This window comes from Pseudomonas sp. (genome assembly GCF_033723075.1).
In the GTDB taxonomy this organism is placed as follows: Bacteria; Pseudomonadota; Gammaproteobacteria; order Pseudomonadales; family Pseudomonadaceae; genus Aquipseudomonas.
This window is the reverse complement of the sequence record NZ_JAWVXU010000011.1, coordinates 1-213,062: the sequence shown is the minus strand read 5'-3', so window position 1 is coordinate 213,062 and position 213,062 is coordinate 1. Positions and strand designations below refer to the sequence as shown.

Annotated in this window: 172 protein-coding genes and 7 pseudogenes; 77 read left to right on the top strand and 102 right to left on the bottom strand. The window is 63.7% G+C overall.

The annotated features are described in order from the left end of the window. Positions 1 to 199: 199 nt before the first annotated feature. The 3 genes and pseudogenes from R3355_RS24405 to R3355_RS15000 all read right to left on the bottom strand — a co-directional run bounded on the left by R3355_RS24405 (position 200) and on the right by R3355_RS15000 (position 3,958). The gene (locus tag R3355_RS24405) at positions 200 to 925 is read right to left on the bottom strand and encodes a methyl-accepting chemotaxis protein (protein ID WP_413243523.1); all 726 of its coding nucleotides are present in this window, start codon (positions 923 to 925) and stop codon (positions 200 to 202) included. Positions 926 to 1,054: 129 nt separating this feature from the next. Further along, positions 1,055 to 1,210 (bottom strand): annotated as a pseudogene (locus R3355_RS24400) (HAMP domain-containing protein); the annotation flags it as partial. A 1,086-nt stretch (positions 1,211 to 2,296) separates the two neighbouring features. Beyond that, positions 2,297 to 3,958, bottom strand: a complete 1,662-nt coding sequence (locus R3355_RS15000; RefSeq protein WP_318961898.1) for a glucan 1,4-alpha-maltotetraohydrolase domain-containing protein — start codon at positions 3,956 to 3,958, stop codon at positions 2,297 to 2,299. 516 nt (positions 3,959 to 4,474) lie between these two features. Between R3355_RS15000 and R3355_RS14995 the strand changes: the two genes are divergently transcribed. The 3 genes from R3355_RS14995 (at position 4,475) to malE (ending at position 8,314) form a co-directional block, all read left to right on the top strand. Further along, positions 4,475 to 5,746, top strand: a complete 1,272-nt coding sequence (locus tag R3355_RS14995) for a maltoporin (protein WP_318961897.1) — start codon at positions 4,475 to 4,477, stop codon at positions 5,744 to 5,746. Between the two features lie 263 nt (positions 5,747 to 6,009). Beyond that, positions 6,010 to 6,933, top strand: a complete 924-nt coding sequence (locus tag R3355_RS14990) for a MalM family protein (protein WP_318961896.1) — start codon at positions 6,010 to 6,012, stop codon at positions 6,931 to 6,933. Positions 6,934 to 7,036: 103 nt separating this feature from the next. After that, positions 7,037 to 8,314, top strand: coding sequence for a maltose/maltodextrin ABC transporter substrate-binding protein MalE (gene malE, locus R3355_RS14985; RefSeq protein WP_318961895.1), 1,278 nt, complete (start codon positions 7,037 to 7,039; stop codon positions 8,312 to 8,314). A 132-nt stretch (positions 8,315 to 8,446) separates the two neighbouring features. Here the strand turns inward: malE and R3355_RS14980 are convergent, their stop codons facing one another. Then, positions 8,447 to 8,812: a winged helix-turn-helix domain-containing protein gene (locus tag R3355_RS14980; RefSeq protein ID WP_318961894.1), complete on the bottom strand. Its 366-nt coding sequence runs from the start codon at positions 8,810 to 8,812 to the stop codon at positions 8,447 to 8,449. Between the two features lie 176 nt (positions 8,813 to 8,988). On the opposite strand from R3355_RS14980, the gene R3355_RS14975 reads away from it, so the two are divergent. From R3355_RS14975 to arsJ, 7 genes are all read left to right on the top strand, one after another. Continuing rightward, entirely contained in the window at positions 8,989 to 9,402 is a 414-nt protein-coding gene (locus tag R3355_RS14975) for an arsenate reductase ArsC (RefSeq protein ID WP_318961893.1), read from the top strand. Between the two features lie 23 nt (positions 9,403 to 9,425). After that, positions 9,426 to 9,782: a metalloregulator ArsR/SmtB family transcription factor gene (locus tag R3355_RS14970; RefSeq protein WP_318961892.1), complete on the top strand. Its 357-nt coding sequence runs from the start codon at positions 9,426 to 9,428 to the stop codon at positions 9,780 to 9,782. Between the two features lie 26 nt (positions 9,783 to 9,808). Beyond that, positions 9,809 to 10,525, top strand: a complete 717-nt coding sequence (arsH, locus tag R3355_RS14965) for an arsenical resistance protein ArsH (protein WP_318948605.1) — start codon at positions 9,809 to 9,811, stop codon at positions 10,523 to 10,525. 35 nt (positions 10,526 to 10,560) lie between these two features. Further along, positions 10,561 to 11,055 (top strand): tyrosine-protein phosphatase, encoded by a 495-nt coding sequence (locus R3355_RS14960; protein WP_318961891.1) that lies wholly within the window; start codon positions 10,561 to 10,563, stop codon positions 11,053 to 11,055. 1 nt (position 11,056) lies between these two features. Then, positions 11,057 to 11,389, top strand: a complete 333-nt coding sequence (locus tag R3355_RS14955) for a YnfA family protein (protein ID WP_318961890.1) — start codon at positions 11,057 to 11,059, stop codon at positions 11,387 to 11,389. A 24-nt stretch (positions 11,390 to 11,413) separates the two neighbouring features. Beyond that, a complete protein-coding gene (locus R3355_RS14950; protein ID WP_318961889.1) occupies positions 11,414 to 12,418 on the top strand; it encodes an ArsJ-associated glyceraldehyde-3-phosphate dehydrogenase in 1,005 nt (334 codons plus the stop codon). Positions 12,419 to 12,562: 144 nt separating this feature from the next. After that, positions 12,563 to 13,792, top strand: a complete 1,230-nt coding sequence (arsJ, locus tag R3355_RS14945) for an organoarsenical effux MFS transporter ArsJ (RefSeq protein ID WP_318961888.1) — start codon at positions 12,563 to 12,565, stop codon at positions 13,790 to 13,792. A gap of 143 nt (positions 13,793 to 13,935) precedes the next feature. Here the strand turns inward: arsJ and R3355_RS14940 are convergent, their stop codons facing one another. The 7 genes from R3355_RS14940 to R3355_RS14910 form a co-directional block, all read right to left on the bottom strand. Further along, entirely contained in the window at positions 13,936 to 15,312 is a 1,377-nt protein-coding gene (locus R3355_RS14940; protein ID WP_318961887.1) for a hypothetical protein, read from the bottom strand. A 1-nt stretch (position 15,313) separates the two neighbouring features. Next, complete coding sequence (arsB, locus tag R3355_RS14935; protein ID WP_318961886.1) at positions 15,314 to 16,474, bottom strand: ACR3 family arsenite efflux transporter; 1,161 nt, start codon at positions 16,472 to 16,474, stop codon at positions 15,314 to 15,316. A 285-nt stretch (positions 16,475 to 16,759) separates the two neighbouring features. Next, complete coding sequence (locus R3355_RS14930; protein WP_318948598.1) at positions 16,760 to 17,059, bottom strand: chaperone modulator CbpM; 300 nt, start codon at positions 17,057 to 17,059, stop codon at positions 16,760 to 16,762. 3 nt (positions 17,060 to 17,062) lie between these two features. Further along, positions 17,063 to 18,016 (bottom strand): DnaJ C-terminal domain-containing protein, encoded by a 954-nt coding sequence (locus tag R3355_RS14925; protein ID WP_318948597.1) that lies wholly within the window; start codon positions 18,014 to 18,016, stop codon positions 17,063 to 17,065. Positions 18,017 to 18,081: 65 nt separating this feature from the next. Beyond that, a complete protein-coding gene (locus R3355_RS14920; protein WP_318961885.1) occupies positions 18,082 to 18,318 on the bottom strand; it encodes a thioredoxin family protein in 237 nt (78 codons plus the stop codon). Positions 18,319 to 18,336: 18 nt separating this feature from the next. Beyond that, entirely contained in the window at positions 18,337 to 19,341 is a 1,005-nt protein-coding gene (locus R3355_RS14915) for a permease (protein ID WP_318961884.1), read from the bottom strand. A 186-nt stretch (positions 19,342 to 19,527) separates the two neighbouring features. Beyond that, positions 19,528 to 20,595 (bottom strand): ArsO family NAD(P)H-dependent flavin-containing monooxygenase, encoded by a 1,068-nt coding sequence (locus R3355_RS14910; protein ID WP_318961883.1) that lies wholly within the window; start codon positions 20,593 to 20,595, stop codon positions 19,528 to 19,530. Positions 20,596 to 21,337: 742 nt separating this feature from the next. Between R3355_RS14910 and R3355_RS14905 the strand changes: the two genes are divergently transcribed. Together R3355_RS14905 and R3355_RS14900 are read left to right on the top strand one after the other, a co-directional pair. After that, positions 21,338 to 29,968 (top strand): GH36-type glycosyl hydrolase domain-containing protein, encoded by an 8,631-nt coding sequence (locus R3355_RS14905; RefSeq protein WP_318961882.1) that lies wholly within the window; start codon positions 21,338 to 21,340, stop codon positions 29,966 to 29,968. Continuing rightward, a complete protein-coding gene (locus tag R3355_RS14900; RefSeq protein WP_318961881.1) occupies positions 29,965 to 30,702 on the top strand; it encodes a serine protease in 738 nt (245 codons plus the stop codon). The genes R3355_RS14905 and R3355_RS14900 overlap by 4 nt, the downstream gene beginning before the upstream one ends. A 26-nt stretch (positions 30,703 to 30,728) precedes the next feature. On the opposite strand, the gene R3355_RS14895 is transcribed toward R3355_RS14900, so the two are convergent. The 4 genes from R3355_RS14895 to R3355_RS14880 all read right to left on the bottom strand — a co-directional run bounded on the left by R3355_RS14895 (position 30,729) and on the right by R3355_RS14880 (position 34,829). Beyond that, on the bottom strand, positions 30,729 to 31,691 hold the full coding sequence (locus R3355_RS14895; RefSeq protein WP_318961903.1) for an FAD:protein FMN transferase: 963 nt from the start codon (positions 31,689 to 31,691) through the stop codon (positions 30,729 to 30,731). Continuing rightward, a complete protein-coding gene (locus R3355_RS14890; RefSeq protein ID WP_318961880.1) occupies positions 31,681 to 33,906 on the bottom strand; it encodes a PepSY domain-containing protein in 2,226 nt (741 codons plus the stop codon). Before R3355_RS14890 ends, R3355_RS14895 begins: the two co-directional genes overlap by 11 nt. 22 nt (positions 33,907 to 33,928) lie before the next feature. Beyond that, a complete protein-coding gene (locus tag R3355_RS14885) occupies positions 33,929 to 34,399 on the bottom strand; it encodes a DUF2271 domain-containing protein (protein ID WP_318961902.1) in 471 nt (156 codons plus the stop codon). A gap of 115 nt (positions 34,400 to 34,514) precedes the next feature. Then, positions 34,515 to 34,829: a PepSY domain-containing protein gene (locus R3355_RS14880; RefSeq protein ID WP_318961879.1), complete on the bottom strand. Its 315-nt coding sequence runs from the start codon at positions 34,827 to 34,829 to the stop codon at positions 34,515 to 34,517. Between the two features lie 138 nt (positions 34,830 to 34,967). Here R3355_RS14880 and R3355_RS14875 point away from each other — a divergent pair, with 138 nt between their 5' ends. After that, positions 34,968 to 35,627 (top strand): response regulator transcription factor, encoded by a 660-nt coding sequence (locus R3355_RS14875; RefSeq protein ID WP_318961878.1) that lies wholly within the window; start codon positions 34,968 to 34,970, stop codon positions 35,625 to 35,627. Then, positions 35,624 to 36,952 carry an ATP-binding protein gene (locus tag R3355_RS14870; protein ID WP_318961877.1) on the top strand — a complete coding sequence of 443 codons (1,329 nt, stop codon included), beginning with the start codon at positions 35,624 to 35,626 and terminating at the stop codon, positions 36,950 to 36,952. Before R3355_RS14875 ends, R3355_RS14870 begins: the two co-directional genes overlap by 4 nt. A gap of 42 nt (positions 36,953 to 36,994) precedes the next feature. Here R3355_RS14870 and pgm read toward each other — a convergent pair whose 3' ends face one another. Further along, a complete protein-coding gene (pgm, locus tag R3355_RS14865; RefSeq protein WP_318961876.1) occupies positions 36,995 to 38,647 on the bottom strand; it encodes a phosphoglucomutase (alpha-D-glucose-1,6-bisphosphate-dependent) in 1,653 nt (550 codons plus the stop codon). A 337-nt stretch (positions 38,648 to 38,984) separates the two neighbouring features. Further along, positions 38,985 to 41,375 (bottom strand): phosphoketolase family protein, encoded by a 2,391-nt coding sequence (locus R3355_RS14860; protein WP_318961875.1) that lies wholly within the window; start codon positions 41,373 to 41,375, stop codon positions 38,985 to 38,987. A 465-nt stretch (positions 41,376 to 41,840) separates the two neighbouring features. Here R3355_RS14860 and R3355_RS14855 point away from each other — a divergent pair, with 465 nt between their 5' ends. Further along, positions 41,841 to 42,410, top strand: a complete 570-nt coding sequence (locus R3355_RS14855; protein WP_318961874.1) for a BON domain-containing protein — start codon at positions 41,841 to 41,843, stop codon at positions 42,408 to 42,410. A gap of 92 nt (positions 42,411 to 42,502) precedes the next feature. After that, on the top strand, positions 42,503 to 44,599 hold the full coding sequence (locus R3355_RS14850; RefSeq protein WP_318946465.1) for a putative bifunctional diguanylate cyclase/phosphodiesterase: 2,097 nt from the start codon (positions 42,503 to 42,505) through the stop codon (positions 44,597 to 44,599). Positions 44,600 to 44,694: 95 nt separating this feature from the next. Here the strand turns inward: R3355_RS14850 and R3355_RS14845 are convergent, their stop codons facing one another. The 3 genes from R3355_RS14845 to R3355_RS14835 form a co-directional block, all read right to left on the bottom strand. Then, complete coding sequence (locus tag R3355_RS14845) at positions 44,695 to 45,327, bottom strand: Crp/Fnr family transcriptional regulator (RefSeq protein ID WP_318961873.1); 633 nt, start codon at positions 45,325 to 45,327, stop codon at positions 44,695 to 44,697. Positions 45,328 to 45,565: 238 nt separating this feature from the next. Continuing rightward, positions 45,566 to 46,300 (bottom strand): Crp/Fnr family transcriptional regulator, encoded by a 735-nt coding sequence (locus tag R3355_RS14840; protein ID WP_318961872.1) that lies wholly within the window; start codon positions 46,298 to 46,300, stop codon positions 45,566 to 45,568. A 166-nt stretch (positions 46,301 to 46,466) separates the two neighbouring features. Continuing rightward, positions 46,467 to 46,625, bottom strand: coding sequence for a DUF3309 family protein (locus tag R3355_RS14835; protein ID WP_318946462.1), 159 nt, complete (start codon positions 46,623 to 46,625; stop codon positions 46,467 to 46,469). Positions 46,626 to 46,910: 285 nt separating this feature from the next. On the opposite strand from R3355_RS14835, the gene cls reads away from it, so the two are divergent. The 4 genes from cls to R3355_RS14815 all read left to right on the top strand — a co-directional run bounded on the left by cls (position 46,911) and on the right by R3355_RS14815 (position 50,927). Next, complete coding sequence (gene cls / locus R3355_RS14830) at positions 46,911 to 48,299, top strand: cardiolipin synthase (RefSeq protein WP_318961871.1); 1,389 nt, start codon at positions 46,911 to 46,913, stop codon at positions 48,297 to 48,299. Next, positions 48,296 to 49,213 (top strand): hypothetical protein, encoded by a 918-nt coding sequence (locus R3355_RS14825; protein ID WP_318961870.1) that lies wholly within the window; start codon positions 48,296 to 48,298, stop codon positions 49,211 to 49,213. The genes cls and R3355_RS14825 overlap by 4 nt, the downstream gene beginning before the upstream one ends. A 209-nt stretch (positions 49,214 to 49,422) precedes the next feature. Further along, on the top strand, positions 49,423 to 49,581 hold the full coding sequence (locus tag R3355_RS14820; RefSeq protein WP_318961869.1) for a DUF3309 family protein: 159 nt from the start codon (positions 49,423 to 49,425) through the stop codon (positions 49,579 to 49,581). Then, a complete protein-coding gene (locus R3355_RS14815; RefSeq protein ID WP_318961868.1) occupies positions 49,581 to 50,927 on the top strand; it encodes a sorbosone dehydrogenase family protein in 1,347 nt (448 codons plus the stop codon). The genes R3355_RS14820 and R3355_RS14815 overlap by 1 nt, the downstream gene beginning before the upstream one ends. Before the next feature lie 158 nt (positions 50,928 to 51,085). Here R3355_RS14815 and R3355_RS14810 read toward each other — a convergent pair whose 3' ends face one another. From R3355_RS14810 to zwf, 4 genes are all read right to left on the bottom strand, one after another. Next, the gene (locus R3355_RS14810; protein WP_318961867.1) at positions 51,086 to 51,949 is read right to left on the bottom strand and encodes an aldo/keto reductase; all 864 of its coding nucleotides are present in this window, start codon (positions 51,947 to 51,949) and stop codon (positions 51,086 to 51,088) included. Between the two features lie 130 nt (positions 51,950 to 52,079). Next, positions 52,080 to 52,751, bottom strand: a complete 672-nt coding sequence (locus R3355_RS14805; protein WP_413243519.1) for a bifunctional 4-hydroxy-2-oxoglutarate aldolase/2-dehydro-3-deoxy-phosphogluconate aldolase — start codon at positions 52,749 to 52,751, stop codon at positions 52,080 to 52,082. Between the two features lie 19 nt (positions 52,752 to 52,770). Further along, positions 52,771 to 53,484 carry a 6-phosphogluconolactonase gene (pgl, locus tag R3355_RS14800; RefSeq protein WP_318961866.1) on the bottom strand — a complete coding sequence of 238 codons (714 nt, stop codon included), beginning with the start codon at positions 53,482 to 53,484 and terminating at the stop codon, positions 52,771 to 52,773. Then, complete coding sequence (gene zwf / locus R3355_RS14795; protein WP_318961865.1) at positions 53,471 to 54,940, bottom strand: glucose-6-phosphate dehydrogenase; 1,470 nt, start codon at positions 54,938 to 54,940, stop codon at positions 53,471 to 53,473. Before zwf ends, pgl begins: the two co-directional genes overlap by 14 nt. A gap of 180 nt (positions 54,941 to 55,120) precedes the next feature. On the opposite strand from zwf, the gene R3355_RS14790 reads away from it, so the two are divergent. Continuing rightward, entirely contained in the window at positions 55,121 to 55,981 is an 861-nt protein-coding gene (locus R3355_RS14790) for a MurR/RpiR family transcriptional regulator (protein ID WP_318946474.1), read from the top strand. A gap of 97 nt (positions 55,982 to 56,078) precedes the next feature. Here R3355_RS14790 and gpmI read toward each other — a convergent pair whose 3' ends face one another. The 17 genes and pseudogenes from gpmI to edd form a co-directional block, all read right to left on the bottom strand. Beyond that, positions 56,079 to 57,605 carry a 2,3-bisphosphoglycerate-independent phosphoglycerate mutase gene (gene gpmI / locus R3355_RS14785; protein ID WP_318961864.1) on the bottom strand — a complete coding sequence of 509 codons (1,527 nt, stop codon included), beginning with the start codon at positions 57,603 to 57,605 and terminating at the stop codon, positions 56,079 to 56,081. A gap of 11 nt (positions 57,606 to 57,616) precedes the next feature. Further along, the gene (locus tag R3355_RS14780; protein ID WP_318961863.1) at positions 57,617 to 59,242 is read right to left on the bottom strand and encodes an NADP-dependent glyceraldehyde-3-phosphate dehydrogenase; all 1,626 of its coding nucleotides are present in this window, start codon (positions 59,240 to 59,242) and stop codon (positions 57,617 to 57,619) included. A gap of 4 nt (positions 59,243 to 59,246) precedes the next feature. Continuing rightward, positions 59,247 to 60,539 carry a phosphopyruvate hydratase gene (gene eno / locus R3355_RS14775; RefSeq protein WP_318961901.1) on the bottom strand — a complete coding sequence of 431 codons (1,293 nt, stop codon included), beginning with the start codon at positions 60,537 to 60,539 and terminating at the stop codon, positions 59,247 to 59,249. Between the two features lies 1 nt (position 60,540). Beyond that, positions 60,541 to 60,717, bottom strand: a complete 177-nt coding sequence (locus tag R3355_RS14770; RefSeq protein WP_318961862.1) for a hypothetical protein — start codon at positions 60,715 to 60,717, stop codon at positions 60,541 to 60,543. A gap of 14 nt (positions 60,718 to 60,731) precedes the next feature. Further along, positions 60,732 to 62,180 (bottom strand): pyruvate kinase, encoded by a 1,449-nt coding sequence (pyk, locus tag R3355_RS14765; RefSeq protein ID WP_318961861.1) that lies wholly within the window; start codon positions 62,178 to 62,180, stop codon positions 60,732 to 60,734. Positions 62,181 to 62,670: 490 nt separating this feature from the next. Beyond that, a complete protein-coding gene (locus tag R3355_RS14760; RefSeq protein WP_413243518.1) occupies positions 62,671 to 63,576 on the bottom strand; it encodes a D-hexose-6-phosphate mutarotase in 906 nt (301 codons plus the stop codon). Between the two features lie 21 nt (positions 63,577 to 63,597). Further along, positions 63,598 to 64,845: a carbohydrate porin gene (locus R3355_RS14755; protein WP_318961859.1), complete on the bottom strand. Its 1,248-nt coding sequence runs from the start codon at positions 64,843 to 64,845 to the stop codon at positions 63,598 to 63,600. A gap of 153 nt (positions 64,846 to 64,998) precedes the next feature. Further along, positions 64,999 to 66,150: an ABC transporter ATP-binding protein gene (locus R3355_RS14750; RefSeq protein WP_318946442.1), complete on the bottom strand. Its 1,152-nt coding sequence runs from the start codon at positions 66,148 to 66,150 to the stop codon at positions 64,999 to 65,001. Between the two features lie 9 nt (positions 66,151 to 66,159). After that, a complete protein-coding gene (locus R3355_RS14745; protein ID WP_318961858.1) occupies positions 66,160 to 66,990 on the bottom strand; it encodes a carbohydrate ABC transporter permease in 831 nt (276 codons plus the stop codon). Then, positions 66,983 to 67,891 (bottom strand): sugar ABC transporter permease, encoded by a 909-nt coding sequence (locus R3355_RS14740; RefSeq protein WP_318946440.1) that lies wholly within the window; start codon positions 67,889 to 67,891, stop codon positions 66,983 to 66,985. Before R3355_RS14740 ends, R3355_RS14745 begins: the two co-directional genes overlap by 8 nt. A 218-nt stretch (positions 67,892 to 68,109) precedes the next feature. Next, the gene (locus R3355_RS14735) at positions 68,110 to 69,363 is read right to left on the bottom strand and encodes an ABC transporter substrate-binding protein (protein ID WP_318961857.1); all 1,254 of its coding nucleotides are present in this window, start codon (positions 69,361 to 69,363) and stop codon (positions 68,110 to 68,112) included. 265 nt (positions 69,364 to 69,628) lie between these two features. Next, on the bottom strand, positions 69,629 to 70,750 hold the full coding sequence (locus R3355_RS14730; RefSeq protein ID WP_413243522.1) for a methyl-accepting chemotaxis protein: 1,122 nt from the start codon (positions 70,748 to 70,750) through the stop codon (positions 69,629 to 69,631). After that, a pseudogene (locus tag R3355_RS24395) lies at positions 70,736 to 71,284 on the bottom strand (Tar ligand binding domain-containing protein); the annotation flags it as partial. The gene R3355_RS14730 and the pseudogene R3355_RS24395, both read right to left, overlap by 15 nt. Before the next feature lie 456 nt (positions 71,285 to 71,740). Next, positions 71,741 to 73,192, bottom strand: coding sequence for an ATP-binding protein (locus R3355_RS14725; RefSeq protein ID WP_318946437.1), 1,452 nt, complete (start codon positions 73,190 to 73,192; stop codon positions 71,741 to 71,743). Next, positions 73,185 to 73,913: a response regulator transcription factor gene (locus tag R3355_RS14720; protein ID WP_318961855.1), complete on the bottom strand. Its 729-nt coding sequence runs from the start codon at positions 73,911 to 73,913 to the stop codon at positions 73,185 to 73,187. The genes R3355_RS14725 and R3355_RS14720 overlap by 8 nt, the downstream gene beginning before the upstream one ends. 154 nt (positions 73,914 to 74,067) lie before the next feature. Beyond that, a complete protein-coding gene (locus R3355_RS14715) occupies positions 74,068 to 75,030 on the bottom strand; it encodes a glucokinase (RefSeq protein WP_318961854.1) in 963 nt (320 codons plus the stop codon). Beyond that, the gene (edd, locus tag R3355_RS14710) at positions 75,027 to 76,853 is read right to left on the bottom strand and encodes a phosphogluconate dehydratase (RefSeq protein WP_318961853.1); all 1,827 of its coding nucleotides are present in this window, start codon (positions 76,851 to 76,853) and stop codon (positions 75,027 to 75,029) included. Before edd ends, R3355_RS14715 begins: the two co-directional genes overlap by 4 nt. 135 nt (positions 76,854 to 76,988) lie before the next feature. Between edd and gap the strand changes: the two genes are divergently transcribed. The 6 genes from gap (at position 76,989) to R3355_RS14680 (ending at position 81,483) form a co-directional block, all read left to right on the top strand. After that, positions 76,989 to 77,990, top strand: coding sequence for a type I glyceraldehyde-3-phosphate dehydrogenase (gene gap, locus R3355_RS14705; protein WP_318961852.1), 1,002 nt, complete (start codon positions 76,989 to 76,991; stop codon positions 77,988 to 77,990). A 140-nt stretch (positions 77,991 to 78,130) separates the two neighbouring features. Next, the gene (locus R3355_RS14700; RefSeq protein ID WP_318961851.1) at positions 78,131 to 78,595 is read left to right on the top strand and encodes a methylglyoxal synthase; all 465 of its coding nucleotides are present in this window, start codon (positions 78,131 to 78,133) and stop codon (positions 78,593 to 78,595) included. 276 nt (positions 78,596 to 78,871) lie between these two features. After that, on the top strand, positions 78,872 to 79,186 hold the full coding sequence (locus R3355_RS14695; protein WP_318961850.1) for a DUF2282 domain-containing protein: 315 nt from the start codon (positions 78,872 to 78,874) through the stop codon (positions 79,184 to 79,186). Between the two features lie 106 nt (positions 79,187 to 79,292). After that, positions 79,293 to 80,195, top strand: a complete 903-nt coding sequence (locus R3355_RS14690; RefSeq protein WP_318961849.1) for a DUF692 domain-containing protein — start codon at positions 79,293 to 79,295, stop codon at positions 80,193 to 80,195. Beyond that, a complete protein-coding gene (locus tag R3355_RS14685; RefSeq protein WP_318961848.1) occupies positions 80,192 to 80,971 on the top strand; it encodes a DNA-binding domain-containing protein in 780 nt (259 codons plus the stop codon). The genes R3355_RS14690 and R3355_RS14685 overlap by 4 nt, the downstream gene beginning before the upstream one ends. Then, entirely contained in the window at positions 80,968 to 81,483 is a 516-nt protein-coding gene (locus tag R3355_RS14680; RefSeq protein WP_318961847.1) for a DoxX family protein, read from the top strand. The genes R3355_RS14685 and R3355_RS14680 overlap by 4 nt, the downstream gene beginning before the upstream one ends. On the opposite strand, the gene R3355_RS14675 is transcribed toward R3355_RS14680, so the two are convergent. Further along, positions 81,480 to 82,376: a LysR substrate-binding domain-containing protein gene (locus tag R3355_RS14675; RefSeq protein ID WP_318961846.1), complete on the bottom strand. Its 897-nt coding sequence runs from the start codon at positions 82,374 to 82,376 to the stop codon at positions 81,480 to 81,482. The genes R3355_RS14680 and R3355_RS14675 overlap by 4 nt on opposite strands. A 101-nt stretch (positions 82,377 to 82,477) precedes the next feature. Here R3355_RS14675 and R3355_RS14670 point away from each other — a divergent pair, with 101 nt between their 5' ends. Beyond that, the gene (locus R3355_RS14670; protein ID WP_318961845.1) at positions 82,478 to 83,671 is read left to right on the top strand and encodes an MFS transporter; all 1,194 of its coding nucleotides are present in this window, start codon (positions 82,478 to 82,480) and stop codon (positions 83,669 to 83,671) included. A gap of 119 nt (positions 83,672 to 83,790) precedes the next feature. Here R3355_RS14670 and R3355_RS14665 read toward each other — a convergent pair whose 3' ends face one another. Next, positions 83,791 to 84,222 (bottom strand): MerR family DNA-binding protein, encoded by a 432-nt coding sequence (locus tag R3355_RS14665; protein ID WP_318961844.1) that lies wholly within the window; start codon positions 84,220 to 84,222, stop codon positions 83,791 to 83,793. A gap of 63 nt (positions 84,223 to 84,285) precedes the next feature. Here R3355_RS14665 and R3355_RS14660 point away from each other — a divergent pair, with 63 nt between their 5' ends. Then, the gene (locus R3355_RS14660; RefSeq protein ID WP_318961843.1) at positions 84,286 to 84,927 is read left to right on the top strand and encodes a cation transporter; all 642 of its coding nucleotides are present in this window, start codon (positions 84,286 to 84,288) and stop codon (positions 84,925 to 84,927) included. Between the two features lie 80 nt (positions 84,928 to 85,007). Here the strand turns inward: R3355_RS14660 and arfB (R3355_RS14655) are convergent. Further along, positions 85,008 to 85,415 (bottom strand): annotated as a pseudogene (arfB, locus tag R3355_RS14655) (alternative ribosome rescue aminoacyl-tRNA hydrolase ArfB); the annotation flags it as partial. A gap of 354 nt (positions 85,416 to 85,769) precedes the next feature. On the opposite strand from arfB (R3355_RS14655), the pseudogene R3355_RS24390 reads away from it, so the two are divergent. Both R3355_RS24390 and R3355_RS24385 read left to right on the top strand, forming a co-directional pair. Continuing rightward, positions 85,770 to 86,282 (top strand): annotated as a pseudogene (locus tag R3355_RS24390) (MCP four helix bundle domain-containing protein); the annotation flags it as partial. A gap of 609 nt (positions 86,283 to 86,891) precedes the next feature. Continuing rightward, a pseudogene (locus tag R3355_RS24385) lies at positions 86,892 to 87,407 on the top strand (methyl-accepting chemotaxis protein); the annotation flags it as partial. Positions 87,408 to 87,415: 8 nt separating this feature from the next. Here R3355_RS24385 and arfB (R3355_RS14645) read toward each other — a convergent pair. Continuing rightward, a complete protein-coding gene (gene arfB, locus R3355_RS14645; RefSeq protein WP_318961841.1) occupies positions 87,416 to 87,829 on the bottom strand; it encodes an alternative ribosome rescue aminoacyl-tRNA hydrolase ArfB in 414 nt (137 codons plus the stop codon). A 330-nt stretch (positions 87,830 to 88,159) separates the two neighbouring features. On the opposite strand from arfB (R3355_RS14645), the gene R3355_RS14640 reads away from it, so the two are divergent. From R3355_RS14640 to R3355_RS14630, 3 genes are all read left to right on the top strand, one after another. Continuing rightward, entirely contained in the window at positions 88,160 to 88,678 is a 519-nt protein-coding gene (locus R3355_RS14640; RefSeq protein ID WP_318961840.1) for a hypothetical protein, read from the top strand. Between the two features lie 6 nt (positions 88,679 to 88,684). After that, positions 88,685 to 90,589, top strand: a complete 1,905-nt coding sequence (locus tag R3355_RS14635; RefSeq protein WP_318961839.1) for a bifunctional diguanylate cyclase/phosphodiesterase — start codon at positions 88,685 to 88,687, stop codon at positions 90,587 to 90,589. 130 nt (positions 90,590 to 90,719) lie between these two features. Then, positions 90,720 to 91,808 (top strand): metal-dependent hydrolase, encoded by a 1,089-nt coding sequence (locus R3355_RS14630; protein WP_318961838.1) that lies wholly within the window; start codon positions 90,720 to 90,722, stop codon positions 91,806 to 91,808. A 223-nt stretch (positions 91,809 to 92,031) separates the two neighbouring features. On the opposite strand, the gene R3355_RS24380 is transcribed toward R3355_RS14630, so the two are convergent. The 6 genes and pseudogenes from R3355_RS24380 to hppD all read right to left on the bottom strand — a co-directional run bounded on the left by R3355_RS24380 (position 92,032) and on the right by hppD (position 98,531). Further along, a complete protein-coding gene (locus R3355_RS24380) occupies positions 92,032 to 92,895 on the bottom strand; it encodes a methyl-accepting chemotaxis protein (protein WP_413243521.1) in 864 nt (287 codons plus the stop codon). Then, positions 92,890 to 93,075, bottom strand: a pseudogene (locus R3355_RS24375) (HAMP domain-containing protein); the annotation flags it as partial. The pseudogene R3355_RS24375 and the gene R3355_RS24380, both read right to left, overlap by 6 nt. A 1,370-nt stretch (positions 93,076 to 94,445) precedes the next feature. After that, on the bottom strand, positions 94,446 to 95,087 hold the full coding sequence (gene maiA / locus R3355_RS14620) for a maleylacetoacetate isomerase (protein ID WP_318961836.1): 642 nt from the start codon (positions 95,085 to 95,087) through the stop codon (positions 94,446 to 94,448). A gap of 109 nt (positions 95,088 to 95,196) precedes the next feature. Further along, positions 95,197 to 96,180 carry a fumarylacetoacetate hydrolase family protein gene (locus tag R3355_RS14615; RefSeq protein ID WP_318961835.1) on the bottom strand — a complete coding sequence of 328 codons (984 nt, stop codon included), beginning with the start codon at positions 96,178 to 96,180 and terminating at the stop codon, positions 95,197 to 95,199. 64 nt (positions 96,181 to 96,244) lie between these two features. Next, a complete protein-coding gene (locus R3355_RS14610; protein WP_318961834.1) occupies positions 96,245 to 97,381 on the bottom strand; it encodes a homogentisate 1,2-dioxygenase in 1,137 nt (378 codons plus the stop codon). A gap of 67 nt (positions 97,382 to 97,448) precedes the next feature. Continuing rightward, positions 97,449 to 98,531 (bottom strand): 4-hydroxyphenylpyruvate dioxygenase, encoded by a 1,083-nt coding sequence (gene hppD, locus R3355_RS14605; RefSeq protein WP_318961833.1) that lies wholly within the window; start codon positions 98,529 to 98,531, stop codon positions 97,449 to 97,451. A 493-nt stretch (positions 98,532 to 99,024) separates the two neighbouring features. Here hppD and R3355_RS14600 point away from each other — a divergent pair, with 493 nt between their 5' ends. After that, the gene (locus R3355_RS14600; RefSeq protein ID WP_318961832.1) at positions 99,025 to 99,600 is read left to right on the top strand and encodes a hypothetical protein; all 576 of its coding nucleotides are present in this window, start codon (positions 99,025 to 99,027) and stop codon (positions 99,598 to 99,600) included. Positions 99,601 to 99,605: 5 nt separating this feature from the next. Here R3355_RS14600 and R3355_RS14595 read toward each other — a convergent pair whose 3' ends face one another. The 5 genes from R3355_RS14595 to R3355_RS14575 form a co-directional block, all read right to left on the bottom strand. Beyond that, a complete protein-coding gene (locus R3355_RS14595; RefSeq protein ID WP_318961831.1) occupies positions 99,606 to 101,384 on the bottom strand; it encodes an ABC transporter ATP-binding protein in 1,779 nt (592 codons plus the stop codon). Then, positions 101,377 to 102,009, bottom strand: coding sequence for a DsbA family protein (locus R3355_RS14590; RefSeq protein ID WP_318961830.1), 633 nt, complete (start codon positions 102,007 to 102,009; stop codon positions 101,377 to 101,379). Before R3355_RS14590 ends, R3355_RS14595 begins: the two co-directional genes overlap by 8 nt. A 3-nt stretch (positions 102,010 to 102,012) precedes the next feature. Beyond that, a complete protein-coding gene (locus R3355_RS14585; protein ID WP_318961829.1) occupies positions 102,013 to 102,951 on the bottom strand; it encodes a rhodanese-related sulfurtransferase in 939 nt (312 codons plus the stop codon). A 323-nt stretch (positions 102,952 to 103,274) separates the two neighbouring features. Further along, complete coding sequence (locus R3355_RS14580) at positions 103,275 to 103,568, bottom strand: BolA family protein (protein ID WP_318961828.1); 294 nt, start codon at positions 103,566 to 103,568, stop codon at positions 103,275 to 103,277. 13 nt (positions 103,569 to 103,581) lie between these two features. Then, positions 103,582 to 104,082: a DUF2059 domain-containing protein gene (locus R3355_RS14575; protein ID WP_318948938.1), complete on the bottom strand. Its 501-nt coding sequence runs from the start codon at positions 104,080 to 104,082 to the stop codon at positions 103,582 to 103,584. 272 nt (positions 104,083 to 104,354) lie between these two features. On the opposite strand from R3355_RS14575, the gene R3355_RS14570 reads away from it, so the two are divergent. The 3 genes from R3355_RS14570 (at position 104,355) to R3355_RS14560 (ending at position 107,449) form a co-directional block, all read left to right on the top strand. Continuing rightward, positions 104,355 to 105,365, top strand: coding sequence for a DUF2804 domain-containing protein (locus R3355_RS14570; protein ID WP_318961827.1), 1,011 nt, complete (start codon positions 104,355 to 104,357; stop codon positions 105,363 to 105,365). 76 nt (positions 105,366 to 105,441) lie between these two features. After that, on the top strand, positions 105,442 to 106,836 hold the full coding sequence (locus R3355_RS14565; RefSeq protein ID WP_318948936.1) for a class II fumarate hydratase: 1,395 nt from the start codon (positions 105,442 to 105,444) through the stop codon (positions 106,834 to 106,836). Continuing rightward, positions 106,829 to 107,449, top strand: a complete 621-nt coding sequence (locus R3355_RS14560) for an NAD(P)H-dependent oxidoreductase (RefSeq protein ID WP_318948935.1) — start codon at positions 106,829 to 106,831, stop codon at positions 107,447 to 107,449. The genes R3355_RS14565 and R3355_RS14560 overlap by 8 nt, the downstream gene beginning before the upstream one ends. 148 nt (positions 107,450 to 107,597) lie before the next feature. Here R3355_RS14560 and R3355_RS14555 read toward each other — a convergent pair whose 3' ends face one another. After that, the gene (locus tag R3355_RS14555; RefSeq protein WP_318948934.1) at positions 107,598 to 108,554 is read right to left on the bottom strand and encodes a DMT family transporter; all 957 of its coding nucleotides are present in this window, start codon (positions 108,552 to 108,554) and stop codon (positions 107,598 to 107,600) included. A 265-nt stretch (positions 108,555 to 108,819) separates the two neighbouring features. On the opposite strand from R3355_RS14555, the gene R3355_RS14550 reads away from it, so the two are divergent. Then, positions 108,820 to 109,029, top strand: a complete 210-nt coding sequence (locus R3355_RS14550; RefSeq protein WP_318948933.1) for a DUF6316 family protein — start codon at positions 108,820 to 108,822, stop codon at positions 109,027 to 109,029. A 90-nt stretch (positions 109,030 to 109,119) separates the two neighbouring features. On the opposite strand, the gene R3355_RS14545 is transcribed toward R3355_RS14550, so the two are convergent. Beyond that, on the bottom strand, positions 109,120 to 110,304 hold the full coding sequence (locus R3355_RS14545; RefSeq protein ID WP_318961826.1) for a thiolase family protein: 1,185 nt from the start codon (positions 110,302 to 110,304) through the stop codon (positions 109,120 to 109,122). 148 nt (positions 110,305 to 110,452) lie between these two features. Next, positions 110,453 to 111,940 carry a polyphosphate:AMP phosphotransferase gene (gene pap / locus R3355_RS14540; protein ID WP_318948931.1) on the bottom strand — a complete coding sequence of 496 codons (1,488 nt, stop codon included), beginning with the start codon at positions 111,938 to 111,940 and terminating at the stop codon, positions 110,453 to 110,455. A gap of 185 nt (positions 111,941 to 112,125) precedes the next feature. Here pap and mnmC point away from each other — a divergent pair, with 185 nt between their 5' ends. From mnmC to R3355_RS14525, 3 genes are all read left to right on the top strand, one after another. After that, complete coding sequence (mnmC, locus tag R3355_RS14535; protein WP_318961825.1) at positions 112,126 to 114,108, top strand: bifunctional tRNA (5-methylaminomethyl-2-thiouridine)(34)-methyltransferase MnmD/FAD-dependent 5-carboxymethylaminomethyl-2-thiouridine(34) oxidoreductase MnmC; 1,983 nt, start codon at positions 112,126 to 112,128, stop codon at positions 114,106 to 114,108. 80 nt (positions 114,109 to 114,188) lie between these two features. After that, positions 114,189 to 114,749 carry a DUF3365 domain-containing protein gene (locus R3355_RS14530; protein ID WP_318961824.1) on the top strand — a complete coding sequence of 187 codons (561 nt, stop codon included), beginning with the start codon at positions 114,189 to 114,191 and terminating at the stop codon, positions 114,747 to 114,749. Then, positions 114,746 to 115,015, top strand: a complete 270-nt coding sequence (locus tag R3355_RS14525) for a metal-sensing transcriptional repressor (protein WP_289637954.1) — start codon at positions 114,746 to 114,748, stop codon at positions 115,013 to 115,015. The genes R3355_RS14530 and R3355_RS14525 overlap by 4 nt, the downstream gene beginning before the upstream one ends. Positions 115,016 to 115,273: 258 nt before the next feature. Here R3355_RS14525 and R3355_RS14520 read toward each other — a convergent pair whose 3' ends face one another. Then, entirely contained in the window at positions 115,274 to 115,747 is a 474-nt protein-coding gene (locus R3355_RS14520) for a MarR family winged helix-turn-helix transcriptional regulator (protein WP_318961823.1), read from the bottom strand. A 112-nt stretch (positions 115,748 to 115,859) separates the two neighbouring features. Here R3355_RS14520 and R3355_RS14515 point away from each other — a divergent pair, with 112 nt between their 5' ends. The 5 genes from R3355_RS14515 (at position 115,860) to R3355_RS14495 (ending at position 124,238) form a co-directional block, all read left to right on the top strand. Next, positions 115,860 to 117,629 carry an N-acetylglutaminylglutamine amidotransferase gene (locus R3355_RS14515; RefSeq protein WP_318961822.1) on the top strand — a complete coding sequence of 590 codons (1,770 nt, stop codon included), beginning with the start codon at positions 115,860 to 115,862 and terminating at the stop codon, positions 117,627 to 117,629. Between the two features lie 163 nt (positions 117,630 to 117,792). Continuing rightward, a complete protein-coding gene (gene ngg / locus R3355_RS14510; protein WP_318961821.1) occupies positions 117,793 to 119,529 on the top strand; it encodes an N-acetylglutaminylglutamine synthetase in 1,737 nt (578 codons plus the stop codon). A gap of 108 nt (positions 119,530 to 119,637) precedes the next feature. Beyond that, complete coding sequence (locus tag R3355_RS14505; protein WP_318961820.1) at positions 119,638 to 120,828, top strand: osmoprotectant NAGGN system M42 family peptidase; 1,191 nt, start codon at positions 119,638 to 119,640, stop codon at positions 120,826 to 120,828. Positions 120,829 to 120,918: 90 nt separating this feature from the next. Continuing rightward, positions 120,919 to 123,669, top strand: a complete 2,751-nt coding sequence (locus R3355_RS14500; RefSeq protein WP_318961819.1) for a hybrid sensor histidine kinase/response regulator — start codon at positions 120,919 to 120,921, stop codon at positions 123,667 to 123,669. 329 nt (positions 123,670 to 123,998) lie between these two features. Further along, the gene (locus tag R3355_RS14495; protein WP_318948467.1) at positions 123,999 to 124,238 is read left to right on the top strand and encodes a YheU family protein; all 240 of its coding nucleotides are present in this window, start codon (positions 123,999 to 124,001) and stop codon (positions 124,236 to 124,238) included. A gap of 221 nt (positions 124,239 to 124,459) precedes the next feature. Here R3355_RS14495 and rlmKL read toward each other — a convergent pair whose 3' ends face one another. Beyond that, entirely contained in the window at positions 124,460 to 126,733 is a 2,274-nt protein-coding gene (gene rlmKL / locus R3355_RS14490; protein ID WP_318961818.1) for a bifunctional 23S rRNA (guanine(2069)-N(7))-methyltransferase RlmK/23S rRNA (guanine(2445)-N(2))-methyltransferase RlmL, read from the bottom strand. Between the two features lie 439 nt (positions 126,734 to 127,172). Here rlmKL and rmf point away from each other — a divergent pair, with 439 nt between their 5' ends. Continuing rightward, positions 127,173 to 127,388: a ribosome modulation factor gene (gene rmf, locus R3355_RS14485; protein ID WP_318948465.1), complete on the top strand. Its 216-nt coding sequence runs from the start codon at positions 127,173 to 127,175 to the stop codon at positions 127,386 to 127,388. A gap of 129 nt (positions 127,389 to 127,517) precedes the next feature. Here the strand turns inward: rmf and R3355_RS14480 are convergent, their stop codons facing one another. Beyond that, positions 127,518 to 128,546, bottom strand: a complete 1,029-nt coding sequence (locus R3355_RS14480) for a quinone-dependent dihydroorotate dehydrogenase (protein ID WP_318961817.1) — start codon at positions 128,544 to 128,546, stop codon at positions 127,518 to 127,520. Positions 128,547 to 128,674: 128 nt separating this feature from the next. Beyond that, complete coding sequence (locus tag R3355_RS14475; RefSeq protein WP_318948463.1) at positions 128,675 to 128,896, bottom strand: DUF2835 domain-containing protein; 222 nt, start codon at positions 128,894 to 128,896, stop codon at positions 128,675 to 128,677. A gap of 150 nt (positions 128,897 to 129,046) precedes the next feature. On the opposite strand from R3355_RS14475, the gene R3355_RS14470 reads away from it, so the two are divergent. Continuing rightward, positions 129,047 to 129,952, top strand: coding sequence for a DUF6685 family protein (locus R3355_RS14470; RefSeq protein WP_318961816.1), 906 nt, complete (start codon positions 129,047 to 129,049; stop codon positions 129,950 to 129,952). Positions 129,953 to 130,171: 219 nt separating this feature from the next. Here R3355_RS14470 and R3355_RS14465 read toward each other — a convergent pair whose 3' ends face one another. From R3355_RS14465 to R3355_RS14445, 5 genes are all read right to left on the bottom strand, one after another. After that, positions 130,172 to 135,049: an NAD-glutamate dehydrogenase gene (locus tag R3355_RS14465; protein WP_318961815.1), complete on the bottom strand. Its 4,878-nt coding sequence runs from the start codon at positions 135,047 to 135,049 to the stop codon at positions 130,172 to 130,174. A 337-nt stretch (positions 135,050 to 135,386) separates the two neighbouring features. Beyond that, complete coding sequence (locus tag R3355_RS14460; RefSeq protein WP_318948460.1) at positions 135,387 to 136,691, bottom strand: TRAP transporter large permease subunit; 1,305 nt, start codon at positions 136,689 to 136,691, stop codon at positions 135,387 to 135,389. A gap of 203 nt (positions 136,692 to 136,894) precedes the next feature. Further along, positions 136,895 to 137,401 carry a TRAP transporter small permease gene (locus R3355_RS14455; protein WP_318961814.1) on the bottom strand — a complete coding sequence of 169 codons (507 nt, stop codon included), beginning with the start codon at positions 137,399 to 137,401 and terminating at the stop codon, positions 136,895 to 136,897. Positions 137,402 to 137,475: 74 nt separating this feature from the next. Continuing rightward, complete coding sequence (locus R3355_RS14450) at positions 137,476 to 138,459, bottom strand: TRAP transporter substrate-binding protein (RefSeq protein WP_318961813.1); 984 nt, start codon at positions 138,457 to 138,459, stop codon at positions 137,476 to 137,478. Positions 138,460 to 138,800: 341 nt separating this feature from the next. Then, positions 138,801 to 139,745, bottom strand: a complete 945-nt coding sequence (locus tag R3355_RS14445; RefSeq protein ID WP_318948457.1) for a LysR family transcriptional regulator — start codon at positions 139,743 to 139,745, stop codon at positions 138,801 to 138,803. A 270-nt stretch (positions 139,746 to 140,015) separates the two neighbouring features. Here R3355_RS14445 and R3355_RS14440 point away from each other — a divergent pair, with 270 nt between their 5' ends. Further along, positions 140,016 to 141,233 carry an OprD family porin gene (locus R3355_RS14440; protein ID WP_318961812.1) on the top strand — a complete coding sequence of 406 codons (1,218 nt, stop codon included), beginning with the start codon at positions 140,016 to 140,018 and terminating at the stop codon, positions 141,231 to 141,233. A gap of 314 nt (positions 141,234 to 141,547) precedes the next feature. After that, positions 141,548 to 143,431 (top strand): methyl-accepting chemotaxis protein, encoded by a 1,884-nt coding sequence (locus R3355_RS14435; protein ID WP_318961811.1) that lies wholly within the window; start codon positions 141,548 to 141,550, stop codon positions 143,429 to 143,431. A gap of 627 nt (positions 143,432 to 144,058) precedes the next feature. On the opposite strand, the gene R3355_RS14430 is transcribed toward R3355_RS14435, so the two are convergent. Then, complete coding sequence (locus R3355_RS14430; protein ID WP_318961810.1) at positions 144,059 to 145,066, bottom strand: TRAP transporter substrate-binding protein; 1,008 nt, start codon at positions 145,064 to 145,066, stop codon at positions 144,059 to 144,061. Positions 145,067 to 145,508: 442 nt separating this feature from the next. Between R3355_RS14430 and R3355_RS14425 the strand changes: the two genes are divergently transcribed. The 9 genes from R3355_RS14425 to R3355_RS14385 all read left to right on the top strand — a co-directional run bounded on the left by R3355_RS14425 (position 145,509) and on the right by R3355_RS14385 (position 154,947). Then, a complete protein-coding gene (locus R3355_RS14425) occupies positions 145,509 to 146,261 on the top strand; it encodes a 5-oxoprolinase subunit PxpA (protein ID WP_318961809.1) in 753 nt (250 codons plus the stop codon). Next, entirely contained in the window at positions 146,258 to 146,971 is a 714-nt protein-coding gene (gene pxpB, locus R3355_RS14420; protein WP_318961808.1) for a 5-oxoprolinase subunit PxpB, read from the top strand. Before R3355_RS14425 ends, pxpB begins: the two co-directional genes overlap by 4 nt. Continuing rightward, positions 146,968 to 147,909 (top strand): biotin-dependent carboxyltransferase family protein, encoded by a 942-nt coding sequence (locus R3355_RS14415; protein ID WP_318961807.1) that lies wholly within the window; start codon positions 146,968 to 146,970, stop codon positions 147,907 to 147,909. Before pxpB ends, R3355_RS14415 begins: the two co-directional genes overlap by 4 nt. Before the next feature lie 138 nt (positions 147,910 to 148,047). After that, entirely contained in the window at positions 148,048 to 149,007 is a 960-nt protein-coding gene (locus R3355_RS14410; protein ID WP_318949246.1) for a MoxR family ATPase, read from the top strand. Positions 149,008 to 149,093: 86 nt separating this feature from the next. Beyond that, positions 149,094 to 150,035 carry a DUF58 domain-containing protein gene (locus R3355_RS14405; protein WP_318961806.1) on the top strand — a complete coding sequence of 314 codons (942 nt, stop codon included), beginning with the start codon at positions 149,094 to 149,096 and terminating at the stop codon, positions 150,033 to 150,035. Then, entirely contained in the window at positions 150,032 to 150,526 is a 495-nt protein-coding gene (locus R3355_RS14400; RefSeq protein ID WP_318961805.1) for a DUF4381 domain-containing protein, read from the top strand. Before R3355_RS14405 ends, R3355_RS14400 begins: the two co-directional genes overlap by 4 nt. After that, positions 150,519 to 151,550: a VWA domain-containing protein gene (locus R3355_RS14395; RefSeq protein WP_318961804.1), complete on the top strand. Its 1,032-nt coding sequence runs from the start codon at positions 150,519 to 150,521 to the stop codon at positions 151,548 to 151,550. Before R3355_RS14400 ends, R3355_RS14395 begins: the two co-directional genes overlap by 8 nt. After that, positions 151,547 to 153,304 carry a vWA domain-containing protein gene (locus tag R3355_RS14390; RefSeq protein ID WP_318961803.1) on the top strand — a complete coding sequence of 586 codons (1,758 nt, stop codon included), beginning with the start codon at positions 151,547 to 151,549 and terminating at the stop codon, positions 153,302 to 153,304. The genes R3355_RS14395 and R3355_RS14390 overlap by 4 nt, the downstream gene beginning before the upstream one ends. Then, positions 153,301 to 154,947: a BatD family protein gene (locus R3355_RS14385; RefSeq protein ID WP_318961802.1), complete on the top strand. Its 1,647-nt coding sequence runs from the start codon at positions 153,301 to 153,303 to the stop codon at positions 154,945 to 154,947. The genes R3355_RS14390 and R3355_RS14385 overlap by 4 nt, the downstream gene beginning before the upstream one ends. 131 nt (positions 154,948 to 155,078) lie before the next feature. Here the strand turns inward: R3355_RS14385 and R3355_RS14380 are convergent, their stop codons facing one another. The 14 genes from R3355_RS14380 to R3355_RS14315 form a co-directional block, all read right to left on the bottom strand. Further along, entirely contained in the window at positions 155,079 to 156,107 is a 1,029-nt protein-coding gene (locus R3355_RS14380) for a tetratricopeptide repeat protein (protein ID WP_318961801.1), read from the bottom strand. A gap of 1 nt (position 156,108) precedes the next feature. Beyond that, positions 156,109 to 157,077, bottom strand: coding sequence for a type II secretion system F family protein (locus R3355_RS14375; protein ID WP_318961800.1), 969 nt, complete (start codon positions 157,075 to 157,077; stop codon positions 156,109 to 156,111). Positions 157,078 to 157,345: 268 nt separating this feature from the next. Further along, positions 157,346 to 158,332, bottom strand: coding sequence for a type II secretion system F family protein (locus R3355_RS14370; RefSeq protein WP_318961799.1), 987 nt, complete (start codon positions 158,330 to 158,332; stop codon positions 157,346 to 157,348). Continuing rightward, complete coding sequence (locus R3355_RS14365) at positions 158,329 to 159,768, bottom strand: CpaF family protein (protein WP_318961798.1); 1,440 nt, start codon at positions 159,766 to 159,768, stop codon at positions 158,329 to 158,331. The genes R3355_RS14370 and R3355_RS14365 overlap by 4 nt, the downstream gene beginning before the upstream one ends. Positions 159,769 to 159,771: 3 nt before the next feature. After that, on the bottom strand, positions 159,772 to 160,992 hold the full coding sequence (locus R3355_RS14360; protein ID WP_318961797.1) for an AAA family ATPase: 1,221 nt from the start codon (positions 160,990 to 160,992) through the stop codon (positions 159,772 to 159,774). Continuing rightward, entirely contained in the window at positions 160,986 to 161,471 is a 486-nt protein-coding gene (locus R3355_RS14355) for a TadE/TadG family type IV pilus assembly protein (protein WP_318961796.1), read from the bottom strand. The genes R3355_RS14360 and R3355_RS14355 overlap by 7 nt, the downstream gene beginning before the upstream one ends. Next, positions 161,471 to 161,941, bottom strand: a complete 471-nt coding sequence (locus tag R3355_RS14350; RefSeq protein WP_318961795.1) for a TadE family protein — start codon at positions 161,939 to 161,941, stop codon at positions 161,471 to 161,473. The genes R3355_RS14355 and R3355_RS14350 overlap by 1 nt, the downstream gene beginning before the upstream one ends. Positions 161,942 to 162,012: 71 nt before the next feature. After that, entirely contained in the window at positions 162,013 to 163,341 is a 1,329-nt protein-coding gene (locus R3355_RS14345; RefSeq protein ID WP_318961794.1) for a TadE/TadG family type IV pilus assembly protein, read from the bottom strand. 7 nt (positions 163,342 to 163,348) lie between these two features. Then, entirely contained in the window at positions 163,349 to 163,570 is a 222-nt protein-coding gene (locus R3355_RS14340; protein WP_318961793.1) for a hypothetical protein, read from the bottom strand. Positions 163,571 to 163,814: 244 nt separating this feature from the next. Continuing rightward, positions 163,815 to 165,305: a type II and III secretion system protein family protein gene (locus tag R3355_RS14335; RefSeq protein WP_318961792.1), complete on the bottom strand. Its 1,491-nt coding sequence runs from the start codon at positions 165,303 to 165,305 to the stop codon at positions 163,815 to 163,817. Positions 165,306 to 165,448: 143 nt separating this feature from the next. Further along, positions 165,449 to 166,270 carry a Flp pilus assembly protein CpaB gene (cpaB, locus tag R3355_RS14330; protein ID WP_318961791.1) on the bottom strand — a complete coding sequence of 274 codons (822 nt, stop codon included), beginning with the start codon at positions 166,268 to 166,270 and terminating at the stop codon, positions 165,449 to 165,451. A 53-nt stretch (positions 166,271 to 166,323) separates the two neighbouring features. Beyond that, positions 166,324 to 167,661 carry an AAA family ATPase gene (locus R3355_RS14325; RefSeq protein ID WP_318961790.1) on the bottom strand — a complete coding sequence of 446 codons (1,338 nt, stop codon included), beginning with the start codon at positions 167,659 to 167,661 and terminating at the stop codon, positions 166,324 to 166,326. Between the two features lie 15 nt (positions 167,662 to 167,676). Continuing rightward, complete coding sequence (locus R3355_RS14320) at positions 167,677 to 168,195, bottom strand: prepilin peptidase (protein WP_318961789.1); 519 nt, start codon at positions 168,193 to 168,195, stop codon at positions 167,677 to 167,679. An 18-nt stretch (positions 168,196 to 168,213) separates the two neighbouring features. Continuing rightward, complete coding sequence (locus R3355_RS14315) at positions 168,214 to 168,426, bottom strand: Flp family type IVb pilin (RefSeq protein ID WP_318961788.1); 213 nt, start codon at positions 168,424 to 168,426, stop codon at positions 168,214 to 168,216. Between the two features lie 429 nt (positions 168,427 to 168,855). Between R3355_RS14315 and R3355_RS14310 the strand changes: the two genes are divergently transcribed. After that, the gene (locus R3355_RS14310) at positions 168,856 to 169,731 is read left to right on the top strand and encodes a response regulator transcription factor (RefSeq protein WP_318961787.1); all 876 of its coding nucleotides are present in this window, start codon (positions 168,856 to 168,858) and stop codon (positions 169,729 to 169,731) included. A 241-nt stretch (positions 169,732 to 169,972) separates the two neighbouring features. Here R3355_RS14310 and ligA read toward each other — a convergent pair whose 3' ends face one another. The 5 genes from ligA to R3355_RS14285 all read right to left on the bottom strand — a co-directional run bounded on the left by ligA (position 169,973) and on the right by R3355_RS14285 (position 179,077). Next, a complete protein-coding gene (ligA, locus tag R3355_RS14305) occupies positions 169,973 to 172,339 on the bottom strand; it encodes an NAD-dependent DNA ligase LigA (RefSeq protein ID WP_318961786.1) in 2,367 nt (788 codons plus the stop codon). Between the two features lie 319 nt (positions 172,340 to 172,658). Further along, the gene (zipA, locus tag R3355_RS14300) at positions 172,659 to 173,486 is read right to left on the bottom strand and encodes a cell division protein ZipA (RefSeq protein ID WP_318951314.1); all 828 of its coding nucleotides are present in this window, start codon (positions 173,484 to 173,486) and stop codon (positions 172,659 to 172,661) included. Positions 173,487 to 173,769: 283 nt separating this feature from the next. Beyond that, positions 173,770 to 177,258 (bottom strand): chromosome segregation protein SMC, encoded by a 3,489-nt coding sequence (smc, locus tag R3355_RS14295; protein WP_318961785.1) that lies wholly within the window; start codon positions 177,256 to 177,258, stop codon positions 173,770 to 173,772. Positions 177,259 to 177,264: 6 nt separating this feature from the next. Next, a complete protein-coding gene (locus tag R3355_RS14290; protein WP_318961784.1) occupies positions 177,265 to 177,930 on the bottom strand; it encodes a GntR family transcriptional regulator in 666 nt (221 codons plus the stop codon). Positions 177,931 to 178,063: 133 nt separating this feature from the next. After that, positions 178,064 to 179,077, bottom strand: a complete 1,014-nt coding sequence (locus R3355_RS14285) for an AraC family transcriptional regulator (RefSeq protein WP_318961782.1) — start codon at positions 179,075 to 179,077, stop codon at positions 178,064 to 178,066. 23 nt (positions 179,078 to 179,100) lie between these two features. Here R3355_RS14285 and R3355_RS14280 point away from each other — a divergent pair. From R3355_RS14280 to guaD, 6 genes and pseudogenes are all read left to right on the top strand, one after another. After that, positions 179,101 to 180,195 (top strand): annotated as a pseudogene (locus R3355_RS14280) (FAD-dependent oxidoreductase); the annotation flags it as partial. Positions 180,196 to 181,011: 816 nt separating this feature from the next. Further along, complete coding sequence (locus R3355_RS14275) at positions 181,012 to 183,192, top strand: molybdopterin oxidoreductase family protein (RefSeq protein WP_318961900.1); 2,181 nt, start codon at positions 181,012 to 181,014, stop codon at positions 183,190 to 183,192. Positions 183,193 to 183,700: 508 nt separating this feature from the next. Further along, positions 183,701 to 185,140, top strand: coding sequence for a xanthine dehydrogenase small subunit (gene xdhA, locus R3355_RS14270; RefSeq protein WP_318961780.1), 1,440 nt, complete (start codon positions 183,701 to 183,703; stop codon positions 185,138 to 185,140). Further along, positions 185,133 to 187,529, top strand: coding sequence for a xanthine dehydrogenase molybdopterin binding subunit (gene xdhB, locus R3355_RS14265; protein ID WP_318961779.1), 2,397 nt, complete (start codon positions 185,133 to 185,135; stop codon positions 187,527 to 187,529). Before xdhA ends, xdhB begins: the two co-directional genes overlap by 8 nt. A 261-nt stretch (positions 187,530 to 187,790) precedes the next feature. Beyond that, entirely contained in the window at positions 187,791 to 188,627 is an 837-nt protein-coding gene (gene xdhC / locus R3355_RS14260) for a xanthine dehydrogenase accessory protein XdhC (RefSeq protein WP_318961777.1), read from the top strand. A gap of 89 nt (positions 188,628 to 188,716) precedes the next feature. Next, the gene (guaD, locus tag R3355_RS14255; RefSeq protein WP_318961776.1) at positions 188,717 to 190,018 is read left to right on the top strand and encodes a guanine deaminase; all 1,302 of its coding nucleotides are present in this window, start codon (positions 188,717 to 188,719) and stop codon (positions 190,016 to 190,018) included. A gap of 120 nt (positions 190,019 to 190,138) precedes the next feature. On the opposite strand, the gene R3355_RS14250 is transcribed toward guaD, so the two are convergent. Continuing rightward, positions 190,139 to 190,909: a GntR family transcriptional regulator gene (locus tag R3355_RS14250; RefSeq protein ID WP_318961774.1), complete on the bottom strand. Its 771-nt coding sequence runs from the start codon at positions 190,907 to 190,909 to the stop codon at positions 190,139 to 190,141. A gap of 633 nt (positions 190,910 to 191,542) precedes the next feature. Here R3355_RS14250 and R3355_RS14245 point away from each other — a divergent pair. After that, positions 191,543 to 192,892: an NCS2 family permease gene (locus R3355_RS14245; protein WP_318946484.1), complete on the top strand. Its 1,350-nt coding sequence runs from the start codon at positions 191,543 to 191,545 to the stop codon at positions 192,890 to 192,892. 69 nt (positions 192,893 to 192,961) lie between these two features. Then, positions 192,962 to 193,588 (top strand): LysE family translocator, encoded by a 627-nt coding sequence (locus tag R3355_RS14240; protein WP_318961773.1) that lies wholly within the window; start codon positions 192,962 to 192,964, stop codon positions 193,586 to 193,588. A gap of 130 nt (positions 193,589 to 193,718) precedes the next feature. Here R3355_RS14240 and prmB read toward each other — a convergent pair whose 3' ends face one another. Next, positions 193,719 to 194,639 carry a 50S ribosomal protein L3 N(5)-glutamine methyltransferase gene (gene prmB / locus R3355_RS14235; RefSeq protein ID WP_318961771.1) on the bottom strand — a complete coding sequence of 307 codons (921 nt, stop codon included), beginning with the start codon at positions 194,637 to 194,639 and terminating at the stop codon, positions 193,719 to 193,721. Positions 194,640 to 194,817: 178 nt separating this feature from the next. Between prmB and nhaD the strand changes: the two genes are divergently transcribed. Next, the gene (nhaD, locus tag R3355_RS14230; RefSeq protein ID WP_318946487.1) at positions 194,818 to 196,107 is read left to right on the top strand and encodes a sodium:proton antiporter NhaD; all 1,290 of its coding nucleotides are present in this window, start codon (positions 194,818 to 194,820) and stop codon (positions 196,105 to 196,107) included. Positions 196,108 to 196,137: 30 nt separating this feature from the next. Here nhaD and R3355_RS14225 read toward each other — a convergent pair whose 3' ends face one another. After that, positions 196,138 to 196,275: a hypothetical protein gene (locus tag R3355_RS14225; protein WP_318946488.1), complete on the bottom strand. Its 138-nt coding sequence runs from the start codon at positions 196,273 to 196,275 to the stop codon at positions 196,138 to 196,140. 158 nt (positions 196,276 to 196,433) lie between these two features. On the opposite strand from R3355_RS14225, the gene R3355_RS14220 reads away from it, so the two are divergent. From R3355_RS14220 to R3355_RS14210, 3 genes are all read left to right on the top strand, one after another. Next, positions 196,434 to 197,030: a cysteine hydrolase family protein gene (locus R3355_RS14220; protein WP_318961770.1), complete on the top strand. Its 597-nt coding sequence runs from the start codon at positions 196,434 to 196,436 to the stop codon at positions 197,028 to 197,030. Positions 197,031 to 197,264: 234 nt separating this feature from the next. Further along, the gene (locus R3355_RS14215; protein WP_318946490.1) at positions 197,265 to 197,585 is read left to right on the top strand and encodes a hypothetical protein; all 321 of its coding nucleotides are present in this window, start codon (positions 197,265 to 197,267) and stop codon (positions 197,583 to 197,585) included. A gap of 251 nt (positions 197,586 to 197,836) precedes the next feature. Next, complete coding sequence (locus R3355_RS14210) at positions 197,837 to 198,409, top strand: Smr/MutS family protein (protein ID WP_318946491.1); 573 nt, start codon at positions 197,837 to 197,839, stop codon at positions 198,407 to 198,409. On the opposite strand, the gene R3355_RS14205 is transcribed toward R3355_RS14210, so the two are convergent. Beyond that, complete coding sequence (locus R3355_RS14205; RefSeq protein ID WP_318961768.1) at positions 198,410 to 198,961, bottom strand: carboxymuconolactone decarboxylase family protein; 552 nt, start codon at positions 198,959 to 198,961, stop codon at positions 198,410 to 198,412. Positions 198,962 to 199,015: 54 nt separating this feature from the next. On the opposite strand from R3355_RS14205, the gene R3355_RS14200 reads away from it, so the two are divergent. Together R3355_RS14200 and folE are read left to right on the top strand one after the other, a co-directional pair. Next, positions 199,016 to 199,357 carry a helix-turn-helix domain-containing protein gene (locus R3355_RS14200; protein WP_318961767.1) on the top strand — a complete coding sequence of 114 codons (342 nt, stop codon included), beginning with the start codon at positions 199,016 to 199,018 and terminating at the stop codon, positions 199,355 to 199,357. 92 nt (positions 199,358 to 199,449) lie between these two features. Next, on the top strand, positions 199,450 to 199,998 hold the full coding sequence (gene folE, locus R3355_RS14195) for a GTP cyclohydrolase I FolE (RefSeq protein ID WP_318946494.1): 549 nt from the start codon (positions 199,450 to 199,452) through the stop codon (positions 199,996 to 199,998). 91 nt (positions 199,999 to 200,089) lie between these two features. Here folE and R3355_RS14190 read toward each other — a convergent pair whose 3' ends face one another. Continuing rightward, positions 200,090 to 200,746 (bottom strand): transglutaminase family protein, encoded by a 657-nt coding sequence (locus tag R3355_RS14190; RefSeq protein WP_318946495.1) that lies wholly within the window; start codon positions 200,744 to 200,746, stop codon positions 200,090 to 200,092. A gap of 340 nt (positions 200,747 to 201,086) precedes the next feature. Here R3355_RS14190 and R3355_RS14185 point away from each other — a divergent pair, with 340 nt between their 5' ends. Beyond that, on the top strand, positions 201,087 to 203,534 hold the full coding sequence (locus R3355_RS14185; RefSeq protein ID WP_318961765.1) for an acyl-CoA dehydrogenase: 2,448 nt from the start codon (positions 201,087 to 201,089) through the stop codon (positions 203,532 to 203,534). Here R3355_RS14185 and R3355_RS14180 read toward each other — a convergent pair. The 7 genes from R3355_RS14180 to R3355_RS14150 all read right to left on the bottom strand — a co-directional run bounded on the left by R3355_RS14180 (position 203,531) and on the right by R3355_RS14150 (position 210,431). Continuing rightward, a complete protein-coding gene (locus R3355_RS14180; RefSeq protein ID WP_318961763.1) occupies positions 203,531 to 204,238 on the bottom strand; it encodes a hypothetical protein in 708 nt (235 codons plus the stop codon). The genes R3355_RS14185 and R3355_RS14180 overlap by 4 nt on opposite strands. Continuing rightward, positions 204,235 to 204,831, bottom strand: coding sequence for an RNA polymerase sigma factor (locus R3355_RS14175; RefSeq protein ID WP_318961761.1), 597 nt, complete (start codon positions 204,829 to 204,831; stop codon positions 204,235 to 204,237). Before R3355_RS14175 ends, R3355_RS14180 begins: the two co-directional genes overlap by 4 nt. 2 nt (positions 204,832 to 204,833) lie before the next feature. After that, positions 204,834 to 206,558 carry a VWA domain-containing protein gene (locus R3355_RS14170; protein WP_318961760.1) on the bottom strand — a complete coding sequence of 575 codons (1,725 nt, stop codon included), beginning with the start codon at positions 206,556 to 206,558 and terminating at the stop codon, positions 204,834 to 204,836. An 80-nt stretch (positions 206,559 to 206,638) separates the two neighbouring features. Beyond that, a complete protein-coding gene (locus tag R3355_RS14165) occupies positions 206,639 to 208,078 on the bottom strand; it encodes a PLP-dependent aminotransferase family protein (protein WP_318961758.1) in 1,440 nt (479 codons plus the stop codon). A gap of 347 nt (positions 208,079 to 208,425) precedes the next feature. Continuing rightward, on the bottom strand, positions 208,426 to 209,241 hold the full coding sequence (locus tag R3355_RS14160; RefSeq protein WP_318961757.1) for an OmpA family protein: 816 nt from the start codon (positions 209,239 to 209,241) through the stop codon (positions 208,426 to 208,428). After that, entirely contained in the window at positions 209,241 to 209,564 is a 324-nt protein-coding gene (locus tag R3355_RS14155; RefSeq protein ID WP_413243520.1) for a DUF4398 domain-containing protein, read from the bottom strand. Before R3355_RS14155 ends, R3355_RS14160 begins: the two co-directional genes overlap by 1 nt. Before the next feature lie 39 nt (positions 209,565 to 209,603). Then, a complete protein-coding gene (locus R3355_RS14150; protein WP_318946503.1) occupies positions 209,604 to 210,431 on the bottom strand; it encodes a substrate-binding periplasmic protein in 828 nt (275 codons plus the stop codon). Positions 210,432 to 210,545: 114 nt separating this feature from the next. Here R3355_RS14150 and R3355_RS14145 point away from each other — a divergent pair, with 114 nt between their 5' ends. Next, on the top strand, positions 210,546 to 211,484 hold the full coding sequence (locus R3355_RS14145) for an alpha/beta hydrolase (protein ID WP_318961754.1): 939 nt from the start codon (positions 210,546 to 210,548) through the stop codon (positions 211,482 to 211,484). Between the two features lie 66 nt (positions 211,485 to 211,550). Here R3355_RS14145 and R3355_RS14140 read toward each other — a convergent pair whose 3' ends face one another. Both R3355_RS14140 and R3355_RS14135 read right to left on the bottom strand, forming a co-directional pair. Further along, positions 211,551 to 212,480 (bottom strand): electron transfer flavoprotein subunit alpha/FixB family protein, encoded by a 930-nt coding sequence (locus tag R3355_RS14140; RefSeq protein ID WP_318961752.1) that lies wholly within the window; start codon positions 212,478 to 212,480, stop codon positions 211,551 to 211,553. After that, positions 212,480 to 213,062, bottom strand: a 583-nt coding sequence (locus R3355_RS14135; RefSeq protein ID WP_318961750.1) for an electron transfer flavoprotein subunit beta/FixA family protein, incomplete at its 5' end; no start/stop codon positions are given. The genes R3355_RS14140 and R3355_RS14135, both read right to left, overlap by 1 nt.

Here is a 213,062-nt window from a genome sequence, read left to right as displayed (position 1 = left end):
CTCTCGAATATTGCTCTGGGGCTGCTCGGCTAACAACACGAATTCGCGTCGTATCGACATGGTGGTGCACTCCTGCCACGGCATCGCTCGAACTCCCTTCATTCGAAAGATTCCGTAAGCCTAAATGCGTTACCTATGTCTTCCGACACCTGTTACCTATGTCTCCCGGCTGAACACCGTGCGCACCGAGCGTTGCACCTCAGGTCAGGTAGCGGCCGCACAACTCCTGCTGTTCGGCGACCATCGCCGCCTGGCGCACGCTGGTTTCGCTGATGCCGACGAGACGCTGCATATTGCACTCCGCCACCGCGTGAATGGCATGCATGCTGCGCGTCACCTCCTCGGCCGCCTGTTGCTGCTGGGCGGTGGCCTGGCTGATCTGCCGCGACATCCCGGCGATATGGCCGACCTGCTCGCGGATCTGCTGCATCACGCCATCGGCCTGACTGACCTGGGCGAGGTTGGCCTGCATGCGCTGGCGGCTCAGCTCCACCGACTGCACCGCCAGCTGGATACCCTGAACCAGACGCTCGATACGCGACTGGATCTCCCCGGTCGAGCTGGCCGTGCGCAGGGCCAGGTTGCGCACCTCATCGGCGACCACGGCGAAGCCACGGCCTTGTTCGCCTGCGCGGGCGGCCTCGATCGCGGCATTCAGGGCGAGCAGGTTGGTCTGCTCGGCGATACCGCGAATCACCTCGAGAATCTGCCCGATCTGGGCACTGAAGGCTTCGACGTTGGCGATTTCGTCCACGCTGCCCTGCAGCTGCTCGGCCAGTTCGCGGGTGCTGCCAATGGTGCCGGTCATGATGCGGCTGCCGTCGCTCACCCGATCCTCGACGCTGCCGACCCGCTCGGCCGTGTCTTCGGCATGCCGGGCGACCTCGGCGAAGCTCGACTCCAGCTGGGTCAGGCTGGTCGCCAGCGCACCGATGCTCGAACGCTGCTGTTCCAGGCCCTGACGTGCCTCGGCGCAGGAACCGGTATTGCTGCGGGCGATGGCGTCCTGTTCGTTGGCGGCGTGACCCAGCCGGGCCAGGGCATCGCGCAGGTTGCCGGCGACCCGGTTGACGTCCGCCGCGACCCGGCCGAACTCATCCGCGCGGCGGTAATCGCACTGGCCGCGCAGGTCGCCCTCGGCCAGCCGGTTCAACGCGCCGGAGACCACGCCCAGGGCCCGGCGCATGGTGCGACTGAGCCACACACCCATGCCCAGGGCGATGACGAGCGACAGCGCAGCCAGCCACAGCAGGCGGTCGAAACCGCTGCGGTAGGTCGCCCGCGCCTGCTCGAGTTGGACCTGGGCGTCCCGCTCGCCCGCCTCGATCAGCCGCTCGACCTGCTCGCCCATCTGCCCCTGCAAACCCTGCAGCAAGCCCTTGCGCTCGCGGTTGCGCTGCTTGTCGGCGAGCCAGCCGGCGTACTGGGCCAGGGTGCCCTGGCCATCGAGCAGTATGTTGCGCTCGATCTCGGCAAATTCGCCCAGGTAGGTGTGGGCGTAGTCGGTGCGGCTGTCCTGATGCGGTTTGAGGTCGTCGAGTACCCGACCCAGCTTGTCACGCAGGTTCGGCAGGCGCTCCCGGACCTTGACCTCGGCCTGCTCCAGGCGCTGCGACGATGCGCTGCCAACGGCATCGAAGACCAACGCCTCGACCTGTTCCAGGGGAATGATGAACTGCTTGAGCGAGTAGGCCACATAGTCGTCCTTGGTGGTGGACTGGACCCTGAGCAAGTCCTGCTTGAAGCGCGACAGCTGCAACTGCAGGTCGCGCAGTGCCACCGCAGTCTTGTCGACCCGCTCCAGTAACTGGCGCTGCGCCTGCAGCAGCGCCTGGCTCTGCGCATCCAGCTGCGGCAGCAACTGCACCAGCAGCGCCAGGGCCGGCTGGTCCGGGCTGCTGCCGCTGCCACGCATGCGCTCGAGGCGCGCAGCGACCTGCTCGGCACGCCGCCGGTGCTCGGCGGCGAACGCCTCGAGATCCTCGGCACGCTCCGCGCCCAGGGCATCGGAAATATTCTGGGTCAGGCCTTGCAGGGCGCTGAAAAAACTCTGGCTGGCCTGCAGCCGCGCGGCGGTGTGCGCGAGGCGCTCACTGTTACCCTGCAGGTCGGCGATGGCAGCCAGGCTGCTGCCGCCCAACAACACGAGCAACAGCGCCAGTGCCGCGATAAGCAGGTAGAGCCGGGACAGGAAGCCGAACTCGAGCGCGGCGAACCTGTTGGCAAGGGAGGACAACATCCTTCTCTCCAATCGATAAGGGCCGGGCCGGCGGGTTGCCCCGGCGGCCCGGCGGGCTCAGAAGCTACCGCTGGTGGAGGCACCGGCGGCGCTGGTCAGGCTGTTGTTGGCACCCGACTGCCAGCTCTTGACCAGGGTCGGGTCGCTTTCATTGCGAATGATGCATTTCCATTCGAAGGTCTGCTGCGCGGGCAGGCTGATCGCGCCGCGCCAGGTCGGATAGCCACTGGTGTCGCTCAGCAGCACGGCGGCGGCCGGGCTCCAGTTGCCCAGTTCGCTGCTGTTACCCACCGCATAGACGCTGTCGCCTGGCTGGGTCAGGCCGTTGTCGCAGCGAAAGCTCACGCTGACCAGATCGCCGTCGCCAGCGCTGTCCGTGCGCCAGATGCGCACCTGACCGTTGTCGCTGGTCAACGCCTGGGTGAAGTTGCCACTGGCCACCTGACCGGGGCCTTCGAGGTTGGAGTCGAGGGCGATCAGCAGTTGCTGCTGCGCACCGCTGACGGTCGCCACCAGGCCGCTGAAACCCGTGTGGAACTCGATCGCCGAGTCGGCCTTGATCCCCGCCGCACGACGGATCTGGATCAGCTGGCGGATAAAGTCGCCGTAGCCCCAGTCATACATGTGCGACCAGTAGACCACCGGCGTGCCGGGGCTGGCGAGGATATAGGCATAGGCCCGCTTGAGCAGGTGATCGGGCAACGGCCAGTGGTGCTGGCCGCCGTTCTGGCCCGGCGAATAACCGGTGTCATGGTTGTCGACGAAGGTCACCGCCACCTCGCGCCAGCGCGGGTCGGGGTTGCCATTCAGGCCATGCCGCCAGTCGCTGACGCTGCCGTTCTGCATGCGTTCCTTGAGGGCGAAGTCGAAGATGGTGCACTGGGCCCGGTCCGACCAGTCCTTGAGGATCTGCTGCCAGCTCGCGCCGTTGCGCCAGTCCCAGCTCGGGTACTCGCCCGGAGCCTTCCACAGCTCGCCGACGCAGAAGCCGTCGTCGTGGGTCTGGTCCATCCAGCTGTCGACCCGCTCGCCGGCGTAGCCACGGACGAAATCGAAGCGCAGCCCCGCACCGCCGTAGTTGTTGCGCAGGTTGGCGAACTCCTGCTGGAACATCGCCTGGTTCTGCGGGTGTCCGGTGTTGAGGTCGGCATCGCCGCCGACAAAGCGGTCGCCGTCGTCGCAGTCGTTGGGGTAGTTGCCAGGATCAGCGCAATCGTTGCGCCACAGGCCCTGGCCCGCCGGCAGGTTGATTTCCTTGTCCGGATAGCCGCGGTTCATGTGGTTGGGCACCACGTCGTAGATCGGTTTGACCCCGGCACCGTTCAGCGCGCTGGCGGCCTGCTTGAGCAGGCTGTCGCTGCCGTAGCGGCCGTTCTTGTTGAAGTCGTGCCAGAAGTAGCCCTCGCCGCCGCCCGAGGTGCCGTTGCTGGAGTCGCTCCAGCTGGAGAAGTCGCGCCACGGCACCGGCATCCAGATGGCGCTGAAGCCGTCCGCGGCGATGCTTGGAGCCATGCCCGCGAGGGTGCTGTACCAGTTGTTGGGGGCGGAGCGCACGACGTTCCAGTGAAAGCCTTGCAGGATGATTTCGTCGCCGCCGTGGTAGCGCACGCCATTCGGCGATTTGCCCGCGGCTTCGGCCGCCTCGAGCAGGCTGCCGTAGGGGTACGCCAGGGGCGTCAATGCCAGGACCAGCCCGGCAAGTCGCAGGTATCGTTTCATCGTAGAGCTCCATTTTTTTAGTTGTTGAGAGCATCCGACTACAGGGGATGTGGTGCGCGGGCGGACGCCTGGGTCCACTCGGAGGTTGTAAAAAGTTCGAGCGCCGCAACGTCAGCCGCTGGTGCCTGGGAACGTTCGCAGTAGGCGGGAGCTTTTTCACAACCTCTCAGCCGCACCAGCTTGGCGCTGCGCTCACCAGCGCCATACCTCCCCCGGGCATTTTCTTGCGGCGTAGCTGGCAGGCGTAGCCGCCGTCTCACCCCACCCCCTACCCGCCTGCGCGGCGCTACGCCCCGGGCACTCAGCCTTGAAAAAAATTGCCGGGGAGGATGTGGCTCAGGGGGCGATCCATGACGCTTAGCCCAGCCGCCGCCCTCGGTACTCCCTGGTGCGGTCGAGCCTGCGGGGCGAGCGTCGGCACGCCAACGAGGACGCCCACCCCGCCGGCAAATGCCCTAACGGGCAGTGCGCAAGGCTCCGGCAGCCCTGAATCCAAAAACAAAAAAAGGTCCCACGATGAACAAGATCCAACCTGCACAGCTGTTTCGTCCCAGCGCCCTGCTTGCCGCCATGCTGCTGGCCAGCCCGGTCCTGGCCGTGGACTTTCATGGCTACCTGCGCTCCGGTATCGGCGCGACCGGTGGCGGCGGCGATCAGGCCTGTTTCCAGGCTGCTGGCGCCCCGGCCAAATACCGCCTGGGCAACGAGTGCGAGACCTACGCGGAGATCGGCCTGGGCCAGGAAGTCTGGAAGGAAGGTGAACAGAGCTTCTACGTCGACAGCATGATCGCCTACGTCTCCGGGCAGGAGAACGACTGGGAGGCCACCGACAGCGAAGACAACCCGTTCGGCGACGGCACCAGCTCGATCCGCCAGTTCAACGTGCAGGGCAAGAACATCCTGAGCATGCTGCCCGGCTCGACTCTGTGGGCCGGCAAGCGCTACTACCAGCGCCATGACGTACACATCAACGACTACTACTACTGGGATGTCTCCGGTCCCGGCGCCGGCATCGAGAACATCGACCTGGGCTTTGCCAAGGCGCACATCGCCTGGGTACGCAACACCGATGGCGACTGGGTCTACCAGGGATCAGGCACCGGCACCAACGTGGCCAACGACACCTTCGACTTCCGCCTCAACGACATCGCCTTCAATACCGACGGCAAGCTGGAATTCGGCTACGACTTCGGCAAGGCCAACCTGACCGACCTGCAGGAAAAGGATCCGGGCTACCAGGACCAGAAAGGCCACATGCTCACCGTGGAGCACGTCCAGGGCAACTGGTTCGGCGGCTTCAACAAACTGGCCCTGCAGTACGGCACCGACGGCATCATCGGCTCCAGCGGGCGCAACACCACCGGCAACAGCGACGGCGACATGCAGCGCCTGGTCAACCAGGGCGTGGTGGCACTCAGCGACAACATCGAAATGATGTATGTGCAGATTTACGAGAACAAGGATTTCGACAACGACTCCGGCCAGGAATGGTTGTCCTTGGGCGTGCGCCCCGTCTACAAGTGGGACAACGTGATGAGCACCGCCCTGGAATTCGGTTACGACCGCATCGATCCGCAAGCCGATGGTGCCGACACCGTCGACCTGAAGAAGATCACCCTGGCCCAGCAGTGGTCGGCCGGCAGCAGCTTCTGGGCCCGTCCGCAGATCCGCGTGTTCGCCACCTACGCCATGTGGGACGGCGACAAGTACAACGCCGCCAGCGAATCGGTCGAGGTCGGCGACGACAACGGCCTGACCTTCGGCGTGCAGGCCGAGGCCTGGTGGTAACAGCAACCCCGTAGGGTGCGCCATGCGCACCATTGGCTGCAGGCACTTGGGCTTGCGGACATCTGCTGCGCACAGCGCACCCTACCCCGCTGGCTGGTCCCCGTTGCATCCGGGGGCATTAGCCGGTCGATGCTGCAAACGCTGCTCCAGTAGTTTTTGCCCCGGACCTGCAACAGGCCGGGGCTCTTTTTCAAGAGGCCGCTCACCCACACCCAGGCGCGTGAACCGGACTCGCAGGCGTGAACAGAATAAGAGGAACAACCATGCCGCATTTCAAAACAACCAGCATTGCACTGCTCGGACTGCTGCTGACAGGCTGCGCCGGCGACTCCCTGCGCCGTGTCGATGCCCTGAGCCAGGCACCCGAGCCCCTCAATATTTCCCAGGATTCGGCCGTGCAAGCCCTCAAGGCGGCGCCGAACTGCTGCAGTGATCTCGGCACCCTGCCCTACACCCCGCTCGAACCCGGTTTCAGCGGCAACGTGGTGATCGATCGAAACGCCCCGGCCTTCGAGTTCAAGAGCGGCAAGAGCTTCTTTCGCGCGTTCAAACTGCCGCAAAACAGCCGCTCCTTCGAGATCCGCCTGTACAGCCAGGCCGGCGATACCGTGCTGGCACCCAACGCCATGCTGCTCGACAGCCGGTTCCAAACCACCCGCCTGCTCGGCGTGGAAGACTTCAGCTATGCCCCGGCTCAGGGCCTCAAGGGCGACAGCCTGGATGCCCGCGTGCGAGTGGATCGCCTGTACCTGGACAACCCCGGCAACGAAAGCTATCTGGTGCTCTATACCAGCGACGCGCAGATGGCCGGCAAAACCATCATCGAGCATCCGGCCAAGGCCTATGCCAAGGCCCGCGGCAACCAGCCGCCGAATATTCCCGACCTGATGGCCAAGCACGCGCCGGAAGGCATCATCAAGCTGGTGCTGCTCGAGGATCAGAGTGGTGGCCAGCAGGCCAACAGCTACGTGCCGCCGCGTAGCATCGGCATGGAAATGGGCAATCAGGTCCCCAGCGTGCCTGCGCCGGCCGTGCTGCCGGAAACCCAGGCCTACTACCGCCAGGGCATCGACGCCGCATTGGCCAGCCAGGACTTGGAACGCGCCCTGCGCCTGGCTGACGAAGCCGCACGGGTCGGTGACGACAGTGCCAAGGCTTACCTGCTCGAGCGTATCCAGATCAAGTAAGCAACCCTCTCCAGGGATGCATGTCGGGCGGCCGCTGGCCGCCTTTTTTTTTGACCTGCAAACGAGGCTAGCCACTTCCCTTCCCCAACCAAGAGACTTCAGGATGAAAACAACAATAATCCTCCTACTCCTGCTGCTGCCGTCACTGCCCCTGCTCGCGCAGGCATTCGAGCAACACGCGCTGACCCTGTGGATCAACCCGGACAAGGGCCATGACGGCCTGCGCCAGGTTGCCGAACGCTTCACCCGCGACACTGGCATGCCGGTCAAGGTCATCGCCCCCGACGACCTCGCCAGCCGCTTCGAACGCCTCGGCGCCACCGCCCAGGGCCCGGATATCGTGATCTTCGCCCATGACCGCTTCGGTTCCTGGATCAACGCCGACCTGCTGGCGCCCCTCACCCCCAGCACCGAGGCGCGCGAACGCGCGCCGGACTTCGCCTGGCAGGCGCTGCGCACGGGACGCGATTTCTACGGCTACCCGCTGGCCATCGAGGCGGTCAGCCTGATCTACAACACCGAGCTGGTCGCCCAGCCGCCACGCGACCTGGAACAGCTGGTCGCGCTGGATCGCCAGCTGCGCGCCCAGGGCAAGCGCGCCATCGCCTGGGATTACCGCAACCTGTACTTTTCCTGGCCGTTCATCAACGCCGGCGGCGCCTACAGCATCGGCAAGCACCAGGGCCTCTACGACCTGAGCGACCTGGGTATCGCCGGCCCGGCGGCGGTCGCCGGCGTCCAGCGCCTCAAGGCCCTGCTCGACAGCGGCGTGCTCGACAGCGCCAGCGACTACAGCACGATGATGGAGGGCTTCAAGCGCGGCGAGGTGGCCATGATCGTCAACGGTCCCTGGGCCTGGAACGAGCTGCGCGCCGCCGGAATCCCCTTCGCCCTGGCCGCGGTGCCAGGCCCCAGTGCCGAGCAGCCGGGACGGCCCTTCGTCGGCATCCAGGCCGCCGCCCTGAATCGCCATAGCCCGCACCGCGACCAGGCGCTCAACTTCCTTGAGCACTACCTCAGCACTGCCGCGGGCCTGCGCCTGATCGACGCCGACAAGCCGCTGGGTGCGCCGGCCAACCTGGAGATGATGGCCGAGCGGCAGGACGCCCCGCTGATCGCCGCCACTTACGCGGCGGCCATGAGCGGCGAGATCATGCCGGACATTCCCGAGATGAAGCGCTTCTGGAGCCTGTTCGATTCGCGCCTGAATGCCATGCTGCAAGGCCAGCGGCCGATCCCCACAACCCTCGAAGAGATCGCCCAGCGCCTGCACGCCGCCGGGCGCATGCAGGGCCAGCGGCGCCTGCACTACCCGCTGCGCCAGCAGGCCGGCGACGACAGCGCCAAGGCCTATCTGCTCGAACGTATCCAGATCAAGTAAGCAATCCTCTCCAGGGATGTATTTTGGGCGGCCACTGGCCGCCCATTTTTTTGTTCCCAGCGAACCCTCCAACGCAACCTCTGCGTCGACATTGCCCACGATTACCGACCCAGGCCATTGCCAGTCGGCGGCTTAGCGGGTCATCACTGGCGTGGGATCCACCAACAAGGCGCCAAGATCATCCAGGCCATCCTGCACGGCGGCCAACGCCTGGTCGCAGAGTTCACGGTAGCGCTGCAGCACTTGCACACCCAGCTCGGTCAGCTGGGTGCCTCCACCATGGCGCCCGCCCGCCAGGGTGGTCACCAAGGGGGCAGTGAAGCAGCGGTTCATGGTTTCGACCAGCAGCCAGGCACGCCGGTAGGACATGCCCAGGCTGCGCGCGGCTGCGCTGATCGAACCGGTCTGGCGGATGGCTTCGAGCAAGTCGGCCTTACCGGGACCGATGGCGATATCGGTGCCACAGTGCAGGCGAATTTTCAGGTCGAGTCGGTGCATGGGGCGCTTGTGTTTAATGGTGGGAAGAAACCGCTCACAGCAAGCACTATACCTGCCACTTGCACCTGTCAGGCGATTGGCAACGGGGCGAACGCCAGGTTGATTGCTCGCTCGGCTTTACGACATATACGATAAAACGTATATTCAGACAGCCATATATAAATCGAGACCCTGCAATGGCCTACCAAACCCGCGTGCTGTTCGTCTGCGTCGCCAATGCTGCCCGCTCGCAACTGGCCGAGGCACTGCTCAGGCACACCGATCCGGAAAACTTCGCCGCCTTCAGTGCCGGTAGCGCACCCACTGCAGTCGACCCGCGCACCCTCGCTGCCTTGCAGCACCTGGGCGTCGACACCCAGGGTTTGCGCAGCAAGTCGCTCGACGAATTCCGCGCCGATGAATTCGAATACATCATCAGCTTGTGCGATAAATCGGCCCAGGAATGCGAACACCTCGAGTTCAGCGGCGAGAAGCTCGCCTGGAACTTCGAAGATCCGGTAACCAGCGACAAACCGGACGCCTTCCGCCACTGCCTGCATGAGATCCATGAACGGATCAAGATGTTCGTGTTGGTAAAAACCAAACGATGAGGGCCGCAACAATGAGGGCCGCAATGGCAGAACAGCTGACCCCGACCAGCGTCTTCAAATGCCTGGCCGATGAAACCCGCGTACGCCTGATGCTGCTGATCACCCGGGAACAAGAGCTGTGCGTCTGCGAGCTGACCTGCGCGCTGGACGAAAGCCAGCCCAAGGTTTCCCGTCACCTGGCGCAATTGCGCACCTGCGGCCTGCTGGCGGATCGGCGCCAGGGCCAGTGGGTGTATTACCGCCTGCACCCCAACCTGCCGGACTGGGTGAGCGCCGTGCTGGACACCACCCTGGGCGCCAACCGGCATTGGCTCAGCCCCGACGCCAAACGCCTCGACGGCATGGGTGAGCGGCCCGCGCGCCTCGCCGCCTGCTGCTGAAACCGCCACGCCACTGGAGTGAATTGATGGACGACAATCACCTGCCCAATCTGGATACAGAGTTGGTCGAACTGCCAACCCTGGAAAAATTCGGCAGCGAGCGGACGCTCAACCACCCGCCACGCATCCTGCTGCTCTACGGCTCGAACCGTGAGCGCTCGTTCAGCCGCCTGCTGGTTGAAGAAGCCGCGCGCCTGCTGCAACGCTTCGGCGCCGAGACGCGGGTATTCGACCCCGCCGGCTTGCCCCTGCCGGATGACGCGCCGGACAGCCATCCCAAGGTGCAGGAACTGCGTGAACTGATGCAGTGGTCGGAAGGCCAGGTGTGGTGTTCGCCGGAGCGCCACGGCTCGATGAGCGCGGTATTCAAGGCGCAGATCGACTGGGTGCCGCTGGCCATCGGCGCGCTACGCCCGACCCAGGGCAAGACCCTGGCGGTGCTGCAGGTGTGCGGCGGCTCGCAGTCGTTCAACGTGGTCAACCAGCTGCGTGTGTTGGGCCGCTGGATGCGCATGTTCACCATCCCCAACCAGTCCTCGGTGCCCAAGGCCTTTCTCGAGTTCGACGCCGATGGGCGGATGAAACCGTCATCTTTCTATGATCGGCTGGTGGACGTGATGGAAGAGCTGGTCAAGTTCACCCTGCTGCTGCGTGAGCGCCAGGATTATCTGGTGGATCGCTACTCCGAGCGCAAGGAGTCGGCCGAGCAACTGTCGAAACGCGTCAATCAAGTGTCCATCTGATCAAACGTCCATCTGACATCCCAGGATTATTCAGCATGCCCCATCCGTTTGACGCACTCAGCATTCCCGGCAGCTCAGACCGGCTGATCTTCACCCCCTGCCCAGGCCTCAAGGACAGCAGCATTGCCAGCGCCCTGAGCACGCTCAAGCAGGCCGGTGCCGAGGCTGTGATCACCCTAATGCCGAGCGCAGAACTTGAACTCAATGGCGCCGCCGAGCTGCCCGCCCAGTGCTCCGAGGCGGGGCTGACCTGGCTGCATCTGCCGGTGGCCGATGAACAGGTGCCATTGGCCGATTTCGACGCTGCCTGGGAAGCGTCCATCGGGCAGATTCGCCAACTGTTGGCCGCCGACCGCGCTATCGCCATTCACTGCAAGGGCGGCTCCGGGCGTACCGGGCTGATTGCCGCGCGCATCCTGATCGATCAGGGCATTGCCCGTAGCGAGGCCATCAGCCTGGTGCAGGCGCTACGCCCGAAAGCCATCCAGCATCCGGCCCATGCGGGCTGGATCGCCCAGTTCGGCAATTGAGATGGGCATGCTCAATACCCTGGGCCTGTTTGCGCTGACGGCATTGGCCGAGATCATCGGCTGCTATCTTCCCTACCTGTGGCTCAAGCAGGGCAAGAGCATCTGGTTGCTGCTGCCGGCTGCAGCCGCGCTGGCGCTGTTCGCCTGGCTGTTGACCTTACACCCGGTCGCCGCCGGGCGGGTATATGCCGCCTACGGTGGGGTTTATGTGGCGATGGCAATCATCTGGTTGTGGCTGGTGGATGGCATCCGCCCGACCCATTGGGACCTGCTGGGGGCCGGGGTGGCCATCCTGGGTATGACAATCATTATGTTTGCGCCGCGCAATATTTAATCACTTTCTGGAGGGAGTTCGTCTATGGCTATCAAAGTAGGCATCAACGGTTTCGGTCGCATCGGCCGCCTGGCCTTGCGCGCCGCCTGGGACTGGCCGCAGCTGGAATTCGTACAGATCAACGACCCGGCCGGCGACGCGGCCACCCACGCGCACCTGCTGAATTTCGATTCTGTGCACGGCCGCTGGCAGCATGAAGCCGGCAGCGACGGCGACGCCATCCTGGTCGACGGCAAGCGCATCCAGGTCACGGCCAACAAAGCCATCGCCGACACCGACTGGAGCGGCTGCGACCTGGTGATCGAAGCCAGCGGCAAGATGAAGACCGTCGCGGTGCTGCAGGGTTACCTTGAGCAAGGGGTCAAGCGCGTGGTGGTCAGCGCCCCGGTGAAGGAAGCCGGCGCGCTGAATATCGTCATGGGCGTCAATCAGGACCTGTTCGACCCGGCCCTGCACCGCATCGTCACCGCCGCGTCCTGCACCACCAACTGCCTGGCGCCGGTGGTCAAGGTGATCCACGAGAACCTCGGCATCCGCCACGGTTCGATCACCACCATTCACGACCTGACCAACACCCAGAGCATCCTCGATCAGCCGCACAAGGATCTGCGCCGCGCTCGCGCCTGCAGCATGAGTCTGATCCCCACCAGCACCGGTTCGGCTACCGCGATTGCCGAGATCTTCCCCGAGCTGCGCGGCAAGCTGAACGGCCATGCCGTACGCGTGCCGCTGGCCAACGCCTCGCTGACCGACTGCGTGTTCGAAGTCGAGCGCGCCACCACGGTGGATGAGGTCAATGCCCTGTTCAAGGCGGCCGCGGCCGGCTCCTTGAAGGACATCCTCGGTTACGAGGAGCGTCCGCTGGTATCGATCGACTACCGCACCGACCCGCGCTCCTCGATCATCGATGCGCTCTCGACCATGGTGGTCAACGGCACCCAGGTCAAGCTGTACGCCTGGTACGACAACGAATGGGCCTACGCCAACCGCACCGTGGAGCTGGCTCGACTGGTCGGTTTGGCTCACTGATACCTGGGCTGGGCCTGACCATAGCCATCCACCACAACAAAACCTGATCCAGGTCTACCTAGGGTGCGCCGCGCGCACCAACCACCGCGCCATGGTGCGCATGGCGCACCCTACGATCCGAAGCCGCGCTCACTGGATAACACCATGCCTGCCCTCTCCACGCTCTCGCCCGGCGTCCGTCAATACCTGTTGGTGACCGGCAACTACTGGGCCTTCACCCTCACCGACGGCGCCTTGCGCATGCTGGTGGTGCTGCATTTCCATAGCCTCGGCTATACGCCGCTGCAGATCGCCGCACTGTTTCTGTTCTACGAAATCTTCGGCGTGATCACCAACCTGGTCGGCGGTTATCTGGGCGCACGCCTGGGCCTCAATCGCACCATGAATATCGGCCTGGGCCTGCAGGTGGCCGCCTTGCTGATGCTCACGGTACCGGCCCCCTGGCTGAGCATCCCCTGGGTAATGGGCGCCCAGGCCATGTCGGGCATCGCCAAAGACCTGAACAAGATGAGCGCCAAGAGCTCGATCAAGTTGCTGGTGCCGGACAACCAGCAGGGCACCCTGTACAAGTGGGTGGCGATCCTCACCGGCTCGAAGAATGCGCTCAAGGGCGTGGGGTTCTTCCTCGGCGGCGCCCTGCTCGCCCTGCTCGGTTTTCGCGGCGCGCTACTAGTGATGGCGGCGCTGCTGGCGCTGATCTGGCTGGCCAGCCTGTTGCTGCTGAAAAAGGATCTGGGCAAGGCCAAGGCCAAACCCAGGTTCCGCGACATCCTGTCGAAAAGCCGGGCGATCAATATCCTCTCGGCCGCGCGCTTGTTCCTGTTCGGCGCGCGAGACGTCTGGTTCGTGGTGGCGTTGCCGGTGTACCTGTCCAGTGTGTTTGGCTGGGACTTCTGGATGGTCGGCGGTTTTCTCGCCGCCTGGGTGATCGGCTACGGCCTGGTCCAGTCCTTCGCCCCAGCGATCACCGGCAAGGCCCGCGGCCAGGTGCCGGATGGCCGCGCCGCCTTCGTCTGGGCCGCCTTGCTGGCGGGGCTGCCGGCGGCGATCGCCCTCGGCTTGTACAGCGAGCTATCGGCGCACTGGGTATTGCTCGGCGGTCTGCTGGTCTTCGGCGCGCTGTTCGCGGTGAACTCCTCGCTGCACAGCTACCTGATCGTCAGCTACGCCAAGGAAGACGGCGTATCGCTGGACGTAGGTTTCTACTACATGTCCAACGCCATGGGCCGCTTGCTCGGCACCCTGCTCTCGGGCTGGGTCTATCAGGCTTACGGGCTGGAGGCGTGCCTGTGGATTTCCTCGGCCTTCGTCCTGCTCGCCGCGCTGATTTCCCTGGGGCTGCCCAGGCATGCTGAGCAGACGCCAGCGCGCTGATCAGTCACAGCCCGCCCCACAACCACCCTCAGAATCTGTTTACGACCTCGCGAGCTAGAGCCAGACAAGGCAAAAACAGCCGAGGAAGCCACTGGGGTCGCATTCGACTTTACGAGCTGTAAATGAGCATTCCGAGGCTGTTTTTAACGCGGTATGGCCGGCGCACAGCAGGTCGTAGACAGGTTCTCAGGTCCCGGATAGACCGGGGCAAAACCTCCGCCCGGGGTGCGGAAGTTCGTGGTCTGGCCCTGGTACAGGCGCGCCGCCACCCACTGCACCGCGCCGTCGTAGGCATAGTCGCGCACATCGAATTTCAGCGCCGGGGTATCGCTGGCCATCACCCGTTGCCCCGGCAGCACCAGGGCCTGGGCCACGTAGTCGCCGGCAAGAATCTCCTGCCACACGCGTTGGGTCAGCTTGTCGCCACGGTAGGCGGCGCGGCTGCCATAACCGGCGCAGGGCTTGAAGAACAGCCGCTTGCGCTCGCGCCACAGGCGCTCGGCATTGGCCGGCTCGACCACCTCGGTATGCGGAATGGCCGCCAAGAACAATTGCTGAGTTTCCGCGCAAACGCCGAGCGCCTGAAGCTGACTGGCGTCGCAGAGCAGCGCCAGGTTGCGCTTGTCGGCATACAGGGCATGGGCTTGCGGGTGCGGCGTGAGCAGGCTGGCGTGCTCGAGATAGGCCTGATGCAGCACGGCATTGGCCGGGGCTTCCAGCGCGAAATCGGTCAGGCGGTTGTAGACCAGATCGATGGCCAGTTCGCCATGCCAGAGCACGCCATTTTTCAAGCTCAACTCGGAAGGGTCGGCGATCACCGCCTGCAATCCATGGCGCTGGAACAGCTGCTGAAACAGCAGAAACTCCGGGTACAGGTACTGCTGCTGCGGCGCCTCGTCGACGATGGCGATACTGCGTAGCGGCCGTTGATTGCCAGCCAAGGCCCATTCCTGCCGGAACATGGCGACGATTCCGGCCTCCAGGGTCTCGGCCCGTAGCGCCGGCGGCAGCAGCTGTTCGATGGCCGGGCAGCAGGCCCGTTGCGCCCGCGCCAGCACCGCATTGAGCATCGCCCCGCCGGCATTGCTGTTGATCTCGATCAGGCCGAAACCGCCTTCGGTGACATGGAAGTCGTAACCGAAGAACACCCCCTTGGCGTCGCCCGGAGCATGCCGGGCAATGGCCGGCGAACGCGCCAACACCAGTTCGCGATAGGCCGGCAGGGCCACCACCGACTCGACGGCACGCACCACCTCGGCCATGCGCTGCAAGTGCGCCGGGGCGATAAACACCGGATGGGCGGCGAACAGATAGGGGCAACGCTGCTGCACCAGTTCGAACAGGCCCGGCTGGCCCAGGGTCGACTCCAGGGCGCCGCGCAACGCCTCGCGGTCCAGGCTGATGCAGAAGCAGCGGCTGTTCAGCGTCTCGATCGAAACCCCGGCCAGGGCTGCCGCAGCGCTAGCCGCCCCGAGATAGGTCGCGTCGTTATCACACAGGGGTAGCAGCGACTTGGGCATATCAGTTTCCGCGGGGCTGGGATTGGTTGACAGGTGTTCCGGCGTGCAACTGCTCTGCTGCTTGGGGTGCTGCAGATTGAGAGGCAGCTGCCGCCGCGCAGATCGGCGCCGCCTCCGGGAACCAACCCCGGGTGCGGTTGGCGAAGGCCACCAGCGACAGCATCACCGGCACTTCCACCAGCACGCCGACCACTGTGACCAGGGCGGCGCCGGAATTGAGGCCGAACAGACCAATCGCCACCGCGACCGCCAGCTCGAAGAAATTCGAGGTACCGATCAGGGCGCAGGGCGCCGCCACATTGAAAGGCACTTTCCAGGCGCGTGCCGCCACGTAGGCGATGGCGAAAATGCCATAGGACTGAATCAGCAGCGGCACGGCAATCAGGGCAATCAGCAGCGGCTGATCGAGAATGATCTGTCCCTGAAAACCGAACAGCAGCACCACGGTGCCGAGCAGGCCGAGCACCGACAGGGGCTTTACCCGAGCGGTGAAGCGAGTGACCGCCTGCTCTGCCTCAACGGCTGTACCGGCGTCGGCACTGAGTTTCAGCCGGGTGAGCACCCCGGCGATCAGCGGAATCAACACATAGAGCCCGACGGACAGCAGCAGTGTCGCCCAGGGCACCTCGATATCGGTGACCCCGAGCAGCAGGGCGACCAGGGGCGCGAAGGCGAAGATCATGATCACGTCGTTCAACGCCACCTGGACCAGGGTGTAGGTGGCATCGCCACGGGTCAGTTGCGACCAGACGAACACCATGGCGGTACAGGGCGCAGCGCCGAGCAGGATCAGGCCGGCGATGTACTGGCTGGCATCGGCAGGGTCGATCAGGTCGATAAACAAGTAGTGAAAGAACAACACCCCCAGGCCGGCCATGGTGAAGGGCTTGATCAGCCAATTGACCGTGAGGGTGATGATCAGCCCCTTCGGCCGTTCATGAATGCGTTTGAGGCTGGAGAAGTCCACCGACACCATCATCGGGTAGACCATCAGCCAGATCAGCACCGCGACGATGAAATTGACCGAACCGTACTCATAACCGGCCATGGTCTGGAACAGCCGCGGCAACAAGCTGCCCAGGCCAATGCCAGCGACAATACAGAGCGCCACCCAGATGGACAGGTAACGCTCGAAAAAGCCGATTGGCTGGGTGGTACTCATCCCAGGACCTCCTCCACGCGCGCCTGCGCACGCCGATGTTGGCTGCCCTCCGACTCGAGCTTGAACCGCTGGATCACTGCGTGGCGCGCAGAATCGAATACGTGGACAGACTTCACTTTGACTCCCCAATAACTATTGAATGGCTGAATTCAGTACAGGTTTGAATACTTTCGGCCGGCGACATAACAGGGCACAGGTTCGATCAACTTGATGAGCGGCGTTGCGCACGCGAGTACAGGCCTACGCTCGAGCACGCCGGCCGCTACTACTTGTCGTCGATGCCCGCTACTTGTCGTCGATGCCCGCCGCCCTGAGTCGGCCCTTGAGCCGCCCGACTTCCTCGATCAAATCCACCACCAGGGCGGCCAGTTCGGGGTTTGCGTCGAAATCGCGCTCGATTGCCAGCAGGCGCCGGGCGCGGAGCAATTCGGCACTGCTGAAGCGCTGCGGCTGGGCTGTTTCGCAGAGCAACCCGGCCTCTACCCGCTCGACGATCCACAATGCATCGACCGAGCAGGCCCGGGCCAACTCATCGAGGTCAACTTCATCCAGCACAACGCCGGTGACAATTTCAATCTGTGGCATGGCTCAGACTCCCATGGCCAGACGCGGGTTGAAGGCCATCTCCCGCGCCATCATTTCATACAGCTGCCGCGCCTTGTCGGTGTCGGCAGGCGGCAGCGCGATCTCCAGCAGCAGATACAGATCGCCCGCCGGCTCACCGGGAATGCCGCGGCCCTTGAGGCGCAATTTGCGGCCACTTTGCGAGTTGGCGGGTATTTTCACCTGCACCTTGCCGGAGGGTGTGGGCGCCTCGATGCTGGCGCCCAGGGCGGCTTCCCAGGGTGTTACCGGCAGGCTCAGATAAACATCACGGCCGTCCACCCGGTAGTGCGGATCCGGCTTGAAATGCACCTCAAGAAACAGATCCCCCGCCGCGCTGCCGCCGCTACCCGGACTGCCCTGGCCAGCCAGGCGGATGTGCTGGCCCTCCTTGACGCCCTTGGGGATCTGCACGCTGAGGCTGTGCTCCTGCATGCTCACGCGGCCCTGGGCATCGGCCCGCGCACCACGCAGGGTGATGGTGCGCGGCGCGCCCTGATAGGCATCGCGCAGGTCGATGACGATCTTGGCGTGGTGATCCTCACCGCGCCTTGGCCGCGGCCCGGCACGCCCGCCGCGACCTGCCTGACCGGCAGCAGCCTGACCAAACAGATTGGCAAAAAAGTCGCTATAGTCGCCCATGTCGGCGCCGGAGAAATCGGCACCGGAAAACTCGAAGCCGGCGTCCCAATTCGGTGGCGGCTGGAACTCCTGGCCATCGCGGTAGCGGCTGCCGAGCTGATCGTAGGCCGCGCGCTTTTCCAGGTCGCCCAGTACCGCGTAGGCCTCGTTGACATCCTTCATGCGCAGCTCGGCATCCGCCTCCTTGCTCACATCCGGATGATATTTGCGCGCCAGCTTGCGGTAGGTCTTCTTGATCTCATCCGCGCTGGCACTCTTGTCCAGGCCGAGCACCTGGTAGTAATCCTTGAATTCCAATGGATCGCGCTCCCCTGCTGGTTGATGACTTGAGCGTACTCGATTGCGCTAGCTGACGACCGGCATCAGCGGGCTTGCAGGAAGGCCGCTATCTCGCCGGCCGTCAGCACCTTGCCAACCGACACCACCTGGTCGTCGATCGCCAGAGCGGGCGTCGACATGACCCCATAGGCGGCGATTTCGGCGAAGTCGGTGACCTTGAGCACCTCTGCCTGCAGGCCAAGATTGCTCAATGCCTGATGAGTGTTCTCATTCAGGGTGACGCACTTCTTACAGCCACTACCGAGAATCTTGATAATCATCGCGGTGCACCTTGCAGATTAGATGAACAAATAGGCAAAGCTGTTGAACAGATAGCCGATCAACACGATGCCCACCAGCACGATGCTGAAAAACAGCGCCAGCAGCGGCCCTTTGACTACTTTCTTGAGCATGATCAGCGACGGTAGCGACAGCGCCGTCACCGCCATCATGAAGGCCAGCGCCGTGCCGAGGCCAACGCCCTTGGCCACCAGCGCCTCGGCAATCGGCAGTGTGCCGAAGATATCGGCATACATGGGCACACCGACCAGCGTGGCCAGCGGCACCGACCACCAGTTGTCCTCGCCGATCAAGGTGCTGATCAGCTCTTGCGGAATCCAGTTGTGGATAGCGGCGCCTATGCCCACGCCAATCAGCACGTACAGCCAGACCCGGCTGAACACATCGGCCACCTGTTCCCAGGCGAACTGCAGGCGGTCACGCCGCGTCAGTTGCGTCGGCGGCAGGTCGAGTACTTTGCTGTGCAACACGAAGCCTTCGACATAACGCTCCATTCTGGCCTGACTGATCAGGCTGCCACCGAGCACCGCCAGGACGATGCCGACCAGCACATAGGCGAGGGCAATCGACCAGTTGAAGATGCTGGCCAGCAGGATTACCGAAGCCAGATCGACCAGGGGCGAAGATATCAGGAAGGAAAAGGTCACCCCCAACGGCAATCCCGAGCCGGTAAAGCCGATAAACAAGGGAATCGACGAGCACGAACAGAACGGCGTGATGGTGCCAAGCAGCGCGCCCATCAAATTGGCACGCACACCCCGCATGCGCCCGAGAATCAGCCGCGTACGTTCCGGCGGAAAATAGCTCTGCACCCAGGAGATGCTGAAGATCAGCACCGCGAGCAGGATGAAGATCTTGATCACGTCGTAGATGAAGAAATGCAGGCTGGCGCCAACCCGGCTCAGCGTATCCAGGCCAAAACCATCCTCCAGCAGCAGGCGTACCAGATAGGACAGCCAGTCCATGCGCAGCAATTGATCATTCAACCAGGCAAAAAACGCCATCAGCAATCCTCTACTGCATTGGCTGACCCGCGCTTGTAACCCTCACGGGGTTGAGCATGGGCAGCGCCACTGAAGCCACTCGCGACAGCAGACAGCATCAGGCAGGCGCTCGGTTCTTCCCGGGATAGCTTCGTTCGATTCACGTCCATGGGTTTGCCGTAGCTACAGGATCAACAGCACGCATGCTCATGGCTGCAAGGCCTCGACAATTTCTGCGGCGGTAGAGCGCGCGGTACGCGTGACGCCGATCAAGGTGGCCGAGGCCGCACCGGTCCATTCGCCATAACCGACCAGCCAGAGCCGAGGTTCCTCGAGTGAACGGGTGCCCTCGACATCCACCGTACCTTGCTCATTCAGCACCTGCAGCGTGGCCAGATGAGCCAGCGCCGGACGAAAACCGGTGCACCAGATCACCACATCCACCTGCGCCTGCGTGCCATCGGCCCATACCACGCCGGCAGACGTGAAACGGGTAAATGGCCGCACCGCCTTGAGCACACCGCGCTCGCGTGCTTCGACCACCGGCGGCACCATCACCACATCACCCAGGCCACCGACCGGCTGCTCGATAGTCCGCCCTTCCTGCAGGGCTTTCCAGCGCTCGGTGGCGCGTTCGAACAGCACCCGGCCATCGACTTCATCGGGCAGAAACAGCGGCTCGCTCGGCGTCACCCAGGTGGCGTCGGCGACCGTGGACACTTCCGCGAGAATCTGTGCCCCGGAATTACCGCCGCCGACCACCAGCACCTTCTTGCCGGCAAAAGCCTGCGGCTCGACATAGTCGGCGGAGTGCAGTTGCTCGCCGGTAAACAACTCGGCCCCCGGATACACCGGGATGAACGGGTTACGCCAGGTGCCCGTGGCACTGACCACCGCCCTGGCATCCCAGTGGCGCTCGCCGGCCTGCACACGCAGCCCGGCGTCCGTGCGCTGCACGGCATCGACCCAGACCGGGCGCTGCAGCGGAAACTGATAGCGCTGTTCGTACTGGCTGAGGTAATCGATCACATGCTCGCGGGTCGGATAGCCCTGTGCCATCGCCGGCATCATCCAGCCGGGGATCGAGCTCCAGGTCGCCGGCGAAAACAGCCGCAGCGAATTCCAGGCATGGCGCCAGGCACCACCGGGGGCTGGTTCGCCATCGAGGATGACAAAGGACAGCTCGCTGCGCCGCAGGAAATAGGCAACGGCCAATGCCGCCTGACCACCGCCGATGATGACGACATCGACTGCCTGAGTCTGCCGATCGAGCATGGTGATAGAACCTTGTTGTATTCAGTGCCGCAGAATATACCCAACCGCCGCCAGCGATGATGATCCAGGGCAGTCCCGGCTGGGTTAGCCGCCGGTGAAACATTCTGCTGAATGCTGCAGCTTTGCGGCGGCGTAACCCGGCAATCACAATTCGTGCGCGGACGCTGGGTTACGCGCCGGTTCCGCAAGCGTGCCGTTGCCAGCGCGCAGTCTGCGCCGCGAACCTGCGCGACCCGACCCGACTGTCTGTAGCCGATACTTGAACGCTGGCGCCCCACCCGAGGGGAGCTGACGGGCCTGCTGCCTCCCCCACAGCCATGCGGGCCAAACGCCCCGTAGCCATAGGCGGCAAAGTGCAGAACACCCTATCGGAGCCGACATGCCTGCAAAAGATGCTCGTAGCGGGTATGCAATTATCCTTGCAACCGCTGAACAGACCGAGCCGATTCGCGGTCAGACAACAGTCATGCCTTTGCTGTATCTTCGAGTCCATGCTGCGACAGCAGCCTTCCTGATGAGAGGCCCACACTAGACGGGCCCCGCACCTCATCGACGCAACTGACTGGGCAACGGCTTACAGACCCGCGTGGCGGGTTCTGCAGGAGCACAAGGCCAGTACGGTGAAGTGGCAGAAGCCGCAAGCGGCCTCTGAAGTTCCTCCGAAAGCATGCCGCAGCGCCCTTTGATAGGCTCAGCCGGATCGAGTCCTATTGCATTTTCAATGCTGGCCAGGAAGGCATTCATGAACTCGTTTTTTCGCTCCATGCTCGGCCGCCGTCCCCTCTCGCCCCCCTGGACTGACTCCGCGCCGGTACGCCGGGAGCTATTCGGCGTCGAGCGCCTGGAGCAACACGCTCACAGCCTTGCGGCGGTTCAGTCGGTAACCGAGCAACCGCCGGCAGTGCTGTCGCTGCATGCCCGGCTCGATGACAATGCCAAGGTATTGCTCGCCGCCTACAGGGCCAGCGCCGCGGAGCTGGAGCAAAATCGCAGCGTAGTGCCAGCCGCAGAATGGCTGCTGGACAATTACCACCTGGTCGAAGCACAGATCCGCGAGATTCGCGATGATTTGCCGCCGGGCTTCTATCGCCAGCTACCGAAGCTGGGCCACGGCCCCCTCGCCGGCTACCCACGAGTGTTCGGCCTGGCCTGGGCCTTCGTCGCCCATACCGACAGCCACTTCGACCCCGACACGCTGCGCCGCTTCATCAGCGCCTATCAGCGGGTTCAGCCACTGAGCATTGGCGAACTATGGGCAGTGGCCATCACCTTGCGCATCGTGCTGATCGAAAACCTGCGCCGCCTGGCCGACCAGATCAGCGCCGGCCGTGCCGCGCGCGCCGAGGCCGATGCCTTGGCCAACCGCCTGCTGGCAGCAGGTTCCGCACGTAGCGCCCTGGATGCGGAGGTCGCCACGCGCAATGCCGGGCCGATGTCCGAGCCCTTCGCCGCAGAACTGGCCAAATGCCTGCGGGACCAGGACCCCAGGACCACCCCGGCGCTGGACTGGCTGGAAGAACAGCTCAGCCTGCAAGGTGCCTCGATCGATGACGTGGTACAGCGCTCGCAACAGCGCCAGGGCGCGTCCAACCTCAGCGTGCGTAACGTCATCACCAGCATGCGACTGATTTCCGATATCGACTGGGCCGAGCTGTTCGAGAGCGTCAGCCTGGTCGATAAGCGTCTGTGCGCAGGCAGCACCTTTGCCAGCATGGATTTCCCGACCCGCAACCTGTACCGCAGCGCGATCGAACAGCTGGCACGCGGCTCCTCGGCCACGGAACTAGAAGTGGCCGGTCTGGCCCTGGAGGCGGCTCAGCATGCCGAGCAAAGCAGGCAAGGGGAACAGGCCGAGCGAGTCGGCGACCCGGGCTACCACCTGATCGCCGAAGGGCGTCAGGCGCTGGAACAGGCCATCGGCTTCAAGCCGCCGGTACGCCTGCGCTTCAGCCGTTTCAAGATCCGCATGGGTATGGGCGGCTATGTCGGCAGCATTCTGCTGCTGGCCACGGCCTTGCTCGCGCTGGCCTTGTGGACGCTGTCGGTGCCCGGCGTGACCAGCGGCTGGCTGCTGCTGTTGGCCGTGCTCGGGTTTCTCCCTGCCACCGAAGTGGCGACGGCGCTGGTCAACCGCACGGTCACCTGGAGCTTCGGCGCCATGACCCTGCCCGGCCTGGAACTCACCAACGGGGTGCCGCAAGCGCTGCGCACCCTGGTTGCGGTGCCGACCCTGCTGACCAGCGAGGCCGATCTGCTGGAGCAAATCGAGCGCCTGGAAGTCCATCACCTTGCCGGTGCCGGCGGCGATCTGACCTTCGCCCTGCTCACCGACGGGCTGGATGCCGATCAGCAAGTGGTCGAGGCCGATGCCCCGCTGCTGGCCGTGGCGGTCGCGGCCATTGCCCTGCTCAATCAACGTTATGGGCCGGCCCCGGGTGGCAGCCGCTTCCTGCTGCTGCACCGCCGCCGGCTGTTCAATGCCAGCGAAAACAAATGGATGGGCTGGGAACGCAAGCGCGGCAAGCTGCATGAGCTTAATCGGCTGCTGCGCGGTGCCAGCGACACCAACTACATGCCCCTGCCTGGCTGCACCCAGCAGGTGCCTGAGGACGTGCGTTACGTCATTACCCTGGATGCCGATACGCGGCTGCCACGCGATGCGGCAATGCGCTTGATCGGCAAGATGGGTCACCCGCTGAATCGGCCACGCTTCAGCGACAGCTTGCAACGCGTCACCAGCGGCTATGCAATTCTGCAACCACGGGTCACGCCCTCCTTGCCGGTCGGTCGTGAAGGCTCGTTCTATCAACGGGTGTTCTCCAGCCCTGGCGGCATGGATCCTTACGCGGCGGCGGTTTCCGACGTCTACCAGGACCTGTTCGGCGAAGGCTCCTACACCGGCAAGGGCATCTATGACATCGATGCCTTCGAGGCCGCCCTGGCCAGCCGGGTGCCGGAAAACTCGATGCTCAGCCATGACTTGTTCGAGGGCATTTTCGCCCGGGCCGGCCTCGCCTCGGATGTCGAAGTCGTCGAAGAATTTCCCTCGCGCTACGATGTGGCCAGCAAACGCCAGCACCGCTGGACCCGTGGCGACTGGCAACTGCTGCCCTGGATCTTCGGGCCGCGCAGCGGACAGGTGGCGGTTCCCTCGGTCGGCCGCTTCAAGATGCTCGACAACCTGCGCCGCTCGCTGCTGGCCCCGCTGACCTTGCTCGCCTTGGCGGCCTGCTGGCTGCTGCCAATGCCGGCGGCCTTGAGCGCGACCCTGCTGATTGTCGCGGGCATGGCAATCCCGGCCTTCCTGCCCATCTTCTTCGCCTTGCTGCCACAACACAGCGGCGTGCGCCTGCCCAACCATCTGCGCCGGCTGCTCGCCGACCTGAAACTTGCCACGGCGCAGACCCTGCTGTCGCTGGCCTTCCTGCCCGATAACGCCTGGCGCATGCTCGATGCCATCGGCAGAACCCTGGCGCGGCTGGCAATCACCCGCAGCAACCTGCTGCAATGGACCACCGCGGCACAATCGGCCATCAGCCCGCGCCTGAATCTGCAGGGTTTCTATCGCGGCATGGCCGGCTCGACCCTCCTTGGCCTGCTGGTCACGGCCGGCGCGGTGGCCTTCGCTCCCGCCTCCTGGCCCGTGGTGCTGCCTTTCGCCCTGCTCTGGCTGGGCGCACCGGCCCTTGCCCTGCGCGCCAGCCGCTCGCCACGGGTCGCCCGCAGTCTCGCCCTGAGCGAGTCGGACGCGCGCGACTTGCGCCTCACCGCACGGCGTACCTGGCGCTTTTTCGAGACCTTCGTGACCCCTGCGGACAACATGTTGCCACCGGACAATTTCCAGGAAGACCCGCAGCCGGTGGTGGCTCACCGCACCTCCCCGACCAACATGGGCCTCTACCTGCTCTCGACCATTGCCGCCCGCGACTTTGGCTGGGCCGGCACCCTGCAAACCGTCGAACGCCTGGAAACCACCCTCGCCTGCATGCTCAGCCTGCAGCGCCACAAGGGCCACTTCTTCAACTGGTACGACACCCAGGACCTGCGCGCACTCGAACCGGCCTATGTGTCATCGGTCGACAGCGGCAATCTCGCCGGTCACCTGATCGTGCTCGCCAATGCCTGCGAAGAGTGGTTCGCCATGCCGCTCGCCCCACAGGCCCGCCAAGGCATGCAGGACAACCTGCACTTGGCCCACAGCGCCATCGACGCTCTGCCCTCCACCAGCGAGCGCGGCCAGCAACTCGCCGCCCTGCTCGACGATATCGCCGCCCAGTTGCAGGGCGCGCAAGCGCTCGAGACAGTCTCCGCCCCGCTTAAACGCCTGACGGAAAAGGCCGTCAAACTGGCTCAGGAGATCGCTCCCAGCATCGGCGAAGACGGCTTGACCGATCTGCTGTTCTGGCTCGAGGCGCTGGGCCTGAGCCTGGCCGAACATGCGCGTGACCGGCAGCAGGCCGACGCCGCAGTCGCCAGTCTCAGGTTGCGCCTGCAGGCGCTGGCCGGCACCGCGCGGGAGATGGCGCTGGCGATGGACTTCGCCTTCCTGCTCGACCCCGAGCGCAAACTGCTGTCGATCGGCTACGGCCTGGTCGACAACCGCCTCGACCCGAGCTGCTATGACCTGCTGGCCTCGGAAGCCCGTCTCGCCAGCCTGTTCGCCATCGCCAAGGGCGATGTGAGCACCCGCCACTGGTTCCGCCTCGGCCGCACTTCGACCCCGCTGGGCAACGGTTCGGCACTGATTTCCTGGTCCGGTTCGATGTTCGAATACCTGATGCCGTCGCTGATCATGCGCGCGCCGACCGGCAGCCTGCTCGAGCAGACCAACCGCCTGGTGGTGCAGCGCCAACAGGACTATGGGCAGGCACAGAACATCCCCTGGGGGATTTCCGAATCCGCCTATAACGCCCGCGACATGGAGTTCACCTACCAGTATTCGAACTTCGGCGTGCCCGGCCTCGGGCTCAAGCGCGGCCTCGCCGAAAACGTGGTGATTGCGCCCTATGCCACGGGATTGGCGACCATGATCGACCCGCAAGGCGCGCAACAGAACTACCAGCGCCTGAGCGACATGGGCGCGCTTGGCCGTTACGGCTTCTATGAGGCCCTCGACTTCACGCCCACTCGCCTGCCCAATGGCCAGCGCGTGGCCATCGTGCGCAACTTCATGGCCCACCATCAGGGCATGACCATAGTAGCCATCGCCAACACCTTGCAGGATGGGCAGATGCGCGAACGCTTCCATCGCGAGCCAATGATCCAGGCCTGTGAACTGCTACTGCAGGAGCGCATACCGCGCGACGTGGCGATTGCCCACCCACGCGCCGAGGAAGTGAAGATTCGCGCGCCGGAGGTCGGCAGCGACGCGCAGACCATGCGCCGCCTGACCGGCTCGGCCGCCGCTGCACCGCCGATCACTCACCTGCTGACCAATGGCCGCTATGCCGTGATGTTGACCGCCGCGGGCACCGGTTACAGCCGGTGGCGCGACATCGCCATCACCCGTTGGCGCGAAGACGCGACCCGTGACGACTGCGGCTCGTTGATCTTCCTGCGCGACACCCAGGACGGTAGGGTCTGGTCCGCCGGCGGTCAGCCGATCGGCAGCACGGCGGACTCCCACGAAGTGTTGTTCGCCGAGGATCACGCCGAATTCATCCGCCACGATGGCCGCTTGACCACCTCCATGGAGGTGCTGGTGTCCGGCGAGGATGACGGCGAAGTACGCCGCGTCTCCCTGACCAACAGCGGCCGCCTGGCGCGTGAGATCGAGCTGACCTCCTATGCCGAAGTGGTATTGACCTCGCCCGCCAGCGACAACGCGCACCCGGCGTTCGCCAAGCTGTTCGTGGTCACCGAATATCTCGCCGAGTTCGGCGCCCTGCTCGCCACCCGCCGCCCACGCGCTGAGGCTGAGGCACAGGTATGGGCCGCCCACTTTGCCGTGGTCGAAGGCGAGATAGTCGCCGATCCACAGCACGAGTCCGACCGCGCACGCTTTATCGGTCAGCGCCCGAGCATCGCCGCAGCCGCAGTGATCGTCGATGGCCAGGCACTTTCGAACACGGTTGGCACCGTGCTCGACCCGATCTTTGCGCTCAAGTACCGGGTCAGTATTGCCCCGGGCAAGGCCGCACGGGTCGCCTTCTGGACCCTGGTCGCCGCCTCGCGGGCCGAGCTGCTCGACCTGATCGACAAACACCATGACCGCAGTGCGTTCGAGCGCGCCAAGACCCTGGCCTGGACCCAGGCCCAGGTGCAACTGCGCCACCTCGATATCCAGGCGGAGGAAGCGGCCGACTTCCAGCGGCTGGCCGCGCCCATTCTGTACGCCGATCCACGCTTCCGCGCGCCGTCGAAGGCGATCCTGCGTGGCGCCGGGGCGCAGGCCGGGCTCTGGCCCCACGGGATCTCCGGCGACCTGCCGATCGTTCTGCTGCGCATCGACGACGTCCAGGAGATCGCCCAGGTGCGCCAATTGCTGCGCGCCCACGAATACTGGCGAATGAAGCGTCTCGGCGTCGATCTGGTGATCCTCAACGAGCACGCCTCCTCGTACCTGCAAGACCTGCAAATTGCCATCGAGACCGCGGTGCGCCGCAGCCAGTCGCGTCAGCGTTTCGGCGCCGAACTGGCACAGGGGTCGGTCTATGTGCTGCGCGCCGACCTGATGAGTGTCGAAGCTCGCGCCTTGTTGCGTTCGGTTGCACGGGTCGCGCTGATCGCCCGCCGCGGCCCGATTGCCAATCAACTGGTCAACCACCTCAGCGCCGCCCCTGCCCTGCCACTATCGGTGCCCGGCCAGCTGCCGGCGGCGCCTGCGCCAGTGCAGGTGCTCAGCGGCCAGGCCGCCAGCGTCGAACTGTCTGCGGGTCTGGAGTTTTTCAACGGCCTGGGCGGATTCGCCGACAACGGCCGCGAATATGTGACCCTGCTGCAGGCCGGCCGCAACACGCCGGCGCCCTGGATCAACGTGATCGCCAACCCGGGCTTCGGCTTCCAGGCCTCGGCGCAAGGCAGCGGCTACACCTGGGCCGAAAACAGCCGGGAGAACCAGCTCACGCCCTGGTCCAACGACCCGGTCACCGATCCCTGCGGCGAAGCCTTCTATGTGCGTGACGAAGACAGCCTGGCCCTGTACAGCGCCACGGCACAGCCGATCCGCGATGACGGCCTGTACATCGCCCGCCACGGCCATGGCTACAGTCGCTTCGAGCATCAGGTGGACGGCATCGCCCTGGAATTGCTGCAGTACGTGGCGCTGGCCGACCCGATCAAAATTTCCCGACTGACCCTGCGCAACCTCTCAGGCCAAGCGCGCCGGCTTTCGGTTACCGCCTACAGCGAATGGGTACTGGGCACCGCCCGGGGTGCCTCGGCGCCGTTTATCACCACCCAGGTCGATGCCGGCAGCCGTGTGCTGCTGGCGCGCAATCCCTGGAGCAACGCCTTTGCCGGACGCGTCGCCTTTGCCGACCTCGGCGGGCGGCAATCCTCATGGACGGGCGATCGCTGCGAGTTTCTCGGGCGCAATGGCAGCGCTGCGGCACCCGCCGCGCTACGCAGCGCTAGCCCCCTGTCCGGCACCACTGGCGCCGGCTTCGATCCCTGCGCCGCGCTGCAGTGCAGCATCGAACTGGCGCCGGGCGAGAGTGTGGAAGTGGTCGCATTCATCGGCCAGTGCGCCTCCAGCGAAGCCGCCACAGCCCTGGCCGAACGTTACCGGGCAGCCGATCTCGACGCAGTACTCAAGGAAGTTACCGACCACTGGCAGAACACACTCGGCGCGGTACAGGTGCAGACCCCCGACCGCGCCATGGACATCATGCTCAACGGCTGGCTGCTCTATCAGACCCTCGCCTGCCGCATCTGGGCGCGCTCGGCGTTCTATCAGGCCAGCGGTGCCTACGGCTTCCGCGATCAGCTGCAGGACGGCATGGCCCTGACCTTTTCCCAGCCCGAGGCCACCCGCAGCCATATCCTGCGCGCCGCCAGCCGGCAATTCGTCGAGGGCGACGTGCAGCATTGGTGGCTGCCGCATTCCGGCCAGGGGGTGCGCACGCGCATCTCGGATGACCGCGTCTGGCTGGCCTTCGCCACCGCAAGCTATATCGCGGTGGCCGACGACCCGGCGATTCTCGACGAGCAGGTGACGTTCCTCGACGGGCCGCTGTTGAAACCCGACGAGCACGATGCCTTCTTCCAGCCGATGGTCGCGGCTGAAGAGGCTTCGCTGTTCGAACACTGCGCCCGTGGCCTCGAGCAGTGCCTGCAACTGACCGGCAAGCTCGGCCTGCCACTGATCGGCGGCGGCGACTGGAACGACGGCATGAACCGCGTCGGCGAGGGCGGCCAGGGCGAAAGCGTGTGGCTCGGCTGGTTGCTGCTGCGCACCCTCGAGCTGTTCGTCCCCTTGGCCCTGGCGCGGCCAACCATCGGCGACGCCGAGCGTGCAGAACACTGGCGCGAGCATGCCCTGGCGCTGCGCGCGGCACTGGAGCGCGAGGCCTGGGATGGCCAGTGGTATCGCCGGGCAACCTTCGACGACGGCACCTGGCTCGGCTCGAAAACCAGCGCCGAATGCCGCATCGACTCGATTGCCCAATCCTGGGCGGTGTTGTCCGGCGCTGCCGACCCCGTGCGCGCCGCCATGGCCATGCAATCACTGCAACAGCAACTGATCCGCCAGGATGAGGGGATCGCCCTGCTGTTCACCCCGCCCTTCGACAAGACGCCGCTCGAGCCCGGCTATATCAAGGGCTATCCACCCGGTCTGCGGGAGAATGGCGGGCAGTACAGCCATGCCGCGATGTGGGTCATCCTCGCCCACGCCAAGCTGGGCGCCGGTGACCAGGCCTGCGAGCTGTTCGCCCTGCTCAACCCGATCAACCATGCGCGCACCGCCGAAGAGAGCCAACGCTACAAGGTCGAGCCCTATGTGGTGGCGGCCGATGTCTATGGGGTCGCCCCGCATACTGGCCGGGGCGGCTGGACCTGGTACACCGGCGCTGCCGGCTGGATGTACCGCGCCGGGATCGAGGGTATTCTCGGCATTCGCCGCGAAGGCGCCTGGTTGATCGTCGCCCCCTGCATCAGTGCGGCCTGGCCGGCATTTTCAGCCACCGTCACCCTGGGCTCCAGCCAGTACCGGATCGAGGTGGACAACCCCGCGCGCCGTTGTCGCGGCATCGCCCAGGCACAGCTCGACGGTGTGCCCGTCAGCCATGCCGAGGGTGGCGTACGCGTGCCCCTGGACGGGCAGAGCCACAGTTTGCTGATCACCCTGGGCAGTATTACCCGCAGCAGCCAGAGCCCTCCGGACACGGCGCTGCGGCCCCGGGCCAGCCTGGATAATCCGAGGACAACATGATGATCGAACCTTTGCTACTCACCGCAGCCCGCCTCTGTACCTTCAACGAGCAGCAGCAGCTGACCAATGCCAGCAGCTTCTTCTTCGCCCGTGACGAGCGCCTGTTCCTGGTCACCAGCCGGCACGTGATGATCGATGCGCAGAATCAGCACTTCCCGGATCGCATCGAGATCGAACTGCATACCGACCCGGACAATCTCGCCCAGTCCATCGGCATTTCGATCCCGCTCTACCGCGACGGCGAAAGCCTGTGGCGCCAGGGCCTCGACACCACCGGCGAAATCGATGTAGCGGTGATCGAACTCGACCGCGCCGCCTTGCCCCCGAACGCGCTCTATCGCGCCTTCACCCCCGAGCACCTGTATGGCCCGACCGCCGAGGTCGAGGTCGGCACCTCCCTGCTGGTGGTCGGTTTCCCCCTCGGGTTCCACGACACCCTGCACCACATGCCGGTGGTGCGCCAGGCGGTGATCGCCTCGTCCTTCGGCTTGCGCTTTCAGAGCAAAGGCTACTTCCTCAGCGATGCGCGGACTCACCGCGGCATCAGCGGCGCGCCCGTGGTGACGCGCGTCGCCGACACCCCGGAGAATGGCCTCGGCGACCTGCCATGGATGCTCCTGGGCGTGCACTCGGCACGTCTCGATGTGGGCACCCGCGACCTGCAACTGGACGAAGCACTCGGGCTCAACTGCACCTGGTACGCCGACATCCTGCTGACCCTGACCGAGAACTGAGGGCCGACCGGCTATCGCCGCCGGGGTTACGCCTGCAGCTGTCCGTCGACAATGGATAGCTGGCGAAAGCCCTGGCCATCGCGGACGACGAACAGCGCATCCATGCCGCGCGCCTGAGCCAGTTCCGGCCCGGCCACTTCACCCAGCACCAGCAATGCCGTCGCCCAGGCATCGGCGAGCATGCAGCTGGATGCCAGCACCGTTACCGCCGCGAGTTTGTTGCAGGCAGGCGCGCCCAACGCGGGATGCATGCTGTGGGCATAGTGCTGATCGGCAATCTCGACCCAGTGACGATAATCACCCGAGGTGGCGATGGCGACATCGCTGAGTTCCATCACGCCCATGACCTCGCGCACACCTCGTACCGGCCTCTCGACCGCAATCGCCCAGGGTTGCCCATCGGCTTTCAGGCCGCAGGCGCGCATTTCGCCATCGATCCCGACCAGATAACGGCTGATTCCCCAGCCCTCGAGACAGCGGGCCAGTTGGTCGACGCCAAAGCCTTTGGCGATGCCTGACAGGTCCAGCGTGACGGTGGCGCGCTTACGCACCCGGTTGTGTACTTGATCGATATCCAGCAGCTCTGTCACCGGCCGCCGGCGCCGCTGTGCCGGTAAATCGGTCGGCACTTGCCTGCCGGGGCCAAAGCCCCAGCTATTGACCAGGTCGCCTACGCCGATATCGAACGCACCATTGGACTGACGGCCGATGCGCAACGCCGTCGCCAGCACGCCGAGCAGTTCTTTCGGGATGTCCAGCCATTGCTGCTCGGGCGTGGCGTTAAGCCGGCTCAGATCCGAATCGGCTTTCCAGGTCGACATCTGCCGATCCACCCGATCCACGGCGGCGAACAGGCTGGCAGCGATGGCGGGCTCGTCCAGCCCCGGCGCGGCGAAGAATACGGCGCTGTAACGCGTGCCCATGGTCGCGCCGTTGAGGCTGTAACGCTGCAACGCGGCAGCCGTGCTGTGCGGGGTTTCAGTAGACATCTTCACGGTAACGTCCCTGCGCTTTGAGCGTCAGCACATTGAGGTTGAGCGGTAGCAACACCTGATCCAGTGCCTGCATCACGCTCTTCGCCATCTCGCGGCTGCCACAGACCAGGATCTGGGCGCCTTTTTCAATCAGCCGGCGCAGCTGCAAGGCATCGCCAAGGATCCGGTCCTGCACATAACTGCAGTCATCGACCCGCGAAAATGCCGCATTCAACCGGGTCAGCCGACGATCCGCCAGGTAGTCGTTGAGTTCTGGCTCATAGAGAAAATCGGAAGCCGGATTGCGCCCGCCCCAGTACAGGTGCATCGGATGCCTGGCGCGGTTGTTGCGGATAAAGCCGGCCAGGGGCCCGATCCCCGTGCCGGCGCCAATCAGGATCACCGGGGCTTTACCCGACGCCGGACGGAAATCCGGGTTGGGCTGGATAAAGGCGTCCATCCTGGCGCCGAGCGGCATGTCATGCAGAAACCCGGAACACAGGCCATTGGGGTGCTTGCGCACACAGATTTCCAGCACCCCGTCACGCGAACCACTGGCCAGCGAATAGAAACGCGGTACCGGACTGCCCGGCGGCACTATGCCAAGCAGATCGCCGGCCTCGAAATGGCTCAGGCGATTAGCCCCGAGCATGCGCTTCAGCCAGCCGACATCACCCGCCGGCGCAGCCGCCTTGAAGCGCAACACACTGGTAGGCGCTTGCACCTGCTCGCCATACTCGACCCGTTCCACCAGTTGCCAGGACTGGCAACGCGGACGTGTGGCCGTGTGTACCAGAGCCAGCTCCTGGCCGAGCAACTGGCCGACGGCATGGCCCCAGCGGGCAAACTCCTGAGTGGATTGGCGATCGATGGTCTCGAGCGCCAGCAAGCGCGACCAGCCCCGCTCAAGCAGAGCCGTTTCAGTCACCTTGGCGAACTGACAGAACTGCGGGAACTGCCGATCGCCAAAGCCCAGCACGGCGAAACCTGCCCCAGGCCGAACCCTGGTCTTGGCCAGCCGCGCCAGAAATTGCCGGGCCGAAGCCGGCGCATCGCCATCGCCATAGGTGGCCGTGAGGATGAACAGGCGTTGTGCATGGCGGTATTCACTCGCCAACTGGTTCATTGCCGCCGTGTGCACGCGCAAGCCAGCCTGGTGCAGGGCGTCATGCAGGGTTTTCGCAAAGCCCCAGGTGCTGTTGCTTTCACTGCCAACCAGAATCACCGTGTCGGCCAATTGCGCGGCGCAGTTATTGGCCAGCCGCGGCATGGCCTGGCGGCGTAGCCACCAGAGCCGCGCGCCGGTGACGCTCATCAGGGGCACGCCCAGCGCGCATACACCCAGCAGCAGACCGAGCCACCAGAGCCCTTCCCCGGTGTGCAACTGGTAGATCAACTCATAGGTGCGACGCGCGGCATCATGCGCCTGGTAGGACAGCAGCGCACCAGTGGCCTGATCGACATAGCCATCGCCCTGGGCGGTACGCAGCGAATAGACATCGCTGGAATCGTTTGGATTGGGGTACACCAGCTCGCGCAGGTCATTCAAATCGGTAGCCCGCAGCGCCGCCAGGCTTGCCACCGAAGCAGCCGGACCAGCGTCCACTGCTTGCGGAAACTCGGGTTCACGCTGCATGCCATCGGCAATCAGGCCGAAGGTCGCCGCCGACATATAGATCCCGCTCAGTGCGGACAGCAGCAGGCCCAACACCACCAGACGGCCAACTTCGGCATGCCAGCGCTGGCTGAAACCGCCACGCAATGGACGCAGCAGCTGGCGCCAGCCGCCCAGACGCTTGGCCAGCAAGGCGGCCCCGGTGACCGACAACAGCAGCATGAGCAAAGCGGCAACGCCCGAGATCGCACGCCCCGGGGTATCGAGCAACAACGAGCGATGCAACTCTTTCACCCAGGGCAAGAAATCCGCCGGGGCATAGGCGCCGATACCTTGCCCTGTGCGCGGGTCAATGCGTGCGGCACCGGCTTGGCCGTTCTCGCTGTAATAAACGGTGAGCGTGCCGGAGGGGCTACGCTGCAGTTGCTCGGCTCCCGGATAGTGCTGCGCCACCCGCCCCGCCAACTCGGCGACGCTGATCTGACCGGCGGCAGGCACGCTGGCGTCTAGTCGTTCCAGCGCCGGATTGACCGACAGCACTGCACCACTGAGCGCCAGTACCATGACCAGCAGAGCGGCAAGCAGACCGGGCAGTGAATGAAGCTGGCGTAGCATGGCGTACCTCCTCTGGTTGGCCTTACAGGTCGTAGCTGAAGGAGTCGATATAGCCGCTGCCGCTGGCTGGCTTGCCGGCGCCCTGAGTGGTAAGCGGCACTTTTACCTCGGCGCGGTTATCGCGTTTGTCCTCGACCGCACTGTCCACGCGTATTTCATAACCGGCATCGATCAGCGCATCGGCCAGCTCAACCGTCACTGTCAGGGTCTGCCCACTGCCAACGCTGGCACCGGTGACACCATCGAATTCGCTGGCGTTCAAGCCGCTGCCACGCGCCCAATCGCGCAGATGCTTGTAATACTTGGCCTTCTTGCCGGCGACCCAGAGCGTGCTCTGGTACTGGCCATTGCCATCGGTGAGGTAAAACGCCAGGTAGGCGTCGTCACCTCGATAGCTCTTCAGCTCGGTGGTCAAGGTCACTTCACGTGCCTGGGCAAAGCCTGGCAGCGCAATGGCGCCAGCCAGACAAACGGCGGCCGCAATCTTTTTCATGGCATAGGGTTTCATCGTGGATCTCCGGCTCAATGGTTATGGCCCGTACCCTAGCGCCGAGAGCTGACAGCAAGCTGAACGCGCTGACGCAAGTTTCGTAGGCGGGTCACTGGGTCTACTGACTGCTCTGCAGGTATTCGGAGGCATCGCCGTCGGGCCTGAAGTCAATTTCCAGGGTGCGAATCGACAACGAGGCGGGGGCGAATTTGGCCTCGAACCTGTTACCCCAACGATCGACCCCACGGACCTCGTAACAGCCGTCGTCGACCTTGATCCGTTGCACGGTCCAGCCGTACTGCGCGACCTGTTGGCGCAGTACTTCGCGCGGTTGCCAGTCGGCTACCGGATCCACACAATCGTCGCTGGCCAACACGTTGCCGCTCACCAGCGTACCGAGTAGCGCGGCACTGACATAAAACGCAGCGTTCATGATGTTTCCTCCTGCCTGGGCATGTGTGGCATACCCTAGCGTGACTTCCTGACGGCAACCTGAAGGGCCACCCTTCAGGTTGCCGTCAGGTACAACCGTTAATCTGCAGGCCAGCAACTGAGCACAAGAGGTGTGGACATGCGGGTATTGCTGATCGAGGACTCGGTGGGTCTGGGCGAAGCTGTGCGCGAACAGATTGCCGATGACGGTCATGCGGTGGATTGGGTGCAACGCCTCGCGCATGCCGAAGCGAGCGTACGCACGACCGCCTATGACCTGATCTTGCTCGATCTGATGCTGCCGGACGGGCGTGGCCTGGACTTTCTGCACCAACGCCGCAGCGCTGGCGATGCCACCCCGGTGATCATCCTCACGGCCCGGGATCAGATCTCCGACCGGATTGCCGGCTTGAATGCCGGGGCCGACGATTACCTGGTCAAACCCTTCGACCTGTTCGAACTGTCCGCACGGGTTGCCGCAGTGGCACGCCGCTACAGTGGCAACCCCAACCCGCAGATGCAGCTGGGTGAACTGCGCATCGACCTGTCTGCCCGCAGCATTGTGCGCGCCGGCACTGGCGTGGATCTGACCGCGCGCGAGTGGGCATTGCTCGAAGCCTTTATCCAGCGTCCCGGCGCCCTGCTGTCGAGATCGCAGCTTGAAGAACGCCTGTATGCGTTCGGCGCCGAGATCGAGAGCAATACCATCGAGGTGTACATCAGCCGCCTGCGCAAGAAACTGGGCCGCGAGCTGATCGAAACCGTGCGTGGCATGGGCTATCGGCTGGGGTCGAAATGAAACCTGCCGCCAGTCTGCAAAAACGTCTGGGCCTGGGCCTGACCCTGGGCATTAGCGTGCTCTGGCTGATCGCCACGGCAATCGCCGGAGTGGTTGTGCAACATGAGTTGAATGAGGCCTTCGACAGTGCCCTGGAGGAAACCGCGCAGCGGATTCTGCCCCTGGCCGTACTCGAGATTGTCAACCGTGAGGAACCCCGCGCGCTGCAGCATATTGCCTCACTGCAAGCGCACAACGAGTACCTGACTTATCTGGTGCGCGATAACCACGGCAATACCCTGCTGCAGTCCCATGATGCCGATCCGGCAATATTCAATGCGCAGCCGCTCGAAGGCTTTACCACTAGCGCCACGCATCGCCTGTATGCCGCCAGCGCGCTGCGCGAAACCGTATTCATCGAGGTCGCCGAGCCGCTGGCGCATCGCCGCGAAGCGGCCTGGGAAACATCCCTGGCACTGCTGCTGCCACTGCTGCTGTTGATTCCGCTCAGCCTGCTCGGCACCTGGCTATGGGTGCGCCTGAGCCTGCGCACCGTGCTGGCCTATCGGCGCGCCATCGAGACCCGCGGGGCCGGCGATCTATCCCCGATCAAAGCGGCGCAATTACCCGCCGAGATCAATCCGCTGGCGGATGCCGTCAATCACCTGATGGAGCGACTGCGCCGGGCACTGGATGCCGAGCGCAGCTTTACCGCCAACAGTGCCCATGAATTGCGCACTCCGCTGGCGTCGACCCTGGCTCAAGTCCAGCGCCTGCGCCGCGAAGCCCCCGACGGCCCGCTGCAAGAGCGAGCGGCGCAGATCGAGACGTCACTGCGCGAACTGGCACGGCTTTCGGAAAAGCTCATGCAACTGGCCAAAGCCGAAGGCGGCGGCCTGCTGTCCGAGACGCCGCAAGATCTGCTGCCGCTGCTCGTGCATGTTGTCGATGACCTGCGCCGCACGGCAGACGTGCCTCTGCACCTGCAGTTGCCGCGCATGGAGGCGGTGCTCGTGACAATCGATCCGGATGCCTTCGCCATTCTGCTGCGCAACCTGATCGAGAACGCCATGAAACATGGCGCAAGCAGTCAGGCTATCGAGGTGAGTCTGTCCAGCACCGCCCTGCTACGGGTGGTGAATGCAGGCCCGGTGGTTCCCCCGGCACTGCTGGCGCAACTGAGTGGCCGTTTCGTGCGCGGCAACAGCCAGGCCGAAGGATCGGGACTTGGTCTGGCGATTGCCAAGACTATCGCCCAGGGGGTGGGCGCCAGCCTGCTGTTTGCTTCGCCGGCACCCGGTAAACCCGACGGCTTTGCCGTCAGCGTGCAGTTTTTACCTGCTTGAATGCTGGCGCGCCCCACTATCTGCGGGCGCGCCAGCAAGCTCTCAGTCCTTGCTCAGCGCCACATCGACGATCTGCTGCGCCTCGCCAAGAATCCGCTGCAGGTGCGCCTGGTCGCGGTAGCTCTCGGCGTAGATCTTGTAGATGTCCTCGGTACCCGAGGGTCGCGCGGCGAACCAGCCGCCGTCGCTGATCACCTTGATCCCGCCAATCGGCGCGCCGTTGCCCGGGGCCTTGTCGAGCACCTGAGTGATGGTATCGCCGGCCAGCTGGGTGCTGCGCACCTGCTCCGGCGCGAGTTGGCTGAGGGCTTTTTTCTGCACGGGGGTGGCCGGCGCATCGACGCGGTCGGCCACTATCGCGCCGAACTCCTCGGTCAGGCCGCGATACAGTTCACCGGGATCGCGACCGCGACTGGCAGTCATTTCCGCCGCCAGCAGGGCCAGCGCCATACCGTCCTTGTCGGTGGTCCAGACGCTACCGTCGCGGCGCAAGAACGTGGCGCCGGCGCTTTCCTCACCGGCGAAGCCCAGGGAACCGTCGAACAGGCCGCCGGCAAACCACTTGAAGCCGACCGGCACCTCCAGCATGGGCCGGCCCAGACGGGCACTGACCCGATCGATCATGGCGCTGCTGACCAGGGTCTTGCCCACCGCCGCCGTGGCGCTCCACTGCGGGCGATGCTGGAACAGGTAATCGATGGCCACGCTGAGAAAGTGGTTGGCCGGCAGCAAGCCGACACTGGGCGCGACTATGCCGTGGCGGTCGTAATCGGTGTCGCAGGCAAAGGCGATGTCATAGCCATCCTTGAGGCCGATCAGCCGTTGCATGGCATGGCTCGACGAGGGGTCCATGCGGATCTGGCCGTCCCAGTCCAGGCTCATGAAGGCGAACTGCGGGTCAATGACCTGGCTGACCACCTGCAGATCGAGCCGGTACCGCTCGGCGATGCGCGACCAGTAATGCACGCCCGCGCCGCCCAGCGGATCGACACCCATACGCAGGCCGGCGGCGCGGATAACCTCGAAATCGATCACGCTGCCCAGGTCACCGACATAGGCCGCCAGGTAATCGTGCTCATGGGTAGTCGCCGCCTGGCGCGCCTGGGCCAGCGGCATGCGCTTGACCGCCTTGAGGCCGCCTTCGAGCAAGGCATTGGCGCGGTTCTGCACCCAGTTGGTGATGTCGCTGTCGGCCGGGCCACCATTGCACGGGTTGTATTTGAAGCCGCCGCTGTCCGGCGGGTTGTGCGACGGGGTGATCACGATGCCGTCGGCCAGGCCCGTGCTGCGGCCCCGGTTGTGCACCAGGATGGCGTGGGAGATCGCCGGGGTCGGGGTGAACTCGCCGCCGGCGGAAATCATGGTCTGCACGCCATTGGCGGCCAGCACTTCCAGCGCCGTGTCCAGCGCCGGTTGCGACAAGGCATGGCTGTCCGCGCCGATATACAGCGGACCATCGATGCCCTGCGCTTCACGGTAATCGCAGATCGCCTGGCTGATGGCGAGCACGTGCCACTGGTTGAAACTGGATGCCAACGAACTGCCGCGATGCCCCGAGGTGCCGAAGGCCACGCGCTGGGCGGCCACGCCGGGATCGGGCTGCAGGTCGAAGTAGGCAGCCAGCAGTTGTTCGATATCGACCAGCATCTTTGCAGGCGCCGGCTTGCCGGCCAATGGATGGATGCGTGAACTCAAAATTGTCTCCCTGAATAATCTGTACAGGCTGCTAGTGTCACGGCAACGTTGAAATGTCGGTTAATCGTGGTCTTACCCATGTACCGCGATCCCCTGTAGGGTGGGTTAGGCGCATGCTACCGATAGCGATGAACCAGCAAGATCCGTTGCGCCGTAACCCACCATTGGCGCAACGCAGGCATATCGCCTGGTGGGTTACGCGGCGCGCCACGATAGCGGTGTCTGATCATTCGGAGGTTGGCGCCGCTAACCCACCCTACAGTGACCCGACATTTTAGGATTGACACGATCCTAGCCTAACAGGCGCCGGCACAATCGCCGATCGCCCCGCCGCAGCTCACTCCGTCTTGCCCAGCCAGCGCCACTGGCGAATCTCCGGCAGATCTTCGCCGTGTTCCTCGATATAGCGGCGATGCTCCAGCAGCTTGGCGTCGACCAACTGCCGGGCTGCGGCGGCCTGCCCAGCCAGTTGCGGCAGGCGCGCGACCACCTCGGCAAACAGGTGGAAACGGTCCAGCTGATTGAGCACCACCATGTCGAACGGCGTGGTGGTGGTGCCCTCCTCATTGAAGCCGCGCACATGCAGGTTGGCGTGATTGCGTCGGCGGTAGGTCAGCCGGTGGATCAGTGCCGGGTAGCCATGATAGGCGAAGATGATCGGTTTATCCGTGGTGAACAGCCCATCGAAGTCGGCGTCGGCCAAGCCATGCGGATGTTCGCTGGCCGGCTGCAGACGCATCAGGTCGACCACATTGATCAGCCGCACCTTGAGCGCGGGGAAATGTTCCCAGAGCAACTGCACCGCCGCCAGGGCTTCCAGAGTCGGCACATCGCCGGCGCAGGCCAACACCACATCGGGCTCGCCGCCCTGCTCATTGCTGGCCCACGACCACACGCCGATGCCGGCGCGGCAATGGGCGATGGCGGCGTCCATGTCCAGCCACTGCGCCTCGGGCTGCTTGCCGGCGACCACCACGTTGATGTAGTTGCGGCTGCGCAGGCAGTGGTCGGTGACCGACAGCAGGCAATTGGCATCGGCCGGCAGGTAGACCCGCACGATCTCGGCCTTCTTGTTCAGCACATGGTCGATAAAGCCCGGATCCTGATGGCTGGAGCCGTTGTGATCCTGGCGCCAGACGTGCGACGACAGCAGGTAGTTGAGCGAGGCTATCGGCTGCCGCCAGGCAATCTGGTTGGCATTTTTCAGCCATTTGGCGTGCTGGTTGAACATCGAGTCGATGATATGGATAAAGGCTTCGTAGCAGGAGAAGAAACCGTGGCGCCCGCTCAGCAGATAGCCTTCCAGCCAGCCCTGGCACTGGTGCTCGCTGAGCATCTCCATCACCCGCCCGGTAGGCGCAAGCTTGTCGTCGTAGTCGAACTGCTCGGCCATCCAGCTGCGCGGGGTGACATCGAGCACGTCCTGCCAGCGGTTGGAGTTGTTCTCGTCGGGGCTGAACAGGCGGAAGTTGTTACTCGCCAGATTGAGCCGCATCACATCGCGCAAGAACCGCCCCATCACCCGCGTGGCCTCGGCCTTGACCGCGCCGGGGCGCTCCAGCGCCACGCCATAGTCGCGTATGTCCGGCAGCTGCAACTCACGCAATAACACACCGCCATTGGCGTGCGGGTTGGCGCCCATGCGCAGCTTGCCCTGGGGCGCCAGCTCGGCCAGTTCGGCCAGCAGCTTGCCGCTTGCATCGAACAGCTCCTCGGGGCGATAGCTGCGCATCCAGGTATCGAGAATCTGCACATGCCCCGGCTTGCTCATCTCGCCCATCGGCACCTGGTGCGCGCGAAAGGTGCCCTCGACCGCCTGCCCATCGACCTCCGCCGGGCCGGTCCAGCCTTTCGGCGAACGCAGGATTATCATCGGCCAGCGTGGCCGCGTAGTAACGCCGTTGACCCGCGCCTCATGCTGGATGCGCTGGATGTCGGCCACTGCAGCGTCCAGGGTGGCCGCCATCAACTGGTGCATGCTCGCGGGATCGTCGCCCTCGACGAAATACGGCGCATAACCGTAGCCGTAGAACAGCGCATACAGCTCGTCATGCGGAATCCGCGCGAGGATGGCCGGGCTGGCGATCTTGTAGCCGTTCAGATGCAGAATCGGCAGCACCGCACCGTCCTGCGCCGGGTTGAGAAACTTGTTGGAATGCCAGCTGGTGGCCAGCGCGCCGGTTTCCGCCTCGCCATCGCCAACCACGCAGGCCACCAGCAAATCCGGGTTATCGAAGGCCGCACCGAAGGCATGGGACAACGAATAGCCCAGCTCCCCGCCTTCGTGGAGCGACCCAGGGGTTTCTGCGGCCACGTGGCTGGGAATCCCGCCCGGAAAGGAAAACTGCTTGAACAACCGCTGCATGCCCTGCTCGTCCTGGGAGATGTGCGGATACACCTCGCTGTAGCTGCCTTCCAGATAGGTATTGGCCACCAGCGCCGGGCCACCGTGTCCAGGCCCGGCGACATACAGCACGTTCAACTCGTGCTGTTTGATCAGCCGATTGAGGTGCACATAGATGAAGTTCAAGCCCGGCGTGGTACCCCAATGACCGAGCAAGCGTGGCTTGACGTGGGCGAGGGTCAGCGGCTGCTTGAGCAGTGGATTGGCATACAGGTAGATCTGCCCGACCGCCAGGTAATTGCTGGCGGCCCAGTAGGCGTTGAGCTTGCGCAGCTGCTCGGGCGAAAGTGGCGCGGGGTTGAGCGGGGTCTGTTGGCTGAGCATGGCGGCTGATCCTTGGCGAGTAGCGGAGCGCACACAAGACCCAGGTTCGGCCTCCGGCGGAAGAGTTGGCGGTTGGCGACGTTTGCTCGACAGACCGCAACAGGCGCAGCGCTCGCCGGCTAATGACGGCAAGCCCTGCCGGGCGACTGCAGCTCGATGGTAACCCAGTCTGCCGCTACGCCCGGGACTTGTCTGTCCGCTGCCCCGCTTAACCCCATTCCGCCAGCACTATCACCTGCCTGACGACGAGCGCAGCGCGCACTGGCGCATTTTCTCGTTTATTGCCCACATGGGTGCGCTAGCGAACGGACGCCACTCTCGTTATTTCTCATTCTTTCCACGTCGCATCAGTCAATGCGTTTCCCTAACAGCAGAACGCCTGGGGAAGTGAACGGGTTCCGGGAACAACGACTCTGCACCCCGCGGCATCGAGCTTCGATGCCGCTTAAAACTGTGGAGAACAGCATGCTCCCCTATCCGCGTACGTTGGCATTCACATCGGCTATCGCCATTGCCGTAGTCGCCATGAGCGGCGCAGACAGGTCGTCCCAGCAGACCACCGACGCCCGGCAGGAAACCCAAATCTGGCGGGCCTATGCGCAAAGCCAATACCTGCGTGCCAACACCCTCGAAGTGGCCGTAGTCAACGGCAAAGCCACGCTCACCGGCAAGGTCGAAGGACAGCTCAGCAAAAATCTGGCCAAGCTCATAGCACTAGGCGTCGAGGGTGTGGTCGAAGTGGATAACCAGATCGTTGCGCACACCGAAGCCCCATTGCCGAAACCAGCTGACCGCTCCGACAAACCGGCGTATTTCGCCGAACATGCGTGGCGCGGCAGCTGGAACGGTAATCTCGACGAATCGGCTATTTCCCCCGCCCATAAAGCTGTCGATCCCGGGCCGCCGGGCAACCGCACTAACAGCGGCTGGCTGAGCGGCGGCGCAGATAACCCCGAGCAGCGGACTCCAGCCTTTGGCCGTGCGCAAAGTAGAGATGAAGCCAACAGCGTCAATCGGGAGGGATTCAAGTTTTAACTCGGTGACAGCCCGCAAGCTCTGGTTCTAAAGGATGCAGGCAGCCATTTGGTCTGGCCTTATGCGTTATTCAAAAGGAGTGAATGTGCGACATGGCCAATCGAATACTGATCATCACCGCTGATGCCGAAGATGCCGCGATTCTGCAGAACGTTCTGAACAAGGCCAAAGACGGCCCATTCATCCTCGAATGGCAGCAAAACCTGGCCGATGCCCTGGCGAGCCTGAAGACCGGCTGCATCGATGCGATCCTGAGCGACTTGTCACTACCCGACAGTCAAGGCATCGAGACCTTCGACCAGCTGTTCGCCTGCGCCCCACAGACGCCGATCATGACGCTGAGTGAAGCCGATGACGAGGAACTGGCCATCGAAGCCGTAGAGCGTGGCGCGCAGGGCTATCTGTCGAAAGGCCACTTTGGCAGTTATCTGGTGCCCCAATCACTGCGCAACATCATTCAGCGCAAAGCGGTTGAGGAAAGCGTTTTCCTGGAAAAGGCCCGGGCCGAAATCACCCTCAACTCGATCAGCGACGCGGTGATCGGCACCGATATGGCGGGCAATGTCGACTACCTGAATGTGGCGGCAGAGGCAATCACCGGATGGTCGCGCGAAGACGCCCGCGGTCGCCCCATCGCCGAGGTGATGCAGATCATCAGCGGCACCACACGCGAGCCGCTGGCCAACCCGATCGAGTCGGTGCTGTTGCACAACCAAGCGAAGTTCTTGGCGGCGGGCGCGATACTGGTCAAACGCAGCGGCAGCGAGGCGGCGATCGAAGACTCCGCCGCGCCGATTCACGACTCCAGCGGCCAGATCAGGGGCGCTGTGATCGTGTTTCATGACACCACTGCCGCCCAGGCGATGACCATGAAGATGGCCCACCTGGCGCAACACGACTTCTTGACCAACCTGCCCAACCGCGTCCTGCTCAACGACCGTATCGCTCAAGCGATCAGCCTGGCCGAGCGCCAGGGCACGTCGCTGGCCGTACTGTTCCTCGATCTGGACAATTTCAAGCACATCAATGATTCGCTCGGCCATGCCGTTGGCGACCAATTGCTGCAATCGGTCACGCGCTGTCTGTCTACGTGCGTGCGCAATTCCGACACGGTGAGCCGCCAGGGTGGCGATGAGTTCGTGGTGCTGCTTTCCGAAGCGCATGACGCACAGGACTCGGCCTTGACCGCGGAAAAAATCCTCGCCGCGCTGACCAGCCCCCATGCCATTGGTCAGCATGAGCTGCATATCACCACCAGCATCGGCATCAGCATCTACCCGGCCGATGGTCGGGACGCGGAAACCCTGATCAAGAATGCCGACACTGCGATGTACCAGGCCAAGGACAGGGGGCGCAACAACTACCAGTTCTTCACCCAGGACATGAATGTGCGGGCGGTCGAGCGGCAACTCATCGAAAGCCATTTGCACCATGCGCTGGAGCGGCAGCAATTCGTCCTGCATTTCCAGCCAAAAATCAATCTGAGCAGCGGCGCCATTACCGGTGCCGAGGCACTGTTGCGCTGGCGGCATCCGCGATGGGGCCTGGTACCGCCCGCCCGCTTTATCTCGATTGCAGAGGATTGCGGGCTGATCGTGCCGATTGGTCGCTGGGTGTTGCGCGAAGCATGTGCCCAAGCAAAGCTCTGGCAAAACGCCAGCGCAGAACCGACCACGGTTGCAGTCAACATCTCTGCCCAGGAGTTTCGTCACCGGGACTTCATCGCGGGGGTTCGCGCCATCTTGAGCGAAAGCGGATTGGCGCCCGGCATCCTGCAACTGGAAGTGGCCGAGCGGGTGTTGATGCGCGACGCCAAGGCCAGTATCGAGATCCTTCACCAGCTCAAGGACATGGGCATACAGCTGGCGGTGGACGGCTTTGGCACCGGCTTTTCCAGCCTGAGTTACCTGAATCGGTTTCCCCTTGACACACTCAAGATCGACCGGTCGTTTGTCCAGGAAATCGGCAGCACCGATGGCACCGGCATCATTGTCCGCGCGGTGATCGCCATGGGTTCCAGTCTCAATCACCGGGTGATCGCTGAAGGTGTGGAGCAACAGTCGCAACTGGCATTTCTGCAAGAACAGTTATGCGAGGAAGGCCAAGGCTACTTTTTCAGCCGGCCGCTGGAGGTGGCACAATTCGCTGCCCTGCTGCAAACGGGTATCAGCCCTACGAGCTATAAATGATGGCCTTGAGCTCACCACGGCAGAGCTCTTCAATCTGCATGACCGTGACATTGCTACAGCCTGACCCCATGCAATCTACAGACAACCGCGCGGCCCTAACTCAACAACTGTGCGTAGTCATCGATGGCGGCGTCATAACACTCGCAGGAGGCGGCCTCCAGCCCTTTACGGTCGAGGATGCTGATCTCGCCACGGGTGTAGTGAATCAGGCCGCGCAGCTGCAAGGCACCTGCGGCGACGGTGACGCCACTTCTGCGCACCCCGAGCATGTCGGCCAGGTATTCGTGGGTAAGGTAGAAGTGATCGGCATGGGCGCGATCATGGGTCATCAGCAACCAGCGTGCCAGACGCGGTTCGATTTCATGGAAGTGGGTGCAGGCGGCGGTTTGCGACAGCTGCGCCATCAGGACATACAGATAGCGATTGAGTAGGCGTAGCAGCTCCGGGCACTCCTGCAGCTCGCGGCGAAAATCAGCCGCGCTGATCCGCAATGCCGTGCCAGTGCCCTGCACCACTGCCCGCATCGGCACGCTGTTCACGCCCAGAACCAGGGTCGCACCGAGCATGCCTTCATTGCCGATCAGGCCCATTTCCAGCGGCTGATGGTCACGCAGCGTGGTGACCAGCGAGATAAACCCGGTCAGCGGAAAGTACAGGTGGCGTAAGGTTTGCTCCGACTCACAGAGGATGCTGCCGAACACTAGATCGACCGGTTCGCAGCACGCCAAGATTCGTGTCGACTCCTGGTGCGGCAAGCTTGCAAGCAGCTGGTTAACCACGGGAACCCGTATTGCTGCTGACATTCAACCGTCCTGCAGCACGAGAAAGTCGGGAAGCGACACAGGAAAGGTGCCGAACAGTCCCGATTCGGCAGTCTGATTGAGCGGCGCTGGCTTGTCTGTTCGCTATGGTACGGATGGCGCTAATACCTTGATTGACATCGAATATGCTGTGTCGCTCGGCGCTTTAATCCAGCGCAGCCGCTGGCACAGCAAAGGGCAGCAAGCGATCCGTTTCCTTCTTGACCACCGCATAGCACTCGCAACTCATCTGTTCGAGCCTAGGCCGGTCGATCACCCTGATACGCCCGCGGCTGTATTCGATCACCCCGGCTTTATGCAGCTTGCCAGCCGCCTCGGTGACGCCCTCGCGGCGCACTCCCAGCATGTTGGCGATCAGTTCCTGGGTCATGACCAGATCATTGCTTGGCAAGCGATCGAGCGACAGTAGCAACCAGCGGCACAGTTGCTGGTCAATCGAATGGTGGCGGTTACACACCGCCGTCTGCGCCATTTGCGTGATCAGCGCCTGGGTATAACGCAGCATCAGGTGCAACATCTCGCCGTAGCGGTTGACCTCTTCCATGAACTGCCGCGATGGCAGTCGATAAGCGTAGCCGGCGCTTTGCACGATGGCGCGACTGGTGGTGCTCTCGCCGCCCATGAGCACGGCGACGCCAATCAACCCTTCATTACCGACCACGGAAATTTCCGCCGACGCGCCGTTCTCCATCACGTAGAGCAGCGAGACGATGGCATCGATCGGGAAATATACGTGGCGCAAGGCGTCGCCAGACTCATACAAAACCTTGCCCAGAGGCAGTTGCACCAGTTCCAGCTTGGGCAGCAAACGGTTTTGAATGTCAGCAGGCAGGGCAGCCAAAAGATGATTCTGTTGTGGTGTAGCGTGCATCTCAGGCATATCGCGCTCTATAAATGGGGGCATAACCGCCCCTCGGTGACAGCATATCCATATTTACCATGCCATCTGTACGCTATCGAACATAAAAACCGATGCCGCTGACCCTACCTGGCAGCCGCCAGCGGCGGATGCATCGATCAATGCATTGACGAGAAGGCGGCATTTTTCACAACCGGCCCATCAGCAGCAGGACCAGTACGATGATCAACACCAGGCCCAATCCGCCAGTGGGACCATAGCCCCAGCCCCGGCTATGCGGCCACGCGGGTAAAGCCCCCACCAGCATCAATATCAGCACGATCAACAGAATCGTTCCCAAGCTCATGGCGTTCTCCTTGAATGGTTCAAGCTCACTATGGCGAACCAAGCCGATCCGCGTTGAGCGACTTCGATCAACCCTTCTCGACTCGGCACCCGGACAGCTTGAACGGATAGCGCGCTCAGTTCGGTGCGTTATCGAACATAGCGCTCACCCAACCAAGAGCACCGAGCGCTGGCCAGTTCGCTGTATATGGCATCGTGACTATTCTTTTGTATGTACATTCAGGCGAATGTATCGCTTCGACAGTCCGTCGGCTGCCGCGCGATAGACCTCCCCGGAGGATGGCCAATGCGAGCAGCCTATTGCTCGAAACTGAGTACCATGGCAATCCTCAGCCTGGCGCTGAGCGCCTGTAGCTCATTGCCCACCCTCACGCCCGATATGGCGCGCCGCGATGCGCCGCCGGTGCAGCTCGACGGCCCCCATGGGCCTCTCTCGGCCACACGCAGCAAGGCTATTCTCGATCGGCTGCAGGCGCCTGGTGCCGAGACCAATATCTTCGAGCTGCACCTGGCAGTCGAAGAAGCCATCGTCGGCAGCCCTCTGACCACCGGCAACAAGGTCGAACTGCTGCAGGACGGCCCCGACACCTATCAGGCGATGATCGATGCGATCGACGCCGCTCAAGACCACATCAACCTGGAAACCTACATTCTCGAAGACGACGAAGTCGGCCAGCGTTTCGCCGATGCGTTGATCGCCAAGCAGCTGGCCGGTGTGCAGGTCAACCTGATCCGCGACAGCGTCGGCACCCTCCGCACCCCGAGCAAGTTCTTCACCCGCCTCAGCGCGGTCGGTGTCCAGGTGCTGGAGTTCAACCCGGTCAACCCGCTGACCGCCAAGACCGGCTGGACGGTGAACCAGCGCGACCACCGCAAGCTGCTGATCATCGACGGGCGCATCGCCTTCCTCGGCGGTGTCAACATCAGCAGCGTGTATTCCGGCGGCTCCTTCAGCCAGCCGTCGTACCAACGCCCCGGCGCGGCGCTACCCTGGCGCGACACCCACCTGCGGCTCGAGGGTCCGGTGGTCGGCGAGCTGCAAAAGCTGTTCATCCAGACCTGGGAAAAGCAGCAAGGCAACGCCCTCATACAGCGCGATTACTTCCCGGTCAGCCAACACCAGGGTAACGATGTGGTACGCGCAGTCGGCAGCTCGCCGGACGATCCCTACAGCCTGATCTACGTCACCCTGATCTCGGCACTGCGTAGCGCACAAAGCGAGATCTGGCTGACCAATGCCTACTTCGTGCCCGACCCGCAGCTGCTCGCAGCGCTCAAGCAGGCAGCGGCGCGCGGCGTCGACGTGCAGCTGATCCTGCCCAGCAGCAGTGATTCCTGGCTGGTCTTGCATGCCGGCCGCGCCTACTACAGCGAGTTGCTGCAGGCCGGGGTCAAGCTGCACCAGCGCCGCGATGCCTTGCTGCATGTGAAGACCGCAGTGATCGACGGAGTCTGGTCGACCGTCGGCTCGACCAACCTCGACTGGCGCAGTTTTCTGCACAACCAGGAGGTCAATGCGGTGGTGCTCGGCACGGATTTCGGCGGCAAGATGCGCGCGGCCTTTCTCGATGACCTGGATAAATCGGAGCAGATCACCCTGGAACAATGGCGCCGTCGCCCCCTCGACGCCAGAGTCAAGGAACTGCTCGGGCGCCTGTGGGAGTATTGGCTGTGAGGCGTTTGCTGCCAGCCGGCGCAGACTATTTGCAGTGGCTAGGCGCGGCCGTGCTGTTGGCTCTGCTGACTGCAGCGCCGGCCTACGCGCAGGATGCAGAGGCGCTCAAGACCCGACATGCCGCCCTGACTGAACAGCTCGACGACAACCCGTTCCAACGCCCGCTGCATCTCGAATCCCGGCAAACGGAAGACACGTTGCAAGGCGATATCTACGCCGTGATCGAGCAGCCCTATGCCGTGGTCGGCACGGCGTTGCAAGGCGGCGAGCCCTGGTGCGATATCCTCATCCTGCACCTGAATGTGAAAAGCTGTCGCGCCTCATCGGATCCGACCGGAGAAGTCCTGCGTCTGCATATCGGCCGCAAGTTCGAGCAGGCGCTGGCCGATGCCTACCTGTTCGAGTTTGCCTACCGGGTCGCCACGGCTACGCCCGAGTTCCTCCAGGTGCTGCTGGAGGCCAAGGACGGACCGCTGGGCACCAGCCGCTACCGCATCAAACTCGAAGCAGTGGCACTCGATGACCGACGCAGCTTCCTGCACCTGTCCTACTCCTATGCGTACGGCATGGCGGCCCGCCTGGCCACCCAGGGCTACCTGGCAACCCTGGGACGGGACAAGGTGGGTTTCAGCATCGTGGAACGCAGCGCCGAGGGTCAGCCCGTTTACATCGATGGCATGCGCGGCGTGATCGAGCGCAACACCATGCGTTACTACCTGGCAATCGAGGCCTACCTGAGTGCATTGTCGGAGCCGCCAGCGGAGCAGTTCGAGAAGCGTCTGGATCATTGGCAAACCGCTGTCGAGCAATACCCGGCGCAACTGCACGAACTCGAGCGCGACCAGTACCTCAGCATGAAGCGCAAGGAAATCCAGCGCCAGCAGAGGAGCGCCTCGGACGCAGCTAACAAATGAGCGTCAGCGCCCGAACCAGGCGTTGGCCGAAGGCACAACCCACCGACGAAACGACCCAGTTGCAGCGGCGGCGAAACCAAGCCCCCTGTGTGTGCTGACGCACAGATCAGCCCGACAGTTGCGCTCAGGCTGATGGCATACAAACAGCAGGTTACGGCGTCAGCGCCAGCGAATCGGGTCTGCTTACTCACGCTTTCGAGGAAATAGCCATGAGCCTGGGAACCATACTGTTGATCGTTCTGGTCCTGTTACTGCTGGGCGCCATACCGGCATGGCCGCACAGCAGAAGCTGGGGCTACGGGCCCACCGGCGGATTAGGCGTGTTGGTGATCATTCTGATCGCTCTGCTGCTGATGGGCAGGCTGTGATGAGCAGTTGCTGCCGCGCAATCAGCCCGCTGCGACAGCGTGCCAGTGGCCTGCTGATTGCGAGCGCAGTATTGGCACTCAGCGCCTGCAGCGAAGTGGCCCAGCTACCTGTCTCGGCCGGTACCGGGCCACAGCCTGCGCTGCCAGCCCCCCGGCAGACGCTGATCCCAACGATCAACATCGCACCGGCCAGGGGTTGGCCATCCGGGGTAGTACCGCAAGCCGCCTCCGGCACCCGGGTGGTCGCATTCGCCAGCGGCCTGGATCACCCGCGCTGGCTGTATGTGCTACCCAACGGAGACGTGCTGGTGGCGGAGACCAATGCACCACCCAAACCTGACGATGCCAAGGGCATCAAGGGTTGGCTGAAGGGGCTGGCAATGAAGAGTGCCGGCGCAGCAGTGCCCAGCGCCAACCGCATCACCCTGCTGCGCGACACCGACAGCGATGGCGTAGCGGATTTCAGCGCGGTGCTGCTGCAAGGGCTGCACTCCCCCTTCGGTATGGCCCTGGTGGGTAACGATCTGTATGTGACCAATTCCAATGCGCTACTGCGCTTCCCTTACGTGACAGGCAGCACGCGCATCACCACGCCGGGCATCCTGGTGGTGGAACTGCCGGCCGGTGACATCAACCATCACTGGACCAAGAACCTCATCGCCAGCCCGGACGGAAGCAAACTCTATGTGACCGTAGGCTCGAACAGCAATGTGGGCGAACGGGGTATGCCAGCCGAGGACGGACGAGCCGCTATCTGGGAAGTGGACGTCAAGAGCGGCACATCGCGTATTTTCGCCTCCGGCCTGCGCAATCCCAACGGGTTGGCGTGGGAGCCTGCCAGCCGTGCGTTGTGGACGGTGGTCAACGAGCGCGACGAGATTGGCAGCGATCTGGTTCCCGACTACATGACCTCGGTACGCGACGGCGGCTTCTACGGCTGGCCCTATAGCTATTTCGGCCAGCATGTCGACGAGCGGGTACAACCGCAACGGCCAGAACTGGTGGCCAAGGCGATCAAACCGGACTACGCCCTGGGGCCGCACACCGCCTCGCTGGGTCTGGCCTGGTCGGCCGGCAACAAGCTACCGGCAAGCCTCAGCAACGGCATGTTTATCGGCCAGCATGGCTCATGGAACCGGCGGCCACGCAGTGGCTACAAAGTGATCTTCGTGCCATTTGCAAGCGGCCAACCTGCCGGCGCTCCGGTTGACGTGCTTACAGGCTTCCTCAGCGAGGAAGGCACCGCCTACGGCCGGCCAGTCGGCGTAGCACTGGACAGGCAAGGCGCATTACTGGTGGCCGATGACGTGGGCAACCTGATCTGGCGCGTGAGTGCTCTGCACTAGCTGCAAACTCAGCGATTGTGAACGCGGCAGCGGGCGTCTGCAGGCGACCGTTGCTACTGCAGAATATCCAACTCTGGTGCTCTGCGGCCGTGTAACGCACGCAGAATCTGCCCTGCAACAGCCGTGCTGTCACTGATCAGGGCAACTGCGAAGGACCGTCAGGGCACCTTGTGACCGCGCGCCGCTTCGGCCAGGTAGAACCAGGTCGGGGCGTCCAGTTGCAGCGCCGCGCCCTTCAATGCCTCTTCGATCCGCGACCAGCGCAGGCTACCGAGAATCGGCCGCGGGCTGCCCGGCAAACGGCGCAACCAGGCCAGGGCGACCTGATTGGGGGTTGCCTGCAAGACGCCAGCCACCTCGGCCAGGGCCTGCTGCAAGGCCGGGGGAAAAGCCCCACCGGCCAACGGCGACCAGGCCAGGACCTGCAAACCGTCGGCCTGCATGGTCTGCAGCTGGCCATCCCAGGCGCTTTGTTGAGCCAGCAACGACAGTTCGATCTGGTTGCAGCGCAGCGGCAGCTCGCGGCCCAGGCTTTGCCAGTGCAACGGCGCGGCATTGGACAGTCCGAGCCAGCCGACCTTGCCGCTCTCGACCAGGGCCTGCAGGGCACGCACCACTTCGTCGGCGCACAGCAGCGGGTCGGGACGGTGCAGAAGAAAGCCATCCAGCCGCTCGACGCCCAGACGCGCCAGCGAAGCCTCGACCGCGGCGGTCAGGTAGGCCCCTCCGGTGTTGTAGTGCTTGACCTGCCAGCGCGAGCCGTCCAGCGCCGCCGGCACAATATCGGCCTTGCTGATCAGTTGCAGCTGGCTGCGCAATTGCGGGCGCAATCGCAAGGCCGCGCCGAAGTGCGCCTCGCACTGGCCCAGGCCATAGATATTGGCGTGATCGAAGGCATTCAAGCCCTGCTCGATGCAGCGCTCGACAAAGCCCAGCAGGGCCTGCGCAGTCGCCAACTCGGGATAATCGAGCAGGCGCATCATGCCGAGCAGCAGGGGCTGCTCAATCGGTGGCGGATTCATGCTAGCGGATTCCAATAAGGAGTCGGACGAACGCCCGTAGGATGTGCGGGGCCGCCTAGGCCGTGCGCACCATGTGGCCGAGAGGAAAACCGGTGCGCAGGACCTGGGCGATCCTGCGCGTCCTGCGCTCTCAGCCCAGCAGCTGCAGGGCTTCGGCACTGCACTGTTGAATGCGCGCCCAATCGCCGTTCTTGACCCACTGGCTGTCGAACATCCAGGTGCCGCCGACGCACATCACGTTGGCCAGCGCCATGTAGCGCTGCAGGTTGTCGGGGTTGATGCCGCCGGTGGGGCAGAACCGCACATCGGCAAAGGGACCGCCAAGGGCCTTGAGCGCCGCCGTGCCGCCGCAGACTTCCGCGGGGAACAGCTTGAAGCGGCGATAGCCCAGGGCATAGCCAAGCATGATGTCCGAAGCGCTGCTGGTGCCGGGCAACATTGGCACCGTACTGTCCAGACTGGCCTTGAGCAGTTCGGCGGTAGAGCCGGGGGTGACGATGAACTGCGCACCGGCCTCCTCGGCGGCGGCGAGCATCTGCAGGTCGAGCACGGTACCGGCGCCGACACAGAGTTCGGGCCGTTGCTCGCGCAGCAGGCGAATGGCGGTCAGGCCATGGGCCGAGCGCAGGGTGATTTCCAGCACGCTCAGGCCGCCAGCGGCCAGGGCATCGGCCAACGGCAGGATGTCCGCCTCGCGGGCGATGGTGATCACCGGCATGATCCGCGCACGGGCGCAGAGGCTGTCGATCTGGGCGATTTTTGCAGCCATGCGGGCATGCGGGCTTTGGTCGTTGGTCATCATATTGGCTGGTCCTTCGGCCCTAGGGGCACCAGTAAATCTCGAGGGGGGAATGTAATAGCGCGCGCACCGGCATGCTCGCCACCTCGCCGGCAGCCAAGGCGGCGGCCAAAGTCGCGAGCTTGCCCTGACCCTGCAGGGCCAGCAGCGGCAAACGTGCGGAGGCCAGCAATGGCAAGGTCAGGCTCAGGCGCTGATGCGGCACGCTGGGCGCCAGCATCGGCAGGCAGCGGCGCGGGCAGCCGACCTGCAAGGCATCGTGCAGATTCGGGCTGTTGGGGAACAGCGAGGCGGTATGGCCATCGTCGCCCATGCCCAGCACCAGCACGTCGATCGGCGGCAACTCGGCCAGGGCCTGGTCGGCCTTCAGCGCCGCCTGCTCCAGGTTGGCAGCCGGCTGATACAAGCCGAAGAACCGTGCGGCGGCGGCCGGGCCACGGAGCAAATGACGGCGCACCAGGCCTTCGTTGCTGTCGGGGTGGGCGACCGGCACCCAGCGCTCGTCAGCCAGGCTGATCACCACCTGCGCCCAGTCCAGTGGCTGCTGAGCCAAGGCCTCGAAAAACGCTATCGGGCTGCGTCCACCGGACACCACCAGGGTCGCGTGGCCCTGGGTTTCGATCGCCACGCGCAACGCCTCGGCGACCGCCTGGGCCAGGGCCTTGGCCAGCTGCGCCGGATTGCTCAGGCTGCGCGCCACCACGCCCAGCGGTAAGTCGAGATCAGAGATCGCCATACCAGGACCTCCCGTCGCGGGTGATCAAAGCAATTGACCCCATCGGCCCCCAAGTGCCGGCGGCATAGGGTTTCGGTGCATCGCCCAGTTGCTTCCAGCCGGCGATCAGTTGATCGCACCACAGCCAGGCACATTCGATCTCGTCCTTGCGCACGAACAGGTTCTGGTTGCCACGCATCACTTCCAGCAGCAACCGCTCATAGGCGTCGGGGATACGTGCGCTGCGGTAGGTGTCGGAGAAATTCAACTGCAGGGCGTGGCTGCGCAACTGCATGCCCTTGTCCAGGCCCTGATCCTTGGTCATCACCTGCAGGGCAATACCCTCGTCCGGTTGCAGGCGGATGATCAGCTTGTTGCCGATCAACTGGCGCTGCTCCGGGGCGAAGATGTAGTGCGGGGTTTCCTTGAAGTGGATGACGATCTGCGACATTTTTTCCGCCATGCGCTTACCGGTGCGCAGGTAGAACGGCACGCCGGCCCAGCGCCAGTTGCGAATGTCCGCACGGATGGCGACGAAGGTTTCGGTATCGCTCTGGGTGTTGGAGTTTTCCTCCTCCAGATAACCCGGCACTGCCTTGCCATCGCTGCTGCCGGCCACGTACTGACCACGCACCACCTGGCGGCTGAGTTGCGCAGAAGTGATCGGCTCCAGGGCCTTGAGCACCTTGACCTTCTCGTCGCGAATGCTGTCGGCGGACAACTCGCTGGGCGGGTCCATGGCGATCAGGCAGAGCAGTTGCAGCAGGTGATTCTGAATCATGTCGCGCAGTTGACCGGCCTGATCGAAGTAACCCCAGCGGCCCTCGATGCCGACCTTCTCGGCCACGGTGATTTCCACGTGGGAGATGTGATTCTGGTTCCACTGGGTTTCGAACAGGCTGTTGGCGAACCGCAGGGCAATCAGGTTCTGCACCGTCTCCTTGCCCAGGTAGTGATCGATGCGATAGATGCGGGTTTCCGGGAAATACTGCGCAACAGCATCGTTGACCGCCCGCGATGACTCCAGATCGTGACCGATGGGCTTTTCCAGCACCACCCGCGCCCGCTCGCTGAGACCGACCCGCGCCAGGTTGGCGCAAATTCCGCCATAGACCGAGGCCGGCGTGGCGAAATAGGCGATCACCCGTTCGCCGCTGCCAACCTGCTCGGCCAGCGCGTCGTAGTCATCGGCCTGCAAGAAGTCCATGGTCAGGTAACTGAGGCGCGCCTGGAAGCGCTGCAGCACTGCCTTGTCGACCTCGTTGGCCGGCACATGACGGAGCAGGTGCTCACTGATACAAGCCAGATGCTGTTGCGCCTCGCCATTCTCGCGCGCCAGGGCAAAAATCCGCGTATCGGCATGCAGCAGGCCTGCACGGTCGAGCTGGTAGAGTGCCGGAAACAGTTTGCGCAGGGCCAGATCGCCCAGCGCGCCGAACAAGGCAAAATTACAGGATTCAACGGTTATCAAAGGCATGATGTTTGTTCTTTTATCAAGTTAAGCTAGAAATACCCTGTCACCGGGATTTTATCAAGGCCATATGTAGTAATAAAAACAACATTTTGCTAAAAAATACTTTCCAGTGGTAGCCCCTCGGCCCCATCAGTACGATAGGCCAGCAATTTCAGCCCTGGCTAAGGAATGACAATGGACCGCGTGCGCAATCTTCTGGAGCAGATCCAGAGCCGACTCGACAGCCTGAACAAGGCCGAGCGCAAAGTCGCCGAGGTGATTCTGCGCAACCCGCAGCAAGCCACCCGCCTGAGTATCGCCGCCCTGGCCCAAGCCGCGCTGGTCAGCGAACCGACGGTCAACCGCTTCTGCCGCTCGTTCGGCGTCAGCGGCTACCCCGAACTGAAGATGCAGTTGGCGCAAAGCCTGGCCAGCGGTGCCGCCTATGTCAGCCGCGCGGTGGAAGCCGACGACGCCCCCGAAGCCTATACCCGCAAGATCTTCGGCAGTGCCATTGCCTCGTTGGACAGCGCCTGCCAGGCCATAGATCCGCAGCTGATCAGCCGCGCGGTCGACCTGCTGATCCAGGCCCGACAGATTCATTTCTTCGGCCTCGGCGCCTCGGCCCCAGTGGCACTGGATGCCCAGCACAAGTTCTTCCGCTTCAACCTGGCGGTATCGGCCCATGCCGACGTGCTGATGCAGCGCATGCTGGCCTCGGTGGCGCACACCGGCGATCTGTTCGTGATCATCTCCTACACCGGACGGACCCGCGAGCTGGTGGAAGTCGCACGTCTGGCCCGGGAAAACGGCGCCTCGGTGCTCGGTCTGACCGCCGCCGACTCGCCGCTGGCCAAGGCCAGCACCCTGAGCCTGAACATCCCGCTGCCGGAAGACACCGACATCTACATGCCGATGACCTCGCGAATCATCCAGCTCACCGTGCTCGACGTGCTCGCCACCGGCATGACCCTGCGCCGCGGCGTGGACTTCCAGCCGCACCTGCGCAAGATCAAGGAAAGCCTCAACGCCAGCCGCTATCCGCTGGACGAGGAACCGAGCTAACCCGCCTCCCGGAATCATCGACCCAGCCCGTAGGGTGCACCCGGCCCCAGCGGTGCGCACAGCGCACCCTACGGCGACAGTGTTGGCTGGCAGGTAACTAACCGCCCACCAGCAGCGACCGTCCATCCATCTCCGCCGGCACCGCCAGCCCCATCAACTCCAGCAGCGTCGGGGCGATGTCGCACAACCGGCCGTCCCTCAGGGCGAAATTCTCGGCGCGGCCGCTGACCAGGATCAGCGGCACCGGGTTGAGAGTGTGTGCGGTGTGCACCTGACCCGACACGGCATCGAGCATCTGCTCGACATTGCCGTGATCGGCGCTGATCAGGCACTCGCCGCCCGCCGCCAGGGTCGCCTCGACCACCTCGGCCAGGCAGGCATCCAGCGCCTCGACCGCCTGCACCGCCGCATCGAACGAGCCGGTGTGACCGACCATGTCGCCATTGGCGTAGTTGCACACGATCAGGTCGAAGGCCTGGCTGTGGATCGCCTGCACCAGCTGCTCGGTCAGCTCAGGAGCGCTCATCTGCGGCTGCAGATCGTAGGACGCGATATTCGGCGAGGGGATCATAATCCGCTGCTCACCGGCAAACGGCTGCTCGCGACCGCCATTGAAGAAGAAGGTGACGTGGGCATATTTTTCCGTCTCGGCGATGCGCAGCTGGGTCTTGCCCAGCGCCGCCAGGTACTCGCCCAGGCTGTTGGCGATAGCCTGCGGCGCATAGGCGCAAGGCCCATCGAGTCGATCCGAATAGCGGGTCAGGGTCAGCAGCCGCTGCATGTCGAGCGGCTTCGCCCGGGCGAAGCCGTCGAACCCGGGATCGACCAAGGCCTGGCAGAGCTGGCGCGCCCGGTCGGGGCGGAAATTCATGAAGATCAGCGCGTCCTCCTCTGCCACCTGCACCGCCTGGCCAATCGCGGTGGCGCGGACGAATTCGTCCGACTCGCCGCGTGCGTAGGCCGCACTCAGCGCCTCGTCGGGACTGGTCGCATGAAACTCGGCGCGGCCCTCGACGATCAGCCGATAGGCCGCCTCGATCCGCTCCCAGCGGTTGTCGCGATCCATCGCGTAGTAGCGGCCGATCAGCGAGGCGACACGCCCGCGCCCCAGCCCCGCGAGCTCCGCTTGCAACGCGTCGAGCGAAGCCTGCGCGCTCTTTGGCGGGGTGTCGCGACCATCGAGAAACGCGTGCACGTAGAACCGCTCGATACCGCGCGCTGCCAGCACCCGGCAGGCGGCGAGTATCTGCTCGCTGTGACTGTGCACGCCGCCCGGCGACAGCAGGCCAAGCAGGTGCACCGCACCACCGCGGCGCCGGGCACCATCGACCAGGTCGAGCAACGGCGGATTGGCCGCGAACTCGCCGGTGGCGATTGCCCGGTCGATGCGCGTGAGGTTCTGGTACACCACGCGGCCGGCGCCGAGGTTCATGTGGCCCACTTCGGAGTTGCCCATCTGCCCCTCGGGCAGGCCAACTGCCAACCCGGAAGTGGCGACCCGGCTATGCGGAAAGCACTGCAGCAGGCCGTCCAGGGTCGGCGTGCGCGCCGCAGCGAAGGCGTTGGCCTCGCTCTCCTGACGCAAGCCGACGCCATCCAGAATAATCAGAGTACGTGTGCTCATCGCGGCTGCCTTCAGAAGATGTAGTCGGTGGTCAGGAAGCTCGAGTCGCGGTTGCGAATGATCTCGCTGACCAGCGCCTTGTTGCTCTCCTGAAATTTGGTCGCCACCAGGGTGCGGATGGAAAACACCCGCAGCGCGTCATGCACCGACAGGGTGCCCTCGGCCGAGTTCTTGCGCCCATTGAACGGGAAGCTGTCCGGGCCGCGCTGGCACTGGGCGTTGATGTTGATCCGCCCCACCTGGTTGGCGAAGGCGTCGACCAGCCGGCCGACCTGGGCGGAGTCGCTGCCGAAGATGCTCAGCTGCTGGCCGAAGTCGGAATCGAGCACGTAGTCGATCACCGTCTGCAGGTCGCGATAGGGCACCACCGGCACCAGCGGGCCGAACTGCTCCTCCTGGTAGAGGCGCATGTCGGCGCTCACCGGGTAGAGCACGGCAGGATAGAAGAACGAACCGCGGCTTTCGCCGCCGCCGGCATTCACCACCCGCGCGCCCTTGGCCACGGCATCGGCCAGCAGGCCGCTGAGGAACTCGGCCTTGCCCGGCTCGGGCAGCGGCGTCAGGCTCACGCCCTCCTCCCAGGGCATGCCCGGCTTGAGCGCGGCGACCTTGGCGGCGAACTGCTCGAGGAAGCGTTCGACCACATCCTCATGCACGAACAGGATCTTCAGCGCCGTGCAGCGCTGGCCATTGAACGACAGCGCGCCGGTGACCGCCTCGCTGACCGCGTTATCCAGGTCGACTTCGGGCAGGACGATCCCCGGGTTCTTCGCATCCAGGCCCAGGGCCGCGCGCAGCCGGTGCGGGCGCGGGTGCAGCTTCTTCAGATCGCTGGCACCCTTGTGGGTGCCGATAAAGGCAAACACATCGACCTTGCCACTGGCCATCAGCGCGCTGACGGTCTCCCGACCGCTGCCGTAGATCACGTTGATCACCCCGGCCGGGAAGCTGTCGCGGAACGCCTCGAGCAGCGGACGGATCAGCAGCACGCCGAACTTGGCCGGTTTGAACACCACGGTATTGCCCATGATCAGCGCCGGGATCAGGGTGGTGAAGGTCTCGTTCAGCGGGTAGTTGTAGGGCCCCATGCACAGGGTCACGCCCAGCGGCACGCGGCGGATCTGGCCGAGCGTGTCCTGCTCCAGCTCGAAGCGGCTGGAACGGCGATCCAGCTCCTTGAGCGCCTCGATGGTGTCGACGATGTAGTCGCAGGTGCGGTCGAACTCCTTCTGCGAGTCCTTGAGGTTCTTGCCGATCTCCCACATCAGCAGCTTGACCACTCGCTCGCGCTGCTCGCGCATGCGTGCCAGGAAGGTCTCGACGTGCTGGATGCGCTCGACCACGCGCAGGCTCGGCCAGGCGCCCTGGCCATTGGCATAGGCACGCACCGCCGCGTCCAGAGCGACCAGCGCGGTCTTGGCGTCGAGCAGCGGCGTACTGCCGAGGATCACCTGCTGCTCGCCCTGCTCGGACTTGAGCAACACCGGGCTGCGCACGCTGGCCAGCGGCCCGTTCCAGGTGCGCAGCTGGCCATCGACCAGGTAGTCGCGCTGCTCGATGGGTGCGCCGAAACGGTACTGCTCGGGAATCTCGGCCAGGCTCGGAAACAGGTTGTCGAGACGATTGGCGGTGGTCATGGCATTAACTCCTCTGCGGGAAGATCGAAGCGCTGCTGTAGGCCGCGCGACCCTGCAGTGCCTGCTCGATGCGCAGCAGCTGGTTGTACTTGCCGACCCGGTCGGAACGGCACAGCGAGCCGGTCTTGATCTGCCCGGCGCAGGTCGCCACTGCCAGGTCGGCGATGCTGGTGTCCTCGGTTTCCCCGGAACGGTGCGAGATCACCGCCGTATAGCCGGCATCCTGGGCCATGCGAATGGCGTCGAAGGTTTCGCTGAGGCTGCCTATCTGGTTGAACTTGATCAGGATCGAGTTGCCGATGCCGCGCTCGATGCCTTCGCGCAGGATCTTGCTGTTGGTGACGAACAGGTCGTCGCCGACCAGTTGCACCGTCTTGCCCAGCCGCTCGGTCAGGTAGGCCCAGCCATCCCAGTCGCTTTCGTCCATGCCGTCCTCGATCGAGGCGATCGGGTAGCGCTGGCACAACCCGGCCAGGTAGTCGGCGAAACCGGCGGAGTCGAAGCTCTTGCCCTCGCCAGCCAGCACATAGCGGCCGTCGCGATAGAATTCCGAGGCGGCGCAATCCAGGGCCAGGCTGATGTCCTTGCCCAGCTCATAGCCGGAGCGGCGCACCGCTTCCTGGATCACCACCAGCGCCTCCTCGTTGGACGCCAGCGATGGCGCGAAGCCGCCCTCGTCGCCCACCGAGGTGCTCAGGCCGCGCTCGCCGAGCACCTGCTTGAGCGTATGGAAGATCTCCGCGCCCATGCGCAAGGCCTCGCTGAAGGAGCTGGCGCCGATCGGCTGGATCATGAACTCCTGGATGTCGACGTTGTTGTCGGCGTGCTCGCCGCCGTTGATGATGTTCATCATCGGCACCGGCAGGCTGAAGCGGCCCGGCTGACCATAGAGCGTCGCCAGGTGCTCGTACAACGGCAGCTGCTGCGCCGCCGCGGCGGCCTTGGCGGTGGCCAGCGAAACCGCGAGGATCGCGTTGGCGCCCAGCACGCTTTTGTCCTCGCTGCCGTCCAGCGCGATCATCGCCGCATCGACCGCACGCTGATCCAGCGCATCCAGCCCGCGCACCCGATCGCCAAGCGGCCCGTTGACATTGGCCACGGCGCGCAGCACGCCCTTGCCCTTGTAGCGCTCGCCGCCGTCACGCAACTCCAGCGCCTCGCGGCTGCCGGTAGAGGCGCCGGACGGCACGCTGGCGACGCCCACGGCGCCACCGGCCAGGGTCACCACAGCCTCCACGGTCGGATTGCCGCGCGAATCGAGGATTTCACGGGCGGCCACTTGCTGGATCAGGGTCATGTCAGTCATTGCGCTCGGCACCTTGGATAGGAGTTGGGGTTTCGCGACACAGGGGCGCCTGCTCGAGCAACTCCTGCTGCTCGGCGTAGGCTTCGCGAAAATCGAAGTCGCGCGGCCACTCAGCGTCGGCCGTCGCGATGACCGTCGTGCGGTCGTTGTGGATACTGGATCGGTTCACAGGCAGTTCCTCGATTAACAAATGCGATCGCCCACGCGGATCACCCGCAGGCAGTTGGTGCCACCCTGGGCATTGGCGTGATCGCCACGCGAAATCAATACATGATCGCCCTCGACGACCACCCCGCAACGCAGCAGCTCGTCGACCGCGCGGCCGTTGACCTCGGCGATCGGGTAGCTGTCGCTGTCGAATGGAATGGTCTGCACCCCGCGGAACAGCGCGACCCGGTTCTGCGTGCGCGGGTTGCGGGAAAAGGCATAGATCGGCAGGTGCGAGCGGATCCGCGACATCAGCCGCGGCGTGTCGCCACTCTCGGTCATGCAGATGATCGCCTTGACCCCGTGCAGGTGGTTGGCCGCGTACATCGCCGACATGGCGATCGACTCGTCGATCTTGTGGAACACTTCGTCCATGCGGTGCTTGGAGCGATGCGCCAGCGGGTGCTTCTCGGCACCGACGATCACCCGGCACATGGCCTCGACGGTCTCCACCGGATAGGCCCCGGCAGCGGTCTCGGCCGACAGCATCACCGCATCGGTGCCGTCGAGCACGGCGTTGGCCACATCGAACACCTCGGCGCGGGTCGGCATCGACTGGGTGATCATCGACTCCATCATCTGGGTCGCGGTGATCACCAGCCGATTGAAGGTGCGCGCACGCTCGATAATCATCTTCTGCACCGCGACCAGCTCGGCATCGCCGATCTCCACGCCGAGGTCGCCACGCGCCACCATGACCCCGTCGGAAGCCTCGATGATCGCGTCCAGCACCGCGAGATCGTTGACCGTCTCGGCCCGCTCGATCTTGGCGATCAGCCCGGCCTCGCCACCGGCCTCATGCAGCAGGCGGCGCGCCAGCTGGATATCGGCGGCATCACGGGGGAAGGACACCGCCAGGTAGTCGACCTGCATCTCGGCCGCAGTGCGGATATCGATGCAGTCCTTGTCGGTCAGGGCCGTCGCCGACAGGCCGCCACCCTTGCGGTTGATGCCCTTGTTGTTGGACAGGGGACCACCGACCAGCACCTCGCACAGCAACCGACTGGCCTCGACCTGGCGCACCACCAGTTCGATGCGGCCGTCGTCCAGCAGCAGGATGTCGTCGGGGCGGCTATCGCTGATCAGGGCCTCATAGTCGATGCCGACCGCCTGCGCATCGCCGGCGTTCTTGTCCAGCCCGGCGTCGAGGACAAAGGCCTGGCCCTTGCACAGCTGCACCTTGCCCTCGGCGAAGCGGGCAATGCGGATCTTCGGCCCCTGCAGGTCGGCCAGCACGGCGACGAAGCGCCCGTGCTTGCGCGCCATCTCGCGCACCAGCGCGGCGCGGGCAATGTGCTCCTGGGCGGCGCCGTGGGAGAAGTTCAGGCGCACCACGTCCACCCCCGCCTTGACCAGCGCCTCGATCGCCTCGGGACTCTCGGTAGCCGGCCCCAGGGTGGCCACGATCTTGGTTCTTCGGCGCATAGCTCAGATTCCTCAACGACGGTTTGGACAGGGATAAGCAAAGGCACTGGCGACGCCGCTTTTTTGGAGAGGGCGCAACAGACAATCCACTCACTGCGCCATCGACCCGGGCAGTCGCCACATACGTGGTTGCTTTACTAAACAAAGCTATTGTTATCCGACACAAACCCAATCATCAAGCGTAAATGTTGTTTTATTACAACATTTACGCTTGATAGCTCCGAACTCCTGGCACCGACTGAAATCCACCCGCACCAGGGCGCCCGAACAGCCGCCAGCCTCGCGAACAAAGCCGGTGAGAAGGAGTAATCGTCGATGCGTCATGCGCGGAAATGGCCACGCACCGGACAGCCCCGGGCTCAGAGGTTTGAAAGTATCGAGCGCCGTTGCGAGGCCGTCTCCAGGCCTTTGCGGCAAGGCGCGTTAACGCAACGCCAGCAGCGAGATCCAGAGGGCAGTCGCAGCAGGCGGGAGTTTTTTTCACAAGCTCTCAGCCCAGGCCGGCCTGCAAGCACAGCAGTGCCTCGTCCCCCGGCGCCAGGCACAGGCTGTCGGGCCCGCAACTGGCGGCCTCGACGCAGACAAAACCCAGCGCCTCGCGCCAGCTCACATCGGTCAGCGGCCGGCTGCCCGGATGCCAGATCACACTGTTGGCACCGCCACGGGTGTCGACCAGCAGGCGCCGCTGCCAGGTCAGGTCCTGCACCTGCACGAGCGCGCCGGGACGGAAGATCCGGTGGCAGCCCTCCTCGACGCGCAGTTCGCCCTGCTGCCGACAGTCGCCGCGCGTCAGCAGGTCGTAGCCCTGGGCGCCATCCAGGCCGAGCAACGCCACCCGCGCGACATCGCTGACCTGCCAATAGGCGTGCAGGGCCAGGCTGAGCCGACAGGGTTCGCTGTCCTGGTGCGAGGTGCGCAGGCGCAACCTCATCCGCTCGCCCAGTTCGGCCTCGAGGGTCACCTGCCAGTCGCACAGCTGCAGCTGCCAGGTCAGGCGCACGCCCTGCTCGTCCACCTCGCTGCCGAGCAACTGCCAGTCGCTCAGCCGCGCCCAGCCATGGGACGGCCAACCGCTCTCGCTGGGGTGACGGCCGAACCAGGGCCAGCACACCGGCACGCCACCACGAATCGCCCCGCCGCGCGGCCAATGACTGGCGCACCACAGCCAGGGCCGCTGGCCGCGGGGCTGGAAGTGCAGCAGCTGGCCGCCCTGGCGACTGAATATGGCCTGGAAACGCGCATGCTCGACCAGCAGCAATTCACGCTCCTGGTGAGTCACCCAGCGCAAGGCTGGCCCGGTGGACGGCACAAACAACCCGGCCAGGGGATGCTCTGCAGCAGCCCCTGGCCGGGTTGTCGACGCGCCGGGCGAACGCCACGGCTTAGCCGGCAGCATCGCCCCGCCCGTACCTGGCGATCACCACCAGTATTCGACCTGCACGCCGAAGTTGGAGCCATGCCGCGCGTTATCGAAGGCACCGCTATCGGACAAGGCCGAGCCCGCCGCCAATGCGCTGGCCGCGCGCTGCGCCGCTGCGTTCCAGCTGGCATAGGTGTAGTACAGACGCACTTCCGGACGCGCCCAGAAACCAGGACCGGCCGGCGACCAGGTCGGCGCTACGGTGAACTTGCTCAGCTTGCGTGTGCCATCGACCGCATCGACCTGATCGTGACCGACCTCGCCGACCAGCTTGAACTGTTCGGTGAAGGCATAGCTGGTACGCCCACCGACCGACAGCCAGTCCTGGTCGCTGCCATCCGGGCGCACGTCTTTCTGATAGACGAACTGCACCTGGCCGCCCAGGCGCGGGGTGATCTGCCAGTCGAAGAACTCCACCAGGCGATAGCTCTTGTTGTCACGATCCAGGCTCACGTCGCCGGTGTAACCCAGGCCGGTACCCGGACCGCGACCATACTGCAAGGCGAATTTGTTCTTGCCGCCAAGGAAGTCGCTCTGTACATGCTGTGCGGTAAGCGCCCAGCCACTGTTGGCATCGGTGCTGTCAGGCTTGTCGATATAGCTCAGGCCGAACTCCAGCTCGCCGCCCGGATTGGTCTTGAAGCCGGCGACGTTGAAGTCGTGACGGTTGATATAGGGTTCCTGGAAGTAGCTGTCCTTGCGCGAGAAGGCGTAGCTGTATTTCAGCCCGCCCAGCTCGAAGTCCTCGATACCGGCGCCGGTGGCGCTCTGGTTCCAGTAGTAGAAGTCGGAGATGTGGATATCGTTGCGCTTGTAGAAGCGCCGCCCGGCCCAGAACGAACCGCCATTGAGCGCCGGCATGTTGCTCAATTCGGCGTACATCTGGTTCATCCGTGCGAAGCCGTAGTCACCGCTGAACTCCGGGGTGTGGCCGTACTGGTTGTACAGCTGGGCCATGCCCTCGACGCTGAGTACCGAGCCGTCGTCCAGGGTTAGCAGGTCCTGGCGCAGATCCAGCTCCATATAGTGTTCGCACTCGTTGCCCAGGCGGTATTTCGACTGCGCGCCGGGCAACTGGAAGCACGACTGGCTGCCATTGCCGTCCGCGCTGCCGGCGCCGCTGCGTACGTAGCCGCTGAACTCCAGCGCCTGGGCCTGGGGCAAGGCCAGGCCGAGGGCCAAGGCCAGCAGGCAGGGCGCACCGAGGGGGCTGCGGGATAGCACTGGGTTGAGACTGATCTTCATGGCTGCTCCTGATTGTTTTTATTGTGTGAAGTGCTGCGATTAACCGCCCAAGGGCGGATTCTGTGAAATTCATTGGCGCGCACAGCGCACTCTACGTACTCAGCGGCCCTGTAGGGTGCGCGCGGCCTAGGCGGCCCCGCGCACCCTACCGAGCTAGCCGGCCTTGAACTGGGCCACTTTGCCTCCGCTGGCCAGGGGCTTGCCCGGCAGCAGGCGCTCGCCGCTTTTGGCGTCGAACAGCAGCACCTTGCTCGGATCGAACTGCAGTTCCAGGGTCTGCCCCACCTGCGGCGCATCGTCCGGGGCCATGCGGCAGCACACCTTGGTCTGATTGAGTTCGACGAACACCAGGGTGTCCGGCCCGGTGGGCTCGATGACCTCGACCTCGGCGCGAATCGAGGATTGATTGCGACTCTCGTCCGTGGCCAGGAGGATCTGCTCGGGACGAATACCGAGGATCACTTCGCGATCCTCGAAGCCCGCCTCCATCGCCCCCAGCGGCAGTTCGCAACGCGCCTGACCGGAGTCGAGCAGCGCCAGCAACTGACCGTCACGGCGCTGCAGACGCAGGGGAATGAAGTTCATCGGCGGCGAGCCGATAAAACTCGCCACGAACAGATTGGCCGGATCGTTGTAGATCTGCTTGGGGGTGCCGAACTGCTGGATGATGCCGTCCTTCATCACCGCCACCTTGTCGCCCAGGGTCATGGCCTCGATCTGGTCGTGGGTGACGTAGACCGTGGTGGTCTTCAGGCGCTGGTGCATCAGCTTGATCTCGGTGCGCATCTCGACGCGCAGCTTGGCGTCGAGGTTCGACAGCGGCTCGTCGAACAGGTAGATCTTCGGCCGCCGCGCCAGCGCCCGGCCCATGGCCACGCGCTGCTGCTGGCCGCCGGACAGCTGGCCGGGCTTGCGTCCGAGCAGATGCTCGATCTGCAGCAGCTTGGCGACCCGCGCCACTTCCACCTCGATGTCGGCCGGGGCCATCTTGCGCATCTTCAGGCCGAAGGCGATGTTGCCGTGCACGGTCATGGTCGGGTACAGCGCATAGGACTGGAAGACCATGGCGATGTCGCGGTCCTTGGGGCTCATGCCGCTGATGTCCTGGTCGTCGACCAGGATCGCTCCGCCGCTGATGTCTTCCAGGCCGGCGATGCAGTTCATCAGGGTCGACTTTCCGCAACCGGAGGGCCCGACCAGGATCAGGAACTCGCCGGAGTCGATCGAGATCTCGATGTTCTTCAGGGTGTCCACCAGGCCGCTGCCGTAGGACTTGTTGACGTTACGCAGTTCGAGGGTTGCCATATCGTTCTCCTAACCTTTGACCGCGCCGGCTGTGAGGCCGCGCAGAAAATACTTACCGGCCAGCACATAGACCACCAGAGTCGGCAGGCCGGCGATCATCGCCGCGGCCATGTCGACGTTGTATTCCTTGGCCCCGGTGCTGGTGTTGACCAGGTTGTTCAGGGCCACGGTGATCGGCTGGGTATCGCCGCTGGCGAACACCACGCCGAACAGGAAATCGTTCCAGATCTGGGTGAATTGCCAGATCAGGCAGACCATGATGATCGGGGTCGACATGGGCAGCAGGATGCGTCCGAAGATGGTGAAGAAGCCCGCGCCATCCAGCCGCGCCGCCCGTACCAGGGCATCAGGAATGCTCACGTAGTAGTTGCGGAAGAACAGCGTGGTGAAGGCCATGCCGTAGACCACATGGATCAGCACCAGGCCGCTGGTGGTGTTGGCCAGGCCGAGCTGGCCGATGGTGAACGACGCCGGCAGCAGCACCACCTGGAACGGCAGGAAGCAGCCGAACAGCAGCAGGCCGAAGAACAGCTGCGAACCGCGGAAACGCCACATGGCCAGCACATAACCGTTCAACGCGCCGACCACGGTGGAGATCAGCACCGCCGGAATGGTGATCTTCACCGAGTTCCAGAAGTAGCCGCCGACGCCGTCCCAGGCCTTCAGCCAGCCGATCGCGGTGAACACCTCGGGCCAGGACAGCAGGTTGCCGGTGCGGATGTCTTCCGGGCTCTTGAAGCTGGTCAACAGCATGATCACCAGCGGGATCAGGTAGACCGCGCAGGCGGCCAACAGGGTGGCGTAGATCGCCATGCGGCTCAGGCTGACGGGCTTAGTCATGGCGTTTGCCTCGCAGTTCGGAGTACAGGTACGGCACCAGGATCGCCAGCACCGCGCCGAGCATGAGGATCGCACTGGCGGCGCCGAGGCCCATCTGGCCACGGGTGAAGGTGTGGGCATACATGAACATCGCCGGCAGATCGGAGGCGTAGCCGGGGCCGCCGGCGGTCATCGAGGCGACCAGGTCGAAGCTCTTGATGGCAATGTGCGAGAGGATCATCAGGGCGCTGAAGAACACCGGGCCCAGGCTCGGCAGGACGATGCGCAGGTAGATGTTCGGCAGGCTGGCGCCATCGACCTGGGCGGCGCGGATGATCGACTGATCGACCCCGCGCAGGCCGGCGAGGAACAGCGCCATGACGAAGCCCGAGGACTGCCAGACCGCGGCGATCACCAGGCAGTAGACCACCCGATCCGGGTCCACCAGCCAGTCGAAACGAAAGCCTTCCCAGCCCCAGTCGCGGAGCATCTTGTCGATGCCCAGGCCGGGATTGAGCAGCCATTTCCAGGCGGTGCCGGTGACGATCATCGACAGTGCCATGGGGTAGAGAAAAATGGTGCGAATAAAACCTTCGCGGCGAATGCGCTGATCCAGCAGCACCGCCAGCAGCACGCCGATCACCAGGCTGATGCCGATGAACAGGCCGCCGAACAGCAGCAGGTTCTGGCTCGCCACCCACCAGCGGTCGTTGTCCCACAAGCGGGCATACTGCTGCAGGCCAACCCAGGAATAGCTGGGCATGAAGCGCGAGCTGGTGAACGACAACACAAAAGTCCAGAGGATGTAGCCGTAGAAACCGACCAGCACGATCAGCATCGTCGGCGCCAACACCAGCTTGGGCAGCCAGCGTTGCAGCGCATCCAGCGGTGAGGCCTTGGTGAAAACTGCGATTGAACTCATGGGTGACTCCGTTGCGTATTGCGCCACTTGTAGGAGCCAGCTTGCTGGCGATCAGCGCGACTGCGGTTGATGGATCACCAGCAAGAACTCGGCGTCCCCCTGGCTCCTACAGAAATCCGGCACGGCCGATCCCGTGGCGCGCGCCGGAGGGCATGCGCCAGGGACAAGCAGGTCAAACGTAGTGGGTTATCGCCGGCGCACCGGCGGCCGGGCCGACTCTACTGCACGGCCTGGATAGCCGCGGCCAACTGCTGGGCAGCCTTCTGCGGATCGGCCTTGGTGTCGTTGAAGAAGTTGGTCACCACATCGAACACCGCGCCCTGCACATAGCTGGAGGCGGCCATGCCGTGGGCCAGGCTCGGCTGCAGACCACCGCTGGCGGCGGCTTCCTTGAAGTCGACCATGGACTTCTGCGCGCAGGCATCGAAGCTGCTCATGTCCATATCCGTACGCACCGGGATCGAACCCTTGCTCTTGTTGAAGAATTCCTGGAACTCCGGCTCCATCACGGTGCGCGCCAGGTCTTCCTGGGCCTTGCGGTTGTCCGCATTGCTCAGCTTGAACATGGCCAGCGAATCGATGTTGTAGGCGAAGCTGCCCTGGGTGCCGGGGAATGGCAGGCACTGGTAGTCCTTGCCGGCGACCTTGCCGGCGGCGGTCCACTCGCTCTTGGCCCAGTCGCCCATGATCTGCATGCCGGCCTTGCCGTTGATGACCATGGCGGTGGCGCTGTTCCAGTCACGCCCGGCGGCATTGGCGTCGACGTAACCATGCAGTTTCTGCAGGGCGGCGAATACCTCGACCATCTTGGCACTGGTCAGCACGGACTCGTCCAGCTCGACGAAGGCCTTGTAGAAGTCATCGGGCCCCAGCACGGCCAGGGCCAGGTCTTCGAATACGGTGCTGTCCTGCCAGGGCTGACCACCGTGGGCCAGGGGCATGAAGCCGGCGGCCTTGAGTTTTTCCGCGGCGGCGAAGAATTCATCGAGGGTGGTTGGCGGCTTGGCACCTGCCTTGGCGAACACCTCGGGGTTGATCCACAGCCAGTTGACCCGGTGCACGTTGACCGGCACCGCCACGTAGTCGCCGCCGAACTGCATCGCCTCGATCACCTGGGGCGGCAGCAGCTCATTCCAGCCGTTCTCTTCGGCCACCTGATTGAGGTCGGCGAGCAGGCCCAGTTCGCCCCACTCCTGGATGTCGGGGCCCTTGATCTGCGCGGCGGCCGGCGGATTGCCGGAGACGGCGCGGGTTTTCAGCACGGTCATGGCCGCTTCGCCACCGCCACCGGCGACGGCGAAATCTTTCCAGGTGTGGCCCTGGTCTTCGACCAGCTTCTGCAGAGTATCGGCAGCGCGCTTTTCGCCACCGGAGGTCCACCAGTGCAGCACTTCGACTTCGCCGGCGAGGGCGGTCAGCGGCATCAGGGCAGCGAGGGAAATAGCGGTGGACAGGCGAGAAATCGCATTCATTTGAGCAGGTTCCTTTCTTGTTGTTATTCACAGGCAAGTCTGGTGCTTGCGCTGGAATCGAGTCTAACCAGGGTCGGCGCCGCCGCGGGTAACGAAGGGATGCGCAAAGGTCACAGGATGGTGACATAGACTTGCTCGGCACAGGGCCGGCCCCTGCTCGACTCGCCACCGGCGCAGCCCGTGGCAAGTCACTGTGCGCAGGCAAAACCAGGGGCGAGCCCCGCGGGCAGCCGTTGCGGCCACCCGGGAAACAACCCGTCCGGGTTCAGGTGCGAAATTGCCCGACCATGCCCTGCAGCTGCTCGGCCAGGCGGGCCAGCTCTTCGCTGGTAGTCGCCGTTTGCTGCGCACCGACGCTGACCTGCTCGGCCACCTCGCTGACGGTGACAATGTTGCGGTTGATCTCCTCGGCCACCGAGCTCTGTTCCTCGGCGGCCGAGGCAATCTGCGCGTTCATATCGTTGATGGTCGCGACGGATCGGGTGATGCAATCCAGGGTAGCGCCCGCCTGAGCGACCTGCTCCACCCCCTTGCGCGCCTGACTGCAGCTGGCTTCCATGACTTTCATGGCGCTGGAGGAGCCACTCTGCAGCTTTTCGATCATGCCCTGGATCTCGGTGGTTGACTGCTGGGTACGCGATGCCAGGGTGCGTACCTCATCGGCGACCACGGCGAAGCCGCGGCCCTGTTCACCGGCCCGCGCCGCTTCGATAGCGGCATTCAGGGCCAGCAGGTTGGTCTGCTCGGCAATGCTGCGGATCACTTCCAGCACGCCGCCGATCTTGTCGCTGTCCTGCTCCAGCTGACGAATGACCGCTGCCGCCTTCTCCACCTCGTGGGCCAGAGCATCGATGACCTCGACGGTCTGACCGACCACGCGCTTGCCGACTACAGCTTCCTGGTCCGCCTGCTGGGCGGCCTGGGCCGCGCCCGAGGCGCTGTGTGCCACCTCCTGAACGGTAGCGGTCATTTCGTGCATAGCCGTTGCGACCTGCCCGATTTCCGATTGCTGCCGACGCACCCCGGCACCGGTCTGCATGTTTACCGCAGAGGTCTGTTGCGCGGCAGCCGCAAGCTGAGCCGTGGCGCTGGCCACCTGCTGCACCATGGAGTGAAAGCGTTCGCGCATCTGATTGAAGGCCTTGGCCACCCGGCCCAGCTCGTCCTCGCCCTGATAATCGGCGGTTATGGTCAGATCCCCCTGGGCCATTTGTCCGCTGGCGCGTTCGAGCGCGGCAACAGCCTTGCCGATGGCGCTGATGATGCCCCAGGCCAGCCATATGCACAGGGCGAGCGCGACGGCCAGCAGCCCGACAGCGGCATTGCGAATCCACCGGTACTGACTTTGCGCCGCGACAAATTGCGCCTCGGCCAGATCCAGTTGCACCTGCAGGAGTTTTTCCGAGGCGGCATTGGCAGCGGCGAAGGACTCATCGAGACGGGTCAGCGTCAGGCTGCCGGCCTGCTCGAATTGCTCGGCCTCGAGCGCCGCCATCACGGCCTTCAGCCCCTCGTTGACGAAGATCGCCCGGGTGGCGCTGAAATCATCTGCCAGCCGCTGCTCCTCGGCCCCCCGTGGGTGAGTCATATAGTCCTGCCAGATGGCGCTGATCTTCGCAATATTGCCCTGGACAATATCGCTGTGCAGGGTTATCGGGTGCGCGTGCAGGTCTTTGAAGCTGTTTTGCGGATCGTGCTGCAGGGCCAGGAGCAGCTCGACCCGATTATCCCGCATCAGCGCCATGATCTGCCCCACCTGCCCCGTGCCGACCAAGCGATCGTGGTACAGACTGTCGAGCGAGGCGTTGGAGTCGAGCATGCCTTTGAGCCCCATGCTACCAATCCCGACCATCAGTACCGTGGTCAGGCTGACCAGCATCACCAACCGTGACTTGAAGCTGTAACCCTGTAATACGTTCATAAGTCACCCTGTTTTTATAGTTATGCGCAGGAATTGAACTGGGGCAGACAGCGGCCACTCGGGGGGTCAGACGACCCGGGGACGGACGCTGTGTCGTAAAAAATAGGCCATATCCCGATAACCTGCAGCAAGTTTTCGATGCCCGTCGTAAACCTGCGCCGTTACTGGATCCACAGCAAATTCAGGAATACATGAAATCAAAGCCTGGCGATGCTTCAACAGCTAACCAGCGACTTGGCTAAAAGATAGGATTCGGCGACGCAGCACGCGCGCTGCGCCGGCGAACCTGCCGGGGCATCAACTGGGTTATCGGCCTCGCCGAGCGTTTGTGAAGGGCCCCACCCACAAAATTCCTGCCTCTCGCGAAGGAAGCAGGTTTCGGCCGAAACCGCTGCCATAAAGCTAGCTGGCCGTTTTCAATGCCGTTTGCAACGTCGCTGGTTTTTCAACGACCGCCTAGGTGAAGCGCGGCAGACTCAGGGTCACCCGCAAGCCGCCCTCGCGCAGATTGCGCAGACTCACCTCACCGCCGTGGCTGTGGGCGATGTTGCGCGCGATACCCAGGCCCAGGCCATAGCCCTGCTGCTGTCCGGCCAGGCGGAAATGCGGCTCGAACACCTGTTCCAGGCGCTGCTCGGGCACGCCCGGGCCCTCGTCGTCGACATGCAGAACGAAGGCGGCGGCATCGTCCTCGATGTGCAGGTGGGCGTTCTGCCCGTACTTCAGCGCGTTGTCCACCAGGTTGCCGATGCAGCGCTTGAGCGCCAGGGGTTTGCCGGGATAGGCCGCACGCGCCTGACCATCGAGGGTCACCCGACCATTGCCGGCCGGCGCCAGATAGGGTTCGACCACGTAATTGAGCAACTTATTGAGGTCGACCGGCTCGATATTTTCGTGAATGTCGGTGTCCTTGACGCATTGCAGGGCGCCCTTGACCAGCATCTCCAGCTCGTCGAGATCGCGACTGAACTTGGCCTGCACGACTTCGTCGTCGAGCAACTCGACGCGCAGGCGCAGACGGGTAATGGGCGTGCGCAGGTCATGGGAGATGGCGCTGAACAGCTGACTGCGTTCGCGCAGGTAACGACCGATGCGTTCGCGCATGGCGTTGAACGCGCGACTGACCTCGACCACCTCACTGCCACCCGCCTCGGGCAGCGGCTCGACCTCGCTGCCCAGCGACATTTCCCGCGCCGCCAGCGCCAGGCGCTTGAGCGGCCGGCTCTGCCAGTGCACCAGAATACCGATGAACAGCAACAGGAAGCTGCTGGTAAGAATGATGAACCACAGCTGCTGGGCCGGCAGCCCCTGCTGCTCCAGGCTGACATAGGGTTCGGGCATCAAGGATGCGAGGTACAGCCACTCGTTCGGCGCGATCTGGATCTGCGTCACCAGTACCGGCGGATTGAGCGGCTCCAGACTCAGGGCATAATGCGCCCAAGAGCGCGGCAGCTCGTCCAGCTTCAGCGCGTTGTTGAAGATACGCAGGTCATCCGGGCTGACGAACTGCGCCGACACATCCAGGTCCTTGCCCAGACGCTCGCGCAGGGTGGCGTCGACCGCATCGAGCACCGCACGCTTGCGCGGCGTTTCCGGCAATACCTGCATATCCAGCGGCTTGTCATTGAGCGAGACGAAGAAGCGCGTGCCGCCCATATTGCGCAGTTGATCGAGCACCATGGGCCGATAGCCCAGCGGCAGCGAGCGGAAGTAGCCGACACTGGCGGCCATCGACTGCGCCAGGCTGCGCGCACTGGTGAGCAGGCCCTCCATCTGACTGGCACGCAACTGCGACACCCAGATCACACTGGACAGCGCCTGGGCCAGCAACACCACCAACAAGGTCAACAGCAGCATGCGCCCGAGCAACGAGCGCGGCAGCGACAACCACTTGCGCAGGCTAAGCATGGCTGTGCGGCGTGACCGTCGCCGCCAACTGGTAACCGCTGCCGCGCACGGTGCGGATCAGCCGCGCCGGTTTGCCGGTATCGCGCAGGCGCTGACGCAGGCGGCTGACCGCCATGTCGACGATGCGCTCCAGCGGCATCACCTCGCGGCCGCGAGTGGCGTTGCCGATGGTATCGCGGTCGAGGATCTGCTGCGGGTGATCGAGAAACAGTTTGAGCAGGGCGAAGTCGGCGCCGGAGAGGATCACCTCCTCACCATCGGCATGGAACAGGCGGTGGCTGACCATGTCCAGGCGCCACTCATCGAAAGCCAGCATATCGCTGCCGCGCTCCTGGGTGAAGTGCACGCGGCGCAACAGGGCCTTGATCCGCGCCAGCAGCTCGCGCGGGCTGAACGGCTTGCCCAGGTAATCGTCGGCGCCCAGTTCCAGGCCGATGACCCGGTCGGTCTCATCCGAGCTGGCGGTGAGCATGATGATCGGCACCTGGGCAAAACGCTGATGCTCGCGCACCCAGCGACACAGGCTGAAACCATCCTCGTCGGGCAGCATCACATCGAGAATCACCAGATCGGCCGACTCGGCGCACAGGGCCTGACGAAAGCCGGCACCGTCGCCGACGGTACGCACCTGAAAGCCGGCACGGCTCAGGTAGGTGTGCAGCAGTTCGCGAATCTCTTGGTCGTCATCGACCAGCAGAATCGATTTTCCGGGCTGGCTCACAGCGGGCCTTCCTCATTCTTGTAGGGTGCGCCGTGCGCACCAGATCGTAGGGCGAACATGCCGCAGGCTTGTCCGCCATTCCGGCGGGCAACTGGCAGACCGCAGATCGCGGGCATGGCAACTAGGCGTCCCCCCGCTCCTGCAGGGGCAGCGCCTAAGGCCGTCCAATCGCCTGCTGCAAGGCCACGCCCGCGCCCATCAAACCCGGGTACTCGGCCGTCACCAACCATACCGGGATACCCTCGAAGTAGTCGCTCATGCGGCCCTTGTCGCGCAGGCAGCGGGCAAAGCCGCTGGCCAGGAAAAACTCGGCGAAGCGCGGCACCACGCCGCCGACAATATACACGCCGCCGCGCGCGCCCAGGCTCAACACGTTGTTGCCGGCGGCGCGCCCCAGCCAGCAGCAGAACTGTTCCAGCACCGCCACCGCCGCTGCATCGCCAGCCAGCGCCGCGGCTGTGACCTCGGCCGGCGAACTCAAGCGTGGCTCATGTCCATCCAGCGCGCAAACGGTGCGATAGAGCAGCAGCAGGCCACTGCCGCTGAGCACATCCTCGGCGCGCACATGGCCGAGCTGGCGATACAGCTGCTGCCACAACTCGGCCTCGCGCGGGCTGCCGATCGGCAGATCGACATGGCCGCCCTCGCCGGGCAAGGCCAGCCAGCTGCCATCGGCCAGGGCCAGCAGCGTGCCGACCCCCAGGCCGGTGCCCGGGCCGATCACCACGCAGGGCCGCTCGAGCTCGGGCGTGCCGGGACAGACCGGCAACCGCTCGTCATCGCGCAAGCGGGTCATGCCCAGGGCCATGGCGGAAAAATCGTTGATCAACAGCAACTCGCGCACCTGCAGCTCACGGCAGAAGACCGAGCGGCTGAGGCGCCAGTGGTTGTTGGTGAAGCGGAACAGGTCGCCGTCGACCGGCCCGGCGCAGGCCAGGCACACCGAATCCACCGAGCCGGGCGGCAGGCCCAGTTCACTCAGGTAGGCACGGATCGCCTGTTCCGGCCCCGGATAGTCGGCGGTGGCCAGCACCCGCACCGACTCCAGCTGTTCGTCGCGCCACAGGGCGAAGCGCGCGTTGGTGCCACCAATGTCACCGACCAGGGCCAGTTTCACTTCAGCGACTCCAGGCTGGTGGTGAAGGCGCAGGCACCCTGCTCTGCCGAGCTGAAGGACTGACGCATGAAGGCGAACAGCTCGCGGCCGCAGCCCACGGCATTGTCCAGGGTGCCGACCGCCGGCTCGCGCGCCGCCAGATCGGCGACATCGACCAGCAGCTGCAATTCGCCGGTGTGACCGTCGAGGCGGATCATGTCGCCGTCGCGCACCAGCGCCAACGGCCCGCCACCGTAGGCCTCGGGGCAGACGTGAATGGCCGCCGGGATCTTGCCCGAGGCGCCGGACATGCGCCCGTCGGTAACCAGCGCCACCTTGAAGCCGCGATCCTGCAGCACGCCAAGGAATGGGGTCATCTTGTGCAGCTCCGGCATGCCGTTGCTGCGCGGTCCCTGGAAGCGCATCACCGCGACGAAATCACGCTCCAGCTCGCCGGCCTTGAAGGCATCGGCCAGCTGCTGCTGATCCTCGAACACCAACGCAGGCGCCTCGACCAACTGGTGTTCCAGGGCCACGGCGGAGACCTTCATCACCCCGCGACCGAGGTTGCCCTGCATCAGACGCAGACCGCCCTCGGCGGAGAAGGGATTGGCCACCGGGCGCAGCACGCTTTCGTCATGACTCTTGCTCGGGCCGTCGCGCCAGACCAGCTGGCCGTCCTCCAGGAAGGGTTCGCGGGTGTAGCGACTCAGGCCATGACCGGCCACGGTGTTGACGTTCTCGTGCAGCAGCCCGGCATCGAGCAGCTCGCGAATCAGGAAGGCCATGCCGCCGGCCGCCTGGAAATGGTTGATGTCGTCCTTGCCGTTGGGATAGACGTGGGCCAGGGTCGGCGTCACGGCCGACAGATCGGCCATGTCCTGCCAGGTCAGCTGGATCCCCGCCGCCCGAGCGATGGCTGGCATATGCAGGGTGTGGTTGGTCGAGCCGCCAGTGGCGCTCAGGGCGACGATGGAATTGACCAGACAACGCTCGTCGACGATCTCGCCGAGCGGCATGAATTGCCCGCTCTGCGTGGTCAGGCGGGTGACCTGCTGCGCCGCCTCGCGGGTCAGGGCATCGCGCAGCGGGGTGTTGGGGTTGATGAAGGAGGCGCCCGGCAGATGCAGGCCCATCACTTCCATGAGCAATTGATTGGTGTTGGCAGTGCCATAGAAGGTGCAGGTGCCGGGGCTGTGGTAGGCGGCCATCTCGGCGGCCAGCAGTTCGTCGCGCGTCGCCTTGCCCTCGGCATAGCGCTGGCGCACGTCGGCCTTGTCCTTGTTCGACAGTCCGGACGGCATGGGGCCGGCCGGCACAAACAGGCTCGGCAGATGGCCGAAACGCAGGGCACCCATCATCAGGCCGGGGACGATCTTGTCGCAGATCCCCAGGTACAACGCGGCGTCGAACATGTTGTGCGACAGCGCCACCGCGGTGGCCATGGCGATCACCTCGCGGCTGGCGATGCCCAGCTCCATGCCCGGCTCGCCCTGGGTCACGCCGTCGCACATGGCCGGCACGCCGCCGGCGAACTGGCCGACCGAACCGATTTCGCGCAGGGCCTGCTTGATTCGCTCGGGATAGTTTTCATAGGGCTGGTGGGCCGAGAGCATGTCGTTATAGGCAGAAATAATCGCCACGTTGGCCGCGTTCATCAGCCGCAGGGTCTGCTTGTCTTCGCTGCCGCAGCCGGCCACGCCGTGGGCGAAATTGGCGCATTGCAGCTTGCCGCGCTGTGGGCCTTCGCTGGCCGCCGCGCGAATCATCGCCAAATAGGGCTCGCGCGTGGCGCGGCTGCGGGCGATCAGGCGGTCGGTTACCTCAAGTACGCGGGGATGCATGTGGTTGACTCCAGGCTGATGGATAGCGGTATTTTGTACTTACTACAAAAATACTGCCACTTAAAACACTTGATTTCTATAATTAGCGGCATAATCTTGTAATTCCAACAACAAAACCAGGTCGAGACCTCTCCTATGACTATCCGCATCGCAATCAACGGTTTTGGCCGCATCGGCCGCAACGTGCTCCGCGCCCTCTACAGTCAAGATTACCGTCAACAGTTGCAGGTGGTCGCCATCAACGACCTCGGCGACAGCGCGATGAATGCCCACCTGCTCAAGTACGACAGCGTGCACGGGATCTTCGCCGGCAGCGTCGACTGCGATGGCGAAAGCCTCACCGTCAATGATGATCGTATCGCTGTCAGCGCCATTCGCAACCCGGCCGACCTGCCGTGGCAGGCGCTCAAGGTCGACGTGGTATTCGAGTGCACTGGGCTGTTCACCGAGCGCGACAAGGCCGCCGCCCACCTCGCCGCCGGCGCACGCAAGGTGATCATCTCGGCACCGGCCAAGGGCGCCGACGCCACCATCGTCTACGGCGTCAATCACGACATTCTGCGCCAGTCCATGCAGATAATCTCCAACGCCTCCTGCACCACCAACTGCCTGGCCCCGGTGGCCCAGGTGCTGCAGCGCGAGCTGGGCATCGAACACGGCCTGATGACCACCATCCACGCCTACACCAACGACCAGAACCTCTCCGACGTCTACCACAGCGATCCCTACCGCGCCCGTTCGGCCACCCAGTCGATGATCCCGACCAAGACCGGCGCCGCCGAAGCGGTCGGCCTGGTGTTGCCGGAACTGGCCGGCAAACTGACCGGCATGGCCGTGCGCGTGCCGGTGATCAACGTCTCGCTGGTCGACCTGACCCTGCAGGTCAAGCGCGAAACCACCGCCGAAGAAATCAACCAGTTGCTGCTGAGCGCCAGCCGCACTTCGCCGGTGCTGGGCTACAACAGCCTGCCGCTGGTCTCCTGCGACTTCAACCACAACCCGCTGTCGTCGATCTTCGACGCCAACCACACCAAGGTCAGCGGCAAGCTGGTGAAAGTCATGGCCTGGTACGACAACGAATGGGGCTTCTCCAACCGCATGCTGGATACCTGCCTGGCCCTGCATAACGCGGCTTGAAGGCGATTGCGGGCGGCACCTCGGTCTGTGCAGGAGCCCGGACGCAATCCGCGACAGCGTTTCCCCGGATTGCATCCGGGCTACCAGGCGTACCGAGCCTGATCGATTACCCGCACAGCTAGCGAGACCAGGAACCCAGCATGAGCCGTATCAGCTTTACCACCGCCAGCCTGCCCGAGCGCAAGCGCATCGCCCTGGTCGCCCACGACCATTGCAAGGAATTTCTCCTCGACTGGAGCGAACGCCAACGTGACAAGCTGGCCAGGCACCACCTGCTGGCCACCGGCACCACCGGCCTGCTGCTCGGCCGACGCCTTCACCTGCCGATCGAAAGTATGATCAGCGGCCCGCTCGGCGGCGACCAGCAACTGGGTGCGCGCATCGCCGAGCGGCGGGTGGACATGCTGGTGTTCTTCTGGGATCCCTTCGAACAGCAGCCCCATGACCCGGACATCAAGGCCCTGCTGCGCGTGGCTGCGGTGTGGAACATCCCGGTGGCGTGCAACGAAAGCAGCGCCGACTACATGCTCAGCAGCGCGCTACTGGATCAGGCCCACGACTACCGCATCCCCGACTACAGCGCCTACCTCGCCGCCCGCAGCTGACTGCCGCGTCACCCGAGCGATAATCCCCTGACGCCGCGCGCACCACGCGGCGCCTGCAGGCAGCGGCGCCCTGTCCGCCGCCCCAGCCACTCCCGCATTCCGCAATGTCGCGCTCTGGCATGCCTGCGTTTTTTGTTCGAGCGTGCCTGTAACAAAACCAAATCCGCTCCGTCTCTAGATGCAGGAACCGCAAACGCAGCCGAGGCGAAACGCCCGATGCGACATGCCGCTCCATGCTGACCCGCACCAATCAATCGCTAAGACGGAGCAACCCAGATGAACACCACCGCTTCCCATACCGCTGTTTCGGCCGCTGCGCTCGCTCTCGCCCTGGGCGCAGCCCTGGCGATTTCCAGCGCGCCGCTCACCGCCCAGGCGGCGGACAGCGAGAAATGTTTTGGCGTCGCCATGCAGGGTAAGAACGATTGCGCCGCTGGCCCCGGCACCACCTGTGCCGGCACTTCCAAGGTCGACTACCAGGGCAACGCCTGGAAGCTTGTACCCCAGGGCACCTGCGAACAGACCGCCTCGCCAACCTCGCCGACCGGCTTCGGCCAGCTCGAGGCCTTCGAGGAAGTGAAGCAATCCTAGGACTCTCGCCTGCTGCGACCGCTCCAGGCACCCGCTGCTGACGCTGCGAATGCCGGGGCGGCCGCGCTTGCCACCCCACCTGAGCCACTCCGCAGGAGCGCCGAAGATGATCGTCTCGTCAACCCAGGCTACCCACGGCGCTCCCGCACTGCGGCCCCAGCTGCCATCTCGGGCCGGCATCGGCCTGAAATCGCAGCATTACCAACAGATCCTCGAGGCCAACCCTGCAGTCGGCTTCTTCGAGGTGCATGCCGAGAACTACCTGGTGGCGGGCGGGCCCTTCCACCACTACCTGGGCCTGATCCGCGAACGCTACCCGCTGTCGATCCATGGCGTCGGCCTGTCGATCGGCGCGCAGCAGCCGCTCGACCGGGAACATCTCGAGCGCCTGGCCAGCCTACTCGAGCGCTATCAGCCGCAGGCTTTTTCCGAACACCTGGCCTGGTCGAGCCATGGCGATGTGTTTCTCAATGACCTGCTGCCGCTGGCCTACGACACCGCGACCCTGGACCGGGTCTGCGCGCATATCGATCAGGTGCAAAGCCGCTTGCAGCGCCAGCTGCTGCTGGAGAATCCGGCGACCTATGTCGAATTCGCCAACTCGAGCATGGACGAAGCCGCCTTCATCGGCGAAGTGGTCCGCCGCACCGGCTGCGGCCTGCTGCTGGACGTCAACAACGCCTATGTTTCCAGCATCAATCATCACTGGGACGTGCAGGCCTACCTGCGTGCCCTGCCGCTGCACGCAGTCGGTGAAATCCACCTCGCCGGCTTCGCCGAAGACCGCGACGCGGCGGGCGATCGCCTGCTGATCGACAACCACGGCGCGCCCGTCGACGACGCCGTATGGCGGCTCTACAGCGAGGTGCTGCAACTGATCGGCGCGACCCCGACCCTGCTCGAACGGGACAACGCCATTCCGCCCCTGGATCTATTGCTGGAGGAGGCGCAGCGCGCACAGACGCTGCTCGACGCCACTCAGCCGACTCGACGGCAGGCCTCTGCATGAACAGCCAACAGGCGTTTGTCGCCGCCCTGCTCGATCCCGAGCACGATTGCCCGGCGGACTTGAAAGCCTGGAACGGCTCGGATCCGGCAGCGCGCTTCGCCGTCTACCGCAACAACGTCCTCAGTTCGCTGATCGACGCCCTGGCCGCCAGCTTCCCGGTGGTGCAGCAACTGGTGGGCGAGGCGTTCTTCCGCGCCATGGCGGCCGTCTTCGTGCGCCACTCGCCGCCGCGCACGCGCATCCTGGCCGACTACGGCGCCGACTTCCCGGCATTCATCGAGGACTTCGCCCCGGCCGGCAGCCTGGCGTACCTGGCGGACGTGGCGCGCCTCGAACGGCTGCGCATCCGCGCCTACCACGCGGCCGACGCCGCGCCCATGAACGCGGAGGTGCTGGCCACGGCTCTGGCGGCACCCGAGCGCCTCGGCGGCCTGCTGTTGCACCTGCAGCCCGCGCTCGGCCTGCTCGACTCGGCCTTCGCGGTGGTCTCGCTGTGGGCCGCCCATCAGGGCGCGCTGGCGCTGGCCGAGGTCGACCCCGACCAGGCGCAATGCGCCCTGGTGCTGCGCAACGGCCTGGCAGTCGAGGTGCTCGGCATCCGCTCAGGCGACGCTGTGTTTATCCAGGCCCTGCTCCGGGACCAACCGCTGGGCGCCGCCGCGCAGCTAGCGCTGGCGTCCGACCCGGCCTTCGACCTCGGCACCAGCCTGACCTACCTGCTACGCGCAGGTGCAATCACCCACTGTGCATACGACAAGCAAAGGCCACTGCCATGACCGCTCATGCCCTGACCCACCCCACTACCCCAGCTCGCCTGATCGCCCGCGCGATCGAGCTGTGCACGCGGATCCCCTACAGCCTGATCGCCTTGCTCGCGCGCTTCTCGATTGCCGCGACCTTCTGGAAGTCCGGGCAGACCAAGATCGAAGGCCTGGCCATCGACATCATCTCCGGGACCTTCGAGCTCGGCCTGCCCAGGCTCTCCGCCTCGGCCATCCCGCTGTTTGAACATGAGTACCAGCTGCCACTGCTGGCGCCTGCACTGGCCGCGCAGCTGGCCGCCTTCAGCGAGCACCTGTTTCCACTGCTGATCCTGCTCGGCCTGGCCACGCGCTTCTCCGCCCTGGCCCTGTTCGGCATGACCCTGGTCATTCAGCTGTTCGTCTACCCGGATGCCTACCCGACCCACGGGGTCTGGGCGGCGGTGTTGCTGCTGCTCGTGGCCAAGGGGCCGGGGCTGCTGGCCATCGACCATCTGATTGCCCGGCGTTATGGCTACCCCGACTAATCCGTCTGGTCGCCCAGCCGCTCGCCCAGATAATCGAGAAAGCAGGTGATGCGTGAAGTCAGCGCGGTGTTGCGGTAGTAGACCGCATGGATCGGCTGGCACACCTCGACCGTGTGCTGCGCCAGGATCTGCACCAGCTCGCCGCGGGCGCGGTCGGCGTGAGTCATGAAGTCGGCCAGACAGACGATGCCGGCATCGGCCAGGGCCAGCTGGCGCAGGGTTTCACCGCTGGAAGCCTGCAGGCTCGGGCTGATCGCCAGGGCATCGCCCAGCGGATGGCGCAGCGGCCACTGGTTGAGGCTGTCCGGCTGGGTGAAGCCAAGCAGACTATGGTCGCGTAACGATTCGACGCTTTGCGGCATGCCCCGAGCCTCGAGGTAGGCCGGGCTGGCGAGGATGCGCAGGCGATTGCTGCCCAGCGCGCGCGCATGCAGGGTCGAATCGCGCAGCGGACCGATGCGGATGGCGACATCGGTGCGCTGCTCGAGCAGATCGATGATCTGGTCGCTGCTGTGCAGTTCCAGCTGGATTTCCGGGTACTGCGCGCGAAAGCCTGCAATCAGCGGCACCACGGCATGCAGCATGAACGGCGCGGCGGCATTCACCCGCAGACGCCCGGCAGGCTTCTGCCGACGCACCTTCATCTGCTCTTCGGCGTCCTCGACCGCGTCGAGGATCTTGCGCGCCTGGGCGAGAAAGGCCTGGCCCTCCTCGGTCAGCTCCAGGCGCCGGGTGGTACGGCGCAACAGGGTGACATCCAGCTTGTCTTCCAGCCGGCTCAAGGCACGACTGACGCCGGAAGCGGTCTGCGCCAGGTGTTCGGCCGCAGCGGTAATAGAGCCGCTGTCCACCACGCTGACAAAGGCCAGCAATTCATCGAGGGTCGTTTTCATTCGTGCATATTAGTCAACTATCTTGTGCTCGAAACCCTATTTTTACGCATGAGTAGCCGGGCGACACTGCGCACCTCACAGTTTCCCCTGGAGTCCCTGCCATGCCCATCGCCTTGCTGGCGCTTACCCTCAGCGCCTTCGCCATCGGCACCACCGAGTTCGTTATCGTTGGCCTGCTGCCCACCATCGCCGCCGACCTCGGCGTCAGCCTGCCGTCCGCCGGTTTGCTGGTCAGCCTCTACGCCCTCGGCGTGGCCATTGGCGCGCCCGTGCTCACCGCACTGACCGGCAAAGTGCCGCGCAAGCTGCTGCTTCTGTCATTGATGGTGCTGTTTACCCTCGGCAACCTGCTGGCCTGGCAGGCACCCGGCTACGAGTCGCTGGTCATTGCGCGGATCGTCACCGGCCTGGCTCACGGCGTGTTCTTCTCCATCGGCGCAACCATCGCCACCAGCCTGGTACCCAAGGAAAAAGCCGCCAGCGCTATCGCCATCATGTTCACCGGCCTGACCGTGGCGCTGGTCACCGGCGTACCGCTGGGCACCTTCATCGGCCAGCATTTCGGCTGGCGCGAAACCTTCCTCGCCGTCTCCGCCTTGGGGGTGATCGCCTTTATCGGCAGCCTGCTGTTCGTGCCGCAGAACATCCAGCACAGCAAGCCGGCCTCGTTGTTGCAGCAACTGCGGGTGCTCAAGCAACCGCGCCTGCTGCTGGTCTATGCGATGACCGCAATCGGCTACGGTGGCACCTTCACCGCCTTCACCTTTCTCGCACCGATCCTGCAGGACATCGCCGGTTTCAGCGCCGGCAGCGTCAGCCTGGTACTGCTGGTGTATGGCGTGTCCGTTGCCGTAGGCAATATCTGGGGCGGCAAGCTGGCGGATAAACACGGGCCGATCAGCGCCCTGAAGATCATCTTCCTGCTGCTCGCCGCGGTGCTATTTATGCTCACGTTTACCGCACACAACCAGTGGCTGGCGCTGGGTACGGTGCTGCTCTGGGGTGCGGTGGCCTTCGGCAACGTGCCGGGTCTGCAACTGTATGTGGTACGCCAGGCCGAGCATTTCAGCCCACAGGCAGTGGATGTGGCGTCGGGCCTGAACATCGCCGCCTTCAATCTCGGCATCGCCGGCGGCGCCTGGGGGGGCGGCCTGATAGTCATGCATCTGGGGCTGATCCACACCGCCTGGATCGGCGCGCTGGTGGTGCTGCTGGCGCTGGCCCTGACGGCCTGGAGCGGTCGCCTGGACCGGGATGATCCGACGCTGGCCAGCCCCGCTTGCGCTGCAGTCTAGGACGCGGCGGGTATTCGCAACACCTCGTACCGTTGAGCCCGCCCGGGGTAAGCGTCCTGGAGACCCCAGGCGAAGCGGATGCGCGCTGCTGGCAAGAAGCGGGCGAGCCGGGCCAGCGTTCACCCCGCCTGACCGCCCTCACCGGCACAGCAATCGCGGCTGTCCAGGGCCTCCAGCAAGCGGCAGTGCTCGGCCTCGGCGCTGGTACAGCCGGCCAGCTTGCTCAGCTCCGCTTTCATCTTCTGCAAGTCGCGAATCCGCGCCTCGATAGTCAGCAAATGCGCTTGCACCAACTGGTCGGCTTCCGCGCAGGGGCTGTGGGGCTGGGCGGCCAAGCCGAGCAAGGTGCGAATCTCCTCCAGGCTGAAACCCAGTTCGCGGCCGCGGCGGATAAAGCGCAGCCGGCGGATATCGGCCTCTTCGTAATGGCGATAGCCCGAGGCGCTGCGTCTGGGTGGCGGCAGCAGTTCACTGCGCTCGTAGAAACGAATGGTCTCCAGATTGACCCCGCTCTCGCGGCTCAACCCACTGATGGTCAGCGGTTTGCCCATGGCTTGACTCCGTAGTGACTACAGGGTTTAGCGTAGCGCCCATACCCTTCCAGGAGAAGCCAAATGGGCGCCAATTGCTGCAACACAGTATCGAGCTGCGAAACCACCCGCCTCAGCAAACGCTACCGCAAGATTCTCTGGATCGCCCTGGTAGTCAACCTGGGCATGTTCGGCGTGGAAATCATCGCCGGCCTGCGTGCCGACTCGGTATCGCTGCTGGCGGACTCGCTGGACTTTCTCGGCGATGCCGCCAACTACGGCATCAGCCTGGCGGTGCTGGGCATGAGCCTGACCCTGCGCGCCAGAGCCTCGCTGTTCAAAGCCCTGTCCATGCTGGTATTCGGCGTCGGCGTGCTGATCGCGGCGATCTGGCACCTGCTCAGCGGCCAGGTGCCCGACGCCCCCATCATGGGCGTGGTCGGCACCCTGGCACTGCTGGCCAACGTTGGCGTGGCAGGCCTGCTCTACGCCTACCGCGAGGGTGACAGCAATATGCGCAGCGTCTGGCTGTGCTCGCGCAACGACGCCCTCGGCAATATCGCCGTGCTGTTCGCCGCCCTCGGCGTATTCGGTACCGGCAGCGCCTGGCCGGACCTGCTGGTGGCCAGCCTCATGGCCGGCCTGGCGGTCACTGCCTCCTATCAGGTGATGCGCCATGCGCGCCAGGAGCTGGCCGAAGAGGCCGAGGTCAAAGCCGTGGTCTAAGCGGTGCACCATGCTCCGAGCATCGAGAGTCGCTCGGCGAAAGCCAGGTGCCGGGCTGCCGGGCCGCCGGACCGCCACAAATCCACCTTGCCCCTGCCCGCCTTTATCACCCCGCGCTTGTCCTTGCCTCCCAATCGGCGCTTCTTCGAGCCCAGGGTCGGCTTGGTCGAGCGTCGGGATTCTTCGGTTTTGCCGGCGTTGCGGATCAACTCGGCCAGGCGCTCGAGGGCGTCGCGCGGTTCTGCTCCTGGGTGCGGTATTGCTGGCCTTGATGATCACCACGCCCCCCCGGCAGCGATGCGGCTGTCGCGCAGCGCCAGCAAACGCTCCTTGTGGAACGGCGACAAGGAAAAGACCTGGCTGTCGAAGCGCAGGAGCACGGAGCAGGAGACCTCGTTGACGTTATGCCCGCCCGCGCCTTGCGCACGGATGGCGGCCAACTCGATTCCGTCGCTGGGCAGATGGACGCCATCGGAAATAACCCGCATGCAGCATGTCTCGGCCAGATTGAATCGCAAAGATAACCGCAACCGCCACTTCTGTACGTGATTGCGCAACCCTGTACAGCCCAAGCTCCGAGCCAGAACCTGACTAACAATTGCCTGATGGCTAATTGAAATCACAAATAGCTATACAGATAATTATTACTGTATAAGTATTGTCAAACATCAGCGCACTGCGATAAGCCATAGCCCACTATGGCAAACAGCAATAACGCAATATCAGGGTTTTAGGCGCGGCGAAATCGACCAATCGAACTGCCAGAAAAAAGTCACCCGCGCCCTGCACCCTCCAACTACACCCACCTGCCACCGCCCGCCGGGGTAAGAAGGAGCGTTTCAATGCAAGCACAACTGAGCATCGCCCAGCGTCTGGGCCTGGGGTTCGGCCTGATTCTGTCGCTGATGGTCCTGATCACCCTGATCGGCATGCAGCGAGTCGGCTTTATCGACAGCACGCTGACCTCCATTAGCGAAGGGGCCACGGTGCGGCAGCGCCACGCCATCAACTTTCGCGGCAGCGTGCATGACCGCGCCATTTCCATTCGCGACGCGGTTCTGGTGAACAATGACCAGGAACTGAACCGCCATTTGGACGAGATCGCTCGCCTGGATGCCTACTACCAACAATCCGCCCAACCGATGGACCGCCTGTTCGCCGAGGGCGCTCCGACACCGACCGAAGAGAAACTGTTGAACGATGTCAAGGATATCGAGCGCAGCACCCTGGCCCTGACCGACAGGCTGATTGGTCAGCGTCAGGCTGGGGATATCCCAGGCGCTCAAGCCTTGTTGCTAAGTGACGTGTCACCGGCTTACAGCGAATGGCTCAAGCGCATCAACGCCCTTATCGACCATGAGGAACACGTCATCAGCCAGGATATCAGCGCGGTGCGCGAAGCAGCCGGCGGCTTCCGCCTGCTGATCCTGCTGGTTACCGCGGTGGCTATCGCCCTCAGCATCGGCGTGTCGCTAGTGATAATCCGCAAGCTGAAATCGACCTTGGGCGCCGAACCCTACGAGGTGGCCCAAGCCATCCAGCGCCTTGCCGACGGCGAGTTGAATCAGCGCATCGATACCCGCTACCCGCACAGCGTCATGGGCGCTTTGCACAACATGCTCGGACGCCTTACCGACACCATCGCCCAGGTACGCAGCGCGGCTGGCGAGCTGAGCCTATCGTCCGAGCAATTGCTAATCACCTCGGACCGCAACAACCAGCAAATTCGCCTGCAATCGAGCGAAGCCGAGCAGATGGCCACCGCGGTCAATGAGATGGCCGCCACCGTCAATGAAGTGGCCGGCTACGCCGCAAGCGCCGCCTCCGCCACCCGCACCGCCGACAGCGAAGTGGCGACCGGCAACCGCATGGTCAGCGAAACCGCCGAGGCCATCCAGAACCTGGCGAAGATTCTGGAAAGCGCCGCCGAAAGCGTGCAACAGGTTTCCAGCGACAGCGAAAACATCGAGAAAATCATAGAGGTAATAACCGCCATCGCCGAGCAGACCAACCTGCTGGCGCTCAATGCAGCCATCGAAGCGGCAAGGGCCGGCGAGCATGGTCGCGGATTCGCTGTGGTGGCCGACGAAGTGCGCTCCCTGGCCACCCGCACCCAGGACTCCACCCGGGAAATCCGCGGCATGATCGGCAAGCTCCAGGAAGGCGCCGGCAAAGCCGCCGAAGTGATGCACAGCAGCCGCCAGCTGGCCAAGCAGACAGTGGAGCAAACCGGCCTGGCGGAAAGTGCGCTGAACAAGATCCGCACTGAGGTGACCGCGATCAACGATATGAATGCGCAGATCGCCAGTGCCTCGGAAGAACAAAGCGCGGTGGCCGAAGAGGTCAACCAGAACATCAACCGCATTCACAATGCCACCCTGGAAACCTCGGCCGGCTCCACCCAGGTGGCTTCTTCAAGCCGCGAACTGGCGACCCTGGCCAATCGCTTGAGCGACAAGGTCAGTTTCTTCAAGCTTTAAGCGGACCGTCAAAAATCCACTTTACCCCTGCCCGCCTTGATCGCCCCGCGCTTGTTCTTGCCTTCCAACCGGCGCTTCTTCGAGCCCAGGGTCGGCTTGGTCGGGCGCCGGGCCTTTTCGGTTTTACCGGCATTGCGGATCAACTCGGCCAGCCGCTCGAGGGCATCGGCGCGGTTCTGCTCCTGGGTGCGGTATTGCTGGGCCTTGATGATCACCACGCCCTCGGCGGTGATGCGGCTGTCACGCAGCGCCAGCAGGCGCTCCTTGTAGAACGCCGGCAAGGACGAGGCCTGGCTGTCGAAACGCAGGTGCATGGCGCTGGAGACCTTGTTGACGTTCTGCCCTCCGGCGCCTTGCGCACGGATGGCGGTCAACTCGATTTCAGCGTCGGGCAGGTGAACGCTGTTGGAAATAACCAGCATGGCAAAGGGCTTCGGCAGAAAGGGCCGTCAGGATATACCCAAGTGCGCCTGGAAAAGGTCGCAGCAAGCGCGATTGTTCAGTTCCACCGCCGGCGAGTAGTCGCCCCGACGGCAACCTGGACAATAGCTGTCATTCCCCTGTAACCGGGCAAAACAAAGCACCCGAAACCGCAGGCACTCTGTGCAAGCCATGGCATACTGCCATCTGTCTGATAGCGTACAGATGCGAGCACAGCAGCTTGCGTAAATGGCCAATCAGCAGAACCTCGACAACTCCGGGCATGCTGGCATCCACCGGCCTCATGCACCACCAGATAGCGGGTTATCAGCATGCCATCACTGTTCAAGCGCCTCATCCCGTTGCTATTGCCCATCTGCCTGGCAAGCCCTGCCGTGAATGCCGCAGATGACTGGCAGGCGCTTCCGGCAAACCCGCTGATCCTGACGGTCACCGGCGAGCTGGGCTGCTGCCCGCAGAGCCAGGCGTTGTTCGACTTGCAGCGCCTCGATGCCCTGCCCCAGGTGGAGGTGAAAACCCTGACGCCCTGGACCGATCAGGAGGACAGCTATCAGGGCGTCAGACTCAGCGTTCTGCTCGACGAGCTCAAGGCCCGGGGCCAGCGCATCGACGCCACCGCCCTCAACGACTACAGCATGCTGTTGAACCTGCCGGCCGCGCGCAAGTACCCGGTGATCCTGGCAACCCGCAAGAACGGCGAGGTCATGAGGGTGCGCGACAAGGGTCCCATCTGGGTCATCTACCCGCTGAGCGACTTCCCCGAGCTGCGCAAGGAAGAGCATCACCAGGCGATGGTCTGGCAACTCAAATCGCTGAACATTGGCCGATAAACGCCAATGCGTCGCTTGCGCTACCTGTTCCTGCTGCTGATCACCCTGGGCTTTGCCGTTGGCATTGCGACTTCGCTGGTCTACAACCAGCGCAATTCGCAAATCACCTCGGCGCGCATCCAGCTTTCCGCCTGGTCGCTTGCCCAGCTGGAATCCGACTACCTGCGCTTCGTCAACACGTTGCAACTGTTCCAGGCCGGAGGCGTCTCCCAGGAAAAGCTGCAGTTCGATTACGAGCTGTTCTGGAGCCGCCTCGACGCCTTTCTCTCCGGTCAGGAAAACAACGCGATACGCCAACGCTTCAATGCCGGCGAGATGGTTGCAAAGTTGTTCAGCCAACTGCGCAACGATGAAGCACTGCTCTTCAGCCCCGACCTGCAACCAGGCGCGCCGATCGAGCAGGCCATCGAACGTTACAACCAGTACCTGATGCCCATTCGGCAGGTGATCATCAACAATTTCACCGGTCCGGAAGCGGCGCGGATCATCGACGAAATCCACCATAACCAGCGCCTTAGCCACCTGCTCTTGCTCGGCCTGCTGTTCTGTGGCGGCGGACTGATTCTGATGTTCTATCTGGAGGCGCGGCAGAATCGTCTGATGGGCCGCAATGACGCCTTGACCAACCTGCCCAATCGCAACAGCTTTCAAGCCCTGCAGAACGACTCCCGGGCTACCAACTGCTGCGCCCTGGCGGTAATCGAGATGAGCAATTTTCGCGCGGTCAATGAATGCATCAGCCACGAGGCCGGCGATCGCCTGCTACAGCGCATCGGTGAAACCCTCAACCAGCTGAGACCGCAAGGTAGCTTCATTGCCCGGATGGCCGGTGACGAGTTCGTCATGACCTTTCCTCAGGGGTTTCCCGAAGAGCTGGTTATCAGCGTCCTGAACAGTCTTGCCTACGCCTTGAGCTTCGATTTCCAGAGCGACAAACACCTGTTTCAGGTGGGTACGCGCATCGGCCTGAGCTTCAATCCCGACAACAGTTTCAGCCTGCAGAAGTTGTACTACTTCGCCACCCTGGCCGCGCGCGAACTGCGCGCGGGCAAGCACAAAGGCCTGGAGGTATTCGATGAAGAGATCAGCAACCGTTATCTGCGCAGTCAGAACCTGCTCGACGACCTCAAGCAGGCCATGGCACAAACCGAGTCTTCGGGCCTGAGCCTCCACTACCAGCCGATTGTCGGCCTGGTCGACACCAGCACCGGGGTTGAAGCCCTGCTGCGCTGGCGCCACCCGACACTGGGCTATATCTCGCCGCTGGAAGTGGTGGAATTGGCGGAGAACAATCAGCTGGGGCAAAAGCTCGGCGAGTGGATTCTGCAGCGACTCAAGCAGGACCTGCTCCGCCTGCCCCAGGGCCTGCGCGAGGCCCTATACTTTTCGGTAAATCTCTCCCCGGCGCAATTTACCGCCAGCCTGCCCGAGCAAATCGAGCAATGGCTTGGCGAGGCGCCGATCCGCGCCAACCAACTGGTTCTGGAGATGACCGAGTCGATTGCCGTGGCCAACTTCAGTGACGGTCGCACCATCCTGCGCAAGCTCAATGAGCAAGGTATCGCGGTGGCACTGGATGACTTCGGCACCGGCTACTCGTCGCTGTCCTACCTGCGCGAACTGCGGGTACAACGGATAAAAATCGACAAGTCGTTCATTCAGGGCATAAGTCACGACCAACAACTGCAGCGCGTGGTGCGCAGTATCGTCGAGCTTTGCCACACCTTCAGGTTCACGGTGACCTGCGAAGGCATCGAGGATGAAAACGATGCCCAGCAAGTCGTCGACCTCGGCTGCGATCATGCTCAAGGCTATTGGTACGGCAAACCCATGCCCGTGCCGGCCTTGATCACCTGGCATGGCGACTTTCTCGCCCGGCCCATGCTGAAAAAACGCCTGCAGGTGCAGTAAGCAGCGGATCGATGCGCGCGGCATAACTCCAGGCGCACGCCAGGCAAAATCGTTGCCTGGGATTTCCGAGCAACAGCAGCAACTATTGTGGAGGTAATCTAAGCGTCCCGACAAAACGGACGACCAACCGATGGACTCCATCACCCAGGCAGTGCTCGGCGCCAGCATCCAGGGCGCATTGCTCGGCCGCTGGCAGGGCCGCAAGGCGCTGCTGTATGGCGCCATGCTCGGCACCCTGCCCGATCTCGACGTGATCATCGATTACGGCGATGCGGTGGCAGAGATGACCTACCACCGCGGCTTCAGTCATTCGTTGTTCGTCCTCTTCGGCGTGGCGCTGCTGCTGACCTGGCTGCTGCGACGCTTTCGACCGCATCCGGGCTATTCGACGCAACGCCTGTTCGCCACCCTGGCCCTGGTACTGCTCACCCACCCGTTGCTGGACAGCTTCACCAGCTACGGCACCCAGCTGTTCTGGCCGCTGATGCCGACGCCCACGGCTTGGTCGAGCATCTTCATCATCGACCCGCTCTACACGGTGCCGCTGATCATCGCCGTGCTACTGGGGCTGGCCTTCGGCCTGCGCGACAAACTGGCCAAGGCGCCGCTGGTCGCCCTGGCCCTGTCGACCCTTTATCTGGGTTCGACCCTGGCCGGTAAATCCATGGCCGAGCAACGTGTCGAGGCGCAACTGGCTCGCCAGGGCATCCAGGCCGAAGCGCTGTTCAGCACCCCGACCCCGCTCAACAGCCTGCTCTGGCGCGTGATAGTGCTGGATGGCGCGCATTACCACGAAGCCCTGGTCGGCTGGTTCGACCCGCAGCCGCCGCAACTCAGCCGCCTGCCGCGCGGCACTGCACTGGCCGAGGTACTCGCGGACTCGGCCGCGCATCAACGCCTGGCCTGGTTCACCGATGGCGTGCTGCGCTACGACCAGATCGGCGAGCACCTGGTGGTCACCGACATACGCCTGGGCATGACCGGCGTGCATCCGTTCCGCTTCGACTTCGCCCACAAGCACAACGGTGAATGGCTGATTCATCAGCAGATCGATCGCTGGCCGTCAGGGCTGACCGACCTGGGGCGCTTGCAGGTGCTGTGGCGACGCATCTGGCAGCCGGATCTGCAGGTGCCCCTGGCGGCCTGGGCCAGCGAACTGGGCAAGCCCCTGCTCAGCGCCGCCCGGCAGGTATGCGCTGCCGAGCGCGATGACTGCTGACTGCGTGTGGGCGCTGGACTGCAGCGGAGCGTAGCCAAACGCGGAGGAGGTGAAACTATCCAGCGTCGGCGTCCATTCGGCGCGACGCGGCGGCCTGCCGGATGTGTATCGTGCCGCTGATCTGCGACATCCACCCAGTTACAGCTCTCGTAGCCCGGATGCAATCAGGGAAGTTCATCGCCTGCCATGCCGCTGCCGGATCGCGCCAAACCCTTGGTGTGCCTCAGGTACGGAACTGCGCGACCAGGCCCTGTAACTCGACCCCCAGGCGCGCCAGTTCGGCGCTGGAGGCGGCGGTTTGCTCGCTGGCACTGGCGCTCTGCTCGCCGATATCGCGCACCCGGGTAATGCTTTCGCTGATGGCATCCGCCACGGCGCTCTGCTCTTCGGCGGCGGCGGCGATCTGCTGGTTCATCTGTTCGATGGTGCTCACCGCCTGGGTGATACGACCCAGGGCAGCGCCCGCCTCGCCGGCCAGGGTGACGGTGCCCTGGGTCAGGGTACGGCTGCTTTCCATCTGTTCCACCGCCCCAGCCGCCATACGCTGCAGGCTGCTGATCAGGCCTTCGATCTCCTCCGTCGAATCGTGAGTACGCCGCGCCAGCGCCCGCACTTCGTCGGCGACCACGGCAAAGCCGCGACCCTGGTCACCGGCACGGGCGGCCTCGATGGCCGCATTGAGCGCCAGCAGGTTGGTCTGCTCGGCGACCGCACGGATCACCTCCAGCACACCGCCGATGCGCACGCTCTCCTGATTCAGCGCCTGGATCGTGGCGGCCGACTGCTCGACCTCCAGCGCCAGGCTGCCGATCTGGCTCACCGCCTGTTGCACCACCTGATTGCCCTGCTGCGCCTCGCGGTCGGCCTCGCGGGCGGCCATGGACGCCTGCTCGGCGTTCTGTGCCACTTCCTGCACGGTGGCGGCCATCTGGTGCATGGCGGTGGCCGTCTGTTCGGTTTCCTGACGCTGGTTGTGCACCCCGGCGCTGGTTTGCGCAGTGATCGTCGAGAGTTGCTCGGCCGCGGCGGCGATCTGGCTGACGCCGGTGCCAATCCGCCCGACCAGAGTGCGCAGGCTGCTGGTCATGCCCTGCATGGCCGCCTGCAACTGGCCGAGTTCGTCGCGGCGATCGAGCGGCAAGTCCTGGCTGAGGTCGCCCTGGGCAATGCGCTGGGCAATGACCACACTCTGGCGCAGGGGGATGACGATCGAACGGGTGATCAACCAGGCGGCCAGCAAGCCGAGGATCACCGCCGCCACGCCCATGGCCGCGAGCAGCAGCACGGCTTGGCGACTGGCGGCAGCCATGCGCTGTTCTTCCCCGGTTTGAGCCGCCTCGGCCAGACTGAGTACTGCCCGCGCCCGTTCGATCATCGCCTTCTCGGTGCTACGGCTCTGTTCGCGAACCTGCTGGTAATAGCCGAAGGAGCGCTGGTAGGTGGTCAACGATTGCAAGGCCGTTTCGATCGCAGCTTTCTGCTCATCGCTCAGCCACACCATCAGGCTGCGGGCGACGCTCTGCAGATCCTCGCTGACGTAGGCCCACTCTTCCAACGCCTCGGCCGAACTGTCGATGATGTACAAACTCTCCTGCCCGCGTAGATCGAGCATGCGCTTGCTCATGCCGGACGCCGTTTCAGCCAGCGTCAGTGGATCGCTGCCGCGCAGCCGGTCACCCTGCAGGCGCAATTCACGCACGGCGTCGTACATCTCCAGTTCGAGCGTCTCGAACTGACCGCGCGTCTCGACTGCGGCATTGCCCATGTCCTGACGCGCCTCGCCCGCCCGGATCTGCAAGTCGACATAGGTGTCGAACTGGCTCAGATAGTCGGCAACTGCCTGACGCATGGTCTGATAGTGCTTGGCTTGCGCCGTCGGGACTCCCTGTTCCAACTGAACCAGCAACTCTGTAACTGCCGCCAGGCTCTTGCGCACTCGCTCGGCGCTCTCGCTGCTGTGCTCGATGGCGAAATTACGCTCCAGTCGGCGCGCCTGGAGAATCTCCATATTCACGGCCGCCAATTGCCCGGTCAGGTTGTGCCCTTGCAGGATGGTCTGCACTGCGATGAAGCCGCTGGCAGCCACAGCAATGGTCAGCAATAACACCAGGGCAAAACCGCAAAGCAGCTTCTTGCTCACGGCAAGGTTGGTAAACAGGCGGGAGGCAGACAGCAACATAAGCACAACTCCATTATTGTTATTCGACACGCCGACCCGCCTTCCGGGGAGCGGTTTGGCTGGCATGCAGGTGCACGGCATCGACTTTTCAAGCCTGGAGCACCGCAACCCTTGTGCCAGCTTTAACCTTTACCTCCTTTATATAGTCGACCGCTTGCCGCGAACCATTAGGGCAGAGGCGATCAAGGATGCACGGCCACTCGGGTCATGGCTGCGCCCCGCCTCTTGCCCGTACCTGTGTCGGCGACTTTCCGCCGATCAAACCCTGCAAGTGGCGGCTATTCGCCGATCTGCCGATCGCCGGATACTCGTCTGCGTCGATCACGCGCGCATAAAAAAGAGGCGCGCGACTCGATGTCGGGCGCCTCTTTTTGTATGTCTGATGACGAACAGCAGGCTCATCCTCCGGCGCGCCGCAGCATCCAATCCGCAGCCGAACCGGGCAACCGCGACCACAATCACTGGGCGTCTGGCTGCACCTCTGGAGCGGCCTGCTGGAAGGCCTCTAGGGATTCACAGCGCGCCGCCATGGCGAGGATGCGCGGGTAGGCATCGAGCGCGCAGTTGAAACGGCGGGCGTTGTACAGCTGCGGAATCAGACAGGCTTCCAGATAGCCAGGGTGCTGACCCAGGGACAGGCGTCCCTCGAACGCCGCCAGTCCCTGCTCCACTGCCGTCAGCCCGGTATCGACCCAGTGCCGATACCAGGTGTTTTTCGCCTCCTCGTCCACGCCAAGTTCATTGGCCAGGTACTGCAGCACGCGCAGGTTATTCAGCGGATGGACATCGCAGGCAATGTGCAACGCCAGTGCCCGCACCTCGGCCCGTTGCGCCGGATCGGCCGGCAACAACGCCGGTAGCGGGTAAACCTCGTCCAGGTATTCGAGGATCGCCACGGACTGGGCGACCCTGACCTCGCCGTCGACCAGCAGCGGCACCAGCTCCTGCGGGTTGAGCGCCCGGTACTCGGCCGAGTGCTGCTGGCCGCCGTCCTTGAGCAGATGCACCGGCACCTGCCGACAGGTCAGGCCCTTGAGATTCAAGGCAATACGCACCCGGTAGGCGGCGGTGGAGCGCCAGTAGCTATAAAGCGTCAACATGTAAATTCTCTCTGCAGGAGCCAACTTGCTGCGGTCCGGCATCACGGCGATGCGCTTGCAGACCGCAGCTGTACTCGATGGGTATCGTCGCTACGCTCCTCAACCCATCCTACGGTTCATACTTTTCCACCACCTGGTCGATGGCGCCGAAAATGCTGTGGCCGGCCGCATCGAACATCTCGATGCGCACCCGGTCGCCGAATTTGAGAAACGGCGTCTTGGCCTCGCCCTGTTCGATGATCTCCAGCATGCGTTTCTCCGCCAGACAGGAGGAGCCGGCGCTGCGGTCGTAGTTGGAGACGGTGCCCGAGCCGATGATGGTGCCCGTGCCCAGCGGTCGGGTCTTGGCGGCATGGGCCAGCAGGGTCGGGAAGTTGAAGGTCATGTCGGTACCGGCATCCGGCTGGCCGAACAATGCGCCGTTGATCTGCGAGACCAGCGGCCGGTGTACCTTGCCGTCTTTCCAGCAGTCGCCCAGTTCATCCGGGGTGATCGCCACCGGCGAGAAGCTCGACGACGGTTTGCTCTGGTAGAAGCCGAAGCCCTTGGCCAACTCGCCGGGGATCAGGTTGCGCAGCGACACGTCATTGACCAGCATCAGCAACTGGATGTGCTGCGCGGCCTCGGCCGCGGTAACCCCCATCGGCACGTCGTCGGTGATCGCCGCGATCTCGGCTTCCAGGTCGATGCCCCAGGCCTCGTCGGCCATCTGGATCGGCGCCTGCGGCGCGATAAAGCAGTCGGCGCCGCCCTGGTACATCAGCGGGTCATGCCAGAAGCTTTCCGGAATTTCGGCGCCGCGAGCCTTGCGCACCAGTTCGACGTGGTTGACGTAGGCGCTGCCGTCCGCCCAGTGGTAGGCGCGCGGCAACGGGCTATGACAGGCCGCCTGTTCGAAGGCGAAAGTGTCCTGTTCCAGGCCATCGTTGAGGCGCTGGTACACCGCTTCCAGCTTGGGTTTGGCCGCTGCCCAGTTATCCAGCGCGGCCTGCAGGGTGGCGGCAATGGCCGGGACTTTTACCGCGCGGGTCAGGTCGCGGGAGACCACGACCAGCAGACCGTCACGGCCTTGCTTCAGTGATGCGAGTTTCATGCTCAAACCTCGTAGGGTGCGCCGTACGCACCACAGATATCCGTCGGGTTGCGGTGCGCGCGGCCTACTTCAAGCCAGGCGCACGCCAGGAGTTGACGTATTCGGGCACATCGACCTGCGCGGCCGCCGGGTCTATCTCCAGGGCGCGACGGGCGTCGATCATCACCGCCACCTCATCGACGAAGGTCGCCGGACTCTCCAGGCTCTTCTGCAGTGCCTTGGGGTGTGGGCCATGGGGGAAGCCGCAGGGATGCAACGTGACCATGCCCTGCTCGATATTGTCGCGGCTGAAGAAGTTGCCGCGGTGGTAGAACAGCACTTCGTCGTAGTCGTCGTTGTTGTGATAGAAGGGCACTTTCAATGCCCCCGGATCGCTCTCCACCGGCCGCGGGGTGAAGGTGCAGACCACGAAACCATTGGCGACGAAGGTGGTGTGCGCCGACGGCGGCAGGTGATAGCGATGGCTCATCAGCGGACGGATATCGCGCCAGTTGAGCCGCACCACGGTGTTGTCGCCATGCCAGCCGACCACATCCAGCGGATTATAGGGGTAGGTCACGGTGCTGACCTGGTTGCGTCGTTTGATCCGCAGCTGCCAGGTGTTCTCGTCCTGCTGGGCCTTAAAGGCTTCATCCAGCTTCGGGTAATCGAGCACCGCCGGATCGAAGATCGCCTGCGGACCAAGCAGACCCTTGTCCGGCAACTGATAGGCGCCATCCGTGCTTTCGATCAGCAGCATAAAGGTCGGTTCACTGGTCTCGATGCGCCAGGCGGTGCCACGCGGAATCACCAGATAGTCGCCATCGCGGTAGCTCAGGTGACCAAAATCGCAGTAGAACTCCCCTGCCCCTTCATGGATGAACAGCAGGTCATCGCCATCGGCATTACGCACCAGGTGACGCATGGCGCCGTGGGTCTTCCACAGGCGCAACTTCATATCGGCGTTGTGCAGGGTCAGCGGCGCCTCCAGCGGACAATCGCGCTCGCTGGCGATGTCGTTGAAGTTGAAGGCGTGCGGACGCAACGGGCCCTGCCAATCGATCCAGGCGGTCGGCGGATGCTTGTGGTGCAGGTGCGCGGTGGGGCCGAAGAAGCCCTCGCGCCCCATCTCGCGCTCGTAGGTGCCTTCGGGAAAGTCGCAGTGCGCCTGGCGCGAACAGTCGCCTTCGCGCAAGGGGAAGCTGATCCATTTGCGGCTCATGACAGAACTCCATCGTAGGGTGCGCCCTGCGCACCATTAACCTCGTCAACATGTGCGCGGCACAAGGTCAATCAGCCTTGATCACGCCACGCTTGATCTGGTCTTCCTCGATCGACTCGAACAGCGCCTTGAAGTTGCCCTCGCCGAAGCCCTGGTTGCCCTTGCGCTGGATGATCTCGAAGAAGATCGGGCCGATCACCGTATTGGTGAAGATCTGCAGCAAAATGCCGTCATCCCCCGGCGCCCCATCGATCAGGATATTCAGTTCGCGCAGCAACTCGGTCGGCTCGCCATGGCCGGCAACGCGGGTGTCCACCTTGTCATAATAGGTGCCCGGGGTTTTCATGAAATCCACGCCGCTGGCGCGCAACTGGCGCACGGTGGCGTAGATGTCGTCGGTGCTCAGGGCGATGTGCTGAATGCCTTCACCGTGGTATTCGCGGATAAATTCCTCGATCTGCGACCTGTCATCGGCCGACTCGTTGATCGGGATGCGGATCTTGCCGCACGGCGAAGTCATGGCCCGCGAAACCAGACCGGTGAGCTTGCCTTCGATATCGAAGTAGCGGATCTCGCGGAAATTGGCAATCCGCTCGTAGAAGCCCGACCAGACATCCATCTGTCCACGCTTGACGTTGTGGGTCAGGTGATCCAACTCCTTCAAACCGACCGCGTTGTCCTGCGGCGTACGGCCTTCGATGTACTCGAAGTCGACGTCGTAGATGCTCTTGTCGCCATAGCGGTCAACCAGATACAGCAAGGAGCCGCCGATGCCTTCGACGCAGGGGATATTCAACTCGCCGAAGTTGGCGTGACTGCCGACCAGCGTGGCCCCTTGCGACTCGACATAGGCTGCCGCCTGGGCAGCGTTCTGCACCCGGAAAGCCATGGCGCAGGCGCTGGGCCCGTGTTTCAGGCCGAATTCGCGGACATGCCCGGTAGGGCTGCCGTTGAGCACGAAGTTGATGTCGTTCTGCTGGAACAACCAGACTTCCTTGGAACGGTGCTTGGCGGTTTCGGTAAAGCCCATGGCGGTGAACAGTTCACGCAACTGCTGGATGCCTTCGGACGTCGGCGCGGTGTACTCGACAAATTCGAAGCCGTCGGTACCGATGGGATTGTGCTGTTCGATCTTGTTCACGGCGGTCATTACGCCTCCTCGTTATTGTTGTGGATTCAGCGCCATCACAAACAGACAGGACGACGTCGATAGCTCCATGACAACCGAGGCAAGCGCGCCCCACAAGACGGTCCAGGCGCCGTGCAACGACACCCTGCCCGCCCCATTGGCAATAAAACCTTACAACCTGACAAACACCAGCCAAAGCCTCCAGGCCACGCTAAAAAGCCGGACAAGGCGTAACGGTTTATTTACAAAGCGGCGCATTTAACTGCCAAACATGCACGGACTCTGCCGACGGCTACGGCATAAACTCCTGACCAGCACTGTCAGTTACGACTGAACAGGCCCGGTGAGGGAGTGATTGAACGCTGGCACTGAACAGTGGCCCAACCCTCAAGGCGCTGAATATTTAACGCCTGGAGCAGGCGATGACACAAAGCGTCAGCCACACTAGAATAGTGGCATACTGCCACCAACGGATCTGCCACTTCGACCAGTGCAACCACGCGACGGAAAAGCCATGAGCAATGACCCACAAGAAGATACCGGCGAACCCATCAGCGCAGAGCAACGCCTGGAACTGCTGGAGAAAGGCCACCGACTCGACCGCATCCTGCTGTTCATCCTTGCCGCAGTGCTGGCGATGACGCTCGCCAGCTGGCTGACCATCGGCTTGCTTGGCCAGCCCGGTGAGCCGGAAGAAAACAGCGACGCCAACCAGATCCAAAGCTTGCAAGAACAGGCCGCGATCCTGCAAAAACAGGTCGCCGAGCTCGAACAGCAAGTGGGCCAGCACGGCCATCAGCTGAGCGCCCTGCAAAGCAGCAAGTCGGCAGTACCGCTGAGCAGCGGCGACAACCGGGCCGTGCAGCAACAAGTCGCACAAACCCTGATCGGCCAGGAGCAGAGCTTCCAGCACAGCCTCGGGGCCCTGAAAAACGGCATGCGCGACCTCGCCGGCATGATCGCGGGCTCACGCAGCTGGCTGAGCGACTACCAGGAGGCGCTGGACAAGCAAGTGGGCGCAAGCCAGGCGCGCGCGCAACAGCTGCAGCAGTGGGCCAGCGACCCGAGTGACTCGCCAGCGGCGCCTTAACAATCTCAATGCTGCAAATGCCCATACAACTTGGCGTACAACCCGCCATCGGCGATCAGTTGCTGGTGATCGCCGTCCTCGGCGACGCTGCCGCCATCGAATACCAGCACCCGATCCGCCTGCTTCACCGCCGACAGGCGGTGGGCGATGATCAGGGTGGTGCGGCCGTTGAGAAATTGGCCCAGGGCCTGATGCAAGGCGTACTCGGTGGCGGCATCGAGGGCCGAGGTGGCCTCGTCGAGAATCACCACCTTGGGCTCGGCCAGCACCATGCGGGCGATGGCCAGGCGCTGGCGCTGGCCGCCGGACAGACGCACGCCGGAACGGCCGACGATGCTGTCCAGACCTTTTGCCAACGCGCCTATGGTGCCGGCCAACTGGGCGATTTCCAGGGCGCGCCAGCAGGCTTCGTCGCTGCGCTCGCGGCCCATGCACAAGTTGGCACGCACCGTGTCGTTGAACAGCGCCGGGTGCTGCAACACCACCGCGACCTGATCGCGCACGGTTTCCAGGCCGATCTCCTGCTGGCTGCAGCCACCGAAGCGAATAGTCCCCGCCTGCGGCGTATAGAGACCAAGCAACAGCTGCACCAGGGTGCTCTTGCCGCCGCCACTGGCACCGACGATGGCCACCTTTTCACCCGGCGCAATGCTCAGGTTGAGGTTTTCCAGCACCGGCTCGTCATCGTAGGAGAACGTCAGCCCACACACCTCGATACCGACGGTGTCGCGCCCCTTGAACGGATCGACCCCGCCCGGGTATTGCGGCTCGTCGCGACGCGCGAGCAACTCGTTGATCCGCGCCAGCGCACCACCGGCGGCATAGAAGGCGTATTGCAGGTTGAGCAACTGTTCGACCGGGCCGATCATGAACCACAGGTAGCTGAACACCGCGAGCATCTGGCCGATCGACAGATCGGAGAACAACACGGTGAGCATCGCGGCTGCGCGAAACACATCGATACCGAACTGGAACAACAAGCCGCTGGCGCGGTTCGAGGCGTCGGTCCGCCACTGCGAAGCCACCGCGTAGTCGCGCACCTCACGGGCCCGCCCACCGAGACGGCCAAGGAAGTAACCCTGGCGATTGCCGGCACGGATCTCCTGGATCGCCTCGAGGGTTTCGGTGAGCGCCTGGGTGAAACGCGAGGTGCTGTCGTTTTCCAACCTTTTCAGGTGCTTGACCTTCTTGCCCAGCAGCACCGTGGCGTAGATCACCAGTGGGTTGAACAACAGGATCAACAGCGCCAGTTGCCAGTGCATCCACAGCAAAATGGCCGAGGTGCCGACCAGGGTCAGCACGGCCACCAGAAAGCGACTGAGGGTTTCACCGACGAACTTGTCCAGGGTCTCCAGATCGGTGACCAGGTGCGTGGTCACGGTGCCGCCGCCGAGGCTCTCGTATTCACTGAGAGAAATGCGCTTGAGTCGCTCGATCAGGCGGATGCGAATGCGGTAGACGATGTCTTTCGACAGGCGGGCGAACAGGCGCGCCTGCAACACGTTGAAGATCAGCGCCGAGCCGCGCAGCAGCAGGGTCAGCACCAGCATCAGGCCGATATAGCCGGCCGCGGTTTCCCAGCCGGCCGGGAGAAAGCGATCCATCACCTTGAGCGCGGCATCGCCATCGTGGAGCAATACTTCATCGACCAGCAGCGGCAGGAGCAGCGGGATGGGCACGCTGCAGAGGGTGGCGAACAAAGCCACCAGATTGGCCAGGACCAGGGCTTTCTTGTGGTGCAGGGCCAGGCGGCGAATTTCTGCCCAGCTCAACCGATCAGGCATGAGCCGCACGCTCCAGCCAGCGACCGAGCAAAGGCGCCAGAACCTCGAGCGGCTGATAACCATTGGTCAGCAGAGCCAATTGGCCGTTGCGTTCGGCCAGCAAGGTGGGAAAGCCGGAAATGCCCAGATCCTGCACCCAGCTGAAATCGGCCAGGGTGGCTTCACGCTGCTCGGCGCTGTCGAACGCGGCGGCGAATTCGATCCGCGGAATCCCGGCACGCTCGGCCAGCCCGACCAATACGCTGGCCCGGGTGACATCCTCGCCCTTGGTATAGAAAGCGCGCTGGATCAACTGGGTCAGCGGCCAGACGCTTTGCACATCGAGACTACGTGCGGTAACCAGCGCCCGGCAGGCCGGCTCCGTGTCGTAGACCAGGCCCCCGGGCAGGCCGTCGACGAAATTGAACAGCTGGCCGGTACTGGCATTGACCGCCTGCCAGTAGCCCAGGTACCGCACCCGCGCCGCCGCGTCGATGGCCACGCCATCACGCCGCAGGCCGCCGAGCACCAGTTGCAGGGGCACGCCGGCCGCAGCCGCCTGCTCGGCGAGGGACTCGAGCACCGGGGCAAACCCCCAGCACCAGGAACACATCGGGTCCATCACGTAGAGCAGGCGCGCTTGCATGGTTTAGCCCTCGTTGGCTTGGCGTGGGTTGTAACCCAAGGGATGCGGCTGGTTGCGGGCCTTGGCCAGTTCGATCTGTTTTTGCCGTTCGCGAGCGCCGGCGCGGGTTTTCTCGGGCAGCGAATCCCAGCAATGCGGACAGCTTACGCCTGCGGTGTAGTACTCGGACTGGCGATCTTCCACAGAAATCGGCGTGCGGCAGGCGTGGCACTGGTCATAATCGCCCGCAGTCAGGTCATGCCGCACGGTGACCCTATTGTCGAAGACGAAGCAGTCACCCTGCCACTTGGTCTGTTCTTGGGGCACTTGCTCCAGGTACTTGAGGATCCCGCCCTTGAGATGGAACACCTGTTCGAAGCCGGCACCGAGCATGTAACTGGACGCCTTCTCGCAGCGAATGCCGCCGGTGCAGAACATCGCCACCTTCTTGTGCCTGGTCGGGTCGAAGTGCGCCTTGATGTACTCGGGAAACTCACGAAAGGATTTGGTCTTGGGGTCGACCGCGCCCTCGAAAGTGCCGATCGCCACCTCATAGTCGTTGCGCGTGTCGATCAGCAGCACTTCCGGATCGCTGATCAACGCATTCCAATCGTGAGCCTCGACGTAGGTGCCGACCTGCTGGTTGGGGTCGACACCCGGCACGCCCAGGGTGACGATTTCCTTCTTCAGCTTGACCTTGGTGCGGTAGAACGGCTGTTCGTCGCAGTACGACTCTTTATGGTCGACATCCGCCAGGCGCGGATCCAGGGCAAACCAGGCGAGCAAGCCGTCGATGCCGGCGCGCGAAGCGGAAACGGTGCCATTGATACCTTCTTCGGCGAGCAGCAAGGTGCCCTTGACACCATTGGCCAGCATGCTTTGCAGCAGGGGCTCGCGCAATGCCTGGTAATCCGGCAGGGAGACGAACTTGTACAGCGCGGCCACAACGATCTTGTCACTCATCGAACATTTTCCTTCAGTAGTCGCCCACGTAAAGGGCGGACTGGGTCTGCAAACGAGCGCGCCGGCGTGAGCCGGCGCGCTGCGTAGTTTACTTTTCCTGGGGCTTGCCGTGTAGGGGCGGATTGACTCACCACTGACTCAACAGCTCGGTAGCTCGATAGCCTGGATAAGCCGGTGGCCTAATCCGGGAACGATTACCCCGGATTGCGCTGGACCTCATCCGGGCGACGAAACTGGTGCGCCGAGGCCACGACACAAAAACATTGCCATAGCCCGGATTTCATTGGGCTACCGGGACAATGCCTGCTTCACTCCGTCGGCCCTCAATGCCCGCCCTTGCAGGTCGGCGAAGCCGGCGCTGTTCCCTGTTGCGCCCACTCCTCGGGGGTATAGGTGTGCAACGCCAGGGCATGCACTTCGCTCATCAGTTCGCCCAGGCTGGCGTAAACCTTCTGGTGCCGCTTTACCGCACTCAAACCCGCAAATTTAGGGCTGACGATCACGGCCTTGTAATGGCTTTCCAGCCCCCTGCTGTGCATGTGACTTTCGTCCAGCACCTCGAGATGCAGGGGGTCAAGTGCAGCCAAGGCAGTCTGCAGTTGAGCTAGTTTCGACATATTCAAACTCCGGTCACGGTTTTTTCGGCCCCAGCTCGGCGGTCATGTCCGCCAGCAGTTTATTCACTTTCGGTACCGCCGACTCCAGTTTACCCTGGGTCAGTTGTGCCGATTGCTCGGTCAGCATTGGCATCTTCTGCAAGACTTTCTGCCCCAACGGCGACTGGTAGAAGCTAACCAATTCCTGCAGTTCCTGCTCGTTGAAATTGCTGGTGTAGAGTTTAACCATGTCCGGCTTGAGCTTGTCCCAGGCAACCGCCCGATCCAGCTCCGCATTGGCCTTGGCCTGGTAGGTTTCCAACAACGCCTGCTTGCTCTCGGGCGTGCCGCTCTCGGCAAAACGCTGGGCGAACATCTGTTGCACCTGGGCATAGACCGGCACGGCCAACTTGTCAGCCCGTGCCAGCTGTAGAAAGCGCTCCGCGTCGGCGGCATGGCTGCTGGCATCGGCAAACGCCTGAGCGCTGCCGCAGGTCAACAGAACGACAGCACAAAGGGCAGATAAACGAGACATCGGATGCTCCTGATTAATGGGACGAATCACATCTGACCCAGAACCTGTCATTTTGTGCCCCAACCCGCCCGCCACTCAAGTACGCCAGGTCATATCAGTCTTCGCTAGTCATGCTGTGTACTGGCGCACGGCTTGTTCATGGATCAAAATGCCAGCACTTGCCCAACCCAGAAGGTGTGGGCAAGCTCAACTTATTCCAGTAACCCCCAATGCTCTTCAATGACGGCAATCTCACAGCGTCATCTGCAGCAGCACACACATGGACGTGCCCAATGAACAGCTTCACCCGCCCGCACGCCTCCTGCGCGATAGCGCTGTGCGATTCCCGAGGCCAACTCAACCCGCAGGCCATCGGCTGGTCGCCCCGCCCCCGGGTAGATTGCGCACTCCCCGGACGCTTCGGCCGACGCAAACGTTGGAACCACTGGTGCATCACCACCCCGCACTGGATGCTGGTGCTGACCCAGGCCGACCTCGACTATATAGGCTACGGCGCCGCCTATTTTCTCGACCTGAGCAGCGGCCAGGCGGCCGCGCATAGCCAGTTGCGCCTGCTTGCGCGCGATTGCGGGCTACCGGATCAGCCCGAGCAAAGCCATGAATTCTGTCACCCGCGCCTGCAGCTGCGCGTCATTGAACAGCCTGGACGCCTGCGCCTGACGGTCGCCGCACCCGACATTGGCGGACAACCACTGCAGGTTGACCTGGATATCCAGCGTCCCGCCCACCTCGACTCGGTCAATCTGGTCGCCCCGCTCGGCCCACGGCATTTTCACGCCACCTGTCGGCAAATGGGCCTGCCCACCAGCGGCAGCGTACAACTCGGCAACCGCAGCTACAGCTGCGTAGCCGGACAAAGCTTTGCCGCCATGGACTTTGGCCGCGGCGTCTGGCCACTGCACAGCCATTGGACCCGCGCCGCCTTTGCCGCGCCGGGCGGCATTGCCGGCAACTTCGGCGCCGGCTGGACCGATCACAGCGGGCTATCGGAAAACGCCCTGTGGTTTGGCGGCGAGCTGCTGCACCTGGACGGACCGGTGCATATCGAACAAAGCCTGCACGACCCGCTGGCGCCGTGGCGCCTGCGCAGCGCCGACGAGCGCGTCGATCTGACCTTCAGCCCGCAGCAGCGGCATCAAGTCTGTCCGCGCTTCGGCCCCTTCTACGCCGATACCCAACAGTGGTTTGGTCATTTTGACGGCATACTGCGTGGCCCCAGCGGCGAATGCGTTCCGGTCGACGGTGCGCTCGGCTGGCTCGGTGCGACCCGCGCCCGCTGGTAAGTATCCCTCCCGACCAAGGGAACCCGCAGCCGGTTACAGCGGCCTAAACTTGCTGACTCGCCCCCGGAGAGCTTTCATGAACCGCACCGAAACCGACAGCCTGGGCCCCATCGAAGTGCCTGAAACGGCCTACTGGGGCGCACAAACCCAGCGTTCGCTGATCAATTTCGCCATCGGCGAAGAGCGCATGCCGGTGGCCGTGCTGCATGCACTGGCATTGATCAAGAAAGCCGCCGCGCGGATCAATAACCGCATCGGCGACCTGCCGCCGGACATCGCCCGGCTGATCGAGCAAGCCGCCGACGAAGTGCTGGCCGGCAAGCACGACGCGCAATTCCCATTGGCGGTCTGGCAAACCGGCAGCGGCACCCAGAGCAACATGAACGTCAACGAAGTGATCGCCGGCCGTGCCAACGAACTGGCAGGCGGCCCACGCGGCGGCAAGAGCCCTGTGCACCCCAACGACCACGTCAACCGTGCGCAAAGCTCCAATGATTGCTTCCCCACGGCCATGCACATCGCTGCTGTCGGCGCCGTGCAGCATGACTTGCTGCCGGCCCTGGCCGAACTGTCCGGCGGGCTCGCCGAACAATCCGCCCGCCACAGCAAACTGGTCAAGACCGGGCGCACCCACATGATGGATGCCACGCCGATCACCTTCGGCCAGGAACTGTCGGCCTTCGTCGCCCAGCTCGACTATGCCGAACGGGCAATCCGTGCCACCCTGCCGGCTGTTTGCGAACTGGCCCAGGGCGGTACCGCCGTCGGCACCGGGCTCAACTCGCCCCAGGGCTTTGCCGAAGCCATCGCTGCCGAACTGGCGGCCTTGAGTGGCCTGCCGCTGGTCAGCGCGCCCAACAAGTTCGCCGCCCTGGCCGGCCACGAAGCCCTGACCAGCCTGTCCGGCGCGCTGAAAACCCTCGCAGTGGCCCTGATGAAAATCGCCAACGATTTGCGCCTACTCGGCTCCGGCCCGCGCGCAGGGTTTGCCGAGGTCAGGCTACCGGCCAACGAGCCCGGCAGTTCGATCATGCCGGGCAAGGTCAACCCGACCCAGTGCGAAGCGCTGTCGATGCTGGCATGCCAGGTTCTGGGCAACGATGTCACCATCGGTTTTGCCGCGAGCCAAGGACACCTGCAGCTGAACGTGTTCAAACCGGTGATCATCCACAACCTGCTGCAATCGATTCGCTTGCTCGCCGATGGCTGCCGCAATTTCCAGCAGCACTGCATCGCCGGCTTGCAACCGGATGCAGCGCAGATGGCAGCGCACCTCGAGCGCGGCCTGATGCTGGTGACCGCATTGAACCCGCATATCGGCTACGACAAGGCCGCGGACATCGCCAAGAAAGCCTATCAGGACGGCAGCACCCTGCGCGAAGCCGCGCTGCAACTGGGTTATCTGACAGAAGAACAATTTGACGCCTGGGTCCGTCCGGAAACCATGCTGGAGGCTGGCGACCATGACTGAAGCGGGCAAAAGCGGTGCTACCCCGATCGAAGGCGACGGTAAACGCATCCTCATGATCCTCGGCACGCCGAAAAGCAACAGCCTCTGCCACGCCCTCGGCGAAGCCTATGCCCAGGGCGCGCGCAACGAAGGGCATGTGGTGCGGCAACTGAAACTTGGCGAACTGAGTTTCGACCCGGTGTTGCACGACGGTTATGACCAAAGCCAGACGCTGGAGCCGGACCTGCTCGAAGCCCAGCGGCAGATCCACTGGGCCGAGCACCTGGTATTCGTCTACCCGGTCTGGTGGGGCGGCTTGCCGGCACTGCTCAAGGGCTTCTTCGACCGGGTGTTCCTGCCCGGCTTCGCCTTCAAGTACCGCGGGCGCTCGCAGCTGTGGGACAAACTGCTGAGTGGCCGTACCGCCGACTTGCTGGTGACCCTGGACACCCCGCCCTGGTACTTCCGCTGGATCTATGGCGCACCGGCACATCGGCAGATGACCCGCACCATCCTCGGCTTCAGCGGCATCAAAACCCGCCGCCTGAGCGAGTTCGCCCCGGTGCGGCCCTCCTCCGAGGAACAGCGACAGAGCTGGCTACGCCGCGCCGAAACACTCGGCAGCCGCGCCTGAGGGGGCAGCCAGGCAAATCGTAGGGCGGGTTAGGCGCATGCGGATATCTGCCTCCTGGCCCAGGAGCCGCCGCGTCTTAACCCAACACCGCTGCGCCGGGTTATACGACGCTCGATGAGCCTGTCATTTTCCATGTTGCCCGCCCGGCCTACGCCGCCAGGCGTACCCGGCGGGCACGCAAGCTGGCCATCAGCGATGGACCGAGGGCCGTCAGTGCCGAACCCAGCACCACCAGTGCTGCACCACCATAGGCGATCCAATTGATCTGCTCGGGCAGCACATGGTCCGGCCACCAGGTCGCCGCCAACGCCACCGAACCCATGGTCACCAGCGGCGTGATCGCCAGCGTCGCACTGACCCGCGAGGCTTCCCAGTGCGCCAGCGCCTCGGCGAACGCGCCATAGGCCACCAGGGTGTTAAGGCAGCAGGCGAACAGCAGCCAAGCCTGCAACGCACTCAGCTCGAAGACCTGCTGCGGCTGTGCCCAGGGCGTCAGCAGCAGCGCACAGGCCAGGTAGATCACCATCATCACCTGCAACGAATTCCACACCGTCAGCAACTGCTTTTGCGCCAGGCCATAAAACGCCCAGACAAACGCCGCCAGCAGCACGGTCAGGACCCCGGCGGTGTAATCGGTCAGCGAAGTCAGCAACTCGCCCAGGCGCTGATTGAAAAACAACACAAAGCCGAGCAGCAACACGGCCAGGCCAATACCCTGGCCGAGACTGAAGCGTTCGCGGAAGACGAACAGGCTGCTGATCAGCAGCAAGATGGGCGCGACCTGGATCACCAGTTGCGTGGTGCCGGGACTGAGCAGGCTCAGGCCCATCAGGTAGAGCACATAGTTGGCACTCAACGCCGCAATCGCCAGGGCCAATAGCCAGGCCCCCTTCCTGCCCAAGGGGCGAAAGCGCGGCAAGCGCCGGGCCGCCGTCAGGTAGGCCAGCAGAATCGAGCCGGCAACCAGCAGGCGATACCAGGTGACCGTGACTGGGTCCATTACCTGCAACACTTCTTTGAGCTTGATCGGCAGCACGCCCCAGAGCAGAGCGGTGAGCAGCGCCAGGAGCATGCCGTAGAGCCAACGACCGGAAGAGATATGCATGACTGCCTCGAACGCAAGCTGATGCCGCAATCGGCTATTTTATGCCGCCTCGGCCTACCGACACAGTCACAGTTAAGCCGGGTCGCGTACCGCAACTGTACTGCTTACGGACAATGCACAGTCACACATTTGGCGTCAAAAGCGCATAAATCAGCGTAAAACATGCAGTTAAAGTCAAAAAACCAACCATTGGTCGTCAACTCAAACAACTTGACCCACGGGGATTAGACTCAAACTGTTCGGCTTATTGCATGAGGTTCTCGCCATGTTCGGTCAACGCACCATCGACCCCAGCCCCGGCACGCACTACCGCAGTGAGCGGGTCACCGCGGTCAACGGCCAGTATTTCTTCGCCACCCGCGAAGGCACTCTCGAAGGCCCCTACTTCACTCGCATCGACGCAGAACGGGAGATCGCCTTCTATATCCGCCGCATGATTCAAGCCAGCGACATCATCGAGAGTCGAGCATTCTGAACAAGGTTGTGCTGCCCACCACCCATAAAAAAACCGCGCCTGGATCGACGCGGTTTTTTTGTGGTTAACCCACACTTACATGACTGCGCTTCAGCGATAAGCCTCGAACAGGCCAGTAGCCCCCATGCCGCCCCCCACACACATGGTAACGATGCCGTAACGCAGGTTGCGCCGCTGCAGCTCGCGCACCAGATGACCGACCTGACGCGAGCCGGTCATGCCGAACGGGTGGCCAATCGAGATCGAGCCGCCATTGACGTTGTACTTGTCATTGTCGATACCCAGGCAATCACGGGCATACAGGCACTGCGAGGCGAAGGCCTCATTAAGCTCCCACAGGTCGATATCGGCAACGCTCAAGCCCTTGGTCTTGAGCAGCTTCGGCACCGAGTACACCGGGCCGATGCCCATTTCGTCAGGCTCGCAACCGGCGACGACAAAGCCGCGGAAATAGGCTTTCGGTTCGAGGCCCAGCTCCAGGGCTTTTTCCAGGCTCATCACCAGGGTCATGGAGGCGCCATCGGACAACTGCGAGGCGTTGCCGGCCGTTACCGAGCCGTCATCGGCAAACACCGGCTTGAGTCCGGCCAGGCTTTCCAGGGTGGTGTCGGCACGGTTGCAGTCGTCGCGCTCGACCACGCCTTCGACGATGTTCTTCTCGCCAGTGGCCTTGTCTTCGACCAGGTACTTGACGCTCATCGGCACGATTTCGTCGTCGAACAGGCCTTCGGCCTGGGCCCGCGCGGTGCGCTGCTGGCTCTGCAGGGCATAGGCGTCCTGGGCTTCGCGGCTGACGTTGTAGCGCCGTGCGACGATCTCGGCAGTCTGGCCCATGGGGTAATAGATACCCGGTACATCCTTTTGCAGAATGGGGTTGAACAGATTGTCGGTGTTCATGCTTTTCATGGTCATGGTGATCGACTCGACACCACCGGCGACGATGATCTCGCTGCAACCCGAGGCAATCTGGTTGGCGGCGATGGCGATGGCCTGCAGACCCGAAGAACAGAAGCGGTTGAGGGTCATGCCAGCAACCTGGGTGCCCAGGCCGGAAAGCACTGCCACGTTGCGACCGATGTTCATGCCTTGGGCGCCTTCGTTGGAACCGGCACCGACAATGCAATCTTCGACCAGCGCCGGGTCCAGGCCACTGCGCTGCAGCAGCGCATTCACGCAATGAGCCGCCATATCGTCCGGACGGGTCTGGTTGAACTTGCCACGGAAGGATTTGGCCAGGCCAGTCCGCACGCTATCGACAATCACCACTTCACGCATGACGCACCTCAATTGTTGTTGACGTTGGATATGCCACGAGAATAAGGCTGAACAATCTCAGCCCGCGACGATCATTCACCAGCCATATGCGCGACCATCTTCCGCCAGGTCCTGGGGGTCCGCTGCAAGGCTGGGCTACAACAGGCCTTCAGTCCTTGGCGAACGCCGCTTCCAGGGCCTCGTTGATGGTGCGCAACACCTTGACCCGGGCGAAGCGCTTGTCATTGGCCTCGACCAGGGTCCAGGGCGCGATCTCGGTACTGGTACGGTCGACCATATCGCCCACGGCATCGCGGTACAGCGGCCACTTGTCGCGATTGCGCCAGTCGTCCTCGGTGATCTTGAAGCGCTTGAAGGGGGTCTGTTCACGTTCCTTGAAACGCTGCAACTGGGTTTCCTGGTCGATTGCCAGCCAGAACTTGACCAGCACCACGCCAGCGCCGGTCAGTTGCTCCTCGAAGTCATTGATCTCGCCATAGGCACGCAGCCAATCGGCGGGCGTGCAATAACCCTCGACCCGCTCCACCAGCACCCGGCCGTACCAGGAACGATCGAACATGGTAAACCTGCCGCGCGCCGGAATATGCCGCCAGAAACGCCACAGGTACGGCTGCGCGCTTTCCTCGTCGGTCGGCGCCGCCACCTGCACGATGCGATACAGGCGCGGATCGAGCGCCGCCGTCACCCGGCGAATCGCGCCGCCCTTGCCCGCCGCGTCGTTACCCTCGAACACCGCCACCAGGGCATGCTTGCGCATGCGCTTGTCGCGCAGCAAACCCGACAGCCGCGCCTGCTCGCCGACCAGTTGCTCGTTGTAGTCGGCCTTGTCCAGCTCCTGGGTCATATCCAGGCTGTCGAGCAAGCCCAGGTTATCCAGGCTGGAGATCAGTGGCGCCGCATGGGGCTGAGGCAGCGGCCGGCTGTTGACCTTGAGCGCCGCTTGCAAGCCATCGAGGAGAATCCGCCCGACCGTCAGGCTGCGGTAATACTCGTCCACGCCCTCGACCACATACCAGGGCGCATAGTCGCGACTGGTGCGGCGCAGTACCCGCTCGCCGACCCGCACATACTTGTCGTAGGTCTTTGATTGCTGCCAGTCCAGTGGACTGATACGCCAGCTGTGCAAGGGGTCGTCCTGCAGCGACTTGAGCCGTGCCTTCATCTGCTTCTTGGACAGGTGAAACCAGAACTTGAAAATCAGCGCACCCTCGTCGCAGAGCATGCGTTCCAGCGCCGAGGCCGCATCGGTTGCCTGATCGAGCACGGCGTTCTTGAAATTCCCATGCACCCGTCCCTGCAGCATCTGGCTGTACCAGTTGCCAAAGAAAACCCCCATGCGCCCCTTGGGCGGTAACTGCCGCCAATAGCGCCAGGCCGGTGGCCGCGCCAGCTCTTCATCGGTCTGCTGGTCGAAGGTACTGACCTGGATGAGGCGCGGATCCATCCACTCGTTAAGCAGCTTGACCGTCTCGCCCTTGCCGGCGCCCTCGATCCCGCAGAGCAGGATGATCACCGGAAAACGCGCCTGCTGCCTCAATTCGTACTGCGCCTCCAGCAATGCCTCGCGCAACGCGGGTACGGCGGCGTCGAACGTGGCTTTGTCGATGGAATGACCAATCTCGGCGGACTCGAACATGGATAGCTCCCTGATGTGATCAGCAGAGCCTAGCGGATCGCGCGAGCGGTGGGGTGAACCATCTACGCTTGCCTGGCAGATCGAGCCGCGCGCTGGGTCGGCCCGGCGACAAAAGCCACGGCGCCCCCTGAAGTGCTCGGGCAACCGAGTTAGAATGCCCGCCTGCTCAATCTGGTGCTCTCGCCATGCCCGACTCCCCGCTCGACCTACCCGCCACCCAAAACGCGCAGCTCGACTGGGATGCCGAGGGGCAGCCGTTATCGCGGCTATTCGGCGATGTCTATTTCTCCAACCAGAATGGCCTGGCCGAAACCCGCCATGTATTTCTCGCCAATAATGATCTGTCGGCGCGTTTCAGTGCCCTGGGCGACGGCGAGCAACTGGCGATAGGCGAAACCGGCTTCGGCAGCGGGTTGAACTTTCTCTGCGCCTGGCAGTTGTTCGAGCAGCAGGCACCCACTGGCGCGCGGCTGCACTTCGTCAGTGTCGAAAAATACCCGCTCGACTACGCCGACCTGCAGCGCGCCCTGGCCTTGTGGCCAGAGCTGGCGCCATTCGCGCACGAGCTGCTGCGCCAGTACGTCGCCCTCCATCCGGGGTTTCAGCGCCTGCTGTTCGCCGGCGGACGGGTCATCCTGACCCTGCTGATTGGCGATGCCCTGGAGCTGCTGACGCAACTCGACGCGCGCATTGATGCCTGGTTTCTCGACGGTTTCGCCCCGGCGAAGAATCCGCAGATGTGGACCGCGGAACTGTTTGTCGAGCTGGCCCGGCTAAGCGCCCCCGGTACCAGCATCTGCACCTTCACCAGCACAGGCTACGTGCGTCGGCGCCTGAACGATGCCGGTTTCAAGATGAAGCGTGTGCCGGGCCTGGGCAAGAAATGGGAAGTGCTCAAGGGCCAGTTTCTCGGCAGCGCTACGGGCGCCAACAAACCCTGGTTCGCCCGCCCGCCGCAGCGCCCGCGCGAACGCCGGGCCCTGGTCATAGGTGCGGGAATGGCCGGTTGCGCCACCGCGGCCAGCCTGGCGGCACGCGGCTGGCAGGTGACCCTGTTGGAGCGCCACACGGCTATCGCCGAGGAAGCCTCGGGCAACCCGCAAGGCGTGCTCTACCTCAAACTGTCGGCCCACGGCACGGCGCTCTCTAGATTGATCGTCAGCGGCTTCGGCCACACCCGCCGCCTGCTCGAACGCCTGCAAAAAGGCCGGGACTGGGACAATTGCGGGGTACTGCAACTGGCCCTCGACGCCAAGGAAGTGCAACGCCAGGCGCAACTGGCGACCGCCTTCCCCAGTGATTTGCTGGTTAACCTCGACCAGGCCAGCGCCGAAGCCAAAGCCGGCATCCAGCTGCCGGCCGGCGGGCTGTTCTACCCGCAGGCCGGCTGGGTCCACCCGCCGGCGCTGTGCCGATTGCTGGCCGAGCAGCCGAATATAAGCCTGCAACTGCACCAGGAAGCGCTGCAATTGCGCCGCGATGGGCAAACCTGGCAGGCCTGGAACGGCACACAGCTACTCGCCAGTGCCGCCGTGGTGGTGCTGGCCGGCGCCGCCGAGATCAAGCGCTTCCCCTATAGCGCCGAGCTGCCGCTCAAGCGCATTCGCGGACAGATCAGCCGGGTACCGGCCACCGCGCAGAGCACGGCCCTGCGCAGCGTGGTGTGCGCCTCGGGTTATATCGCCCCGGCGCGCCTGGGTGAGCACACCCTGGGCGCCAGTTTCGACTTCAAAAGCGACGACCTGACACTCAACAGCGCCGACCATGCGGACAACCTCGCCCTGCTCGAAGAAATCTCCAGCGACCTGGCCGAACGCCTGCACAGCGCCCGACTCGACCCGGCGCAGCTCGAGGGCCGCGCCGCCTTTCGCTGCACCAGCCCGGACTACCTGCCGATCGTCGGCCCTCTGGCCGACCGCCCGGCCTTTCTCGAGGCCTACGCAGTGCTGGCCAAGGATGCCCGCCAGGTGCCGGATACCCCCTGCCCCTGGCTCGACGGCCTGTATATCAACAGCGGCCACGGTTCACGCGGGCTGATCACCGCGCCCTTGTCCGGCGAACTGATTGCCGCCTGGCTCGATGCCGAACCGCTGCCTGTGCCCCGCGATGTCGCCGAGGCCTGCCACCCCAACCGTTTCGCCCTGCGCCTGCTGATACGCGGCCAATAGTCGCAACCCCGGACGCGGCGCTTGCTTGCAAACGTGACCCGCCATACCCTGCGGGGTATACAGACACGGAGTGATATCGCATGCGCCTGATCCTCGTACTCGCTGTCCTGCCGACGCTGGCCTGGGCCGCTCCTGCTGCAGACCTGACCAGCCTAGAACGCGAAGCCGCCGGCCTTATCCCCCCCTTCCAGCAACAGCTGATGCAGACGGTAAAACAGGCAGTCGCCGAGGGCGGCCCGGTGCAGGCCGTGCAAGCCTGCCAATTGCTCGCGCCAACGATCGCCGCGGAGCACAGCCAGCAGCCCTGGAAAGTCGGGCGCACCGCTCTGCGCCTGCGCAACCCGGATAATCGACCGGATGCCTGGGAACGTCAGGTGCTGGAAGACTTTTTACAGCGACAAAGCGCCGGCGAAGAGCTGACGCAGATGAGCGCATCGGCAGTAGTCGACGGCGAGTTCCGCTACATGCAAGCCATCGCCACCGGCGAGCCGTGCCTGGCTTGCCACGGCCAGTCGATCAAGCCCGAGGTGGCGGCGCAGATCGAACAGGACTACCCCGAGGATCAGGCCACTGGCTTTGGTCTGGGCGAACTGCGCGGCGCCTTCACCCTGCGCCGCACGCTGGCGGAGGCGACACCATGAGCGAACAAACCCGCGCCGCCCATGAAGATGCCATGCTCAAACGCCTGGCCCGGGTCGAAGGACAGATCCGCGGCATCCAGGCCATGATCCGCCGCAGCGAGGACTGCGAAGCCATCGCCCAGCAGTTCGCCGCCGCCCGCAAGGCCCTGGACAAGGCCTATCAGGAGATGCTCGCCTGCCTGTTGGAAGAAGCCGTGCTCGACCCCGAGCATGACCCTGGTGAAACCCTGGCCCGGGTTCGCGCCATTTTCACCAAGTACACCTGAGAGCCAGAGGGGACGCCAAGTCCTTGCTGGCTCCTGCAGAGTACCGTTTGAGTGCTTTGGTTCAGATCTGGCGAATTGTCGAGATCGTAGGGCTGCTCTGGCGGCGCTCCGTTCGGAGCGCAACGACAGCCCGCCAGCTTGTGGCCACGCCGATAAACCAATGGTGCTCTGCCTGCGGCGAGATACACCCTACGGATCGCGGGCTGCTCAAGATCTGACGGGGCCAACTGTCATTCGGTGACACCTCCCGCGGTTCGCTCACTCCATCTCGCCGCACAATTCCGCCGCACGCAGCAGCGCAGCGGTCAGGTTGTGCCGCTCCCAATCCTTGAGCGCGGCGAAGCGCTGGCGAAACTCCGGCGGCAGCAGCGTCGGCGCCTGCTGAACCAGTTCGCGGCCGGCCTCGCTGAGCAGCAGCCACTGGCGGCGGCGATCCTGGTCGTCGCGCTGGCGCTGTAGCAGGCCGCGCTCCTCCAGGCGATCGAGCATGCCCGACAGCGTCGCCGCCGTCAGGCTGACCCGTCCGCTCAGGTCGCTGGCGGTCAAGCGTGCCTCGCCGGCCAGCACCTGGAGGATCATCAGTTGCATGGGCGTCAGCCCGCCGAAACGGGCCAGGCGCTTGGCGTGCACCTCGCCGGCCTGCTGCAGGCGCCTGAGCGACTGGAAAATCGGCAGATCGAGCGCCATCACAGATGACAAATCTATTTCAGCAGAAACTATTTTATCGGCCATAGATGCCTTCCAAACCCAGATCAACGCTTTGACATGAAATCATTCTTTTGTTTACCTGTAAAAGGCTCGACAAGCCCCGAGCACTCCCCAACGGCCACACCGGTAAGGAATTATGTGCGGAATTGCTGGAGAACTGCGTTTTGATCAACGGCCGGCCGATCTGGCTGCGGTCGAGCGAATCACCCATCACCTGGCCCCGCGCGGCCCCGATGCCCACGGTTTTCACAGCCAGGGCCCGATCGCCCTCGGTCACCGTCGGCTGAAGATCATGGACCTGGCCGAAGCCTCCGGCCAGCCGATGATCGACAGCGAACTTGGCCTGTCGCTGGTATTCAACGGCGCCATTTATAACTACCCGGAATTGCGCAGCGAGCTGCAAGCCCTCGGCTATCGCTTCTTTTCGGGTGGCGACACCGAGGTGCTGCTCAAGGGCTACCACGCCTGGGGCAAGGATCTGCTGCCCAAACTCAATGGCATGTTCGTCTTCGCCGTGTGGGAGCGCGATAGCCAGCAACTGTTTATCGCTCGCGATCGCCTGGGGGTCAAGCCGCTGTACCTGTCGCGTACCGGCCAGCGCCTGCGCTTCGCCTCCAGCCTGCCGGCGCTGCTGCAGGGCGGCGACATCGGCAAGACGCTCGACCCGATCGCACTCAACCATTATCTGAATTTCCATGCCGTAGTCCCGGCGCCGCGCACCATTCTCGCCGGCGTCGAGAAGCTGCCCGCGGCCAGCTGGATGCGCTTCGACGTCCAGGGCAATTGCGAACAGCAGAGCTGGTGGCGTCTGGACTATGGCCCGCGTCGCGATGAAATCGCCTTCGGCCTGGACAACTGGTGCGAACGCGTACTCGACGGCATGCGCGAGGCGGTGTCGATCCGCCAGCGTGCGGCGGTGGAGGTCGGCGTCCTGCTGTCCGGCGGGGTCGATTCGAGCCTGCTGGTCGGCCTGTTGCGCGAGGCCGGGGTGGAGCAGCTGTTGACCTTCTCCATCGGCTTCCAGGATGGCGGTGGCGAGCGCGGCGACGAGTTCCAGTATTCCGACCTGATCGCCGAGCGCTTCGCCACCCGCCACCATCAGTTACGCATCGACGAAGACCAGATCCTCGAACAATTGCCCGCCGCCTTCCGCGCCATGAGCGAGCCGATGGTCAGCCATGACTGCATCGCCTTCTACCTGCTGTCGCGCGAGGTGGCCAAACACTGCAAGGTGGTGCAGAGCGGCCAGGGCGCCGACGAACTGTTCGCCGGCTACCACTGGTACCCGCTGGTGGACGGTGCCGAGGATGCCTTCGCTGCCTACCGCCAGGCCTTCTTCGACCGCGACCACGACGAATACGCCGAATGCGTGCAGCCCGCGTGGCTGACCAACGATGCGGCTGGCGACTTCGTCCGTCAGCACTTCGCCCAGCCTGGCGCCATCGCCGCGGTGGACAAAGCGCTACGCCTGGACAGCACGGTGATGCTGGTCGACGACCCGGTCAAACGAGTCGACAATATGACCATGGCCTGGGGCCTGGAGGCGCGCACCCCGTTCCTCGACTACCGCTTGGCGGAACTATCGGCGCGCATTCCGGGTCGTTTCAAGTTACCGAACGGTGGCAAGCACGTGCTCAAGGAAGCGGCGCGCCAGGTGATCCCGGCGGCAGTGATCGACCGACCCAAGGGTTACTTCCCGGTGCCCGGCCTCAAGCACCTGGAGGGGGCTACACTGGGTTGGGTGCGCGACCTGCTGATCGACCCGAGCCAGGATCGCGGGCTGTTCAACCCGGCCATGCTCGACCGCCTGCTGAGCGACCCCTATGGCCAGCTCACGCCGTTGCGCGGCTCCAAGCTGTGGCAAATGGCCGCGCTCAATCTATGGCTGAGCGAGCAAGGCCTGTAACACCGGACGCAGGAGCGGAGTGCCGCCTGGCCGCGCCTACGGGCTCCGCCCTATCCGAGAGCCAGCAAGAACGGCCGTCCCCGGATGCAATCGGGGATGTCACGATCCCATTCACGCCCCGGAACCCATCCGGGCGCTGCAGACAGCAAAGGACACTTCTCCAATGCGAGCCACTGCCTTCAACCAACGTCTTCTGCGCGGCCAGGCGCCCTCTTACGAGCGCCTGCAAGCCCGCTTCGCCGAGGATCACGGTGCCGAACCCTGCAACCCCCTTGCCGTGCACTGCGGCTGGGGCCGCCTGCTGATCGGCCATACCTACCCCGATGCCGCCGAGCTGGCGCACGACCTGCTGGCTGAGCGATCGGGCGAACGCGATATCGCCCTGTACGTTGCAGCCCCGCAGCAGGTGCTGGCACAGGCGCCGCAACAGCTGTTTCTCGATCCCTCGGACACCCTGCGCCTGTGGTTCAGCGACTACCGCCCGGCGCATAGCGGTTTTCGCGGCTACCGCATCCGCCGCGCACAGCACGCCGAGGACTGGCAGGCGATCAACTGCCTGTACCAGATGCGCGGCATGCTGCCGATCGACCCGGGCAAACTCACCCCGCGGCATCAGGGCGGACCGGTGTACTGGCTGGCCGAGGACGAGGACAGTGGCGCGGTGATCGGCAGCGTCATGGGCCTCAACCACCACAAGGCCTACCGCGACCCGGAGCACGGCTGCAGCCTCTGGTGCCTGGCGGTCGACCCGCGCAGCATCCGGCCCGGGGTCGGCGAGGTGCTGGTGCGCCACCTGATCGAGCACTTCATGAGCCGTGGCCTGAGCTACCTCGACCTCTCGGTGCTGCACGACAACCGTCAGGCCAAGGGGCTCTATGCCAAGCTCGGATTTCGCGAGCTGCAGACCTTCAGCATCAAGCGCAAGAACAGCATCAACCAGCCGCTGTTCCTCGGCCCCGGCCCCCAAGCCGAGCTCAACCCCTACGCCAGAATCATTGTCGACGAGGCCCTGCACCGCGGTATCGAAGTGCATGTGGACGACGCCGAGGCCGGGCTGTTCACCCTCAGCCACGGCGGTCGGCGCATCCGCTGCCGCGAATCGCTGAGCGACCTGACCAGTGCGGTGAGCATGACCCTGTGCCAGGACAAGCGCCTGACCCACCGCACCCTCAGCCGTGCCGGCCTCAGCCTGCCGGCCCAGCGCCTGGCGGGCAGCGCCGAAGAGAACGCCGCCTTCCTCGCCGAACATGCCAGCCTGGTGGTCAAGCCGGTCGACGGCGAACAGGGCCAGGGCGTCGCGGTCGACCTGCGCAGCTCGGCCGAGGTGCAGGACGCCATCGAACGTGCCCGCACCTTCGACAGCCGGGTGCTGCTGGAAAGCTTCCACCAGGGCCTCGACCTGCGCATCCTGGTGATCGGCTTCGAGGTGGTCGCCGCGGCCATCCGCCGCCCGGCCGAAGTGATCGGCGACGGCCGCCACTGCATCGGCGACCTGATCGACGCCCAGAGCCGCCGCCGCCAGGCCGCCACCGGCGGCGAGAGCCGCATTCCCAAGGACGCGGAAACCCTGCGCACCCTGCATGCCGCCGGGGTCGACTACGCCAGCATCCTGCCCCAGGGCCAGCGCCTGGCCGTGCGCAAGACCGCCAACCTGCACACCGGCGGCTGCCTCGAGGACGTCACCGCGATCCTCCACCCGGCGCTGGCCGAAGCGGCGACTAAAGCCGCGCGCGCACTGGATATCCCGGTGGTCGGCCTCGACCTGCTGGTGCCGGCGGCCGACCAGCCCGACTATGTGTTCATCGAAGCCAACGAACGCGCCGGCCTGGCCAACCACCAACCGCAACCGACCGCCGAGCGCTTCATCGACCTGCTTTTCCCGCTCAGCCAGGTGGGCTGAAGCAACACACCTGTAGGAGCCAGGGGAACGCCTAGTCCTTGCTGGCGATCTTCGCTGCCCCCGATCGCCAGCAAGCTGGCTCCTACTCGGCCCGACCAGGAGACTGCCATGCAGCCACTACCCGAACCGGATCTCGACTACCTGCAAAAAGTCCTGCTGGAGATGCTCGCCATCCCCAGCCCGACCGGCTTTACCGACACCATCGTGCGTTATGTCGCCGAGCGCCTGGAGGAGATCGGCATCCCCTTCGAGCTGACCCGCCGCGGCACCATTCGCGGCACCTTGAAAGGCAAGCAAAGCAGCCCGGACCGCGCGGTGTCGGCCCACCTCGACACCATCGGCGCCATCGTCCGTGAGGTGCAGAACAACGGCCGCCTGGGCCTGGCCCCGGTCGGCACCTGGTCCAGCCGCTTCGCCGAGGGCAGCCGCGTCAGCGTCTTCACCGAATCCAGCGTGATACGCGGCAGCGTGTTGCCGCTGCTGGCCTCCGGACATGCCTTCAACACCGAGGTGGATCAGCTGCCGATCAGCTGGGACCACGTCGAACTGCGCCTGGACGCTTACTGCGCGACCCGCGCCGATTGCGAATCCCTGGGGATTTCGATAGGCGATTTCGTCGCCTTCGATCCGCTGCCAGAGTTCACCGAGAGCGGCCATATCAGCGCCCGACACCTGGACGACAAGGCCGGCGTCGCCGCCCTGCTCACCTCACTCAAGGGCATCGTCGAGAGCGGCGCCGAGCTGGAGATCGACTGCCACCCGCTGTTCACCGTGACCGAGGAAGTCGGCTCAGGTGCAGCGGCGGCGCTGCACTGGGACGTCAGCGAGTTCGTCGGCGTGGATATTGCACCGGTCGCCGAGGGGCAGGCCTCCAGCGAGCACACGGTCAGCGTGGCCATGCAGGACTCCGGCGGGCCCCACGACTACCACCTGTCGCGCCAGCTTCTGCGCCTGGCCCGCGAGCATGACATCCCGGTGCGTCGCGACCTGTTCCGGTTCTACCACAGCGACGCGCAGTCGGCGGTCGGCGCCGGCCACGATGTGCGCACCGCCCTGATGGCCTTCGGTTGCGACGCCACCCATGGCTACGAGCGCACCCACATCGACAGCCTGGTGGCCCTGACCCGTATGCTCAGCGCCTACATGCTCAGCCCGCCGGTATTCACCAGCGACGCGCAACCGGCCAAGGGTTCGCTGGAGCGTTTCAGCCATCAACTGGAACACGATGCGCAGATGGAAAGCGAAACCCGCGTTCCGACCGTCGACAGCCTGCTCGGCCAGCGCGACAAGGACGCTTGAAGGCCAACGCACATCCGGGCAAAGTGGCGGGCATGGGATGACGGCGTGGCGTGCTTCACGCGCCCCAATAACGAAAATGGGGGGCGCGGGATGCCGCGGATGTGCCTGGCTGTGCTGTTGCTCTGGCTTTGTGGCCCGGCGTGGGCGTTATTACCCGTAGAACTGGATAAACCGGAGCTGCGCCTGTCCCTCGGCGCCGCCATGGGCTACCTGCAAGACCCGGAGGGCAACCTGACCCTCGAACAGGTCAGCGGCCTGAGCGACGAGCGCTTCGAGGTGGTCCGGAGCGAGCACGCCAACCTCGGCAAGAACGATTCGGTCTGGTGGTTCAAGGTACGCCTGCACAACAGCCTGGCGCAGGATCTGCCTGGCTATCTGGAAGTCAATTACCCGTTGCTCGATCATATCCAGATCTACCTGAGCGGCAGCGACGGTAACTGGCTCACGCAGGAGAGTGGCGACCGCTACGCATTCACCCAGCGCCCGGTGCAGGTGCGCAATTTCTGGTTTCCCGTAACCCTGCCCCCGGGCGACAACACCCTGCTGGTGCGCGTGGACACCAGCAGCACGGTATTCATACCGCTGTTCTTCAGCACCTACAACGCCAGCGCGGCCGCCCAGGAAAACCTCATGGGCCTCAATGGCGCCTTCTACGGTGTGCTGTTCGCGATGTTCTGCTACAACCTGTTCCTGTTTATCTCACTACGCGAATCAGCCTATTTCTGGTACCTGGTCTACAGCCTGAATATCGCTCTGTTCAGCGCCAGCTTCGACGGCATGCTGTTCAAATTGCTGCCGCACTACATCGGCCTGCAGTCGATCAGCATCTACATCCTGATGTTCCTCCACTGCCTGAGCGCCAGCCAGTTCAGCCGTCACTTCCTGCACACCCAACAATACTTCCCGCGCCTCGACCTGGGCCTGCGCCTGTTCATGCTGGCCACGCTCGGCTGCCTGCTGTCGCTGCCGCTGATCGGCCTGCAGGCCTGGAACATCCTGGCCAGTCTGACCGTCCTGGCGGTCTCCCTGGCACTGCTGCTCAGCGGCGCCTATGTCTGGCGCCGGGGCTTGCGTTACGGCTCCTACTACATCCTCGCCTGGGGCATTCTGCTGGTCTCGTTCATCATTGCCACCACGGGTTCGCTGGGCGTCGAACTGTTCGGCCTGTACGGCGCAGCGGTGGTCAAAGTCGGCGTGACCATCGAACTGATCGCCCTGTCCATCGGCCTGGCCGATCGCATCAACACCCTCAAGGAAGAAGGCTTCCGTTCGCGTCGTGCTGCCGAACAGGCGGAAATCGAAAACCAGGCCAAGAGCCGCTTCCTGGCCATGATGAGCCACGAGATCCGCACCCCGCTCAACGGTGTGCTGGGCATGCTGCAACTGCTGCGGGAAACCCCACTGGATCGCAGCCAACGCTTCTATGTCGACACCATCTCCAGCTCCGGCAGTTCCTTGATGGCGGTGATCAACGACATCCTCGACTATGCGCGGATCGAGTCCGGCAAGCTCAGCCTGGAGCATATCGATTTCAACCTCGAAGAACTGACCTCCAACACCCTCAGCCTGTTCACCGGGCAAGCGCTGGACAAACAGCTGCGCCTCTACATCAGCCTGGATGCGGGCGTGCCGCGATACATACGCGGCGACCCGACCCGACTCAAGCAGGTGTTGATGAACCTGCTGAGCAACGCCCTGAAGTTCACCGACGAAGGTTATGTCGGCGTGAATGTCTGCCGCCGTAGCGACTCACTCGGCCAGGCCCATCTGGTGTTCTCGGTAAGCGACAGCGGCATCGGTATCAACCCGCAGAATCAGGCCCGGCTCTTCGAATCCTTCTCCCAGGGTGATTCCAGCACCACCCGACGCTATGGCGGCAGCGGCCTGGGTCTGGCCATCAGCAAGGAACTGGTGGAAATGATGCACGGACGCATCGAAGTACAGAGCACGCCAGGCCAAGGCACACGCTTCGCCTTCGACATCCCCCTCGACGACGAAGTACGCGAAGTCGATTCCCTGAGCCTGCTGCTCAAAGGGCGCACCGCCCTGCTCTGCTCGCTCGACAGCCTCGGCCTGGACGCCCTGAGCCGCCTGCTCGGACGCTGGGGCATGCGCACCGAACACTGCCTGAACCCGGACAAATTGCACAATTATCTGGAAGACTTCGCCGTTGCGCCGCTGCTGGTACTGATGTCGCCCTGGCCCGGCAGCGCCGACCACTGGCTGGACTCGCTGCACCCGTACCTGCAACCCGGCCAGCGCATATTGCTGCTCTGCCCACCGCAGCAGTGCCAGCAACTGCCATCCAGCACCAGCCTGCGTCTGCTCAGCCTGGCGCAACCGCTAACGGTCAGCGCCCTGCGTGACACCCTGGTCGAACTCTATGCAGAACCCCGCGCCGCAGTGCGCAGCCTGCAGCGGGAAGCCCCCCCTGCCCCGGATGCAGGCCCGTGCATCCTGGTCGCCGAAGACAACCCGGTTAACCAGTTGGTGGTGCAAGGCTTCCTGAAGAAACGCGGCTACAGCGTGCGCCTGGTCACCAATGGCCTGGCCGCATTCAACGAATACCAGCGCGACCCGGCGGCGATACAACTGATCCTGATGGACTGCGAAATGCCGGTAATGGACGGTTTCGCCGCGACCGAAAAAATTCGCCAGCTGGAGCGGCAGCAAAAGCTCGGCGCGGTGCCCATCATCGCCCTGACCGCGCACACCCTCGACGAACACCGCCAGCATGGCAGCGAGGTCGGCATGGACGACTTTCTCGGCAAGCCACTGGACAGCGCCCAGCTCTACAGCACCCTGGAACGCTACCTGCTTGGGCAGGCGCTAGACAGCTAAGGAACACGCCTCCCTCCGAGCGAGGCAAGCTGCCAATCACAAACTCCCCCGCAAGCCTCTGCGGGAGGGGCTTTCGCGGCTGAAGCTGCTCTCACATGTATCGAGACAAGCCCTCCAAATTGCGCGGATAAATCCGCACCTACAACAGTCGGTGCACACAACTGCAAATCGCGAAGGCGGCCGATGCCCCGCTACTCAGGTTCTATTGTCCTTCTGAACGGTTTTCTGCCACTGCCAACTGAGGTCTGGCCGGTCTCAACAGACCAGCAGGCATGGCCAGCACGCCCAAGGCGCGTTAGCATCGCCGCTGCGTTCTGGAGAAACAAACCGTGCTGATCCCCGCGTCCCTGCTCGAAGCCGATACCCTCACCCGCCTGATCGAGGACTTCGTCACCCGCGAGGGCACCGACAATGGCGACGAAACCCCACTGCAAACCCGCGTAAACCGTGTACGCCACGCCCTCGACAAAGGCGAGGCGGTCATCGTCTTCGACCCGGAAAGCCAGCAATGCCAGCTGGCGCTGAAACGCGATGTTCCCAAGGAGTGGCTGCAAACGCTCAGCGAGTGACAGGCCGTATAGGCCAGTTCAGACGTGATGCCTTTCTGGTTTTGAACCTTTAGGCGGTGTGGGCGGCGCCAGCCCACCAGAATCGGTGCCGCGCCGATAAACCAATGGTGCACTGCCTGCGGCGAATGCCCCGACGAATCGCTGACTGCCCGAGATAATGGGCAGGCGCCTACTGCGGCCGTCATGACGGCCGCAGTAGGCGACAGCTTTTGCAGCAGTGCTCAGCCTTGCGCAGTCAAACGCCAGGCGCGGTGGATTTTCGGGTTGCGGGCAAAATCCGGATCCAGGGTCGCGGCGCTGATATCCTCCACTCCATAACGCGCCGCCAGCCCCTCGTCGAGCTGGAACTTGCGGAAATTGTTGGAGAAATACAGCACGCCGCCCGGCGCCAGCCGTGCCATGGCCAGGTCGAGCAACTGCACATGGTCGCGCTGGATGTCGAATACGCCCTCCATGCGCTTGGAGTTGGAGAAGGTCGGCGGATCGATGAAGATCAGCTCGTATTCGCCGCGGTCCTCCTCCAGCCAGCTCATCACATCGGCCTGCTCCAGCTTGTTCTTGTCCGAAAAACCATTGAGCGACAGGTTGCGCCGCGCCCAGTCCAGGTAGGTCTTCGACAAATCGACGCTGGTGGTGCTGCGCGCGCCGCCCTTGGCCGCATGCACGCTCGCCGTGGCGGTGTAGCAATACAGGTTGAGGAAGCGCTTGCCGGCGGCCTCACGCTGGATGCGCAGGCGCAACGGCCGATGATCGAGGAACAACCCGGTGTCGAGGTAGTCGGTGAGGTTGACCAGCAGCTTTACCCCGCCTTCGCTGACCTCCATGAACTGTCCCTGCGCGCTCTGACGCTGGTATTGCTTGGTGCCGCTCTGCCGTTCGCGGCGCTTGATGATCACCTTGTTCTTGTCGACGTTCAGCGCCTGGGGAATTGCAGCCAGGGCATCGAACAGCCGCGCCTGGGCCTTTTCCGGATCGATGGATTTCGGCGCGGCGTATTCCTGTACGTGCACCCAGTCTTCATACAGGTCGATGGCCAACGCGTATTCCGGCATGTCGGCGTCGTACAGGCGGTAGCAGTCGATGCCCGCCTTGCGCGCCCATTTACCCAGCTGTTTCAGGTTTTTTTGCAGACGATTGGCGAACATCTGCCCGCCTTCGCTCAAGCGCGCCTGCTCGACTACAGGCGCCGGTGCCGGCGCAGGCTTGAGCGGATTGCCGTTCTTGTTGTACTGACGCTCCTGCGGCTCAAGCGGTGCCTTGTCGGCTTCAGCCTGTTCGCGCTCACGCTCGCGCTGCTCCGGGGTACGTCGTTCGCCGGTGACGAACTGCTCGGGCTGCACCTTGATCAGCAGCAACTTGCACGGCAGGGCACCGTTCCAGAAAGCGTACTGCTTGTGGCTGCGAATGCCCATGCGCTTGCCCAAGTCCGGTGCGCCAGTGAACACCGCCGCCTCCCAGCCCATACAGGCCTGGCGCAGGCGTTCGCCGAGGTTCTGGTAGAGGTACAGCAGGCTGGCCTCATCACCCAGGCGCTCGCCATAGGGCGGGTTGCAGATCACCAGACCTTTCTGGTTCTGGTCCGGGCGCGGCTCGAAGGTCGCCAACTCGCCCTGATAGACCTTGATCCAGTGGCTCAGCCCAGCCCGCTCGATATTGTTGCGCGCCGGCTGAATCAGGCGCGGGTCGGCCTCGTAACCACGAATCCACAACGGCGGCTTGGCCAGCCCGTCTGTCGCACGCTGCTCGGCTTCGGCGTGCAGCTTCTTCCACAAGGCCGGCACATGGCCCAGCCAATTGCTGAAGCCCCACTGCTCGCGATTGAGGTTCGGCGCAATATCGGCGGCGATCATCGCCGCTTCCACCAGGAAGGTGCCGACCCCGCACATGGGGTCGGCCAGGGCACCGCCCTCGGCGGCGATACGCGGCCAGCCGGCACGCAGCAGCACGGCAGCGGCGAGGTTTTCCTTGAGCGGCGCGGCACCCTGCTGCAGGCGGTAACCGCGCTGATGCAGGCTGTGACCGGACAGATCGAGGGAAAGAATCGCCTCGCCGCGATCCAGGCGCAGGTGCACGCGCATGTCGGGATTGAGCTTGTCGATCGACGGTCGTGTGCCGTCCTTCTGCCGCAACTTGTCGACGATGGCGTCCTTGACCTTCAACGCCCCGAAGTGGGTGTTGTCGATGCCCGAACCATTACCGCTGAACTCCACGGCCAGGCTGCCGTTGGGTTCCAGGTGCTCGAACCAGTCGACCTCCAGCACGCCTTCGTAGAGGCTTTCGGCGTCCTGGATCGGGAAGCGCTTGAGCACCAGCAGTACCCGGTTGGCCAGGCGCGACCACAGACACAGGCGATAAGCCGTCTCCATCTCGGCGACGCCCCGAATGGCGGATGTATGCTCGCGAGCCTCCTCGAGCCCCAGGTTGCCTGCTTCTTCAAGCAGCAAGCCTTCCAGGCCCTTGGGGCAAGTGAGAAAGAGTTCGTAACGATCCGACATGGGAATATCCAGTGCCTAAGGCAGTAAACGGCAGGTGAACGAGTCAACACGGCCAAAATAAGTGACAAAACGTCGCAAGGCGACCCTTCATCGGAATAAACAGAACGTGCAACCGCGATTATTTCGCAGTGGCAAAACACCAGTACGCACGCGGCAAACGCCCGCGCCATCGGTGGTGGCCCCAAGAAACAGGATCTTTTCCGCATCGCCTTATGGCTTGAGCGGCAAAAGTGTTACTCCCTTATGACAAAACGATCATTCCCAGGCACCCAAGCATTCGATAGAAATCTACCCAGGCCTTCGTCGCAACGACGAGGGCACGGGGCAGAACCGCCACGCCGGCAGCGGCTTTCTCCCCTGGCAGATCTTTCTGCCTGACCTCGCGACGAGGTCGCCGAGGTCTAAGGGACATAACAGTCAACATTGAGGGCAATACCCTATGAGAAGACTTAAGCGTGATCCGTTAGAAAGAGCTTTTTTGCGCGGCTACCAATACGGCATCCATGGCAAATCCCGCGAAATGTGTCCTTTTACTCTTCCGTCCGTTCGTCAAGCCTGGTTAAACGGCTGGCGCGAAGGTCGCGGTGACAACTGGGACGGACTGACCGGCACCGCCGGTATCCATCGACTCAACGAACTCCACGCTGTCGGCTAACTAACTCAAGGAATCTACCGACTTCATCAAGCACGCCCCATCCGGGCGGCGGGCGAGAGCCCAGGGGCTCCTTCAGGGAGCCCTTTTTTATTGCCTGCCGTATACCCTCCCTACAAAAACCGGCGTCGCTCAGCCCTTGCGCGGCAATCCGGCAATCGCATCCACCGCTTCGCGGATCAACGCCGGCCCCTTGTAAATGAACCCGGAATAAATCTGCACCAGACTCGCCCCGGCAGCGATTTTCTCGCCTGCGTGCTTGCCTTCGGTGATGCCGCCTACGGCAATGATCGGCAAACGCCCGGCCAGCTCCGCAGCCAGAACCTTGACGATATGGGTGCTCTTGTCGCGCACCGGTGCGCCGGACAAACCGCCGGCCTCATCGCCGAACTCCAGGCCCTGGACGCCTTCACGGCCCAGAGTGGTGTTGGTGGCAATCACCGCATCCATGCCGGCCTCGACCAGAGCCTTGGCCACTTCGACGGTTTCTTCGTCACTCATGTCCGGGGCGATCTTGATTGCCAGCGGCACGCGCTTGCCATGCTGCCGGGTCAGGTCATCCTGACGCAGGCGCAAAGCCTCGAGCAGCTGCTTGAGCGAGTCGCCGAACTGCAGGCTGCGCAGGCCCGGGGTATTCGGCGAGCTGACATTGACCGTCACGTAACTGGCATGGGCGTAAACCTTGTCCAGACACAGTAGGTAATCGTCTACCGCGCGCTCGACCGGGGTGTCGAAGTTCTTGCCGATATTGATGCCCAGCACGCCTTTGTACTTGGCCGCCTGCACCCTGGCCAGCAGATGGTCGACGCCCAGGTTGTTGAAGCCCATGCGATTGATGATGGCCTCGGCCTCCGGCAAGCGGAACAGCCGCGGCTTGGGATTGCCCGGCTGCGGACGCGGTGTCACGGTGCCAATCTCGACGAAACCGAAACCAAGCTGGGCAAACCCGTCGATGGCATCGCCGTTCTTGTCCAGACCGGCCGCCAGACCGACCGGATTGGCAAACTCCAGACCCATCACCTTGACGGGCAAACTCGCCGGCGCCTTGCACAGCAGGCCATTGAGCCCCAGACGTCCGCCAGCCCCGACCAGGTCGATGGTCAGCTCGTGGGAGGTTTCCGGGGAGAGTTTGAACAGTAGCTGGCGGGCCAGGGTATACATGGGCAGGCTTAGCTCGATAATGGCGGAGTCGGAAAGGCAGCGATTATACAGGCCGGGGGAACAGCTAGCGAGCGAAGGTGGACTAGGGTCTGTGCTGGCTGTAACCCCAGCAGAAACTGCAAGCGGCATCAGTCCAGGCGGCGCAGGCTGAGTAATTGGCCAGCCGGGTTGAACTCCAGTTCGAAGCAGCCGTAGACGCCTTCATGAGTCAGAAACGGCCGGAAATGATGGGCCGGCACACTGACCCGCCTACCGTCACGACTCTGCACCAGGATACGGTTGGCCCGCCCCTGATAGACCGCACGCATGCGCTCGGCCGATAACGCGAGATCCAGCAGCAGACTGGCCATGCAGGCACCTTGGCAAACGAATGCAGCAATTTTGCCACAAGCAGCCGCCAAGCTCCGCGCAGAACCTGCGTTTTTGACCAGCAAAGCCTGTGCAACCGCCTTGCGGCTCTGCCACACTTGCCCCGGTGTCCATGGAGTTCGCACCCGCTCATGAGCCTGTTCGATCCACCCTCCTCCCTCAGCTCGCGTTTTGCCGCCCTGATCCAGCGTCTGGGCCGCAGTGGCCGCGCGCCGCGATTGATACTTGAGCGTGCCAGCCGACTGCAGCTGCCGTTCAACGCCATGCCCGTGACCCGAGACAGCATCTGCTGGCTCGAAGGCCCGCCACTGCAGCGCCTGGTCGAACTGCCACGCGGCGCCCTGTCCGGCCCGGTACAGGAAGACAAAGCCCAGGCCCATGCCGTACTGATTAAAATCGTCGAGGTGCAACAGCAACAACTGGCGTCGTTCGACCTGCGCCTGGTCGACGGACTGAGCAGCTGCGCCCCCGGGCAGACCCACTGCACCAGCTTCGAGGATTACGCCGCCAGCGAAGCCTGCCGCCAGGTGCGCATCATCAGCTACAAAGACTTCGTCAAAACCATCAGCCAGGCCTTGCCGCGCTTTCTCGCCGACGAGCCCATCAGCCTGCGCCAGGCCAGCTGGCATGGCGATCGGGTGTTCTGGGCAGGCGAGCAGCATGGCGAAGCCTTCGCCTGCGCCGTAGCCTACGCACGCCGCCGTGAACTGGAGATTGCCCTGCCCGCCGAACTGTCCCGCTACCGCCTGAACAGCAGCGGCCTGACGGAGCTGCAACAGCGCTATCACGTCCTGGCCATGCCTGGCGCGGCCTGGAGCGCCCCGGCGTTCATGAGCCTGCTGCTGGATACCGGCCTGCCGTATGCCCGCCTGTCACTGCTGCGCACCCCTGACGCGCCGGAGTTTCTCCTGCTGCCCAAGCACTCCGCCGAAGCCACAGCCCTGGGCGAAGGCCTGCGCCTGGCCGGTGCGCCGGATGTGGTGCTCTATCTGCAAGAGCTGGCAGCACACGGATCCAAAGCAAGCCCTACGCGCTAAACGCAACGCCGGCCACAGGCTGTTCGCCATACATCATCGCTGCGCCACAACAGTGGCGGGTTGCCGTTGCGAGTCGAACAACAGCCAATCGCAAACGCCCCCGCAACCCTCTGTGGGAGGGGCTTTAGCCGCGATAACAGCGATCAGGCCAACCGAACTGGCGCACACATAGCAAAGAGCCCCGCACTAGGCGGGGCTCGGGTTCAGCTCAGGCGCGACTCAGAGCACGCAGACGCCAGGCTGGGCGCTTTGTGCCAGATCCATCAGTTCGCGGTTGGCGACCGCGTACATGGCGTAATCGGTACCTGTCGCCGCACGCAACTCGGCGAGCATGGATTTCCAGCGATCGACCAGCCGACGATGCTGCTCCAGCCAGACCACCACCCGCGCCTCGATCTGCGCCGGCCCGTCGATCATCTGCAACACCGAAACGGTGATCGCCCGCTGCTGCCAGTCCAGGTCGTCGCGGAAGGCTTCCCGGGCCAGGGCCTGCCAGTTGTTTTCCACCGCCAGATTGGTGATCTGCTGCAGGTACCAGGAAAGCTCCAGCGAGCCACCAACCGCGAAGTAGGACTCGGCCACCTTGGCCGGCTCCTGGGCGGTGACATCCGAGGCCTCAATGATCGGCAACAGGGTGTACAGATGGCTGGTGCCAGCCACCATGCGCGCCAGCACCTCAGGCACACCGGCCTCCGTATAGGTCTGGAAACGCGCCAGCCACTGCTCGCGGGCCGGGCCTTCGAGCAGTTCGTCGAGCTTCATGGCCAGCGCTTCGATACGTGGAGCGAAATGCGCCACGTCGTGCGCCGCATCCAGCTCATTGCGCCGATTACGCAGGAACCAACGGGTAGCCCGACGCCCCAGGCGCATCAGTTCGTCCATCATCTGCAGTTGCAGCTCGGCCGGCACCTGGTAGTCCAGCGCCTCGATCTGCTGCCACCAATGCGGCAGACGGAACACATCGCGCACGACCACATAGGCCCTGGCGACGTTGGCCGAGCTCATACCGGTGGATTCCTTCAGGCGCTGCACGAAGGTAATGCCCATATGGTTGATCAGGTCGTTGGCGATCTGCGTGCTGACGATCTCGCGCTTGAGGCGATGGCGACGCATCGGCTCGCCGAACTTCTTCGCCAGCAACGGCGGGAAGGCGGTCTCCATCTCGCGGGCCAGGTACTCGTCATCCGGCACCAGGGATTTGAGCAGCGACTCTTTCAGGTCAATCTTGCTGTAGGAGATCAGTACCGACAGCTCCGGACGGGTCAGGCCCTGGCCTTTGATGGCGCGCTCGTTGAGTTCGTCGTCCGAAGGCAGGAACTCCAGGGCGCGATCCAGCTTGCCCGCCGCCTCCAGTCCGGCCATCACCCGCTTGTACTCGCCCTGGCGCTCGCGAGCGCGGCGTTCGGCCAGCGACAGGGCCTGGGTCTGCTTGTAGTTGTTGCCCAGCACCAAGCCACCCACCGCATCGGTCATCTCGACCAGCAGCTTGTTGCGCTGCTTGCCGGTCATGTCGCCGGCCGTGACGATCTCGTTGAGCAGGATCTTGATGTTCACTTCATGGTCGGAGCAGTCCACCCCGGCGGCGTTATCGATGAAGTCGGTATAGCTCGCCCCGCCGTTGAGGCCGTACTCGACGCGACCCAACTGGGTCATGCCGAGATTGCCGCCCTCGCCAACGACTTTCGCCCGCAGCTCGCGGCCGTCGACGCGCAACGAATCGTTGGCCTTGTCGCCAACATCGGCGTGACTTTCCTTGCTCGACTTGACGTAAGTGCCGATGCCACCGTTCCAGATCAGATCGACTGGGGCCTTGAGCAGCGCATTGAGCAACTCGTTAGGCGCCAGCTTGTCGGCGCTGATATCGAAACGCTCTTTCATTTCCGCGCTGATGGCGATGCTCTTGGCGCTGCGCAGGAACAGCCCGCCACCGGCGGAAATCAGCGAAGCGTCATAATCGGCCCAGCTCGAGCGCGGCAGGTCGAACAGGCGCTGGCGCTCGACGAAGCTCCTGGCCGCATCCGGGTTGGGGTCGATAAAAATGTGCAGATGGTTGAAGGCGGCGACCAGTTGCAGCTTGTCCGACAGCAGCAGGCCGTTGCCGAATACGTCACCGGCCATGTCGCCGATGCCGATCACCGTGACGGAATCCTTCTGCACGTCGATGCCACGCTCGCGGAAGTGGCGCTGCACCGAGACCCAGGCGCCCTTGGCGGTAATGCCCATACCCTTGTGGTCGTAACCGGCCGAACCGCCGGAAGCGAAGGCATCACCCAACCAGAAATCGTATTCGGCGGCGATGCCGTTGGCGATATCGGAGAAGGTCGCGGTGCCCTTGTCGGCGGCGACCACCAGGTAGGGATCATCGGCATCGTGGCGCACCACGTTGGCCGGCGGCACCACCACGCCTTCCTTGAGGTTGTCGGTGATGTCGAGCAGGCCGCTGATAAAGATCCGGTAGCAGGCGATGCCCTCGGCCATGATCTCGTCACGCGAGCCGCCTATCGGCATGCGCCGCGGCAGGAAACCGCCCTTGGCGCCCATTGGCACGATGACGGCGTTCTTCACCTGCTGAGCCTTGACCAGGCCGAGCACCTCGGTGCGGAAGTCTTCTTCACGGTCCGACCAGCGCAAACCGCCGCGGGCGACGTCGCCGAAACGCAGGTGCACGCCTTCCACGCGTGGTGAATAGACGAATACCTCGAACTTGGGCGTCGGCTTGGGAATATTCGGAATCGCCCGCGGGTTGAGTTTGAAACTGAAGTAGGACTTCGCCGCGCCACTGGCATCGCTCTGATAGAAGTTGGTGCGCAGGGTGGCCTTGATCAGGTCCAGGTAGCGCCGCAGGATGCGGTCCTCGTTGAGCACTGCAACGTTGTCCAGCGCAGTCAGGATCGCCTGTTCCAGCTTTTGCTGCTTGCTCTCCAGGTCTTCGGCGCCGAGTTTGCGCGCCAGATAGAAGCGGGTCTTGAACAGCCGCACCAATTCCTTGGCGATGTTGGTGTGGTTGACCAGGGTACTGGCGATATAGCCGAGACCGAAGCCCAGGCGGATCTGCTTCAAATAACGTGCATAGGCGCGCAGCAGCGCCACCTCACGCCAGGGCATGGCCGCGGTCAGCACCAGGCGGTTGAAGGCATCGTTCTCGGCATTGCCGCCGACGATATTGATAAAGGCATCCTGCAGGGTGTCGTTGAGCTGCTGGATATCCACATCCAGGCCTTCGGCGTAGGTGAAGGCGAAATCGTGGATCCAGAACTCGCGGCCGTTCTGTTGGTGCAGGCGATAAGGGAACTCACCAAGTACTCGCAGGCCGAGGTTTTCCAGGATCGGCAGGACGTCCGACAGCGGCAGCGGCGTATCGGCGTGGTACAGCTTGCAGTGCAGTTGCTGGCCGACCTGGGTCAGCGGCTGGTAGAAGCTCATCACCAGCGGGCGCTCGCTGCTCAGGCTGAGCAGGTGTTGCATGTCGACCACCGCCGAATGCGGGGCGAAGCGCTCGCGGTAACCGGCCGGGAAACCACTGGGGAAATCCGCCAGCACATTGGTGCCCTGGGCCTCGCCGAAGCTTTCCACCATCAGGCTGGCGTAATCGTCCTTCCATGAGCGGCACGCCTGGATCACTTCCTTTTCCAGGCGAACCGGGTCGATCTGCACCTTGTTCTTCGGGTCGACGCGCAGGATGAACTGCACCCGCGCCAGTACCGATTCGGAGAAGAAGGTCCAGAACTCGCAATCGGCTGCCTGCAGGCGCTCCATCAGCAGTTGCTGGATCTTCTGCCGGGTTTCGGTGGAATAGACGTCGCGCGGCACATAGGCCAGGCAGTAGCAGAAGCGGCCATACGGATCGCGGCGCAGGAACACCCGAATCTTGTTGCGCTCCTGGATCTGCACGATGGCCATGGCGGTGTTGAACAGGTCTTCCACCGGGGTCTGGAACAGGTCGTCGCGCGGCAGCACTTCCAGCACCTGGGCCAGTTCCTTGCCCAGGTGCGCCTTGCTGTCGAAGCCGGCACGCCGCTCGATCTCCGCCACCTTGCGGCGGATATAGGGGATGTTCCACACGCTCACGGCATACACCGCCGAGGTGTACAAGCCCATGAAGCGGCACTCCTTGACCACCCGGCCCTTACTGTCCAGTTCACGTACCGAGACGAAGTCCGGGTAGGCCGGACGGTGCACGCGGCTCGGTACCGCGGCCTTGGCGAAGGACAGCAGCAGCGGCTCGCGCAGATAGCTGAGCGCCTCCGGGTCGATATGCAGGTCATCGCTCTTCAGCCCGCTACGCAGGCGCTTGGACAGGCCGAGCAGGGACTGCTCGTCGTAGACAATGGTGCCGCCGTCCGGCGCATCGACCACGCTGAACTCTTCATAGCCGAGGAAGGTGAAATGGTCATCCAGCATCCAGCGCATGAACACCTTGATTTCTTCCAGCTCGGCGGCCTCGACCCCGAGTCCGGCCTGGCCTGACTTGGTCTTGTCCAGCCAGGCCAGCAGCTCCTGGGCCTTGGCCTTCATCGGCTGAAAATCGGCGACGCTCAGACGCACTTCGGAGAAGACATCGTGCAGGGCTTTTTCCAGGATGCGCAACTCGCCGGCACTGGCGCAGCGATCGATCTCGAGGAACATCAGCGCTTCCTGCAGCACGTCCTTGCCCTGAGAGCCCTTGGGCAGGATCTCCAGCAGCTCGCCCTGCTTGTTGCGGCGCACACTGAACACGGTGTTCTGCAGGGTATGGATGCTGTAACCGCGGCGATTCAGCTCTATGCGCGCCGAATCGACCAGAAACGGAATGTCGCTGCGCAGGATTTCTATTGCGCTATGGGTAGACTGCCAGCCGTGCTTTTCGTAATCGGGGTTGAAGGCGCGAATTTCAGTCTTGGCATGATCGAAGCGCTGCAACAGGCGCCAGGATGACAGGGTGCAACCGACCAGGTCGGAGAGCCGCCGCTCGGTGAGTTCGTCAAGCGCGATGATGCCGAAGAATTGCTCGGCGAACAGCGCGACTTGTGGCAATGCTTGTTCACTGACGTGCTGCGCCAGGGCCGCTTGCAGTTGATGCTGGAAGTCGGCTTTGCTGGCCGCCGTAAAGAACGCCATGTTTATTATGCTCCGTTGGCTTGAGATTCGATTAGCAGGCTTGGATAGTCGCGAGTCTTGCGCTTACGCCACAACGTTAGTCCACATGGCAATTGCTGCATTGAAAATGCTTGCCCCATGGGTATGGCGCCATCGGCGACTCGCTGGTCACATTTATCGACCGAGCTTAACGACGGAACAGCTTGCAGCGCTTACCACGCTGCGACATTTTCTTTCACCGCAGATACTTCGCCGGAAAAAACTCGCCGATTACCCGTCTGGCGGTAGCCTTGGTTCAGCGCTAATCGACATATTCGCCCTGCCCCGCCGATTAAGGGCGGGACTAGACGCTGTGGATTCAAGCCCCGCGCATCGCCTGCGGCAGCCCCAGCACGATCTGCGGGAAAACCGTGATCAGGATCGCCGCCAGCACCAGCAACAGGAAGAACGGAAAGCTGGCCCTGGCCACCTTCCACATGTCGTAGCCCGTCAGGTTCTGTACTACAAACAGGTTGAAACCCACCGGTGGGGTGATCTGCGCCATCTCCACCACCAGGATGACGAAGATGCCGAACCACAACAGGTCGATGCCCGCCGCCTGCACCGCCGGCAGCACCACCGCGGTGGTCAGCAGGATGATCGAAATGCCGTCGAGAAAGCAGCCCAGAATGATGAACAGCAGGGTCAGCGCCAACAGCAGCACGTAAGGCGAAAGCTGCTTGGCGATGATCCAGTCGGCCAGGGCCGATGGCAGACCGGTGAAACTCATGGCCGAGGTTAGGTAGTGCGCGCCGAGCAGGATGAAGAAGATCATGCACGAGGTGCAGACCGCTCCCATCAGGCTGCCCATAAAGGTTTCTCGGTTCAGCGAGCCGGAGTACCAGGCGATCAGCAATGCGCCGACCACCCCGACTGCGGCGGCCTCGGTCGCCGTTGCAATGCCCGCATAGATCGAGCCGATCACCGCAACGATCAGCGTGACCACCGGGATCAACAGCTTGCCGCGGCGCAATTTTTCCATAAACGGCAGGGTTTCGTGGTCATCGGGCATCTGCTCGCGGTTGATCCGCGACCAGATCATCAGAAAACCGCTGAAAATCAGCAGCAGCATCAAGCCCGGCAGAATCCCGGCGATGAACAACCGCGAGATCGACACCTGTGCCGCCACGCCATAGACGATCATCATGATCGACGGAGGGATCAACAGACCCAGGGTGCCGGCGCCGGCCAGTGAGCCGATGGCGATGCTTTCCGGATAGCCGCGCGCCTTCAACTCGGGCAGGGAAATACGGCCGATAGTCGCCGCCGTCGCCGCGGACGAACCGCTGACTGCGGCGAAGATGCCACAGCCCACCACGTTGACGTGCAGCAGGCGCCCCGGCAGGCCACGCAGCCAGGGCGACAGGCCGTTGAACATGTCCTCGGACAGGCGTGTGCGGTAGAGAATCTCGCCCATCCAGATAAACAGCGGCAATGCGGTCAGCGTCCAACTGGCGCTCGACGCCCAACTGATGGTGGCGAGGATCGAGCCGGCAGGCGCACCGCCAAACAGCTCCATCGCGATGATGCCGACACCCAGTAACGACAGGGCGACCCAGACGCCGCCACCGAGCAAGGCAAACAAGGCCACCAGCAGCGTGATAGTAATTATTGTGTAGTCCACGGTTAACTCACTGATCCGGTGCGGCCGAGGCCGCAAAAATGGATAACAGGCCCGTTGAAAAACGTAGGCGAGGCAGCCGAGGCTAGGCAAAAATAGGCGAAAAAGCGCAGTTTACATGGCTGTAAATGAGCATTTTGAGCCTGTTCTTAACGACGCATCGGCAACGCAGGTAGTTTTTCAACGGTCTGATAAAGCTCGCGAGCTCATTCGCTCAGCGCTGTGCCAGCGTCGGGGCTCTCGAAGCGCTGTCCCCGGCACACCACGAACAGCCGCTCGGCCATCGCCACCGCCAGCACCGAGGTGCCCAGCAGCATCGGCAACTGCGGAATCCACATCGGAATGGGCAACAACCCAGTCGACACTTCCTTGAATTCATAGGATTCGATGACGAACAATGCGCAATACCAGGCCAGGTAAACGCTGATGCCCAGACCCACCAGATTGCTCAGCACCTCGGCGACGAAGCGCCCGCGGGTCGAGAGCAGGCGGTACATCAGCTCGACGCGGATATGCGCGCCGCGCTGCAGGGCGTATGGCAAGGCGAGAAAACCCGACGCGGCCATGGCATAGGCGGCGAATTCGTCGGCCGACGGCACCATGCCGCCAAGCTGACGCGCCACGACCTGGGAGATCACCAGCAGGCAAATAAGCATGAGGAACAGGCCCGAGAGCAGCCCGCAGAGGGTGTAGAGCTTGTGCAAGAGTTTCATTGTCTGAGGCTCCGATACTAGAGATGCCGAGGCCGATCGTCCCAAGGACGCCTGGCCTCGGCTCATTCAGCCAATCACTTCTGGTATGCGTCGATGATCGCCTGGCCATCCGCGCCGGCCTTGCTCAGCCACTCCGCGGCCATGGTCTGGCCGATGGCCTGGAAGCCTGCCTCGACCGGGGCCGGCGCTGCCGGATCGACCTGCATGCCGTTCTCGACGAGGGTGGCGACCAGCTTGCTGGTTTGCGCCTCGGCAATTTCCCAACCGCGCTGCTCGGCACGTTCGGCCGCTTCCAGCAGCGCCTTCTGCGAGGCTTCTGGCAAGCGCTTGAAGGTGCGCTCGTTGACGATGACGAAGTTCTTCGGAATGAACGCCTTGACGTCATAGTAGTACTTGGCGAAATCCCAGGCCTGGGTGTCCACGCCGGTCATCGGCGAGGTGATCATGCCGGTGATGATCCCGGTGCTGAACGCCTGCGGTACTTCGCCGGCGTTGATCACGGTGGGCACCGCACCCATCAGCTCGGCCATGCGCGAGGTGGCCGGGTTGTAGGCGCGAAATTTCATGCCCTTGAAATCATCCATGACGCTGATCGGGGTCTTGCTGTAAATGCTTTGCGGCGGCCATGGGGTGGCGTACAGCAGCTTGATGCCCTGCTTGGCCAGGCGTGCTTCCACCGCCGGGCGGCTGGCCTTCCAGAGTTTCTGCGCATCGCTGTAGTTGCGCGCCAGGAAGGGCACGCTGTCGATTTCATAGATCGGGTCTTCGTTGCCCAGTACCGACATCAGCACGTCGCCAAGCTGAACCTGGCCGGTCTGCACCGCACGCTTGACCTCGGGCCGCTTGAACAACACCGAGTTGGCGTGCACGCGGATGCTCAGTTCGCCTGCGGTGGCTTTCTCGACATCCGCCGAGAACTCTTTGGCCACTGCGGTGATGTAGTTGCCCTCGGGGTTCTCCGCGGTCATGTTCCAGCGTTCAGCGGCCTGCGCGCTGACCACTTGCAGACCCAGGGTGCAGGCCATGGCGGCCATGGCGAGGCGAGAGAGGTTATTCATTATTATTTTCTCCAGATTAAAGGAAGGCGAATGGCCTGGTTCGACAATTGCCGGAAGGCCTGGTTTCGAGTCTCTGTCTAGGCGGCAAGGCTGTCCAACTAGAAAAACCAAGAACGCATGATCGGAAATCGTTATGAGCAATAACGGGGCACGCTGGCGATAAACAGTGCGCTAAAGATAGCCAAGTTGACGTGAGGCGTCGTACTGCCGGGTGGCGCCCGGACCTTCAAAGGTGGATAGAGGCATCAATCGCTCCCTCACCCTAGCCGGGCGCCCCCAGCCCTCTCCCCGAAGGAGCGAGGAGACTAATCGCACGCATCCCATATCCGGCACGTACGCAATCAGGGCATTCCCTGATCGCTGGCGAATGGCAGCAGGGTAATCATGCTGTCGCCCAACTGCTTGGCGTACTCCTGCAACACCTCGCCGGCCAGCGCGACAATGTCCTCGCTCAGTTCGAGACCGACGCCGGTGCGCCAGGTCAGCACCATATCCAGTGCCGGCGGTTGTGGCACGTCGCCGAGGACGGTGACCAGACCCTGCTTGAGTTCCTCGCAGACCAAGGCCGCGGGCAACGCGCCTATGCCGAAGCCATCGCGAATCAGGCGCGTCATCGCCGCCACCGAATTCACGCAGCTGATCCGCGGCGCGGCGACGTTGCCGGCGTGCAGCAGGTTGAGAATGTCCTGGTGCGGACGGGAGTTCTTGGAAAAGGTGATGATGCGTTCCTTGGCCAACTCATCCATCGAGGCGTAGTCGCGGTCGTAGATCGAGCCGGTCAGGACGATCCACTGCACCGGGTAACGTGCCATTACCAGGTTGCGCACACCATCGCCGCGCAGCACATCGGTCTGGAAAATGATGTCCAGATAGCCCTTCTGCAATTGCTCGCAGAGGTTGCGCGCGGTATCGGCGGTGAGCTCGATCTCCACCGCCGGATAGACCTCCATGATCTTTGTTACGAATGGACTCAGCAGCGTGTGAATCACTGTGTCCATCACGCCTAAACGGATGCGTCCCTGGATGTTGCCGGTCTCGCTGATCGACTGTTTCAACGCCTGCATGGTGTCGAGCATGCGCTCGGCGTATTCGAGCACCTTGCGCCCCTCCGGGGTCAGCGAAACCCCCTTCGAATCGCGCAGAAAGAGACGAACCCCCAACTCGTCCTCCAGCGCGGCGATGCGGCTGGAAATCGAGGCCTGGGTGCTGAACAGCTTTTCCGCCGTGAGGCGAAAACTCTTCAGCCGTGCGACCCAGACGAAGGTCTCGAGAAATCTCAGATTCATGGCTGTTCGGCCCTCGTGTGATACGGATAACGGCGTTTTGCCAGCGGCATACGAAGCAGGTTACATGCCAGCGCTTGGTAAAACGCCCCAGCGGGCGCATCAGATTTTCTGATCGACGGCCCCTGCTTTTTCTCGTTGGACGCTGCCTCACGCTGCTACCAAGAATACCCCCGCGGCAACTCAAGCCCGATAACAACAGACCGCAAATAGCGCCCTGCCAAGCAGACGGTATGCACCGCTGTGCGCTTTACCTCACAGGAGAGATTTCTCATGAACCAGATCCACCGCATGGCAGCCTTGCTCGCCATCAGCAGTGTGCCCGGCGTGGCCAGTGCCGACTTCATCAGCGACAGTAAAGGCAGCCTCGAGCTGCGCAACTTCTACTTCAATCGCGATTTCCGCCATGACAATGCGCGCGACAAGGCTGAAGAATGGGCGCAGGGATTTTTGCTGCGCATGGAGTCCGGCTACACCGAAGGCACGGTCGGTGTCGGCATCGATGCGCTGGGCATGGTCGGTTTCCAACTCGACTCCGGCGAGGGCACCGCGGGCAGCGGCTTGCTGCCGGCAGACCGCTCCGGCGGCTCGCAGAGCGAGTACGCCAAACTCGATGTCACCGCCAAGTTCAAGGCCTCCAACAGCACCTTGCGCATCGGCTCACTGGCGTTTCGCAGCCCCATCGTCTCGTCCAACGACTCGCGCCTGCTGCCGGGCTCGTTTCGCGGCGCCCTGCTCAATGTGCAGGAGGTCGACAAGCTGACCCTGCAAGGCGGCAAGATCGACCGGGTCAGGGCCAACGCCTCCACCGACTACACCGAGATGAGCGCCAACCGCATCGGCGGCAACAGCGATTCCTTCGTATTCGCCGGCGGCGATTACAAGCTGACCCCCGAGCTGAGCCTGGGCCTGCACTACGGTGAGCTGGAAGGCATCTACCAGCAGCACTACGGCACCCTGGTCTACCTCAAGCCGCTGGGCGAAGGTCAGTCGTTCAAGACCGACCTGCGCATGGCCAAAAGCCGCGAAGACGGCAACTTCCGCGACATCGACAACACCGCCTTCGGCGCCATGTTCACCTACACCCTGGGTGGTCATGCGTTCGGTGCCGGCTACCAGCGCATGAGCGGCGATGACCCCTTCCCCTATATCGCCAACAGCGATCCGTACCTGGTCAACTTCGTCCAGATCAACGATTTCGCCAACACCGAGGAACGCTCCTGGCAGGCCCGCTACGACTACAACTTCGCCGCCATGGGAATTCCCGGCCTGACCTTCATGACCCGCTATATCTCCGGCGATAACGTCGAAGTCGGCGCCGGCAACGGCGGCAAGGAGTGGGAACGCGACATGGATCTGGGCTACGTGGTGCAAAGCGGCCCGCTGAAGAACCTCGGCCTGAAATGGCGTAACGCGACCGTGCGTTCGAACTTCGGCAACGACCTCGACGAGAACCGCCTGATCCTCAGCTATAGCCTGTCGCTCTGGTAACAGACGGGCCTGCAGGCTGCGTGAGAACGCAGCGAGCGAAGGTTAGGCAAGGCAACAACAGGCGAGGAAGCGGACTGGGCTCGCACGCGAGTTTACTGGCTGTAAATGAGCATTCCGACTGAGCTCGCACCCGAGCCTGTTTTTAACGCCGCATAACCGAGCGCAGTAGTTTTCACGCAGCCTGCCGGCGGCTGCGATCGCCGGCCACTCTCTAACCGCCTGGCGAGAACGGACTTCATCCTGGCGACACCTATGCCGTCCTATGACTGACCCACCTTCGTGGCTGCTACCGGGAAGGGGGCGAGGAGCCTCCCATGCAGATATTCCTGTCCTGGCAACAAAAATTCCGCCTGCTGATCGTCATCACCCTGCTCGGCCTGGGACTGATCACCGCGACCTCGTTCTGGGCCAGCCGCCAAGTCAATGCGGCGCTGCAAGCCCGGGAAAACGCCACGGCATTCGCCGGCGCCTCCTCCGCTCTGGTTAACGACTGGCTCAAAGTCGGCATCCTGCGCAGGGAGCTCACGCCCGCCGGCGGCGAAGAATTTCTCGCGCGCATCGACGCCCTGGAACAGCTCGCTGGGCAATTCGTCAGGCAGGCACACGGCCTGGGCGATAGCGCCATCGGCCAGAGCGCGAAGCAGATCGAAGCCCTGGTCCTGGCCGAAACCGGCCAACAAAGAAGCTGGCTGGCGCTGTCCCGGCAACTGGGCCTGACGCCATTCCACGGTCAACGCCAGGCACTTGCCGTCAGCGCCAAGCAGTTGGAAGCCATCACCATCGGCCTGATCCAGCCGCTGATCGGCGCAGCCCTGAGCAACCAGCGCAACTACCTGTCGACCTTCGACAGCGATTACGCCGCGCAGGCCCATAGCGCCATCGGCGAATTGCAGACCAAGCTGCAGGAATTGGATTGGGGCGATAACCAGATCGGCCAGACGGTCACGGCCTTCAGTGCGGCCTTCGCCCAAGCGGATGCATCGATCCAGCAACTGCGCGCCCTCGAAGCACAGCTCGCCGAACAACGCCGGCAAACCGAGCAGCGCATCCTTGAGCAGAACCGCATGCTGCAGGACGGCATCCTCGCCAGCACCGCAGAGCAGGCACGACAGGCCAGGCACTCGGCGAACTGGCTGATGGGCCTGACCTCGCTGTGCGTCGCGCTGTTTCTGTTGCTCACCCTGAGCCAGGCATCGCGCACATTGATGGCCCAGCTGCACAAGGTCACCCGCCTACTCACCCAGGTCGCGTCCGGCGACCTCACCGGCAGCCTGGCCATCGGCAACAACCCCAAGGATGAATTCAATCAGTTGGGCGAAGCCTGCAACCGCATGATTCAAGGCATCAGCCGGATTCTCTGCCAGGTGGTCGAGGCTAATCGCGCCCTGACCGAGTTGCACGCCTATCTCGGCGTCTCGATGCGCGACCTCGGCGATAACAGCAGCCAGGTGGAAATCCAGACGGAGCAGGCCGCTTCGGCCTCGCAGCAGATCTGCGCGACCATCAACGAAATGGCCCAGCGCACCTCGGACGTCGGCAACTCGACCCACAGCGCCTACGAGTCGGCGCGCCTGGGCAGCACGGTGATCGACGCCAGCGTCGACAACATGCGCCGGCTGTCGCAACTGATCCAGCAGACCCACGCCCAGGTCGCCCTGCTCAGCCAATCCAGCGGCAAGGTGCGCGGCATCATCGATGTGATCAACAGCCTGGCCGACCAGACCAACCTGCTGGCCTTGAATGCCGCCATCGAAGCGGCGCGTGCCGGCGATGCCGGGCGTGGCTTCTCGGTGGTGGCCGATGAGGTGCGTTCGCTGGCGCAGAAAACCGTATCCGCCACCACCGACATCGCGCGCATCATCGGCGACTTCAACCAGCAGACCCAGAGTATCGATGGCCTGATGAGTAACGGCCTGGCGCTGGCGGCGCAGAGCGAGGAACACGCCGGGCAGGTGGCCACGGCCATCGAGGCGATCACCCAATCGATGGAACAGCTCACAGGGGAAATGAATCAGGTGGTGGTGGCCATCGAAGAGATCTCCAGCACCACCGGCGATATCGCCGAGAAGATGGAGGAGATCAACCTGCACACCGGCCAGACCAAGGGCCTGCGTTTGACCCTGGAACAGCAGACCCACAGCCTGTCCGAACAGATCCAGGCATTGAGCCAGAGTGCGCAGCAGTTTCAGATCGGTTAGCGTGGTCTGGTAGCCCGCCTAAATTTATAGAGCAGGCCTTGGCGCAATCCGGGATGGGGGGCTGCCGATCCCGGAGTGCGCTGCGCTTATCCAGGCTACAAAAAATGGTTCTTCGCGGAATGTCGGGGGCTGACTTCGTAGGGTGCGCCGTGCGCCCCAGCCTCGGCGCAGTTTTTTGGCGCGCACGGCCTAGGCGCCCCCCCCTACCTTTGCGGCCGCTGCAAGCAAACGTCACGCTTACCCAGGTGCTCCATGCAACAGGCAACGGGTACATAGACAAAACAATGCCGCCCATCCTGCTTGGGTGAGCGGCATTGCGACTGCGATCATGACTGAGCAGCACGTAGCCTGGGTTGAGCGCAGCGATACCCAGGGCGCCGATACCCGGGTATCGCTTCGCTCAACCCGGGCTACCATTGGGTGACTTTGATCGTTCCCACATCGAGGCGTCGAACCGTCCACGTGGGAACGATCAGCTGCTCCCGTAGCCCGGATGCAATCCGGAAGCGATTTGTCGGTGCGGAATTTTTCCCGGATTTCATCCGGCTACAAAAATGCCGTTCACCTGCGTAAGTGAACGGCATTGCGACTTCGCAGCGGGCCTTGACTGTCAGGCTTCTAGCCGACTTACTCCGCCTGGTTCCTGGCAGAACCTTCGCGGTATTCATCGATAATTTCCCGGCCTTGCTCGCCCGCCTGGCCCAACCACTCCCAGGCCAGCGTCCGGCCGATGGCATCCAGGCCGGCACGCACTTCCGGCGGGGCTTGCTCCACCACTGTCAGGCCGCGACGCTCAAGGGTTCTGATCTGATAGGCGTTCAGCGCCCAGGACAACTCCCAGCCTTGCATCTCGGCGCGCTTCGCCGCCGTCAGCAGCGCCTGCTGCGCAGTGACCGACAAACGCTGGAATGCCGCTTCGTTGACCACGGTGATGTTCTTCGGGATGAACGCCTTGATGTCGTAGAAATGACTGGCGAATTTCCACGCCTGCAGGTCGACCCCGGTGGCCGAGGAGGTCAGCATCGCCTGCACCTCGCCGCTGCCGAACGCCTGGGGCACGTCCTCGGTGGCGATGGTGGTCGGCACGGCGCCAACCAGCTCGGCCATGCGCGCGATGGTCGGGTTGTAGGAGCGGAATTTCAGGCCCTGAAAATCCGCCATACGGGTCACCGGCTTGTTGCTGTACAAACTCTGCGGCGGCCATGGCACGGCATACAGCAGACGCACGCCGTCTTTCAGCAGGCGCTGTTCGATGGCCGGCCGGCTGGCCTGCCAGAGTCGTTTCGCCTGGTCGTAGTCGGTGACCAGAAACGGCAGGCTATCGAGCGCATACAGCGGGTCTTCCTCGCTCAGTACGGACATGAACAGATCGCCGAGTTGGATGTCCTCGCGCGCCACCGCGGCTTTCACCTGAGCGCGCTTGAATAGCGTCGAGTTGGGCGAGACGCGGATGTCCAGCTCGCCCTTGCTCTCGCGCGTGACCTGACGGGCGAAGTCGCGGGCGATGCGGGTAATGAAGTTGCTGGTCGGTTGCTCGGCCGACATGTTCCAGAGCTCGGCCGCCTGAGCGGTCGTCACGGCGCTGACCAGGGCGGCGAGTACCGCGGGGAACTGCAAATAAAGAGAGGGTCTCATTGGCGTGTCCATGAGTCGTGGAATCAGGGAGCCAGGCCAACGATCTATCCGGAACAACCACGGCGCCCGGCCGATGGAAAGGACACCCCTGGCCGAGATGGTGGACCGGCCAGGGGTGCGCGCGAGGTGTTTGCTGCGCGAATAGTGGAGCAAACCACAGCACGACTGTCGGAGTTGCCGGGGCCAGTGTCCAACGAGAAAAAACACAGGCTTATGATCGAAAAAGCTTATGCCCCGCACCTCTGCCGCAGCGAGCGCTCAAGGCTGTGCTGGAATCAGCGCCATCGACTTTTCCTATCCCCACCGCTCATTTTTATTAGTTGGACGCCCGCCCCGCGCCCCTCAAGAATGCCGCACAGGTCATTCCATAACAGGCGGCCGCCCGTTCGCCAGCGCTCTGCCTGCGCCTACCGACGAGGCACCCCGCACAGAGGAACATCCCTTGAACAGCCTGCTTCTGAACTGTGATATCGGCGAGAGCTTCGGCGCCTGGAAAATGGGTCTGGATGCCGAGGTCATGCCCTATATCGACTGCGCCAATATCGCCTGCGGCTTCCACGCCTCCGATCCCGGCACCATGCGCAAGACCGTGGCCCTGGCGGTCGAACATGGCGTGCGTATCGGCGCCCATCCGGGCTACCCGGACCTGGTCGGCTTCGGCCGCCGTTCGATGGACTGCTCGCCCCAGGAAGTCGAGGATCTGCTGCTCTACCAGATCGGCGCTCTGGAGGCCATCTGCCGCAGCCAGGGCAGCCGCGTCAGCTACGTCAAACCCCACGGCGCGCTGTACCAGGACATGATGCGCAAACCGCCGATCCTGAGTGCGGTGATGCGTGCCCTGGCCAGCTATGACCGCAGCCTGCCGCTGATGCTGATGACCACCCGCGACAATCGCCAGGCCCAGGCCATGGCCGCCGAGTTCGGCCTGACCCTGTGGTTCGAGGCCTTCGCCGACCGCGCCTACGACCCGGCGGGCTTTCTGGTCGCGCGCAGCCAACCCGGCGCGGTGCACCACGACAGCGAGCTGATCGTCGATCAAGCGGTCAGCCTGGCCAAGGGCCATGCGCTGTTGGCCAGCGATGGCAGTTCCTTATCCTTGCAGGCCCACACGCTCTGCGTGCACGGCGATAACGCCAGCTCCGTGGCAGCGGTGCGGCGCATCCGCGAAGCCTTCGACGCCCTGAGGCCCGCATGAGCGCACCAATCCCGAAACTCGAAGTCGCCGGCATCGACAGCCTGATCCTGCGCCTGTTCGACCACATCGACGAAAGCAACATGCCCTGGATGCTGGCCGCCAGCCAACGCCTGCGCGCCAGCTTCGGCGACGCGCTGATCGATCTGGTGCCGTCCTACACCACCCTGTTGCTGCACTACGATCTTGAACGCATGGCCGGGATGCGCGTGCGCGAGCTGATTGCCGAAGCCTTCACCGACCTGCAACCGGCCAGTGCCGAGGGCGGCCGCTGCCATGAGCTGCCGACCTGGTACGACCGCAGCGTCGGCCCCGAGCTGCCGCTGCTGGCGCAACGCACTGGGCTCAGCGAAACCCAGGTGATCGAACGCCACAGCCGTCATGAATACCAGGTGTTCGCCATCGGCTTCGCCCCCGGCTTCGCCTTTATGGGCCTGGTCGAGGAAGCCCTGGCGGCGCCGCGCCTGAGCACCCCACGCAAACGCGTCGCGGCCGGTAGCGTGGGCATCGCCGAGCGCCAGACCGCGATCTACCCGGTGGTTTCGCCGGGCGGTTGGAACCTGCTCGGGCGCAGCCCGGTGAAACTTTTCGACCGTTCGATCGACGGCTACAGCCTGATGCAACCGGGCGATCGGGTGCGCTTCGTGCCCATCGATCATGCCGAATTCATCCGCCTCGGCGGCGACGACAGCCCCCTGGAGACGTCCCTATGAATCGCGACGCAGGCGGGCTGCGCATCGAGCGCAGCAGCCCCTTTATCCAACTGCAGGACGCCGGGCGTTTCGGCGTGCGCCACCTCGGCGTCAGCCAAAGCGGCGCCCTGGATTGGATTTCCATGTACTGGGCCAACTGGCTGCTGGGCAATGCCCTGGACGCCGTGGTGGTGGAAATCACCCTGGGCAATTTCGACCTGTGCTGCGAGCAGGACGGCTGCCTGGCCCTGGCCGGCGCCGATCTCGGCGCCACCCTGGACGGCGAACCCCTGCGCCCCTGGCGCACCTTCGGCGTGCGCCGCGGTCAGCAGTTGCGTTTCGCCCAGCCACGCCTGGGCGCCCGCGCCTATCTGGCCGCGCCAGGTGGCTTCAGCGCGACGGCGGTGCTCGGCAGTCGTTCGAGCATGACCCGCGAACAGTTGGGCGGCCTGCACGGCGACGGCAAACCGCTGGCGGTCGGCGACCGCTTGCAGTGGCTGCAATCGGTAGCGGCACCACGGCCCATGGACACACGCCTGATTCCGCAGTTCACACCCTCGCCGCGCCTGGAACTGGTGTTGGGCGCGCAGATCGGCGATTTCAGCGGCCAGAGCCTGTTCGATGTGTTCAACAGTTCCTGGAAGATCGATACACGCGCCGACCGCATGGGCATGCGCATACTCGGCCCGCGCTTGCAGACGCGGCGCTCGACGACCATTTCTGAGGGCATTCCCCTGGGCGCCGTGCAGGTACCCCCCGATGGCCAGCCGATCATCCTGCTCAACGACCGGCAAACCATCGGCGGCTACCCGCGCCTCGGCGCCCTCACCCCACAGGCAGTGGCCCGCCTGGCGCAATGCCTGCCCGGCGAGCAACTGCTACTGGTGCCGATGCTGCAGGAGACCGCGCAGGACAGCCATCTGCGCTTGCTCGGACAGTGGCGGCATAGCAGCGACTAGCTGCCCGCTCTTTCTGGAACAATGGCTTGTTGCATCGCAGGATGCAGAGCCGCGCATAGCCTGCGCCTCGGCAAATGCTTTAAAGTCTAGGCCGTCGTGCGTCCGGTACGGCTTGACCCTTTTGCATAGAGCTCAACGATGGAACACCGTGAAGCGCTGCTCGCCCTGCGAACCTTTCTTTCCACCCAGATCCTCGGCCAGGAAAAACTCATCGATCGGCTGCTGATCGCCCTGCTCGCCGACGGTCACATGCTGGTCGAAGGCGCGCCCGGGCTGGCCAAGACCAAGGCGATCAAGGAACTGGCCGAAGGCATCGAGGCCGAGTTCCACCGCATTCAGTTCACCCCGGATCTGTTGCCCGCCGACATCACCGGCACCGAGATCTACCGGCCGGAAACCGGCAGCTTCGTGTTCCAGCAGGGACCGATCTTTCACAACCTGGTGCTGGCCGACGAGATCAACCGCGCACCAGCCAAGGTGCAATCGGCGCTGCTCGAAGCCATGGCCGAGCGCCAGGTCAGCGTGGGCCGCAGCACCTACGAGCTGTCGCCGCTGTTCCTGGTGATGGCCACGCAGAACCCGATCGAGCAGGAAGGCACCTACCCGCTGCCCGAAGCCCAGCTCGACCGCTTCCTGATGCACGTGAAGATCGGCTTCCCGGATGCCAACGTCGAGCGCAAGATCCTCGCCCAGGCCCGCGGCGAGGCGCTGCATGGCGAAACCAAACCCGAGCACCGGGTTAGCCAGCAGGCGATCTTCGCCGCGCGCAAGGAAATCCTCGGCCTGTACATGGCCGATGCCGTGGAGGAATACCTGGTGCAACTGGTGATGGCCTCCCGCACGCCGGCCAAGTTCGACCCGGAGCTGGCCGAGTGGATCGCCTACGGCGCCAGCCCGCGCGGCTCGATTGCCCTGGATCGCTGCGCCCGCGCGCACGCCTGGCTGGCCGGGCGCGAATTCGTCAGCCCGGAAGATATCCAGGCGGTGCTGTTCGATGTGCTGCGTCACCGCATCATCCTGTCGTTCGAGGCCGAAGCGGCCGGCATCGACCAGGATCGCGTGGTGCAACGCATCCTCGATGCGGTGGCGGTAGCCTGATGCCCAATGCCCACGTAGCCCGGATGCAGTCCGGGAATCAGCGAACAACGCGCCCGGATTGCATCCGGGCTAGCTGCTGAACCGCCATGCACAGCCAGCCCAGCCAACCCGGCGTCCGGGTCAATCTCGCCGAGCTGATCGAGATGCGTCACCGCGTGCGCGAGGTGCAGCTGTTTTCCACGCCGGCGCAGCGCAGCCCGCTGATCGGCTTGCACCATTCCAAGCTGCGCGGGCGCGGCGTGGATTTCGACCAGGTGCGGGTGTACCAGGCGGGCGACGACGTGCGCACCATCGATTGGCGGGTCACCGCGCGCACCCAGGAGCCGCACACCAAACTGTTCCATGAAGAGCGCGAGCGGCCGATCTACCTCCTGGTGGAGCAGAGCCAGCGGCTGTTTTTCGGCTCCGGGCTGATGTTCAAATCGGTGCTCGCCGCCCAAGCCGCCAGCCTGATCGGTTGGGCCGCCCTGGGTCATAACGACCGCATCGGCGGCCTGGTATTCGGCGGCGAGGAGCAACACGAGATCAAACCGCGGCGCAGCAAGCAGAGCCTGCTGCAGCTGCTCAATCGCCTGGCCCGCGCCAACCAGGCGCTGTCCAGCGACGGCCAAGCCAGCCGTGACGGTTTCGGCCTGGCCCTGCGCCGCGCCCGCGAAGTGCTGCGCCCCGGCAGTCTGGCGGTGGTCATCTGCGACGAACGTACCCTCGGCGACAGCAGCGAGCAACAATTGAACCTGCTGGCCCGGCACACCGACCTGCTGTTGCTGCCGATCTCCGACCCGCTCGACCATGCCCTGCCGGCCGCCGGTTTGCTGCGCTTCGCCGAGCGCGGTGCGCAACTGGAACTCGACACCCATGACGCCGGCCTGCGTCAGGCCTACCGCGCCCAGGGCGAGGCGCGCCAGGCGCGCTGGCAACGCCTGGCGCAGAAGCTTGGCGTGCCCTTGCTGGCGCTGAGCACCCAGCGTGAGATGATCGAGCAACTGCGCGACCACCTCAACGCGCAACGCCCCGGTAAACGGCTATGAACCCGCTGGACCAACTCGAGCCCCTGATCGCTCCGGCTCCGATCGACTGGTGGCCGCCTGCGCCCGGCTGGTGGCTGCTGGCCGTGCTCGTGCCACTGCTGCTCTGGGGCCTGATGCGCCTGCTGCAACGGCTAAAGCACAGGCTCAAGGCAGACGTCAGCGACAACGCCCTCGATCCGCTGCGGGTCGCCGCCCTGGCGGAACTCGAGCAACTGGCCAAACCCTACGACGGCGCGCCAGCCGGTCTCTGGTTGCAACAGCTCAATGGCTTGCTCAAGCGTCTGTGCCGCCAGCACTACCCGCAAAGCCACAGCCACACCCTGAGCAGTCGTGGCTGGCTGGCATTTCTCGACAGCCGCTGCCCGGCGGCCGGCCTGACCCGCTGGATGATTCTGGTCGAAGGCGCCTATCGACCGCACTGCACGCTCGACGACAAGGCCATCGACGGGCTCAACCAGGCGGTCGCCATCTGGATTCGCAAGCATGTTTGAATTCGCCTGGCCCTGGATCATCCTGCTCGCACCGCTGCCCTGGTTGCTGCGCCTGCTGCTGCCAGCGGCGGACAGCGGCGAGGCGGCCCTGAAAGTCAGCTTCCTCGGCGAGCTCGAGGGTTTGGCTGGGCGCCGCGCACGGGCCAATCTGCCAGCCTGGCGCCAGCAGGCACCTTTCGCCCTGCTCTGGTTGCTGCTGCTTAGCGCCGCCGCCCGCCCGGAATGGGTCGGCGAGCCGCTGCCAATGCCCGCCAGCGGCCGCGACCTGCTGCTCGCGGTGGATGTATCCGGCTCCATGGCCTACGCCGACATGCGCTGGGAAGACGAGGAGGTCGACCGTCTGACCCTGGTCAAACACCTGCTGGGTGACTTCATCGAAGGCCGTCAGAGCGACCGTGTCGGCCTGATCCTGTTCGGCAGCCAGGCCTATCTGCAGGCACCCCTGACCTTCGACCGGCGCACCGTGCGCACCTGGCTCGACGAAGCGGTGATCGGCATCGCCGGCAAGAACACCGCCATCGGCGATGCCATCGGCCTGTCGGTCAAGCGCCTGCGTCAACGTCCGGCGGATAGCCGCGTGCTGGTGCTGGTGACCGATGGCGCCAATACTGGTGGTGAGATCGAGCCGATGATCGCAGCACGTCTGGCCGCCGAGGAAGGGATCAAGATCTACCCCATCGGCATTGGCGCGGATCCGCAACAAGGTGGGATCGCCGGTCTGTTCGGCCTCAATCCGGGGCTGGACCTGGACGAACCGAGCCTGCGCGCGATAGCCGACATGACCGGCGGTGAATACTTCCGCGCCCGCGACAGCCAGGAACTGCGCGCCATCGAACAGCAGCTCGACCGCCTCGAACCGGTGGCGCAGCAGCCGACCCTGGCCCGCCCGGCCCAGGCGCTGTATACCTGGCCACTGAGCGCCGCGCTGCTGCTCAGCGTGCTGCTGGTAGGCCGCGAACACTGGCCGCAATTGCGCCAACGGCTGCGTCTATTGGCACAACGTCCCTGGCGGAGACAGCCATGATCGAAGACTGGCTATTGGGTTTATGGCCCCACTGGCTGCGCCTGTACTGGCTGCTGGTGGTGCCGCTGCTGGCTGGGTTGCTCTGGCAACTCTGGCACCGGGAGAAACGCGCCGGTCGCTGGCAGCTGCTGCTGCCGCCGGCGTTTCATGCGGCGCTGCTCAGCGGCGGCCGGGGTCGTACCAGCCGCCTGCCCTGGATCGCCCTCGGGCTGGCCTGGCTGCTGGCCCTGCTGGCGCTGCTCGGACCCAGCTGGCAACGCCTGGAGCAGAGCAACCTGAAACCCGCCGACCCGCTGGTGATCATGCTCGAACTGACCCCGCAGATGCTCGCCAGCGACAGCTCGCCCAACCGCCTGGAGCAGGCCAAGCGCAAGCTGCTCGACCTGCTCCAGGCGCGCCGCGACGCGCAGACCGCGATCGTCGTGTTCGCCGGCAGCGCCCACACCCTGGTGCCGCTGTCCGACGACCTGGCCACCAGCCGCAACCTGCTCGAAGCGCTCAAACCCTCGATCATGCCCGAGCCCGGCCGGCGTGCCGACCTGGCCCTGCACAAGGCGCTGCAACTGCTGGAACAGGGCGGCCAGGGCCCGGGCCGCATCCTCCTGATCGGCAGCGGCCTGGATCAGCAGGAGCGCCTCGGCATCCGCCAGGCACTCGGCAACAACGGCAAGCGCCTGCATATGCTCGGCATCGGCAGCGCCGAGGGTGCACCTATCGTTCAGGAAAACGGCGCGTTTCTCAAAGACGCCCAGGGCGCGATCCTCATCCCGCGCCTCGACAGCGCCGACCTTGCCCGCTTCGCCCGGCAGATCGGCGGGCGTTATCGCCAGGCCAGCCTGGATGACCGCGACCTGCACGACCTCGGCCTGCTCCCCGCGCCCCAGCAGTTGCGCAGCGGCAGCGAACAGACGCTTCTGCAAGCCTGGGCCGATCAAGGCCACTGGCTGCTCCTGCCGCTGTTGCTGCTGGCCGCCTGTGCCGGCCGCCGTGGCTGGTTGTTCTGCCTGCCACTGCTGATGCTCGGCGTGCCGCAGAACAGCTATGCCTTCAGTTTTGACGACCTCTGGTGGCGCGCCGATCAACAAGGCCAGCGTCTGCTCGAGGCGCAACGCCCCGGCGAAGCCGCCGAACGCTTCGCCGATCCGCAGTGGCAAGGCCTGGCGCTCTACCAGGCAGGCGATTACCCGGCCGCGGCCGAGCGCTTCGCCCGCGGCGATAACGCCATCGCCCACTACAACCGCGGCAATGCCCTGGCCCGCAGCAATGAACTGGAAGCCGCCCTGGATGCCTACAGCCAAGCCCTGGAATTGCAGCCCGACCTGCTCCCGGCGCAGACCAACAAGGCCCTGATCGAACAATTGCTGGAGCAACGCCAGCAACAACAGAGCCAGGAGCAAAACCAGGAGCCACAAGCGGACAGCACGCCCACCCCGCCGCCGCAACCGCAGGCAGGGTCAGCCGAGCCCGAGCCCGATGCCGACAAGTCGCCGCCCGCCGCCGGCCAATCCGGCCCGGATGACCAGGAACAAGCGCCCAGCCAACCCACGCCCGGTGACAGCGACACGCCGACACCCAGCGAACCGGACGATGACCTGCAGGGCGAAGAGCAGATCGCCAGTGCCGCGCAACCTCTCGATGGCGAACGGCGCCAGGCCCTGGAGCAATGGCTACGGCAGATCCCCGATGAACCGGGTGAGTTGCTGCGGCGTAAATTCTGGTACGAACAGCAACAGCGTCAGGAACAGACTCGATGACCCGCCTGCTCTGCACCCTTCTCCTCAGCCTGCTGGCATTCCAGGCCAGCGCGCAAAGCTTCACCGCGAGCATCGATCGCGCCCGCCTGAGTGCCAGCGAAACCTTCGAGCTGACCCTCGAGTCCGACGACGCCACCCAATTCGGCAAACCCGACCTCAGCCCGCTCGACACCCTGTTCGAGGTGCTCGGCAGCCGCCAGGTCAATCGCCTGACCACGGTCGACGGCGAGTCCCGCGCCATCACCCGCTGGATTCTCACCCTGCAGCCCAAGCAGAGCGGCTACGTGGTGGTACCGCCGCTGAGCCTGGGCGACCTGCAGACCCTGCCGATCACCCTGCACGTGCAGGAAGCCAACGGCGACAGCGCGGCCAGCAAACTGGCACCGGTATTCATCGACGCCAGCCTCGATCAACCCAGCGTCTACGTGCAGGCACAAAGCGTGCTGACCCTGCGCATCTACCACTCCGTCTCGCTGTATGACGACAGCAGCCTGAGCCCGCTGGAAATGCCTGACGCACGCATCGAGCAACTCGGCAAGCCACGCACCTACGAAAAAGACATCAACGGCATCCGCCATGGCGTGATCGAACTGCGCTACGCGATCTTCCCCCAGCGCAGCGGCGAACTGACCATTCCCGCCCAGGCGTTCAGCGCCACCCTGGTCGACCGCGCCGGCCGCAACGACTTCCAGCCATTCGGCCCGCGCCCCGGCAAGGTCGCACGGGTCAAGTCACCGGAAATCCCCCTGACGGTCAAAGCCAAGCCCGCCGACTACCCCAGCGATGCGCCCTGGCTACCGGCCCGCGCGTTGAGCCTGGCGGAAACCTGGAGCCCGCAACCGGACAACGCCAACGTCGGCGACTCGCTGACGCGCAACCTGATGCTCAAGGTCGATGGACTCTCCAGTGCGCAACTCAATCCCTTGCCCGCCACCGAGGTCAAAGGCCTGCGGCGCTACCCGGACCAAGCGCAACTGGCCAACCAGATCAGCGACAGCGGCGTGATCGGCAGCCGTGAGGAACGCGAAGCCCTGGTGCCCAATCGCAGCGGCCAATTCGAACTGCCGGCGGTAGAAATCGTCTGGTGGAATACCCACGAAGATCGTCTGGAGCGCACCAGCCTGCCGGCACGCAGCCTCGAGGTGGCACCCGCCCCAGACCTGGAAACAGAACCACTGCCCAGCGATACGCCGACCCAAGCCTGGGTCCAGGGCCCGCCGTTGTGGCCCTGGCAACTGAGCAGCGCCCTCCTCAGCCTCAGCACCCTGCTCGGCTTCGGCCTCTGGTGGCATGCCCGCCGCCAGCCGGCTATCGCCCGCGCCAACCAGACCGGCCCCAGCCCACGCAGCCTGCTCGACGACCTCAAACGCGCCTGCCTGGCCAACGACTCGCTAGCCACCCGCCACGCCCTCGACGCCTGGGCCCGCCAACAGCCGGAAACCCTTGCCGAAATGGCAGCCCGCTTCGTGCCCCTGTCCGACGCCCTGGACGGCCTGAATGGTGCGCTCTACAGCGAAACCGGCCAGCACTGGCAAGGCGAAGACCTCTGGCTAGCCATTCGCACCCTGCCCAGCAACCAAGCCGGCACCACGACTGCCACCACCCAGGAAACCAGCCCACTGCCACCGCTCTACCCGCGCTGAACAGCAGGGTCTCAACCTCACGCAACCCGCTCAAAAAACCAACAGCATCGCGCCGAGGTCACGGAACGCCGCCCGGCCCCTCCCACAAGAGCAGCAGACACCACCAATCGCCTGCAGGAGGCATGTCCCGCTTACTGCACCACTGGCTCTTCCAGCGGGACGGCGGCTACCGAGCCGGGATTGCCACCCATCTGACGAACCCGCCGGATCTGCTGAACCCGGTTGAGGTTGTCCCAGGCCATGTCGTAATGCGCGGGGGATTGTTCGATCGCGCTGCGGAAGAACTGCTCGGCGGCATCCAGCTTGCCTTCCACCAGACAGACGTAACCGACATCGTTACTGGCCTGGGCACGATCGCCGATCTGCTCGAAGGCGGAAAGTGCCTCCTCGTAACGCTCCATGCGTGCCAGCAGCAGCCCGTAATTGCGCCATAGCGGCTTGTAGCCGGCGTCGTAGCCGATGCCGCGCTGGTAGGTGCGTTCGGCCTCAGGCCATTTCCCGGCCAGGTAGTAGGAATAGCCCAGGCTGTTCTGCACCAGCACCGAGCGCGGTTCGATCAGCATGGCCAAACGGTAATAGGCCTCGGACAGTGGGAAATCGTTGTTCAAGTCGGCGAGCACGCCGAGGGCGTTGTAGACCTTCAACGGCGACTTGCTGTCCACCTTGAGTGCGCCCACGTCGTGCAGGCCGTCGCCCTTGTCGCTGCCCAGGCGCCGCTGATCCAGTGCCACCGCCTTGAACAGCAGTCCTTGCGCAGCCTCATGGTTGCGCCTGGCCAGCTGCAGCATGCCCATCTCCGCCAGGGCGTCGGGGTTCTCCGGTTGGTTCGTCAGCACATCGCCGAAGGCCATTTCGGCGAGCTGAGTATTCCCGCGCTCGCGGTGGATGCGCCCGATCCAGACCATCGCCTCGTAGCCTTCCGGCTCCAGCTCGATGGCGCGCAGATACTGATACAGCGACTGATCCAGGTCGCCGGCCTGGTAGGCCATCGCGGCCATCTGCATGGCCTGGTCGGCCGAAGTGGCCTGCTTACGCACCTTGTGCAACAGCGAATTGTCACCGCGATAAACCGAGCGGGTATCGAGTTCCGGCTCCAGCCCCATGGTCTGACATCCTGACAACACGGCCGTCATGGCCAACAGCAGACTGATCCTTTTCATCTCATAACTTCCCGAAGACTTTAAGCACCCCGATGATGGCGGGACCGATGGCCACCAGGAAAAAGCTCGGCCACAGGCACAAGATTAGTGGGAATATCAGCTTGGTGCCGATTTTCGCCGCCGTCTCCTCGGCCTTCTGCGTGCGCCGGTCGCGAAACTCCTCGGCGTAGATACGCAGGGTATCGGCGACGCTGGTGCCGAAGCGGATGCTCTGCGCCAGCAGGCTGACCAACCCACGGATGTCCTCCAGGCCGGTGCGTTCGGCCAGATGTTTGAGCGCTTCGGTACTGGCAATGCCGGCGCGAATCTCCGCGTTGACCAGGGCCAGCTCCACCGCCAGCTCCGGCTGGCTGACCGCCATCTCGTCGGCCACCCGCTCGATCGCCTGGGGCAAGGACAACCCCGACTCGACGCAGACCACCATCAGGTCCAGGGCATCGGGAAAGGCCACCAGCAGTCGAGTCATGCGTGCCTGCTTGCGCTTGTCGACATAGATGGCCGGCGCCAGCCAGCCCACGGCGGCAGCGCCGGCCACCAGGGCAATGCCCATGGGCAGAGACAGCTTGGGGATCAGCGGCATTGCCAGCAGGCTAAGCCCCACCAGCACCAGCGGCGCCAGCAGGCGTACCGCCCAGTAGGACTGCACCGCCGCGGGCGAGCGATAACCGGCATGCGTCAGCAGGGTGCGGGTGGCCGAGTCCTGGCCCTGTTCGGAGGAGTTGAAGCGCTGACCCACCTGTTCCAGCATCAGTTGCAGGTTGCTCGGCGCCTCCTGGCCAGCGACAAAGCCGCCCTGCCCGCGCTTGATCAGGCTCAGGCGGCGCTGCACCGGGTCGCGCAGCCCCAGCACCAGCATGGCCAGGGTGACCATCGCCAGCACCGCACTCAGACCGATGGCGCCGACGAACAACAGGCGCGCCAACTCCTCGTTGCCCACCACCCGGTTGAGCAGACTCAGCAGATAATCCATGACAAATACCTCCTCTACGAACGCCAGTGCCTAGTGTCGCGTCAACCCTGAAATGTCAGAACACCGTAGGGTGGGTTAGCGGCGCCAAGCGCAGAGTGATCAGGCACCGCCATCGTGGCGCGCCGCGTAACCCACCAAGCGATCTCCTGCGTTGCTCCGATGGTGGATTACGGCGCAACGGATCTTGCTGGATCATCGCTATCGGCTACATGCGCCTAACCCACCCTACGAGAAGCCGTTTAACCGCAGGTTGATCTGTGACGCGACTCTAAACCTGAATCCTGATGATTCTGCGGATCCAGAAAATCCCGATCAGCATGGCGACAAACGCCCAGGTAACCAGCTTCTGACCCAAGGGCTCCTTGAGCAGCAAAGGCAGATAGGTCGGGCTCGACAGCACAATCGCCGCCGCCAGCACGAAGGGCACGGACACCAGCACCCAGGCCGACATGCGCCCCTCCGCCGACAGCGTCTTGACCTTGCGCTGGAAGCGAAAGCGCCCGCGGATCAGGCTGCTCAGCCGCTCCAGCACCTCGGTCAGGTTGCCGCCGGTGTCGCGGTGGATCAGCACCGAGGTCACCAGCATCATCACCGTCATGCTCGGCATGCGCTCGAGCAGGCCGAGCATCGCCCGGCGCACGTCGTTGCCGTAGTTGATATCGGCGAAGGTCAGGCCGAACTCGTGGGCCACCGGGCCCTGGTGTTCCTCGGCCACCAGTTGCAGGGTCTCGTTGAACGGATGGCCGGCGCGCAGGGCGCGGCACATGGCGTCCAGGGCATCTGGCAGCCCCTCCTCGAACTGGGCGAAGCGTTTGCCGCGGTCGCTGGCGATCTTCAGCACCGGCAGCCAGCAGGCCAACACGGCCACCGGCAGCGCCAGCCACCACTGCCGGGTGAACAGCCACAGCACGATGCCCGCCACCACGCCAAGGAGCAACCCGAGCAACAGCACCCGATACGCCCGGTAACTATGCCCGGCCTGCTCGATCATCTGCGCCAGGGCCTCCATCGCCGGCAACTGCTCCAGCCGAGCCTCCAGCGGTGACAGGCGGCGCAGGTACTTCTGGCGCAGCACCGTCTGCATGTTCGGCAGGTTGCTGGCATGTTCCAGCACATGCAGGCGCCCGCGGATACGTTTGCGTACCCGCCCCGCCTCGCCGAATACCGGCACCACCAGGCCCTGACTGAGGAGGAACACCGCAGCGAACACCATGCCGAGGAACGCCAGGATAAATTCACCGGGAATCTGATTCATGACTGCCCCTCCATCCATTCCGGGCGGAACAGATTAAGCGGCAACTCGATGCCGCGTTTAGCCAACACATCGCGGAAGGCCGGCACCATGCCGGTCGGTCGGTAATCGCCGAGTACCTCGCCGTGCTCGCCCATGCCGCGGCGGACGAAAGCGAAGATCTCGGTCATGGTGATGATCTCGCCCTCCATGCCATTGATCTCCTGCACGCTGATCAGGCGCCGCTTGCCATCCTCCTGGCGTTCCAGCTGGATCACCACGTCGATGGCCGAGGCGATCTGCTGACGCATGGCCTTGATCGGGAAGGTCGCACCGGTCATCGACACCATGTTCTCGATCCGGCCCAGGGCATCGCGCGCGGTATTGGCGTGGATGGTGGTCAGCGAGCCGTCGTGGCCGGTGTTCATCGCCGTCAGCATGTCCAACGCCTCGGCGCCACGCACCTCGCCGATGACGATGCGGTCCGGGCGCATGCGCAGGCTGTTGCGTACCAGCTCGCGCTGATTGACCTCGCCACGGCCTTCGATGTTCGGCGGCCGGGTTTCCAGGCGCACCACATGTGGCTGCTGCAGTTGCAGTTCGGCCGAGTCTTCGATGGTGACGATCCGCTCGTTGTGCGGGATGAAGCCGGACAGCACGTTGAGCATGGTGGTCTTGCCGCTGCCGGTGCCACCGGACACCAGCACATTCAGGCGCCCGCGGACGATGGCCTTGAGCACCAGGGCGATGGCCGGGGTCAGGGTGCCCATCTGCACCAGGCTCTCGGTATTCAGCAGATCCACGGCGAAACGGCGGATCGACATGCTCGGCCCGTCGATGGCCAGCGGCGGGATGATCGCGTTGACCCGCGAGCCGTCCTTCAGGCGCGCATCGACCAGCGGCGAGGACTCGTCGATGCGCCGGCCCAGGTTGGAAACGATGCGATCGATGATATTCAGCAGGTGCTGATCGTCGCGAAAGCGCACGTCGGTGCGCTGCAGCTTGCCGAAGCGCTCGACGTACACCGAGGCATGGCCGTTGACCAGGATGTCCGACACGCTGCGGTCGGCCAGCAGCGGTTCCAGCGGGCCGAGGCCGAGCACTTCGTCGGTGATCTGCTTGATGATCAACTGGCGGCTGCTGGCGCTCACCGGCGCCGAGTGCTCGTCCAGCAGGCGTTGGCTGAGTTCGCGGATCTGCCGCCCGGCCTCGGCCGGCTCCAGCGAATCGAGCAGCGACAGGTCCATGACCTTGAGCAACTGCTGATAGATCCTCTCCCGCCACTCGGTCTCCATCGGATTGAGCCGCGAGCGGGTCTCATACAGGGTATCCGGTGCACTGCTTTCCCAGTCCATCGGCGTGCTGGCGCCCTCTGCGTCCTTGGCCTGCGCGTCCTGCGCCGCTGCCGGCGCGCTCTTGGCGGACTGCTGACGCAGGCGGTTGCGAAATTCACTGAGCATGGTCTATCCCCCGAACAGTCGGCCAAAGGTACGTTTCAGCAGACCCTGCTCGACCGTCTTGCTGCCGTGCAACGCCTGACTCAACTCGCGCATGCCCAGGGTCACCGGCGCCCGTGGCGCATGCAGTTGCAACGGCACCCCGGTGTTCTGGCTGGCGCTGACCACCGCATAGTCGTTGGGCAGTTTCTGCAAATCGCCGCAGCGCAGCGCCTCGGCAATATCCTTCAGGCTGACCGGCGAGGCCTTGTCGTAACGGTTGACCACCACCTGCAGGCGGTCACCCTGCACCCCCAGCTCCTCGCGCATGATGCGCACCAGGCGAGTGGCGTCCTTCAGATGACTGAGGCTCTGCTGCACCAGGACATAGACCCGGTCGGCCTGCTCCAGGGTGGTGCCGGTGAGGTGGTCGATCTGCCGCGGCAGATCCACCACCACCCAGTCGTAGCTGCTGCGCGCCAGGCGCAACAGCGCCTCCAGCTGTTCCAGACGCACATCCTGCGGCAGGCACAGCTCACCGCTACGCCCGCCCAGCACATGCAGGGTCGGGCTGAAATGGCTGCAGAAACCGCGCAAGGCGACGCTGTCCATTTCCTCGATCTGCTGCAGCACGTCGACATGGCTGTGCGCCGGCACCACGTCCAGGTAATGGGCGACGCTGCCGAACTGCAGATCGAGATCGAGCAACAGGGTGCTGCCGCCCTGTACGCTCAACTGATGGGCCAGGTTGCAGGCCAGCAGGGTGGCGCCCGAGCCGCCCTTGGCATTCATCACCGCGATCAACTGACCGCCCGTTGCATGCCCCGCATGGGTCTCATGGATCATCCGGCCCAGGGCGGCCAACAGCTCATCCGCGGCCACCGGTTCAGGCAGAAAATCCCGGGCGCCGGCCTGCATCGCCAGGCGAATGCCCTCGCGTTCCTCCAGCGGCCCGCAGACCAGCAACGGCGGGCGCTCATGGGCCGGCCGCAGCAGCAGGGACGCCAGCTCCTCGCGCCATAAATGGCTGACCCGCAGCAACAGCAGGTCGGGCATCCGTTCCAATCCATACAGCGGGTCGGTATGGCCATTGCTCACCAGGCGTGTGTTCACCTGCAGGCCTGGCAGACGCTGGCTGACTGTCTTCAGGTGATTCAGCGCCGAGGCATCGCGGCTGCTGATCAACAGGTGCAGGCCCTGCTTACCGGTCGCCCGGGATAGCGCTGGGGTTTCTCTGGACTTCAACATGATGTGTCTCCACCAACGCCATCGGAGCCGAGACTTTCGCGAGGCAGAATCGCCCTGAACACCGGCAGGGTAATGTCCCCACCCAGTGGAGCCGGGATCAACAACGTGAAGGGAAAATTTTCGATACTGAGTTGCACGAAACGGATGGAGCTCAAGTTCGCGGGGTCATTGGGGCTGCTCACCACGCTACCGTCCTCGCCCAGATAGGTCAGGGTCAGATTGGCTGTCGTCAGGTTGCCGATCAAACCGCTGGCGCCGCTATTATTCGCCGCATTGAAAATGGCCCGCCGCAATACCACCGGATCGCTGATCGTGCACACCACCGCCAGCCGCGCCCCCCGCCGTACCACCTCGTTCAAGGCGCCCACGGTAAAAGACAGCCGGCCGATTTCCAGCACGCCGAACAGCAGGGTAAACAGCAGCAGGCCGATGATGGCGAACTCCACCACGTATACGCCTCCCATGCGTTTCCTGTTCATCACAGCACCCTCATGACCACGGTGGATCTCAGCGAGATGCCGAGCGGGATGGAGCTGCCGAAAAAGCTCGGCAGCGAATTGCCGATTACCGGGCGGAACACATAGCTGATGCTGACCTGTACATGCTCGCTATCCGGCGTAGTGACCGTCACGTCATCTGTGCTCAGCGCCGGCACCACCGGGGGATAACCGCCCGGGTTGGCCGGCACGCCAAAGACGGCGACGCTCTTGGTCCTGTTCTGCAGATCGCTGTTCAACTCGACCTGCCCAAGGGTGGCGTTCCAGGCCTGCCCGGCGACGAAACGTCCGGCGTCGCGACTGGCCTGCTGCAGGCTGTTGAAGTGATAGAGCATGCGGCCGAACTCGCCGATGGCCAGCAACAGCAACAGCAATAGCGGCAAGGCGATGGCGAACTCGACCATGGCCACTCCACGCTGGGCCTGAAGCTGTTTGCAGGTCGGACGTCTCATCGCACACCTCTTCTCAAAAAAACTGCCCCATTGCCTTATGCCTACAAAAACACTGTCTCGCCTTGGGCCGCCTAGGAATCGGGGCTCGGCGTCGTCGGAGTGATATAGGTCTTGTACAGCTGGATGATCTTCGGCCCCACGTCATCCACCACCGGCCCGGGTACGCTGTCTCCCGCACAGTCGGTGACGAACTGGCCGAAGATCTGCGCCTGGTTGCCCTGCTGGCTGACCGTCTGTACCAGGAAGAAACAGCCATAGCCCAGCACCGGCACCGACGTCTGCCCGCCCGAAGCACCATCACAGTTGCCCACTACGATCTTCAACAGGCGCCGTTCGAACACCCCGTTGGCTTCGCAGCCGCCAGGACAACTGGCGACGCTCTCGACCCAGTCGTTGTAGTCGAGCAGCGCAGTGCTGGTGGTATACAGATCGCCATCGCTGAACTGGACCAGCTGGCTCTGGTGCACCACATTGGGCTCGTTATAGGTCATCCGCGGCGTGCTGAAGCTGGTCACCAGGTCCGGCGGACAGGCCGCGGCGCTGACCGGCCCGTTGTACTCGCCGAAGCGGGTATTGAGGCCCTGGGCCACCGGGCCCACGCTGTTGCCCGGTTCGGTCTCGATCGCCTCGCCCGAGGTCAAACACTGGTCGACCCCCTGACACAGGGCGTCGCGGATATCGTCAGCGCCGGTGTTGTTACCCAGGCGGATCAACTGGAAATTGCCGGGCCCGATAGCCGGCGCGTTACCGGCCGCACTCTTCAGCACCTCCAGGTCGCCGAACCGGTAGCCCCAGAACATGCCGTTGTCCGGGTCGTACTGGTCGGGGTCGCCACAGACCATCAAGGGCGCGAGATTGCACGGCGCGGTCGGGCTCGGTCCGGCGGTGGCGATGGCCGCCACCGCCTTGTTGCCGAGGTTGCCGGCACCGAAGGCCTGGGCGAAGCCCCAGAAAAAGCGGCTCAAGGGGTAACTCACCACCCTGACCCGCACGAAGCGGGCATCCACCGGCCCCGGATATGCGAAAGGCCCTTCGACGGTGGTGGCCAACTCCACTACCGCGAAGGCGCCGACCCCACCAGCAGTGCCGATGGCGCTGGCCAGTTCGCCATTGCCGTCGGCGTTGGCATTGCGCGCCAGCGTATCCAGCGCGGCATCGCGCGTCTGGCTGGAGGCATTGCCCGAGCCCATGACCTGACTCAAAGTCTTGGCCCCGCTCAACGCTGCCGCATCCACCGCATTCTGCAGGCGGCTCTTGTTCACCAGCATATGGCCGCCATCCAGCACCAGGGCGGCCATCAGCAGCATGGCCGCCAGGGCAATCACCACCAGCACGATCACCGCACCCCGCTGACGGTGCGGTAGCGCGGTGAACGGCCGATGCATAAGGGGTTTCATCATCAAGCCCTCAGTTGCCGATGTTGATCTGGATCGGTTGGGCGACCTGGGTCGCATCGCCGGTGACGCCGCGGTAGCTGTCCATGGCCCTCTCAATCAGCGGGCCATCGGTGCCGCTGGGCGAGACCTCGGTGCCCGGGTTGGCCGCCAACGCCTTGTCGGCGATCTGCTGGTAGTGGATGTCGTAGATGCTCGAACCCAACGGGCCAACCCGGCCCTCCTCGTAGGTCATGCATCCACTTGGCCCTAGCAACAGCAGCGTCACAATCATTGTGCGTTTCATCGTGGTTGCCTCCACTGGTTGATCCTGCGCAGCCCGCCAGGCGAGCCACCCTTGCAAATTTGACCCGGCCGGCCGTTGCCTTTGTAGAGCCAGGGGGACGCCTAGTCCTTGCTGCGGTCCGGCGTCCCGGCGATCCTGTCAGCCAGCGCCGGAGTGCCGGATCGCCAGCGAGCGGGCTCCTACACCAACGCACCTAATTCAAATCGTGGCCGAAACTGCCCTCGCTGGTGCCGAGGCTGACCGGCACCGGACGCCCGGCTTCGCGCCCCTTGGTCTTGCCGAGCAGGTAGAAGTCCAGGTCGCTCGGCTCGACGAATTTCTCGGTGGGCAGGCGCACGCTTCTGGCATCTATGGGCTTGGCCAGGTGCGGGGTGACCAGGATCACCAGCTCGGTTTCACCGTTGACGAACTCCTGGCTGCGGAACAGGTGGCCGAGCACGGGTATATCGCCCAGGCCGGGGAAGCGGCTGACGAAATCGCGGGTGTTCTCGCTGATCAACCCGGCGATGGCGATGGTCTGACCATTGCCCAGTTCCACGGTGGATTGGGCGCTGCGTTTGGTCAGCGCAGGCACCAGCAAGGAGGCCCCCACCTCGTCCCCGGTATTCACCACCAGGCTATTGGCCGCCACCAGCTCGCTGACCAAGACATTCAGGTTGAGGTTGATCCGTCCCGAGTCCAATACGGTCGGTAGAAATTTCACTCCGACACCGAACTCCTTGAACTCGATGGTGATGCCATCATCATCCCTGACCGGAATGGGAAATTCGCCACCGGAGATGAACTCGGCCTGCTGCCCGCTCAGGGTGGTCAGTGTCGGCTCTGCCAGTACCTTGGCCGAACCATCATCCCTGGCCGCATCCAGCGCCACGTTGAAGAGAAAATCTCCCGAGAGGAATCGGGCGAACATTCCAGTGCCAGTACCAAGCAACCCAGTATCAGGCAGGATAGAACCGCCCGGGGTCAGACCATTATTGGCACCGCCGCCGCTCCAGCGGCTGGAAGAGCCGAAGTCCAGGGCGTTGAAGCGCACATTGAGGCTCTTGACCAGGCTGCGCTTCATCTCCGCCACCTTGACCTCCAGCATCACCTGCTGGCTGCCGCCGACGGTGAGCAGGTTGATCACCTCCAGCGACTGGGTCGGCGCCGCAGCCGCCGCCTCGCCCTCGCCCTGGACCACGCTGGCAGTCTGTGCGGTATAGGTCTTGGCCAGTTTGACCGCGGTATCCATGGCCGCCGCACTGCTCACCTGGCCGCGCAGCACCAGCGCGCCCTGGGCACTGAATACCTCGATACGCTCGTTGGGCATCAACTGGTGCAGCTTGCCTTTCAAGCCGCCGAGGTCGTGTACCACCTCCAGGTCGAGGCTGTCGATCAGGCGATTGCGGCTATCCCACAGCAGCACGTTGGTGCTGCCCAGGGAGCGGCCGAGCAGGTACAGCTGGGTCGGGCTGGTGATCAGGATATCGGCGATCTCCGGATTGCCCACCGAGACCTTCTTCACCGGGGCGCGCGTGCTGAGCACCCGCGATTTATAGATTGGCACCTCGATATTACTGGTATTGGCTGCCGGCATGGCGCTTACCGCCGACGGCGTTTCAGCCGCCTGCACCACGATGCTCGACAGCAGCCAGGCGCCCAGTGCGTACAGCGCGTATGACCTGAGTCTCAGGATGATCTCCATGCCCTACTCCTTGCTTGTTATGTGGCCTTACCTGCTTAGCGGAGCAACGGAAAACCGCTGCCACTGCGTAGCCGTTCTTCGTCCTGTGAAGAGAATGGGGAGTGCGAGAACCCCGCCTGGCCCGCGCCCTCCCCTCTCCCGCCCTACAACTGCACCTTCGTCGCCTCGACCGCGGTACCGCGAATGATCGTGACCCCAACACCAGCGCCGCTGCGTCGCACCAGTGGCTTGGCCGGCGCCGACACTGCGACCGGAGTCGGCGCAGGCGCCTCGACCAGCGCCAGCGGTGCGGCGGCTTCGAGCTTCTTCTGGTTGTTCAGCGGGTTGCGCAGGGCCAGCTGCAGCTTGCCCTCGGTTTGCGCCTTGACCAGCACCTCGGCCTCTGTGCTGCTCATCTCCAGGGTCACTGCACGCACCACCACCGGCTGGGTCTTGTCGGTGCTGGCGGTCTGGTCGACGGCGAGTACCCGCAGGTCTTCGAGGATGGTCTTCGACTCCGCTTCGTTGTTGTTGCCGCCACTCTTCCTGGTCGCCAGCACGTCGACCCGGTTGCCCGGCAGCAGGAAGCCGCCGACCCCGACCACATCGTCGACCCGCACCGAGATGGCACGCTTGTTCGCCTCGATCAGCGAGGCCAGGGTGCTGCCGCCGAGGTGTTCGGCCAGCCGCGCGCCGCGCAGAATGTCGCCGCGCAGCATGCTGAAGGTGGCGATCTTGCCGATTACCTTGTCGGTGGTATCGAAGGCGTCGTCCGGTGCCGTGCCCTTGGGCATGCGCACCAGGCTGACGTGCTGGGCCTCGATCATCTGGCCGAAGGGGATTTCCACGGTGGCCACCACCACGCTCTGCAGGTTGTCGTCCGGGCCGGCATTCAGCCGGGCACTCAGCCAGTTGTTGGCCATCCAGGCGGCGCCCAGCCCGAGGATCAGGGACAGGGCAACCAGGGTCAGGGTACGCGCACTCATGTCTGTATCTCCTTAGCCAAGAAAGTTATCCAGCAACCACATCCAAGGACGTGTCATCCAAGAAAGTCGAGCTGGATAAAGTAGTTGTGCCAGGCCCACTCCAGCTCGCGCGGCGACAGCGGCCCGCTGCCATCCAGGTAGCGCTGGCGATCCAGCGCCATGCTCAGCAGATCGCGCGGGTGGCAAGGCACCAGCGGCATGCCCTCGGTCTCGTACAAGCCCTGCAGCACGTAGCGCAGCAGCACCGGGTCATAGGCGATGCCCAGACGTTCGCATTCCTGGCGCCAGATGCGCTCGTACTCTTCGGCCTTGAGGTAGTTGAAGTGCAGCTTGTAGCCGATCCGCCGGAGGAAGGCCTCGTCGGCCAGCTCCAGCGGGTTGAGGTTGGTGGAGAACACCAGCACCAGGTCGAATGGCAGCTCGCAGTGGCGCCCGCCGCCAAGGTTGAGGAAGTCGCGCTTCTCCTCCATCGGCACTATCCAGCGGTTGAGCAACTCGGCCGGCGCCATGCGCTGACGGCCCATGTCGTCGATGATGAACAGGCCGTTGCTGGCCTTGAGTTGCAGTGGCGCCTGGTATTGGCGGCTGAACGGGTCGTAGCGGATATCCAGCTGCTCCATGCTCAGTTCGCCGCCGGTGATCAGCACCGGGCGCTTGCAGCACAGCAGACGGCGGTCGATGCCCTCGCTGAGCATCAGGCTGTTCTGCTGCTCATCCGGGTCATCCAGACGCTGGTGCACCTGGGGGTCGTAGATCTCGATCACCGCCTCGTTGATCGCGATGGCGTAGGGCACCCAGATGGCCTCGGCGAACAGGCGGATCAGGCGGCTGCTGATATAGGTCTTGCCGGTGCCCGCCGGGCCGTAAATCATGATGGCGCGCCCGGAGTTCAGGGCCACGCCCAGCTGGTCGAGCATGCCTTCGCTCAGTACCACGCCACCGAAGGTGGCCCGCATGTCGCGGGCGGTGATGCGCCCGTGGTGGATGGTCTGCACCTTGAGCAGCGAGCGGTAACTGCTCACCGGATAGGGCGCCGCACCTATATAGCCACTGCGCGCCAGGGCATCGCGGGCGGCGCTGCGGCCACGCTCGGTCAGGCCGTAACGCAGCCCCTGACCAGCGGTCTGGCCAGCCGCCTGACCTAGCACCTCGACCCGGCCATCCTTGCGCAGAAACGCCAGGATCTCTTCCAGCACCGCGCCGGTCAGCGCCAGGCGCTCGACCAGCTGCGGCATGGCCAGCACCCCGGCATCGTGCAGGTGCTTGCACAGCAGGTCGCCGAGCAAATTGTCCGCCAGGCCGGTCTCGCGAATGCTCCGCGGCTGCGGCGCCAGGCGCTCTACGGCCTCGCGTTCGCTGGGGTAGGCGTCGCTGTCGCTGATGGCGTACATGGTTAGCCTCCCGAGTTACTGACCGAATGGTTGCCAGAAGATGCTGATCAGGGTTCCTAGCAGGATCGCGACCGAATAAGGGAAAGGCTTGCCCGCCACCTCATCCGCCGCTGGCGCAAAATAGGCCCGCGCCCTCAACATCAGCCAGTAACGCCCCAGGGTCATCGATAGCTGGCCACGGACAAGGACAATCAGAAAGCCGCACATCCCGCCCGCAATCAGGCTGTAAAAGGCCGCCCAGAGTGCACTGCTCGGGGTGAAGAAGGCGCCGACCATGGCCATCAGTTTGACGTCGCCGGCGGCCATCCCCCCCAAGGCATAGAGGGGCAGTAAAATGACAAAGCCAGTCAACATCCCCAGCAAACCTATGCTCAATCCACTCATTCCAACGGAATAAACTTGGCTCACAAGCCCAAAGGCAATGCCAAACAACACCAAGAGGTTGGGGATGCGGTGGCGGCGCAGATCACTCGCCACCGCAACTCCCAGCAGCCCTAGTAGCACAATGACGGGGAACATCTGCTCCATGGACATCGCTGCATCACCTTCTTATTAGCAGGTACCAATGGTGCCTGTAGCGTTGGTGCCCCTGATTGCGTCTTCCAGAGCATCTATCACGCCGCACACGGTGCCACCCAACGTTGAGAATGCAGCAACAGCGCCCAGCGTTATCAGCCCACCCGCCACCGCATACTCCACGATGGTCAGCCCATCCTCGTCCTTAACGAACTTCATCACCGAAGTCTTGATTGCTTGAAAAGTCATTTCGCCCACCTCACTAGAAAAGTTGTTCTTCCAGGAAACCGGCGGCACTGCTCGCCCCGCCTGCTTGAACCCTAGTCAGGGGAAAAAATAGGGGTTAGGAGTTTTTTGCGAATCACCAGGACTTTTTTGCGCGCAATGCCCAGGCCGCAAAAATACCGACGGCACAGGCGGCGCCAGCAAGGGAAAGTCCAGGAAAAGGAATGAGTTACGGATGGTTCTGGATCCGATTCTCAAGCGACCAACGGCTGCCAGCCGTTCATCGCTGAGAAGGGCCTGAAAGCCACAGGACACAAAGCGTTCAGCGCTACGCACCAGAGCGGACCGAACTAACCAAGACCAGCATTTTTCAGGATTCGCCCTTTACAGTAGTGGCACAGTGACAATACTCAAGTGCGGGGAGAGACAACACTGAGGCGCAGAGCTAAGGGTATGAAGTCTAACTCGGCCACCAAGCCATTATTGCTATGGCTCGATCTAACCCATGACCGATCGGTTGAAGAGCTGATCGGCCACTTCCGTGCAAGCTGCGATTGCCGGCTGGCAAAAAATACTGCCCTGCCCGTGCAGGCCCACGCGCAACAGCCGGACATGATCTGCATGCACTTCGACCGCCCGGATGCACTCGGGCTCAACCTGTTGCTGGAGGTCAAACGCTCCGCGCCCTCGCTGCCGATCACCATGTTCACCGTGCAACATTCGGAAGAGCTGGCCATCTGGGCCATGCGTTCGCGGGTGTGGGAATACATAGTGCTGCCGCTCTCGGCCGCCGAGAAAAGCCGCTACCTGCACTCGCTCAATCAACTGTGCGAGTTGCGTAGCAGCACTCATGGTCAGCAGCAGAAGCCGCTGATCGAGCGCTACCCGTCCCTGCCGGACAGCATCCGGCTGACCGCGGAGCACCAGAAACACCAGGCCCTGAACAAGGTACTGGACTACATCGAGCAGCATTTTCGCGAAAGCATCGACCAGAAGGAACTGGCGGGGCGCTTCGGCATGACGCCCTTTCGCTTCAGCCGCCTGTTCAAGGAAGTCGTCGGCGTTGGCTTTATGGACTACGTCCTGAACAAACGCATGGACTTCGCCAAGGAGCGGCTGAACCATAGCCAGATGCCGATCACCAGCATCGGCTACGAGGCCGGCTTCAAGGACCCGTCCTATTTCGCCCGCGCCTTCAAACAGTACGTCGGTTGCACCCCCAGCGAATACCGCCAGGCCTGCCATCCCACAGTGCCGCTGATAGCCGCACCCGAATTGCCGACGACGGTCGAAGTACCCGGCGGCCAAAGGCCCGGCATTCGCGCCTGACCGCGAACGAATTTACGTAGGGTGCGCCATGTGTTCAGCCACAGAGAGGCGCCATGCGCACCACTCCGGAGACGTCTGGTGCGCGCGGCACACCCTGAAAGCCATCGCGGCCATGGGCCGCTCCTACGAATACAACGGTGCACGCGGCAAACTCTGCAAGCCGGGCATCGCGCCGATTATCGTCGTAGGGTGCGCCATGCGCACCGCTGGCGGGAGGTGCCTGGTGTGCACGGCGCAGGCTCTAGCCCAAGCGCTCCAGCTCTGCCAGGAACTGCGCTTCGTCCAGCACCCGCACCCCCAGCTCGCTGGCCTTGGCCAGCTTGGAGCCGGCGCCTGGCCCGGCGACCACACAGCTGGTCTTGGCCGACACCGAGCCGGCCACCTTGGCGCCCAGGCTTTCCAGTTTGTCCTTGGCCATATCGCGGCTCATGATTTCCAGGCTGCCGGTCAGCACCCAGGTCTGCCCGGCCAGGGGCAAGCCTTCGACGGCTTTCTTCTCGCTCTGCCAATGCATGCCGAACTCGCGCAACTGCGCCTCGATGGCGCGTGCATGTTCGACATTGGCCGGGTTGGCGAAGAACTCGCGGAGCGCCTGCTTGCCCTTCTCGTTGAGGCCCTTCATCACGCTCAGTTCCAGCCAGTCCTGGCTGAGCTCGATCGCCCGTTCGAGGCTGCCGGCCTTGTCCGCCAGGTTCTTCGCCCCGGTGACGGCGATGCCGGCGATATTCAGCTTGTCGAGCAGATCCGCCAGGGTCGCGCAGCCCGCGAACTCCGGGTGCACCTCGCCCTCCCCCTGCAGCTCGATGCCATGCTCGAGCAACTGGGCGATTACCTTGCGGTTGTGCGCGTCGCGGAAAAAGCTGTGAATTTCATAGGCGACCTCCAGACCGACATCCGGCAGGTAGGTCAGCACCTCCGGCAGCGCCTGCTCGATGCGCCGCAGCGAAGCCAACGCGCGGGCCAGCACCTTGGCGGTTTCCACGCCGACATCGGGGATGCCGAGGGCATAGATGAAGCGCGCCAGGCTCGGCTGGCGACTGGCGGCGATGGCCGCCAGCAGGTTGTTGCTGGACAGTTCGGCAAAACCGTCGAGGCCGACGATCTGCTCGAACTTCAGGGTGTAGAGATCCGCCGGCGAACTGACCAGGCCTTCGTCGACCAGTTGCTCGACGCTCTTCTCGCCCAGGCCTTCGATGTCCATGGCGCGACGCGAGACGAAATGGATGATTGCCTGCTTGAGCTGGGCGGCGCAGGCCAGGCGGCCGACGCAGCGGTAGATCGAGCCGGCGCTGAACGACTCCTTGCCTTTGCTGCGCTTGACCAGTTGGGTTCGCTCGACCTGGGAGCCGCATACCGGACAGCTCTCGGGGATCTGCACCGCTCGCGCATCGGCTGGGCGGCGCTCGGCCACCACCTGCACGACCTGCGGAATCACGTCGCCGGCGCGGCGGATGATCACCGTATCGCCGATCATCAGCCCCAGCCGCGCCACTTCGTCCATGTTGTGCAGGGTCGCATTGGATACCGTGACGCCCGCCACTTTGACCGGCTTCAAGCGCGCCACCGGGGTGACGGCGCCGGTACGGCCGACCTGGAACTCGACATCCAGCAGCTCGGTCAGCTCCTCCATTGCCGGAAACTTGTGGGCGATGGCCCAACGCGGCTCACGCGCACGAAAGCCCAACTCGCGTTGGTAGGCCAGGTTATTGACCTTGAACACCACGCCGTCGATTTCATAAGGCAGGGCGTCACGCTTCTCGCCGATGGCGCGGTAATAGGCCAGACACTCCTGCACCCCTTTGGCCAGTTTCAGCTCGTGGCTGATCGGCAGGCCCCAGCGTTTGAGCGCTTCGAGGATACCGATATGGCTGTCCGGCAACTCGCCCTGGACCTGGCCGATGCCGTAGCTGCACAACTGCAAGGGACGACTGGCGGTGATCTTCGGGTCGAGCTGGCGCAGGCTGCCCGCCGCGGCGTTGCGCGGGTTGGCGAAAGGCTTGGCGCCGTTTTCCAGTTGCCGGGCGTTCAACGCCTCGAAGCCGGCCCGGGAGATGAACACTTCGCCGCGCACTTCCAGCACGCGCGGCCAGTCGCTGCCCTGCAGTTTGAGCGGGATATTGCGGATGGTCCGCACATTGACGCTGATGTCCTCGCCGGTGCTGCCGTCGCCACGGGTGGCGCCGCGCACCAGCAGGCCATCGCGGTACAACAGGCTGACGGCCAGACCGTCGAGCTTGGGTTCGCAGCTGTATTCCACCTCGGCGCCGCCGAACAGGTCGCCGGACGGCAAGTCCAGACCCTCGCGCACGCGGCGGTCGAAATCCAGCAGATCGGCCTCCTCGAAAGCGTTACCGAGGCTGAGCATCGGTACTTCGTGCCTGACCTCGCCGAAGGCGCTCAAGGCGCTGCCGCCGACGCGCTGGGTCGGCGAATCCGGGGTTACCAGTTGCGGATGCTCGGCCTCCAGCGCCTTGAGTTCGTTGAACAGGCGGTCGTACTCGGCGTCCGGCACGCTCGGCTCGTCGAGTACGTAATAGCGGTAGTTGTGCGCATCGAGCTCGCTGCGCAACTGGGCAATGCGTTCGGCGGCGGTCTGGGTGGTGGACATAATTCACAAGCCGTAGCTGCAGGCATGAAGCTGGAGGCGGTTGCCGGGTAGTTCCGGCCCTGGTGCCCAGCTCAACCTTTGGTTGATATTCAGGCGCAGGATTCTAGCCGTTTGCAGGCGGGCCTGCCTTGGCTATGTGGGCGCGAGGCTTCTGCCGCTGAACAGCTGTTGGCCAGCGGGGGGCAAAAAACCAAAAGCATCGCGCCGGAGGCGGCGCACCTACAGGTTTTCGCGGTGGGGAAACCATCACCAGCAGAAAAAGCAAAGCCCCAAACCAAGCGCACGGCTTGTAGTTTGAGGCTTGTCGTTTGCAGCCGGCTTAGCGCTTGCTGGTCAACTGCTTGCGCTCATATTCGACGATACGCTGGCGATAATGCTCGATGGTTTGCGCAGTCATCACGCTGCGTTGGTCGTCCTTGAGCTCGCCGTTGAGTTCGTGGGCCAGTTTGCGCGCGGCCGCCACCATCACGTCGAACGCCTGCTTGGGATGGCGCGGCCCCGGCAGGCCGAGGAAGAAGCTCACCGCGCGGGTGTTGAAGCCCTCTATATCGTCGAGGTCGAAAGTCCCCGGCTTGAGCGCATTGGCCATGGAGAACAGCACTTCGCCGTTACCGGCCATGCTCTCGTGACGATGGAAGATGTCCATCTCGCCGAAACGCAGACCACTTTCCAGAATATTCTGCAGCAACGCCGGGCCCTTGAAGCCGTCGTCGTCGCGGGCGATCACATTGATCACCAGGACTTCTTCGACCGGTGGCAGCTCTTTGCCGGCGTCGTGCGCCTTATCCTTGCGCGATTCGGCCGTGCCCTGACCCACCGGATTGAGCAGCGTCGGCACCGGCTCGTCCAGGCCCAGATTGAGGTCCCCCTGTTGTGGTTCGCCACCGCGGCGGCGACTCAACTCGCGGGCGCTCATCGAGGGCAGATCGTGTTCGTCCAGCGACGGTTCCTGGTGGCGATCGATAACCCGTGGCGTGCTGAGCAGGCCGGGATCGCCATCGGCTTCCGGCAGATCGGCAAAACTGTGGTCGAGTTTGAACTTCAATTTACCCTTGCCACCGCGCATGCGTCGCCATCCATCGAACAAGATGCCAGCGATCACAATAATGCCGATGACTATCAGCCATTCGCGCAGACCGAATTCCATGAAATACCTTGACCCCTGATTGAAATATTATGAAAAAAGGCGTCCTGCCCCTGCTGCGTCAACTGTAAGACGTGGTGCCAACTCCATGTTCTGACGGGCGTTTCCCACGCGTAACAAAAGTGGACGATAAGCTAGCACGACAAAAGATAACTTTACACAGCCAACGGGCCGTTAAAAACGCTATGTTGCCTACTTGCAGGCGCCTAACCTACGCGGCCCGACCCATCCTACGGTCTTGATCCTTGAGTGACCCAGTTTGCTGCGCGAGCGACGACCAGTAGCCTCAGGCCTCCACCATAGCCAGCGCCTCTTCCACATCCACGGCCACCAGGCGCGAACAACCCGGTTCATGCATGGTCACGCCCATCAGTTGATCGGCCATTTCCATGGCGATCTTGTTATGGGTGATATAGATGAACTGCACCGTCTCAGACATTTCCTTGACCAAACGGGCATAACGCCCGACGTTGGCGTCGTCCAATGGCGCGTCGACCTCGTCGAGCATGCAGAACGGCGCCGGGTTGAGCTGAAATATGGCGAACACCAGGGCCAGCGCGGTCAGCGCCTTTTCACCACCCGAGAGCAGATGGATGGTGCTGTTCTTCTTGCCCGGCGGGCGCGCCATGATGGTTACCCCAGTATCGAGTAGATCTTCGCCGGTGAGTTCCAAATAAGCGTTGCCGCCACCGAAAACCTTGGGGAACAAGGCCTGCAAACCACCGTTGATCTGATCGAAGGTCTCCTTGAAGCGATTGCGGGTTTCCTTGTCGATCTTGCGGATGACGTTTTCCAGGGTATCCAGCGCCTCGACCAGGTCGGCGTTCTGTGCGTCCAGGTAGCGTTTGCGCTCGGATTGCTGCTGGTATTCGTCGATGGCCGCCAGGTTGATCGGGCCGAGCCGCTGGATCCGCGCGGCCAGGCGTTCCAGTTCTTCTTCCCAGGCTTTCTCGCTGGCCTCGGCCGGCAGCGTGGCGAGCACGCCGTGCAGGTCGTAATTGTCTTCCAGTAGCTGATCCTGCAGGGCCTTGCGCCGCACCGTCAGCGCCTGCCACTCCATGCGCTGCTGTTCCAGCTGACCGCGCAACAGCTGGGACTGCTGCTCGGCCTGGGTGCGGCGCTTCTCCGCATCGCGCAGTTCGCGGTCGGCGTCTTCCAGGGCCAGGCGCGCCAGTCTGAGTTCGTCATCGACGGCCATGCGCTTGTCGAGCAGCTCTTCGAGTTTCAGGCGCAGCTCTTCCAGCGGCGCCTCGCCCTCTTCCAGGTTGAGGCTGAGCTGTTCGCGCTTCTCATGCAGACGCTCGGCCTGCGACTCGAGGCGCTCCAGGGCCTGTCGGGTGGAATCGTGCTGGGCCTTGAGCGAGCCCAGGCGCACGGCCAGCTGGTGGGCGTGGTCCTTGTGCTGCCGGGCCTCCTGGCGGACACGGTCGAGTTTTTCACGCAGGGCATCGCGGCTGGCCAGCAGGCTTTCGCGCTGCTCATTGTCGCTGGCCATGGCGTCCAGGGCGTCCTGCAGCTGCAGGCGTGATTCGCCCAACTGCTCTTGCTCCAGCTCGCGCTGTTCGGCCAGTTCCAGCAGCTCGCTGTCGAGGCGCCGGCGGCGCAGGGTCAACTGCTCGACCTTGGCTTGCCCGGCCGACAGCTGGGCCTTCAGCTCGCCCAGGGTGCGGGCGCGATCCTGCAACTGCCGGCGCTGCTGCTCACGCACTTCTTCCTGCTGGCTCTGGCCTTCGCGCAAATGCAGCAGGCGCTCATCGAGCAGCGCCAGCGCCGCTTCGCGTTCTTCGCACTCCAGGCCCAGGCGTTCCAGCTCCTGGCCACGCGCCAGCACACCACTTTCCGCCTCGCTGGCGCGGCGCACGCGGAGAAAATGCCGGCCGACCCAGTAACCGTCGCGGCTGATCAGGCTTTCGCCTTCGCCCAGGCTGGTGCGCGCGGCCAAGGCATCGTCCAGGCTGGCCACCGGCTTGACCTTGGCCAGCCAGGGCGCAAGGTCGACAGCGGCTTCGACCTTGTCCAGCAGACTGCCGGCGACCCGCACGCCACCCTGATCCAGACTGGCCAGGCGCAGGTCGCCCTGGGCCAGGCTGGCAAAATCCAGGCCATTGAAATCGTCCAGTAGCACGGCTTGCAGGTCGGCGCCGAGCACGGTTTCCACCGCCAACTCCCAGCCGGCCTCGACCCGCAGCCCTTCGGCCAGGCGCGGACGCTCGCTGAGCTGCTGTTCGCGCAGCCAGTCACCGGCACCTTTGCCGGGATCGAGTGCCGCCTGCTGCAGGGCTTCCAGCGAGGCCAGGCGGCCGTTCAGCCGTTGCAGTTCGCCCTGCGCCTGTTGCTGGGACTGGCCGGTTTGCTGCAGGTCATTGCGCAGTTGCTGCAGGCGCTCGGCTTGCTGTTCTTCGGCGAGCTGCAGGTCTTCCAGGCCCAGTTCGCTGGCGGCGATCTGCTCGCCCAGTTCGAGGATGGCGGCATCTTCCGGATCGGCGGCCAGTTGCTGTAATTCGTCGCCGAGACGGCGCTGGCGCTCGGCCAGTCGCTCCAGGCTCTGCTCCAGCTGCTGGATCCGCGATTGCTCCACCTCGGCCTGGCGGCGCGGCTCGGCACTGCGCTGGTTGAAGCCGTCCCATTGCTCCTGCCAGCCGTGCATGGTGGTTTCGCATTGTTCCAGGATGAGCGCCGACTCTTCCGCGGCGGCGGCGGTCAGTTCCTGCTCGGGTTCGAGCATGGCCAGCTCTTCGCCCAAGGTGGCCAGCAGGGTACGGTCGTGGCCCAGGTGCGATTCGGTTTCCAGGCGCGCGCGCTCCGACTCGCGCAGGTCGTCCTGCAATTGACGCAAACGCTGCTGGCCGTGCTGGATGCTCTGCTCGACCCGGGCGATATCGCCGCCGACCGAATAGAAGCGCCCCTGCACCAGATTGAAGCGCTCGCTCAGTTCATGGTGGCCGTCACGCAGGCGCTCGATGCTGGCATCGGCATTGCGCTGTTCGGCGACCAGCGCCTCGAAGCCGACTTCCTGATTACCGATCACCGCCTCGCGCTGGCCGACCTGTTCATTCAGCGCCTGCCAGCGCAAGGCCGTCAGCTGGGCTTTCAGCTGGCGTTCTTCGGCCTTGTATTCCTGGTATTTTTCCGCGGCCTGGGCCTGGCGCTGCAGGCGTTCGAGCTGGCGCTCCAGTTCCTCGCGCAGGTCGCTCAGGCGCGCCAGGTTCTCGTGGGTGCGGCGGATGCGGTTCTCGGTCTCGCGGCGGCGCTCCTTGTACTTGGAGATGCCGGCGGCTTCCTCGATGAAATTGCGCAGGTCCTCGGGTTTGGCCTCGATCAACTTGCTGATCATGCCCTGCTCGATGATCGAGTAGCTGCGCGGGCCCAGGCCGGTGCCGAGGAAGATATCGGTGATGTCGCGCCGGCGGCACTTGGTGCCGTTGAGGAAATAGGTGTTCTGGCTGTCGCGGGTTACCCGGCGGCGGATCGAGATTTCGTTGTAGCCGGCGTATTCGCCGGTCAGGGTGCCGTCGGAGTTGTCGAAGATCAGTTCGATGGAGGCCTGGGTCACCGGCTTGCGCGTATTGGAGCCGTTGAAGATGACGTCGGTCATCGACTCGCCGCGGAGGTTCTTCGCCGAACTCTCGCCCATTACCCAGCGTACGGCGTCGATGATGTTGGACTTGCCGCAACCGTTAGGCCCGACCACCGCCGCCATGTTGCTCGGAAAGTTCACCGTGGTCGGGTCGACGAAGGACTTGAAGCCGGCCAGCTTGATGCACTTAAGCCGCATACGCAGTCATCCTTGGCGCTCGTCCAGGCTGGCCAGGACCAGTTGGCAGTTGTGCTCGCCATAGGCCAGCAGCACTTCACGGGCGCGCGAGTGATCTCGGCCGATGATCGCCTGGAGCAACTCGCCAAAGGCGTTGAGGAATTGCCCCATTTCGCTTTTGCGCCGCTCCAGCGCCAGATGATAGGTACGGCTGATCGCCGGCAACAGGTTCTCGACGGTTTCATGCAGATAGGGGTTGTTCGAGAACGGATAGGCCGCACGCATGATGTTGAAACTGTCCTCGACGAACGCATTGATGTCTTCGCGCTGCAGACTGCCGAGCAGACGCTGCTGGATGACCCGAAACGGTGCCAGATCGGCCTCGACCCGCCAACCATCGGCCACCGCCCGCGCCAGCAGAATGTACAGCTCGATGACCAGAGCGTAGAGGCTCTTGACGTTGTGCGGGGTCAGTTCGGTCACCTGAGCACCGCGGCGCGGCAGGATCACGATCAGGTGGCGCCGCTCGAGGATCAGCAGCGCCTCGCGCACCGAACCACGGCTGACGCTGAGCGACTGGGTAACTTTCTGCTCCTGAATGCGCTCACGCGCTTTCAATTCACCACGAATGATCCGTTCCGCGAGGTGATGAGCGATCTGTTCCGAGAGGCTGTCCGGCGCCGTCAACGTCATGATTATCCTTCGACTCTACTGATCTATCGGGCGTGCGGGCTTGGCTGCGGCCCCCGCCAGAGCTGGCGCGGGGCAAAAAATCAGCGGCGAGTGTAACACAGGGCCTTGGCGGGCCAAGGGGCAGCCGACCGGGTCAGGGCGAGGCAGCAGAGGACACTGGTTGCAAGTGGCGACGGTAGCCCTGCGGGGTGCTGCCGCTCCAGGCGCGGAAGGCGCGGGTAAAGGCGCTCTGTTCGGAATAGCCCAGCAACAGGGCAATCTCCGCCAGCGACAGACGAGGATCGGCGAGGTACATGCGCGCCAGTTTGAAGCGCACATCGCCGAGCAGGGTGCGGTAACGCAAGCCATGCAGCGCCAACTGCCGATAAAAGGAGCGCAGGGAACAGTTCATGCTGCTGGCCAGGACAGCCGCCGAGGGCTCCCCTTCCTGCAGCGCGACCATCATCTGCTGTTGCAATTGCTCGATGAAGCGGTCGGGCCTGGGCTGTTGCGCCAGCATGGCCTGGGCTTGCTGGTCGAACAGCCCGCGCATATAGGGGTCGCTGCTGGTGATCCGCATGGCCAGCAGGCTGGCGGGCATTTCCAGGGCATGACAGGGCGCCTCGAAACGCACCGGACAGCCCATCAGCGCTTCATAGATGGCGGCCTCGGCTGGCCGCGCGTAGGGAATCTCGATGGCGCTTGGCGCAATGGCCTGGCCGATCAGCGCCTGGTACAGGTTGACGAACGCCGCCACCCCGAACTCGCTGGCCAGCGGCGTGGTGTGATGCTCGCCTTCCCCCCAGCTGTAGCGGATCAGCTCGCCCTGCCGACTCACCTGGATATCGAGATTGCTCACCAGCAGGGTCTGGAACCGCCGGTAGCGCATCAGCGCCTGGCCCAGGCCGCTGCAGGACGCGGCCAGGTAGCCGACCACGCCAAAATGCTGCGGCTTGGCGCAGCGACCGATACGCAGGCCCAGCGCCGGTACCGGGTGCAGGGCCTGCAGCCGCTCCAGCGCGCCCCAGTACAGCAGGATCGGCATGCGCTGACTGCTGGAGTAAGGCGCAAGGGCCTCGAGCACATCGGGCGCGGCCAGCTGGTTCTTGTCGATGTAGTCGCGCAGGGTTTCGGCCAGGGCGCAGGAGATATAGACATCCTTCGACATGCGGGTTCCGGATTGCCAGGGGCATGGCACAAAATGTCAAACAGGACGCCCTGCTGTCAAGACGCCGGGACCCGCAGGCCCTAGATTGCCAGCAGTCAATGCTGCAAGCCGGGGATTCCCGGGAGCGGCCAACGGGTCATGGGCAGGAGAGTAAAAAAATGGCATACGTCGTAACCGCAAGCTGTTTGGGCGACAGGTTCACCAAGTGCGTGGACGTGTGCCCGGTGGACGCATTCCGCGAAGGCCCGCAGATGCTCTATATCGATCCGCTGGTGTGCATCGACTGCAACGCCTGCCTGACCGAATGCCCGGTGCGCGCCATCTACCCGGATTCCGCCGTGCCGGAGCCGATGCAGGACTACATCGAACTCAACGCCCGCATGGCCAAGGAGTACCCGCCGATCACCGAGAGCCTGGATGTCGACGACAGCCAGGCCGGCAAGACGGCCAAGGCGTCGCGTGCGGTCGGCCCGGCCCGCCGCCTGGCGGTGATCGGTGCCGGCCCCTCGGGCTTTTATGCCGCCGACGAAATGCGCCGGCAGCTGCCGGAAGCGACCGTGGACATCTTCGAGCGTCTGCCCACGCCCTTCGGCCTGGTGCGCTACGGGGTCGCCCCGGATCATCCGAAGATCAAATCGGTAGCCGCCAGCTTCGACAAGATCGCCCGCTCGCCCAAGGTGCGCTTCTTCGGCAACGTCGAGCTGGGCCGCGACCTGAGCCGCGACGAACTGCTCGCGCATTACGACGCGGTGCTCTACGCCACCGGCGGCTCGGCCAGCCGCCCGCTGGCCCTGCCCGGCGCCGAGCTGGGCAATATCCTGGGCGCCTCGGCCTTCGTCGGCTGGTACAACGGCCACCCGGACTGCCGCGACCTGCAGGTCGACCTGTCCGGCGACACCGCGGTGGTGATCGGCATGGGCAACGTGGCGCTGGATATCGCGCGCATCCTCGCCATGCCGGTGGCGGAACTGGAACGTACCGACATCGCCGACTACGCCCTGGAGGCCCTGCGCCAGAGCAAGATCCGCGAGGTCTGCCTGGTCGCCCGGCGCGGACCGGTGCAGGCGGCCTTCACCCCCAAGGAGCTGCGCCAACTGCTCGACACCCAAGGCGTGGATATCCTGGTGGAGGCCGACGACCTGCAGCTGGACGCCGCCAGCGCCGCCGAGCTGGCCGAGCCGCTGAACACCGAAGCCCGGCATAACCTCAGCCTGCTGCAAGAAGCCCAGGCTCGGCCACGCCTCGGCGACAGGGCTATCCGCTTCGTCTTCAAGGCCTCGCCCAGCGGCTTCGCCGGCGCCGACAACCGCGTCGTCGCCATGCAGGGCGTGCACAACAGCCTGCAGGACAACGGCCGCGGCTCGGTCAGTGCCCAGGCCAGCGACCGGCAATTTCGCTTCGACGCCAGCCTGGTGCTGAATGCCACCGGTTACCAGGGCGTAGCCATTGCCGGGGTCGCCTTCGACGAGCGCCGCGGGGTGATCGCCAACGACAACGGCCGGGTCCTCGCCGGCCAGGGCGAGGTGTCCGCCAAGGAATATGCGGCGGGCTGGATCAAGCGTGGCGCCAGCGGGGTGATCGGCAGCAACAAGCAGTGCGCGGTGGATTCCGTCGGCCGCCTGGTGGCGGATCTGGCCGAGGCGCCCGCACCGCTGGCGCCGGGACAGACGCCGGACGTGCTGGCCCTGCTCGAGGCACGCGGCATCGAGTTCGTCTCGTTCGACGACTGGACCCTGCTCGACGCGCATGAATGCGAACAGGGCGAGCCCCAGGGTCGCCCGCGGCGCAAGGTGGTGGACGTCGCGCATATGCTGGAAATCATCCGCGATCGACGGCAGCAGGCCGACCAGGCACAGCCGGCCACGACTTCCTCTATAGAGAGCGCTGCAAAGAACGCCGCCAACGAGCAAGGCGCGAGCATCGCCAGCGCCGAGATCAAGACCCACTTGCGCACCTGCACCCTGTGCGAGGCCATGTGCGGCATCAAGATCGAGTACCAGGGCGACAAGATTCTCTCCATCGCCGGCGACCCGGACGACCCGCACAGCCACGGCCATATCTGCCCCAAGGGCTACGCCATGCAGGACCTGCACAACGATCCGGAACGCCTGAAGACGCCACTCAGGCGCGTCGGCGAGCAGTGGCTGCCGATCTCCTGGGACGACGCCCTGGAGGAAGTCGCCAACCGCCTGACGGATATCCAATCGAGCCACGGCAACGATGCGGTGGCGGGCTACTGGGGCAATCCCATCGCCCACAACCTGGGCATCCTGCTGACCATGGGGCGCTTCCGCCAGGCGCTGCGCACACGCAACCTGTTCTCTGCCTCCAGTCTCGACCAGATGCCACACCAGTTGGTGTCCTACCTGATGTTCGGGCACAGCCAGCTGTTCACCATCCCCGACATCGACCGCACCGACTACATGCTGATGCTCGGTGCCAACCCGGCGGCCTCCAACGGCAGCCTGATGTCTGCCGGCGACGTGCTCGGCCGCCTGCAGGCCATCACCGGCCGCGGCGGCAAGATCGTGCTGATCGACCCGCGGCGCACGGAAACCGCGCTGTACGTCAGCGAGCATCAATTCATCCAGCCCGGCACCGACGCACTGTTCCTGCTCGGCCTGCTGCAGGTAATCATTGAGCGCCGCCTGAGCAAGCCGGGCCGGCTACTGGAACTGAGCAAGGGCTGGGAGGCATTGAGCGCCCTGCTCGAGCGGGTTCCGCTGACCCGCATCGCCGAACAGACCGGCATCGCCGCGGCCGACATCGAGCGCATCGCCGTCGAATTCGCCAGCGCCGACAAAGCGGTGTGCTACGGCCGTATGGGCGTCGCCACCCAGGAGTTCGGCGCCCTCAACCACTGGCTGATCAACCTGTTGAACATCCTCACCGGCAACCTCGATAGCGCCGGCGGCATGATGTTCAGCACCCCGGCGGTGGACATGCTGAAAACCACCGGGCGCGGCGGCTTCGACCGCTATCGCAGCAGGGTGCGCGGCTTGCCCGAATTTAACCGCGAACTGCCTGCCGTGGCCATGGCCGAGGAAATGCTCCAGCCCGGAAAGGGCCAGGTGCGCGCCTTCGTCAGCATTGCCGGCAATCCGGTGCTGTCCTCGCCCAACGGCCGGCAACTGGAACAGGCCCTGGAGCAGCTGGATTTTATGGTCTCGGTGGATTTCTACCTCAACGAGACCACCCGCCATGCCCACATCATCCTGCCGCCGACCGGGCCGTTCGAACATGAACAGTACGACCTGATTTTCAACTCGTTCTCGGTGCACGACGTGGCCAAATACGCCGACCCGCTGTTCGCCCATCCGCCCGGCACGCGTTCCGACGGGGATATCTTCGGCGAGCTGAGCAAGCGCATCGAACGCCGCAAGATCGCAGGCAAACCGTTACGGCAGCGCCTCAAGTACCTGGCCAACGCGCGCCTGGGCGAATACTTCACGCCCCAGCGCATCCTCGACCAAGGCCTGCGCAGCGGCGCTTACGGCAATGGCGGCGGCCTGCTGTCCAGGCTCAATCCCTTCGCCCGCAAAGGCTTGTCCCTGGCGGAACTGAAGAAGCACCCCCACGGCATGGACCTGGGGCCGCTTAAGCCGTCGCTGCCGGGCCGCCTGTTCACCAAGGACAAGAAAATCGACCTGGCGCCGGCCATCCTGGTGGCCGACCTGGACCGGCTGTGCCAACGCTTCGGCGAGCAGGCCGCCAAGCCCGGCCTGCTGCTGATCGGCCGGCGTGACCTGCGCACCAACAACTCCTGGATGCACAACAGCTACCGGCTGGTGAAGGGCAAGGACCGCTGCGCGCTGTTCCTCCACCCGCAGGATGCCACCGCCCACGGCCTGGGCAACCGCGACCAGGCGCGCCTGGTCTCGGCCAAGGGCGAACTGCTGGTGACGGTGAAGATCACCGAGGACATCAAACCCGGCGTGGTCAGCCTGCCCCACGGCTGGGGCCATCACCGCCCCGGCATGCGCATCGGCATCGCCCAGGCCCACCCGGGCGTCAGCATCAACGACATCACCGACGAGCACCTGGTCGACACCTTGTCGGGCAATGCGGTGCTGAACGGGGTGCCGGTGACGCTGCAACGCTACGAGGGGGCATAAACCAGGCTTGCCCCGCGAGGAGCGACCTCGGCCGCGACCGGTGCTAGCCTGCAGTCGCGGCTAAAACCCACCCACAGTCCGGCAGCCAAGACATTGGTTCGATAGCGCCAGCCGATACCTGTGGAAGGCGCTTTAGCGGCAAGCGCTCAACAACGAGCCTTGCCGGCCTGATCCGCCCCGACATGCCAACAGCCCCTCTTCCAAACCACCCCCTCCATTACTCCACGGCAAAAGTCTTTAGGATTGCTCGTCACCGCCTCCCTTCTTTTCCCCAACTCAAGCCGTACCTGGCACAAAACCGGCTAGCGTTAAGCAACCCCGGGCTTTTTTTGCGCTCATAACCGAATCGCATGACAACCACCTGACTGCCAGGTCAAATATTTGTTGACCGAAAAGTCAGAAATCTCTAGATTTAGCCCATGCCAAGCCGTGTCAAAACGCCGCACGCTGTTGCGCCGGCGTTCTAGCAGGTCTGATACGACAACAACAAAGTGCCTGGAGGTCGTCCTTGATCCAGTTTTTACTCAACCGGGAGCTGCGTACCGAGCATGCCCTGGACCCCAACGTCACCGTGCTCCAGTACTTGCGCGAGCATGTCGGCAAAACCGGCACCAAGGAAGGCTGCGCCTCGGGCGATTGCGGTGCCTGCACCGTGGTGGTCGGTGAACTGGACGGTGAGCGCGTGCGTTATCGCACGCTCAATTCCTGCCTGACCTTCGTCTCTTCCCTGCACGGCAAGCAACTGATCAGCGTCGAAGACCTCAAGCACCAGGGCCAACTGCACAGCACGCAGCAGGCCATGGTCGACTGCCATGGCTCGCAATGCGGCTTCTGCACGCCCGGCTTCGTCATGTCGCTGTTCGCGTTGCAGAAAAACTCAGATGGTTTCGACAAGGCCGACACCATGGAAGCCCTGGCCGGCAACCTCTGTCGCTGCACCGGCTACCGACCGATTATCGATGCCGCCGAGCAGGCCTGCTGCCAGCAGCAGCCGGATCAGTTCGACGCCGCCGAAGCGCAAACCGTGGCCCAGCTGAAAAGCATCGCCCCAAGTGACACCGCCGAGCTCAACAGCGGCGACAAACGCTGCCTGCTGCCGCTGACCGTCGCCGATCTGGCCGACCTCTACGCCGCCAACCCCGATGCTCGCCTGCTCGCCGGCGGCACCGACCTGGCCCTGGAGGTTACTCAGTTCCACCGCGTGCTGCCGGTGATGATCTATGTTGGCCATATCGAATCGATGAAGCGCGTGGAAGTAGTCGCCGACAACATCGAGATCGGCGCCGCCACTTCGCTGTCCGACAGCTATGCCGCACTGGCGGCGGAATACCCGGACTTCGGCGAGTTGCTGCACCGCTTCGCCTCCTTGCAGATCCGCAACCAGGGCACCCTGGGCGGCAATATCGGCAACGCCTCGCCAATCGGCGATGCCCCGCCGTTGCTGATCGCCCTCGGTGCGCAGATCGTGCTGCGCAAAGGCAACGACACCCGCAACCTGCCGATCGAGGACTATTTCCTTGACTACAAGGTGACCGCCCGCCAGGAAGCCGAATTTATCGAGAAGATCCTGGTACCGCGCGCCCAGCACAATCAGGCATTCCGCGCCTACAAGGTCTCCAAGCGCCTGGACGACGATATTTCCGCGGTCTGCGCCGCCTTTAACCTGCGTATCGAAGACGGCGTGGTGCAGGACGCGCGCATCGCCTTCGGCGGCATGGCCGCTATCCCGAAACGCGCCGCCGCCTGCGAAGCCGCGCTGCGGGGCACCGCCTGGAACAACGCCGCAATCGAGCGCGCCTGCAGCGCCCTGGCCGAGGACTTCACCCCGCTCAGCGATTTCCGCGCCAGCAAGGAATACCGCCTGCTCATCGCACAGAACCTGCTGCGTAAATTCTTCCTCGAGCTGCAAGCTCCCGACGTCGAAACCCGGGTGACCGCCTATGTCTAGTCATCACAAAACCAGCAAAACCCAAGCCGAACTGGCTGCACTGTTCCGCGCCGACATCACCACTGGCGTCGGCCGCAGCGTCAAGCACGAGAGCGCGGACAAGCATGTGTCCGGCGAAGCCGTGTATGTCGACGACCGCCTGGAGTTCCCCAATCAGCTGCACGTCTATGCCCGCATGAGCGACCGCGCCCATGCACGCATTGTCAGCATCGACACCTCGCCCTGCTATGCGATCCCTGGTGTGGCCATCGCCATCACCAGCAAGGATGTACCCGGCCAACTGGATATCGGCCCGGTGGTTGCCGGCGATCCGCTGCTGGCCGACGGCAAGGTCGAATACGTCGGCCAGGTGGTGATAGCGGTCGGCGCCGATAGCCTGGAAACCGCGCGCAAGGCGGCCATGGCGGCGATCATCGAATATGAAGACCTGGAGCCGGTGCTGGACGTGGTCGACGCACTGCGCAAGAAGCACTTCGTGCTCGACAGCCATCAGCACAAGATCGGCGATTCCGCCGCCGAATTGGCCACCGCGCCGCAACGCCTGCAAGGCAGCCTGCATATCGGCGGCCAGGAACACTTCTACCTGGAAACCCAGATATCCTCGGTGATGCCGAGCGAAGATGGCGGCATGATCGTCTACACCTCGACGCAGAACGCCACCGAAGTGCAGAAACTGGTCGCCGAAGTGCTCGGCGTACCGATGCACAAGATTGTTATCGACATGCGCCGCATGGGCGGCGGTTTCGGCGGCAAGGAAACCCAGGCCGCAGGCCCGGCCTGCCTCTGTGCGGTGATCGCCCACCTTACCGGCCGGCCGACCAAGATGCGCCTGCCGCGCATGGAAGACATGAGCATCACCGGCAAACGCCACCCCTTCTATGTCGAATACGACGTCGGCTTCGACGACGATGGCCTGCTGCACGGCATCCAGATCGAGCTGGCCGGTAACTGCGGCTACTCGCCGGACCTGTCCGGCTCCATCGTCGACCGCGCGATGTTCCACGCCGACAACGCCTACTTCCTCGGCAACGCCACCATCAACGGTCATCGCTGCAAGACCAACACCGCCTCGAACACCGCCTACCGCGGCTTCGGCGGCCCGCAGGGAATGGTCGCCATCGAGGAGATCATGGATGCGGTGGCGCGCAGCCTGGGCAAGGACCCACTCGAGGTGCGCAAGCTCAACTACTACGGCAAGGATGAGCGCAACGTCACCCACTACCACCAGACCGTCGAGCACAACGTCATCCACGAGATGACCGCCGAGCTGGAAGAAAGCAGCGAGTACGCCAAGCGCCGCGAAGAGATCCGCGCATTCAATGCCAAGAGCCCGGTATTGAAGAAAGGCCTGGCACTGACCCCGGTGAAGTTCGGCATCAGCTTCACCGCCACCTTCCTCAACCAGGCCGGCGCGCTGATCCATATCTACACCGACGGTTCGATCCACCTGAACCACGGCGGCACCGAGATGGGCCAGGGTCTGAATACCAAGGTCGCGCAGATCGTCGCCGAGGTGCTGCAGGTGGATATCTCGCGCATCCAGATCACCGCGACCAACACCGACAAGGTGCCGAACACCTCGCCGACCGCCGCCTCCTCGGGTGCCGACCTGAACGGCAAGGCCGCGCAGAACGCTGCCGAAACCCTCAAGCAGCGCCTGGTCGACTTCCTTGTGCGCGAATACAAGGTCACCCCGGAAGACGTCGAGTTCCGCAACGGCCAAGTGCGTGTGCGCGATCTGTTCCTGAGCTTCGAGGAAGTGATCCAGAAGGCCTACTTCGCCCAGGTTTCGCTGTCTTCCACCGGCTTCTACCGCACGCCGAAAATCTACTACGACCGCGACAAGGCCGCCGGTCGGCCGTTCTACTACTTTGCCTACGGTGCGGCCTGCGCCGAGGTGATAGTCGACACCCTGACCGGCGAGTACAAGATGCTGCGCACCGACATCCTCCACGACGTCGGCGCCTCGCTGAACCCGGCCATCGATATCGGCCAGGTTGAAGGTGCCTTCGTTCAGGGCATGGGCTGGCTGACCATGGAAGAGCTGGTGTGGAACGGCAAAGGCAAGTTGATGACCAACGGCCCGGCCAGCTACAAGATCCCGGCCATCGCCGATATGCCGCTGGACCTGCGGGTCAAGCTGGTGGAAAACCGCAAGAACCCGGAAGACACCGTGTTCCACTCCAAGGCCGTGGGCGAGCCGCCCTTTATGCTCGGCATCGCCGTGTGGTGCGCGATCAAGGATGCGGTAGCCAGCCTCGCCGACTACAAGGTGCAGCCGAATATCGACGCCCCGGCCACCCCCGAGCGCGTGCTCTGGGGCGTGGAGCAGATGAAGAAACTGCAGCAGCCGGCCAAGGCCGCGGCTGCAGAGGTCGAACCGGCGTAACGCCACCCCCCGGGTGGATATGCTGCCGACAGCTACGCGCCCCGATCCACCCTACGGGCCGCTCCGTAGGGTGGAAAACCGCGAAGCCTTTTCCACCAGGGTCGCGAATGAAGAACAAAGCAGGTGTAAAACAATGACAAAACACACCGAACCGAATAACCAACCGATTCGTCCGGCACCGGTTCCGATACTGGACCCGTCGCCGAGCAACTGGCGCCTGCCGCGCCCGGGACAATTGCCACCCACCTGGAGGCTGAGCAAATGAGCTGGATCAGCGCCCTCGCCGACTTGCAGCAGCAAGGCCAGCCTTGCGTGCTGGTGACCATTATCGAAGAGCGCGGCTCGACCCCGCGCAACGCCGGCTCGAAGATGGTGGTCACCATGGATCGCATCTTCGAGACCATCGGCGGCGGTCACCTGGAATACAAGGCGATGGAGCTGGCCCGCGAGATGCTCGAAAGCCGCAGCCAGGACACCCGCCTGGAGCGCTTCAACCTCGGCGCCAGCCTCGGCCAGTGTTGCGGCGGCGCCACCGTGCTGCTGTTCGAAGCCATGGGCCAGCCCCAGGCGCAGATCGCCGTGTTCGGCGCCGGCCATGTCGGCCGCGCCCTGGTGCCGCTGCTCGCCAGTCTGCCGTGCAAGGTGCGCTGGATCGACTCGCGGGAAAACGAGTTTCCCGAGCAGATCCCCGCCGGGGTGGACAAGGTGGTCGAGGACGACGTGGTCGATGAGGTCGAGCGCATGCCGGCCGGCAGCTACTACATCGTCATGACCCACAACCACCAGCTCGACCTGGAACTGACCGCGGCGATCCTCAGGCGTAACGATTTCGCCTACTACGGGCTGATCGGCTCGAAGAGCAAACGCGCCAAATTCGAACACCGCCTGCGCGATCGCGGCTTTACTCCCGACGTGATGCAACGGATGCGCTGCCCCCTGGGTTTGTCCGAAGTGAAAGGCAAACTGCCGATCGAAATAGCCGTATCCATCGCCGGCGAGGTGATCGCCACCTACAACGCCGCCTTTGGCCAGGACGTGAAAAAAGGCGAAAGCAGCGTCGCCAAGCTGCTGCCCAATTCGCGCCGTGCCACTCCGTAGGGTGTGCGGGGCCGCCTAGGCTGCGCGCACCAATACCCCATAGAATCCGGTGCGCACGGCGCACCCTACGTATTAACGAGATGTAACCGATGACCAACACCGTCAAAGCCTACCGCGCCGCCATCCTGCACAGCCTCGCCGACCCCGCTGTGGTTGGTGTCGAGCAATCCTATGAATATTTCGAGGATGGCGTGCTGGTCGTCGAAGATGGCCAGATCGCCCGTGTCGGCCATGCCGCCGACTTGTTGCCCACGCTCAAGGGTGTCGAGATCAGCGAATACCGCGATGCGCTGATCACCCCCGGTTTTATCGACACTCATATCCATTACCCGCAAACCGGGATGATCGCCTCCTACGGCGAGCAGTTGCTGGACTGGCTGAACACCTACACCTTCCCCACCGAGCGCCAGTTCGAAGACAAGGCCCACGCGGCGGATGTGGCCGGCATCTTCCTCAAGGAGTTGCTGCGCAACGGCACGACCACCGCCCTGGTGTTCGGCAGCGTGCACAAACAATCGGTGGATGCCTTCTTCGAGGCCGCCGAGGCACTGAACCTGCGGATGATCGCCGGCAAGGTGCTGATGGACCGCAACGCCCCGGACTACCTGACAGACACCGCGGAATCCGGCTACGCCGAGAGCAAGGAGCTGATCGAGCGCTGGCACGGCAAGGGCCGCCTGCATTACGCCGTCACCCCGCGTTTCGCCCCGACCAGCACACCGGAACAACTGAGCCTGGCCGGCAAGCTGCTCGGCGAGTACCCGGATCTGTATATGCACACCCACCTGTCGGAGAACCGCCAGGAGATCGAATGGGTCAAGGAACTGTTCCCCGAGCGCAAGGGCTACCTGGATGTCTACGATCACTTCAAGCTGATCGGTCCGCGCGCGGTCTTCGCCCATGGCGTGCACCTGTGCGACGACGAATGCCGGCGCCTGGCCGAAACCGGCTCGGCGGTGGCCTTCTGCCCGACCTCCAACCTGTTCCTCGGCAGCGGCCTGTTCGGCCTGAACAAGCTGGAACAGCACGGTGTGCGTGTCGGTCTGGGCACCGACGTGGGCGCCGGCACCAGCTTCAGCCAGCTGCAGTCGTTAAACGAGGCGTACAAAATCATGCAGCTGCAGGGCAAGAAGCTCGACCCGTTCAAGTCGCTGTACCTGGCCACATTGGGCGGTGCCGAGGCGCTCTACCTGGACGACAAGCTCGGCAATTTCGCCAGTGGCAAGGATGCGGATTTCGTCGTGCTCGACTACAAGGCCACACCGTTGATCGACTATCGCATGCAGCAGGCCAAGAGCCTGGCCGAGAAGCTCTTTGCCCTGACCATGCTCGGCGACGACCGCGCGATCAAGGAAACCTTCGCCGCCGGCCAGTCGGTGCATCGCCGCTGAAATGCAAAGGCCCCACCGCTTATGCCGTGGGGCCTTTGATTTACCGTAGGAGCGGGCCATGCCCGTGAAGCTTTTTGTTTTGTCTGCTTCGCGGGCATGGCCCGCTCCTACAATAGTCGACTAGCGAGAGGGGGCCATGCGCCCCGGCTTTTTCTTGCCGGTCTGCATCAGATGCGAAAATACCGCGTGCAGGTCGTCAGAGGCGCTCTCTTCGTCGAGGTTGAGCTTGCTGTCGATATGGTCCATGTGATGCATCATAAGGCTCACGGCCTTGACCGCATCGCGGGCCTCGATGGCATCGATCAACTGGTTGTGTTCGTCGTAGGAGCAATGCGAACGACTGCCGCTTTCGTATTGGGCGATGATCAACGAGGTCTGCGACACCAGGCTGCGCTGGAAGCTGATCAGCGGCGCATTCTTCGCCGCCTCGGCCAGTTTCAGGTGGAACTCGCCGGACAGGCGGATACCCGCACCACGGTCGCCACGGGAGAAGCAGGTTTGCTCGTCCTTGACCATCTGTCGCAACTCGGCCAGTTGCTCGACCGTGGCATGCACCACCGCCAATTCGGTAATCGCGCGTTCGACCATGCGCCGTGCATAGAAAATCTGTCGGGCCTCATCCACGCTCGGGCTGGCTACCACCGCACCACGATTGGGTCGTAGCAGCACGACGCTTTCATGACCCAGGCGCGACAAGGCGCGGCGGATGATGGTGCGACTAACGCCGAAGATTTCGCCGAGGGCTTCTTCGCTCAGTTTGGTACCAGGCGCCAGGCGCTGTTCGAGAATGGCGTCGAAGATATGCGCGTAGACGACATCGTCCTGAGTCCCGCTATGGCTGCTTTTACCGGTACCCGGCTGCTTCTTGAGGGGCTGCAATTGCTCGTTCATTCTGGCTCGCGTCTAAAGAGGTTCGGCCTGTTCAGAGAACCCTACTGCTATTCACCCGGTGACTGGCAAGCAGTATGTGGTGAAAAACAACAGGGAAAATACCGACGCATTGTACACAATTCGATCAATTCGCACAGATTCTGTATGCCCATTGCGACACGGCCTGATCGAAACTCAGCGCCCCAGCTTTGCTGGCCACTCTCACCAGCGGCCTGATGCTCCTAAATTAATTTCTTATAAGAAGCGGGTTTGTTGCCAAAAATCAGCTTAAGACTCCATCGACGGCGCTTATGCCAGCGCTATGAGCGCTCACAACGAATGCCGAAAAGCGCTCAGTTGATCTTTTATCTATTTGATTCAAATAGATTTTAAAGGGTATACGGCTGGCATTTTCCCCACTGGTAGCGATACTGCCCGGCCTACGATAGTTAGCGGACACCCGCAGCGAAAATAGAAAACATTAATTGCTTTTTTTGTATACAACAGCATAATCGCCTCAGTGTAGCTTTCTGACCTTTCGGTCAACAACTGACCCAGTGAGCACACCTAAACGCACCACCTACCTCAGAGAGCCGAAGCGTGCCAATAACGACTCTGGGTGGTACACAACAAGAGAGATGAGGAGTACCCACTGTGGAAAGCGCTAAACAAGAACAACAGGCGACTCACGTCCAAGGGTTGGTCAAACCTGGCCTGCTCGATCGCTTCTTCAAGCTGACCGAACACCGCACCACCATCAAAACCGAGCTGCTGGCCGGCCTGACGACCTTCGTCACCATGGCCTACATCATCTTCGTCAACCCCAGCATAATGGCCAGCGCGGGGGTCGATCACGGCGCGGCCTTCGTCGCCACCTGCATCGGTGCGGCGCTGGGTTGCTTCCTCATGGGCCTGTACGCCAACTGGCCGGTCGGCCTGGCACCCGGCATGGGTTTGAACGCCTTCTTCACCTATACGGTGGTCGGCGAGATGGGCTACAGCTGGCAGATCGCCCTGGGCGCAGTGTTCATCTCCGGCATCCTGTTTATGATCATGAGCCTGTCGCGCATTCGCGAATGGCTGCTCAACAGCATCCCCATGAGCCTGCGCTTCGCCATGGGCGCCGGGGTCGGCTTGTTCCTCGGGCTGATCGGCCTGAAAACCGCCGGCATCGTCGTCGACAGCCCAGCCACCCTGCTGACCATGGGTTCGTTCGGCGAACCGACCGCGCTGCTGGCCGCGCTGTGCTTTCTGCTGATCGCGGTACTCAGTCACCGCAACCTGTTCGGCGCCATCCTGTTCAGCATGCTCGGCGTCACCGCCCTGGGCTGGGCCATGGGTCTGGTCGAGTACAACGGCCTGATGTCGATGCCGCCAAGCCTGGCGCCGACCTTCCTGGCCATGGACATTGCCGGGGCCTTCAACGTGGCGATGATCAGCGTGATTCTGGCCTTCCTCTTCGTCAACATGTTCGACACCGCCGGCACCCTGATGGGCGTGGCGCACCGGGCCAACCTGGTCGATGAAGACGGCAAGATCCAGAACCTGTCCAGGGCCCTGAAAGCCGACAGCACCTCCAGCGTGGTCGGCTCTTTGGTCGGTTGCCCACCGGTGACCAGCTACGTGGAAAGCGCTTCGGGCGTTGCCGCCGGCGGGCGTACCGGGCTGACCGCGGTCACAGTCGGCGTACTGTTCCTCGCGGCGATGTTCTTCGCCCCGCTGGCCGGAATGATTCCCGCCTTCGCCACCGCCGGCGCGCTGATCTATGTGGCGATGCTGATGATGAGCGGCATGGCGCATATCGACTGGAAAGATCAGACCGATACCATCCCGGCGATCGTCACCGTGGTGATGATGCCGCTGACCTTCTCCATCGCCAACGGCATTGCCCTGGGCTTTCTGACCTACGCCACACTGAAGCTGCTGACCGGCCAGCGTGACAAGGTTTCCGTCAGCCTGTATGTGTTGTGCATCATATTCATCGCCAAGTTCGCCTTCCTCTAAGGAGAATCAGGTAGCAACCGGCCTCGGCGTTTATCCGCCGGGGCTTTCCCGTATCTGGAGTGACGTGCAATGAGCCTGGAAACCTGGCTGCTGTTCAGCAGCGCCGCGCTGATCGTGATCCTGATTCCCGGACCACTGTCGCTGCTGATGGTCAGCAACAGCCTGAACTATGGCCTGCGCCGCTCGCTGCCGGCCTTTATCGGCGGCGTGTCGGCGTCGATCTGCCTGCTCAGCGCCTCGGCGCTCGGCCTCGGCGCCCTGCTGCTGGCCTCGGAGCAGTTGTTCAGCACCCTGAAGATCGTCGGCGCACTCTACCTGTTCTACCTCGCCTGGCAGAGCTGGCAGGCCTCGCGCCAGGCCGTCCAGCCGACCGGCACCGAAGAACAGCCGGTCAATCCGAGCTTTCGCAGCATGTTCTGGAAGGCCTTCGGCCTGGGCGCCAGCAACCCCAAGGACATCCTGTTCTTCGCCGCCTTCCTGCCACAGTTCATCAGCGCCGAACGGCCGATGCCGACCCAGCTGCTGGTGATGATCGCCACCTGGGCGGTGCTCGATCTGAGCTGCAAACTATTCTATGGCCTCAGCGCCCGCGGCGCGGCGCGCTACCTGCGTTCGGGCAAAGGCCAGGCGTGGTTCAACCGGGTCAGCGCAGCCCTGTTTGGCGGCGCTGGCGCGGCCTCGTTGTTGAGCCGCTGATACCAAGCCGGTGGCGGCGCACCTGAGAGTTTTTCACAATCCCTGAGCGCGCCGCAGCACAACCGTCAACAGCCCGCGTTACCCCAGCAACGCTGCTGGGTCCGGGTGCGCTAACGTCGAGGCAGCTCCATCAGCCGGCAAGACGCTGGCGAAACAGCGCCTGATGCTCACGGCACTGCTGGGCCGCCAGCAGGAACACGCCATGGCCGCCGCGCTCGAACTCCAGCCAGGTGAAGTCGACTTCCGGGTACAGGGCGCTGACATGTACCTGGCTGTTGCCGACCTCGACGATCAGCAAGCCCTTGTCAGTCAGATGATCGGCCGCTTCGGCCAGCATGCGCCGCACCAGATTCAAACCATCCTCGCCACACGCCAAACCCAGGGCCGGCTCGTGCTGATATTCGGCCGGCATGTCGGCGAAATCCTCGGCATCGACGTAGGGCGGGTTGGATACGATCAAGTCGAAGCGCTGCCCCGGCAACCCATCAAAACCATCGCCCTGCACGGTGTAGACGCGTTCATCCAGCTGATGCCGCTCGATATTCTGGTTGGCCACCTCCAGCGCCTGATACGACAGGTCAGCCAAGACCACCTCGGCCTCGGGGAACTCGTAGGCGCAGGCGATGCCGATGCAGCCGGAGCCCGCGCAGAGGTCGAGGATCCGCGCAGGTTCCTCGGGCAGCCAGGGATAGAAATGCTGTTCGATCGACTCGCCAATCGGTGAGCGCGGAATCAGCACGCGCTCGTCGACGATGAATGGCAGGCCGCAGAACCAGGCCTCGCCCAGCAGGTAGGCGGTCGGTATGCGTTCCTCGATGCGCCGCTTGAGCAAGGCTTGCAGATGTGCATGCTCGTCATCCTCCAGCCGGCAGTCGAGGTAGCTGTCGGCGATTTCCCAGGGCAGATGCACCGCACCCAGCACCAACTGGCGCGCCTCGTCCCAAGCATTGTCGCTGCCATGCCCGAAGAACAGTTCTTCGCGGTTGAAACAGCTGACTGCCCAGCGGATGTAATCACGCAGGGTACGTAGACGGGTAGGCACTGCAGTCACGAGAGTCTCTCCTGGAAAAAGTCGCCGCAGTTTAGCCGAACCACCCGCCTTGCACGCGGAGGCGAAAATAAATCTGCCCAGTCGAGCTCCGGCTACTGCCCGCGCGCCAGGGGCTTCGATATAATTTGTAACGAATTCTCAACCCTTCCCTACCCCTTCCTTCCGAGATCCACCCCAAATGGTCATAGAACCCTTCTCGCTCACGGGCTTGCTCGTGCTGGCGATATTCCTGTTTGGCATGACGCTTATCGTTTTTGAAGCACAACTGGAGATGGATAAATTCAAGCCGGCCATGTTCATGATGTCCGGCTTGATCGTCATCGGCGCCCACTACGCCATCAACGATCCCAACGGTTTCCAGTATTTCCTCCACGCGCAAAGCGAGACCAAGGAAGAACTGTTCGGCCTGATCGCCTTCATGGCGTTCATGTGGATGGTGGTCGAACTGCTCAACGAGCGGAATGTGTTTACCGCGCTCAACGGCTACCTGATGCGCAAGGGTCTGGGTGCCAAAGGCATGTTCTGGGCCACTGGCGCCCTGTCGGCGCTGCTCTCGCCGTTTCTCAACAACATCACCACCGCGATGATCTTCGGCAAAACGGTGAAAAGCATCTCGACCAACCAGCGTTATACCCATGTAGCGCTGTGCAACATCGTCGTGGCGTCCAACAGCGGCGTGTGGTTTCTCGGCACCTCGACCAGCCTGATGGTGGTGTTGGCGGGCAAGATCAGCATCGCCGGACTGCTGCTGTTGATTCCCTCGGCACTGATCGGCTGGCTGCTGTTCGCCGCCACCCTGCATTTCTTCTACTTGCGCAAGCTGGATGGCCAGGCTCTGATCCGCCTGGCCGATGCGTCGGAAACCGGCCTCAAACCCGGCGGTGCCGGCCTGGCCATCGTTGGTTTCTTCGCTGTGGTCGGTGCGGTGCTGTGCAACATCCTGCTCAAGGTCAGCATCGAGTTCGCCATCGGCATCGGCCTGGGCCTGGTCGCGCTCTACGCCTGGCTGCTGATGCGCCGCGGCATCGAGCTGCCCTGGCAGGACCAACTGCAGAAGGTCGAATGGAATGCCCTGCTGTTCTTTATCGGCATCATCACCTCGGTGGCCTGCCTCAACCACGTCGGCTGGCTGACCTATATCTCGCAACTGTTCGAGGTCATGAGCCCAACCGGGGTCAATGTGATTCTCGGCGTGGCCTCCGGGGTCATGGATAACGTGCCGGTCGAAGCTGCCGCCCTGATGTCCAACCCGCAACTGGGCCTCGATCAGTGGGCACTGAACGCCTTGATGGTCGGGATTGGCGGCTCGTTGACCGTGGTCGGCTCGGCCGCCGGGGTCATGGCCATGTCGCTGGACAAGAGCTACAGCTTTGGCGTGCACCTGAAGTTCCTGCCGGCCATCCTGGTCAACTTCTTCGGCTCGCTGGGCATCTGGTACCTGCAGTTCCAGGTCTTCGGCCTGCATTGACCGAGCAGCGCCCGGCGACCGGCCGGGCGCTCACTCGGTTTTCTTGCGCCGCGGCGCGCGCGAGGACGGTTCATTCGGCACACGCCTGAGCTCGCGAAATACCGCGATGGAAACCGCCAAGGCGAACAAAAGCCAGAAATGTGCGGAAAACAGTGATAGCAGATCCATAAGCAACTCCTTTTGCGTACGACTCCAGACCCTCTGGATAGGTTCGATTCTGTTCGTCGCCACGCTAGCGCGCAAGGCTGCGCGCCGAAGAGGTTCACAGCAGCGTCACACAAGCGGACAATGAACGCTGTCGTCCGCGCCAGCGAGGAGCCCCCGTCATGTCTCATCCACAAAGCCTGTTTCAGCTCACAGGGCGCAGCCATGCCCCCGCCACCCTGGGTAATGCGACCCTGCTGATCATCGATGCTCAGGAGGAATACCGCAGCGGCGTGCTGCAACTGCCTGGGCTGGATCCGGCACTCGCGGAGATCGCCAAACTGCTGACCGCCGCGCGTAACACCGGCGCCGCCATCGTCCACGTCAAGCACCTGGGCATTCCCGACGGCCTGCTCGACCCCCGCGGCCCCCGCGGCCACCACCTGCCTGAGGTGACCCCACTGCCCGGCGAGATCGTGGTGGAGAAACGCATGCCCAACGCTTTCTCCGGGACCGAATTACATGACCAACTGCAAGCGCTTGGCCACCTCGACCTGATCGTCTGCGGCTTCATGACCCATTCGAGCATCAGCACCACAGTGCGCGCGGCCAAGGACTACGGCTACCGCTGTACGGTGGTCGATGCCGCCTGCGCCACCCGCGACCTGCCAACACTGGATGGCAAGGTCATCAGCGCCGCCGACATGCACCGCGCGGAGATCATCGCCCTGGCTGACAACTTCGCGGCGGTGGTGGCGCAAGCCAGCGCCCTGATCTAAGCGGCGGTGAAATAACTCTCGCCGACTGCGACCGCCCCAGGCGCCCGCAGCTGGCGTTGCGTTAGGTGAATGCACGGAGAGGCTCTCGCTACGGCGCTCGATATTTTCACAACCTCTGAGGCGGACGATGAGCAAACCCAGACCAGGTCACATCCTGCCGCCAGGCTTGGCATCCCGCCGGAACCACCACACCATCTGCCGGTCTTACCGCCGATACTCACTGAGGAAATCGGAATGAAGTTATCCGATGGTTTCGATGCTCGCCGCCTGCGCCCACGTGGGGCGAGCAACTGGCGCATGCGCTTCGCAGCCATACTGGCAGCCCTGTTTGCCGCCTTCGGCGTGCTGCTGGCGATGGCCGGCGCAGCCAGCCTGCTCGGCCGGGCGCCGACGCTTGGCGCGTTGAACGACTCGACCGGCGCAGCGGCCACACTCCTGGTGGTAGGCCTGTCGCTGCTGTGGGCCGGTATCGCGGTGTGGCGCATGTGCCGACGCCGCCTGCGCCGCTCCAGCGATTTGAGCATGGCGCCGCACCTGATGAAGAAACGCGACTGACGGCCGCCCCATCGATCGATGCCGCACTAAACCTCAGAGCTGGTGAAAATATCGAGCGCCGTCGCGAGACGGTCTCCAGGTGTTCGCGGCAAGGCGCGCGGCGTGAAAAGCAGAGGAGTTTAGTGAGCTAAATGACCGTGCTTTTCACGTAACGCAACGCCGCAGCGGGCGCCTGAAGGCGGTCGCAGTAGGCGAGAGTTTTTCACAAGCTCTCAGCCTTGGTTACACTAGCGGCCTTCGCGGAGGCCCAGATGCAAGACGACAGCAGAGAAGACAACGACAGCGCCCTGTTCAAGGCCGAGTTGCGCGGCGTCAAGCCGATCAAGCACGACCGCGCCGATACCGGCAAAGCCAAGCCCGACCGTAAACATCTGGCCAGCCTGCGCCAAGCGGCGACCCTGCGCGTGGACACGGTAAAAGTCGACGGTCTGTCCGACCAGTTCGTCATCGACGTCGGCGCCGAAGACCCGCTGTACTGGGTCGCCAATGGCGTGCAGGAAGGCCAGATGCGCAAGCTCAAACTCGGCCAGATCAGCTTCGACGGCAGCCTCGACCTGCACGGCATGACCGTGGAAAAGGCCCGCGACACCCTGTGGGAGTTCCTTGCCGAGGCCAGCAAGCTGGAAGTGCGCTGCGTGCGCATCACCCACGGCAAGGCAGTGCGCATGGACGGGCGCAAACCGATGATCAAGAGCCACGTCAACACCTGGCTGCGCCAGCACCCGCAGGTGCTTGGCTTCACCTCCTGCCTGGCCAAGCATGGCGGCACCGGCGCGGTGTACGTGATACTCAAACGCACCATGCTGGATGGCCGCGACGAATAGCTATCGAGCGGGGAAACGCGGCGCATGGGCTTCGTGCTCGACGCGCAGGCCGTTCACCACGAACGACACCGCATGATAGAGCCCCACCAGCAGCAGGCATTCGATCAACTGCTCCTCGCGGTAATGCTCGCCTAGCCGCTGCCACAGCCCATCGTCCACCGTCGAACCGGCATGCAGGCTATCGGCCAACGCCAGCAGCGCCTGCTCCGCAGCGTTCCACAGGCTTGTATTGGTGCTGGCAGCGCAGGTATCGGCAAGTTGCGGCTCACTGAAGCCGGCCTTGCCATTGAAGGCCGCGACATGCACGCCCCACTCGTACTCGGCGCCACAGATTGCGCTGGTGCGCAGAATCAGCAATTCGCGCTCACGCAGACTGATGCTGCCCCGATCAAGCAAGCCGCCGGCAAGAAAGCGCTGCAACACCCGCGGGTTATGCGCCATGCTGCGGAACAGCCTCAAGGGCGGTACACCGGGCGGCATTATCCGGTCGAACGCCGCTTGAATCTCAGGAGCATAAGGGGGTGGTGCTGGCTGAATACGCGGGCTGTTCATAGGCAAATCTCCTATCGGGCTGTCAAGCTACTAAAAACGTAGCAAGGAGACCTGATGAACGTAGTAAAACCCGGGCAACGGGTTCGCGGCTCCAGCACCGGCAGGCCGATCATGGTCTTGCTCGACCTGCTCGGCAGACGCTGGAGCCTGCGTATCCTCTGGGAATTACACCAGAGCCCGGCCAACTTCCGTGAGCTGCAAAGCCGCTGCGAAGGTTTGTCGCCTTCGGTGCTCAATACCCGCCTGAACGAGTTGCGCGAGGCGCGCTTGCTGGAAAATGGCGACCAGGGCTACCAGTTGTCCCGCGTGGGCATGGAGCTGATCGAGCAGTTCCTGCCGCTGACCCAATGGGCCGAAAGCTGGGCCGCCAATCTGGAGCCGCCCGAGGAAAACTGAGGTCGATCTCTTGCCAGCCCGGCAGCGCCGCCCTACCCTGCGCGTCTGCCCACCTATATCCGTTTCACAGCCGTCAGTGCCACAGGAAGATCATGACCCTGGAACAAAATTACACCGCGATTCTTGGCCAACTTGGCGAAGACGCGTCCCGAGAAGGCCTGGTCGACACCCCAAAGCGTGCCGCCAAGGCCATGCAGTACCTTTGCCGCGGTTATCAGCAGACCCTGGAAGAAGTCACCAACGGCGCGCTGTTCAGCTCCGACAACAGTGAAATGGTGCTGGTCAAGCACATCGAACTGTATTCGCTGTGCGAGCACCACCTGCTGCCGTTCATCGGCAAGGCCCACGTCGCCTATATCCCCAATGGCAAGGTGCTCGGCCTGTCCAAGGTCGCGCGGATCGTCGACATGTACGCCCGCCGCCTGCAGATCCAGGAAAACCTCAGCCGGCAGATCGCCGAAGCCATCCAGCAAGTGACCAGCGCCCTTGGCGTCGCCGTGGTGATCGAAGCCCAGCACATGTGCATGATGATGCGCGGCGTGGAAAAGCAGAACTCCTCGATGGTCACCTCGGTGATGCTCGGCGAATTCCGCGACAACGCCGCCACCCGTAGCGAATTTCTCAGCCTGATCAATAACTGATCAGCTCCACGCCATGAGCAAACCTGGCTAGCGACAATTTTCAGCCAGATGCAGACGACCCGTCTTGTGCAGGGTGGGTCGGACGCAGACTCTAATGCGCGGCCTCGCCCTGAAAATCCCCCACAAGCAGCGGCGCATCTTCGCCGAACAAATGTGGATAGACCGCCGCCAAATGACTGAAGAACAGCTCTTGCGGCACGTCGGCGAAGCGGCCATGGTCGACCAGATACTCCATGTAACGCTGGCCCTCCCGGTTGAATGGATGGAACACGCTGTCGCCAAGCCCATCGAACTCCAGCGGCGCGACCTTGAATAGCCGGCACAGCTCCAGATTGAAAGCCGGAGTAGCCTTGACCCAACGCCCCTGCAGATACAACTCGGTATAGCCGTGCATGGCGAACACCTCGCTGCGCAGCAGTTCCAGCAGCCGCGGGGTGGCCAAATGGTTACGCACATCGGCCAGACCGATTCGCGCGGGAATCCCGCAATGCCGCGCACAAGCCGCCAGCAGCGTAGCCTTCGGCACACAGTAGCTCTCGCCACTGAGTAGCGCATGGCTACCTTTCAACGTTTGCGGATCACGACTGAATGTATAAGGGTTGTAGCGAATACCATCGCGCACCGCGTAATACAGCCTGACCGCCTGCTCAACCGGATCGCGACTGCTGCCGCGCGACTTTTCGGCGAACTCCACCAGCGCAGGGTGGTCACTATCGATGCAGCGGCCGGGCTCCAGGAATTCACGCATTGATGGTTCTCCGTGGTAGAACACCCAGTCTAACGACGCCGCGCGAGCGCGTGTCACGACACTCCGGCCAAGCTCGGCGCCCTTGCGGCCATCTTTGTATGGATGCCGGCTAAACTCAGAGATTGTGAAAATATCGAACGCCGTAGCGAGAGCGTCTCCGGGTGTTCGCGGCAAGGCGCGTTACGCGAAAAGTGGGGAAGTTTAGTGAGCTAAATGACCCCCGTCTTTCGCGTAGCGCAACGCCAGCAGCGGACGCCAGGGGGCGGTCGCAGTAGGCGAGAGTTTTTTCACAAGCTCTCATCACTGGTTCATTCCAGCCCGTCGTCATGGAGGATTTTGCATGCTCGTTGTCTGGTTACTCGTTCTGCTGGTTGGCACGGCCTACATGGCCCACCGCCGCACTGCACCGCTGCCCGCTCTCGGCGGGGTGGCCGCCTACCTGGTCCTCATGGGCCTGTTCAGCCATGCACCCACCTGGCTGCTGGCTGTCTTCTGGCTATTGCTTCTGGCGGTGGCGCTACCGTTGGTGCTGCCGGAACAAAGGCGAAAACTGTTCAGCGCCCCCATGTTCGCCTGGTTTCAGCGGGTGCTGCCACCCATGTCGGATACCGAGCGCGATGCCATCGAAGCCGGCACAGTCTGGTGGGATGGCGAATTGTTCAGCGGCCGCCCGGACTGGGACAAACTGCTGGCCTACCCCAAGGCGCAACTGAGCGAGGAGGAGCAAGCCTTTCTCGACGGCCCCACCGAAGAACTCTGCGCCATGGTCAGCGACTGGCAAATCGGCCAGCAGATGGATTTGCCGGCCAAGGCCTGGGAACACATCAAGCAGCACGGTTTTTTCGCCCTGATCATCCCCAAGGAATATGGCGGCAAGGGCTTTTCCGCCTATGCCCACTCCCAGGTGGCGATGAAACTGGCCACCCGCAGCGGCGACCTGGCCTCCACCGTGATGGTGCCCAACTCCCTCGGCCCGGCAGAGTTGCTGCTGCACTACGGCACCGACGAGCAGCGCCAGCACTACCTGCCGCGCCTGGCCCGTGGCGATGACATCCCCTGCTTCGCCCTCACCGGCCCGCTGGCCGGCTCGGATGCCGGGGCCATGCCGGACAGCGGAATCATCTGCAAGGGTCAGTGGCAAGGCGAGGAAGTGCTCGGTCTGCGCCTGACCTGGGAAAAGCGCTATATCACCCTGGGTCCGGTCGCGACCCTGCTCGGCCTGGCATTCAAGGCCTACGACCCGGATCACTTGCTCGGCGAGCAGGAAGACCTCGGCATCAGCCTGGCCCTAGTGCCAACCGACACGCCCGGGGTGGAAATCGGCCGCCGTCATCTGCCACTCGGCGCCGCCTTCATGAACGGACCGAACTCGGGGAAAGACGTGTTCATCCCGCTGGATTTCCTGATCGGCGGCCAGGACATGCTCGGCAAAGGCTGGATGATGCTGATGAACTGCCTGTCGGTCGGCCGCTCCATCTCCCTCCCGGCAGTAGGCACGGGCGCGGCCAAATTCACCAGCCTGGTCACGGGCCAGTACAGCCAGATACGCGAGCAATTCAATGTGCCGCTGGCGGCCTTCGAAGGTATTCAGGAGGCCCTTGCCCGTATCGGTGGCAATGCCTGGTTGATGGACAGCGCACGCATCCTGACTGCCAACGCGGTAGATCTGGGCGAAAAACCCTCGGTGCTTTCGGCGATTCTCAAATACCACCTGACCGAGCGTGGCCGCGAGTGCATCAGCCACGCCATGGACGTGCATGGCGGCAAAGGCATCATCATGGGCCCCAACAACTACCTGGCGCGCTCCTGGCAAGGCGCACCAATCTTCATCACAGTGGAAGGCGCCAACATCCTCTCGCGCAACCTGATGATCTTTGGCCAGGGCGCGATCCGCTGCCACCCCTACGTACTCAAGGAAATGGCCCTGGCCGGTCGCGAAGACAAGGAACAAGCGCTGCTGGAGTTCGATCAACTGCTGCTGCAACACATCGGCTTCGCCGTGAGCAACGCGGCCAGCAGCCTGATCCTCAGTCTCGGTCTGGGCGGCTTCAGCGAGGTACCGGGCGATAACCTCAGCCGCCCCTACTTCCGCGCCCTCAATCGCCTGGCTGCAGCCTTCGCCCTGCTTGCCGACCTGAGCATGATGCTGCTGGGCGGCGAACTGAAACGCCGCGAGCGGCTGTCAGCACGCCTGGGTGACGTGCTCAGCCATCTGTACCTGGCCTCGGCGGCGCTCAAGCGCTACCACGACCTGGATTACCCGGCGCATTCGCGCCCGCTGCTGTGCTGGGCCATGGAAGAAAGCCTGGGCCATGCCGAACAGGCGCTGGATGAACTGCTCAGCAACTTCCCGAGCAAACTGCTCGGCTATGTCCTGCGTGTACTGGTTTTCCCCTTCGGCCGCCGACACAAAGGCCCAAGCGACGCACAGGATGCCCAGGTCGCCGAGATCATCGGACGCAACAGCGGCGATCCAGCCCTGGAAGAGTTGCTCGCCGGTTGCTACCGACCGCAAGCGGAGAACGACCCGGTGGCCGCCCTGCAGCAGGCGATGGACCTGCTGCAAAACGCGCAACCCCTGCAGAAGAAACTGGACAAGGCGCTCAAGGAAGGTCTGGTGCAGGAAGCACCGGGACACAGCCTGATCGATACCGCAGTTGGTGCCGGCATCCTCACTGCAGAAGAAGCACTGAGCCTGCATCAAGCCGAAACCGCGCGGCGCGTGGTGATCGACGTCGACGACTTCGCCAAGGAAGAACTGAAACTAAGCCGCGGCAAGGTACGTTAGCGGCTCTTCTCGAGTCGTTCGAGTTGCGCCTCGATATCCATCTGCGGGTATTCCAGCTGCAGATGCTGTTGCAGGCGCTGCGCCTCCTGCGCCTTGCCGGCGCGACGCAGGTCGAGCAGCTGCATGAGCGCTTTCTCCGCATCCGGCTTGACCGCCATGCTGGCCTGTGGCGCAGATTCCTCCGCCATGGGCAGCTCTGCACTGGGCACGGGGGCATCGGCCAAGGCTTCGGTCGCGCCAGGTGCTTGCTTGCCCGCGTCCTCCATCAGGACTGACATTGACTGTTTCTTCTCGGCCTTTTGCCGCGGCTCGGCGTAACGCTGCATGGCCGGCGCTGCCGCTTGTTCGCGCGCCGGAACAGGCGGCGCTGTTGTATCGGCCATGGGCGCGGCCGGGGCCATTACGGCCCGCGGCATTGACCCCTCAAGGTTATCGGGCGTTTGCTCCAGCGTACGCCAGGTCAGGCTCACACCGATGCCGACGCAGGCCAAACCGGCCAGCGCCAGCGACCAGCGCTGCCGACCACCCTGACCGAACAACCAGGCATGCAGGCGCTGACTCCAGCTTGGCGTGCTCGATATCTGCGCGGCGCGGGCCGCGGCGAGGATGCGCGCGTCCAGCTCGGCACTGGGCTCAGCCTGGCTCTGGGCGCGAAAGTGCTCGAGCAACGCCTGCTCATCTGGCTCGTGTTGATCGCGGTTCATGCGGATAACTCCTCGGCGGCCGGGTCAGCCAGCAGCCGACGTAATTTCTGCAGCGCATAGCGCAAACGGCTTTTTACCGTTTCCGCCGGCGTGCGGGTCAGCTCGGCGATCTCGTGCAACTCCAGATCGCCGTGGGCGCGCAGCAGGAAGACTTCCCGTTGTTCGGCCGGCAGATCGGCCAGCGCGGCCTGCAGGCGCTCCTGATCGCGACTCAAGCTGAGCTGCTGCTCAGGGTTGGTCTCGCTGCACGGCCGGTCATGCAGCTGCTCGTCGAACGCCTCATGCTTGCCCTGCTGGCGGCCGGTTTTGCGCCAGTGATCGATCAGGCGATTGCGTGCGATCTGGTACAGCCAGGTCTTGAACAGCACCGCCTCGCGCTGCAGCGACTGGCTGCGGATCAGGCTCATCCAGGTGTCCTGGAATACCTCCTCAGCCAGCGTCGGGTCGCCGCACAGGCCACAGAGAAAACGGAACAGGCCGAGGCGATGGCGCTGATAAAGCAGCGCAAAAGCCTCGGCATCGCCCTGGCGATAACGCCGCAACAAGTCGGCGTCGTCTTCGTCGGGCGGGGGGGCAACAGGATGGGCAGTCACGCTTAGTCGACCTTGGCAGCGCTGGGTGCGGGAAGTGAAGACGGAGTTTGCAGGCTTTGCGCCAGTTCGACCAGTTGCACGAACTCGCCGCGCAGGCCAAAGCGATCCTTGCCCTTGCCACTGCGCGCCAGTTCAGCGCTGGCAGTCAGGTCGAAATCGCCGGTGTAACGTGCGCCTTTCAGCTGCTGGGCAAAGGCGGCGACGGCGGCGGCGAAGCGCAGATCCTCGCTGGCCTGGGCAATCGCAGGGACGTTGCCTTGCGCCTCGATGGGGATTTCCAGCAAGCGGCTGCTGCTCTGCTGGGGCGCCTTGTAACGGATGCGCAGCAGCGCCAGTTCGCCCTGCTTGCCGGCGGCTTTTTCCGCCTGCTGGTAGCGCAGCGGCTCCAGCCAGCCCTGATTGCCAGCCGGGACTATCTCATAGAGCGCGGTGACGGTATGGCCAGCACCGATCTCGCCGGCATCGACCTTGTCGTTGCTGAAGTCTTCACGCTTCAGCGCACGGTTTTCATAGCCGAGCAGGCGGTACTCGCTGACCTGAGCCGGGTTGAACTCGACCTGGATCTTCACATCGCTGGCGACGGTGGCCAGGGTCGAGCCGAGCTGATCGACCAGCACCTTGCGCGCCTCGCGCAGGTTGTCGATATAGGCGTAATTGCCATCGCCGGCATCGGCCAATTGCTCCATCAACCGCTCGTTGTAGTTATCGGTGCCGAAGCCCAGGGTGGTCAGGGAAATCCCGCTCTTGCGCTTGTCGGCCGCCAGTTGCTTGAGCGTCTCGAAGTCGCTGATGCCGACATTGAAATCGCCATCGGTGGCCAGCAGGATGCGGTTGATGCCGTTCTTGATAAAACCCTGCTGGGCCTGCTGATAAGCGAGTTGGATACCCGACTCGCCAGCCGTCGAACCGCCTGCACGCAACTGATCGATGGCCGCACGGATCCTGGCCTTGTCGCTGCCTGCGGTCGGCTCCAGCACCACACTGGAGGAACCGGCATAGACCACCAGGGAAACCCTGTCCTCGGCGCGCAATTGCCCGACCAGCAACTTCAGGGTGCTCTGCACCAGCGGCAAGCCTTCGCGCCTGTCCATCGAACCGGAGACGTCTACCAGAAACACCAGATTGGCCGGCGGCAGCTGCGCAACCTGCATATCCGAGGCCTTGATCGCGATACGCAGCAGCCGGCTCTGCGGATTCCACGGCGTCACCGCCAACTCGGTGCCGACGCCAAAGGGCGTATCGCCGGTCGGCAGCGGATAGGCATAGGGGAAATAATTGACCAGCTCCTCCAGGCGCACCGCCTCGGTCGGCGGCAACTGGCCCTGATTGAGGAAACGCCGCACGTTGGCGTAGCTGCCGGTATCGACATCGATACTGAAGGTCGACACCGGGGTTTCCGCTACCGCGTGCACAGGGTTGTCGGCCAACTTCTGATACTGCTCGCGGTATTGCACGCGGTACGCCGGCGGCAGATGATCCGCCATAGGCGCACCAGGCTGCCCCGCCACCGACAGCGCAGCGTTGGCGGCATCACGCCGCAACTCGGCTTTTTTCGCCCGCGGCGACGCCTGGGATTGCTCAAGGACCGCGACTATCTCTTGCCGATCGGCAACATGACTCTGCGGCGGCTCCGGTTGTGCGGCATTGCAGGCGACCAGGGTCAGCAGCAGGCTACCGGAAAAACCCTGCAGCAACGGTTGTGGATGTAACGCACGAATCCTCGACATGACGCATCTCCTTGGGGCGAAAAAGCTCTTCGCCCTGGTAGACGCAACGCCTTACCGATTCGGGTTAATCGCGAGGTCATTCAGCTACTCGCCGTCGCCTCCTGACACAACTGGCTGGCCAGCATGCCCAGGGTCATCAGGGCCCGCTCGGCCTCGCGGTTCCAGGGGATGCCACAATTCAGGCGCACACAGTGATTGAACTGCTCGGTGTTGCTGAAGATCAGCCCCGGCGCGATGCTGATGCCCTGCTGCAGGGCGCGCACGTGCAAGTCCTTGGTGTTGACCCGCACCGGCAGGCTGATCCAGAGGATGAAGCCGCCGTTGGGCCGGGTCATCTGCGTGCCTTCGGGGAAGTGCTGCTGGATCGCCAGCTGGAAGGCGCTGAGGTTCTTGCGGTATTCCTGACGGATATAGCGCAGGTGACGGTCGTAGCCGCCGTTCTCCAGATAGGCGGCCACCGCCATCTGCGTGACGCTACAGGCCGAGTGGGTGCTGAAGGTCTGCAGCCGCTGGATTTCCTCCTGGTATTTGCCGGCGATGATCCAGCCGATGCGTACCCCGGGCGACAGGGTCTTGGAGAAGCTCGAGCAATACACCACCCGCCCTTCACGGTCATGCGACTTGAGCGCCTTGATCGGGCCTTGCTCGAACATCAGTTCGCCGTAGATGTCGTCCTCGACGATCTGAATATCGAAATCTCCGGCCAGGCGCAACAACTGCTTCTGCCGCGGTTCGGGGATGCTACCGCCAAGCGGATTGCTCAGGCGTGCGGTCAGCACCAGCGCCTTGATCGGCCACTGACTGGCCGCCAGTTGCAACGCCTCCAGGCTGATCCCCGTGCTTGGATCGCTGGGAATCTCGATGACTTTCAAGCCCAGCAGATCGGCCAATTGCAGCAGGCCGTAATAGGTCGGCGACTCGGTGGCGATCAAATCCCCCGGTTTGGTCAGCACCCGCAGAGACATCTGCAGCGCATCCACACAGCCGTGGGTGATAACTACCTCGGAGGGGTCGACCACTACGCCGGCATCGCGCATGCGGATCGCCACCTGGCGACGCAGCGGCTCGAAACCCGGACTGAACATATAGCTGAAGGCGCGCGGACTCTGAAAGCGGGTGACCTTGGCCAACTGCTGATGCAAGGCGCGCACCGGCAGGTAGTCGACATGCGGCACTGCCGCGCCGAGAGGGAATACCCCTTCACGGCGCGACTCGGTGAGGATCTGATTGATGATGCTGCTGCGCGTCACCAAGCTGGGACGTTCGACCCGGGCGATATCCGGGGTCGGCGCGGTCAAGGCCGGGGTCTGGTGCACGTAGAAACCGGATTGCGGGCGCGCGCGGATCAGGCCCTGGTCCTCCAGGTTGGCATACGCCTGCAACACCGTGGCATGGCTGACGCTGAGCTGCGAGCTCATCTTGCGCACCGACGGCACCCGCTCTCCCGGCTGATAGACGCCGCGGCGGATGTCTTCTGCCAATTGCTGGGCGATACGCTGATAGAGCAACAGACTGGTCATGGCCGCCTTCCCGCTTTATTGAACCGTTACAGTAACCCGGCGAACCGAAAGTGCACCGGTACAGTTCCATAAATTGTGGACGAAACAGCGGCTATCCGCCAGCGACTGTATGGGATCAATTCACCAAGGAGCCAACTGTTATTGGAGTTGTTGGCACCCTGTAGGGCGAGTATGAGGTTGTGAAAAAATCGAGCGCCATTGAAGGGTGAGCCGGGCGGCGCTCCTCTTTAGCCCAGCGCCGCTAAATCCGCCCCTGGTGGGCTGAAGCCCACCCTACGTTGTGCCATGAACGCATAACTGGCACATGACCAGTAAAAGGCGCGCCAGGGCTTTGAATGATGCTTGGCTCAGCGTGCCAAACCCAGACGCCCCTGCTCGTCGGAGAATACGATCTCGACCCGGCGGTTTTGCGCCCGGCCCATGGACGAAGCATTCTCCGCCACCGGGAAGCTCTCGCCATGGCCCTGAACTTCGATACGCTTGCTATCGATGCCCAGATCGATCAAGACATCGGCGACGGTTTGCGCCCGTGCGCGGGACAGCTCGAGGTTTTCCAGCTTGTCGCCACGGCTGTCGCTGTAGCCCTCGATGCGTACCACCCGGCGCGGGTTCAACCGCAGGAACTGCACCAGCTTCAGTACTGTGCGATTGGCCGACGCTTTCAGATTGGCCTGTCCGGCATCGAACAGCACATCGCCCAGGGTCATCACCAAACCGCGCTCGGTTTCGCTGGTTGCCAGGCTGACCATCTGCTCCTCCAGCCAGTTGCTCTGCTCCTGCACACTGAGCAACTTGGCCTCGCGCAGGGCGAGTTGCAGGCGCTGGCGCTCCAACTCAAGCTTGACCGCCCGCTCCTGATTCAGGCTCAAGGCACTGTTTTGTCCGGCGATGTCACTGTAACGCTGGCTGAGGTAAGCGTAATGGCTAACGTCATCCGTACTGCCCCAATAGCTCGACAAGCGGTCTGCACGGGCCAGGGATTCGCCAGCACGGATCACATCTTTCGGGGCACTGCGCAGCACATCGGAATTTTCCTTTACCGCCTGAAAGCCGCTACGGGCCTTCTCGAGTGCCTCGCTGCTGCTCTGCTGCTGCGAACCCGCGCAACCACCCAGCAGCAACGCCAACAGAGCGCCTCCCAGCAGCCGAGGCCGAGCATTCATCACCGCTCCCCCAACTGCTTGCGCAGGCGATTGATCTGGTTATTCAGTTCGTTCAGCTGATCCTGACTCTTCTGCGTCAACACATGGGCTTCCGCCAGGCGGGCATCCAGTTCGGCCTGTTCGGCAAGCATGCGCGCCTCCTTGAAAGCGTTACCTTGCATGGCAGATAGCGCCTGCTGCAACTTGGCTTCGGCCATTGCCAGTTCAGCCACTTGCTCATCGGCACCAACAGCCTTGGCTTGCGTCAGAGCTTGCTCGGTGAGGCGCAATTGCTCGGTCGGCGCCGGATCGCTGGCGCAACCGGTCAAACTCAGCGCCACCATTGCGGCGCATGAAAAACGATTAATCACAAAAAAAACTTCCTACGGATTCGGGACGCTTGCGGGTTGCAACTGCTGCTCTTCCCAGCGCAATAGATTGTGCTGCAGCAAGGTTTCCGGCAGGCCGGCAGCGACCGATTCTGTCATCTTTTTCGCCAGTTGTCCGCGCAGCCAGGGGTCGTTGCATGCCGAGTTATGCGACAGGGTCAGGTACAAGCCCTCGCTGGAAACGGGCGGATCCAGCACCAGCAACTCGTCCTCGATGCCCTGCGCTGCAGCCAGCGCCAAACCAGGAAAACGCTCATAGAGCACGTAGTCGCTACGCCCCAACAACAGCTTCCGGAATGCCTGAGTCAAGCTGGACACCCCCTCCAGGGTCAAGTTGGCCTTGGCATAGGCGTCGAACTGCTGACCGAAACTGTTATTCACCAATGTGCTGCCAGTGCGGCTATGCAGGTCAGCCCAACTGGCATAGGGAAATTCCGCGCCCTTACGCACCCAGACCACGCTAGGGGTGAAGAAAAACGCCGGGTGCACATAATCCATGCTTTCCAGGCGTGGCAAGGTCAGAAAAGCACCCGCGAGCAAATCGACCCGCCCCGTGCGCACTTCGTCCTGGGCGCGAGACCAGGGCCCGGTGTAGATCACATCGATCACCAGATCCAACTCTTTGGCCAAATGCTTGAGCAAGTCGGCATTGGCACCGATCAACTGCTGCGGATTCTGCGGGTCACGCCACAAATAAGGCGGATACTCGGCATTACCGGTGGCGACCAGGCGCTCACACTTGCCGGCGGCAGCACTCAACCCTGGCAACAGCGCCACGCCAAGCAAAAGCAATACGGATTTCAACAAACCACGTTCGAGCATGGCGATTTCTCGGCTGAACTGTTGATGGGCTTTCTGGGCATGCGAACACGGGTGAATGCCGACTGCATGTTAGCGTACAACCGGCTCAATAATAATTCGCGATAAGGGCGCGCCATGAAAAAACTGATTCTCGGCTTGATACTGTTGCTCGGCGGCTCTGCAATGACGCTCTATCTCTGCCCCGCCGCGCTGCTGGCCACTGTGCAACTGGTCGCACTGCAACAGGCGGATCTCAGCGCCAAGCGGGTGACTGTCGGCGATCTTAGCATTCATTACTACCAGGGCGGCCCGAGCGACGGCGAAACCATTCTGATGGTCCACGGCTTCGGTGCCAGCAAGGACAACTGGCTGCACTACGCCCGCTACTTCACCGAAAACTACCGGGTAATCGCCCTTGACCTGCCCGGCTTTGGCGACAGCAGCAAGCCCTACGCCAGTTACGATGTTGGCACCCAAGCCGAGCGCCTCGCCGCGTTCACTCAAGCCTTGCAGATCGAAAAACTGCACCTGATCGGCAGCTCGATGGGTGGCCATATCAGTGCCCTGTATGCTGCACGCTATCCCGAGCAGATCCTGTCGGTGGCGCTGCTCGGCAATGCCGGCATCGACTCGCCACAGAAAAGCGAGCTGATCGAGCGTCTCGAACGTGGCGAACCCAACCCGCTGATCGTGAAAACAGCGCAACAGTTCGAGCAGTTGTTGGCGTTCATTTTCGTCGAAGTGCCAAGTATGCCCGAGCGTCTGAAGCAGGCGCTGGCTGAAAGAAGCGTCGCCAACAGCATGCATAACGAGCAGGTGTTCGCCCAACTGGTCAGTCGTTATATTCCGCTCGAACCCGTACTGCCGAAGATCCAGGCGCCGACGCTACTGCTATGGGGCGCCCAGGACAGGGTTCTGCATGTTTCCAGTATCGAGGTCATGCGCCCGCTGCTACAACGGCCCAGCGTGGTGGTCATGCAGAACTGCGGGCACGCGCCCATGCTCGAACGCCCCCGGGAAACCGCCGAGCATTACCAGGCATTCCTGGACAGCGTCGCAGCAGAGCGTGAATAACGCCAAATCGCCCACAAGAAAAAACCCGCTCAAGGCGGGTTTTTTCATGGAGCAGGGGAAGCCGGCTTACACCAGTTTCTCGAACTCCGGGATAGCGTCGAACAGATCCGCCACCAGGCCGTAATCGGCAACCTGGAAGATCGGCGCATCTTCATCCTTGTTGATCGCGACGATCACCTTGGAGTCTTTCATGCCGGCCAGGTGCTGGATGGCGCCGGAGATACCGACGGCGATATACAGCTGCGGTGCGACGATTTTGCCGGTCTGACCGACCTGCATGTCGTTGGGCACGAAACCGGCGTCGACCGCGGCGCGCGAGGCACCGACTGCCGCGCCGAGCTTGTCGGCCAGCGCATAGAGGTGCTTGAAGTTGTCGCCGTTCTGCATGCCACGGCCGCCGGATACGACGATCTTGGCTGCGGTCAGTTCCGGACGATCGGACTTGGCCAGCTCTTCACCGACGAACGCCGACTTGCCGGCGTCGCCGCCAACAGCCACGGCTTCAACGGCAGCGCTGCCGCCTTCGGCCGCGACCGGGTCGAACCCGGTGGCACGCACGGTGATCACCTTGACCGCCGCCGACGATTGCACGGTGGCGATGGCGTTACCGGCATAGATCGGCCGCTTGAAGGTGTCGGCGCTTTCCACGGCGATGATCTCGGAGATCTGATCGACGTCCAGCGCAGCGGCGACCCGCGGCAGGATGTTTTTCCCGTTGCTGGTGGCGGCAGCCAGGATGTGGCTGTAACCCTTACCCAACTCGGCTACCAGGGGTGCAACGTTCTCCGGCAGCTGATGGGCGAAGGCGGCGTTGTCGGCCACCAGGACCTTGGCCACGCCAGCGACTTTGCCCGCGGCGTCAACCACTGCGCCACAACCGCTACCGGCGACCAACAGGTGGATGTCGCCACCGATCTTCTGCGCGGCAGCAACTGTGTTCAGAGTGGCGGGGGCCAGGGTAGCGTTAGTGTGTTCTGCAACAACTAAGATAGTCATTAGATTACCTTCGCTTCGTTCTTCAGTTTCTCGACCAGTTCAGCCACCGATTTGACCTTGATCCCGGCGCTGCGGGCAGCCGGCGCTTCGACTTTCAGGGTCTTCACAGTGGAAGCGGTGGCAACACCCAGGGCGTCCGGGGTGAGCACTTCCAGCGGCTTCTTCTTGGCCTTCATGATGTTCGGCAGAGAGGCGTAGCGCGGCTCGTTCAAACGCAGGTCGGTGGTGACGATCGCCGGCAGATTCAACGCCACGGTCTGCAGGCCACCATCGACTTCGCGAGTCACGTTGACCTTGTCGCCAGCCACTTCGACCTTGGAGGCGAAGGTGCCTTGTGCATAACCGCTCAGCGCCGCCAGCATCTGGCCGGTCTGGTTGTTGTCGCTGTCGATCGCCTGCTTGCCAAGGATCACCAGCTGCGGCTGCTCCTTGTCGACCACTGCCTTGAGCAGCTTGGCCACCGCCAGGGAATTCAGCTCGTCATTCGACTCGACCAGAATGGCGCGATCAGCACCCAACGCCAGAGCGGTACGCAGCTGCTCTTGAGCGGCAGTCGGACCAATCGACACCACGACGATTTCG

Bases quoted from the DNA above. Each gene is read 5' to 3' on its own strand.
- R3355_RS15000 (WP_318961898.1), bottom strand. From the start codon at position 3,958: ATGAAACGATACCTGCGACTTGCCGGGCTGGTCCTGGCATTGACGCCC.
- R3355_RS14995 (WP_318961897.1), top strand. From the start codon at position 4,475: ATGAACAAGATCCAACCTGCACAGCTGTTTCGTCCCAGCGCCCTGCTT.
- R3355_RS14990 (WP_318961896.1), top strand. From the start codon at position 6,010: ATGCCGCATTTCAAAACAACCAGCATTGCACTGCTCGGACTGCTGCTG.
- malE (WP_318961895.1), top strand. From the start codon at position 7,037: ATGAAAACAACAATAATCCTCCTACTCCTGCTGCTGCCGTCACTGCCC.
- R3355_RS14980 (WP_318961894.1), bottom strand. From the start codon at position 8,812: ATGCACCGACTCGACCTGAAAATTCGCCTGCACTGTGGCACCGATATC.
- R3355_RS14975 (WP_318961893.1), top strand. From the start codon at position 8,989: ATGGCCTACCAAACCCGCGTGCTGTTCGTCTGCGTCGCCAATGCTGCC.
- R3355_RS14970 (WP_318961892.1), top strand. From the start codon at position 9,426: ATGGCAGAACAGCTGACCCCGACCAGCGTCTTCAAATGCCTGGCCGAT.
- arsH (WP_318948605.1), top strand. From the start codon at position 9,809: ATGGACGACAATCACCTGCCCAATCTGGATACAGAGTTGGTCGAACTG.
- R3355_RS14960 (WP_318961891.1), top strand. From the start codon at position 10,561: ATGCCCCATCCGTTTGACGCACTCAGCATTCCCGGCAGCTCAGACCGG.
- R3355_RS14955 (WP_318961890.1), top strand. From the start codon at position 11,057: ATGGGCATGCTCAATACCCTGGGCCTGTTTGCGCTGACGGCATTGGCC.
- R3355_RS14950 (WP_318961889.1), top strand. From the start codon at position 11,414: ATGGCTATCAAAGTAGGCATCAACGGTTTCGGTCGCATCGGCCGCCTG.
- arsJ (WP_318961888.1), top strand. From the start codon at position 12,563: ATGCCTGCCCTCTCCACGCTCTCGCCCGGCGTCCGTCAATACCTGTTG.
- R3355_RS14940 (WP_318961887.1), bottom strand. From the start codon at position 15,312: ATGCCCAAGTCGCTGCTACCCCTGTGTGATAACGACGCGACCTATCTC.
- arsB (WP_318961886.1), bottom strand. From the start codon at position 16,474: ATGAGTACCACCCAGCCAATCGGCTTTTTCGAGCGTTACCTGTCCATC.
- R3355_RS14930 (WP_318948598.1), bottom strand. From the start codon at position 17,059: ATGCCACAGATTGAAATTGTCACCGGCGTTGTGCTGGATGAAGTTGAC.
- R3355_RS14920 (WP_318961885.1), bottom strand. From the start codon at position 18,318: ATGATTATCAAGATTCTCGGTAGTGGCTGTAAGAAGTGCGTCACCCTG.
- R3355_RS14915 (WP_318961884.1), bottom strand. From the start codon at position 19,341: ATGGCGTTTTTTGCCTGGTTGAATGATCAATTGCTGCGCATGGACTGG.
- R3355_RS14910 (WP_318961883.1), bottom strand. From the start codon at position 20,595: ATGCTCGATCGGCAGACTCAGGCAGTCGATGTCGTCATCATCGGCGGT.
- R3355_RS14905 (WP_318961882.1), top strand. From the start codon at position 21,338: ATGAACTCGTTTTTTCGCTCCATGCTCGGCCGCCGTCCCCTCTCGCCC.
- R3355_RS14900 (WP_318961881.1), top strand. From the start codon at position 29,965: ATGATGATCGAACCTTTGCTACTCACCGCAGCCCGCCTCTGTACCTTC.
- R3355_RS14895 (WP_318961903.1), bottom strand. From the start codon at position 31,691: ATGTCTACTGAAACCCCGCACAGCACGGCTGCCGCGTTGCAGCGTTAC.
- R3355_RS14890 (WP_318961880.1), bottom strand. From the start codon at position 33,906: ATGCTACGCCAGCTTCATTCACTGCCCGGTCTGCTTGCCGCTCTGCTG.
- R3355_RS14885 (WP_318961902.1), bottom strand. From the start codon at position 34,399: ATGAAAAAGATTGCGGCCGCCGTTTGTCTGGCTGGCGCCATTGCGCTG.
- R3355_RS14880 (WP_318961879.1), bottom strand. From the start codon at position 34,829: ATGAACGCTGCGTTTTATGTCAGTGCCGCGCTACTCGGTACGCTGGTG.
- R3355_RS14875 (WP_318961878.1), top strand. From the start codon at position 34,968: ATGCGGGTATTGCTGATCGAGGACTCGGTGGGTCTGGGCGAAGCTGTG.
- R3355_RS14870 (WP_318961877.1), top strand. From the start codon at position 35,624: ATGAAACCTGCCGCCAGTCTGCAAAAACGTCTGGGCCTGGGCCTGACC.
- R3355_RS14860 (WP_318961875.1), bottom strand. From the start codon at position 41,375: ATGCTCAGCCAACAGACCCCGCTCAACCCCGCGCCACTTTCGCCCGAG.
- R3355_RS14855 (WP_318961874.1), top strand. From the start codon at position 41,841: ATGCTCCCCTATCCGCGTACGTTGGCATTCACATCGGCTATCGCCATT.
- R3355_RS14850 (WP_318946465.1), top strand. From the start codon at position 42,503: ATGGCCAATCGAATACTGATCATCACCGCTGATGCCGAAGATGCCGCG.
- R3355_RS14840 (WP_318961872.1), bottom strand. From the start codon at position 46,300: ATGCCTGAGATGCACGCTACACCACAACAGAATCATCTTTTGGCTGCC.
- R3355_RS14835 (WP_318946462.1), bottom strand. From the start codon at position 46,625: ATGAGCTTGGGAACGATTCTGTTGATCGTGCTGATATTGATGCTGGTG.
- cls (WP_318961871.1), top strand. From the start codon at position 46,911: ATGCGAGCAGCCTATTGCTCGAAACTGAGTACCATGGCAATCCTCAGC.
- R3355_RS14820 (WP_318961869.1), top strand. From the start codon at position 49,423: ATGAGCCTGGGAACCATACTGTTGATCGTTCTGGTCCTGTTACTGCTG.
- R3355_RS14815 (WP_318961868.1), top strand. From the start codon at position 49,581: ATGAGCAGTTGCTGCCGCGCAATCAGCCCGCTGCGACAGCGTGCCAGT.
- R3355_RS14810 (WP_318961867.1), bottom strand. From the start codon at position 51,949: ATGAATCCGCCACCGATTGAGCAGCCCCTGCTGCTCGGCATGATGCGC.
- R3355_RS14805 (WP_413243519.1), bottom strand. From the start codon at position 52,751: ATGATGACCAACGACCAAAGCCCGCATGCCCGCATGGCTGCAAAAATC.
- pgl (WP_318961866.1), bottom strand. From the start codon at position 53,484: ATGGCGATCTCTGATCTCGACTTACCGCTGGGCGTGGTGGCGCGCAGC.
- zwf (WP_318961865.1), bottom strand. From the start codon at position 54,940: ATGCCTTTGATAACCGTTGAATCCTGTAATTTTGCCTTGTTCGGCGCG.
- gpmI (WP_318961864.1), bottom strand. From the start codon at position 57,605: ATGAGCACACGTACTCTGATTATTCTGGATGGCGTCGGCTTGCGTCAG.
- R3355_RS14780 (WP_318961863.1), bottom strand. From the start codon at position 59,242: ATGACCACCGCCAATCGTCTCGACAACCTGTTTCCGAGCCTGGCCGAG.
- eno (WP_318961901.1), bottom strand. From the start codon at position 60,539: ATGACCCTGATCCAGCAAGTGGCCGCCCGTGAAATCCTCGATTCGCGC.
- pyk (WP_318961861.1), bottom strand. From the start codon at position 62,180: ATGCGCCGAAGAACCAAGATCGTGGCCACCCTGGGGCCGGCTACCGAG.
- R3355_RS14760 (WP_413243518.1), bottom strand. From the start codon at position 63,576: ATGCTGCCGGCTAAGCCGTGGCGTTCGCCCGGCGCGTCGACAACCCGG.
- R3355_RS14755 (WP_318961859.1), bottom strand. From the start codon at position 64,845: ATGAAGATCAGTCTCAACCCAGTGCTATCCCGCAGCCCCCTCGGTGCG.
- R3355_RS14750 (WP_318946442.1), bottom strand. From the start codon at position 66,150: ATGGCAACCCTCGAACTGCGTAACGTCAACAAGTCCTACGGCAGCGGC.
- R3355_RS14745 (WP_318961858.1), bottom strand. From the start codon at position 66,990: ATGACTAAGCCCGTCAGCCTGAGCCGCATGGCGATCTACGCCACCCTG.
- R3355_RS14740 (WP_318946440.1), bottom strand. From the start codon at position 67,891: ATGAGTTCAATCGCAGTTTTCACCAAGGCCTCACCGCTGGATGCGCTG.
- R3355_RS14735 (WP_318961857.1), bottom strand. From the start codon at position 69,363: ATGAATGCGATTTCTCGCCTGTCCACCGCTATTTCCCTCGCTGCCCTG.
- R3355_RS14725 (WP_318946437.1), bottom strand. From the start codon at position 73,192: ATGCTTAGCCTGCGCAAGTGGTTGTCGCTGCCGCGCTCGTTGCTCGGG.
- edd (WP_318961853.1), bottom strand. From the start codon at position 76,853: ATGCATCCCCGCGTACTTGAGGTAACCGACCGCCTGATCGCCCGCAGC.
- gap (WP_318961852.1), top strand. From the start codon at position 76,989: ATGACTATCCGCATCGCAATCAACGGTTTTGGCCGCATCGGCCGCAAC.
- R3355_RS14700 (WP_318961851.1), top strand. From the start codon at position 78,131: ATGAGCCGTATCAGCTTTACCACCGCCAGCCTGCCCGAGCGCAAGCGC.
- R3355_RS14695 (WP_318961850.1), top strand. From the start codon at position 78,872: ATGAACACCACCGCTTCCCATACCGCTGTTTCGGCCGCTGCGCTCGCT.
- R3355_RS14690 (WP_318961849.1), top strand. From the start codon at position 79,293: ATGATCGTCTCGTCAACCCAGGCTACCCACGGCGCTCCCGCACTGCGG.
- R3355_RS14685 (WP_318961848.1), top strand. From the start codon at position 80,192: ATGAACAGCCAACAGGCGTTTGTCGCCGCCCTGCTCGATCCCGAGCAC.
- R3355_RS14680 (WP_318961847.1), top strand. From the start codon at position 80,968: ATGACCGCTCATGCCCTGACCCACCCCACTACCCCAGCTCGCCTGATC.
- R3355_RS14675 (WP_318961846.1), bottom strand. From the start codon at position 82,376: ATGAAAACGACCCTCGATGAATTGCTGGCCTTTGTCAGCGTGGTGGAC.
- R3355_RS14670 (WP_318961845.1), top strand. From the start codon at position 82,478: ATGCCCATCGCCTTGCTGGCGCTTACCCTCAGCGCCTTCGCCATCGGC.
- R3355_RS14665 (WP_318961844.1), bottom strand. From the start codon at position 84,222: ATGGGCAAACCGCTGACCATCAGTGGGTTGAGCCGCGAGAGCGGGGTC.
- R3355_RS14660 (WP_318961843.1), top strand. From the start codon at position 84,286: ATGGGCGCCAATTGCTGCAACACAGTATCGAGCTGCGAAACCACCCGC.
- arfB (WP_318961841.1), bottom strand. From the start codon at position 87,829: ATGCTGGTTATTTCCAACAGCGTTCACCTGCCCGACGCTGAAATCGAG.
- R3355_RS14640 (WP_318961840.1), top strand. From the start codon at position 88,160: ATGCCATCACTGTTCAAGCGCCTCATCCCGTTGCTATTGCCCATCTGC.
- R3355_RS14635 (WP_318961839.1), top strand. From the start codon at position 88,685: ATGCGTCGCTTGCGCTACCTGTTCCTGCTGCTGATCACCCTGGGCTTT.
- R3355_RS14630 (WP_318961838.1), top strand. From the start codon at position 90,720: ATGGACTCCATCACCCAGGCAGTGCTCGGCGCCAGCATCCAGGGCGCA.
- R3355_RS24380 (WP_413243521.1), bottom strand. From the start codon at position 92,895: ATGACCAGCAGCCTGCGCACTCTGGTCGGGCGGATTGGCACCGGCGTC.
- maiA (WP_318961836.1), bottom strand. From the start codon at position 95,087: ATGTTGACGCTTTATAGCTACTGGCGCTCCACCGCCGCCTACCGGGTG.
- R3355_RS14615 (WP_318961835.1), bottom strand. From the start codon at position 96,180: ATGAAACTCGCATCACTGAAGCAAGGCCGTGACGGTCTGCTGGTCGTG.
- R3355_RS14610 (WP_318961834.1), bottom strand. From the start codon at position 97,381: ATGAGCCGCAAATGGATCAGCTTCCCCTTGCGCGAAGGCGACTGTTCG.
- hppD (WP_318961833.1), bottom strand. From the start codon at position 98,531: ATGACCGCCGTGAACAAGATCGAACAGCACAATCCCATCGGTACCGAC.
- R3355_RS14600 (WP_318961832.1), top strand. From the start codon at position 99,025: ATGAGCAATGACCCACAAGAAGATACCGGCGAACCCATCAGCGCAGAG.
- R3355_RS14595 (WP_318961831.1), bottom strand. From the start codon at position 101,384: ATGCCTGATCGGTTGAGCTGGGCAGAAATTCGCCGCCTGGCCCTGCAC.
- R3355_RS14590 (WP_318961830.1), bottom strand. From the start codon at position 102,009: ATGCAAGCGCGCCTGCTCTACGTGATGGACCCGATGTGTTCCTGGTGC.
- R3355_RS14585 (WP_318961829.1), bottom strand. From the start codon at position 102,951: ATGAGTGACAAGATCGTTGTGGCCGCGCTGTACAAGTTCGTCTCCCTG.
- R3355_RS14580 (WP_318961828.1), bottom strand. From the start codon at position 103,568: ATGTCGAAACTAGCTCAACTGCAGACTGCCTTGGCTGCACTTGACCCC.
- R3355_RS14575 (WP_318948938.1), bottom strand. From the start codon at position 104,082: ATGTCTCGTTTATCTGCCCTTTGTGCTGTCGTTCTGTTGACCTGCGGC.
- R3355_RS14570 (WP_318961827.1), top strand. From the start codon at position 104,355: ATGAACAGCTTCACCCGCCCGCACGCCTCCTGCGCGATAGCGCTGTGC.
- R3355_RS14565 (WP_318948936.1), top strand. From the start codon at position 105,442: ATGAACCGCACCGAAACCGACAGCCTGGGCCCCATCGAAGTGCCTGAA.
- R3355_RS14560 (WP_318948935.1), top strand. From the start codon at position 106,829: ATGACTGAAGCGGGCAAAAGCGGTGCTACCCCGATCGAAGGCGACGGT.
- R3355_RS14555 (WP_318948934.1), bottom strand. From the start codon at position 108,554: ATGCATATCTCTTCCGGTCGTTGGCTCTACGGCATGCTCCTGGCGCTG.
- R3355_RS14550 (WP_318948933.1), top strand. From the start codon at position 108,820: ATGTTCGGTCAACGCACCATCGACCCCAGCCCCGGCACGCACTACCGC.
- R3355_RS14545 (WP_318961826.1), bottom strand. From the start codon at position 110,304: ATGCGTGAAGTGGTGATTGTCGATAGCGTGCGGACTGGCCTGGCCAAA.
- pap (WP_318948931.1), bottom strand. From the start codon at position 111,940: ATGTTCGAGTCCGCCGAGATTGGTCATTCCATCGACAAAGCCACGTTC.
- mnmC (WP_318961825.1), top strand. From the start codon at position 112,126: ATGCCCGACTCCCCGCTCGACCTACCCGCCACCCAAAACGCGCAGCTC.
- R3355_RS14530 (WP_318961824.1), top strand. From the start codon at position 114,189: ATGCGCCTGATCCTCGTACTCGCTGTCCTGCCGACGCTGGCCTGGGCC.
- R3355_RS14525 (WP_289637954.1), top strand. From the start codon at position 114,746: ATGAGCGAACAAACCCGCGCCGCCCATGAAGATGCCATGCTCAAACGC.
- R3355_RS14520 (WP_318961823.1), bottom strand. From the start codon at position 115,747: ATGGCCGATAAAATAGTTTCTGCTGAAATAGATTTGTCATCTGTGATG.
- R3355_RS14515 (WP_318961822.1), top strand. From the start codon at position 115,860: ATGTGCGGAATTGCTGGAGAACTGCGTTTTGATCAACGGCCGGCCGAT.
- ngg (WP_318961821.1), top strand. From the start codon at position 117,793: ATGCGAGCCACTGCCTTCAACCAACGTCTTCTGCGCGGCCAGGCGCCC.
- R3355_RS14505 (WP_318961820.1), top strand. From the start codon at position 119,638: ATGCAGCCACTACCCGAACCGGATCTCGACTACCTGCAAAAAGTCCTG.
- R3355_RS14500 (WP_318961819.1), top strand. From the start codon at position 120,919: ATGCCGCGGATGTGCCTGGCTGTGCTGTTGCTCTGGCTTTGTGGCCCG.
- rlmKL (WP_318961818.1), bottom strand. From the start codon at position 126,733: ATGTCGGATCGTTACGAACTCTTTCTCACTTGCCCCAAGGGCCTGGAA.
- rmf (WP_318948465.1), top strand. From the start codon at position 127,173: ATGAGAAGACTTAAGCGTGATCCGTTAGAAAGAGCTTTTTTGCGCGGC.
- R3355_RS14480 (WP_318961817.1), bottom strand. From the start codon at position 128,546: ATGTATACCCTGGCCCGCCAGCTACTGTTCAAACTCTCCCCGGAAACC.
- R3355_RS14475 (WP_318948463.1), bottom strand. From the start codon at position 128,896: ATGGCCAGTCTGCTGCTGGATCTCGCGTTATCGGCCGAGCGCATGCGT.
- R3355_RS14470 (WP_318961816.1), top strand. From the start codon at position 129,047: ATGAGCCTGTTCGATCCACCCTCCTCCCTCAGCTCGCGTTTTGCCGCC.
- R3355_RS14465 (WP_318961815.1), bottom strand. From the start codon at position 135,049: ATGGCGTTCTTTACGGCGGCCAGCAAAGCCGACTTCCAGCATCAACTG.
- R3355_RS14455 (WP_318961814.1), bottom strand. From the start codon at position 137,401: ATGAAACTCTTGCACAAGCTCTACACCCTCTGCGGGCTGCTCTCGGGC.
- R3355_RS14450 (WP_318961813.1), bottom strand. From the start codon at position 138,459: ATGAATAACCTCTCTCGCCTCGCCATGGCCGCCATGGCCTGCACCCTG.
- R3355_RS14445 (WP_318948457.1), bottom strand. From the start codon at position 139,745: ATGAATCTGAGATTTCTCGAGACCTTCGTCTGGGTCGCACGGCTGAAG.
- R3355_RS14440 (WP_318961812.1), top strand. From the start codon at position 140,016: ATGAACCAGATCCACCGCATGGCAGCCTTGCTCGCCATCAGCAGTGTG.
- R3355_RS14435 (WP_318961811.1), top strand. From the start codon at position 141,548: ATGCAGATATTCCTGTCCTGGCAACAAAAATTCCGCCTGCTGATCGTC.
- R3355_RS14430 (WP_318961810.1), bottom strand. From the start codon at position 145,066: ATGAGACCCTCTCTTTATTTGCAGTTCCCCGCGGTACTCGCCGCCCTG.
- pxpB (WP_318961808.1), top strand. From the start codon at position 146,258: ATGAGCGCACCAATCCCGAAACTCGAAGTCGCCGGCATCGACAGCCTG.
- R3355_RS14415 (WP_318961807.1), top strand. From the start codon at position 146,968: ATGAATCGCGACGCAGGCGGGCTGCGCATCGAGCGCAGCAGCCCCTTT.
- R3355_RS14410 (WP_318949246.1), top strand. From the start codon at position 148,048: ATGGAACACCGTGAAGCGCTGCTCGCCCTGCGAACCTTTCTTTCCACC.
- R3355_RS14405 (WP_318961806.1), top strand. From the start codon at position 149,094: ATGCACAGCCAGCCCAGCCAACCCGGCGTCCGGGTCAATCTCGCCGAG.
- R3355_RS14400 (WP_318961805.1), top strand. From the start codon at position 150,032: ATGAACCCGCTGGACCAACTCGAGCCCCTGATCGCTCCGGCTCCGATC.
- R3355_RS14395 (WP_318961804.1), top strand. From the start codon at position 150,519: ATGTTTGAATTCGCCTGGCCCTGGATCATCCTGCTCGCACCGCTGCCC.
- R3355_RS14390 (WP_318961803.1), top strand. From the start codon at position 151,547: ATGATCGAAGACTGGCTATTGGGTTTATGGCCCCACTGGCTGCGCCTG.
- R3355_RS14385 (WP_318961802.1), top strand. From the start codon at position 153,301: ATGACCCGCCTGCTCTGCACCCTTCTCCTCAGCCTGCTGGCATTCCAG.
- R3355_RS14380 (WP_318961801.1), bottom strand. From the start codon at position 156,107: ATGAAAAGGATCAGTCTGCTGTTGGCCATGACGGCCGTGTTGTCAGGA.
- R3355_RS14375 (WP_318961800.1), bottom strand. From the start codon at position 157,077: ATGGATTATCTGCTGAGTCTGCTCAACCGGGTGGTGGGCAACGAGGAG.
- R3355_RS14370 (WP_318961799.1), bottom strand. From the start codon at position 158,332: ATGAATCAGATTCCCGGTGAATTTATCCTGGCGTTCCTCGGCATGGTG.
- R3355_RS14365 (WP_318961798.1), bottom strand. From the start codon at position 159,768: ATGCTCAGTGAATTTCGCAACCGCCTGCGTCAGCAGTCCGCCAAGAGC.
- R3355_RS14360 (WP_318961797.1), bottom strand. From the start codon at position 160,992: ATGTTGAAGTCCAGAGAAACCCCAGCGCTATCCCGGGCGACCGGTAAG.
- R3355_RS14355 (WP_318961796.1), bottom strand. From the start codon at position 161,471: ATGAACAGGAAACGCATGGGAGGCGTATACGTGGTGGAGTTCGCCATC.
- R3355_RS14350 (WP_318961795.1), bottom strand. From the start codon at position 161,941: ATGAGACGTCCGACCTGCAAACAGCTTCAGGCCCAGCGTGGAGTGGCC.
- R3355_RS14345 (WP_318961794.1), bottom strand. From the start codon at position 163,341: ATGATGAAACCCCTTATGCATCGGCCGTTCACCGCGCTACCGCACCGT.
- R3355_RS14340 (WP_318961793.1), bottom strand. From the start codon at position 163,570: ATGACCTACGAGGAGGGCCGGGTTGGCCCGTTGGGTTCGAGCATCTAC.
- R3355_RS14335 (WP_318961792.1), bottom strand. From the start codon at position 165,305: ATGGAGATCATCCTGAGACTCAGGTCATACGCGCTGTACGCACTGGGC.
- cpaB (WP_318961791.1), bottom strand. From the start codon at position 166,270: ATGAGTGCGCGTACCCTGACCCTGGTTGCCCTGTCCCTGATCCTCGGG.
- R3355_RS14325 (WP_318961790.1), bottom strand. From the start codon at position 167,661: ATGTACGCCATCAGCGACAGCGACGCCTACCCCAGCGAACGCGAGGCC.
- R3355_RS14320 (WP_318961789.1), bottom strand. From the start codon at position 168,195: ATGTCCATGGAGCAGATGTTCCCCGTCATTGTGCTACTAGGGCTGCTG.
- R3355_RS14315 (WP_318961788.1), bottom strand. From the start codon at position 168,426: ATGACTTTTCAAGCAATCAAGACTTCGGTGATGAAGTTCGTTAAGGAC.
- R3355_RS14310 (WP_318961787.1), top strand. From the start codon at position 168,856: ATGAAGTCTAACTCGGCCACCAAGCCATTATTGCTATGGCTCGATCTA.
- ligA (WP_318961786.1), bottom strand. From the start codon at position 172,339: ATGTCCACCACCCAGACCGCCGCCGAACGCATTGCCCAGTTGCGCAGC.
- zipA (WP_318951314.1), bottom strand. From the start codon at position 173,486: ATGGAATTCGGTCTGCGCGAATGGCTGATAGTCATCGGCATTATTGTG.
- smc (WP_318961785.1), bottom strand. From the start codon at position 177,258: ATGCGGCTTAAGTGCATCAAGCTGGCCGGCTTCAAGTCCTTCGTCGAC.
- R3355_RS14290 (WP_318961784.1), bottom strand. From the start codon at position 177,930: ATGACGTTGACGGCGCCGGACAGCCTCTCGGAACAGATCGCTCATCAC.
- R3355_RS14285 (WP_318961782.1), bottom strand. From the start codon at position 179,077: ATGTCGAAGGATGTCTATATCTCCTGCGCCCTGGCCGAAACCCTGCGC.
- xdhB (WP_318961779.1), top strand. From the start codon at position 185,133: ATGTCTAGTCATCACAAAACCAGCAAAACCCAAGCCGAACTGGCTGCA.
- xdhC (WP_318961777.1), top strand. From the start codon at position 187,791: ATGAGCTGGATCAGCGCCCTCGCCGACTTGCAGCAGCAAGGCCAGCCT.
- guaD (WP_318961776.1), top strand. From the start codon at position 188,717: ATGACCAACACCGTCAAAGCCTACCGCGCCGCCATCCTGCACAGCCTC.
- R3355_RS14250 (WP_318961774.1), bottom strand. From the start codon at position 190,909: ATGAACGAGCAATTGCAGCCCCTCAAGAAGCAGCCGGGTACCGGTAAA.
- R3355_RS14240 (WP_318961773.1), top strand. From the start codon at position 192,962: ATGAGCCTGGAAACCTGGCTGCTGTTCAGCAGCGCCGCGCTGATCGTG.
- nhaD (WP_318946487.1), top strand. From the start codon at position 194,818: ATGGTCATAGAACCCTTCTCGCTCACGGGCTTGCTCGTGCTGGCGATA.
- R3355_RS14225 (WP_318946488.1), bottom strand. From the start codon at position 196,275: ATGGATCTGCTATCACTGTTTTCCGCACATTTCTGGCTTTTGTTCGCC.
- R3355_RS14220 (WP_318961770.1), top strand. From the start codon at position 196,434: ATGTCTCATCCACAAAGCCTGTTTCAGCTCACAGGGCGCAGCCATGCC.
- R3355_RS14215 (WP_318946490.1), top strand. From the start codon at position 197,265: ATGAAGTTATCCGATGGTTTCGATGCTCGCCGCCTGCGCCCACGTGGG.
- R3355_RS14210 (WP_318946491.1), top strand. From the start codon at position 197,837: ATGCAAGACGACAGCAGAGAAGACAACGACAGCGCCCTGTTCAAGGCC.
- R3355_RS14205 (WP_318961768.1), bottom strand. From the start codon at position 198,961: ATGAACAGCCCGCGTATTCAGCCAGCACCACCCCCTTATGCTCCTGAG.
- R3355_RS14200 (WP_318961767.1), top strand. From the start codon at position 199,016: ATGAACGTAGTAAAACCCGGGCAACGGGTTCGCGGCTCCAGCACCGGC.
- folE (WP_318946494.1), top strand. From the start codon at position 199,450: ATGACCCTGGAACAAAATTACACCGCGATTCTTGGCCAACTTGGCGAA.
- R3355_RS14190 (WP_318946495.1), bottom strand. From the start codon at position 200,746: ATGCGTGAATTCCTGGAGCCCGGCCGCTGCATCGATAGTGACCACCCT.
- R3355_RS14185 (WP_318961765.1), top strand. From the start codon at position 201,087: ATGCTCGTTGTCTGGTTACTCGTTCTGCTGGTTGGCACGGCCTACATG.
- R3355_RS14180 (WP_318961763.1), bottom strand. From the start codon at position 204,238: ATGAACCGCGATCAACACGAGCCAGATGAGCAGGCGTTGCTCGAGCAC.
- R3355_RS14170 (WP_318961760.1), bottom strand. From the start codon at position 206,558: ATGTCGAGGATTCGTGCGTTACATCCACAACCGTTGCTGCAGGGTTTT.
- R3355_RS14165 (WP_318961758.1), bottom strand. From the start codon at position 208,078: ATGACCAGTCTGTTGCTCTATCAGCGTATCGCCCAGCAATTGGCAGAA.
- R3355_RS14160 (WP_318961757.1), bottom strand. From the start codon at position 209,241: ATGAATGCTCGGCCTCGGCTGCTGGGAGGCGCTCTGTTGGCGTTGCTG.
- R3355_RS14155 (WP_413243520.1), bottom strand. From the start codon at position 209,564: ATGGTGGCGCTGAGTTTGACCGGTTGCGCCAGCGATCCGGCGCCGACC.
- R3355_RS14150 (WP_318946503.1), bottom strand. From the start codon at position 210,431: ATGCTCGAACGTGGTTTGTTGAAATCCGTATTGCTTTTGCTTGGCGTG.
- R3355_RS14145 (WP_318961754.1), top strand. From the start codon at position 210,546: ATGAAAAAACTGATTCTCGGCTTGATACTGTTGCTCGGCGGCTCTGCA.
- R3355_RS14140 (WP_318961752.1), bottom strand. From the start codon at position 212,480: ATGACTATCTTAGTTGTTGCAGAACACACTAACGCTACCCTGGCCCCC.